The following is a 225220-nucleotide window of genomic DNA, read 5'->3' as shown; positions in this document are numbered from 1 at the left end:
CCTCGATAAGCTGATAGTGGCCGCGCAGGCCAAGCGCCTCGGCGGCGCGCTCGTGCATGGCTGGGGAGGCGGAATGCGCGATCGGCGCGCCGATCAGGCCGGTGAGAAGCTTCTTGCTGGCGGCGTATCCGCGCTTCGACATGGTTCGCTATCGTCTCGTTGGGAGCGTTCGGTCCTGGCCATTAGCGTGGAAATCCGCGCAATTCCAAGGGGGCTTCCAGGTCCGACGATAGCCTTTCCCCCGCCTAACACAATTACCCATTTATCGGGCAAACCTAACATAATGTTATTTCTTGCGCCCGCGTGCCGGGGCGGCCCTGCCGTCGCTCCGGGACGGCTCCACCGCACGCATTTCGGCGCGCAGGGACTCGATGAAATACTCGACATGGAGCGACAGCGGCGCGCCGCGCTTCACCGCGATATAGGTGTCGAACCGCGTTGGCTCCGTGATCTTGAGCAGCTCGATGCCGGGATAGCCACCATGGGCCACCGTGAACTGGTCGATGATGGCGATGCCGAGCCCGGCCTTCACCAGCGCGCAGACCGTGGTACCGAAGCGCGCGCGGATGGTGATGTTGTAGTCGAGCCGGTTGCGCGCGAAGATCTCGGCCATGATCCGGCCGTAGGGATCGTTGGGATCGATGCCGATCAGCGGATAGCGGGTGATCTCGGCGGCCGAGACCTGCTTGCGGCCGGCAAGCTCGTGGCCGGGGGGGACGATGCAATAGAGTTCACCCGAGGCCAGCGGCATGAAGTCGAGCCCGGAATGCTCGAGCCGGTAGCTCATCGCCACACACTCGCCGCGGCCGAGCAGGAGATAGTCGATGGCCTCCTCGATCTTGAGGATGTTGATGTCGATGCCGAGATCGGGATAGCGGCGCCGGATGCGCTCGATCGCGCGCGGCACCATCACCTGCGAGATGCTCGGCACCGAGCCGATGCGCAATTCCGACAACCCGCCGCGGCCGATCTTGGAGATGAGCTCGGTGAGGTCGTCGACCTTCTTGTAGACGCCGTTGATCTGCTCGAAGATGTTCTCGGCTTCCGGCGTCGGAAAATAGCGGCCGTTCTGGCGCTGGAAGAAGCGGATGCCGAGCGTGCGCTCGGTGTATTTGACCAGCCGGCTGATCCCCGGCGCCGAGACGTTGAGCAGCTTCGCGGCGCCGCCGATGGTCCCCGTCACCATTACGGCACGGATCACTTCAACCTGGCGCAGCGTCATCATGTCGTGGGCATCCGATCGGGCATCCCAAAAGGGGATCGTGGCGGCGATCATCTCACGAGAGATGCGATGTCATCCAGCGGCAAGTATCATGATCCGCACGCACGGCGGAGTGGCGCACTCGCTTCCCTTCTCCCACAAGGAGAAGGAAGAGTAACTTCGCGGTCGGAATGTTGCGGCTAAAATCGGCACGTTCGAATGGAACGGCGGCGCTCGCGCAGAACGTACGCCTTACTGCAACTGCGTTCTAGCTCGCCGGGCTCTCGGGCGACCGGCTGCCGGGCCGCTCCGCGCGCTCGCGCTGCAACACCTCGCGCGCGAACTCGATGATCTTCTGCTTGTTTGCCGTTTCGTGGACGGCGAAAAACACGCGGTTGAGTTCCAGGCCGAGCACGCTGTTGAGGGCGATGTCCTCGTCTTCCATCGTGGTTTTCCCGCTTCAGACGCCTCAGGTGTAACTTGACGTCACTTCTTCCACAAGTAGATTAAATCTTCGGGGCCAAGGGGATACCGGGAAACTACGGAAGCGGTGAATTGAGGCAGTCTCCAAAGACGTGCTATACCGGACGGCGAGGGTCAGGAAACGCACCGATGTCCGCCGTAGACTATGGCCGGGAGGCGCTCGACTTCATTGAAGGCTTGGGGACCTATCGCAAGGTCCCAGACGCCATGAATGCGCTCGAGGTGGCGTTCGGTCGCTTCGGCTTCGAAACCATCATCGTGACGGGATTGCCGAATCCCGACCAGCGGTTCGCGCAGATGGTGCTCGCCAAGCGCTGGCCGGCAGGATGGTTCAGTCTCTATACCCAGAACAATTACGACCGCTTCGATCCCGTGGTGCGGCTGTGCCGGCAGTCGGTCAATCCGTTCGAGTGGTCGGAAGCGCCCTATGATGCCGAGCTCGAGCCGACCGCGGCCGAGGTGATGAACCGCGCTGGCGATTTTCGCATGTCGCGCGGCTTCATCGTGCCGATCCACGGGCTCACCGGCTACGAGGCCGCGGTGTCGCTCGGCGGCGTCCATCTCGACCTCAATCCCCGGAGCAAGCCGGCACTCCACCTGATGGCAATGTATGGCTTCGACCATATTCGCCGCCTGCTCGATCCGGCGCCGCATCTCTCGACGCGTCTCACCCCGCGTGAGCGCGAGGTGATCGCCTGGGCCTCGCAGGGGAAGTCGGCCTGGGAAATCGGCGAGATCCTGCACATCACGCAGCGCACCGCGGAAGAGCATCTTGCAACTGCCGCGCGCAAGCTCGGTGCCGTCAACCGGACGCATGCGGTTGCGCTCGCAATTCGCCACAAGATCATCAATCCCTAAGCGACATACTGGGAAATTTCCCAATATCGAACCCGCCCCTTTTCGCAGAGGCTGACCGCCTTTGAGAACGAATGGGGGCTTTCATGATTCACGCAATTTCTGCGGTAAATCGTCACCTTTATGAAGACGTTATCGAGCAGCATTTCCGGTTGCGTCACGACATTTTCGTCGATGAGCGGCACTGGGAGACGCTACGCAAGCCGGATTGCCGCGAGATCGATTCCTATGACAACGAGGACACGGTCTATCTGCTCGCGCTGGAGGGGCGCCGTGTCATTGGCGGTCACCGGCTCTACCCGACGACCAAGCCCTCGATGATGAGCGAGATCTTTCCGCATCTGGCCGCGGTTCGCGGCTGTCCTGCGGATCCGCTGGTCTGGGAATGGTCGCGCTATTTCGTCGTGCGCGATCGACGCGATGGCGCTCTCAACCTGCAACTGATGGCGGCGGTGCAGGAGTTCTGCCTCAATCAGGGGATCGCGCAGGTCAGCGCGATCATGGAGACCTGGTGGCTGCCGCGCTTCCATGAGGCCGGGTTCGTCGTGACCCCGCTTGGTCTGCCGGAGCTGGTCGAGAACGCCTGGACCATGGCGGCGACCATCGACATTCGCCGGGAGACGCTCGATGCCCTGCACGATCGCATCGGTGTGACCTCGGTCGTGCAACAGGACGGCCCGCGTCTGGACGCCGTCGCCCGTGCCAACCTCTGCGGCCTTGCCGCGCAACGAAAGAGCGCCTGAGATGTCGAACATGATGCGGGACAGCCAGATCATGGCGCAGACCAAGGACGAGAATCTCGGCTACATGTCCGACATGGCGCTCGAGCTGGCGCAGATGGCGGAAGACACCGGATTGGCGACGCTCGCCTATCTGTTCCGGATGGCGGCGCTGGAAGCCTCGACGGCCAACAGCGTGCTGGCAGAGCCGGACGATTTTCCCCGGCAGATGACGTCGCACTAGACGCCTTCCCTACACTCCGTCGACATTCGCACCCTCTCCCCGGCATGCCGGGGGGAGGGTGATCGTTTGGGTGCGGCAGGTTGCCCCATCTGCGCCGCGGCAGCCTTCTTGCAAGGTCGCTTTCGACCGCATGCACCCGCATGCAACAAAGTGCATGTTTGGTGTCGAATCGCTCTTGCCTCGGAACGATACTGCCATTACCCATTTTTCCGCCTTGAAGAGGCAGGGGGAGCTCTTTCACTGATGGCGACCGTGTTCGAACATCGGCGCGACACCGCGTGCGCCTGAAAGAGTTTTGATGCTGCTCGTCGTCGAACAGTTCTTGAACGGATTGCAGTTCGGCCTGCTGCTGTTCCTGCTCGCCGCCGGCCTGACGCTGGTGTTCGGGATCATGGATCTCGTCAACCTCGCGCACGGCTCGCTCTACATGATGGGCGCCTATTTCGCCGCGACCTTCGCGGCCTGGACTGGCAGCTTCCTGCTCGGCGCGCTGATGGCGCTCGGTGCCACGCTGGTGCTCGGCATCGTGCTCGAAATGTCGGCGCTGCGGCATCTCTATGGCCGCGACCATCTCGACCATGTGCTCGCGACCTTCGGCCTGATCCTGTTCTTCAATGAAGCCGTGCGGCTGATCTGGGGTCCCGCGGGCCTCGCGCTGCCGCTGCCGGCCTGGCTCACCGTGCCGGTGCCGATCCTGCCCGGCATCCACTATCCCGCTTATCGTCTCGCCATCATCGTGGTGGCGCTGCTGGTCGCGCTCTTGCTCTATCTCGGCGTGATGCGCACCCGCATCGGCATGCTGATCCGCGCCGGCGCCTCCAACCGGGAGATGATCGGCGCGCTCGGCATCAACATCAAGCTGCTCTACACGCTGGTGTTCGGCCTGGGCGCCGCGCTCGCGGGCCTCGCTGGCCTGATGCAGGCGCCGATCCTCACCGTGCAGATCGGCATGGGCGAGAACATCCTGATCCTCGCCTTCGTCATCATCGTGATCGGCGGCATCGGCTCGATCCGCGGCGCGTTCCTCGCCGCGATCTTCGTCGGCATGATCGACACGCTCGGCCGCGCCTTCCTGCCGAACCTGTTGCGGCAGGTGCTGAGCGGCGCCGCTGCCTCCACCGCCGCGCCCGCGCTGTCGTCGATGCTGATCTACCTGTTGATGGCGATCGTGCTGGTGGTGCGGCCGGAGGGGCTGTTTCCGGCCAACCGTCGATGAAGGGTGTTACGGTGAGCAAGGCCGTCACGGCCCTTTTGCTGGCGGGCCTCGTGCTGCTGCCGCTCTATTCGTCGCTGTCGGGTAACATCTTCATCCTGACGCTATTCACCCGCATCGTCATCCTGGCGCTGGCGGCCGCGAGCCTCAACCTCATCATGGGCTTTGGCGGCATGATGAGTTTTGGCCACGCCGCCTATCTCGGCATCGGCGGTTACGCCGTTGGCATGCTCGCGCAGGAAGGCGTGGGCTCCGGCTGGATTCAGTTCCCGGTCGCGCTCGCGGCCTCGGCGATCTACGCGCTGGTGATCGGCGCGCTCTCGTTGCGCACCCGCGGCGTCTATTTCATCATGATCACGCTGGCTTTCGCGCAGATGGCGTATTACGTCGCCTCGGGCCTCGCGCGTTACGGCGGCGATGACGGCCTCACCGTCTACAAGCGCAGCGACTTCTCCGGGCTGATCAATCTCGGCAATCGCACGCAGTTCTACTATCTCTGCCTTGCCTGCCTGTTCGCGGTGATCTTCCTGATCTGGCGCATCGTCAATTCGCGTTTCGGCCTCGTCGTGCAGGGCCTGCGCTCCAACGAACAGCGCATGCAGGCGATCGGCTTTCCGGCAAAACGCTACCAGCTGGTCTGCTTCGTCATATCAGGGACCATGTGCGGCCTCGCCGGCGCGCTGCTCGCCAACAACACCGATTTCGTCAGCCCGGCCGTGATGTACTGGACGCGCTCCGGCGATCTCATGGTGATGGTGATCTTGGGCGGCATGGGCACGCTGTTCGGTCCTGTCATGGGCGCGGTGGTGTTCCTGCTGCTGGAGGAATTCCTGTCGCAGATCACGGAATACTGGGCGCTGATCATGGGGCCGCTGCTGCTGCTGATCGTGCTGTTCGGGCGCGGCGGCATCATGGGCATGCTCGGGAGGGCTGGCCGTGGCTGAACCCTTGCTCCGCGTCGAAAAGCTGGTGCGCCGCTTCGGCGGCATCATCGCGACGGACAACGTCTCGCTCGACGTCGCGGCCGGCGAGCTGCACGCCATCATCGGCCCGAACGGCGCGGGCAAGACCACGCTGATCAGCCAATTGACCGGGCACCTCGAGCCGCATTCCGGCAGCGTCTCGCTGGCGGGGCGCGACATCACCTATCTGCCGGCCTATCGCCGCTGCGCGCTGGGACTTGCGCGCTCGTTCCAGATCACCTCGCTGCTGCTCGACGTTACCGCTGCCGACAATGTCGCGCTGGCGGCGCAGGCGCATGCCGGCACCTCGTTCCGCTTCTTCGCCAATGCGCGCAAGGAAAAGGGCCTGCGCGATGCGGCGCATGCCGCGCTCGACCGCGTCGGCCTGCTGCATCGCGCCGACGTCGTCGTGAGCAGGCTCAGCCATGGCGAACGCCGCGAGCTCGAGCTTGCGGTCGCGCTCGCCAGCAAGCCAAAGATCCTGCTGCTCGACGAGCCCATGGCGGGGCTCGGCGTCACCGAATCCCAACGCATGGTCAAGCTGCTTCAGGAGCTGCGCAAAGAGGTCTCGATCGTGCTGGTCGAGCACGACATGCCGGCGGTGTTCGCACTCGCCGACCGCATCTCGGTGCTGGTCTATGGCCGCGTTATCGCCTCCGGCGATCCGGCCGCGATCCGGGCGAACGAGGACGTCAAGCGCGCCTATCTCGGCGATCAGCATGTGGTGACGCACCATGGCTGACACGCTGCTCGACGTCGACGGCATCGAGACCTGCTACGGCCTGTCCCAGGTGCTGTTCGGCCTGTCGCTGTCGATCAAGCCGGGCGAGATGGTCTCGCTGATGGGCCGCAACGGCATGGGCAAGACCACCACCATCCGCTCCATCATGGGCCTGACGCCGGCACGCGCCGGAAGCATTCGCTTTGCGGGCGCGGAGGTGCGGACGCAGCCGTCCTACAAGATTGCAAAGCTCGGCGTCGGCCTCGTCCCCGAGGGACGGCAGATCTTCCCGAACCTCACCGTACGCGAAAATCTCGTCGCGGCCGCCGCCGATCGCTTCGGCAGCAGCAATCCGTGGACGCTGGCCGCGATCTACGTGATGTTTCCGCGCCTTGCCGAGCGCGCGTCCAACATGGGCAATCAGCTCTCCGGCGGCGAGCAGCAGATGCTCGCGATCGGCCGCGCGCTGATGACCAACCCGAAGCTGCTGATCCTCGACGAGGCGACCGAAGGCCTCGCACCACTGATCCGTGAAGAGATCTGGAATTGCCTGTCGCTGCTGAAGAGCCGGGGACAGTCGATCCTGGTCGTCGACAAGAACGTCGACCATCTCGCCCGCATCTGCGACCGCCACTACATCATCGAGCGCGGCAAGACGGTGTGGAGCGGCACCTCGGGCCAGCTGATGGCGGAGCCGGATCTCCAGCACAAATATCTGGGAATCTGACGCGCTTGCGGCCCTGCCCGCCGCAGCGCCGGCGCAAATCGCTCCGCGCGCAGAACCTGTTTCCGGAAGTCCAGTTTCGAAGCTCTCCAAACTGCGCGCAGAGGCCTTGAGTGCGCCGCCGCCAGCCGCCAAGGTCGCGGCGTAAGCGGATTCGATGCAGGACTTTTACAATCAGATTGCCGGACGGCCTGGAGACGAGATCGGTTCCGCACAGCAGGGCGCTTCAACAGCGGCGCAATGGCTGGATTTCCCGGGCTGCGTGTTTGTCAGAGGTGAGTTTCGAGCCGACCCCAGCGGGCCCGCGATCGTAGCGCCGGGCCTGTTCATCTCCGTTGCGTTCGGCGACGGCGCGAGCCGCGGCATTCTGACGCGCACGCCCGGCAGCGAAAGGCAGATGACGGCAATTGCTGTGCGTGAGGCCGTCGCTGCAAGACGCTCGGTCCAGTGTGACGAGCGTCCTGCGATAGGCCTGGCACTTCCCCAGACTTCCATCGATCGGCTTGGGCTTGGCGACGAGTTTCAGGCGCTGTTCAAGAACGATGAGGCGGGTGCCGCCGTCGTCTCTCTCACTGCGTCTCCGCGCGTGCAGGCCGTCGCTGCGGAAATGTTCTCGCCGCCGGTCGCCGGAAGCGCGGCGCAATTGTTGCTGTCGGCGCATGCCGCCGAGATCGTTGTCCACGCCCTGTTCAGCGAGAGCGGGCGGATTGAGGTCGATCCGGCAGCCGATCTTCAGCGGATGCGCTTGCAATCGGTCAAGGAGCAGATGGACGCCGATCTTGCTTACCCCTGGAGCGTCGACGAGCTGGCGCGGAACGCAGGGCTGAGCCGGCGGTCCTTCAACCAGAAATTCCAGATGGCGTATGGCGAGAGCGCGATCGACTATTTGCGGGCCCGGCGGCTCGATGCCGCACGTGACCTTCTGATTCATCAACGGTTGTCGGTCACCGAGGCGGCCTTTCGTGTCGGCTACGCCCATCCGGCCAATTTCGCGACGGCCTTTCGCAGGCACTTCGGCTATTCGCCCAGCCGCTGTCAGTAGCGGCGAGAGGATTGCGCGCCTGCCGAAATGTTTCGCGATGTGTCTGCGTCGTTCGCGATGAAGTCTCCGTCCGCAGTCTTGAAGGACTCCACGTGGAATCAAAGGCGATTTGCACAGTCGCAAAGGCGGTGCGCCTCTCGATCTGATTACTCCCGTGTTGCTTTTGAAGACGGAACTCGGGGATGACGATGAGGCGCGACGACGGACAGAAGTTCGGCTGGGAACGGGTGGTGAAGGCTGGACTTGGCATCGCTGGTCTTGGCGTGGCCGGGCTTGGCGTGGTGCTGCACGCGACGCCGTCGGCCGCACAGACCTCCACGACCAATTCGGGCTCGACGGCGGCGACATTGCCGCCCGTCACGGTCGAGGCACCGAGCCAGACGCGTCCGCGTGCCCAGTCTGCCCAGCGTACCTCACAATCGCAGCGCGGCCGCGTCGCGTCGCGCCGCAATTCCGAAGCCGTGCAAACCAGAAATACCGACACGCGCGAGGCCGGTGCCGGCCGCGGCAACGTGTCGAGCGAGAACAGCTATGTTGCAAGCAGCAGCTCGGCGGGCACGAAGACCAACACGCCCTTGCTCGAGACGCCGCAATCGATCTCGGTCGTGACGCGCAAGGAGCTCAACGACCGCGCCGTCCAGTCTCTGACGGAGGCGGTTGGCTATGAACCCGGTGTCCGCATCGATGCGTCCGGCTACGATCCGCGCTTCGACGCCATCGCGATCCGGGGCTTCGACATCACCTATAACGGCGTCTATCTCGACGGCTTGCGCCTCGTCGGCGCCGGCCTCAGCGTGTTCAAGACCGAGCCCTATGGGGTCGACAGCATCACCGTGGTCCGCGGGCCGAGCTCGGCACTCTACGGCCTCGGCTCCCCCGGCGGACTGATCGACCTGTCGAGCAAGCTGCCGACCAGCCAGCCGTTTCACGAGGTGCAGACGGTGTTCGGCGACCGCGAGCGAGTCCAGGGCAATTTTGATTTTTCAGGGCCGGTCGATCCCAACGGTCAGTTTTCGTATCGGCTGACCGGCGTGGTGCGCGACGCGGACGTGTTCGTGCCCGGCGGCAAGGATAACAGGACCTACATCGCTCCCGCCTTCACCTGGAGACCGGATCAATCGACGTCCCTCACGATTCTCGGTTCCTATCAGAAATCGAAGACGCCCGGATCCATGTTCACCTATTCCACGGGCACCGGCACCACCACGGACATTTTCACGGGCAGCCCGTCCTACAATTCGCTCGACCAGGAGCAGGGACGCGTCGGCTACCTGTTCGAGCACGCGTTCAACAACGACGTGACCGTCCGCCAGAAATTCCGTTACGTCGATGTCGATGCGGTCACCCGCTATGTCGGCTTTCTCGGCGCGCCCGTCGGCAATGTCGTCTCGCGCTATACCGGCCTTGTCCACGACACGCTGCAATCGGCCATCATGGACAACCAGGTCGAGGCCAAGCTCTCGACCGGGCCTGTGCAGCACACGCTCCTGGTCGGTACCGACTACACCGCGTCGAAGTTCAACGACAGGCAGGGCTTTGGCTTCGGCGTCTCCGATCTCAACCTGGCCGCGCCGGTCTACGCGCCGGAATCCATTCCCGATCCGGCGATCTCGTCCTCGACGGCCCAGCGGCAAACCCAGTCCGGCGTGTATATTCAGGATCAGGCCAAGCTCGATCACTGGATCCTGACACTGAGCGGCCGCAGCGACTGGGTCCGCACCACGGGCGAGGATCTGTTCGCGCTGACCCGTCAGACGCAGTCCGATCAGGCCTATAGCGGGCGGGCCGGGCTGACCTATGTGTTCGATTCCGGCGTTGCGCCCTACGTTGCCTATTCGACGTCGTTCTTTCCCAATCTCGGCGTCGATCCGTCGGGGGCCTTCTTCAAGCCGACCACCGGCAAGCAGACCGAGGTCGGCGTCAAGTATCAGCCGCAGGGGACGAGGAGCTTCATCACCGCGGCGGTCTTCGATTTGACCCAGGAGGGCGGCCTCGTCACGACGGGCACGGGCGTGACGGTCCAGCGCGGAGAAATTCAAAGCCGCGGCTTCGAATTGCAGGGGCTCGCGAGCCTCGGCGGCGGTTTCGACATCACCTCGTCGTACACCTATCTCGACATGGTGACCAAGCAGGCTGCGGACAGCTCGACGATCGGCAAGTTTCCATCCGGCAATCCTCCGCACACCGCGACGTTGTGGGGCAATTATGCCCTGCCGCTGGCCGGCCCGTTCGCCGGCGTGAGCGTCGGCGGTGGCGTGCGTTACATGTCCTGGAGCTATGGCGACGACGCCAACACGTTCAGGAACAGCTCGGTGACCCTGGTCGACGCGGCGCTGAAATATGATCTCGGCCAGGCGGCGAAGGAGCTGAAGGGCCTTCAGTTCCAGGTCAATGCCAAGAACCTGTTCAATCTGCACTACACCACGTGCCAGGTCGGCTATTGCTACCGCGGTGCGCCGCTGACCGTCATTGCGACGCTCGGCTATCGCTGGTGAGCGTTCCCACATGGAGACGCCCGTTATCTGGTCAAGCCGGCTTACCTAAATCGCATCCACCGGCCGCTAGCGGCCCAACCGGGAAGTGCCGATTTCGATCAAGGTGGTCCGGCAGGACAGGCGATAGATCAGGCTGAACAATTGACCCCACATGATCCAACTCCGCTGTTGATCACATGCTAGCAGCCTAGCGGCGGAGTGTTTCCGGCGAATTGTGAGGGGGGTAGGAAATTGCTTCTTGGGCGATCGGAGTGATGTCGTCGGAACAGGGCGGACGAAGTCGCCTCACGCCGCCGTGAGGCGTAGCTCCATCAAAACACCTCGAAATATTCGCGGTGCTCCCAGTCGGTCACCTCGGAGAGGAAACGGTCGATCTCGGCGTTCTTGATGTGGGTGTAGTAGTCGACGAACTCTCCGCCGAGCTGCTCGCGGAAGAACGGATCGTCCTTCAGCGCGGCGACCGCATCGCGCAAGGATTTCGGCAGAAGCGGCGCATTGGTCTCGTAGGGCGTGTCGGCCGACGGGCCGGGATCGAGCTTGCGGTCGACGCCGTCGAGGCCTGAGAGAATCTGCGAGGCCATGTAGAGATAGGGATTGGCGGCGGGCTCGCCGATGCGGTTCTCAAGGCGCGTGGCGGCATCACCCGCGCCGCCGAGCACGCGGATCATCACGCCGCGATTGTCGCGGCCCCAGATCGCGCGATCCGGCGCCAGCGAATAGGCGCGGTAGCGCTTGTAGCCGTTGATGGTCGGGGTGGTGAACACGGTCGAGGCGCGGGCGTGGTCGAGCAGGCCGGCCAGGTATGCCCGGCCGAACGCGCTGAGCGGCTCGCTGCCGTCTTTCGCCATGAACAGGTTATCGCCGTTCGCGCGCGAGACGATCGACTGATGCAGGTGCCAGCCGCTCGCGAACAGGTTCGGCAGCTTCGGCCGGCACATGAAGGTGGCGTGATAGCCGTGCCGCCGCGCGATCTGCTTCACGGCAGATCGGAACAGCACCATGTTGTCGGCAGGCTCCAGCCCCTTCCTTGGCGCGAAGGTGAATTCGCACTGGCTCGGCCCGAACTCGACCTCGACGGAGCGTAAGGGAAGTCCGAGCGCGACGATGTCGCGCCGCAGGATCTCCAGCACCGGCTCCATCTGGTCGAAGCGCTGTTCGGTAAGATATTGATAGCCGTGGCTGAGCAGGCTCACCGACGGCGGCGTGCCGGGCTGGCCGGCATCCTCGGGCCGCATATGCGCGTCGTCGAGCTTGAAGATGTGGAATTCCACTTCGAGGCCCGCGACGAAATCGTGGCCGCGCGCGCCGAGTTCATCGAGCACCTTGCGATAGAGCCCGCGCGTTGCGAACGGCACCGGGCGGCCGTCGTTGAAATGGAGGTCGCACAGCACCCAGCCCGTCGCCGGCGCCCACGGCAAAACGCGAAAAGTAGTGGGATCGGCGACCATCAGCACGTCGGCCGCGCCCTCCATCTCCTTCATGCCGAACCCGCCGCCTGATGTGAACACCGGAAACACCGTGCGGTGCGAGGTGTCCTTGGCGAGCATGGTGGTGGTGATGGAGCAGCCGCTTTCCAGCGAGGCGATCGCCTCGGCCGCGATGATGGTCTTGCCGCGCAAGATGCCGTGCTGGTCCGGGAAGGCGAGGCGGATGACCTCGAGGTTCTTTTCCTCGACGATGCGACGCATGCGCTGGGCTGCGTCCTTCTGCTCATCCGACCACAGCGCATGACGCGCAACGAAAGTCACTTTGCTACTCCCTCAACTGCCGTAGGGTGGGCAAAGCGAAGCGTGCCCACGATCTGTATCCATTACGGAGAAATGGTGGGCACGGCGCGCTGCGCCTTTGCCCACCCTACGAGAGCCGACCAAGACTTTCACTCCGCCGCCGTCAGCCGGTGCACGTTGTCTGCGATCTCCTTCGGCACCGGCGCCGTCCACGGCGCGCCGCGGCGGCGCTTGACGTCGACTTCCATCCAGTAGGTCTCCCAGCCCCGCGTCGGCCCGATGCCGTCCATGGTCGCCGGGCCCTGGATGCTGCGTGCGTTGGCTTCGTCCAGGAACAGCATCGGCTTCTCGCCGCCGCCGACCTTCTCGATCTCGGCCCGCAGCAGGCGGCGGTACTGCACGATCGCCTTGTCGCTCGAGCCGAGATGCTCCTTGGTGCGATCCTGGATCGCGCCCATGGATTCCACCGCCCACTGGTCGTGAACGTTGATGTCGGTGCCCATGCCGGTATAGGTCGCGGTCTGCTGCTCGTGCGGATCGAAGCCGTAATCGTTGGCCTTGTTCTTGCGCGATTTGTAGTCGGGCAGCTCATAGAGCTCGAGCCGCTGGTCGCGCATCTTCTGCTTGTCGACCGGGTTGGTGTAGCTGGTGAAGATCGCGTACCAGTAGCAGTTCTCGTCGTCGATCGGGACGTGCCACTGCGTGATTGTCATCTCCGTGCTCATGGGAATGACGAAGCCGTGCGGGAAGAGCTGGTTGGTGACGCGCACATGGGTGCGCTCCTCGTCGATCTCGCGCAGCGCGATCAGCCGCAGGCCGTACTCGGTGTGCTCGACATTGATGATCGGGCGGTCGTATTCACGAAGAATCTTCGTCATCGGCAGGTCGCTTCCGGCGGAGGCGCCGCGGAACTGCTTGCCGTAGGCGGTCGACGTGTCCTCGTCCTCGAAGAAACGATGCAGATAGGAGGCGTGCGCAGGATCGATGCCGACCTCGAGCGCCTGGAGCCAGTTGCAGGCCATGTGGCCCTTGAACGCAAACGTGTGGGTGCCGGGCGCAACAAAACAGTCGAGCTCCGGAAAGGCCGGCGGCTCACCCTCGCCGAGATAAGCCCAGAGGATGCCGCTCTTCTCCACCACGGGGTAGGAGCGCTGGCGGATGTTCTGGCAGAGTTTTGAGTCCTTCGGCTCGGCCGGCGTCTCGATGCACTGGCCGGTGGCGTCGAACAGCCAGCCGTGGAAGGCGCAGCGCAACCCGCCATGTTCGAGCCGCCCGAAGGCGAGGTCGGCGCCGCGATGCGCGCAATGGCGGTCGATGAGGCCGTAGCGTCCGGTCTCGTCGCGGAACAGCACCAGGTTCTCGCCGAGCAACCTGACCGGGCGGATCGGCCGCTCGCCCTCGAGCTCGTCGACCAGCGCCGCCGGCTGCCAGTAGCTCCGCATCAGCTTTCCGCAGGGGTCCTTCGGACCGGTGCGGGTGATCAGGTCGTTCTGCTCCTGGCTCATCATGGCGGTCGCGTCCTTTTTCTGGAGGGGCGTTATGTTCGCCTATTGAACGAATGGGCGAATTATGACATGCCTTGGAGCGGCAGCAAGCACTATTTTGCAGGATTGTCCCGAGCCATGCCCAAGCTGAAGCGGAGCGAGACTGACGAGCGCGCGACGGATTTCGTCGAGAGCCTCGATCGCGGCCTGCGTCTGCTGCAATGCTTCGGAATGACCGCAGGTCCGATGACGCTGAGCGATCTCGCCCGTGCCGCCGATCTGCCGCGCGCGACCGCGCGGCGCATGCTGTTCACGCTCCAGCGCGGCGGTTTCGTCTCTGGCGATGGCAAGCTGTTTTCGCTGACGCCGCATGTGCTGACGCTCGCGGCCTCCTATTTGCGCTCGAGCCAGCTCGTCGCGGTTCTTCAGCCCGTGCTCGACCGTGTCGCCACTGCCGCGCAGGAAATCTCCTCGCTCGCGGTGCTCGATGGCGATGACGTTGTGTTCATTGCCCGCGGCGGTCCGGCACGGGTCTTTTCCGGCGGACTGGAGATCGGCTACCGCCTGCCGGCCTTCTGCACCTCGGTCGGGCGCGCCATGCTTGGCCAGCTCGATGATGCGGAGCTCGCCGCGCGCCTGAAGCAGATGAAGCGCGAGGCTCTGACGCCGCAGGCGGAGACGGATCCGAAGGCGCTGCTCGCGCGCATCGTCGCCGATCGCGCGCAGGGCTATTCGCTGGTCGACCGCGAGGCCGAACCGCATTTCCGCTCGATCTCGGTTCCGGTGCGTCGTTACGACAATGTGATCGTCGCTGCGATCAACATGGGTGCGCATGTCGATCGCGTGCCGGCGCGGGAATTGATCGAGCGCTTTCTGCCACTGCTGCGCGAGGGTGCAGAATCGGTGCGCTCGCAATTGCTGTGAGCTGCGACCCGCGCGCACAGGTCGCGGTGCACGGCTGCGCCCGCTGTGTCAAAAGGCAAAAATGCCGCATGACACACCTCTGATCGCCACCGTAGTCGTTGGACTTGGATTAGCTTTCGTACTGGGAACTATAGCACAGCGGTTCCGCGTGCCGCCGCTCGTCGGCTATCTGCTGGCCGGTGTCGCCGTGGGGCCGTTCACGCCGGGCTTCGTCGCCGATCAGGCGCTTGCCACCGAGCTCGCGGAGCTCGGTATTATCCTTCTGATGTTCGGCGTCGGCCTGCATTTCTCGCTCCAGGATCTGCTTTCAGTTCGCAAGATCGCCGTGCCCGGCGCCGTCGTGCAGATCGCCGCTGCGACATTGATGGGTCTTGGCCTCGCATGGCTGATGGGCTGGAGTGTCGCTGCGGGACTCGTGTTCGGACTGGCGTTGTCCGTGGCGAGCACGGTGGTGCTGCTGCGCGCGCTCCAGGAGCGGCGGCTGATGGAGACGGATCGCGGCCGCATTGCCGTCGGCTGGCTGATCGTCGAGGACCTCGCGATGGTGCTCGTGCTGGTCTTGTTTCCAGCGATCGCGAGCCTTCAGGGCAGTGCCGGCAACCCGGTGGTCTTCGAGCCGTTGGCCGCACAGGCGGGTTTCGGACTTGCCGGCATCGTGATGTTGACCCTCGTCAAGATCATCGTGTTCATCGGCCTGATGCTGGTGGTGGGACGCCGTGTGATCCCCTGGATCCTGCACTACATCGCGCATACGGGCTCGCGCGAATTGTTCCGTCTTGGCGTGCTTGCGATCGCGCTGTGCATTGCATTCGGGGCGACCAAACTTTTCGACGTGTCCCTGGCGCTGGGTGCGTTCTTCGCCGGCATGATGCTGCGGGAGTCGCCGCTCAGCGCGCGAGCCGCGCAGGAATCCCTGCCGCTGCGAGATGCCTTCGCCGTGTTGTTCTTCGTCTCGGTTGGCATGATGTTCGATCCGGCGAGCGTCATCCGCGAGCCGTGGCCGCTGCTCGCCACGCTCGCGATCATCATGCTTGGCAAATCCGTTGCCGCGTTCCTGATCGTGGTTCTGTTCCGCCATCCCCTCGCCACCGCGCTGACGATCTCGGCGAGTCTGTCGCAGATCGGCGAGTTCTCCTTCATTCTGGCCGAGCTCGGCGTCGCCTCGCAGATGCTGCCGAGCGAGGGGCGCGACCTGATCATGGCCGGTGCGATCCTCTCCATCATGCTCAACCCGCTGATGTTCGCAGCCGCCACCTGGCTCGCGCCGCGCCTCGATCCGCGGCGCGATTCGCCGCAGGCCACGGCTGCGGTGCCCGAGCCGATCCGCACCACCGACCTGACGGACCATACGATCGTGATCGGCTATGGCAGGGTCGGCATGCTCGTCGGCGACGCCCTGAAGCAGCGGCAACTGCCGTTTCTCGTCGCAGAGGTCGGAGAGAGTGCACTCGCGAAGCTCAGGGAGGGCGGCATCGAGACCGTCATGGGCAATGCTGCGCAGCCCGCCATTCTCGGCGCCACCAATCCGTCGCGGGCGCGGCATCTCGTGATCGCCATTCCCGAAGCCTTCGAGGCGGGGCAGATCGTGCAGCAGGCCCGCGCCGCCAACCCGGATATCCGCATCATCGCGCGTGCGCATGCGGATGCCGAGGTCGATCATTTGAAGGGCCTGGGGGCGGATGTCGTCATCATGGGCGAGCGGGAAATCGCGCGCGGCATGATCGAGGAGCTGGAGAGGAGATATCCGGATGCTGCCGAGCAAGATCCCCGCACGCTCGCGGTCGGTTCGGTCGTTTGACCTCATCACGCCCTCCGGCCGGACCTACCGCTTTCCGCCGCCGTCGTTGTTGCAGCGCATGTTGCGGCTGGCGTTCACGCATGCGGAGACGATTGCGATCTCCGCAGCCATCCTGGCACTGATTTATGTGGCTGGCTTTGCCGCAGAAGCGCTCGATCGGTCCGCGCTCGATGCATGCAACGATCGGATTGCGGAGCGCAGGGTGGGTTAGTTGCCGTTGCTGCGCAGCCGGTAGCCCGGGTGAGCGCAGCGACAAAGTGTCGGAAGACCCCGGATGTCGCTTCGCTGATCCGGGCCGCGGGCCTATAATCCGCTCCACACAAGATCAGGGAGCACGCCATGCAACACACCATGGTTCCCAGTGATCGGGTCGAGCACGTCGCCGTCTATGGGTGCGACGGCAGCAAGCTCGGCACGATCGAACGATTGATGCTCGACAAGGTCAGTGGAACGGTCGCTTACGCCGTGATCAAGACCGGCAGGCTGCTCGGTACGCATCACCATTATCCCGTGCAGTGGAGCGCGCTGAAATATGATCCGGGACGTCAGGCCTTCCAGGTCGAACTGACGCCGGAGCAATTGAGCAGCGGCCCCTGCGAGGTCGATGGCGACGAATTCGACTGGGGCGACCGCTCGCGGCCGTACCAGCATCCGAATTACTGGTCGATCTGACCGGTGCGGCAGCCTTTGTAGCCCCGTTGGCTCCATCCGGGCTGCGGCATCGCTACCTGTTGCGCATCCAGTCGGCGAGGCCGGACAGCGCGCGGTCGAGGTCTTGGCGCGCGGCAGCATCGGCAACCGTCTCCTCCAGCGCGCCGCGCATGCAAAGCATCCACGCGTCCCGTTCGGCATCGCCGATCGCAAAGCCGATGTGCCGCTGGCGCAGCCGCGGATGGCCCTTCTCGACGGAGTAAAGTTTTGGGCCGCCGGTCCATTCAGCGGCGCGTAGGGTGGGTTAGCCCTGCAGATGCGCGAAGCGCATCTGCTCGGCGTAACCCACCTCTTGTGCTTTCGCAGAGGCGAACAGTGGTGAGTTACGCCTTCGGCTAACCCGCCCTACGGCACCGCGTCTACCGCTCCTCCGCCTCGCGCTCCATGTCGCGGCCGGAAAGATTCTCGCCCTGCATGTTGGCGTAGTCGCGCGCCATCTCGCGCATCAGGAACTTCGCCGGCACGTCGTGATAGGTGCCGCGGTCGTTGACATATTGCATGTAGGCGCGGCCCTCGCCGTCGAAGGGGTGCAGCAGCGCGTCGGTGTGGCCGTCGAAATCGAGGGGAGCCACGCCGACTTTGGTGCAGAGCGTATCGTTGAAGGTCGGTGTCGCCTTGCGCCAGGCGCCGTCGACATGGACTTCGGTAAAGCCGTGCCAGGTGAAGATGTCGGTGCCCATGCTCTGGCGTAGCTTCTCGGTGGTGAGATGGTTCCTCACGTCGGCAAAGCCGACGCGGGAGGGGATGCCGTGCACGCGGCAGGTGGCCGCGTAGAGCGCGGCCTTGCCGACGCAATAGCCTTGCCCCGCGGCAAGCACGCTCGAGGCGCGAAAGGTCTCGGCGACGCGCATGCTGACATAGGGATTGTAGCGGATACCGTCGCGCACCGCCTTGTAGAGCAGGCTCGCCTTCTCCCGCGCGCTCGCATCCTCGCGCACGGCGGTCTCGGCGAACTGCTGCACGGCGGGGTGATCGCTGTCGATGTATTCGCCGGGATCGGTGTAGAGGCGGCGGATGGTGTCGGGGAGGAGGTCGGTCATGGCGAAAGATTAGCAGCCGGCTTTGATCTGGCTCAATTCCGTTCGTTGCAGGCCGCCCATGCTCGCTGCACTACCCGATCTCCGCTTGCGTCGAGCCGCTATCGCTGTTGCAAGCGGCGATGCTGCGCCAGGCTGAATGGAACCCGGGAGGGGGAGTGGCAGCGTGCTGAAATGGTGTGCCCATTGTCAGCAGTTCATCGGCGAGATGCCGCCGCATGCGGATCTCGGCATCACCCACGGGCTGTGCCGGAAATGCGCCGGCGAGCAGCCGGACCTGCTCAGCGGCGATGAATACGCCCATGCGGTCGCGCTGCGGGACATCGTTCAGTCGTTGTTCTCGGCCGGCCGCAGGAACGATTTCGATGCGGCCGGGCCGCTCGTCGATAACGCCATCGCCGCCCATTGCCGGCCGGTCGACATCCTCGTCGGCATGATCGCGCCGATGCTCCACGAGATCGGCACTGCCTGGGAGCACGGCACGCTCACCGTTGAAGGCGAGCACGAATTCACCGCCTATGCCGAGCGGGTGATCGATCTCGTCGAGGCCAGGATGCGGCTGGCCTGGTCGCAACCGGCGCGACCCGGCGGCGACGGCTGCTATTTTCTGATGAATGCGCCGGGCAACATCCATGTGGTGGGCATTCGCATTCTCGGCCTCTGGCTCCAGAACCAGGGATGGCGAACCCGGCACGTCGACGACAATTCGGTGCTCGGTGCACTGTCCGAGCCTTCGCTCGCGGGTGAGCCCAAGACGCTACTGGTCTCGATCGCGCTGCCGGAGCAGTACGACGCCGTTGCAGCCCTCGTCGAACGCGTGCAGGCGTTGCCGGCGCCAAGCCGTCCGGGCATCGTGCTCGGTGGCTACGCGGTCAAGACCGGTCTGGTGCCGCGGACCCCGGGTGTGAAACTCGCCCCCGACATCAGCGCGCTTGGTCTCGACTAGCTGCGATTGCGCATCCAGTCGGCAAGCCCCGATATGGCCTTGTCGAGATCCTGCCGCGCATCGGCGTCAGTGACCGTCTCCGCCATCGCACCGCGCATGCAGAGCAGCCACGCATCGCGCTCGGCATCGCCGATGGCAAAGCCGATATGCCGCTGCCGAAGCCGCGGATGCCCCTTCTCGGGCGAATAGAGTTTTGGGCCACCGGTCCACTCGGTCAGATAGCGCTTCAGCACGTCCCTGATCAGCCCGAGATCGTCCGCATGCATGTCGCGGATCACCTTCGCCTCCGGCAACGTGTCCATGCGGTCGTAGAAGCGGTCGACGAGTGCGTCGATCGTGGCGCTCCCGCCGATCCGCTCGAACATGGAGTTTGCGACGTCGCTGTCGGTCATCTCTACAGCGCCACGCTGCGCAGCCCGAAGCTCCGCGCCTCGTTCTGCAGCACCGGCCGCACCGCATCGATCAGGCGCGCGGCGGCGGCATCGACGCTGAGCCCCGCGGTATCCACCACGGCCGTCGCACGTGAATACAGCGGCTCGCGGCTCAGCAGGATGTTGCGCAGCTCCGCCATCGCGGAACGATCATCGGCCATCGGACGGAGGTCGCCCTGACGCCGCACGCGCGCCATGTGCTCCTCGGGCTCGGCCTTCAGCCAGATCGTGTAGAACGACGACAGGATCTGGTCGAAGGTCAAAGGCTCCGAGACGATGCCGCCGCCGGTCGCGAGCACCATCAGCTCGTTGCGGGCGAGCAGCTGCTGCAGCGCCGCCTGCTCCATGCGGCGAAAGCCTTCCTGGCCGTAGAGTGCGATGATCTCGGCGACCGAGAGCCCGTTCTGCTGCTCGACTTCCTTGTTGAGCTCGACAAAACTCCAGCCGACCTTCTTCGCCAGCATCCTGCCGAGCGTGGATTTGCCGGCGCCGCGCAGGCCGATCAGCGCGATGCCGCAGAATGGCGCGCGCCGTGGCGCGGACGCGCTGCCGCCGGCGAGCAGGTCCTTGGCCTGTGCGATCTGCGCGGGCGTCGCTTTTCGAAGGAGATCGCGAAACATCTGCCAGTCCGGCGTCGGGTCGGCGCTGGGAAGCAGGTCTTCCAGATGCGCACCCATCGCGTCCGAGACGCGGCGCAGCAGCACGATCGAGACATTGCCCTTGCCGCTCTCGAGCTGTGCGATGTAGCGCTCCGAAATTCCCGATACCTTGGCGAGTACCTTTCGCGACATGCCGCGCAGCGCGCGCATGGTGCGCACACGCTGGCCGAGCTGTTCGAGAAATCGGGATTCGGCGTCGGGACTATCGTTCATGAGCCTTCTTTAGCGGATGCCTTCCTTGAAGCAGGCCCTGCGGCGCGTTTTAATGAAACATAGTGCCTGCCGGCATTGACAGCAAGCCGCCACAGTGTCTTTCTATGAATTATAATTCTAAATTCGGGGGAGAAGTCCGTGAGCGAGGGATCCTATAACGCGGTGACCTGGCTGCTCGACCGAAACGTCGAGGAGGGCCGCGGCGCCAAGCTCGCCTTCGACGACACCGTCTCGCGGCTCACCTATGGCGAGCTCCAGCGCGAGAGCCGCCGCGCCGCCAACATGCTGCGCCGGCTCGGCGTCCGCCGCGAGGAGCGCGTGGCGATGATCATGCTGGACACGGTCGATTTCCCGGTCGTGTTCCTGGGCGCGATCCGCGCCGGCATCGTGCCGGTGCCGCTGAACACGCTGCTGACATCAGATCAATACGCCTACATCCTCGCCGATTGCCGCGCGCGCGTGCTGTTCGTCTCCGAGCCGCTCTATCCCGTCATCAAGGACATCGTCGGCCGCATGCCGGATCTCGAGCATGTCGTGGTGTCCGGCGCCAAGCAGAACGGCCACAAGCAGCTCGCCGAGGAGATCGCGGGCGAGAGCGACCAGTTCGCCACCGCTGCGACCCATCCCGACGAGCCGGCGTTTTGGCTGTATTCGTCGGGTTCGACCGGTATGCCAAAGGGCGTGCGCCACATCCATTCGAACCTTCAGGCGACCGCCGACACCTATGCGAGCCAGGTGCTCGGCATCCGCGAGAACGACGTCTGTCTCTCCGCGGCAAAGCTTTTCTTCGCCTATGGCCTCGGCAACGCCCTGACCTTCCCGATGTCGGTCGGCGCCACCGTGGTGCTGAACAGCGAGCGTCCGACGCCGGCGCGCATGTTCGACCTGATGAACAGGTACAATCCCTCGATCTTCTACGGCGTGCCGACGCTGTTCGCCGCGATGCTCAACGACGAGACGATGAAGGCCGAGCGTGGCGGCAAGTCGCTGCGCATTTGCACCTCCGCCGGCGAGGCGCTGCCGGAATCCGTCGGCAACAGCTGGAAATCACGCTTCGGCGTCGACATCCTTGACGGCGTCGGCTCGACCGAGCTGCTGCACATCTTCCTGTCGAATGCGCCCGGCGACATCAAATACGGCTCGTCCGGCAAGCCGGTGCCGGGCTATGCGGTGCGGCTGGTCAACGAGGCCGGCCAGGATGTCGCCGACGGTGAGGTCGGCGAGCTCCTGGTCGACGCGCCCTCGGCCGGCGAGGGTTACTGGAATCAGCGCCACAAGAGCCGCCGCACGTTCGAGGGTCCGTGGACCCGCACCGGCGACAAATATGTCCGCGACACTGATGGCCGTTACACCTTCTGCGGCCGCGCCGACGACATGTTCAAGGTTTCCGGCATCTGGGTCTCGCCGTTCGAGGTCGAGAGCGCGCTGATCACGCATCCTGCCGTGCTGGAAGCCGCCGTCGTGCCCGAAGCCGATCCGGAAGGTCTCTTGAAGCCGAAGGCCTTTGTCGTGCTGCGCCCGGGCGCGAAGACGGCGGACTTGCAAGAAATGCTCAAGGAGCACGTCAAGCAGAAGATCGGCCCGTGGAAATATCCGCGCTGGATCGACGTGGTGGACTCCTTGCCGAAGACGGCGACCGGGAAGATCCAGCGCTTCAAGCTGCGGGAAGGGGCGAATTAATCCCTCGTCATTCCGGGGCGATGCGAAGCATCGAACCTGGAATCTCGAGCCGCAAAACAATATCGAGATTCCGGATCAGCTCGCGTCGCGAGCTGTCCGGAATGAACGGGAACGATCACATGACCAACCTCACCCCCACCGGCTTCCTCAGCATCGGCAGCGCCAGCCTCGAATACAAATGGCTCGCGCCGCAATCCGCCGATGCGCCCACCATCGTCATGCTGCACGAGGGCCTCGGCTCCGTCGGCCTCTGGGGGGATTTTCCGGAAAAGCTTCAAGAGGCGACCGGTGCCGGCATCTTCGTCTATTCGCGTGCCGGCTACGGCCAGTCGAGCCCGGTGACGCTGCCGCGGCCGCTCGATTACATGCAGCGCGAGGCGCTGGACGTGCTGCCCAAGATCCTCGATGCAATTCCCTTCAAGCGCGGCCTGCTGCTCGGCCATTCCGACGGTGCCTCGATCGCGACGATCTATGCCGGTGCGCATCAGGATCATCGACTGCAGGGCCTGGTGCTGATCGCGCCGCACTTCATCGTCGAGGACATCTCGGTGACATCGATCGCCGCGATCAAGACCGCATTCGAGACCACGGACCTGAAGCCAAAGCTCGCGCGCTGGCACAAGGACGTCGACAACGCCTTCCGAGGCTGGAACGGCGCCTGGCTCGACCCGAAATTCCGCGACTGGGACATTTCCGAATATCTCGCCTACATCCGCGTTCCCCTGATGATCCTGCAAGGGGTCGATGACCAATATGGGACATTGCGACAGGTCGAAATTGCGCAGGAAGAGTGTTACTGTCCGGTAGATTTGAAAATTATTTCAGAGGCGGGCCATTCCCCGCATCGTGAAGCGCCGGGGGCGACGCTTGACGCGATTGAGCAATTTGCAAGCGCGGCCCTGCGCGACGATCAGGGCCTTCAGGGACGCGCCGCATGATCCTGCGGAGGCACATCCATGAATGTGCCTTCACATGCGAGCGGCCCGCTGCCGTGGCCGCGATGGGCCTATGTGCCGGGCGAGGCCGGCAGGGCCGATGCGGATTACGAGACGCTTCGTTTGGCCAAGGCGCTGGTACCCCCGGCCTTCCGCGGCTATGTGCCGGCGCGCCATCCGGCGCTGCGCTACGGGCTCGCGCTCAACGACCGCGGCTATTTCTGGGAATCGCAGGAGGTGCTGGAGGCGGTCTGGGCCGCCGCGCCGCAAGGCGGCCGCGAGCGCATCCTGCTGCGCGCGTGCATCCATGTGGCCAATGCGAATTTGCGGCTGCGGATGCAGCGACTGCATTCGGCCGCACGCCTGTTCGGCGACGCGCAAATGGAGCTGCGGGCGTTGAGCTCGCGCAAGGCGGCCCCGGGCGGCGACGGCTTTGTCGAAAGCTTTCCGATCCCGGCGCTCGCCGCACTGCTCCAGGCCAAGCTCGGCCGGCCCCAGCTTTCCAAGGCGGACTGGATCGCCCTCGGCGCCATCGTGCGGTCGTAGCCAGTTTCATGAAACAAAGTGCATGCATCGGCGGTTAAGGGCTAGACGCGCTCTAAAAGGTGCACTATTGTGCATCTAACGCTACGGCGAAAATGCATAATCAAGCTTAGGGGTGACCCATGGCCGGGGAAGAACGGCGCCTCGCAGGCGGCGCGACATTCATCGATTTCCAGACCGACCCGTCGCGCTACCGGCACTGGAAGCTCGCGGTCGACGGCGACGTCGCCACGCTGACCATGGACGTCGACGAGAATGGCGGCCTGTTCGAGGGCTATCTGCTCAAGCTCAATTCCTACGACCTCGGCGTCGACATCGAGCTTGCCGACGCGGTCCAGCGGCTGCGCTTCGAGCATCCGGAGGTGAAGGTCGTGCTGATGCGCTCGGCCAAGAACCGCGTGTTCTGCGCCGGCGCCAACATCCGCATGCTCGCCGGCTCGACGCATGCTCACAAGGTGAACTTCTGCAAATTCACCAACGAGACCCGCAACGGCATGGAAGACTCTTCGGAGAATTCCGGCCAGCGCTTCATCACCGTCGTGAACGGCTCGGCCGCCGGCGGCGGCTATGAGCTGGCGCTTGCGACTGATCACATCATTCTCGCCGATGACGGCTCGTCCGCCGTGGCGCTGCCCGAAGTGCCGCTGCTGGCGGTGCTGCCGGGCACCGGCGGCCTCACCCGTGTCGTCGACAAGCGCAAGGTGCGCCGCGACCACGCCGATTTCTTCTGCACCATCGAGGAAGGTGTGAAGGGCAAGCGCGCCGTGCAGTGGCGCCTCGTCGACGAGATCGCGCCCAACTCGAAGCTCGAAGCCAGGATCGCCGAGCGCGCCAGGGAATTCGCCGACGGCTCGAAGCGCAAGGGCAGTGGCAAGGGCATCGCGCTGACGCCGCTCAAGCGCGCGATCGACGAGACCAGCATCCGCTATGGTTTTGTCACGGTCGACATCGACCGCGCCGCGCGCATTGCCACCATCTCGATCAAGGCGCCGGAGGCGGCAGCACCCGCCGATATCGACGGCATGATGGCGCAGGGCGCCTCGTTCTGGCCGCTCCAGGTGGCGCGCGAGATCGATGACGCCATCCTGCATCTGCGGATCAACGAGCTCGAGATCGCGATGCTGGTGTTCAAGAGCCATGGCGACCGCGCCCATGTGCTCGCCAGCGACGCCTTCCTCGAAGCCAACAAGGCGCACTGGCTGGTCAACGAGATCAGGCACTACTGGAAGCGCGTGCTCAAGCGCATCGACGTCACCTCGCGCACGCTGGTGACGCTGGTCGAGCCCGGCTCCTGCTTCGCCGGCACGCTCGCCGAGCTCGTCTTCGCGGCCGACCGCTCCTACATGCTGATCGGGACGCGCCAGGGCGACAACCGTCCGCCGCCGTCGATTGAACTCTCCGCCATGAATTTCGGTCCGTATCCGATGAGCCACGGCCTGACCCGGCTGGAGTCGCGCTTCCAGGCCGATCCGGCCGATGTCGAGCGCGCGGAAGCCACGATGGGCACCGCGCTCGATGCCGAGCAGGCCGAAGAGCTCGGCCTCGTCACCTTCGCGCTCGACGATATCGACTGGGACGACGAGGTCCGCGTGTTCCTCGAGGAGCGCGCCAGCTTTTCGCCCGACAGCCTCACCGGCATGGAAGCCAGCCTGCGCTTCGTCGGCCCCGAGACGATGGAATCAAAGATCTTCTCGCGCCTGACCGCGTGGCAGAACTGGATCTTCCAGCGCCCGAACGCGGTCGGCGAGGAAGGCGCACTGCGCCGCTATGGCAGCGGCCAGAAGCCGAAATTCGATATGACGAGAGTGTAGCGAATAGGGAGTGGCGAATAGCGAATAGGGATTTCCATTCGCGCCTCGCCATTCGCCATTCGCGCGAAACGATCAGGTTCAACGCGGGAGAGCTCCCAATGAATATGAACATCATGAACGTCGACTATTCGACCAAGATTCCGAACAACGTGAATCTCGCCGAAGACCGCCAGGTGCTGAAGGCGCTGGAAGGCTGGCATCCCGGCTACATGGACTGGTGGAGCGACATGGGGCCGGAAGGCTTTCAGGAGTCGCTGGTGTATTTGCGCACGGCTTACTCCGTCGATCCGCGCGGCTGGGCCAAGTTCGACTATGTCCGCATGCCCGACTATCGCTGGGGCATCCTGCTTGCGCCGCAGGAAGAGAATCGCGTCGTGCCGTTCGGCGAGCATTTTGGCGAGCCGGCCTGGCAGGAAGTCCCGGGCGAATATCGCGCCATGCTGCGCCGCCTGATCGTGATCCAGGGCGACACCGAGCCGGCCTCGGTCGAGCAGCAGCGCCATCTCGGCAAGACCGCACCCTCGCTCTACGACATGCGTAACCTGTTCCAGGTCAATGTCGAGGAAGGCCGCCACCTCTGGGCGATGGTCTACCTGCTTCAGAAATATTTCGGCCGCGACGGCCGCGAGGAAGCGGATGATTTGTTGCGCCGCCGCTCCGGCGATGCCGATGCGCCGCGCATGCTCGGCGCCTTCAACGAGGCGACGCCGGACTGGCTCTCCTTCTTCATGTTCACCTACTTCACCGACCGCGACGGCAAGATGCAGTTGCACTCGCTGGCGCAGTCGGGCTTCGATCCCTTGTCGCGCACCTGCCGCTTCATGCTGACGGAGGAAGCGCACCACATGTTCGTCGGCGAGACCGGTATCACCCGCGTCGTGCAGCGCACCTGCGATGCGATGCGCGAGGCCGGCATCACCGACCCGACCGATATCGCGAAGGTCCGCGCGCTCGGCGTGATCGACCTGCCGACGATCCAGAAGAAGCTGAACCTGCACTATACGCTGTCGCTCGACCTGTTCGGCTCGGAAGTCTCGACCAACGCGGCCAACGCCTTCAACACCGGCATCAAGGGCCGCTATCACGAGACCCAGATCGACGACGATCACCAGCTCAAGAACGCCACCTATCCGGTGCTCAAGTTCATCAACGGCGAGATCAAGCTGGTCGACGAGCCGGCGCTGACCGCGCTCAACATGCGCCTGCGCGACGATTACAGCCAGGACTGCGTCAAGGGCATGCTGCGCTGGAACAAGGTGATTTCGACCGCGGGCTACGACTTCAAGCTGACGCTGCCCAACGTCGCCTTCCACCGCCACATCGGCGAGTTCAAGGACGTCTATGCGACGCCCGACGGCATTTTGATCGACGACGCCACCTGGGCGAAGCGCAAGGACGAATGGCTGCCCTCGACCGCCGACGGCGACTTCATCACCTCCTTGATGCAGCCCGTCACCGAAACCGGCAAGTTCGCCTCCTGGATCTCGCCGCCGAAGGTCGGCATCGACAACAAGCCGGGTGATTTCGAGTACGTGAAGATCGAGTCGTGAAGTAGCGAATTGGGAGTGGCGAATGGCGAGTGGGAAACCACTGGCCATTCGCTACTCGCCATTCGCGCCTAATCGCTATCCCACCCGCTCCCCTTGATCCCCGCATTGGCATAAACGATGCCGCCATCCACCGCGATGGTCGCGCCCACCACGTAATCGCCCGCGCGGGAGGCGAGATAAATCGCCGCGCCCGCCATGTCCTCGTCGGTACCGATGCGGCCCACGGGCACGCGGGTTGCGACCTCGTCGGCGTGATCGCGCGCGGCGCGGTTCATGTCCGACTTGAACGGGCCGGGCGCGATCGCGGTGACCACGATGTTATCAGGGATGAGCTTGACGGCCATGCGGCGCGTCAGATGGATCAGGCCGGCCTTGCTCGCCGCGTAGGAATAGGTCTCGCCCGGATTGACGAAGATGCCGTCGATCGAGGCGATGTTGATCACCTTGGCCGGCCGCTCGGCGCTCGCGGATGCGCGCAGCGTCGGCGCCAGCGCCTTGGTCAGGAAGAACGGCGCCTTGACGTTGAGGTTCATCACCTTGTCCCAGCCGCTTTCCGGAAATTCGTCGAACTCCGCGCCCCAGGCCGCGCCGGCATTGTTGACGAGGATGTCGAGCTTTTGCTCGCGCTTGTTGTATTCACTCGCCAGCAGCTCGGCGCCGGCAACGGTCGAGATGTCGATCGGCAGCGCGATGCACTCGCCGCCATATTGCGCGGTGAGCTCGTTCGCGGTGGCCTCGCACGGGCCGGCCTTGCGCGCGGTGATGTAGACCTTCGCAGCTCCTGCGCTGAGAAACCCCGCCGCGATCATCTTGCCGATGCCGCGCGAGCCGCCGGTCACGAGCGCGACGCGGCCTTTGAGCGAGAACAGATCGTTGAACATGGTGCCTCCCTTGGTTAGCGCTCGTTGTGAGCGGGGAGGGGTGGGGAGTCAATCTCCGCCGCTGCTCGCTCCGCCTCATCCTGAGGAGCGCGTCAGCGCGTCTCGAAGGATGCGGGCGGCCATCCTTCGAGACGCGCTCCTTCGGAGCGCTCCTCAGGATGAGGTCTGGGTGTGCGGATAGATCAGGCCGCCGCGATCCTGCGGAAGCCGTTCCACATCGCCGTGGCGGCACCCGAGGTCAGCACCGGCAGGATGCGCGTGTCCTGGTAATTGCCGTTGAGCGACACGCGCGGCAGCGCCGTCATGTGGCCGGCGTTCTCGGCGAACAGCATGCCCGGTCGCGTCGTCACCGCGGTCTTGAAGCCGGCCGTCGCAGCGAGTGCGAATTCGCGTTCGCCCGCGGCCTCGCGGTCGCCATAGGGATATGCAAAATGCTGCACCTTGCGGCCGAGCGCCTGCTCGATCCGCGCGCGGCTCACCGCCATCTCCTGCACGGCGATGTCCTCGCTCTGCTTGGCGAGATTGCAATGGCTGATGGTGTGCGCGCCGATCGTGACCAGCGGATCGGCGGCAAACCGCTTCACCTCATGCCAGGACAGGCACAGGCTGCGGCACAGCGCGGCCATGTCGACGTCGTAGCTGGCGCAGAGCGCCTCGATCTCGCGCTGGAGATCATGCTCGCCCGGCAGCGCGCGCAGCCAGTCGTGCAGGCGGTCGAACGCCACCTGTTTTGCGGCAGGTGTCGTTGCATCCAGCCGCAGCGCGGAATGGCCGATCCGGACGTCGATCTGGTCAGCCTTGGCGATCACCGCCTCCAGCGCGGTCCACCAGAGACGTCCGGTGCCTTCGGCAAAATCGCTCGCGACATAGACGGCCAGGGGCGCGTCAAATTCGCGCAGAACCGGCAGCGCATAGTCGAGATTGTCGCGGTAGCCGTCGTCGAGGGTGAAGGCGGCGAAGCGGCGGGTGAACCGGCCCTGCACCAGCCGCTCATGCAGCTCGTCCATGCTGACGATGTCGATCTCGCGCGAGCGCAAATGGCTCAGGGTCGCGCGCAGGAAATCGGGGGTGACTTCGAGATGCCGGTTGGGCTGGAACGTCGCCTCGCGGGCCGGCCGCACGTGGTGCAGCATGAAAATGGCGCCGACGCCCGACAACAGCGGGCGCAACAGGTGGTGCGCCCCGCTGAAATAGAGTGCTCCCAGCCCGGCGCGGATGACGTTGTTACGGAGTTGTTTCATGACCGGCCGGCGGACTCTGGCATTCCGGCTTCAACTTACGGAAGAACCCTTGAAGAAAAAGTTATTCCAATTGTCCACGCATGGCCTTCGGAAGGGCACCATTTCCGGTTTGACAGCCCGCCAAGGGTTTGTTTTGTCTCCGGTTCCAGAGTTCGGGTCGTCGAATGCAGAAGCTTTTCAAGTGGGCCAGCAAATGGTGGCCAGGGCTAATTCCCCTGGCCGTCATGTGGGGATTTGCGGCCTGGAATAATACCTTGCCGGTCGAGGCGGACCTTTCCGCCCGCAGCTCGGCGGCGCTCAAGGATACCGTTCTAGACAAGACCCGGATCGCGGTGGACGGCCGCGACGTTGCCCTGGCCGCGGACGCCTTTTCCGAGGAGGGTCGCCGCGACGCCGTGATGGCGGTCGAACTCGTCCCCGGCGTGCGCCTGGTCGACGACCGGACCCGCCTTGTTCCCGAAGCAAAGCCCTTCGTCTGGAATGCCGAGCGCGACGTGGTGCGGGTGACACTGTCGGGCTCAGCGCCCCTGCCGTCGATGAAGGCGCGCCTGACCGAGGCCGCGCGCAAGGAGGTCAACGGGGTCGAGGTCGCCGATCAGATGAGCCTGGCGCGCGGCGCGCCGCCGCGGTTCGAGGCGGCCGCGATGCTGCTGCTCGACCAGATCGGCAAGCTCAAGGACGGCAAGATCACGATCACGGACACCAAGGTCAATCTGTCAGGGATGGCGCGCGACCTCGGCGGCCGCGAGGCGATTGCGGCCGCGCTCAAGAACCTGCCCGAGGGTTTTTCGATCGCCTCCAACGAGGTCAAGGCGCCACCCTACATCTTCCAGGCCTACAAGGATCCGGTCGCCGCGACGGTAACGCTGACCGGCTACGTGCCCGACAACAGCGTGCATGCGGCGATCGCGACCAGCGCGTCGCGCAAGTTCTTCACCGAAAAGGTCGTCGACAATCTCAAGGCCAGCGTCGGCGCGCCCGGCTCCTTCAATACTGCCGTGGTCGCAGCCCTCGGCGCGCTGTCGCGGTTGTCGACCGGCACGCTCGTGGTGTCTGATCGCGAGGTGAAGCTGTCGGGCGATGCCCTCTACGAGGGCGCCGCCAACGACATCCGCGCCGGGCTTGGCAAGGACTTTCCAAAGAACTGGCAGTACAAGCCGGAGATCACGGTGAAGCCTGCCGCGGGCCCGGTCGACGGCACGGTCTGCCAGCAATTGTTCACGGAGCTCCTGAACAAGGGCAAGATCCGCTTCGCAACGAAACGCGCCGACATCGACCCGGATTCTGCCGGCATTCTCGACCATCTCATCGAGACGGCGCTGCGCTGCCCCACCACCAATATCGAGGTTGCCGGGCACACCGATGCCGATGGTGAGGACTCCTTCAACCAGGCTCTCTCGGAGAAGCGCGCGCAGGCGGTGATCGACTACCTGGTCAAGGCCGGGCTGCCGGCCACGCGTTTCACCGCGGTCGGCCATGGCGCCACGCAGCCCCTCGCAGGCAATGACACCGACGAAGGCAAGGCGCAGAACCGCCGCATCGAATTTCTGGTGAGGTGAAGATGCCCTATCTCGTCTCGTTCCATCTGGGCTGGCTGATCGGTTCGCTGCTGCTGGGCTTTTGCATGGGCTGGATCTCGGTGGTCCAGCGCGGCAACGGCACCTCGAAGGTGACGGCGCGCTGGCTCGCCGTGCTTGCCGCGGCCCTGGTCGCGGCCTCCCTCGCGCATGTGGTGCCCGGCCGCTTCGGCTATTGGCTCGATCTCGGGCTGATCATGTTCGCTTGCTACCTTGTCGGCTGCACCATCGGGGCCTGGCTGCGCGACCGGGTGGTCTCGCGCGCCGCGCCGCCAGCCGCTCTGTGATGTTGCTCTGCACCCTGGCCGCCGGGGCCAAGGCCCGGCTGCGCGGCCTTTCGGCTGGTCGGACAACCGTGAACCACAGCGCCGATGACCCCCTCTTTCGTCAGGCGGGAGAGGCCCATAGATTGACGTCGGCTTAAGCCGTGACGGAACATTGTGCGGTCGAAATCATCAAAACTTCATGGCGACTGCGCAGGATTGCCATGGAGATTCGCGTCAGGCCTGCCGCCGAAAGCGCCAAACCGTGCATCAGGAGCCCGCAACCCTGCCTAAAATATTGAAGGCACGAGTTTTTGTTCGAATTGCTGAATTCCACTCCGCCCCAAAACGCGCTAGTGGAGGAGCAGTGGGCTTGCGCGATGCCGGAGCTGGCGGCGAGGGGTCGTCGATTGCCTGTGTGACGTCCGCCTGCCCGCCGGCCACCCTGGCCGCCGAAGCGTTGTTCGAGGTCTAGATGCTGGAAGCCATACGCAGGGCGATGACGTTGCTGCGCCAGAAGCAAATCCTGCATAAGCTTGGAGTTGTGATCAGCGTCGCGGTCATCGGCATCGCTTGTTATGTGCTTTACCACATGCTGCGCGGCATCGACGTCAACGAGGTCCTCGAAGCGATCAAGAGCACCGAGCCGAGCCAGATTGCGATGGCGGCGCTGTTCGTGGCCGCGGGCTATTTCACCCTGACCTTCTACGATCTGTTTGCCGTGCGCGCGATCGGCCATGCCCATGTGCCCTACCGCATCAACGCGCTCGCCGCCTTCACCAGCTATTCGATCGGCCACAATGTCGGCGCCAGCGTCTTCACTGGCGGAGCGGTGCGCTACCGCATCTATTCGGCCTATGGGCTCAACGCGATCGACGTCGCAAAGATCTGCTTCCTCGCCGGCCTGACCTTCTGGCTCGGCAATGCCGCGGTGCTCGGCCTCGGCATCTCCTATCATCCGGAAGCCGCTGCCTCGATCGACCTGCTTCCGGCCTGGCTGAACCGGATGCTGGCGATGATGATCATCGTGGGGCTGGTCGCCTATGTGGTCTGGGTCTGGACCCAGCCGCGGGTGGTCGGCCGCGGGCCCTGGACCGTGGTGCTGCCGGGCGGCCCGCTGACGCTGCTCCAGATCGCCATCGGCATCATCGATCTCGGCTTCTGTGCGCTCGCGATGTACGTGCTGGTCCCCGACGAGCCCAATCTCGGCTTCGTCGTGGTGGCGGTGATCTTCGTCTCGGCGACGCTGCTCGGCTTCGCCAGCCACTCGCCGGGCGGGCTCGGCGTGTTCGACGCCGCCATGCTGGTCGGCCTCTGGCAGATGGACCGCGAGGAACTGCTGGGCGGCATGCTCCTGTTCCGCGTCCTCTATTATCTCTCCCCCTTCGTCATATCTGTAATCTTGCTGACGTTTCGCGAGGTTATAATCGGCGCTCGATCGAAGCGCTTGCAGCAGGCGGCGCTCAAGCTCGACCCCGGCCCGGCGCGTGAAGCCGCCTATGTGAGAGAGCGCAGCGACAGCGGCGCCTGACCGGCGCACCCCCTTAGGAGAAGCACGCCCCGATGGCGATCGACGCCCCATCTTCTCCCTCCGCGCAGCCCTGGTCCGACCGGCTGCGACACTCGACCGTCATCCTGATCGCGGCGGCGCTGGCGCTGTCGGTGGTGGTCTCGCTCGGCGAATTGTCGGTGATGCGGGCCGCGGCGGTGTTCCTCTGCATCGCGGCCGCGGCGCTGATCCCCTGGCGGCTTCACGACAACGCCGCCTCGCGCGACGATACCCGCCGCGTCAATCCGGTCGAGAGCGCGGCGGTAGCCGCGGTTGTCGCCGGCATGCCGGATCCGGCGGTGCTGCTCGACCGCGCCGGGCGTGTCATCCATCTCAATGCAGCCGCCGCCCAGCTGGCGCCGGCGCTGCGCAGGAACGAGCTCGCCCAGTTCGCGCTGCGCTCGCCGGAGATCATCACCGCGCTGCGTGAATCGATCGCGACCACCGAACCGCGGCGCGCGACCTATCTCGACCACGTCCCGGTCGATCGCTGGATGGAGCTGATCATCACGCCTGTGCCGGTGCCGACCACCTTCGGCGGCGCCGACAAATGCATGCTGATGACCTTCCACGACCAGACGCCGCTGCGCCGGGTCGAGGAGATGCGCGCCGACTTCGTCGCCAATGCCAGCCACGAGCTGCGCACGCCGCTCGCCGCACTGTCGGGCTTCATCGACACGCTCCAGGGCCAGGCCAAGGACGATCCCAAGGCCCGCGAGCGCTTCCTGGGTATCATGCACAACCAGGCGACCCGGATGGCGCGCCTGATCGACGATCTGCTCTCGCTGTCGCGGGTCGAGCTGTCGGCCCATGTCCGGCCCGACACCCTGGTCGACCTGCTGCCGATCATCTTCCAGGTCGCCGACGGGCTCGAGCCGCTGGCGCGGGAGCGCCAGGTCGAGGTCGAGACCAATCTGCCGGACGCGCCGGTCATGATCGCGGGTGACCGCGAGGAGCTGCTTCGACTGTTCGAGAACCTGATCGAGAACGCGCTCAAATACGGGGCCTCGGGCGGACGTGTCATCGTGTCGCTGACAAACCCGGCGGCCTCTGATGGAACTCAGGAAATCCGGGTCATGGTCCGCGATTTCGGGCCCGGCATCGCGCCCGAGCACTTGCCGCGCCTGACCGAGCGGTTCTACCGGGTGGACGTCGGCGACAGCCGCTCGCAAGGCGGAACCGGACTCGGATTATCGCTGGTGAAACATATTCTTAACCGCCATCGCGGCCGGCTTTTGATCGAAAGCGTGCCCAGGCAGGGCGCCACTTTTACCGCCTGTTTTCCCCAGGCGAAGGCCCCGGCTTCGAGCTAATATTCAAGCGATTTCAATCGCTTGAATGTGTCATCCAGCTGTCACGAAACCTTCGTAAAAGCACAGCCGACCGATCCTAAAGGGGCGGCACGGGGAGCGCGATCGGGCGCGGATGGCGCTTCGCTCCCCTGTATGGAGACCAGCATGAATTTCATCAAAACCATCGTCGCTGCTGGCTTGGTCGCCGCATCGACGACGGCGGCCTTTGCTGCCGACATCACGGGTGCAGGCGCGACGTTCCCGTTCCCGATCTATTCGAAATGGGCTGACGCCTACAAGAAGGAGACCGGCAACGGTCTGAACTACCAATCGATCGGTTCGGGCGGCGGCATCAAGCAGATCCAGGCCAAGACCGTGACCTTCGGCGCCAGCGACGCCCCGCTCAAGGCCGAGCAGCTCGAGAAGGACGGCCTCGTCCAGTGGCCGATGGTGATGGGCGCCATCGTTCCCGTCGTCAACATCGAGGGCGTGAAGCCCGGTGAGATGGTGTTCGACGGTGAGACCCTCGCCAGCATCTATCTCGGCAAGATCACCAAGTGGGACGACGCCGCGATCAAGAAGCTCAACCCGAACGTGAAGCTGCCGTCGGAAGCGATCACCGTGGTCCGCCGCTCGGACGGCTCGGGCACCACCTTCAACTTCACCAACTACCTCGCCAAGGCCAGCGCGGACTGGAAGAGCAAGGTCGGTGAGGGCACGGCGGTCGAGTGGCCGGTCGGCGTCGGCGCCAAGGGCAACGAAGGCGTGTCGGGCAACATCAGCCAGACCAAGAACTCGATCGGCTACGTCGAGTACGCCTATGCCAAGCAGAACAAGCTGACCTACACCGGCCTCGTCAACAAGGCCGGCAAGCCGGTGCAGCCGACGGTCGAAGCCTTCCAGGCGGCCGCTTCCAACGCCGACTGGGCCAAGGCTCCGGGCTACTATGTCATCCTGACCGACCAGCCCGGCGAGAAGTCCTGGCCGATCACCGCGGCGACCTTCATCCTCATGCACAAGGCAGCCACCGACAAGGCGGCCTCGCAGGAAGCCATCAAGTTCTTCCGCTGGGCCTTCAAGAATGGCGGCAAGGCGGCTGAAGAGCTCGACTACATCCCGATGCCCGAGGGCGTCGTGACCCTGATCGAGAAGACCTGGGCTGCCGAGATCAAGAGCTAAGCGCTCTTGTCCCGGACACGGCGCCGGGATCTCAAAAGACGTCCGCTCCGGATCGGCATCGCGCCGCATCCGGAGCGCAAGTCCAACAACAAGACCGACAACAAGCGTATATAAACGGGCACAGGGGATCGGCGTGGCAGAAATGGCCGTTCAGAGCGATGTAATCGACGACGCCGGACCGTATGACCGCGCCAAGGCCTTGAGCGCATTCAAGCTCGGCGACGTCACTTTCTACTGGATCACGCGGCTCTCCGCGATCTCGGTGCTCCTGATCCTCGGCGGCATCATCATTTCGCTGATCGTCGGCGCCTTCCCGGCGATGAAGGAATTCGGCATCTCCTTCCTGTGGACGCAGCGCTGGGCGCCGTCGGCCGATCCGCCGGTTCTCGGTGCGCTCGGACCGATCTACGGCACGCTCGTGACCTCCTTCATCGCGATGCTGATCGCCATTCCCGTGGGTCTTGGCATCGCGATCTTCCTCACCGAGCTCTGCCCGCAATGGGCGCGCCGCCCGATCGGCATGGCGATCGAGCTGCTCGCCGGCATTCCCTCGATCATCTACGGCATGTGGGGCTTCTTCGTGCTGGGCCCGTTCCTGGCCAACACGTTCCAGCCCTTCATGATCAGGATCTTCGATGGCGTCCCCGTGCTGGGGGCGATCTTCGCGGGACCTCCGTCCTATCTCAGCCTGTTCAACGCCTCGCTGATCCTCGCGATCATGGTGTTGCCCTTCATCACCTCGATCTCGGTCGACGTGTTCAAGACGGTGCCTCCGGTCCTCAAGGAGGCGGCCTACGGCGTCGGCTGCACCACCTGGGAAGTCGTCCGCAGCGTGGTGATCCCCTACACCCGCGTCGGCGTTATCGGCGGCGTCATGCTGGCCCTGGGTCGCGCGCTCGGCGAGACCATGGCGGTGACCTTCATCATCGGCAACTCGTTCCGCATCTCGTCGTCGATCTTCGCGCCGGGCACCACGATCTCGGCGGCGATCGCGTCCGAATTCGCCGAAAGCGACGGCCTGCACCAGTCCGGCCTGATCCTGCTCGGTCTCCTGCTGTTCGTGCTGACGTTCTTCGTACTTGCGGCTGCCCGGCTGATGCTGATGCGGCTGGACCAGAAAGCGGGAAAGTAACATGAACCCGATCTATTCACGCCGCCGCCGCAAGGACATCGTGATCCGCGGGCTCTGCTTCGGCGCCGCCGCCTTTGGCGTCACCTGGCTCGCGCTGATCCTGGTCACGCTGCTCTACAACGGCCTTGCGGGTTTGAACCTCGAGATCTTCGTCGCGGACACTCCGCCTCCGGGTTCGACTGAAGGCGGCCTGCGCAACGCGATCGTCGGCTCGCTGATCATGACCGTGCTCGGTGTCGGCATCGGTGCGCCGCTCGGTCTGTTCGCCGGCACCTATCTCGCCGAGTACGGCCGCAACGACAAGCTGACCTCGGTGATCCGTTTCATCAACGACATCCTGCTTTCGGCGCCCTCGATCATCATCGGCCTGTTCATCTACGGTGCGGTGGTGGTGCCGATGCGCGGCTTCTCGGCGATCGCCGGCAGTCTCGCGCTCGCCGTCATCGTCATTCCGGTGGTCCTGCGTACGACCGAGGACATGCTGCTGCTGGTGCCGAACGCGCTGCGAGAGGCGGCGTCCGCGCTCGGCCTGCCGCGCTCGCTGGTGATCAAGCGCATCGCTTATCGTGCCGCGCGCTCCGGCCTCATCACCGGCGTGATGCTGGCCACCGCCCGCGTCGCCGGCGAGACCGCGCCGCTGCTCTTCACCGCGCTGTCGAACCAGTTCTTCAGCCTCGGCCTGAACAAGACGATGGCGAACCTGCCGGTCACCATCAACAACTTCGTGCAGAGCCCCTACGCCTACTGGAAGCAGCTCGCCTGGAGCGGCGCCTTGCTGATCACGTTGACCGTGCTTGCCCTGAACATTGGCGCGCGCCTCCTTAGCGCCGAGAGGACTGCAAAATGAGCGAAATGTCTGTTTCCGTCAGTACGCCCGCCGTTCAGCACGGCTCGCAGCCGCTGCCCGAGGCGCCCGCCAAGGTGACGGTTCGCAACCTCAACTTCTACTATGGCGAGCACCACGCGCTGAAGAACATTAACCTGGCGCTCGGCACCAACCGCGTCACGGCGTTCATCGGCCCGTCGGGTTGCGGCAAGTCGACCCTGCTGCGCATCTTCAACCGGATGTACGACCTCTATCCGGGCCAGCGCGTCACCGGCCAGCTCATGCTCGACCAGACCAACATCCTCGACCCCAAGCTCGACCTCAACCTGCTGCGCGCCCGCGTCGGCATGGTGTTCCAAAAGCCGACGCCGTTCCCGATGACGATCTACGAGAACATCGCGTTCGGCATCCGTCTCTACGAGAAGATCTCGAAGTCCGAGATGGACGACCGCGTCGAGAAGGCGCTGCGTGGCGGCGCGCTGTGGAACGAGGTCAAGGACAAGCTCAACGCCTCCGGCCTGTCGCTCTCCGGCGGCCAACAGCAGCGCCTCTGCATCGCCCGCACGGTCGCGGTGCGGCCCGAGGTCATCCTGTTCGACGAGCCCTGCTCGGCGCTCGACCCGATCTCGACCGCCAAGGTCGAGGAGCTGATCCAGGAGCTGTCCGAGAACTACACGATCGCGATCGTCACCCACAACATGCAGCAGGCGGCGCGCGTCTCCGACAAGACCGCCTTCATGTATCTCGGCGAGTTGATCGAGTTCGACGACACCAGCAAGATCTTCACGTCGCCGACCGACCGGCGCACGCAGGATTACATCACCGGCCGGTTCGGCTGAGGAGACGGGATATGGGTTCTGAACATACCGCAAAGGCCTTCGACACCGACCTCCAGGAACTCACCCGCCTGGTCGCGGAGATGGGCGGGATCGCCGAGCGCATGATCGTCGATTCCGTCGACGCGCTGATCCGCCGCGACGTCGCGCTCGGTCAGCGCGTCGTCGCCATCGATGCCGATCTCGACGCACTTCAGAAGAAGATCGAGGAGCGCGCCGTGCTGACCATCGCGCGCCGCCAGCCGATGGCTGTCGATTTGCGCGAAATCGTCGGCGCCATGCGCGTCGCGACCGATCTCGAGCGCATCGGCGACCTCGCCAAGAACATGGGCAAGCGCGTCGCGGCGCTGGAGACCGATTTCCATCCGCTCAAGCTGTTCCGCGGCCTCGAGCACATGACCGACCTCGTGCAGCAGCAGGTCAAGTCGGTGCTGGACGCCTATGCCGCGCACGACCTGCCGGCGGCGATGGCGGTGTGGAAGGGCGACGAGGAAGTCGACGCCATCTGCACCTCGCTGTTCCGCGAACTCCTCACCTACATGATGGAGGATCCGCGCAACATCTCGTTCTGCATCCATTTGATGTTCTGCGCCAAGAACATCGAGCGCATCGGCGACCACGCCACCAACATCGCCGAGACCGTGTTCTACATGATCGAGGGACAGGCGATCACCGACAAGCGGCCGAAGGGCGACATGACGACCTTCGCCACGACGGTTCCGAATACTTAAGGAGCGACGACCCGATGGGCGCACGCATTATGGTGGTTGAGGACGAGGAAGCTCTCACCGAGCTGCTTCGCTACAATCTCGAAGGCGACGGCTACGACGTCGAGACGGTGATGCGCGGCGACGACGCCGACACCCGTCTCAAGGAGCACATCCCCGATTTGATCGTGCTCGACTGGATGCTGCCGGGACTGTCCGGCATCGAGCTGTGCCGGCGGCTTCGTACCCGCCCGGAGACCAAGCAGCTCCCGATCATCATGCTCACCGCGCGCGGCGAGGAGAGCGAGCGGGTGCGCGGACTTGCGACCGGCGCCGACGACTACATCGTCAAGCCGTTTTCGGTGCCCGAGCTGCTGGCGCGCGTGAAGGGTCTGCTGCGGCGCGCAAGCCCGGAGCGGCTCGCAACCGTGCTCGCCTATGGCGACATCGAGCTCGACCGCGACAAGCGCCGCGTGGCGCGCTCGGGCCGGCCGATCGATCTTGGCCCGACCGAATATCGCCTGCTGGAGTTCTTCCTGGAGCATCCGGGCCGGGTGTTCTCGCGCGAGCAACTGCTCGACAGCGTCTGGGGCCGCGACATCTATATCGACGAGCGCACCGTGGACGTGCATATCGGCCGCTTGCGCAAGCTGCTCAATCTTGGCCGCGAGCAGGACCCGATCCGCACCGTCCGCGGCGCCGGCTATGCGCTCGATGATCGCTTTGCGAAGGCAGAGCAGGCGTAGGGTTTGCGAGCTGATTTAGCGATCCGCCGCTACAATTTCCGATGTCGTCCCGGCGAACGCCGGGACCCATAACCACGGGGAGTGGTGAGGCGAAGACTCGGAGTGACCACTTTGCGCGACAATTGCGCCCTGTGGTTATGGGTCCCTGCTTTCGCAGGGACGACGCCCATCTTGTGGAGCCGTCATCGCGTGACGGCTGCCGTCGTGATCTCAGAAAACTCTCAGCGCGGACCCGGCTTCGCCGGCGCGCGCCTGCGATCCGCTGCGGGCTGATACGCCACGCGCGAGTGCTGGGCGCAGTAGGGCAGGCCGGAGAGCGCCTTGCCGCCGCAGAAGAAGAAATCCGGGCTCGAGGGATCGCCGACCGGCCAGTGGCAGGTCGCCTCGTTCAGCTCCAGCAGCGACAGTCGCTGGCTCATCGGCACCACGTTGTCGTAGGTGACCGGTTCGGCCTCGACCTCGACCTCGAAGGCCTGCGCCAGCGCGGTGTTGCCGCGCGCGATCGGCCGGCTCACCCGCATCATGTGCTGCGCGGGACGCGCCTTGCGCGGCCGGGGCGCTGCGGACGAGGGGCTCTTGGCGCGGCCGGACAGGCCGAGCCGGTGCACCTTGCCGATCACCGCGTTGCGGGTCACGTTGCCAAGCTCAGCGGCGATCTGGCTGGCCGAAAGTCCGGCCTCCCAGAGCTTTTTCAGCTGCTCGACGCGATCATCTGACCAGGTCAAAACCGTCATTGCACCCTTTCCTCCGCCGGCGCCTGCCATCCTGGGGCCGCACAGCGAATGCCTAAGCTTCGAAAAACCCGTGCCGTCAGAATCCCTTAAGGCTCGCCGGGCGCGCCAGATGCGCCCGAACGCTTACGCCGGTACATGAGGACTTAGAGGATCAGAACTGCTGCACGAGATGTCGTATCTGACAAGCCAAACGCTACAATATGGCGTGACTCACGCGCAAGAGTCCGCCGACTCGCTTCCACATGTTCCGTGGCGAAAATACGCAAAATCGCCACCGCAAGACTACGGATTAAGCATTTCGCGAGGCTTTCCGGGCGGCATTGACACCCGTTTCACCAGGCATAAGATGGTTGCGCGTGCCGCCCTTAAAAGGCGGCACGTTTCGTTTTCCGGGCCGGTCAATGGTGCGTTGCGCAATGCACGCTCACACCGTCCGCAACAATCAAGTGATCGTCATGACTAACAGCGCAGCGCCGCATTTGCTCCCCGTTTTCGCCAGGTCCGACCTCGGTTTCGAGCGCGGCGAAGGCTGCTGGCTGATCGCGACCAACGGCGAGCGTTATCTCGATTTCACCTCGGGCGTGGCGGTGAATGCGCTCGGCCATGCGCATCCGGTGTTGGTCAAGGCGTTGCAGGAGCAGGCCACCAAGCTCTGGCACATGTCGAACCTGTTCCAGAGCCCGGATGGCGAGAAGCTTGCGGCGCGTCTGTGCAACGAAAGCTTCGCGGACTTCGTGTTCTTCTGCAATTCCGGCGCTGAAGCGCTGGAGGGTGTGATCAAGCTGGTCCGCCATCATCACTTCTCCATGGGGCATCCGGAACGTTATCGCATCATCACCTTCGAAGGCGCCTTCCACGGCCGCACATTGGCAACGCTGGCTGCGACGGGATCTGCAAAATATCTCGAAGGTTTTGGTCCGCCGATGGACGGTTTCGACCAGATCCCGCACGGCGACATCGAGGCCGTGAAGAAGGCGATTGGTCCGCAGACCGCCGGCATCCTGATCGAGCCGATCCAGGGCGAGGGCGGCGTGCGTTCGGCGACGCCCTCCTTCCTCAAGGCGCTGCGCCAGCTCTGCGACGAGAAGGGCCTGCTGCTCGCGTTCGACGAGGTGCAGACCGGCATGGGCCGCACCGGCGATCTCTTCGCGCACAGGCGCACCGGCGTCACACCTGACGTCATGTCGCTGGCGAAGGCGCTCGGCGGCGGCTTTCCGATCGGCGCGGTGCTGGCGACTGCGGATGCGGCTTCCGGCATGGGGCCCGGCTCGCACGGCTCGACCTTCGGCGGCAACCCGCTGGCGATCTCGGCTGCGAACGCCGTGCTCGACGTCATGCTCAAGCCCGGCTTCTTCGATCACGTGCAGAAGATGTCGCTGCTGCTCAAGCAGAAGCTCGCCTCCGTGATCGACCGTCATCCCGACGTCGTCAGCGAAGTGCGCGGCGAAGGCCTCCTGATCGGCATCAAGGCCGTGGTGCCCTCCGGCGATCTCGTCGCGGCGCTGCGCGACCAGAAACTGCTCACGGTCGGTGCCGGCGACAATGTCGTGCGTTTCCTGCCGCCCTTGATCGTCAGCGAAGCCGAGATCGAGGACAGCGTCGGGCGGCTCGAACGCGCCTGCACTGCGCTTGCGGGCACCAAGCGGGCGGCAAGCTGATGAGTAACTCCCCCAAGCACTTCCTCGATATCAACGAGCTGCCGCTGTCGGAGCTCAAGCGCATGCTCGCCGCATCCTCCGCGATGAAGGCGAAGCAGAAGGCGCAGCAGCCCGTGAAGCCGCTCGAAGGCAAGACGCTGGCGATGATCTTCGAACGCCCCTCGACCCGCACCCGCGTGTCGTTCGACGTCGCGATGCGCCAGCTTGGCGGCGAGCCCATCATGCTCACCGGTGCCGAGATGCAGCTGGGCCGCGGCGAGACCATTGCCGACACCGCGCGCGTGCTGTCGCGCTATGTCGACGCCATCATGATCCGCATCCTCAATCACGAGGCCTTGCTGGAGCTTGCGGCAAACGCCACCGTGCCGGTCATCAACGGCCTGACGCGCCGTTCGCACCCTTGCCAGGTGATGGCCGACCTCATGACCTATGAGGAACATCGCGGCCCGATCGAAGGACGGACGGTGGCCTGGACCGGCGACGACAACAATGTGCTGGCGTCCTGGGCCCATGCGGCCGAGCGCTTCAAGTTCAAGCTCAACGTCGCAACGCCGCCCGAGCTCGCACCGAAGAAGGTGATGCGCGACTTCATCAAGGCGACCGGGGCGTCGATCGTGCTCGGCACCGATCCCGAGGCCGCCGTGCACGGCGCCGACTGCGTCGTCACCGACACCTGGGTGTCGATGGGCGACAAGGAAGGCGAGCACCGTCACAACGTGCTCAAGCCCTATCAGGTCAATGCCAAGCTGATGTCGCTGGCCAAGCCCGATGCGCTGTTCATGCACTGCCTGCCCGCCCATCGCGGTGAGGAGGTCACCGACGAGGTGATCGACGGCCCGCAATCGGTCGTGTTCGACGAGGCCGAAAACCGCCTGCACGCGCAGAAGGGCATTCTGGCCTGGTGTTTCGACGCGGTGAAGTAGGTTCGTCGGAGGCCGGCTGCCGACCTCACATAGAACTGTTGTCCCTGCGAACGCAGGGACCCATACCGCGAAAGCTCTCTTGTGGCAGGCGGGCCGAGGCTAACAGTCTTCGCCAAACTGTAGCCTGGGGTTATGGATCCCGGATCGGCGCTCCGCTTCGCTACGCTTGTCCGGAACGACACTAAATTTGAGGCGGCCTGGTACGGTTCAAGTTGCATCGGAACACACCACCCAGCGGCCCCTTCCATTTCCCGCCCTCCGACCCCAGATAGAGCGCCATGGTTTCCCAATCCCCCGACATGAATACCGGGCTCGAAGGCCCGGTTCGCGCGCCATCAGCGGTTCCCATCGATGACGCTGTGCTGCCCTACGAGGTCGACGCGCTGGACGTGCGCGGGCGCCTGGTGCGGCTCGGTCCCGCGCTCGACGAGATCCTGACCAAGCACGATTACCCTGCGCCGGTCGGCAAGCTGCTCGGCGAGGCCATCGTGCTGACGACGCTGCTCGGCTCGGCGCTGAAATTCGAGGGCCGCTTCATCCTCCAGGCCCAGACCGACGGTCCTGTGTCGTTCCTGGTCGTCGATTACATGGCGCCGGATCGTCTGCGCGCCTATGCGCGCTACGACGCCGAGCGCCTCGGCGAGATAAAGGATTCCGGCACGCTGCTCGGTAACGGTCATCTCGCCATGACCATCGACCAGGGTCCCGACATGAGCCGCTACCAGGGTCTGGTCGCGCTCGATGGCGGCAGCCTGGAAGATGCCGCCCACGAATATTTCCTGCGCTCCGAGCAGATCCCGACGCGCGTGCGTCTCGCTGTCGGCGAGGAGTGGCGTTCGAGCGACGGCGGCAAGCATCGCTGGCGCGCCGGCGGCATGCTGATGCAGTTCCTGCCGAAGGCGCCTGAGCGCGCGCGGCAGGCCGATTTGCATCATGGCGATGCGCCCGAAGGCGTCGAGGCGCATGCTGTCGCCGAGGACGACGCCTGGGTCGAGGCGCGTTCGCTGATCGAGACCGTCGAGGACGTCGAGCTGATCGACCCCGAGCTCTCCGGCGAGCGGTTGCTGTTCCGCCTGTTCCACGAGCGTGGCGTGCGCGTGTTCAATCCGCTGGTCCTGAAAGCACAATGCTCCTGCTCGCGCGAAGCGGTCGCGTCGATGCTGAAGAGTTTTTCGCCCGACGACCGCGCCGCGATGGTCAAGGACGACAAGGTCGTCGTGACCTGCGAGTTCTGCTCGTCGGTGTACCAGTTCACGCCGGATGAAGCCGGCGTGGAAGGCGCGTAACAGCCGCGGTGCCGTAGCCCGGGTGAGCGCAGCGATACCCGGGACCCCACTCGCAAAGATCCCGGTTGTCGCTGCGCTCATCCGGGCTACGCGACCGTGCATTGACGGGCAACACATGCTCCGTCATTGCGAGCGCAGCGAAGCAATCCAGAGTCTTTCCGCGGTGGCAGTCTGGATTGCTTCGTTGGGCTCGCAAGACGAGGTTGGGGAAGCTGCTCGCCAAGAACTCGGACATCGTAGGGTGGGCAAAGCGCAAGCGTGCCCACCATCTTGTGCGCGACGATTGGAATGGTGGGCACGGCGCTTTGCGCCTTTGCCCACCCTCCGGCACTGCGCTAGTTCAACACCCGCTTGTTGTCCGGGCTATCCAGCGAGAACGTCGGCACGTCGATCTCGAAGCGTTCGCCGCTTTCGCTGACCATCAGGTAGCGGCCGGTCATGAAGCCCGAGGCGGTCGCGAGCGGCACGCCGGAGGTGTATTCGAAGCGCTCCCCGGGAGCCAGGGTCGGCTGCTCGCCGACCACGCCCTCGCCCCTGACCTCCTGCTGGCGGCCGGTGGCGTCGGTGATGATCCAGTGCCGCGTCTTCAGCTGCACGGTTTCGTCGCCGGAATTGGTGATGACGATGGTGTAGGACCAGAAATAGCGGGAGCGGTCAGCCGACGACTGCTCCGGAACAAAGTTCGGCTCGACGGTCACTTCGATCTGGCGGGTCACGGCGCGGTACATGGCCGCCATCATAACGAAAACCCGGCCGGGAACCAAACGCCCGCAAGCAGTTTTGGCGACATCGTGCCGCCAGAATTGCCGAGGAAGTAGACCCAATGTGATCCGGCCGCTTTGCGAGATAACGTCCGGACCTGTACACTCCTTGACACGTCGCGAATTGCGGAAGGGTTTCGGGCCCCGATGACCATTGCCGACCAAGTGACGGGATCGACGATCGCGGGAACCGCCCAACCTGTGGACGCCACGTCTGCGGGGGCGAAGCCGCGCGCCACCGCGCCGGCCATCACGCTGCCCGCCATCGGCGAACGCGAGCTCCGGCTCGACCTGTTCCGCGGGCTCGCGCTGTGGCTGATCTTCGTCGACCATCTGCCGGCGAGCCTTTTGACCTGGTTCACGATCCGCAATTACGGCTTCAGCGACGCCACCGAGATCTTCATCTTCATCTCCGGCTACACCGCGGCGTTCGTCTACGGTCGTGCCATGCTGGAAAACGGCTTCGTCGTCGCCACCGCACGCATCCTGCGGCGGGTCTGGCAGATCTATGTCGCCCATGTCTTCCTGTTCACGATCTTCCTCGCCGAAATCTCCTACGTCGCGACCAGGTTCGAGAACCCGCTCTACACCGAAGAGATGGGCATCATGGATTTCCTCAAGCAGCCCGACGTCACGATCGTGCAGGCGCTGCTGCTGCGCTTTCGTCCGGTCAACATGGACGTGCTGCCGCTCTATATCGTGCTGATGCTGGCGCTGCCCTTGATCCTGTGGCTGATGAAATGGCGGCCCGACGTGACGCTCGGCCTCTCGGTCGTGCTCTACGCGGTGACCTGGGAATACGACCTCTATCTGTCGGCCTATCCGAACGGCTTCTGGGCGTTCAATCCCTTCGCCTGGCAATTGCTTTTCGTGTTCGGCGCATGGTGTGCGCTCGGAGGTGCGCGACGCATGTCGCGCATCCTGGTGTCACGCGTAACGATGTGGATTGCGATCGCCTATCTGGTCGCGGCGTTCTACGTGACGCTGACCTGGTATGTGCCGCAGCTCTCCCATTTCATGCCGAAGCGGCTCGAGCAGTGGATGTATCCGATCGACAAGGCCGATCTCGACGTCCTGCGCTTCACGCATTTCCTGGCGCTCGCCGCGCTCACCGTCCGCTTCCTGCCGCGGGACTGGCCGGGCCTGAAATCGCCCTGGCTGCGGCCGCTGATCCTCTGCGGCCAGCATTCCCTGGAGATCTTTTGTCTCGGCGTCTTCCTGGCCTTTGCCGGCCATTTCATCCTGGCCGAAGTCTCCGGCGGCGCAGGCGTGCATGCGCTGATTAGTCTCTCCGGAATCCTGATCATGTGCGGCGTGGCGTGGGTGATTTCATGGTACAAGCGCGTGGCTGACAAGAGCGGTGCGAAAACCAAAAACGCCGTCGGCAACGCCGATCTGGCGGGAGGGGGCTGATGAAGGCGAAGGTTCTCCTGAGCCTGGTCCTGCTGTGCGGTAACCTCGCCGCGCCCCTGGCGCGCGCGGGCGATGCTGCGTCGACTGCTCCGGCCGCGCCCCCGGCCTGCGAATTGCCGTCCTATCTGCTCACCACGGAAAGCCAGCTTCCCAGGGTCGCGGATGCCATCAAATCCGGCAAACCGCTCGAAATCCTGGTCATCGGCAGCCGCTCGACCACGATTCCGGCCTCCGAGGACAGCTCTTATCCGGCGCGCATGCAGGCCATCTTGAAGGACAGGCTGTTGCCGTCGGAGGCGGTGCACGTCTCCGTAGAAATACAGAGCAAGAAGACGGCCGAGGAGGCGGCCGCCACCTTCGTTAAGCTGTTGGAAGCAAAAAGGCCTACTTTGGTCATCTGGCAAACCGGGACGGTGGATGCTATCCGAGCGATCGATCCCGACGATTTTCGCGGCGCGGTGACCGAAGGGGTTTCCGCTTTGCAAAAAGCAGGGGCCGACGTCGTGTTGATGAATTTGCAGTACAGCCCGCGTACCGAAACCATGATCTCGGTGCCGCCCTATCTCGACAATATGCGGGTGGTGGCGCAGGAGCATGACATCCCGCTGTTCGACCGTTTCGCGATCATGCGGCAGTGGAATGATCAGGGTCAGTTCGACCTGTTCAGCCCGGCCCGCGGGCCAGAACTGGCGAAACAGGTCCACGATTGCCTTGGCCGGGCGTTGGCACAATTCGTGATCGACGCAGCCCATTTGGAGCCGGCGCAGCAGCAAAATTGAGGTCTAGCGTTAATGAGTTCTCTCCGCCCTTTTTGCCTGACGGCATGGCTGGCTGCGCCCGCAGCGGCTCTGCTGTTGCTGACGCCGGTGTCGCTGGCACCAGCGCAGGCGCAGGCCACGCAGGCAACGCCCGCGCCGCAGCAGGCCGCTAGGCCGGCTTCCGCTCCGCCCTCCCAGACCACCGTCGCCGTGACCTCTCCCGAACAGCGCGGCGTGACCGCGCGCGCCATCGACAAGGTGAAGCAGGTCGCGAAATCCGCCGGCGACATTTTCAGCCGCGTGCCCTGCCTTGCGCCGAAGGGCGGCTCGAAGACGATGGGCTCGCTGCCGCATGTCGCGGGCAAGCTCGTCGCCGGAAAGCCCGTCGTCATCGTCGCGTTCGGCTCGTCGTCGACGGCAGGCTATGGCGCGACCTCACCCGATTTCAACTATCCGAACCGTCTCGCCGCGCAGCTGCGCCGGCAATATCCGACCGCCGACATCACCGTCATCAATGCCGGTGTCGGCGGCGAGGACGCGCCCGAGATGATGAAGCGCCTCCAGAAGGAGGTGATCGACGTGCATCCGGATCTCGTGATCTGGCAGGTCGGCACCAACGCCGTGCTGCGCAATCTCGATCCCGGCGACACTGCAAAACTGGTCGAGGACGGCATCTCCCGCATCCAGGCTGCCGGCGGCGCCGATATCGTGCTGGTCGATCCGCAATACTCTCCGGCGGTCAATCAGCGTCCCGAGAGCGCCGGCAAGATGGTGAAGCTGCTCGGCAAGGTCGCCGAGCTCCGTCACGTCGGCATCTTCCCGCGCTTCGAGGTGATGCGAGACTGGCACGAGACGCAGGCGATCCCGATGGAGAGCTTCGTCATCGCCGACGGCCTGCACATGAACGATTGGGGCTACGCCTGCTTCGCCCAGCTCCTCGGCGACGACATCATCCGCTCCGTCGGCCAGATCAAGCTCGGCGTGAATGTCCCTGCGGACGTGCGGACGTACCGGCCGATGTAGGCACGGTGCCGTAGGGTGGGTTAGGCGAAGCCGTAACCCACCATGCTTCAGCGATCGCCGAACGAAGTTGGTGGATTACGCCGGCGGACTGCGCTTCGCGCAGCCGCGGGCTAATCCACCCTACGAAGCGATTCACGCCTTCTCCAGCGCGGCCGTCAGATCCTCGATCAGATCATCCGGATGCTCGAGCCCTGCCGAGAGACGGATGAAACCCTCGCTGATGCCGAGCGCGGCGCGGTCTTCCGGCTTGAGGCGCTGGTGCGTCGTCGTCGCCGGATGCGTGACGAGGCTCTTGGCATCGCCGAGATTGTTCGAGATCTTGGCAAGCTTGAGCTCGTTGAGCACGCGGAACGCGGCAGCCTTGCCGCCCTTCACCTCGAAGCCGACCAGCGTCGAGCCGCCGCGCATCTGCTTCTTCACCAGCGCTGCCTGCGGATGATCGGCGCGGCCGGGATAGACCAGCCGGGAAATCTTGGGATGGCTCGCCAGCACGTCGGCGATCCGCGCTGCGCTGTCGGTCTGCGCGCGCACGCGCACGCCGAGCGTCTCCAGGCCCTTGAGCAGGACCCAGGCGTTGAACGGCGAGATCGACGGGCCGGTCTGGCGCATGAAATTGTGGATGTGATCGGCGATGAAGGCTTCCGAGGACAGGATGATGCCGCCCAGACACCGGCCCTGGCCGTCGATGTGCTTGGTCGCGGAATAGACCACCACGTCGGCGCCGAGCGCGAGCGGGCTCTGCCAGATCGGCGTCGCGAACACGTTGTCGACGACGAGCCGTGCGCCGCCCTTGTGCGCGATCTCGGCAATCCCGGGGATGTCGAGCACGTCGAGCGTCGGGTTGGTCGGGCTCTCAAGGAAAAACGTCTTGGTGTTCGGCCTCAAGGCACGCTGCCACTGGTCGAGGTCGAGGCCATCGACCAGCGTGGTCTTGATGCCGTAGCGCGGCAGCAGGTCCTGAATGACGTAGAGGCACGAGCCGAACAGGGCGCGGGAGGCGACCACGTGATCGCCGGCCTTGAGCGGCGCCAGGATCGCGGTCGTCACCGCGGCCATGCCGGTTGCCGCCGAGCGGGCGGCCTCGGCGCCTTCGAGCTCGATCATGCGGCGCTCGAACATCGCGATGGTCGGGTTGGAGTAGCGCGAATAGATGAAGCCGGGGTCCTCGCCCTTGAACCGCGCCTCGCACTCCTCGGCGCTGTTGTAGACGTAGCCCTGGGTCAGGAACAGCGCCTCCGACGTCTCGCCATATTGCGAGCGCAGGGTGCCGGAATGGACCAGGCGGGTTTCGGGACGGTAGTTGGCGGTCGACTTCGACATAGGTACCTCCGACATGACCGTCTCGTCGAAAACGGTCACAAAAAAACCGGCCTGGATAACACCACGGGCCGGGATCACAGAGGTCCCCGGCCTGTTTAGCGACTTATTTAACGTGGCTGCAAGCCGGCCGGCTCAAATCACCACGGGATAAGTCATGCTCATATTCCGCAATGCCCTTTCCGTCAAGACGTCCATCGGTTAGCCGTAAAACGCTAGTATTTCCCGCATGTCGGGATGCGTTTGACCCCTGATGAGGACCCCCTGTTGACGTTCACGGTCGCCGCCGACGCCAATGGTATCCTGCCCGACCGCATGATCGCGGCGATGGCGGAGGCGGGGCTCATTCTGCCGGCCTACGACTTCGTCGAAAGCCAGATCCAGCCGGCGAGCCTCGATCTTCGCCTCGGCGACATCGCCTACCGCGTCCGTGCCAGCTTCCTGCCCGGGCCGGGTGCGACCGTTGCCGAGCGCATCGACGAATTGAAGCTGCACGAGTTCAGCCTCACCGACGGTGCGGTGCTGGAGACCAACTGCGTCTACATCGTGCCACTGCTCGAGAGCTTGGCGCTGCCGCCGGAGATCGTCGCGGCGGCGAACCCGAAAAGCTCCACCGGCCGGCTCGACGTCTTCACCCGCGTCATCGCCGACGGCACCCGCCGCTTCGACATGATCGGCGCCGGCTATCACGGCCCGCTCTACGCCGAGATCAGCCCGAAGACGTTCCCGGTGCTGGTCAGCGAGGGCTCGCGCCTGAGCCAGGTGCGCTTCCGCACCGGAGATGCCATCCTCAACATCGACGAGCTCGAGGCGCTGCACGCGACCGAGCGTCTCGTCGATCTCGCCGATGCCGATCTCACCGGCGGCGTCGCCGTCTCCGTTGACCTCTCCGGCGAGAAGGCCAACGGCTTCGTCGGTTACCGCGCCAAGCGCCACACCGGCGTCGTCGATGTCGATCGCCGCGCCGGCTATGCGGTGGAAGATTTCTGGGAGCCGATCTCGGCGCGTCCCGACGGTAGCCTGATCCTCGACCCCGGCGAGTTCTACATCCTCGCCTCCAAGGAAGCCGTGCAGGTGCCGCCCGATTACGCCGCGGAGATGGTGCCGTTCGATCCCCTGGTCGGTGAATTCCGCGTGCACTATGCCGGCTTCTTCGATCCTGGCTTCGGCTACGCCGGTGCGGGCGGGCAGGGCGCGCGCGCCGTGCTTGAAGTGCGCTCGCGCGAGGTGCCGTTCATCCTCGAGCACGGCCAGATCGTCGGCCGCCTCGTCTACGAGAAGATGCTGGCACGCCCCGACGCGATGTACGGCCAGCGCATCGGCTCGAACTACCAGGCGCAGGGCCTCAAACTATCGAAGCATTTTCGGGTGTAGCTTCACACTCTACTGTCATGCCCACCGGGGCATCCAGTACGCCGCAGCCTCTCGATTTAGATTACTGCCGTCTCGGAATACTGGATCGCCCGATCACGTCGGGCGATGACACCGAGTGTGTGTCAGGATGCGAATTGAAATCCGGGCTACGAGGTGGTGACATGGCCGATCAATCCGAGCTCGACGCAAAGATCCTCGACGACGTCGCGGACGCGCTGATCTATTCTGATCGCTCCGGCACCATCATGCGATGGAACCGCGCATCGACGACGCTGTTCGGCTTCTCCGCCGACGAAGCGCTCGGCCAAAACCTCGATCTGATCATTCCCGAACATCTGCGTGCCGCGCACTGGAAGGGCTTTGAAGCTGCGCTTGCCACCGGGGCGATGAAGCTTGCAGGCAAGCCGACGCTGACCCGCGCGCTGCACAAGAGCGGACGCAAGCTCTACATCGAGATGACCTTCGCGCTGGTGCGCGATGCCGGCGGCGCCGTGGCGATGGCGCGCGACGTCACCGAACGCGTCGAGCGCGAGCGCGCGGCCAAAGCTGCGCAAACTTCGTGATGCGGAATTGACGCGCTGGCGTGCAGGGCGCTCTGCTTGAGCGTCAGGTTGCCTCGCACCGGGTGCGGTGACACACTCGATCAAAACAACGATCGGGAGCGAACATGACCGCCATAGCGGACGCCGCGCAGGAAGCCCAATGGAAACGCTGGCGTGCAGTCGCCGATCTCTATCATGCCTATTTCACCGGCCTCATCCTGACCGTTGTCACGCGGCGCGGCACGGCCGACGCCGCCGAATTCGTCTTCCGCGTGTTTCGTCGCCAGCAGCAGGAGCGCTTCCTGCCGGGGCTCGAAAAGCTCGGTCTCAGTCATCTGCCGCCGGCGGTCGCCGCTGCGCAATATCATTATCTCTCCAACTGGATCGGCGGCGTGCACGTCGAATACATGTATGAGAGCGACACCAAGGCCTGGATCCGCTATCCGCCGCCGCGCTGGATCTGGAAGGGCACCGCGATCTGCGGCGTGCCGGGCGAGGTGAGCCGCGCGATGCTGCGCGGCTGGCACGCCAACAACGGCGTCGCGCTCGGTGATTTGCGCCTCGGCTTCGTCTGCACCAAGCAGAGTGTCGACGGACAGGACGGCCTTGAAGGCTACTACCACCAGTACGATCATCCGCTCGAGCTTGACCAGCGCCTGGTGTTCGCGCGCCATCTGGAGGCGCCGTTGTTCGACGCGAGGATGGCGCCGGCGCTTCCCGTCGCAAGCTGGCCAAAACCGCGGCTTGAAAAGGCGTATCGCAACTACGCGATGGAATATGTCCGCACCGCTGCGCCCGTGATGGTGCAGCTGTTCGGCCCAGAAGATGCCGGTTATCTCCTGCACCTCACCGGCAAGCTGATCGGCATGCAGTATTTCGACGAGACCGCCGCAGCACTGTCGCTGGGCCGCGGCGGCGCGGGTGAATTCGCCTCGTTCCTGAACGCGCTGTTCGCCGCGCAGGACGACGCTGCGGAAACGACGCGATCCGAAGGCGCCTTCGAAATCCGCCAGCAGAGCTGGAAGCTGATGGACGACGTCGCCGACCATCGCGCCTGCGCCAAGGTGCTGGAGGGATTGTTTGAGGGACTGGCGGCGGGATGCGGGCGGCATATCAGCGTGCATCTGCGCCCGACGGCAGGCAGCCGTCCGCCGCTGGTGTGGACGATTGGATAATGCCGCGCGTGTGGTGGCCTTGTGGTTCGAGACGCCCGCTTCGCGGGCTCCTCACCATGATGGTCTGACATCTCACCGCGAGGAGGTCCTCATCCTGAGGAGCCCGCCAGAGGGGGGCGTCTCGAAGGTTGGCCGCATGGAGACTGACAACCGCAATTCCACGGGCTGAAATGCGCTGCCGCAGGGCACGCCTGCATCCGGCGCAGGAGGAATCGGCAATTGCCGTGCTAACAAGTCCCTGCCGCGCCCTGCGCGCGAAGAAATTATTGGTACACCTACTCATTGCCGCGCCGCGAATGGCGGTCGTGCCCGGGAGGGGACATGTCCGACATCGCCGAAATCCCGGTCGATGAACAAGAGCGTCCGCTGCCGTCGCCGCCGCGTCCGGTGCGAAGCGCGCTGATGGACGGGCCGATTTTGCGCACGCTGCTCGGCCTCGCCTGGCCGAACGTGGTCGCGCTGTCAGCCGGCACCTGTGTGGTGATCGCGGAGACCTCCTATATCGGCCGGCTCGGCGTCGAGGCGCTCGCCGCAATGGCGCTGGTATTTCCGACAGTGATCCTGACCATGACGATGTCGGGCGGCGCCATGGGCGGCGCGGTGGCCTCCGCCATTGCCCGCGCGCTCGGCGCCGGCGACCGCGAGCGCGCCGGCACGCTCGCCGCACATGCGCTGCTGATCGGCATCACCTTCGGCCTCGTCTTCATGCTGGGCATGCTGATCTTCGGGCCGCGCGTGCTCGAGCTGCTCGGCGGCCGCGGCGATGTGCTGACGCATGCGGTCGCCTACACGCAGGTGTTTTTCGGCGGGGCCGTGCTGCCCTGGCTGCTCAACACCATGGCCGGCGTGTTGCGCGGCACCGGTAACATGAAGCTGCCGTCGCTGCTGATTCTCAACTCCGCGGTCTGGCAGGTCGTACTCGGCGGCACGTTGGGACTCGGGCTCGGCCCGGTGCCGCAGCTCGGCATGCGCGGCGTCGCCGCCGGCGCGCTGATCGCCTATTCGATGAACATCTGCGTGATGGGCTGGTACCTGTTCTCGGGCCGCGCCCGCGTCGTGCCGAAGCTCCGCGGACTTCGCGTCCAATGGGCGATGTTCTTCGACATCCTGAAGGTCGGCGCCATCGCCTGCTTCTCGCCGCTGCAATCGGTGCTGACGATCTCGATCTTCACCCATATGCTGGCGAAGTTCGGCACCGCGATCCTCGCCGGCTACGGCATCGGCGCGCGGCTGGAATTCCTGCTGACCTCGATCGCGTTCTCGTTTGGCATCGCCTCGGTGCCGATGATCGGCATGGCGGTCGGCGCCGGCCGCATCACGCGCGCGCGGCGTATCGCCTGGATCGCGGGCGCGACCGCCTTCGTCGCCGTCGGTGCGCCAGCGTGCCTGGTCGCGATCTTCCCGGACCTGTGGGTCAACATCTTCACCGACAGCGCCACAGTGCGCGCGACCAGCCATCAATATCTCTCGACGGTGGCGCCGTTCTACGCCTTCATCGGCCTCGCCTCGACGATGTATTTCTCGTCGCAGGGCGCGGCCAAGGTCATCGGGCCGGTGCTGGCGCAGACCGCGCGGCTGATCTACATCGCGGCGGTCGGCTGGTGGCTGTCGACGCATGACGCCACCGCGCAAAACTTCTTCTGGCTGGCCGCCAGCTCGATGGTCGTGCTCGGCCTGCTCTCGTGCTCCAGCGTGGTGCTGACACGCTGGGGACCGCGCGAAACGAAACCCGCGATCGGGCCCGCTCTCTCCGGCGCGGCGGACTAGGACGCACCTCTTAGGGGCGCAGGGTGCGTCGGCCTGCAGATTTATGTTTCCAAATATTTCTTATTGCTCAGTGGCAATATCGGGAAACTTGACCCGCTCGTTGCCGAAGGCTCCGCGCCAGCTCCCGGGGACAACGTCACCGCGAGTCCATCAGAAGCACGGAAAGCCACCATGACCTCGATTTCGGCGCTCTCCTCCCACCACCATCGCGCCTCACCATTGCAGCGGCTGCAAGACGAACTTCAGGCGGAAGTCAGTTCCGGCGCGATCAGTTCGTCGGATCAGTCGGCACTGTCGTCCGCACTCAGCGATATCGACTCCGCCCTGCAATCAAGTTCTGCGAGCGATCCGTCCAGCGGCAGCAAATCATCGCCTGAGGCCTTCAAGTCGAAGATCGACGATCTCATCCAGCAGGAAGTTTCGGCCGGCAAGCTGACCGACGATCAGGCCACCGAGTTGCAAGGCATCTTCAAGGCGGCGTTCTCGCATGGTCCGGGTGGACCGGGCGAAGCAGGTGGACCGCCGCCCGGCGGGCCTCCCCCCGCCAACGGCACGGACAGTTCGTCGAGCGGCAATTCGGTGGTGGACATGCTTCAGCAATTCCTGGATTCGCTGAAAAGCCTGCTCACGGATTCGACCTCGTCCAGCGGGACGACATCGAGCGACACGGCGGATGCAAGCGGATCTTCCTCGACCACCGCCACGGACAACGCGTCGAGCAGCAATTCGGCGACGGACTTGCTTGAACAATTTCTTCAGTCGCTGAAGAACTCGCTCGCGGATCCAACCTACAACGCGACGCGCTCGAGCGACGGGACCAAGGCCAGCGACCCATCGATGTCCGGCGTCCTCATCGACGACCGGATTTGATACCGGCGGCACCCCATCCGCCGACCCGGCGCAACCATCCTTCGTGCCCCGCGAAGGGTGGTTGCCTCGTTGCCGGAGTTGCCGCGCAGCGGCGACATGCCTAAACGCGCTTAGCGATGCCTGTGACGGCGATGGCCGCCACCACCGCCGACATTGGCGAGCCGCATCAGTTGCGGGATCATCGCCATCATGTCGCCGGCGCCGGCGCCACCCATCATGCCCATGATATCGCCGCCGCCCATGCCGCCGAGCCCCATCGGCATGGTGCCGCCTGCGCCCATCGGCGTGTAGCCGCCGTAGTTCGGCGCACCAAAGCCGCCGCCGCCGAGGCCGCCGCCCATCATGCCCCCGAGTCCGCCGCCGCCGTTCTCCATCATGCGGCTCATCATCGGACCCATGGTCTGCATCAGCGTGGCGAAGCGGCGCTTGCCCATCTTCGCCTTCATCATCTCCAGCATCGGCGCCATCTGAGTCATCATGTCCTCGCCGCCGGCGCCTCCGCCGCCGAGGAACTGCGCCTGGGCCGGCGCGCTCGAGATCGAAAATAGCAGCAGCACGGCGGCTGCTTGGCAGATCACCTTGTCAGCACCTCTCATGGCATGCTCCTCGCGTGCGTAGCTTCGCCGGGAGAGCGCAGCCAACCAGACGCACGCCGCCATGGTTACGGCCGGCGAGGGGAGGGCTCTGTGAGAAAACTCACAGAGCCGTCGGCGCGTGAGCCAGCGCTAGGCCGCGGCGGCCGGAAACGCCTTCTGCAAGGCGATCACGGCCTCCCTGGTCTGCCCCTCGACGTAAGCCGCAAGTTCGTTCGGCAGCATGTCGATGGTCCAGAGCAGGCGGCTCTTGCCGTCGCCGTCGGCGATCACCTGCACCGATGCACTGTAGTGCCTCAGCCGCTCGTTGTTGATGGCATAGACGAGGCGCTGCCGTGCATCGTTGCAGTCGATGAGCTCCTCGCGCGCCACCGAGCCGTTGGCGAAGGTGACGATGCGCGCATCGCCGTCGAGCGTGCAAGCGGTGACGAAGCCCGGCACCAGCCGCTGATGCAGCGCGCCGAAATCGCGCACGGCGTCCCAGACGTCGCGGGCGGGAACGGGGAGGGGGATGTCGTTGTGGATGGAAGCCATGGGAGTTTCCTCAAATGCAGTTTTGGTAGGGTGGGCAAAGGCGCGCAGCGCCGTGCCCACATTCATCGGCATTGTCGCGAGCAACTGGTGGGCACGCTTTCGCTTTGCCCACCCTACGAGATCTCGTGCGCGGCAAGCGCTCACACACAAACCGCCTCGACATTGTTGCCATCTGGGTCGATCAAGAACGCCGCGTAGTACGTCGGGCTGTAATCCTTCCGCGGCCCGGCGCCGCCGTTGTCGCGGCCGCCGCTCTTCAGGCCCTCGCTGTGGAACGCCTTGACGGCGTCATGGTCGTTGGCGCGGAAGGCGATGTGTGCGCCGTCGGCCTTGCGTCCCTTGTTCAGATGCAACCACAGCGCCGGCTCGCCCTTCGGCCCGAAGCCGGCATAGCCGTCGCCGCTGGAGCACAGGACATGGCCGAGCGGCGCCAGCACGGCGGTGTAGAAGCGTGTGGCGGCGTCGAGGTCGGCAACGCGCAGTCCGATGTGGTCATACATGGTCGTCTCCATTGCAAAGCGCGCCGCAACTGGCGCGCGCCGGAGACGAGCCTACTTAGTTGAGGGCAAGCTGCTCTTGGAGAATCTTGCGCTCCCCGCGCGAGGCCTGGCGGAATTTGGTCGGCGAGACGCCGGCGGCGCGGTGGAAGGTGCGGACGAAGTTGGAGAGGTCGCCGAAGCCGACGTCATAGGCGATTTCGGTGACCGCGATGTCGTCCTCACTGAGCAGCCGCGCCGCGTGTCGCAGCCGCGAGCGCACGAGATACTGATGTGGGGTGACGCCGAGCACGCTTGAGAACAGCCGCAGGAAATGGAAGGGGCTGAGGCCTGCCTGCCGCGCCGCCTGTTCGAGGTCGACCTCGGCATGCGAGTTGTCGTCGATCCATAGCGCCGCTTCAACCGCGCGGCGGCGGTCGCGCGCGGTGGGCGTTGTGTGCTTGCGCGCCTTGCCCGAGACGACATCGACGAAGCGGCCGGCAAGGATCTGGCCGACCTCGTCGAGACCGAGATCACTGTTGCCATCTGCTGCCGTCTGCGCAAGCTCGCCGAGCACCATCAGCTCGGGCAGCGGCGGCGTCGCGCCGACCTGCCAGGCCTCGGGGCGCCCGCCGAGGGTGTCGACCAGATCCTCACTGAGGAAGAACGAGAGGCAGACATCGCCGCTGACGTGCTCATGCGTGCAGGTGTATTCGTCGCCGGGCGCGCCGATCAGCATCGAGCCCGCCACCAGCTCGAAGAAGCCGGCGCGGCATTGGCAGCCAAAGCTCCCCGCGCGGACATAGGCGATGGAATGGCCGGTGCGGCACTCGGCAAACGGCGTGTCGTCCGGTCCCGCATCGCAGCGAAACTCGGAGACCGTCATCGCGCGTGTCGTCAGCAGAGTGGTTGCGTCCATCGCACCTATCTAGGTGCCGGGCCGTGGCGGGGCAACGGGCAGCAGCACCTCGAACAGCGTCTTGCTGGCGACCGGATGGGCGCCTTCGAGCGCCAGCAGCCGCCGCTTGGAGATCACCCCGCCATAGGGCGAGAGCCGGTCGGCGTAATTGCCGGCTTCCAGCACCCGGTGGCAGGGCACGATCAGCATGTAGGGATTTTTCGCGATCGCCTGCGCCACCGAATGCGACGCTCCGGAGGCGCCCAGCGTCTTGGCGATTTCGTGATAGGTGCGCGTCTCCCCGCGCGGAATGGCGCAGGCCGCTTCATAGACGCGCCGGTGGAAGCCGGGCACGCCGCCGGCATCCAGGCTGACCTCGGAAAAATCGTGATCGCCGCCTTGCAGCAAGCTTGCGATGCCCTCGATCGCCAGCTCGGCATTCTCGGACGGCCGCTGCTCGCGCGCCTCGGGGTGGAGCGCGAAAATCCGGCGGCGGGTGTCGATCTCCCGCGCCTCCGGCAATTGCACAGCGACCACGCCGGTGCTGCTCCAGATGATGCCGCAGCGCCCGATGGCCGTGTCGAATATCGAATAGCCACGCCCCACCATGCACACGCCCCACTCAGTGCACGTCCCCCCAGACACGCGATCATAACACCGCCACAATCCGGCGCACCTGGAATCTTACCGGGATGTTAACAACTGTCCGGCTCGGTGCGCCAAAGCGCTTGGCGGGCGGCGCCGTCTCGGCTAATCAGGACGGGCGCGAGACGCGCATTCGCGGGCGTAGTTCAATGGTAGAACGGCAGCTTCCCAAGCTGCATACGAGGGTTCGATTCCCTTCGCCCGCTCCAGCCCCTGCATCGCATCGTGCACCCCGAGCGCGTGGAAATGCCCGACACCGTAGCCATTGCCTGTGATCACGGGGGCTTTGCCCTCAAGGAAGCCCTGAAGGTCGCTTTGCCCGACGTGAAGTGGCTGGACCTGGGCACTGATAGCGCGGACTCCGTCGACTATCCCGATTTCGCCGGCAAGCTGGCCGACGCCATCAAGGCCGGCAAGGCCGGGCGCGGCATTCTGATCTGCGGATCGGGTATCGGCATTTCGATCGCCGCCAACCGCCATGCGCATATCCGTTGCGCGCTTGCGCACGATGTCACGGGCGCGCGGCTGTGCCGCCAGCATAGCGACGCCAATGTCCTGGCGATGGGCGGACGCATGATCGGCGAAGCGGTCGCGACAGAATGCGTCGAAGTGTTCCTGAGCACCACATTCGAGGGCGGTCGCCATCAAAGGCGTGTCGATAAGCTAGGCCCCCGCTAGCTGCCGTCAGTTCGGCAAGCTCCGCAGGAATTCGGCGATCGCAGTGTTCACGTCCTCCGGGCGCTCCTGCTGGGTCCAGTGTCCGCAGCCCGGCAGCATCCTGATCTCGCGCAGCTGCGGCACCCATTGCTTCATCCCGGCGAGGTGCTCGGCGGCGCCGGGGAAGGCGAGGACCATGTCGTGGTCACCGGCGATGAAGAGCGAGGGCACGATCACCTTGACGCCTTCGAAGGCCCCCATCAGCTCCCAGTTGCGATCGATGTTGCGGTAGTAGTTGAGCGGTCCGCGGAAACCGCTGCGGGCAAATTCGGCGCCGTAATAATCGAGGTCGGCGGCGCTCAGCCATGACGGTCGCGGTACCTGTACCTTCGGCAACAAGCCGTCCTTGCGCGAGACCATGCCGACGCCGACGGTCCTGCCGGCACGTTCGGCATTGGCGCGGATCGCGATCACCCCTTCGCCGGAGCCGCCGTAGAGCATTGCAGCCAGCGTCGCTCGCGGATCCCGTTCGAACTCCGCTTCGGCAATGCCCGGCTCCTGGAAGTACAATTGATAGAACTGCGCATCCGCCGTCTGTGGCATGACGCTGGTCGGCCGCACCGGACCGCGTGGGCGATAGGGGACGCTGAGGATGGCGGCGGCACGGAAGCGGTCGGGGCGCAGGCGCGCGGTGTGCCAGGCAATCGACGCGCCCCAGTCATGGCCAACGATGACGGCCTCGCTCGCCGAGAAGGCGTCGAGCACGCCGACGAGATCGCCGACCATGTGGAAGATCGTGTACTGGTCGACCGCCTCGGGCCGGTCGCTCTTGCCGTAACCGCGCATGTCGGGCGCAACCGCATGGAAGCCGGCCGCCGCCAGCGCCTCGAGCTGGTGGCGCCATGAGTACCAGCCTTCCGGAAAGCCGTGGCAGAGCAGCACCAGGGGCCCCTTGCCTTGCTCCGCGACGTTGAGGGTGATGCCGTTGGCCTTGATCGTCCGCTGCGTCGGCCCGCCCATGTCATCGCCTCCCGATCATCGTGGTTGCGCGCATCCTAATCGGCCCTGCAAGCTCCGCAATGATTCCAATATATTAGACTATCACTCCCGGCATTCGCGTTCCGCGCCGCTAATCTCATTTTGCCTGGCGCGCGGTCCGGCGGCCGGCTTGTTTGGATACGCCACAAATGGACCAGCAGAAACTCGACCGCGCCATCGGTCGCCGCTTGAAGACGCTTCGGACTCAGGCCGGCATGACGCTGAATGAACTCGCGGCGCGGTCCGGCGTCAGCCGGGCCATGATCGGGCGGGTGGAGCGGGCGCAGAGCAGTGCGACCGCTGCGCTGCTCGGAAAGCTCTGCGCCGCGCTCGATGTGTCGCTCAGCGATGTGGTCGCGCTCGCCGAAAAGCCGCCGGAGCGGCTGGTGCGGCTGGCCGACCAGCCGCACTGGCGCGATCCCGACAGCGGCTACCGCCGGCGGCACGCCTCGCCGACGGATGCGGCCAGCGGCATCGAGATCATCGTCGTCGACCTGCCGGCCGGCGCGCGGGTGCCGTACAGTCCCTGGGGCCGCAACGCCTTCACCCAGCAGCTTCTGATGCTGGAGGGTGCGATCGCCGTCCATATCGACGCCAAGGCGGTGCGCCTGCGCGAGGGCGACTGTCTCGATTTCGACGTGATGCGCGCGGTGATCTTCGAGAACGAAACCAGGCAGGACGCACGCTACGTCATCATCACGCGCCGCGGCTCCTCTTACGGGAAAGTCTGATGGTCCCGATGCGATATGAAATCCTGGAGTGAACCTGACGATGCAGATCCGCACCGGCGACACCTTTGATCCGCGCGTCATCGCGGTGCTCGATCATCACGTTACGGCTGCGCGGGCGCAGACCGCGCCGGGCAGCGCCCATGCGCTCGATCTCTCCGGGCTGCGCGCGTCCGACATCGCGTTCTGGACCGGCTGGGACGGCGAGGCGCTGGTCGCCACTGGCGCGCTGAAGACGCTGTCGCCGCAGCACGGCGAGGTGAAGTCGATGCACACGCTCCAGACCACGCGCCGGCGCGGCTTCGGCGGCCGGATGCTGCGCCACATCATCACTGAAGCCCGTGCGTGCGGCATGACGCGGCTCAGCCTCGAGACCGGCTCCTGGGACTATTTCAAGCCGGCGCACGCGCTCTACCGCGCCCACGGTTTCGTCGCCTGTGGCCCGTTCGAGGGCTATGTCGAGGATCCCAACAGCTTGTTCCTGATGCTCGACCTGACCAGCCGCTGAACCCCCTGGCTGCCGCCGATCGCAGGGCAACTGCGGCTCCGAACATTTCGGCCCCATCAAAATGAGTTGCGTACCTCAAAACACCTCTGATAGCCTTCAGCCATGGCCGAGACTTTCACCGCGACCGCCTTGACGCTGAAGGACATCGCCCGCGAGGCGGGCGTCAGCCTGGCGACGGTCGACCGCGTCCTGCACAACCGCCCGGGCGTGCGGCCCGATACGGTCCGGCGCGTCAAGGCGGCGATCGAGCGCAACGCCTTCCAGCCGCACGTCGCCGCCGCCGAACTCGCCCGCAGCCGTGCCCGCCGCTTTGCCTTCGTGATGCCGGCGGGCCCAAACCCCTTCATGCAGCAGATCGAGGCCTATCTCGGCGAGATGTCGGCCTGGCTCTCAGCCCGCCGCCTCGGTGTTGAGGTGGTCGCGACTGATGTGTTCGACCCGTCCGCCCTCGCGGCCTCGCTGGAGGCGCTGTCCGGCGATTACGACGGCGTCGCCGTGGTGGCGCTGGACCATCCCGGCGTCCGCGCCGCGATCAACGATCTCGTCGATGCCGGGACCAGTGTCGTGACGCTGGTCTCGGACGTGCCGTCCTCGCGGCGCCACCATTATGTCGGCATCGACAACATCGCGGCGGGGCGTACCGCCGGCGCCCTGGTCGGTCGGCTGGTCGGCCAGCGATCCGGCAAGGTCGCGATCGTCGCGGGCTCGCAGGGCCTGCGCGACCATTCCGAACGCATCTTCGGCTTCAGCCAGGTGATGGCGTCGGAATTCCCCGATCTCAGCGTGCTGCCGGTGCTGGAAGGGCGCGACGAGGACGGCCGTTCCGAACAGGTTCTGGCGCGGCTGCTCGGCAAGCACGCCGACATTGTCGGCCTCTATAACGCCGGCGCCGGCACGCAAGGTGTCGCCAATGCGCTGAGCGATGCCGACCGCGGCAAGCAAATGGTGTTCGTCGGACACGACGTCACCGCGCTGACGCGCCGGCTGCTGTTGCAGGGCGTGATGGATGCCGCGATCTCGCAGAACCCCGGACATGAAGCGCGCGCCGCCGTGCGCGTGCTGCTCGCGCTTGCGCGCGGCGAGCCGATCCTGCGCGAACAGGAGAAGATCAGGATCGACATCGTGATGCGGGACAATCTGCCCTAGCGGCAGCTGGAGTTCGAAACGGCCGTTGCGGTGAATGCGACTCCAAGCTCGCACATCGCGACAGGCGAAAGGGAGGGAGGACGGCGTGTATCTCGGAATCGACATCGGCACGTCCGGTGTGAAGGCGGTGCTCGTGAGCGAAGCCAGCGCGATTGTCGCGACGGCCGCGCGCGAGCTCGCGCTGTCGCATCCCGCGCCGCTGTGGTCCGAGCAGGATCCCGACGCCTGGGTCGATGCGGCGGTTGGCGCCGTCGACGACCTCGCAGGCCATCAACCGCGCGCGGTCGCGCAGGTGCGCGGCATCGGGCTGTCCGGCCAGATGCATGGCGCAACTCTTCTCGGCGAGGACGGACGGCCGCTGCGACCCGCGATTCTGTGGAACGACGGCCGCTCCCACGCGGAATGCGTCGCGCTCGAGCGGCGCTGCCCGTCGCTGCACACGATCGCCGGCAATCTGGCAATGCCCGGCTTCACCGCGCCAAAGCTGCTCTGGGTCGCGCGGCAGGAGCCGCAGCTGTTCGAGCGCGTGGCAAAGGTGCTGCTGCCGAAGGCCTATGTGCGTTATCGCCTCACCGGCGAAATGGTCGAGGATATGTCCGACGCCGCGGGCACGCTGTGGCTCGATGTCGGTCTGCGCCGCTGGTCGGCCCTGCTGCTGCATGCCACCGGACTCGATCTCCATCACATGCCCCGCCTCGTCGAGGGTAGCGAGGTCAGCGCAGTGCTCGCGCCGGAATTCGCGCGGCGCTGGGGCATGGCGAAAGATGTCGTGATCGCCGGCGGCGCGGGCGACAATGCCGCGAGCGCTATCGGGCTCGGCGCGATCGCACCGGGCGATGCCTTCCTGTCGCTCGGCACCTCCGGCGTGGTGTTCCGCGTCACCGATCGGTTCGCACCGGCGCCGGCCTCGGCCGTGCATGCGTTCTGCCATGCGCTGCCCGGCCTCTGGCACCAGATGGGCGTGATGCTGTCGGCCGCGGCTTCGCTGGCCTGGCTCGCCGGCGTGATGGAGACGCCGGCCGCCGCGCTCCTGGCGCCGCTCGGCGAGCGCGTCGACGGACCGAGCTCCATCAAATTCCTGCCCTATCTCGACGGCGAGCGCACGCCGCACAACGATGCCGCCGCCAGCGGCGCCTTCGTCGGCTTGCGCGGTGCGACCGGGCGCAGCCAGATCGTGCAGGCCGTGCTGGAAGGCGTCGCCTTTGCCGCGCGCGACAACCTCGCGGCGCTGAGCGCGGCCAGCGGGCCGATTGCGGAGGTCGATCTCGTCGGCGGCGGCTCGCGCTCGCCGCTATGGGCGCAGATCTGCGCCGATGTGCTCGGCATTCCCGTCCACCGCGTCGAGGAAGGCGAGGTCGGGGCGGCGCTCGGCGCCGCGCGTCTCGGCCGGCTCGCCGCCACCGGCGAAGATCCCGCGGAGGTCTGCAAGCGCCCGCGCCGGCTCGCGAGCTTTGTACCCCGCGCATCCGTCACTGCGGCCTATGACGAGGCCTATCGGCGGTGGCGCGAGCTTTATCCTGCGTTGAAGGAGAGCCCTAAGTGAACGCATCAGCCAAATTCTTCGATGCAAGCGCCCCTGTCGCCTTCGGCGGCAAGGATGCGGCCAACACGCTCGCCTTCCGCTGGTACGACAAGGACCGCCTCGTCCATGGCCGCAGGCTCGAGGATCATTTGCGCTTTGCTGTCTGCTACTGGCATTCCTTCTGCTGGCCCGGCGGCGATCCCTTCGGCGGCGAGACGTTCCTGCGCCCCTGGCATCGAGGGGCCGATGCGATGGCGCAAGCGCGCGCCAAGGCCGATGTCGCCTTCGAGCTGTTCCGCCTGCTGGACGTGCCCTTCTTCACCTTCCACGATGTCGACGCGGCGCCGGAAGGAGCTTCGCTCGCGGAATCCATTGCCAACCTCAACGCGATTGCCGATCTGTTCGAAGCGAAGATGGCCTCGGCCAGGGTCCGCCTGCTCTGGGGCACCGCGAACCTGTTCACGCATCGCCGCTACATGGCGGGCGCGGCGACCAATCCGGACCCGGAGATCTTCGCCTATGCTGCCGGCCAGGTTCGCGCCGCGCTGGAGGTGACGCACCGGCTCGGCGGCCAGAACTACGTGCTCTGGGGCGGGCGCGAGGGCTATGAGACGCTGCTCAACACCGATCTCAGGCGCGAGCTCGACCAGCTCGGCCGCTTCGTCTCGCTCGTCGTCGAGCACAAGCACAGAATAGGCTTCAAGGGCCCGATCCTGATCGAGCCGAAGCCGAAGGAGCCGACCAAGCATCAATATGATTTCGACGTGGCCACCTGCTACGGCTTCCTGGAACGCTACGATCTCCTAAACGACGTCAAGCTCAACATCGAGCAGAACCACGCCATCCTGGCCGGCCACTCCTTCCATCACGAGGTCGCGCTCGCGGAGGCGCTCGGTGTGTTCGGCTCGCTCGACATCAATCGCGGCGACGATTTGCTCGGCTGGGACACCGACCAGTTCGCGATGAACGTGCCGGAGCTGGCGCTGGTGTTCCACGAGATCCTGAACCGCGGCGGCTTCACCTCCGGCGGGCTCAATTTCGACGCCAAGATCCGCCGCCAGTCGATCGATCCCGACGATCTGATCCATGCCCATGTCGGCTCGATGGATGCCTGCGCGCGCGCCTTCCTCGCCGCCGCGGACATGCTCGACGCCGGCGTTCTCACCGCACCGCTGGCGAAGCGCTACGAGGGATGGGCCGGGCCCGAAGGCCGGGCCATTCTTGGCGGCCAGCGCTCGCTCGCCGAACTTGCCGACCGCGCGCTCAGCCCCGGCTTCGACCCGCAGCCGCGTTCGGGGCGGCAGGAATATCTGGAATCCCTGGTCAACCGCTACGTCTGAGGAAGGCCGCTGATGACAAACGCTGAAGCGACACCGGTCCTCGAGCTGACCGGCATCGGCAAGGAGTTCGGCGCAATCCGCGCGCTTCACGGCGTCGACCTGCAGGTCCAGCCCGGCGAGGTCGTCGGCCTGATGGGCGACAACGGCGCCGGCAAGTCGACGCTGGTCAAGATCATCGCCGGCAATTTCCGCCCCAGCCATGGCGAGATCCGCTTCGCCGGCAGCGCGGTTCATTTCAATCGCCCGGTGGATGCCCGTGCCGTCGGCATCGAGGTCGTCTACCAGGACCTCGCACTCGCCGACAATCTGACGGCTGCCGCCAACGTCTTCCTCGGCCGCGAGCTGAAGCGCAGGTTCGGCCCGCTTGCGCTGCTCGACCACAAGGCGATGGCGGCCCGCGCGCTGGAGCTGTTCGGCGAGCTGCGCTCGGAGACGCGCCCCGACGATCTCGTCAAGCAGATGTCCGGCGGCCAGCGCCAGGCGGTCGCGATCGCGCGGACGCGGCTCTCCAACGCGCGGCTGGTCATGATGGACGAGCCGACCGCGGCGATCTCGGTCCGCCAGGTCGAGCAGGTGCTCGGCCTGATCCACCGGCTGAAGGAGCAGGGCGTCGCCGTGATGCTGATCTCGCACCGCATGCCCGACGTATTCGCGGTGTGCGACCGCGTCATCGTCATGCGCCGCGGCGAGAAGCGGGCCGACAAGCCGATCCACCAGACGTCGCCCGAGGAAGTCACCGCTCTCATCACCGGCGCGAAGGAGGCGGCGTGATGGCCATGCCCATGGAATCTCCGATCAGCTTCACCAATGTCGGCCGGATCAGATGGTGGCAGCGCGGCATCTTCGCCTCCCAGACCGGCTATGTGCTGCTCGCGCTGGCGGTGCTGCTGGTGATCATGCATTTCGCCAGCCCCTATTTCTTTACCGAAGGCAACATGCAGAACGTGGCGAAGAACTTCTCCTTCATCGCCATCGCGACGCTCGGCGTCACGTTCGTGATCATCACCGGCGGCATCGATCTGTCGGTCGGCTCGATGATGTGCTTCTCGGCCATGATCACCTCGATGGTGATGACCGAGCTGTCGGCGCCCGGCTCGCCTGCCGGCTCGCTGTTCGTGCACATGGCGGCCGACGGCAAGACCGTGCTGGCCAATGTGCCGGGGCTGATCCTGCTGGTCTCGATCCTCGCGGGACTCGGCGTCGCCCTCATCGCAGGGCTCGTCAACGGCTTCTGCATCGCCGTTCTCGGCCTGTCGCCCTTCGTCACGACGCTCGGCATGCTCTCGATCGTGCGCGGGCTCGGCTATGTCGTCTCCAACGGCCGCGGCAGTTTTCCGGGCGGGCCGGACGCCGATTATTTCTATGCGCTCACGTCGGGCGATGTGCTCGGCGTGCCCGTGCCCTTCATCTATCTCGTGGTCCTCGCGCTGGCGATGGCCGTGGTGCTGCACCACAGCTCGTTCGGTCGCCACGTCTTCGCCCTCGGCGGCAACGAGAAGGCGGCGGAGCTGACGGGTATTCCGGTGGTGCGGGTGAAGATCGAAGTCTATGTGATCTGCGCGCTCGCCGCAGGGCTCCAGGGCATCATCATCTCCGGCTGGCTCGGCTCGGCGCCCGCCAACATGGCGACGTCCTACGAGCTCAACGTGATCGCGGCGGCCGTCATCGGCGGCGCCAACCTCGCGGGCGGCATCGGCGGCCCGCTGGGGGCCATCGTCGGCTGCGTGCTGCTGGAAGTGATCCGCAACGGTCTCGTGCTCGCCCAGGTCAGCTCCTACTGGCAGCAGACGCTGGTGGGCGTGATCATCATCCTGGCCGTGCTGGTCGATCGCATCCGCTCGCGGATGGTCTGACGTGACGTCGTTCCGGGAGGGCAACGAAAATGCCGCCTGTCCGCTTCCCGGACGATCTTAAGCGGACGGGCGCCAGAGAAGGGTGGAGGAGACAATGAGGAAACTTCTTCTTGCCGGCATCGCCGTCGCGATGATGGCGACGCCGGCGTTTGCCGCGAACTACCGATTCGTGATCGTGCCCAAGGCGATGAACAATCCGTTCTTCGACTTCGCGCGCGACGGTTGCCTGAAGCGGGCCAAGGAGCTCGGCAATATCGAGTGCATCTACAAGGGTCCGGTCGAGCATGAGCCGGCGACGCAGGCGCAGATCATCCAGGATTTCGTCACCCAGAAGGTCGACGGCCTCGCCATCTCGGTCGCCGACGTTGCCGCCATGACCAAGTCGATCGAGGCGGCGACCGCGGCGGGCATTCCCGTCATCACCTTCGATGCCGATGCGCCGGGGTCGAAGCGGATCGCCTATATCGGCACCAACAACAAGGAGTTCGGCGTCGCGCTCGGCAAGGAGCTCGTGAAGCTGCGGCCCGACGGCGGCAAATACGCCATGGTCTCGGGCGGTCCGGGCGCCAAGAATCTCGCCGAGCGCGTCGACGGCGTCCGTGAGGCGCTGAAGGGCTCGAAATGGACCGAGGTCGCGGGGTCGCCGACCTTCTGCAACGACGATCCGGCGCTGGCGGTCCAGCAGATGACGGATATGCGCACCGCCACGCCCGATCTCGCCGCCATCGTTCCCATCGGCGGCTGGCCGATGTTCGCCCCTGAAGGTTTCAAGGCCTTCGCCTCCAGGAACAAGAAGGACATCGATGCCGGCAAGTTCACGCTGGTCGTTGCCGATACGCTGAAGATGCAGCTCGAGCTCTTGCGCGACGGCTATGCCAATGCGCTGGTCGGCCAGCGTCCGTTCGAGATGGGCGAGAAGGCGATGGATACGCTGCTCGCCATCAAGAAGGGCGAGAAGGTGCCGGAGATCGTCTACACCGGCCTCGATCTCGTGACCAAGGACAACGTTGCACAGATGTTGAAGTAGGAGCGCCGCCAGCCCCGCGCTCCTGCGTGCCTCTCCCGCTTGCGATTTCCGCAAGCGGGAGAGATGATTTGGATGGTTGGAAGACTGTTGGAAGGCAATGGGAATGAACAGGTCGCGGCTCGGCTCTCTCGACGTCACCTCACTCGGTCTCGGTTCCGCCCCGCTCGGCGGATTGTTCAGCCCCGTCAGCGATGCCGATGCGGAGGCGACGATCGCGCGCGCCTGGGCGCTCGGGGTCCGCTTCTACGACACCGCGCCGCTCTACGGCTTTGGCCTCGCCGAACGACGGATCGGCGCTTTCCTGCGGCAGCAGCCGCGCGATTCCTACATCATCTCGACCAAGGTCGGACGCCTGCTGCGCGCGCCCGATGGCGCCGCCGCCGAGGACGAGCACTACAAGGGCACGTCGCGCGAGCGGCCGGTGTTCGACTTCTCCTATGACGGCGTGATGCGTTCGGTGGAGGAGAGCCTGACACGCCTCGGGCTCGACCGTATCGACGTCCTGCTCGTGCATGATCCCGACGATCACTATGATGACGCCGTGGCCGGCGCCTTCCGCGCGCTCCAGCGGCTGCGCGGCGACGGTACGGTCAAGGCGATCGGTGCCGGCATGAACCAGTCTGAAATGCTGGTCCGTTTTGCGCAAGCCCTGCCGGTCGACTGCTTCCTGCTCGCCGGCCGGTACACGCTGCTCGACCAGGGCGCGCTGGATGCGCTGTTCCCGGTCTGCGCAGCGAAGAACATCGGCATCCTGCTCGGCGGTATCTACAACAGCGGCATTTTGGCCAATCCGCATCCCGGCGCGAAGTTCAACTATCAGGACGCCAACGCGGCGCTGATCGCGCGTGCGCTCGAGCTCGACGAGCTCTGCCGCAAGCACGGCACCGAGCTGAAAGCCGCTGCGCTCCAGTTCTGCATGGCCCATCCGGCCGTGACGGTCGCCGTGATGGGCGCGCGCAACGCCGCGGAGGTCGCCGACAACATCGCGATGTCGGAGACGGCGGTGCCGCAAGCCTTCTGGCAGGAGCTGCGCGCGCGAAACCTCGTCGACGCCCGCGCGCCGCTGCCGGGCGGAGCGTGAGGCATGATCATCGACGGCCATCAGCATTTCTGGGATCCGGCGCGCGCCGACTATCCCTGGATGGACGCGCCCGAGCTCACGCCGATCCGCCGCGCGTTCGGACCCGCCGATCTCGCGCCGCTGTTGAAAGCGAACGACATCGACGCGAGCATCGTGGTGCAGTGCCGCTCCGCGCTCGAGGAGACCGAGGAATTCTTGCGCATCGCGCATGCCACGCCTTCGGTGATTGGTGTCGTCGGCTGGGTCGATCTGACCGACGGCGCGCTTGGCGACACGCTCGACCGGCTGCGCGCCGCGCCCGGCGGCAAGAAGCTGGTCGGCATCCGTCACCAGGTGCACGATGAGGCCGATCCCGACTGGCTGCTGCGCGAGGACGTCCAGCGTGGCCTAACAGCAATTTTCGCCCGCGATCTCACCTACGATTTCCTCGTCCGCACCCGCGAATTGCCCGCCGCCATTGCAACCGCGCAGGCCTTTCCGCAGGCGCGCTTCGTGCTCGACCACGCAGCAAAGCCGCCGATCGCCGATGGCGGAAGCGCCGAATGGGCCGACCGCATCGCGGCGCTCGGGACTTGCGCCAATGTCTGGTGTAAGATTTCGGGGCTCGCGACGGAAGCGGTGTGGAATGACTGGGATGCGGAGCGACTGTTTCCGTTCATTGATCATGCCGCGAATTGCTTTGGCGAGGATCGCCTCATCTTCGGCTCGGACTGGCCGGTGTGCCTGCTTGCCGGGCGCTATGGCGAGATCAAGGGCGCGCTGGAGGCGTGCCTGGCGAGGCTTGGCGCGCATGTGCGCGACAAGGCGTTTGGGGTAAATGCGAAGGCTGCGTATCGGCTGGCGCTATGATGCCGTGTTGGGCGCAAAGCTCGCGCCCAACAGGAGGTGTCGTCCCTGCGAAAGCAGGGACCCATAACCCCAGGGAGGAGTTTGGCGAAGATCAGTCGCTCGGTACTCCCGCCTCCCAAACCGATAGATCGCGCGGTATGGGTCCCTGCGTTCGCAGGGACGACGACTGAGCTTGAGGTTCCACTCAGCCCCTCACGCGCCCGCGGGCACCTGGTCCAGAAATCCCGTGATGCTCCTGATGCGGCCGTCCTTCAGCACGGCGAAATCGGTGCCCTTGATGGGGCTGTCGACACCGTCAGGACCTAGGCCCCAGCTGAAGCGAATATGGTCGCCGTAGCCGTTGGGCTCGCCGATCAGCTTGAATTTGAAGTCGGGAAAGCGCTGCTGCACGCCCGCGATCAGCGCGTCGATTCCGTCCCGGCCGTCGCCCTTCATCAGGGGATCGACATAGCTCGCATCCGCCGTCCAGTTTTCGCTGAGCAGTTCGCGGCGGCGGCCGCCAGCGCGCTCATTCCAGAGATCGATGTAGCGGCTGGCGATGGTGATGGCGTCGGTCATGGTGCTCTCCTTCGATGGCGCCGTGTTCGGCTGTTCCAACTATCGAAGGTTTACGAGCGCCGATCGATTACCTCGGACGTCATGGGTCGGAAAACGACTGAAGCGCGACGATGGTCTCGTCGCGCCTCAGATACTCGCAATAATTTCAGCGCGAAAATTACTTCGCCGCCGTCACCATGATCTCGACGGTGTATTGGGCCGCCGCCAGCTTGGCTTCGACGGTGGCGCGGGCCGGGGTGTTGCCGGGCGAGACCCAGGCGTCCCACACCGCGTTCATCTCGCCGAAGGTCTTCATGTCGGTGATGTAGATCGTGGCCGAGAGCAGCTTCGACTTGTCGGTGCCGGCCTTGGCGAGATGGCCGTCGATGGTCGCCAGGATGTCCTGGGTCTGCTTCGTGACGCTTTCGCCCGCGGCCTTGTTGGCGACGACACCGGCGAGATAGACGGTGTTGCCGTGCACGACGACCTGGCTCATGCGCGGGCCGGTTTCGAAACGCTGAATGCTCATTGGGGATCTCCTGCTGGAATGGCGGCCCTGTCTAGCCCAGCGCCTTGCGCTGTGCCACCCCGGCAATGCATGCGTTGCCGCCGATGCATGTGCCGTTCACGGATACTGACTGAAAAACGACCAGATCGTCTCGGCGCCGTCGATGTCGTTATTCTGCGGCCCGAGCATGCTGGTTGCGACCTTCGGGAAGCGGGCATCCGGCGAAAATCCGGGCATGCGGTGGCCGCCATTTTTGACGCGATAGAGCACGACGTCGTGTCCTTTGGGACAACGCGAGGAGATCCGCGTGACCGTGGACTGGTCTGCGGGCGCCCTGTCGGGCAGGTCGGTCACCTCGGCGTCATCGGCCTCGCAGCCATTGAGCTTGCGCCAGAATGCCAGGGTTTCCTCGGTGGACCAGAACCCGTCTGCGGCAAAATAGCTCGATCCGCGTCCACCCTCGTAAGGCACCAGCGGGTCGGCCGTGCCGTTGATGAGCAGCATCGGCAGCGGCCGCGATGGATGGCACGTGACGGCGGCCTCGTCAGTGAGGTTCATGATCACGCTCGCGCCCGCCGCGAACAGATCGGCGCGCGCGCAGACCAGCGTCATCGCCATGGCGCCGCCATTGGAGATGCCGGCGACATAAACGCGTTTTGGATCGGCCGTGCCGTTCGCCACCAGCTTCTCGACGAGCTTTGCAATGAAGGCGATGTCGTCGGTGCCCGGCGGCGGGCCGCGCAGCGCAGGCCCCGCCTTGGTTCGCGCATCGGCCCAGGCGTGGTTGAGGCCATCGGGAAAGACCACGGCAAAACCCTCACGCTTTGCGACCTGCGGCCACGCCGTCCGCGCGACCATGTCGGCGCCGCGCTGGGTCTTGCCATGCAGCACGATCACGAGCGGCACCAGCCGCTTCGCCGGCAGCTGCGCGGTGTAGGAGCGTTTTGCGCCGCCGACGTCGATCGTATCGGCGGATGCAACGGTGGTTGCGACCAATGCTGCGAGAAGCGCCCCGATCTGCATCCACCGCCGCATGCGCTATCCCACGGCCTTCGCCGCCGCACGGCCGGCATTGCGTCCCGAGAACAGGCAGCCGCCGAGGAAGGTGCCCTCCAGCGAGCGATAGCCGTGCACGCCGCCACCGCCGAAGCCGGCGGCTTCGCCGACCGCATAGAGGCCGGGAATGACGCTGCCCTCCGCGCCGAACACGCGCGAGTCGAGGTCGGTCTCGAAACCGCCGAGCGTCTTGCGGGTGAGGATGTTGAGCTTGACCGCGATCAGCGGCCCCTGCGCGGGATCGAGGATCCGGTGCGGCGAGGCGGTGCGGATCAGCTTGTCGCCGATATAGCGCCGCGCATTGTGGATGTTCATCACCTGCGCGTCCTTGACGTAGGGGTTGGCGATCTCGCGGTCGCGCGCCTCGATCTGCATCCTGATGTGCTCGAGCTTGAGGAGGTCGCTGCCGGCGAGCTTGTTCATGGCCGCGACGAGATCCTCGATCTTGTCGCGTACGATGAAGTCGACACCATGGCTTTTGAACGCCTCCACCGGCGCCGGCGCGCCCTTGTTGGTGGCGCGGCGCAAGGTCATCCGCCAGCTCTTGCCCGTGAGATCGGGGTTCTGCTCTGATCCCGACAGCGCAAATTCCTTCTTGATGATGCTCTGGGTCAGGATGAACCAGGAATAATCATAGCCCGTGGACATGATGTATTGGAGCTGGCCGAGGGTGTCGGAGCCGGGAAACAACGGCGCCGGCAGCCGCGTGCCTGTTGCGTCGAACCACATCGAGGACGGGCCGGGCAGGATGCGGATGCCGTGGCGCGGCCAGATCGGATTCCAGTTCTGGATGCCTTCGACATAGTGCCACATGCGGTCGCGGTTGATCAGCCGTGCGCCTGATTTCTCGGTGATACCGATCATGCGGCCGTCGACATGTTCGGGCACGCCCGAGATCATGAATTTCGGCGGCTCGCCGAGCCGCTTCGGCCAGTTCTGCCGCACCAGCTCGTGGTTGCCGCCGATGCCGCCAGAGGCCACGATCACCGCCTGCGCGTTCAGCGCAAACTCGCCGACCACATTGCGTGACGAGGTCTTGCCGCGTTCGACATTGTCAGGCGCGAGGATCGCGCCGCTGATGCCATCCACGGTGCCGTTGGTGATGGAGAGCGCATCCACGCGATGGCGGAACTTGAAGGTCAGCCGGCCGCTCTTCACGGCCTCGCGCGCGCGGCGCTCGAATGGCTCGACGATGCCGGGGCCGGTTCCCCAGGTGACGTGGAAGCGCGGCACCGAATTGCCGTGGCCCATCGCGTCGTAGCCGCCGCGCTCGGCCCAGCCGACCACCGGGAAGATGCGATGCCCCATCGCGCGCAGCCAGTCGCGTTTCTCGCCGGCCGCGAACGCCACATAGGCTTCGGCCCATTGCCGTGGCCAGAAATCCTCGTCGCGGTCGAAGCCGGCAGTGCCGAGCCAGTCCTGCATGGCGAGGTCGAAGGAGTCCTTGATGCCGAGCCGGCGCTGCTCCGGCGAATCAACCAGAAACAATCCGCCGAACGACCAGAACGCCTGGCCGCCGAGCGATTGCTCGCCTTCCTGGTCGACCACGATCACGCGCTTGCCCGCGTCCGCGATCTCGGTTGCGGCAACCAGTCCGGATAGTCCTGCACCGACGACGATGACATCCGTCTTTTCAGCCATGTGTTTCCCCCTCCATCGGTTCCCCCCTGTAGTTGTCCGGATTGAAGCCAGCGGTTGTAACTGAGATCAAGGGCGTGAGGCGTAAGAGTCCGTTAACTTGTTCCAGTTTGGGACCGAAGCGGACCTGGTGCAGCGCCGACGCAACACTGGATTTGAATTTGTTTTGAGCGAGCCGGCGCGCCTAGACAAAACCACGGTTACGACGGACGCTAGTCACGCATCACGAACCTGACACGCAGATTCGAAATCGACTGGGGCGGGGGACAATGAGGTTTCTGACTGGGGTGCTTGCGACGGTTCTGCTGATCGCTTGCATGGGGGCTTCTCACGCGGTGGTTCGGATCGCGGATGACCGCGGCGGGCGGATCGGAACTTACGTCGACAGATACCAGGACCTGCGCCAGTCAGGCGATACGGTCATCATCGACGGCCTCTGTGCTTCGGCCTGCACCATCGTCCTCGGCGCCATTCCGCGCGACCGCATCTGTGTGACCTCGCACGCGACGCTCGGCTTCCACGCCGCCTGGGATTTCGGCGCCAACGGCCGCGCCATCACCAATACCGAAGCGACCCAGATGCTCTATGCGATGTATCCCTCGCAGGTGAAGCGCTGGATCAGCCAGCGCGGCGGCCTCACCCCGCACATGCTGTTCCTGAGGGGCAAGCAGCTCCAGGCGATGTACAAGCCCTGCTACCTCGACGCGCAGGCCTCGACCAACCGACCCCTGCGCCGGGTTCTCCCGCAAGCGGAACAGTTGGAGTCCGCTCGGGGTCAGCTGCTTCGCTGACGTCATCGGCGTGATCTGATTCCCGGGAGAGATTCCTTGGAATACCCGCGGCGCTTGCCCGGGCCCGGGCCAGTGCCTATTTGAATGGCAAGGGAACCGGGCCTTCGCCCCGATCATTGTCATGGCTCAACCGCTGCACCCAGCACATCCTGTATCGGACAATTCGCCCACTGCCGGCCGGACGCCGCCCGTGCTGCTGTTGGCTGGCGCTGGGATCGGCGGACTCGTCGTGGTCGGTGCGCTGGCGCTCTGGTTCCACTATGGCAGCCAGGTGTTCTTCGAAATGATCAGGACCGGCTTTGCCGCCTGCTTCTGACCTGCGACAGGAAGTTTTTCGCTCATGAGCTCCACCGCCCGTCCGCTGGTGATCGCGACCGCCTTCGCCGCAAGCCTCGTTGTCGGGCTGCTGATCGTGTTCTGGGCCATGGGCGGGGTCAGCAAGGTGGCGCAGCCGGCCGCGATCGGCGGCCCGTTCCAGCTCACCGACCAGCATGGCAAGGCCGTCACCGAGAAGAACCTGAAGGGCAAGCCGACCCTGATCTTCTTCGGCTACACCCATTGCCCCGACGTCTGCCCGACCTCGCTGTTCGAGATCTCGGAAGTGCTGCGCGCGCTGGGTAAGGACGCCGACAAGGTCAATGCCGTCTTCATCTCGGTCGATCCGGAGCGCGACACGCCCGCGACGATGAAGGACTATCTGTCGAGCTTCGATCCGCATCTGGAAGGCCTCAGCGGCGATCCCGCCGAGACCGCCAAGGTGATCACCTCCTACCGGGTCTATGCCAAGAAGGTCCCGACCAAGGACGGCGACTACACCATGGACCACACCGCGCTGATCTACCTGATGGACCGCGACGGCCGCTTCGTCTCGCCGTTCAACCTGAAGCGGACCCCGGAAGAGGCTGCGGCGGACCTGAAGCGGTATCTCTAGGCTCGCCATGGCCGGGCTTGGAGCCAATCGGCGCTCGCGTTCCCGGCGGGATGGTCTATAAGGCCCTCCGATCTCAACGAAATTCGTTCATTTCCAGCCGATGGCTCCATCGCAACAGGCGAAATCGTCCAAATCTGCCCGTCGGCTCCTGACCGGGCTGGTCGTCGGCGCCTGCCTGCTGGCGAGCCTGCCCGGCGCCGAAGCGCAGGCCCCGGCCAAGCAGCCGCCGGCGGCGCCCCAGGGAACGCAACAAGCCACGCCGCAGGCGGCCCCGCAGGCCGTGCCCGGCTTCTGGGACCCGCGGCGGCGGCCGGAGCGGCCGGACCTGTCGCGCCTGACCGTGATCCGCTTCCTGACCGAGACCGACTATCCGCCGTTCAACTACACCGGGGCCGACGGCAATCCGGCCGGCTTCAACGTAGATCTCGCACGCAGCCTGTGCGAGGAGATCAAGGTTACCTGCACGGTGCAGATGCGCCGCTTCGAGACGCTGGTCGACGCGCTCTCCTCCAACCGGGGCGATGCCATCATCGCCTCGATGGCGGTGAGCCCGCAGCTGCGCGCCCGCGTCGATTTCACCGATCCCTATTACCGCGTGCCGGCGCGCTTCGCCTCGCGCAAGGATGCGGTGATGCCGGAGATCCGGCCCGAATATCTCGAAGGCAAGAAGGTCGGCGTCATCGCCGGCTCCGCGCATGAAGCCTATCTCAAGGCCATGTTCACCGACGCCGAGCTGCACGGCTATCCCAACGACGATGCGCTCCGCGCCGCACTTCGCAAGGGCGAGGTCGATTTCATCTTCGGCGACGCCATCTCGCTCGCGTTCTGGATCAACGGCACGGATTCCGGCGATTGCTGCGCCTTCTCCGGCGGCCCCTTCGTCGAGAGCCGCTTCTTCGGCGAGGGCATCGGCATCGCCGTGCGCAAGGGCAACGACGTGCTGCGCCAGGCCCTGAACTGGGCCCTGTTCCGCGTCTGGGAAAAAGGCCGCTACACCGATCTGTGGTTGCGGTATTTTTCGGTGAGCCCGTTTTAGCCAGCGATCGTCATTCCGGGGCGCGCGAAGCGCGAACCCGGAATCTCGAGATTCCGGGTTCGATGCTGGCGCATCGCCCCGGAATGACGACCAAGACCATTTTTGCATTCTGCCCGGAAATCGCTATTTTCCGCGGCCCGGAGGCCCTGATGTCCGTTATCGATCTTGCCGCGAACCCGAGCGACCTGCGCGCGCTCGCCGAACAATCCAACGCCTGGCCGTTCGAGCAGGCGAAGGCCATTGTCGCGCGGCTGAAGAAAAGCCCGAAGGACGAGGTGCTGTTCGAGACCGGCTACGGTCCGTCCGGCCTGCCGCATATCGGCACGTTTGGCGAGGTTGCGCGCACCTCGATGGTACGTCATGCCTTTCGGGTGCTGACTGAGGACAAGGTCAAGACGCGGCTCTTGGCGTTCTCCGACGACATGGACGGGTTTCGGAAAGTGCCCGACAATGTCCCCAACAAGGAGATGCTGGCCGCGCATCTTGGCAAGCCGCTGACGCGGGTGCCGGATCCGTTCTCCAACGAATACCCGTCGTTCGGCGCGCATAATAACGCGCGCCTGCGTGCCTTCCTCGACCATTTCGGCTTCGACTACGAGTTCGCGAGTTCGACCGACTATTATACGTCGGGCCGCTTCGACGCGACGCTGCTCAAGATGCTCGCCGCCTACGACAAGATCATGGCGATTATCCTGCCGACGCTCGGGCCCGATCGCCGCGCGACCTATTCGCCGTTCCTGCCGATCAGCAAGACCACCGGTGTCGTGCTTCAGGTGCCGATGATCCGTCGCGACGTCGCGGCCGGCACGGTGACCTATGTCGATCCCGACACCAACCAGGAAGTCGAGACGCCCGTCACCGGCGGCAACGTCAAGTGCCAGTGGAAGGCGGACTGGGCGATGCGCTGGGTCGCGCTCGGCGTCGACTACGAGATGGCCGGCAAGGATCTGATCGATTCAGTGAAGCTCTCCGGTGCTATCGCCAGGGCGCTCGGCGCAACGCCGCCCGAAGGTTTCAACTACGAACTCTTCCTCGACGACAAGGGCCAGAAGATCTCGAAGTCGAAGGGCAATGGCCTCACCATCGACGAATGGCTGCGCTACGCATCGCCGGAATCGCTGTCGCTGTTCATGTATCGCGAGCCCAAGGCGGCGAAGCGGCTGTATTTCGACGTCATCCCGCGTAACGTCGACGACTACCAGCAATTCGTCGACGGCTTTGCCAGGCAGGATGGCAAGCAGCAGCTCGGCAATCCGGTCTGGCACATCCACAACGGCAAGCCGCCGCAGGGCGACATGCCCGTCACGTTCCAGCTCCTGCTGACGCTGGTGTCGTCGTCCAATGCGGAGAACGCCGAGACGCTGTGGGGCTTCATCGGCCGCTACCGCCCCGGCGTGAGCCCGCAGACGCATCCGAAGCTCGACGCGATGGTCGGCTATGCCATCAACTATTATCGCGACTTCGTCGCGCCGACGAAGCAGTTCCGCGTGCCGACCGAGACCGAGCGCGCCGCGCTCCAGGACCTGCGCGAAGCACTGTCGCAGCTTTCGCAGGAGGCAACGCCAGAGGACATCCAGAACGTCGTCTACGAGATCGGCCGCCGCGAGCCGTTCCTCGACCAGGTCAAGAAGGGTAAGGACGGCCGTCCCGGCGTCACGCTCGACTGGTTCAACATGCTCTACCAGGTGCTGCTCGGCCAGGAGAAGGGCCCGCGCTTCGGCTCCTTCGTCGCGGTGTACGGCGTGCAGAACGCGGTCAACATGATCGACGGCGCGCTGGCCAGGAGCGCGTGAGAAACGTGTAGCCCGGCGATGACGTGTAGCCCGGATGAGCGAAGCGATATCCGGGGTGCCTCAACGACCGCCCCGGATGTCGCTCCGCTCATCCGGGCTACGGATCTTCCGTCAGATCGAGCGCAGCACGAAGCGCCGGTTGTCCTTCTGCACCGGGCGCGCGTTCATCGGATAGAGCTTTGCGAACGCGGCGACGTCGGCGGCCGACACCTGGATCGGGTCGGTCAGCAGCAGCCATTCGACCACCTCCGAGCAGGGCGGCGTGGTCAGCGAGCCGGAATAGCGGAAGTAGCTCAGCCTGTGCGGCAGCATGGCGTGGGGATCGATGCCCGCATCGGCCTTCACCGCGGGGCCTTCCGCCGCTGGCATGGTCTTGACGATCTTGCCGAAGGCCGCATTCGGCTTGCCTTCCGCCATCAGCACGCCGACCACGGCGAGCCCGCCTGCATCGTTGCGATGCACGAAGTGCGCTTCCATCGGAAAGTTCTTGCCGCCGATCATGTGCTCGCTCGGCCGGTGGAAGTGCACCTGAAGCAGCTTGTATTTGACGTCGCCGAGCGCGAGTGTGCTGCCTTCGGCGAAGTTGAGTTGGATCGTGTGCCCGTTGTTGACGATGGTGTCGGCGCTCTTGCCCCAGTTCAGCTTCAGAACCGGCAGTTGCGACTTGATCGTCGCCTCGATGTCGATCGGCGATTGCTGCAGGCCGACCGCGCAGGCCTTGTTGGCGGCGTCGAGATCGCCCCATTGGGCCGGGCCGCCGGCGCCCTCGTAGCTCCAATGCGTGCCTTCGGCGGCAAAGGCGGGCTTGCACAGCGGACAAAGTGCGAGACCCGCCAGGGCCTTCAATGCGTGACGGCGATTCAACTTATCCCCCTGCGATGAATTTGATCGGAAAAATCGGCCGCAACCTATGCGAGAGGGACGGTGAGTCGCAAGATCGCCGGGGCGAGACGCAGAGCGGCCGGTGTCATGGTCCGGTCACGACGCAATCACTGGCTCGCCCACACGATTCGCGCGATCCAGCCGACATCGCCCGGCGCCATCGTGTGCTCGGCCAGCGACGCATCGAGCGGCTGCAATTCCAGTGCCTTTGCCGTGCGGCGCTTCAGCGTCGCGACCGTCAGCCCTCCCGCCTTGGTCTTCACCACCACGCGATCGCCTTTGCGGATCGGCGCGCCGGGTGAGATCAGGATGATGTCGCCGTCGCGATAGGCGGGGGCAAGCGCATCGCCGGAAATCTCCAGCGCAAAAGTGCGACTGTCCTCGGCGGTGGGCAGCGCAAGCTCGGTCCAGCCCTTGCCGGATGGAAAGCCGGACTCGTCGAAAGCGCCGCTCGCGCCGGCCAGTGCAAGGCCGAGCAACGGCACCGAGCGGCCATTGCCGGCGTCGTCACCGATCAACTCGGCAAAGATGTCCATCGAGGAGCCGGCTGCCGCCAGCGCTTTCGCGATCGATTCGGTGGATGGCCAGCGCTCGCGCCCGTCGGGGGTAACGCGCTTGGACTTGTTGAAGGTGGTGGGATCGAGCCCGGCGCGCTTGGCGAGACCGGACGGCGACAGGCCGGCGCGCGCCGCCAGCCGATCCAGCGCGACCCAGATCTGGTCGTGAGTCAGTATCCTCTGCGCTTTGGCCTGTCTGACCATGGGAGGTCCAGCCCGTCGCAACTCAGGAAAACTGTCCTCAAATCAACCGGTTTTCCGTTTTTCGCGCAAGGGGTGGCGGCTAACTCTTGAGTTCGGGAGGGGCCGCCTTTACGGTCGCGCCGGGTTTCAGGGACCCGCACGAGACGAAAAAACCCAAAAGACTCAAAGAGCAAACAGGGCTGCGTAAGCGGTGGTCAAGATCTACAAAATCTGTCCGGCCTCGGCCTGGCGCGAGGCGGAACGGGAGGGGGTCTACCGGGGCAGCGCGGACGATTCGCGCGACGGTTTCATCCATTTCTCGACCGCGCCCCAGGTTCCCGAGACCTTGCGCAAGCATTATTTCGGGCAGCGCGCGCTGTTCCTGGTCGAGGTCGACGGCGACGCGCTCGGCAGCGAATTGCGCTGGGAGCGCTCGCGCAATGACGAGCTGTTTCCGCATCTCTATGGCGAGCTCGATCTCGGCGCGGTGCTGTCGGTGATGAATCTCAACATGCGCTCCGATGGCGGCCACGACGTTCCGGAGCTTATCCCGTGATCCGCGCCTTCGATGCATTTTCGCTGCCGGTGCTGCGCTGGCTCGATCCGGAGGACGCGCATCGCCTCGCGATCCAGGGCCTGCGCTTCCTGCCGCCAGTCAAGCCGCGACCCGACGATCCCAAGCTCGCGGTGCGCGCCTTCGGGCTCAACTTCCCCAATCCGATCGGCATGGCCGCGGGTTTCGACAAGAGCGCGGAAGTGCCGGATGCGCTGCTGCGGCTCGGCTTCGGTTTCGTCGAGATCGGTTCGGTCACGCCGAAGCCGCAAGCCGGCAATCCGCGGCCGCGGCTGTTTCGCCTCGAGCGCGACGAGGCCGTGATCAACCGCATGGGCTTCAACAATGACGGCGCCGAAGCCGCCCTGCGCCGGCTCGCGGCGCGCGCGCAGCACGGTGGCATCGTCGGCGTCAATGTCGGTGCCAACAAGGATTCGCCGGATCGCGTTGGCGATTACGTCAAGCTGATCGAGACCTTCGCGCCAGTCGCAAGCTATTTCACGGTCAACGTCTCCTCGCCGAACACGCCGGGCCTGCGCAATCTGCAGGAAGGCGCGCTGCTCGACGATCTCCTCGCCAGGGTGATCGACGCGCGCGAGCGGGTGCGCCAGAAGGCCGGCGACACGCCGGTGTTGCTCAAGATCGCGCCGGACCTCAGCCTCGCCCAGCTCGACGACGTCGTGCAGGTGGCGCGGTCGCGCCGGGTCGACGGCATGATCGTGTCGAACACGACGATCGCGCGGCCGAGCACGCTGCGCGAGGAGATGCGCGCCAAGGAACAGGGCGGCCTGTCCGGCCGGCCGCTGTTCCGCCTGTCGACGCGCATGGTCGCGGAGACCTATGTGCGCGTCGAGGGCGCATTCCCCTTGATCGGCGTCGGCGGCGTGGACTCCGGCGGGGCCGCGCTGACGAAGATCCGCGCCGGTGCGAGCCTGATCCAGCTCTATTCGTCGCTGGTGTACAAAGGCCTCGGCCTCGTCGACGAGATCAAGCGCGACCTCACCTCGACGCTGCTTCGCACGGGCCGGGATTCACTTTCCGAGATCGTCGGCGCCGATGCGGCGACGCTCACGGCGGAAGACTGGCCGGGGATGTAGCCGCGGCTACGATTCTCTTAAGATTTCGGGAACGTCGCCCTGAACTGCGCCGGATAGCGTGCAGCCTGCAGGCCGCCGCGCGAGACGTAGGAGGCGATCAGCGCGCCCCACAGTCCGGCGTTGCCGAATGATTGCAGCGCCCACCAGGCGGCGAAGAAAATCGCGAGCGATAACAGCATCAGGTTGCGCATCTCGCGCGCCCAGGTGGCGCCGATATAGATGCCGTCGAAGCCGAAGGCGAACACGCCGGGAATGGGCGCCAGCACGACGAACGGCAGGAATTCGCGCGCGCTGCGCCGAACGGCTTCGCTGGCCGTCATGAAATCGATCAGGTGCGGCCCGAACAACGCGAACAGCACGGCGACGACGATTGCGAAGCCGAGCCCCCACAGCAGCACCAGTCGGGTCGAGTCCGAAAAACCCCTGGCGTCGCGCGCGCCAAGCGTGCGGCCGCAGAGCTGCTGGGCGGCGTTGGCGAGGCCGTCGAGGAAGAAGGCGCTGACCAAAAGGAAATTGTTGAGCACGGAATTCGCCGCCAGCGTGACGTCGCCGGCCCGCGCGCCCTTGGCGGTGAAGAACAGGAACACCGCGATCAGGGCCGCGGTGCGGATCAGGATGTCGGAGTTCACCGCCAGCAGCCGCATCAGCTTGGCCCGGTCGAGCAGGGCTGCGTACGGCACGGCGAAGCCGCCGTCGGCATAGCGGCGGCAGACGCTCACGCCGAGCGCGAACCCGACCGCCTCCGACAGCAGTGCGGCAATCGCCGCACCCGCGATGCCGGCGTCGTAGACCAGCACCAGCAGGACCGTCGCCACCATGTTGACGAGGTTGATGACGATTTGCAGCAGCAGCGCCGGATTGGCGCGAGCCTTGCCGATCAGCCAGCCAAGAATGACGTAGTTGGCGAGCGCGAACGGCGACGACCAGATCCGGACCATGAAATAGGTTTTCGCGGCGCGCGTCACGCCCTCGCTGCCGCCCATCAGGTCGAACAGCACGGTGGCCAGCGGCAATTGCAGCGCAATCAGCGCCGCGCCGATCAGGCCCGCCACGATGAAGCCCCGCACCAAAATCACGGTCTGCTCGCGCGTCTCGCCGGCGCCCAGCGCCTGCGCGGTGAAGGCGAGCGTGCTCATGCGCAGGAAGCCGAACAGCCAGAACAGGCAGTCGAAGATCACGGAGGCCATCGCGACGCCGCCGAGCAGCGCGGCATCGTCGAGCCGTCCAATCGCGGTGGTCGAGACCACGCCGATCAGCGGCGTGGTGAGGTTCGCGACCATCGCGGGGCCGGCGATGGCGAAGACCTGGCGGGAGTCGATCTTGAGGGGGACGGGTGCGTGCATGTCAGAACACGAGCACCATGCCGTCTTCGGCGGCGAGATGCGGCACGTCCTCCAGTCGCGACAGCATGTCGTCGCTCATATGGGTGAGGACGAGGCGTTTTGCGCCGATGGCGGGGAGGTGCTGTTCCAAGGTCTTCAGGCTGAGGTGGTTCTTGACCACCTTCTCGTACATGTAGGCTTCCGCAATGAAAAGGTCCGCGCCATGCGCCAGCGGAATGAGCGTCTCCGTCCATTCGGTGTCGGCGCTGTAGGCGAGCGTGCGGCCTTCGGCCTCGACGCGATAGGCCAGAAACGGCCCGCCGGATTCGCCGTGCACGACCGCATAAGGCATCACGGTCACCGCGCCGAAGCTCTGGCTTTGCCCGGGCGCGAGCTCGATGACCGACAGTTCGAAGCGTTGCTTGGTCCTGGAGGAGTGCTCGAACAGCGCTTCCATCACCTGCTTCAGCCGCGTCTCGAGGCCTTGCGGGCCCGCGATGGTGAGCGGCCGGGTCCGCCGCGAGAATTGCGCATCGAGCAGGACAAACGGCAGACCGGCAAAATGGTCGCCGTGGAAATGCGTGATCAGGATCAGGTCAATCTCGTCGCGGTCGATCTCGAGCCGCTTCAACGCCGGCAGCGCCGACGCGCCGCAATCGATCAGGAAATTCGCCGCGCGCCCCGAGACGTGGAAGCAGGTGTTGAGCCTGCCGCCCGAGCCGAAGGCGTCGCCGCAGCCGACAAAGCGTATTTGCATCGGCTGCGGGCTCCCTGAGTATGCCCCGGAGCTAGCGGCGCGGCGCGCCGAACACGCGCGAGAGCAGCCAGATCGGGATCACGATGACGGCGCCGAGCAGGAAGTAGCGCCACAGCCAGTTGACGGCGTCGAAGCCGAGATCCCACAGCCGCTGGAACAGCAGGCGAATGCTGTAGATGATATTCCAGGGATCGAAGCCGATCGCCGCCAGCACGACGCCGACCAGGATCGAGAGCAGGACCAGGCGAAACGCGACCGCCGGCGGCGAGCCGCCGAGAAAGCGGTTCAGCCCGTCGCTGCGGCCGGCCGGCAAATCTCTGACGTCGTGGGCCATCTCGAAAACTCCTCGCGGGGATTCGCCCCGATTATAGGTCACGGCGGGGCACATGGGGAACCCGCAACGGAGCGTCAATGGCTGTCGGCGGAAGCCGCAACCTTAATTGTTGGTAGGGATTCGTCCGCTTTCAGCATCTTTTCCAGCGTTTCCAGCCGGTCCGCCTCCCTTGGCGGCTTGTCCCAGCGCAGGCGACTGATGCGGGGAAAGCGCATGGCGACGCCGGATTTGTGCCTCGGCGAGCGCTGCAGGCCCTCGAACGCCACCTCCAGCACCAGCCCCTTGTCGCCCTCGTGCACGACATGGCGCACGGGCCCGAATTTTTCGGTGGTGTTGCGGCGGACGAAACGGTCGATCTGCAAGAGCTCCTCGTCGGTGAAGCCGAAATAGGCTTTTCCGACCGGCACCAGCTCCTCGCCGCTCTCCCCCTCGGTCCAGACGCCAAAGGTGTAGTCGGAGTAATAGGACGAGCGCTTGCCGTGGCCGCGCTGCGCATACATCAGCACGGCATCGATGATGTGCGGATCGCGCTTCCACTTCCACCACTGGCCCTTCGGCCGTCCGGGGAGATAAGGCGCATCGCGCCGCTTCAGCATGACGCCTTCGACGGCATCGGCATCTTCGCCCGCGCCGGCACTCGAAGGATCGGCACGCGCCGCGGTCAGCGCCTCCCAGCTTGCGAAGGGGACGGTGGGCGACAGGTCGATGCGGGGATCGCCGAGCTTTCCGATGAACGTCTCCAGCCGCCCCCGCCGCTCCGCGAACGGCAGCTCGCGCAGATCGTTCTCGTCGTCGCCAAGCAGATCGTAGGCGCGGAGGTGAATCGGAAACTCCTTGATCAGCTTCGGCGAGACGACCTTGCGGTTGAGCCGCTGCTGCAGGACGTTGAAGCTCTGTACGCGTCCCTCGCGCAGGATCAGAAGCTCGCCGTCGATCGCGCCTGGCAGCCGCAGCGACGGCACGAGATCCGGAAAGCTCCCCGTGATGTCCTCGCCGGTGCGCGAATAGAGCCGCGCCGTGATGTGGCCGCGCTCGTCGCGTCCGGCCACCGCCTGGACGCGGATGCCGTCCCATTTCCATTCGGCGATGTAGTCGGCGGGATCGAGGTTTTGGAAATCGTTGTCCTCGATCGCATGGGCCAGCATCACCGGGCGGAACGGCGCCGGATCGCGATTGACCGGTTTCTCGCCGCGGCCTTCCAGCCAGGCGAACAAGTCGAGATAGGGCGGCGCGAGCCCCGGCCAGATCAGCTCGACCTCGTGCGGGTCCTTGTCACCGAGCGCGGCGGCCGCGGTCTTGGCGAGGCGCGCGGAGATGCCGATGCGGAGCGCGCCGGTAACGAGCTTCAGCAGCGCCCAGCGGCCGGTCTCATCCAACTCGTCGAGCCAGCGTTCGAGCTGCTTTGGCAGCTCGGTCTTGCCGAGCGTGCGGAGTGTGGTGACGACCTCGGTGAGGGTTGGCGGCGGTGGGTTGTTGTGGTTGCCCGGGTGGAGCGCATCGCCGGCATCTCGCCCGTGGTACCCTTCTCCCTGACCCTCCCCCGCCAGGGGGGAGGGGACGGGGAGGCTGGCGCGTCCATCACTCGCCAAATCATTCTCAGTCGTCGAGCCCGTCTGCCGCCGCGCGCGCAACTGCGCTCCCTCCCCCCTTGCGGGGGAGGGCGGGGGAGAGGGGTGGCCCGGAAAAGACTCGCTGTTACCAGGCACTCGCCGCGGCCACATCAGCGCCACCGTTTCCGAGAGATCGCCGACATAATCGTAACTCGGTCCGAACAGCACCTCATCCGTCCGCGCCGCGATGAGATCGCGGATCAGCGCGGGCTTGGCGTGCTTGAAGCTCAGCGCACCTGTCAGCGCCGCCAGTGCGTAGCCGCGGTCGGGGTCGCCGACCTCGCGGAAATAGCCCGTGATCAGCCGCAGCTTGTTGTTGCGGCCGGGCTCGTAGGCGAGGCGGTCCAGGAGTTCAGCGAAGCGGTTCATGCGTCGGCCTCGTCTGCAACCGCCGTCGCGCTTTCCTCCTCGTCACCATAGCCGACGAGATCGAGCGGCTGCGCCCGCAAGCCCTTGCTCTTGCACCAATGCACCAGCGCGTCCTCCTGGCCGTGGGTGACCCAGATCTCCCCGGCGCCGGTCGCGGCGATCGTCGCGGTGAGGCCGTCCCAATCGGCGTGGTCGGAGATCACCAGTGGCAGCTCGATGCCACGCTGCCGGGCGCGGGCGCGCACGCGCATCCACCCCGAGGCGAAGGCGGTGACGGGATCGGGAAAACGCCTCGTCCAGAGATCGGACGTCGCCGACGGCGGCGCCAGCGTGATGGTGCCGGCGAGCGCCGCCTTCTTCACGCCCTGCACCGGCCGCAACTCGCCGAGCCCGATCCCGCGGCTTTGATAATAGTGCGTGATCTTCTCCATCGCGCCATGCAGGTAGATCGGCGCGTCATAGCCGGCCTGACGCAGCAGCGCGATCACGCGCTGCGCCTTGCCAAGCGAATAGGCGCCGACCAGATGCGCGCGCTCGGGAAACAATGCCACGGAGGCCAGCAGCTTCCTGACCTCGTCGGCGGCATCGCCATGCCGGAACACCGGCAGTCCAAAGGTGGCCTCAGTGATGAAGACGTCGCAGGGCACGAGCTCGAACGGCGTGCAGGTCGGGTCGGGCGCATCCTTGTAGTCGCCGGAGGCGACGATGCAGGTGTCTTTGCAGGTCACCGCGATCTGCGCCGAGCCCAGCACATGACCGGCCGGATGAAATTTGACGCTGACGTCGCCGAGCCGAATCTCCTCGCCATAGCGGATGACTTGCGTCGATCCCGCAAAGTTCTCGCCATAGCGCAGCCGCATCATGTCCAGCGTTTCCTGCGTCGCCAGCACCGCGCCGTGGCCGGCGCGGGCGTGGTCGGAATGGCCGTGGGTGATCACGGCCCGCTCCACCGGGCGGACAGGGTCGATATGGAAGCCACCGGGCTTGCAGCACAGGCCGGCAGCAACTGGCAGCAGGATGTCTTGGGGGCGCATGGAAGTCATATAGGCACCGGTGCCCCGATATTCACCGGTCATGCGCGGGCTTGACCCACGCATCCATCCTCTTAAACAGTTCCCTTTTTGATGGATTGCCGGGTCAAGCCCGGCAACGACAGTCCTCGGTTCCCAATGCCCCTGCGCCTGTTCCTGACCTCCGGCGATCTCATGGCCGACCGCCGCTTCGAGTTCGCGCGCGACCTCCAGCTCAAGGGCGATCTGCCCGCCGCCGCCGACCTCATCGAGCAGGCGATTGAGCTGGCGCCGAACTTCACCTCGGCCTGGTTCACGCTCGGCGAAATCCGTCAGCAGCTCGGCGAGCGCGACAAGGCGATCGCGGCGTTCCGCGAAGCGCTCCGCTCCGATCCCGATGACCAGCACGGCGCCCACCTGCATCTCATGCGACTCGGCGATGCGCAGTTGTCGGAAATGCCAAAAGCCTATGTGCAGGCCTTGTTCGACCAATACGCGCCGCGCTTCGAGCACACGTTGATCAACGATCTCGGCTATCGCGCCCCCAGCCTGATCTTCAAGGCGGTGCTGGCCGCGCGCGTCGCCGCGAAGAAGCCGGCCTTCTTCAAGCGCACCATCGATCTCGGCTGCGGCACCGGGCTTGCGGCGGCGGCTTTCGCCAGACAGGTCGATCATTTCATCGGCATCGATCTATCGCCCGGCATGATCAAGGAGGCGCGCGCGACGAACCTCTATGCCGAGCTCGAGGTCGCCGACATGATCGAAGGCCTGCGCGCCAAGGGTGATGCGAGCGCGAACCTCGTCGTCGCCGCGGATGCGTTCGTCTACCTCTCCGATCTCGCACCGGTGCTCGGCGAAGCCAGACGCGTGCTCGTATCCGGCGGCGTGCTCGCCTTCACGCTGGAGACGCATGACGGCAGCGGCATCGTGCTTGGCGAAGGCCTGCGCTATGCCCATTCGGTGGAATATGTGCGCGACGTGATGGCGAAGGTCGGTCTCAAGCTCCTCACACTGGAGCCGGCCTCGCCGCGCAACGAGAACAACCAGCCGGTGCGCGGCCTCGTCGTCGTCGCCGAAAAAACTTGAGTCTAGGCGCTAACATCCTGCGATTTGAGCGTCATTGCGTCGCAAAGCAATGACTTCCCACTTGCGAGCCGTGCGGCGATGCCAGCACAATGCGCGCATCAGGGAGAAACAAATAATGACAAAGAATCCATCACGGCGCGATTTCAGCGCCGGCGCGCTTGCAACCATCGCCGCATCCACATTGCCCGCTCCGTATGTCTGGGCCGCGGAGAAGAAATATGATGCGGGCGCCAGCGACACCGAGATCAAGATCGGGCAGACCGTGCCGCATTCCGGCCCCGGCTCGCTCTATGGCGTACTGGGCCGCATCGGCGAAGCCTATTTCCAGATGCTGAACGAGAAGGGCGGCATCAACGGGCGCAAGATCAAATTCCTCACCATGGACGACGCCTACAGCGCGCCGAAATGCGTCGAGGCAACGCGGCGCCTGGTCGAGCAGGAAGAGGTGCTGGCGCTCTACGGCTCGCTCGGTACCGCGCCGCAGACCGCCGTGCACAAATATCTCAACTCCAAGGGCGTGCCGCAGCTGCTGCTCAACACCGGTGCGTCGAAGTGGAACAATCCGAAAGAGTTCAAGTGGACGATGGCGGGCCTGCCGCTCTATCCGACCGAGGCGCGCATCCTGGCGCGGCACGTCGTCGCCGTGAAGCCGAACGCCAAGATCGGCATCCTCTATCAGAACGACGACTTTGGCCGTGACTTCCTGGGCCCGTTCAAGAAGGTGTTGGCCGACGCCGGCGGCACCGCGCAGGTGATCATGGAGCAGACCTACGATCTCACCGAGCCGACCGTCGATTCCCAGCTCATCAATCTCTCGAAGTCGGGCGCGGACGTCTTCTACAACATCTCCACCGGCAAGGCGTCGTCGCAGTCGATCCGCAAGGTGGCCGAGCTCGGCTGGAAGCCGCTGCAGCTGTTGTCGGCCGGCTCGACCGGCCGCTCGATCCTCAATGCTGCCGGCATCGAGAACGCGGCCGGCATCGTCGCCATCCGCTACAACAAGGAAGTCGGCCTGCCCAAATGGGAGAAGGATCCGGACGTGATGGCGTTCGAGGAGCTGCGCAAGAAGTACACGCCGGCCATCGACCCCGACAACACCATCGCCTTCGCCGGCTACGGCCAGGCCGTGACCATGGGTGAGATCCTGCGCCGCTGCGGCGACGATCTCACCCGTGCCAACGTGCTGAAGCAGGCCTCGACTCTCGCCGGCTTCCACTCGCCCTATTTCCTCGACGGCGTCACCTACAGCTACACGCCGGAGGACTACACGCCGATGAAGACGCTCTTCATCTCCACCTTCACCGGCAAGGACTGGGACATCTCCGACAAGCCGATGTCGGAGTAGGGTCTTTCCTCGATCGAGATGCCGTAGGGTGGGCAAAGGCGCCCTTGCGCCGTGCCCACCACCTCCCCGGGCAACCGGGTGCGGATGGTGGGCACGCTTCGCTTTGCCCACCCTACGAGAGCCCCACCCCTCGACGAACCCACCCCCACGGCTTACCTGTGATGCCGTGCCGCCCCGCATCCTCAAATCCCCGGCCCGGACGCCAGCGCTACTGCCCGACCGCTTCCAGGCGTGGTTCGCGGGCCGCGGCTGGGAGCCGCGCGCGCATCAATTGGCGCTGCTGGAGAAGGCGCGCGAGGACCGCTCGGCGCTGCTGATCGCGCCCACCGGCGCCGGCAAGACGCTGGCGGGATTTCTGCCGACGCTGGTGGAGCTGTCGACCCAGGCGATCGAGCGGGACACCGGCGCGAAGAAAAGCTTCCTTTCCACCGGCCGCGATGTTCGCCGCGCCGGCGGCCTCCACACCCTCTACATCTCACCGCTCAAGGCGCTCGCGGTGGATATCGCCCGCAACCTCGAGCGTCCCATTGCCGAGATGGGGCTGCCGATCAAGGCCGAGACCCGCACCGGCGACACGCCGGTGTCGCGGCGCCAGCGCCAGCGGCGCTATCCGCCCGATATCCTGCTGACGACGCCTGAGCAGCTCGCGCTGCTGCTTTCCTCCGACGACGCGCCGTCCCTGTTCTCCTCGCTGAGACGCATCGTGCTCGACGAGCTCCACGCGCTGGTGACGTCCAAGCGCGGCGATCTGCTCTCGCTGGGGCTTTCGCGGCTGTGGCGGCTGGCGCCGCAGCTGCGCGCGATCGGTCTGTCCGCGACCGTGGCCGAACCGGAATCGCTCGCGCGCTTTCTCGTGCCGCAACCCAAGGACAAAGCCGAATCGGCCGACATCGTCATCGCCGGCGGCGCCGCGCCGCCGCTGGTCGAGATGCTGGACACGCGCGAGCGCCTGCCCTGGGCCGGCCACAGCGCGCGCCACGCGCTTCCCGAAATCTACGAGCTGATCAAGGCGAACAGGACCACGCTCGTCTTCGTCAACACCCGCAGCCAGGCCGAGATGCTGTTCCAGAATCTCTGGAGCATGAACGACGACAATCTCGCGATCGCGCTGCATCACGGCTCGCTCGACGTCGCCCAGCGCCGCAAGGTCGAGGACGCGATGTCCGCGGGCAGGCTGCGCGGCGTGGTCTGCACCTCGTCGCTCGACCTCGGCGTCGACTGGGGCGATGTCGATCTCGTCGTCAATATCGGGGCGCCCAAGGGCTCCTCGCGCCTGATGCAGCGGATCGGCCGCGCCAACCACCGTCTCGACGAAGCCTCGCGCGCCGTGCTGGTGCCGGCCAACCGTTTCGAGGTCTTGGAGTGTCGCGTCGCCATCGATGCCATCGCCGAGAATGCGCAGGACACGCCGCCCTTGCGCACCGGCGCGCTCGACGTGCTGGCCCAGCACGTGCTCGGCTGCGCCTGCGGCGAGCCGTTCTATAGCGATGATCTCTACGATGAGGTGCGGTCGGCGGCGCCCTACGCAAACCTCTCGCGGCAGGATTTCGACGACGTCGTCGATTTCGTCGCCTCCGGCGGCTACGCGCTGAAAACCTATGAGCGCTTCGCCCGCATCAAGCAGGACAAGGAAGGGCGCTGGCGTGTCGCCAATCCGAAGGTGCGGCAGAGCTACCGCCTCAACGTCGGCACCATCGTCGAGGAGCCGATGCTGAAGGTGCGGCTGGTGCGCGGCCGTTCCACCGGCACCGGATCGACCGGCGCGATCGCGCGCGGTGGCCGCGTGCTCGGTGAGATCGAGGAATATTTCATCGAGGGCCTGACCGCCGGTGACACCTTTGTGTTCGGCGGCGAGGTGGTGCGCTACGAGGCGCTGGCCGAGGACCAGGTCTACGTCTCCCGCGCCAACGACAAGGATCCGAAGGTGCCGTCCTATATGGGCGGTAAGTTTCCGCTCTCGACCTATCTTGCCGAACGCGTGCGCCGTCTGCTCGACGACCGCCGCGCATGGAATGGCCTGCCCGAGCAGGTGCGCGACTGGCTGTCGCTGCAAAGGGACGTCTCGCGCGTGCCCGGCGTGCGCGAACTGCTGGTCGAGACCTTTCCACGCGGCAACAAGCATTATCTCATCTGCTATCCCTTTGAAGGCCGGCTCGCGCACCAGACGCTCGGCATGCTGCTGACGCGGCGGCTGGAGCGTGCCCGTGGCCGGCCGCTCGGCTTCGTCGCCAACGAATACGCGGTGGCGATCTGGGGGCTGGGCGATGCCTCCTTCATGATCCGCAACGGCCAGCTCGATCTCGATGCACTGTTCAACCCTGATATGCTCGGGGACGATCTCGAAGCCTGGCTCGCCGAATCCGCGTTGATGAAGCGCACCTTCCGCAACTGCGCGCTGATCTCCGGCCTGATCGAGCGCCGCTTCACCAGCGAGGAGAAGAGCCGGCGCCAGGTGCTGTTCTCGACCGATCTCGTCTACGACGTCCTGCGCAAGCATCAGGCCGACCACGTGCTGTTGCGAGCCGCTCGCGCCGACGCCGCCACCGGCCTGCTCGATCTGCGCCGCCTCGGCGACATGCTCGGCCGCATCCACGGCCGCATCACGCATCGGGAACTCGACCATGTCTCCCCGCTCGCCGTGCCCGTGATGCTGGAAATCGGCCGCGAGTCAGTCTATGGCGAAGCTGGAGACGAGCTCTTGGCGGAAGCCGCCGACGAGCTGGTCAAAGAGGCGATGGGATAAGAGCAGGTCTTGACGTGACGGCAGGCGCGCTGGTTTCAGGAGATGTCGAGGACATGCGCGTTTCCAGAGTCACCATCAGCGATGTGACCTTCGCTGCCGATCTCTCCGGCGCGCTGTTCTGGGAAGAGCAGCGCCTGCTCGTCGTTTCCGACCTGCATCTGGAAAAAGGTTCCAGCTTCGCGACGCGCGGCGTGCTGCTGCCGCCCTATGATACGCTCGCAACGCTCAGCCGTCTCGCCGCCGTCGTCACGCACCACAACCCTCGTGTGATCATCGCGCTTGGCGACAGTTTTCACGACCGCACCGCGCATGAGCGGTTGTCGCCTGAGGATCGCGATGCCGTTGCCGTGCTCCAGACCGGCCGCGACTGGATCTGGATCTCGGGCAATCACGATCCGATGCTGCCGCGCGATCTGGGCGGGACCATCGCCGACGAAGTCGCGATCGGCCCGATCACTTTCCGTCATGAGCCGACCGGTGCAGCCGGCGAGATTGCCGGCCATCTGCATCCGAAGGCGCGCGTCTCCGCGCGCGGCCGCTCGATGGAGCGCCGCTGCTTCGCCAGTGACGGGATGCGTGCTGTGATGCCCGCCTTCGGCGCCTACGCCGGCGGCCTCAGCATTCGCGACGCCGCGTTCGCAAAGATTTTTCCGAAGAACGGCTTTGTCGCCCATCTGCTTGGTGACCGCCGCGTCCACGCCATCGCGGCCTCGCGCTGTTATTGAGATTCGTGCCGCGCAGGCGCGCCAACCGGTTCCATCGGGCCTCAATTCTCAACTGCCGGCCCCATCAGGACGTGTGGTTAACGGAAATTAGGACAGTGTTACGTTCAGTACTTGTCCGGAGTCGATTTAGTCGATTGCCGCCACTAATTTGACACTCGCCGGGGCTGGCATTTCGCATCCCGAACAAGATTGTAACCGGCAAGGGGTCGCTGCAAGGCGGCCCCTTTTGATTCCGCGTTCCGCATGCGGATCATCACGACCGTATTGTCGCCCGGCATCCGAACAAATTAAGAACACTTTAGCAAGTCTTTGATATATCATTGTGATTCGGCGCGTTGCCGACACCATATTTAGCGTCTGTCAGACTTTGCGAGGACTACATGTCCACCATCGCCTTCGATCAATTTGCCCTCACCCGGATCGCCGATTTCGCGCGCTCGCTGTCGCGGCTGCATCAGGCGGCGCGCCGCTATGCGGTCGATGACGACCAGTTCGACCGCGAGTTCAACGCGGTTTGCCAGTCGATCTGGGGCTACACCATCGACGACGTCAGCGACGATCTGTTCTCGGCCGAGGATCATTTGTTCCTCGATACGCTGGACGAAGCGCATGCGCGCATCTTCGCAGCCGAGCAGGGTTACGACCTCATAGGCGAGATCGGCATGCTCACCGACTGGTGGGGCTTCTGCTGGATGATCCTGGCCGAGAAGCGCGGCCTGCTGACTCAGGACAACCGCGCCGCCGCGCGTGCGGCGATCGAGGAGAAATATCTGGCCGCGCCGAACGTGATCGGGGTGATCATCGGGAGGTAGTGCCGCAACCTCCGTCATTGGGAGGAGCGAAGCGACGAAGCAATCCAGAGTGCCTCCGCGGAGACATTTCTGGATTGCTTCGCTGCGCTCGCAATGACGACTTGGATGCAGTTGAGACTTAATCCAATCCCGCCCGCTTCGCCGGCTTCTGCGCCGGTGTCTTCGGCACCGTCACGTCGGGCAGCGCCTCGCGCATGATCTCGGTCGACGTCGGCGCATCTGCCGCCACCGTCTCTGCGCGCACCGGCGCCACCTTCATTTCGCCGAGGCGCGCGCGGACCTGCGCGGTGAGGCCGGGGTAGGAGGCCACAGGGGTGAAGTCCGCAGCCTGGTCATTGCCGACGCGAATGCCGGTATAGGCGACGAGGCCGTCGCTGGTCGCGATCACGTCGCCGGCTTTCAGCGAGGAATCCAGCGCGAGATCGACCGGGGCGAGGCCGACCGGCTCGCGGCCGTTGCAGGTGCAGTCGGCGCGCAGCGCCTTGCGATAGGCGAAGGCGTTCTCGCTGTCGGCGTAGCGCTCTCCGGTCTGCGAAGCGGCGCCGTCGATCGAAGAACCGAAATAGACCTTGGTCGCGCTGGCGGGACAGAAGGCCTGACACATCTGCGCGGGCGAGGTGAGGCCGCGCATCAGCGGAAAATATTTGCCGTCGCAGCTGCGCACGCAGAAGGCCGGGCCCGAGCCGCCGGCCGCCGCCGCGCGTGTCGGCGGCACATATGGCGAGGTTGCGGCATTTTGCTGGCCGGTGAAGGGATCGGCGTAGGAGTTCGCCTGATGCGGCACCTCACGCTGCGGCCGCTGCTGCTGCATGCCGCCGAAGAAGAAGTCGAACAGGCCCTCAGCCGAAACCGGGGCCGGCGCCGCAAGCAGCGGTGCTGCCAGAATGGCGGCTACAAGCGTCGCGCGACGTTGCTGCCGCGCATGGGACAACTTTGTACGCAATGCTCACTCCACCGAACGCTACTGAATCGGCCGGGACCTTTCGGGGTCTCGGCGCCTGATTCACCATAATGCGGGATGGTAAATGAGCAGTTGCGCGGAGGCGGTTTCAAGTCGAGGCGGTGACCTCTTTAAGGCCAGGCACAACTTCCGACGGATGGTTGCTTCCGGGCAACGCCCGGGCATGACGGCCAGGAATGTTTCGCCGTCTCAAGCCTTCAGGAACTCCGACGCCTTGTACAGCGAGCGGAACGGCAGGCCCGCGGCGCCGAACGTGTCGGTGGCGCCTTCCTCGCGGTCGACCATGGTCAGCACCAGAACGACCTCGGCGCCGGTCTCGCGCACGGATTCCACCGCCTTCATCGCCGAGCCGCCGGTGGTGGTGACATCCTCGACGATCACGACGCGCTTGCCTTCGAGCGTCTCGCCCTTGGGCAGGCCTTCGATCGCGAGCTTGGCCCCGTGCTCCTTCGGCTTCTTGCGCACGAAGAACGCCGCGATCGGATGGCCCTTGATCCAGGAGATCTGGGCCAGCGCGCCGGCCAGCGGCACCGCGCCCATCTCGAGCCCGCCGATGAAATCGAGCTGGTCGTCCTTCAGCGCCTCATAGGTCAGCTCGGCGAGCAGCGTCGCGCCCTCCGGGTCGAGCATGGTCGGCTTCAGGTTGAAGTAGAAATCGCTCTTGCGGCCCGACGCGAGCGTCACCTCGCCGCGGCCGAAGGAGCGCCGGCGGATGATTTCGAACAGGCGGGCGCGAGAGGCAGATTTCGACACGGCGGTCCCTCGGAAGCATTTTTGGAAGTGGCGGAATCTATCCGCGACGGCCGCGACATTCCAGAGGGGGCGTCTCCCGTCAAGAGGGATCGGCCATCCCGGGCCGCCGGTTGTGGGGGTGCAACCTTCTGGGGTAGGTGGATGCCGGATATCTCGGCAAGGAAACTGGGCAAGGAAACGCGTAAATGACCATCGAGCTGCACACCTGGAACACGCCGAACGGCCGCAAGATCTCGGTCGCTCTGGAAGAAATGGGGCTGCCCTACAAGGTGGTCCCGGTGAACATCACCAAGGGCGAGCAGATGGCGCCGGGGTTCCTGAAGCTCAGCCCCAACAACAAGATCCCCGCGATCGTCGATCCCGAGGGCCCGGACGGCAAGCCGGTCAGCATCTTCGAGTCCGGCGCGATCCTGCTCTATCTCGGCGAAAAGACCGGCAAATTCCTGCCGAAATCGCTTTCGGCGCGTATCCCCGTCTATGAATGGCTGATGTGGCAGATGGGCGGCTTCGGCCCGATGCCCGGCCAGGTGCATCATTTCATCGCACTCGAGAACGAGCAGGACCGCGCCTATGGCCTCAAGCGCTACATGGCCGAGACCCGCCGGCTCTATGGCGTGCTGGACCGCCGGCTGGAGGCCCACGACTTCGTCGCCGGCGACCTCTCGGTTGCCGATTTTGCCATCCTGGGCTGGGCCTGGCGCCACCCTCGCCACAAGGTTGAGCTGGCCGATTTTCCCAACGTCAAGCGCTGGTACGACGCCCTGATGGCGCGCCCGGCCGTGAAGCGGGGCATGGACGCGAAGCTGGATTGATCTGACGGTGTCGTCGCCCGGCTTGACCGGGCGACCCAGTATTCCAGAGGCAGCGGTGATTGAGCCGAGAGGCTGCGGCGTACTGGATGCCCCGGTCAAGCCGGGGCATGACAGTGTGCTTCACACCTTCTTCGCTTCCACCGCCATCCGCACCGCAAGCCCGGCCAGCACCGTGCCCATCAGCCAGCGCTGCACCAGCATCCAGCTCGGCCGGCTCGTCAGGAACAGCGCGATCGATCCGGCCGCGAGCGCGATCATCGCATTCACGCTGACGCTGATCGCGATCTGGATCGCCCCTAACACCACCGACTGCGCCAGCACGCTGCCGGCGGTGGGATCGATGAACTGCGGCAGCAGCGCCAGATACAGCATCGCGATCTTCGGATTGAGCAGATTGGTGACGAAACCCATCGCGAACAATTTGCGCGGGCTGTCGATCGCAAGCTGCTTCACCTGGAACGGCGAGCGTCCGCCCGGCTTCACCGCCTGCCAGGCCAGCCACAGCAGATAGCCCGCGCCGGCGAAACGCAGCGCGTCATAGGCGAAGGGAATGGCGAGCAAGAGCGCGGTGATGCCGAACGCTGCGCACAGCATGTAGAACACGAAGCCGAGCGCCACCCCGCCGAGCGAGACGATGCCCGCGGCCGGCCCCTGCGTGATCGAGCGCGAGATCAGATAGATCATGTTCGGCCCCGGCGTGAGCACGAGACCAAGGCAGACGAGGGCGAAGCCGAGCAGGGCGGAGGTGTGGGGCATGGGTGAACCGGTGCGGGAGGATGCAGTGGTTCTAGTATGCGAGGCGCGGCGGGGCCATCGCGCAATTGCACGGAGGACAATTCGATTCCCGCATCTCACCCCAACGTCGTCCCCGTGAAAGAGGGGACCCATACCCCCAGGGAGAAGTTTGAGGCGAGATGGTCATGGGCAATCTTCGCCCAACTCGATCCTGTGGTTGTGGGGTCACGGCGTTCGCCGGGACGATACCGTGCTGGTGGAGAGATCAGTGCGCCTCGTCCCAATTGTTTGCCGCGCGCGCATCGACATGCAGCGGCACCGACAGCAGCACCGCCGGGAAGGGGGCGTCCTGCATCACGTGCTGCACGACCGGCAGCGTCGCCTCGACTTCCGCGTCAGGCACCTCGAAGATCAACTCGTCATGCACCTGGAGCAGCATCTGCGCCGACAGCTTCTTCTGCACCAGGGCATCCTCCATCCGCGTCATGGCGCGGCGGATGATGTCCGCGGCGGTGCCCTGGAGCCGCGCGTTGATGGCGGCGCGCTCGTTGAACGCGCGCACCGAGGCGTTCGAAGCCTTGATGTCGGGATAGTACATCTTCCGGCCGAACAGCGTGGTGACATAGCCGTTGCTCCGGCAGAAGTCGCGCGTCTCGTCCATGTAGGCGCGGATGCCGGGGAAGCGCTCGAAATATTTCTTGATGTAGGCGGAGGCTTCCTCGCGCGCGATGCCGAGCTGGTTGGCGAGGCCGAACGCCGAGATGCCGTAGATGATGCCGAAATTGATCGCCTTGGCGCGGCGGCGGACCTCGCTCGGCATGCCCTCGATCGGCACGCCGAACATTTCGGAGGCCGTCATGGCGTGAATGTCGAGCCCGTCGCGGAACGCCTGCTTCAGGACGGGAATATCGGCGATCTCGGCGAGCAACCTCAGCTCGATCTGCGAATAGTCGGCGGAGACGAGCTTGTGTCCCGATGTCGCGATGAAGGCGCGGCGGATCTTTCGGCCGTCCTCGGTGCGCACCGGAATGTTCTGCAGATTCGGCTCGTTCGACGACAGCCGGCCCGTCGTGGTCGCGGCCAGCGCGTAGGTCGTGTGCACGCGGTGGGTCTGCGGGTTGACGTAGGTCGGCAGTGCGTCGGTGTAGGTCGATTTCAATTTTGAAACCTGGCGCCACTCCAGGATCTTCTTCGGGAAGTCATGGCCCTGCTCGGCGAGCTCGTCGAGCACCTGCGCGGTCGTCGACCACGCGCCGGTCTTGGTTTTGGTGCCGCCGCTTAGTCCCATCTTGCCGAACAGGATGTCGCCGATCTGCTTGGGGCTGCCGACATTGACGGGCTCGCCCGCGATCTCCTGGATCTCGGCTTCGACGCGCGCCGCGGTCTGGGCGAAGTCGCCGGACAGCCGCGACAGAACCTGGCGGTCGATCGAAATGCCGCGCCGCTCCATCCGCGCGAGCACGGAGACGAGCGGCCGCTCCAGCGTCTCGTAAACAGCGGTCATGTGCTCGGCGACGAGGCGCGGCTTCAGCACGCGCCACACCCGCAAGGTCATGTCGGCGCCTTCCGCCGACAGCGGCGCAGCCTTGTCGATCGGCACCTGGTCGAAGGTGATCTTGCCCTTGCCGCTGCCGAGCAGCTCGCTTTCCTTCAACATGGCGTGGCCGAACCAGCGCTCGGACAGCGATTCCAGCCCGTGCGAGCCGCGGCCGGCATCGAGCACATAGGAGATCAGCTGCGCATCGTCTGAGTTGCGCAGCGTGATGCCGTGCTGCGCCAGCATCACGGCGGTGAACTTGACGTCGAAGCCGATCTTGAGAATGCCTGACGATTCCAGCACCGGACGAAGCGCTTCGATGGCGTCGGCATGCTTGACCTGGTCCGGCGCGAGACCCGCGTCGAACAGGCCGGCGCCGCCCCCGGACTGCTTGTGCGCGAGCGGCACATAGCAGGCCTCGTTCGGCGCCAGCGCCAGCGCGATGCCGCAGAGATCGGCCTGCATCGGATCGATGGAGTTCGCACGCATTTCGATCGCGACCTGACCGGAATCATGGATGCGTGCGATGAAGGCATTGAGTTCGGCGAGCGCCTTGATCGCCTGGTACTTGCCGCGGTCGACCGGAAGCTTGCGCAGCGCCTCTTCGCGCGCCGCGGCCAGCGAGATCGGCGCGCCCTTGACGCTCGCCGATTTGTCGCCCTTGTCGCCGCCCGTCGCGGCGGCCGCAGGAGCGGCGAAGAGATCGCCGGAAGCCTCGGGCGATGTTGCTTTCGCGGCGGCGCCACCGGCCTTCGCGCTGCTGCTGTTGCTCGCATCGGCATCGACATTGGCCGGATCGATCTGCGAATAGTCGGCGACGCGGCGCGTCAGCGTGGAAAATTCCATCGCCTTGAGGAAGGCGACCAGCTTGCGGGCATCGGGCTCGTGGACGGCGAGATCGTCCAGCGGTACCTCCAGCTCGACCTTGTCGTCGAGCAGCACCAGCTGACGCGAGATCCGTGCCTTCTCGGCGTTCTCGATCAGCGCCTCGCGCCGCTTTGGCTGCTTGATCTCGGTGGCGCGGAACAGGAGCTGATCGAGGTCGCCATATTCGACGATCAATTGCGCTGCGGTCTTGATGCCGATGCCGGGCACGCCCGGCACGTTGTCGGTGGAATCGCCGGCCAGCGCCTGCACCTCGACCACCTTCTCCGGCGGCACGCCGAACTTCTCGATCACCTCGGGGATGCCGATGCGGCGATCCTTCATGGTGTCGTACATCGTGATCTTGTCGTTCACGAGCTGCATCAGATCCTTGTCGGAGGACACGATGGTCGTGGTGGCGCCGCGTTCGCTGGCCTGCCGCGCATAGGTCGCGATGAGATCGTCGGCCTCGAAGCCGCCTTGCTCCAGGCAGGGCAGGTCGAAGGCGCGCACCGCTTCGCGGATCAGCGCGAACTGCGGGATCAGATCATCGGGCGCCGGCGGCCGGTGGGCCTTGTACTCCGGGTAGATCTTGTTGCGGAACGTGACTTCCGACTTGTCGAACACGATGGCCAGATGCGTCGGCCGGTTGTCGGCGGGCATGTCGCGGAGCAGCTTCCACAGCATGTTGCAGAAGCCGAGCACGGCGTTGACCTGCAGGCCGTCGGATTTGCGGTTGAGCGGCGGCAGCGCATGATAGGCGCGAAAGATGTAGCCGGAACCGTCGACCAGGAAGATGTGGTCGCCCTTGCCCGCGGCCTTCGCCGCGACCGGTTTGGCAGCAGCTGTCGCGGCGGGTTTGGTGTCGGCGGCAGCCTTGGTGTCAGCTTTGGCGGTGGTCTTCGGGGATGTCTTGGGCATGGCCGCAATGTATGAATTTTTGCGGGCTTTGACAGCCTTGGGAGGGGGATTTTTGGCTTGCTGGCGCCGCTATCCCCACTGTCATTCCCCGGCTTGACCGGGGAATCCAGTACGCCGCGGCCTATCGGTCGACAATGACTGTCTCTGGAATACTGGGGCGCCCGGTCGAGCTGGGCGACGACACCGAGGATGCTACTCCGCCGCCTGCAACTGCGCGCCTGCCTTCTTCGGCGCGATCCAGAAATTTTCCGGCCGTTCGAACAGGAAGTGCGCATTGAGCCGCAGCGCGGCCTGCCAGATCGCCAGCGCGCCGAGCACGCCGACAATGGTGACGATCAGCGACACCGTGCCGATATCGGGAATGATGCCGGTGCGCAGCAGCAGCGTTCGTGTCGTCGCCATCGGCAGGAAGAAGGCGAGGTAGATCACGATCGAATGCTCACCGCAGAAGCGGAAGAAGTTCAGCCAGTGTGCGCGCGCGAGCAGCGTGCCGGCCGTGATGATGGCGCAGGCGCCGGCGAAGCCGAGCACGAGCGAGACGATCTTCCATTCGCTGGCGCCGCACGCGACGAGGCCCGCATTGACCAGCGCCCAGGTCGCGAGCGCTGCCAGCGCAAGCGCGGGACGGCTGCGCGCGCGATCGGACAGCGCGAACACGTAAGGCGCGAACAGATATCCCGAATAGAAATACACGAAGCGCGCGCAGAATTCGTCGATCGCGGTCCAGCCGGTCGAGATGCGCGCCGTCTCCAGCGCGGCGGCGATGAGCCAGATCGCCGGCGGCGGGACTCGCCGTGTCAATTTTGTGACGACGAAGAAGATCGGCAGCAGATAGATGAACCAGAGCGTGCCGAACGGCTCGATGAAGGATTCGAGATACAGGAGGCCGGCGTCGCGCCAGCTCGTCTCCGCGGCGAATGCGGGCGCCTTGAAGCCGAACTGGATTGTCACCCAGACGACATAGAAATAGGCGAAATGCACCACCTTGCGGTCGAGATAGGTTCGCCAGTCCCGATCGATCACCAATGGCAGGAACAGGCCCGAGATCAGGAAGAAGTCCGGCATCCGGAACGGCTTTGCGAACGCCACGGCGACATGCATGAAGCCGGTCTTGCCGGCGGCGAGCTCCACCCCCAGCACCGAATGCATCATCACGACCATGACGATGCAGATGCCCTTGGCATAGTCGACCCAGTCGACACGCGCCGCAGAAGGGGCCTTGGAAAGCCCGCCCGCGGCGATTGTCCCTGATAGTGCCATGGTGTCCCTTTTCGAGGCGCGATCCGCCCGGCTCTGTGCGGGCGTGGCGCAGTGTGGAGCCTTGCGGTTTACGATTTCTTTACCGGTACAATTCGCGTGCCGGTTTTTACATGCGGACTGTTCCCTCCCCTCAGGAAAATGCTAAACCGGCCTGGATTGGGGTTTCGTTAACCAAGCTGGAACAGGGTCTTTCATGCGAATCGCGATGATCGGAACGGGCTATGTGGGGCTGGTGTCCGGAGCCTGCTTTGCGGATTTCGGTCACGACGTCACTTGCGTCGACAAGGACGAGAAGAAGATCGCAGCGCTCCATCGCGGTGAGATCCCGATCTACGAGCCCGGCCTCGACGAGCTGGTCGCGACCAATGTGAAGGCGAAGCGGCTCGACTTCACCACCGACCTGTCGAAGCCGGTCGCGGATGCCGACGCCGTCTTCATCGCGGTCGGCACCCCGTCGCGCCGCGGTGACGGCCACGCCGACCTGTCCTATGTCTACGCCGCCGCGAAAGAGATCGCGCAGTCGCTGTCGGGCTTCACCGTGGTCGTGACCAAGTCGACCGTTCCGGTCGGCACCGGCGACGAGGTCGAGCGCATCATCCGCGAGGCCAATCCGTCGGCCGATGTCGTCGTCGCCTCCAACCCCGAATTCCTGCGCGAGGGCGCGGCGATCCGCGACTTCAAATATCCCGATCGCATCGTCGTCGGCACCTCCGACGAGCGCGGCCGCAAGGTGATGGGCGACGTCTATCGCCCGCTGTCGCTGAACCAGGCACCCCTGATGTTCACCGCGCGCCGCACCGCCGAGATGATCAAATACGCCGCGAACGCGTTCCTCGCGACCAAGATCACCTTCATCAACGAGATCGCGGACCTCTCCGAAAAGGTCGGCGCCAACGTCCAGGAGGTCGCGCGCGGCATTGGCCTCGACAACCGCATCGGCACCAAGTTCCTGCATGCCGGTCCGGGCTTCGGCGGCTCGTGCTTCCCCAAGGACACCAAGGCGCTGATCAAGATCGCGCAGGACTACGACGTCTCGCTGCGGATCGTCGAATCCGTGCTGGCGGTCAACGAGAACCGCAAGCGCGCGATGGCGCGCAAGGTCGGCCAGGCGCTCGGCGGTAGCTTGCGCGGCAAGACCATCGCCGTGCTCGGCCTCACCTTCAAGCCCGACACCGACGACATGCGCGATGCGCCGTCGATCCCGCTCGTCACCGGCCTGATCGACATGGGCGCGACGGTCAAGGCCTTCGATCCCGTCGGCATGGAGCAGGCCAAGGGCGAGCTGCCGAACATCATTTATTGCGAGGACGCCTATTCCTGCGCTGAAGGTGCCGATGCGCTCGTCATCGTCACCGAATGGGTGCAGTTCCGCGCGCTCGATCTCGACCGGCTGAAGGCGACCATGACCCAGCCCGTCGTCGTCGATCTGCGCAACATCTACCGTCCCGAAGACATGGAAGCCGCCGGGTTCGTCTATGAGAGCGTTGGACGTCCGCCGATGCAGCAGGGCTGATACGGACTGATTAACCGCTAAATCCGTCAAGGCCGGGCTTGTCCCGGCCGTCCACGTCTTGTTTGCTTCGTCGTATGAGAACGTGAATGCCGGGGACTCTTGTGCGAAGACGCGCTTCGCGCTTTTGCCCGGGCATGACGAACGGATAGATACTTGCCCCGCAGCTTCGACACCCCCCTTCCGATCGATGCCGTGCTCGACGACCTCTCGCGCACGCTGGAGGCGCATAACGCCGCTGTGCTGGTGGCCCCGCCGGGGGCCGGCAAGACGACGCGCGTGCCGCTGGCGCTGCTCGATGCGCCCTGGGCCGCAGGCAAGAAGATCATCGTGCTGGAGCCGCGGCGCATCGCTGCGCGGGCCAGCGCCGACCGCATGGCCAAATCGCTCGGCGAGCGGGCCGGCGAAACCGTCGGCTACCGCGTCCGCTTCGGCTCCAAGATCTCGCGCGCGACGCGCATCGAGGTGGTGACCGAAGGCATCTTCACCCGCCAAATTCTCGACGATCCCGAGCTCTCGGGCGTTGCCGCAATCCTGTTCGACGAATTCCACGAGCGTTCGCTCGACGCCGATATGGGCCTTGCCCTGGCGCGCGATGCGCAAACCGGCCTGCGCGAGGATCTGCGTATCCTTGTGATGTCGGCAACGCTCGACGGTGCGTGCGTGGCAAAGCTGCTCGGCGATGCCCCTGTCGTCGAGAGCGAAGGCCGCGCCTTTCCGGTCGAGACGCGCTATCTCGGCCGCAAGGCCGATGCGCCGGTGGAGCGGCAGATGGCGGATGCGATCGCGTCTGCCCTCCGCGCCGATAACGGTTCGGTGCTGGCGTTCCTCCCGGGCGCCGCCGAGATCCGCCGCACCCAGAATTTCCTCAGCGAGCGCGTCCAGGATGCCTCCATCGAGATCGTGCCGCTGTTCGGCGCGCTCGATGCTGCCGTGCAGGATCGCGCGATCGCGCCCGCGCCGAAGGGTACGCGCAAGGTGGTGCTGGCGACCTCGATCGCGGAGACCTCGCTGACCATCGAAGGCGTGCGCATCGTCGTCGATTCCGGTCTCGCCCGCGTGCCGCGCTACGAGCCCGACATCGGGCTGACGCGGCTCGAGACCGTGCGCGCTGCGCGTGCGGCAGTGGATCAGCGCCGCGGCCGTGCCGGCCGCACCGAGCCCGGCGTCTGCTACCGGCTCTGGGACGAGCCGCAGACGGCCTCGCTCGCGCCTTACACCCAGCCGGAAATTTTGAGCGCCGACCTGTCCTCGCTGGTGCTCGACCTCGCGCAATGGGGCGTTGCCGATCCCGCGGCCCTGTCGTTCCTCGATCCGCCGCCTCAGCCGGCCTGGAAGGAAGCCAAAAGCCTGCTCGAAGAGCTCAACGCGCTCGACGGCGACGGCCGCATCACCGCGGAAGGCAGGAGCCTGCGTGCGCTGGCGCTGCCGCCGCGGCTGGCGCGCATGATCGTGGATTCGCATCGCGTCGGCAGCGGCGAAGCCGCCGCCGAGATCGCGGCCATCATCACCGAGCGCGGGCTCGGCGGCGACAGCGTCGATCTCGAATACCGGCGCGACCAGTTCCGCCGCGACCGCTCGCCGCGCGCCGCGAGCGCGCGCGATCTCGCCCGGCGCTGGGCTTCGCAGGTCGCAGCGTCGGAGAAGGTCGCATCCGGACAGGATGATCTCTCGACCGGCCTGATGCTCGCCTACGCCTTCCCGGACCGCGTCGCGCGCAATCGCGGCAATGGCAGCTTCGTGCTCGCCAATGGTCGCGGCGCCGCGGTGGAGCAGACCTCCTCGCTCGCCCGCGCGCCCTATATCGCGATCGGCGAGATGACGGGTACGGCGGCGAGCGGACGCATCCTGCTGGCGGCGCCGATCAGCGAGGACGACATCGAGCGGCATTTCGCCGAGCATATCGAGACAGTCGACGAGATCTCCTTCGATCGAGGCGCGATGGCGCTGCGCGCGCGGCGCAAGCGCGCGCTGCATGCGATCACGCTCTCCGAGGCTACACTTGCCGTGTCGCCCTCGGAGGACACCGCGCGAATTTTCGCCGATGGCCTGATCGCGGCTGGCCTCGACCGGTTGCCCTGGTCCAAGGCCGCAAAGCAATGGCGCGACCGCGTGATGTTCCTGCGCAAGGCCGAGGGCGACAGCTGGCCCGACCTGTCAGACGGCGGGCTGGTCGCGCGGCGCGACGATTGGCTGGTGCCCGCGCTCTACGACAGGATTGCACTGAAAGAGGTCTCCGCCGGCGATCTCTCGGACGCGCTGATGGCGCTGTTGCCCTGGGAGATGCGCGCAAGGCTCGATCGCGAGGCGCCGACGCATTTCGAGGCACCGACCGGAAGCATGCTCGCGATCGACTACGAGGCCGAGCAGGGGCCGACCATTGCGGTGCGGCTCCAGGAGTTGTTCGGGCTCAACACCCACCCGTCGATCGCCGCCGGCAAGGTACCGCTGGTGCTGGAATTGCTGTCGCCGGCGCAGCGTCCGGTGCAGGTGACGCGCGATCTCCCCGGCTTCTGGCGCGGCAGCTACGCCGCGGTGCGCTCCGACCTGCGCGGCCGCTATCCACGTCATCCCTGGCCGGACGATCCGGCCAGCGCATTGCCGACCCGGCGGGCGAAGCCGCGCGGGACGTGAGAAGCCATTAACCGTTCGCTCATCCTTTTCGTCAAAATGACACCGGCCCGGCCGCGGCGTCGCTCGCGGATGGCCGTGGCGCGTGATGAAATCGGGCTTTCCGGCTCGGAAGTGGTGTGATGCGTAACATTGTGATCTTCGCGGCCATCATGATCGGCCTCGGTACTTTCATGGCGCAGATGGCGGACAAGATGAGCTCTGCCTCGGCCACGTCGGTGCCGCGCACGGCGCTCGCAGCTGCGACGACGACGGCGCCGCCGGCCGGCGGTCGCAGCCTCAGCATCCCCCGCGATGGTCGCGGCCATTTCCAGACAGATGGCCGGATCGACGGCCAGCGCATCGGCTTCATGGTCGACACCGGCGCCTCCGTGGTGGCGCTGAACGAGACCTCGGCCGCGCGTTTTGGCCTGCGTCCCTCGCGCGGCGAGTACAACGCCACGGTCTCGACCGCCAACGGCACCATCAAGGCCGCGCGCACCCGCATCGCCATGCTCGATGTCGGCGGCCTCGTCGTGCGCGACGTTGACGCCATGGTGCTGCCGGACGAGGCCCTCTCGGAGAATCTGCTCGGCCTCTCCTTCCTGTCCCGCCTCAAGCGTTTTGAGTACGCCAACGGCCAGATGGTGCTGGAGCAGTAAGCCGCTCCACGCGCGCTGACGAACCGTCGTTCGCACGAATTTTTCAGGACGGCCGGAGCGGATGAAACTCCCGCCAGGCCCCGCTTTGCCGTTACCAAACTGCCGCAATTATCATCCATAAGGCGCCAATCCCGCCTTCCGCTGCGGCCCGGCATTCGCTAAGGCTGCATCAATTCCTGCCCATTTCATGAGACCGTCTCAATGTTTCCCAAGCCGAAATCCGTCTTGCTGCCCAACACCTACGCCTATGAATCCGAGCCGATGGTGAAGGCCACGGGTTTTCGCGAATATGACGCGCGCTGGTTGTTCCAGAAGGAAATCAACCTGATGGGAATCCAGGCGCTCGGCATGGGGCTGGGTGCGCTGATTGCCGAGCTCGGCGTCAAGCAGGAGATCGTCACCGGCCACGACTTTCGCGGCTATTCGGCCTCGATCAAATATGCGCTGATCTCCGGCCTGATGGCGGCGGGCTGCAAGGTGCACGACATCGGGCTCGCGGTGACGCCGATGGCCTATTTCGCGCAGTTCGACCTCGACGTGCCCTGCTGCGCCATGGTCACGGCCTCGCACAACGATAATGGCTGGACCGGGGTGAAGATGGGCGCCAACCGCCCGCTGACCTTCGGCCCCGACGAGATGACGCGGCTGAAGGAGATCGTGCTGGGCGCCGAGTTCAAGAACAAGGCCGGCGGCTCCTACCAGTTTCACGAGAACTATCCGGCGCGCTACATTGCCGATCTCACCGGCCGTCCGAAGCTGACGCGCAAGCTCAAGGTGGTCGCGGCGTGCGGCAACGGCACCGCCGGCGCGTTCGCGCCGCAGGTGCTGGAGGCGATCGGCTGCGAGGTGATCCCGCTCGACACCGAGCTCGACCACACCTTCCCGAAATACAATCCGAATCCGGAAGACATGGAGATGCTGCACGCGATCCGCGACGCGGTGCTGCATCACAAGGCCGATGTCGGCCTCGGCTTCGACGGTGACGGCGACCGCTGCGGCGTCGTCGACAACACCGGCGAGGAGATCTTCGCCGACAAGGTCGGCGTGATGCTGGCGCGCGACATGTCGGCGATCCACAAGGATGCGCAGTTCATCGTCGACGTGAAGTCGACCGGCCTGTTCGTCACCGATCCGGTGCTGCAGAAGCAGGGCGCCAAGGTCGCGTATTGGAAGACCGGCCATTCCTACATGAAGCGCCGCACCAACGAGACGGGCGCGCTCGCGGGCTTCGAGAAGTCCGGCCACTTCTTCTTCAACAAGCCCTATGGACGCGGCTATGACGACGGGCTCGTCTCCGCGATCGCGATCTGCGACATGCTCGATCGCGCCCCCGGCAAGTCGATGGCCGACCTGAAGAACGCGCTGCCGAAGACCTGGTCGTCGCCGACCATGTCGCCGCATTGCGCCGACGAGACCAAATACGGCGTCATCGACCAAGTGGTGAAGCACTTCGAGGGCTTGCAGGCCAAGGGCGCCAAGATCGGCGGGCAGGCGATCCGCGATCTCGTCACCGTCAACGGCGTGCGCGTTACGGTCGAGGACGGCAGCTGGGGTCTGGTGCGCGCCTCCTCCAACAAGCCCGAGCTCGTCGTCGTGGTCGAGAGCCCGGTCTCCGAGCAGCGCATGCACGACATGTTCGAGATGGTGAACAGCGTGCTGCGCACGCATCCCGAAGTCGGCGAGTACAATCAGAAGATCTGACTGATCTCGTTGTGCGGCGATCCTTCGAGACGCCCGCCGCTGGCGGGCTCCTCAGGATGAGGTCTTGCTGCGCGGTGAGACGTTAGACCCTCATGGTGAGGAGCCCGCCGCAGGCGGGCGTCTCGAACCATGCAGGCCAAGCTCGGGCGGCGCTTACGCCGTCCGCAGCGACCCCAGGAAACCATCCACTTCAGACTTGAGACGCTCGGACTGCGATGACAGTCCGGCTGCGGCCTGGTGCATCTTCGTGGCGGCGGCGCCGGCCTGTTCGGAGGCCTTGCTGACGCCGACGATGTTGTCGTTGACTTCGCGCGTGCCGGTGGCTGCCTGTTGCAGGCTGCCGGCGATCTCGCGCGTCGCCAGGCCCTGCTGATCGACCGCGCTCGAGATCTGGCCGGAGATCTGGTCGATCTCCGCGATCGTCGTGCCGATCGCCTGGATGGCATTGACGGCATCGTTGGTCGCGCTCTGGATGTTCTGGACCTGCGCCGAGATTTCCTCGGTGGCTTTCGCGGTCTGGTTCGCCAGCGCCTTCACTTCGCTCGCGACCACCGCAAATCCCCTGCCGTGCTCGCCGGCGCGCGCAGCCTCGATGGTGGCGTTCAGCGCGAGCAGATTGGTCTGGCTCGCGATGTTCTGGATCAGTGTGACGACCTCGCCGATCTTCTGCGTGCCGCTGGCAAGGCCCTCGACCACCTCGTTGGTACGGCGGGCCTCATCCGCGGCCTTGGCCGCGATCTCCGCGGAGCGGGCGACCTGCTGCGTGATGCTGGTGACGGATGCGGTGAGCTCCTCGGTCGCAGCCGCGACCGTCTCGACATTGCTCGACGCCTGGTTCGACGCTGCGGCCGCCGCGGCGGTCTGCCGCGCGGTGTCGGTGCTGTTGTTGCTCATCGCCGATGACAGCTGCTGCACTTCGCTGGCGGCAACTGCGACGGCATGCACGATGCCGCCGATGCTGCGCTCGAAATTGCTGGCAAGCCGCTGCTTGGCCGCCTCGCGCTCGTCCTTGGCGCGCTGCTCGACGTCGTGGCGCTCGCTGTTGGCGCGCGCTTCCGCCGCCATCGCGGCCTGCGCCTCGGCGGTCTTCACCGCCGTGGTCTCGAACAGCTCCTGCAGCTTGTGCGCCAGTGCGATCAGCACGCCGGCCTCGATCAGCAGGATCACCGCATGCAGCACGACGCGGCCGAAATCGGAGCCGCCGGGATAGATCGCCGCGGGCAGCAGGAAGTTCAGCGCGATGTGATGCAGCGCGACCGCGACCGTCGCGGCGACGATCGGCCGGTAGTCGCAATAGGCGACCGTGCAGGCCAGCGCCGCGAAGAAGTACATGTGCATGTCGATCTGCCAGGGATGTCCCTCGAACTGGTAGGTGAACATCGACACGCCGCTCATCAGCGCGACGGCAAAAACGAGGCGCGTGGAGAGGCCATTGCCCGACATGCGCCAGGACAGGGTCGCAGCGAGCGCGAAGATCGCCATGAAGATTGCGGGGATCAGCCAGGCCTTGCCGAGCGCAAGGCCGATCGTCATGCTGATCGGTACGTGCAGCCACAGCGCTGCAACGAGCATCTTGCTGGTGGTCTGGCGTAGCGATTCGAGTCCGTCGTTCTCGACAACCATTTCATCCTCTCCAGGACTACGAGCCGAGTGGCTACACGCCAGAAGGCTATCTGCCAAAACATGCTGAGACCGCTTGCGCGTCCATCACGAACCAGGCGCCCGCATCATGCAGGCGGCGCAGTCCGTCATGGTCATCCGGGCGGACGACGAGGAGGGTGGGAAGGGCAGTTGCCCCGACGATCGCCGCTTGCGCGGATCCCGCAGCCTGAAAAACCTGTTGCGTGCTCCACCAGGGCGGAAACGCAACCGCGACGACTGTCGCGCCCGGACGAACCTGTAAGGTGAGGATAGCGAGTGCGATCCACCCTGCGACGAGCAATGTCGCCGCATTCGCCCAGGCAGGCCATCGCCGGGACGGAATCGCCGTTTTCCCCTCCATGCCGCATAGATAGGCGCACGGAGCTAATTCTCGGTAAATGCTTGCTTACCGAGGTACCGAATCGGGCGGGGCAGGGACTCTACGGACGCCGGCGGCCAGTTGCCGCCGAGCTTGATGGCTGGACTTCAGGCCGCCACCACTGCCGGGATCGGCAGCGCGGTGACCGACTTGATCTTCTCCATCGCGAAGCGCGAGGTGACGTTCTTCAGCGGCACGGCGCTGATCAGCTTCTTGTAGAACACGTCGTAGGCCTGCATGTCCGCGACCACGACGCGCAGCATGTAGTCGACGTCGCCTGCCATGCGGTAAAACTCCATCACCTCGGGCATGGCGCTGACGGCCTCGGCGAACTTCTTCAGCCAGGCGTCCGAATGATCGGCGCTCTCGACTGACACGAACACCGAGATACCGAGCCCGATCTTGTTCTGGTCGACCAGGGCCACCCGCTTCAGGATCACACCGTCGGCCTCGAGGCGCTGGATGCGTTTCCAGCAAGGGGTCGAAGACAGCCCGACGCGATCACCGATCTCGGCGACGGACAGGGAGGCATCTTCCTGGAGTACCATCAGGATCTTGCGGTCGATGGCATCGAGGCGGCGGCTGGTCTCGGGGAGTTGGACAGCGACATCAGTCATTTGAAGAACTTTGTTCCAATATGAGGGCTAGTTTCCCTGATATATAGAAAAATCTTCTATCGCAAGCCCATAATCTCGGCGCGCCCCTGGAATCGCTCTAGGATCTGTCTCGTAAAAACCCTTCAACTTCAATACGTTGCGGAGAGGCCGGGCCGCCACCGTGACGGGTGCATTTCAGCGCTGCGGCGGCCGCGGCGAATCGCAGCGCCTCCCGCACCTCCTCGCCCTCTGCGAGGCGAAGCGTGAAGGCGCCATGGAAGACGTCGCCGGCGCCGAGCGTGTCGACCGCCTCGACCGGGAAGGCCGGTGTCTCCTCCGGCTCGCCCGCTGCGTTCAGCCAGATCGTGCCACGTGGGCCGCGCGTGGCGGCGAGGAAGGCGGGCGTCAGTCCGGCGAGGTGCCTCAGGGCGTGGCCGTCATCGGCGATCCCGGCGGTCTCCTGCACCTGTTCGCTGGCGAACAGCAGATGCGAGGCGAGCGTGAGCAGGCTGTCGGTCAGCGCCATCGCGCGATCGACGCCAACGATGACAGGAATGCCACGCCGTCGCGCCTCGGCGCAGAGATCGATGCAGAAGGCGCCGCAGCGGCTCTCGACGAGGACCGCCTGGCACGCGGCGAGCAACTCGTCGGCCCCGGGCAGCTTCACGCTCCACAGGGCGGGATCGCGATAGATCGTGAGCGTCCGCTCGCCCGAGGGCTCGATCATGATCGCCGAGACGGGCGTGGTCAGGCCCGGCATGCGCACGACGCGGCTGGTGTCGATGCCCTCCTGCGCCATCCGTTCGAGAATGAACCCGCTCGATGTCTCGCCGGCGTCGCCCATGGGCCCGGCAAAAGACACGCGGCCGCCTAGTCGTGCCACCGCGATGGCGGCGTTCAGCGCGTTGCCGCCACAAATCTCCGCGAGATGGTTCGCGTTGGCCTTGCTGCCGCGCGCGGGCATTGCCTCGACCCGAAAGGTGAGGTCGCGCACGGGAATGCCGATGCAGAGAATGCGCGGCGCGGTCCCGGCCATCGGCGGTCTCAGCTCAAGTGCCGCTCTTGTCGTGCACCCAGCGGCCGAGCAGATGGTGGGCGATGGCGAACGGATGCGGACCGGCGTATCCGTCCGGATGCGTCCGCGCCAGCATCAGCGCGGCCTCCTCGCGCGTGAACCAGCGCGCATCCTCCAGCTCCGAGTGATCGACGACGACGTCCTCGTTCAGGGCGCGCGCGCTGCAGCCGATCATCAGCGACGACGGATAGGGCCAGGGCTGGGTCATGTAATATTGCACGTCGGTGCAGCGGATCCCGGATTCTTCGAGAATCTCGCGGCGTACCGCGTCCTCGATGGTCTCGGCGGCCTCGACGAAGCCGGCGAGGCAGGAATACATCCCCGGCGGAAACTGCTTCTGGCGGCCGAGCAGGCACTTCTCGCCCGAGGCGACCAGCATGATCACGACGGGATCGGTGCGCGGAAAGTGCTCGGCCTTGCAGGCAGGGCAGTCGCGCTTCCAGCCGCCTTCCTTCATCGCGCTCCGCGTGCCGCAATTGGCGCAATAGCCGTGGCGCTGATGCCAGCTCACCATCGATTTCGCCATCGCGATCGCCGAGAGCTCGTCGGGCGGGATCGCGCCCTGCATCGCCATGCCGCGCAGTTCGGTGACGGTGTAGTCCTCGCGGCCGACCAGCTTCTCGGCTGCCGCCTGCGACATCCCCATGCCGAACACCGCCGCGCCGTCGCGAAGCCCCAGGAAGATCGTGCCGGGATTGGCGCCGCACTTCGTCGCTTCGTCGATCGACAGCAGTGCACGCGCCTTGTCGCCCTCGCGCTTCACCAGTAGCGAGTCGCGGTAGACGACATAGGCGCGCGATGAGGACTTCTGCTCCATCGCGAACAGTTTTTCGTCGTCCCGGCGCAGATGTGCGGCGCGATCGAGGACGTTGGTGACGAAGGCCGGCTGTCCCAGCGGAAATGCGTCGAATGCTGACATTTCTTGTTCTTTCAACCCAACCAGATTTTTCGGCGAAGCGCGCTGATGAAATTCTGAACCTCGGTGGCGTCATGCGCCAGGGGAGGCATCACGCCCCAGACCGGCCGCGGCCAGGCCGCGTCACCGGTGCGGCGCGCGATGATGTGGACGTGAAGCTGCGGCACGAGATTGCCGAGCGCGGCGACATTGAGCTTGTCGCATTTGGTGATCTCCTTCAGCGCGCGCGAGACGCGGGAGATCTCCGTCATGAGTTGCGCCTGCTGCACCTCGTCGAGATCGATGATCTCGACCGCATCAGGCCGCCGCGGCACCAGCAGCAGCCAGGGATAATGCGCGTCCTTGATGACCAGCACCTTCGACAGCGGCAAATCGCCGATATCGATGGTGTCCTCTTTCAGGCGGGAGTGCAGCGACCAGGCGGGTTCGGGCATATGCGTTTCCGAGTGGCCCGGTGGGTTCGGGCTTGTATGGTCCGACCATACGATACGGATTTGGCGAGGGGAAGGTTAGGGCCCAGCTGCTTCTGCATACTCGCTCGTCGTCCCGGACAAGCGAAGCGCAGATCCGGGACCCATAAACCACAGGGAGTAGTTTGGCGAAGACTCGGAGTTGCCAGCCCTCGCCAAACACGGCGCTGTGGTTATGGATTCCGGGCTCGCGCTGCGCGCGCCCCGGAATGACAGGAATCACGCCTCCGCGATCACGCGCGCATTGGCGCGGATCGAGGCTTCGCTGACGCGGATGCCGAGGCCGGGGCCATCCGGCACGACCACATGACCGGCGCGGTTGGCGACGCGCTCCTCCAGCACGTCCTCGGTCAGCACGTGATGCGGCATGTAGAATTCGCAGCCGAGCGAGATGCCCGGCGTTGCCGCGATCAGCTGCGTGCCGGCGGCCAGGCCAATGCCGCCTTCCCACAGCGTGCCGCCATAGCCGGGCAGGCCGGCGATGTCGGCGATCGCCATGATCGCCTGCGCCTCGAACAAGCCGCCGGCCTTCATCAGCTTGATCGAGACGGCATCGGCGGCCTCGCGGCGCACCACCTCCATCATGTCGCGGCGGTCGAAGCAGCTTTCGTCGGCGAGCACGGGCGTCTCCAGCGCTGCGGTGAGCTGCGCCATCACGTCGAGGTATTTGCGCGGCACCGGCTGCTCGATGAAGGTCGGTGCGAACTCCTCGACATCGCGCAGGATCTTGATGGCGCCGAACGGCGCCAGCGCCTGGTTGTAGTCGACGCGCAGATCGACCTTGTCGCCGAACTCCTTGCGGATCGCTTCGAGATGATCGAGGTCCTCGCGATGCGGCTTCACGCCGGTCTTGACCTTGTAGATGACGTTGCCGTCGGGAACCATTTTTCGCATGCGCTCGAGATCGGCGGCGAAATCCGGATCGGCGATCGAGAACGACAGCGGGATCGTGTCGCGCACGCGGCCGCCGAGCAGGTCCGCGACCGACAACCCCGACGATTTGCCGACGATGTCGAGCAGCGCCATCTCGATCGCGACCTTGGCCTCGGCATGGCCGACCAGCGCACGGTCGAGCTCGGCCATCAGCGCGCGGATGCGGCGCACCGGTTTGCCGAGCACGATCGGCCGCAGATAGATATCGAGCGCGGAGAACGCCGCTTCCGGCGTTCCCGTGAACACCTCCCACGGCGCCGCCTCGCCCCAGCCGACCACGCCGTCGCTGGACGTCAGCTCGAGCAGCACGCGCTTCACCGTGCCCTTGACGTTGCCGACGCCCTGCAGGCGCGCCATCTTGATCGGGCTCTCGATCAGGAACAGCCTGATGCGTTCGATGGTCGCTTCGGTCATGTCAGGCCTCCATTGACGTGCCAGACTTGGCCGGTGACGTAGGATGCTTTTGGTGATGCCAGGAAGGCGATGATCTCGGCCACTTCTTCCGGCCGTCCGCGGCGGTGCATCGGGATCAGCGCCTCGGTCGCGGCGATCTGTTCGGGCGACAGCCGGCTTTCGCTCGGCTTGTCCTTGACGATGAGGCCGGGCGCAACCGCGTTGACGGTGATGTCGTCCTGGGCGAGCTCGATCGCGGTGAGCCGCACCAGCGCTTCCAGCGCGGAGCGGCTCGCGGCGGTCGCGGCGAACGGTGCGAATTCGGGTCGGATCGCGTGTGCGACGAAGGACGACACCGCGACGATCCGTGCGTCACGCCCGGCGCGCAGCAGCGGCAGTGCGGCCTCGACCATACGCGTGAACGCCAGCGCGGACTCATCCATAGCCTGCCGGAATTGATCCGCCGGCGTCCCGATCGCGCTGCCGCGGCGGGCATGGCCGCCGACCAGAATCAATCCGTCGAGCCGTCCGAAAGCGCGTTGCGCAGCGGCGATGGCGTCGGTGACGGCTGCTTCCTCGGCGAGATCGCCGAGGCATTTTGCGACCACAGCACCTCTTGCTTCGGCTTCCGCAGCCGTGGCGACGAGACCTTCTGCGTTCGAGCGCGTGTGCAGCAGCAGCCCGGTTCCCGGAGCTGCGAGCAGTTTTGCGGTGGCGCGGCCGATGCCGCTGGCGGCGCCGGTGACGAGATAGACGCGGTTGATATCGGGCATCACGGTGTTGCGTTGGCCGGCGGCAACGCGCCGGTGCGGTGGAAATGGCTGAGAAAGGCGCGCGTCGCGGCTTCCTGCGGATTGTCGATCACCTGCCGCGCGGGGCCTTCCTCGACCACGATACCGTCGCGCATGAAGATGAGACGGTCGGCGACTTCACGGGCAAACGCGATCTCGTGGGTCACGATCACCATGGTCATGCCCTCGGACGCGAGCTGCTGGATTACGTTCAGCACCTCGCCGACCAATTCAGGGTCGAGCGCGGAGGTGGCTTCATCGAACAGCATCACGTCCGGCTCCATCGCCAGCGCACGCGCAATCGCGACGCGCTGCTTCTGGCCGCCGGACAGGGTCGCCGGATATTGGTCGGCCTTTTCCGCAAGGCCCACCTTGGCGAGCTGCGCCCGCGCGAGCTTCTCGGCGTCGGCCTTGGCCATGCGCCGCACCGTGACCGGTCCCTCCATCACGTTCTGGAGCGTCGTCATGTGCGGGAACAGATTGAAGTGCTGGAACACCATGCCGGTGGTGGCGCGGAATTTTGCCAGCGTCTTCACGTCCGGCAGTTTGGCGCCGTCGCCGAATGCAAAGCGCGTGTCGCCGACGCGGACACTGCCGCCATCGGGCACGACCAGCAGATTGATGCAGCGGAGCAGCGTCGATTTGCCGGAGCCGGATGGGCCGATCAGAGCCACGACACCGCCCTTGGCGACGTCGAGATTGATGTTCTTCAAAACCTCGTTGCTGCCAAAGCTCTTGCGCAGGCCGCGGATCTCGATTTTCGACGTCTCGCTCATTCGCTAACCGCCAGTCGCTTCTCGCCGCGGCGGACGATGATGGTGAGCGGGATCAGGATCGCCGCATAGGCGACCGCAACCGCGGTGTAGGTCTCCAGCGGCCTGTAGCTGTCATGGGCGGCGACCTGGCTTTGGTAAACGAGGTCGGGCACGGCGAGCACCGAGACCAGCGAAGTGTTCTTGAACTGGATGATCGACTGGTTCATCAGCGCCGGGATCATGCGTTTGATCGCCTGCGGCAGCACGATGCGCCGCATGCTCTGGCCCGGCGTCATGCCGAGCGCGGCGCCGGCTTCCGACTGGCCCTTGTCGATCGAGATGATGCCGCCGCGGATGATCTCGGAATAGAACGAGCCGCCATAGAGCGAGAGCGCCAGCGCCGAGGCCGTGATCGGCGTCATCTCGACGCCGGCGAGGATCGGCAGCGCGTAATAGAACCAGATCAGCTGCACCAGGATCGGCGTGCAGCGAAACGCTTCGATGAAGGTGAGGGCGACGAGGCGCACCGCCCTGAAGCGCGACAGGCTGCCGAACGCCCCGAACAGGCCGAAGACGAGGCCGAGCAGCACGATCACCACGGTGAAGCCGACGGTGACGCCGAGCCCGTTGAGAAAGAGCCAGCGATAGCTCCAGAGGATGCCGAAGTCCCACTGATACATGCGTGTTTAACTCGTCGTGGGTGCCGTTAGCACCGTCATTCCGGGGCGCCCGAAGGGCGAACCCGGAATCTCGAGATTGTAGCGCGAGATTCCGGGTTCTCGCTTCGCGAGCCCCGGAATGACGAAAGTGAAAGCTTACAGCGAAACGCCCGGCGGAATGTCCGCCTCGGTCACGCCCACCAGCTCCATGTTGGTGATGATGGCGTTGCGGATGAAGCCGAGCCCCTTGTTGAAGTCGATCCAGGTGTTGACGTAGTCGCGGAAGGTCTTGTCGTTCTCGCGGCGGAAGCCGGCGTTCGACGTGGTCGCGAAGATCGGCGTCGGCAGCACGAACTGGCCGAGCGATGGGTTCTTCTTCAGCACGGTCAGCGACAGCATGGTGATCAGGCACTGCGCGTCGACGCGGCCGGTCTGCAGCGCGGCGGTGGCATCGTCGGCGGTCTTCAGCCGCGAGATCTGCGCCTTCGGCGTCAAGCGGCTGACGACCTGGTCGTGCGAGGAGCCCTGGTCGACCGCGATCTTGACGTCGGGCGAGTTCAGCTCGGCCCAGCTCTTCGGCTTGAAGTCCTTCTTGCAGAGGATGCCGAAGGCGTTGTTGAAGACCGGCACCGAGAAGTCGACCACCAGCGCGCGCTTCGGGGTCGGGTTGAGGCCGAAGAAGATGTCGATCTTGTTGGACTGCAGATCGAGCACCGAATTGCCCCAGGTGGTCTCGGTGATCTCGAGCTCGGCCTCCATGTCATCGGCAAGCCCCTTGGCGATGTCGATGTAGAATCCCTTCCACTGGCCGCTGGCGAGATCCTTCATGTAATAGGGCGCGCCGCCGCCGACCGCGCCGATCCGCATCTTCTTGGTGCGGCGGATGCGGGCGAAGGTCGATTCGTTCGGATCGGCCGCCTGGGCCACGGCCGGAGAGGCCAGCGCGCCCGCGGTCACCGCGCCGATGGCGCCAAGCCCGACAATCGATGCAACATCACGACGTGTAACCATTGGGATCAATCGCTTTTCTGGTTGAAGTGGAGCTCCGGCAGCGTTCATACCAAGGCGTCTCCGGCAGCGAAAGCACAGCCTATCGGCTGGGCAGAACCGGAATTGCCCGGATGCTGGGCAAGATCAAGCCTTTCAAGATGATGCCCGCTTGCTTTCCCAGCCTTTTGGCCCCAAATAGGGACCGGGAGATTGGCGGTGGACGAGCCACTCGCCAACCGGGTCAGGTCCGGAAGGAAGCAGCCCTAACGAGGTCCGGATCGGGTCGCTCGTCAGTCTCCTACCTGTTTTTCCGAGCGAATTGCGCCGGCGGGCCCCCCGCCAGCGCGCTCCTTTCCGCAAAAGCCGGCCGAAAGAAATTCCATTGCGGATCGACCGATGACCGACGCTGGCGCCCCTCCCAACCCTGACAGCGCCGGCCAGGCCGGCAACGCGCCTTACCGGGTTCTGGCGCGCAAATACCGTCCCTCCTCATTCGACGATCTGATCGGCCAGGAGGCCGTGGTCCGCACCGTCTCCAATGCGTTCGAGACCGGGCGCATTCCGCAGGCCTGGATCCTCACCGGCGTCCGGGGCGTCGGCAAGACCACCACTGCGCGTATTCTGGCCCGTGCGCTCAACTACGAGATGCCGGATGGGTCGGTGAAGGGCCCGACCATCCACATGCCGACCCTCGGCGTGCATTGCCAGGCGATCATGGAAAGCCGGCACATGGACGTGCTGGAGATGGACGCCGCCTCGCACACCGGCGTTGATGACGTCCGCCAGATCAATGACAGCGTGCGCTACGCGCCGGCCAGCGCCCGCTACAAGGTCTACATCATCGACGAAGTCCACATGCTGTCGACGGCGGCGTTCAACGCCTTCCTGAAGACGCTGGAGGAACCGCCGGAGCACGCCAAGTTCGTGTTCGCCACGACCGAGATCCGCAAGGTTCCGGTCACGGTGCTGTCGCGCTGCCAGCGTTTCGACCTGCGCCGCGTCGAGGCCGACGTGTTGATGAAGCACCTCGCCAATATCGCGGCGAAGGAGAGCGTCGAAATCGAGCCCGAGGCGCTCGGCATCATCGCGCGTGCTGCCGAAGGCTCGGTGCGCGATTCGCTGTCGCTGCTCGACCAGGCGATCGCGCATGCGGCGGGCCAGGTGAAGGCCGACGCGGTCAGGCAGATGCTGGGCCTCGCCGACCGCACCCGCGTCATCGACCTGTTCGATTCGCTGGCGCGTGGCGACATCGCAAGCGCCTTCAAGGAGTTCCGCGACCAGTACGATGTCGGCGCCGATCCGATCGTCGTGCTCTCGGACCTTGCCGAATTCGTCAACTTCGTCACCCGCGTGAAGATCGTGCCGGCGACCGCCGACAACGTCGCCTATGGCGAGACCGAGCGCGTGCGCGCGCGGGAGTTCGCCTCGAAAATCTCGATGCGGGTGCTGTCGCGGATGTGGCAGATGCTGCTCAAGGGCATCACCGAGGTGCAGGCCGCGACGCGCCCCGCGGCGGCCGCCGAGATGGTGCTGGTGCGCATCGCCTATGTCGCGGACCTGCCGACGCCGGACGAGGCGATCAGGATGCTGGAGCAGAACGGCGGCGGCTCGCCGGTCGCGAGCGGCGGAAGTGCCGCGCGCAGCGGCGCGCCGGGTGCGCCGATGGCCTCCGCGGCGCCGATTGCTTCGGCCGCGCCCATGCGCGCACCGACCTCAGCGCCGTCCGCGTTCGGCGGCGGCGGCGCCCGGCCGCAGATGGTGGCGCCCGCGCCGGATCCGCAAGGTGCCGCACCCCAGCTGCGCATCACGAGCTTCACCCAGCTCGTCGCGCTTGCCAGCCAGAAGCGCGACGTCATGACCAAGGGCGCGCTCGAAGGCGACATGCGCCTGGTCCGTTTCGAGGAGGGCCGGCTGGAAGTCGCGCTCGAGCCCAACGCCTCCAAGACCATGATCTCCGAGCTCGCGCGCAAGTTCGAGCAGTGGACCGGCCGCCGCTGGACCGTGATCGTCTCCAACGAGCAGGGCCAGCCGACGCTGCGCTCGGTGAACCAGGCGGCGAAGCAGGAACATGCGCGTTCCGCCGAAGCCGATCCGCGCGTGCAGGAGGTGCTGTCGCGTTTCCCCGGTGCGAAGGTCGTCGAGGTCCGCAGGCTTGCCCCCGAGACGCCGGAAACCAATATGAATGCGGACTATGGCAGTGACGATCCGCCCGATGGTTCCGACGGCGACGACGATCTCTGAGCCGATTTTCCAAGGATAGCACCGATGGTCGATATATTCGGCATGATGAAGCAGGCGCAGCAACTGCAATCCAAGATGCAGGAGATGCAGGACCAGCTCTCCAACGTCGAGGTCGAAGGCATCTCCGGAGGCGGTCTCGTCGCCGTGCGCATGACCGCGAAGATGGACGTGAAGGGCATCAGGATCGATCCCTCACTGATGAAGCCGGAAGAGCGCGAGGTGCTCGAGGACCTGCTCGTGACCGCCCTCGGCGATGCCCGCCGCAAGGCCGAGACGGCCATGCAGGAGAAGATGCAGGCGCTCACGGGCGGGCTCAGCCTGCCGCCGGGTATGTTCGGCCAATAAGATGGGTTCGGTTGCGGGTCCCGAAATCGAGCGGCTGGTCCAGCTCCTCGCGCGGCTGCCGGGCCTCGGCCCGCGCTCGGCGCGGCGTGCGGCGCTGCACCTGATCAAGAAGCGCGAAGCGCTGATGATGCCGCTGTCGTCGGCCTTGCAGGTCGCGCTCGACAAGGTCCAGGTCTGCAAGACCTGCGGCAACATCGACACGCAAAATCCCTGCACGGTCTGCACCGATCCGAAGCGCGATGGCGCCATCATCGTCGTCGTCGCCGATGTCGCCGACCTCTGGGCGTTGGAGCGGGCCAATGCCACCCAGGGACGCTATCACGTGCTCGGCGCGACCTTGTCGCCGCTCGACGGCGTCGGCCCGCAGGACCTCACCATCGATGCCCTGGTTGCGCGGGCCCACGCCGCAGAGGTGCACGAGATCATCCTGGCGCTGAACGCGACGGTCGACGGCCAGACCACGGCGCACTACATCACCGACCTGCTTCAGGACGCCAACGTAAAAGTAACCCGCCTCGCCCATGGTGTGCCGGTCGGCGGCGAGCTTGATTATCTCGATGAGGGGACGCTTTCGGCCGCGATGCGGCAGCGGACTCTTTTCTAGCCATCCAGACTTACGGAACGGACGACATGACGAAACGATTCGCCACACGCCTGGCTTTGGCCGCGACGATGTTCTTGCTGGCGACACCGGCCATCGCCGCGCAGCAGGACGACGGGGCGCCGCCGCCGTCGAAGCCCGGCAAGCCGATCAACACCGGCGACGTGCTCTCGGGCGAACTGAACGCAATGAAGGTGCGCGACGTCAAGAACGCCGGAAAGCGGATCGCGATGTACCAGATCACCTCCGAGCCGCGCCGCCTGCCTGCGCCGAACGGGTTGTGCAATCTCGAGACCGGGCCTGAGACCTTCCAGCTCGTCACCTCCAGCGATGCGCAGGCCATGCAACTGAAATCGTTCGTCGGCAAGGAAATCTCGGTCAAGGTCGACGAAATCGCCTGCGCCAGCGATGCCGGCCAGATGAGCGAGGCCGTGATCACGAAGTGGAGCCTGATCAGGAAGCAGTAGGGGCGCGACGTCGCCGTGCCGGAGCGGATGGTCACTGCGCCTTGATCTCCGGTTGTGCTTCACGCATAGTGCAAGCGATCGAATTTTCGGAAGGTCGCTCGGCCGTGCGTGAAATATGCCTTGCTGTCCTGCTGGCCTTGGCCGGCGCAACTCCTTCACCGGTCTTGGCCGCACCGGACACGACCTCCTATCCGACGGCCGCCGCTGCGCTCGAGTCGCTGCGCGCCAAGCCGGGGCTGAAGACGTCCATCCGGTCCGGCTGGACCGTGATCGAGGATGAGGCCACGCTGAGCCTGTGGTCGTTCCCGCCGGCCGGCCATCCGGCCTATCCGGCAGCCATCCAGCGCCGTGCCGTGCAGGAAGGAAGTGACGTCGTCATCCGGATGAACGTGCTGTGCGAAGCGTCCAAGGCCGCTTGCGATGCGCTCGTTGCCGATTTCGAGATGCTCAACGGCCGAGTCCGGAAAGAGATGCAGCGCTAGCCTAGACCCGCACCGGCCCCAGCGCCTCGAAGTGCCCGCGCTTCTGCAGCCAGGCCAGCAGGATCAGGCTCGGGATCGCCACCAGCACGCAGATCACGAAGAACATTGGCCAGCCGGTCATGTCGGCCACGAAGCCGGCGCCTGACGAGAGATACGTGCGCCCCACCGCCGCAAGCGCGGTGAGCAGCGCATATTGCGTCGCCGTGTGCAGCGGGTTCTGGCACAGCGCGGAGAGATAGGCGACGAAGATCACGGTGCCGATCGCGCTGGTGAAATTCTCGGCGCAGATGGCGAGCGCCAGTGCCCATTGATTGGTGCCGACGACCGCGAGCCAGGAGAAGGTCAGGTTGGCCAGCGCCTGCACCACGCCGCCGATCCAGAGCGATGTCGCCAGCGAGTACCGCCGCGCGAGAAAACCGCCGGCAAAGCCGCCGATCAGCGTCGCCGCGAGGCCAACGCCCTTCACGATCGCCGCATAGTCGTTGCGGGTGAAGCCGAGGTCGATCACGAACGGCGCGGTCATCGTGCCGGAGAACGCATCGGTGAACTTGAACAGCACGACGAAGGCGAGCGCGGCGAGCGCGTCTTTCCGCGACAGGAATTCCGAGAAGGCGCCGATCGCGGCGTGCAGCACCCGCGCGAACGCGGTCTCGGTTTGCGTCGCAGCTTCCGCCCGCACCGATTGTCCGGGCTCGGTCGCGGCCAGCGCCGTGATCGTTCCGATCAGCACCATCGCCGCCATCACCACATAGCCCCACATCCAGGCCGACGTGCGCGGAATGCCGGTGCCCTCGAAGCCGGAGACGATGAACAGCGCGCCCGCGGTCGAGACCAGCATGCCGATGCGGTAGGCCGCGACGTAAGCCGCCATGCCGGCGGCCTGTTCGCTTTCCGGCAGGCTCTCGACGCGGAAGGCGTCGACCACGATGTCCTGCGTCGACGACGTCGTCGCGACCAGCAGCGCGCCCAGCGCGACATAGAAAGGCGAGCGAGCGGGGTCGGTCATCGCCAGCAGCAGGATCGCGACGATCAGCAGCAATTGCGAGAACAGCAGCCAGCCGCGCCGCCGCCCGAACGCGCGGGTGAACAGCGGCACATGCAGCGCGTCTACCAGCGGCGCCCACAAGAATTTCAGCGTGTAGGGCGTGCCGACCAGCGCAAAAAGCCCGATGGTTTTCAGATCGACGCCCGCCTCGCGCATCCACACCAGCAGCGTCGAGCCCGACAGCGCCAGCGGCAGCCCGGACGAGAAGCCGAGGAACAGCACGATCAGCACCCGCGGTTGCAGGTAAACGGCCAGGCCGTCGCGCCAGGAGGTCGCAGGGGCGGAGGTCGCGGCGGGGGATGTCGCGTCGGGTGCGGTCATGGGGAGGTGTTAGCAGATTCTGGGGGAAAAGACTCGCGGTAGCCGGTGAGGCGGGAATGGCTTCGACACCCTCGGTGTCATCGTCCGCGAAGGCGGACGATCCAGTAATCACCAGCGTTTCGGTTCAATCGCATCCGCCACGGCGTACTGGATGCCCTGCCTTCGCGGGGCATGACAGTGTGCCTTAAATCCTACTCCCCCGCCTGGAGCTTCCGCGGAAACAGCTCCGGCGCACCGGTCGCCACCAGATGCGGGCCATCCGGCGCTTCGGTCTTGCTGAAATCGAGCTCCTCGATTCGGCCCGCGCGCTTCTCGATCTTGTCGGCGGAGATCAGGATCTGGCGGACGTCCTCGTTCGCGTCGGCAAAGTGCTTCTGCAATTTGACCACGCGGTCGCGCAGGCGGCCGAGATCGTCGCCGAGCTTGATCACCTCGGTCTGAATCTGGTCGGCGGCATCGCGCATGCGCGCGTCCTTCATGATCTGCTGCATCACCTGGATCGCGAGCATCAGCAGCGAAGGCGACACCAGCACGACGCGGGCGCGGTAGGCCTTCTGGATCACGTCGTCGAAACCGTCATGGATTTCGGCGTAGACCGATTCCGACGGCACGAACATCAGCGCCATCTCCTGGGTCTCGCCGGTGACGAGGTATTTTTCCGCGATGTCGCTGACATGCTTCATCACGTCGCCGCGCAGCCGCTGCGTGGCGATGCGCCGCTCCTCGTCGGTGCGCGCATCGTGCAGCGCGGTCATCGCTTCCAGCGGAAATTTTGCGTCGATGCAGAGCGGTCGCTGGTCGGGCAGGAACACCACGCAATCCGGCCGCTTGCCCGTCGAGAGCGTGAACTGGAACTCGTAGGAGCCTTTTGGCAGGCCGTCCTGGACGATCGCCTCCATCCGCGCCTGGCCGAAGGCGCCGCGCGACTGCTTGTTGGCGAGCACGTCGCGCAGGGTCGTCACCTGCGTGGTGAGATCGGTCAGGTTCTTGTGCGCGCTGTCGATGATGCCGAGCCGCTCGTGCAGCGCGCGCAGGCTCTCCATGGTGTTGCGGGTGGAGTGTTCCATCGACTGGCCGACACGATGGGTCACCGAATCCAGCCGCTCGTTGACCGCCCGCGCCATCTCGGCCTGGCGTCCGGCCAGCGCCTGGGTCATGGCATCGACCCGGCCCGAGGCCTCGCTCTGGGCATGCAGCACCTGGCTGAGGCGTTCCTCCAGCTCATCCGCCCGGATCGCGTGCGCCATCGCGAGTTCCGCGCCGCGCCGCCCGGATCGCCCGATCACGACGGCAATCACCACCAGCAGGATGAGGACGAGGGCGCCGAAGCCGATCAGCGCATCGATGACGCGCACCGGCCAGTCGCCCAGCATGAAAATGATCTCGTTCATGCCGCCCTTCTAGCCGATTCGCGCACCCAAGCGAACGAAGAGGGAACGTGGGCGGTTAACAGCCCCCTAATTTTTATGGTTAACGAAACCTGAAGTTTTATGGTTAGCGGATCGTTAACGGAGTTCCTGGCCGCATTGACCGCATCCGGCGCGCGGCTTAAATCGCCGCCATGGCCCTACGAGAAATCATCATCCTGCCCGACAAGCAGCTGCGTCTGGTCTCCAAGCCGATCGAGAAGGTCACGCCGGAGATCCGCAAGCTTGCCGACGACATGTTCGAGACCATGTACGACGCGCCCGGTATCGGGCTCGCGGCGATCCAGATCGCGCAGCCGCTGCGGCTGATCACCATGGACCTCGCCAAGCGCGACGAGAACGGAGAGACCAATCCGGAGCCGCGCGTCTTCATCAACCCCGAGATCATCGCGTCCTCCGAGGATCTGTCGATCTACGAGGAAGGCTGCCTGTCGATCCCCGAATATTACGAGGAGGTCGAGCGGCCTGCGAAGGTGCGCGTGCGCTTCACCGATCTCGACGGCAAGGTGCACGAAGAGGACGCCGAAGGCCTCTATGCCACCTGCATCCAGCACGAGATCGACCATCTCAACGGCGTCCTGTTCGTTGACTATCTGTCGAAACTCAAGCGCGACCGCGTGATGAAGAAGTTCGAGAAAGCCGCCAAGCGCGCGGAGTGAGGTTCCCGTCATTCCGGGGCGATGCGCAGCATCGAACCCGGAATCTCGAGATTCTCAGGTGCGCAATTGCGCACCGTAGTTCGGCTCTTCGAGCCGCCCCGGAATGACTGTTACTGGAATTGCGTCCTTCGCAGGTTTTTTCCAATGCCCCTCCGCCTGATCTTCATGGGCACGCCCGATTTCTCCGTGCCGACGCTGCTCGAGCTGGTCTCGCACGGCCACGAGATCGCGGCGGTCTACACCCGCGCGCCGAAGCCCGGCGGGCGGCGCGGCCTGCAATTGCAGCCGACCCCGGTCGAGGAAGCGGCGCGAAAGCTCGGCGTGCCCGTGCTGACGCCGAAGACGTTGAAGACCGCGGAAGCGCTCGATGAGTTCAGCGCCTTCGACGCCGATGCTGCCGTCGTCGTCGCCTACGGCATGATCCTGCCACAGGCCATTCTCGATGCGCCAAAGCTCGGCTGCTACAATCTGCATGCTTCGCTCTTGCCGCGCTGGCGCGGTGCCGCCCCCATCAACCGCGCGATCATGGCGGGCGACGCCGAGAGCGGCGTCATGGTGATGAAGATGGACGTCGGCCTCGACACCGGCGACGTCGCGATGGCCGAGCGTCTTCCGATCACCGACAACATGACCGCGATCGATCTGCACGACCGGCTCTCCCGGCTCGGCGCCGATCTGATGGTACGCGCCATGGCGGCGCTCGGGCGCGGCGGGCTCCAGCTCAAAAAGCAGAGCGAGGACGGCGTCACCTATGCCGCCAAGATCGACAAGGCCGAGGCGCGGATCGACTGGAGCAAGCCGGCGCGCGAGGTGCTGCGCCACATCCACGGCCTGTCGCCGTTTCCCGGCGCATGGGCCGAGCTTGAGAATGCGCGCGTCAAAATCCTGCGCTGCGAGCTGGCGAAGGGCGCGGGCGCGCCGGGCGAGGTGCTCGACGACCTCCTCACCATCGCTTGCGGTGAGGGCGCGATCCGCATCATCGAGCTCCAGCGCGAAGGCAAGGCCCGGATGCAGGCCACCGACTTCCTGCGCGGCGTGCCGGTCAAGCCGCCGATGCGGTTCGGTTGATGCCCCGCTACAAGCTCACCATCGAATATGACGGCGCGCCGTTCTTCGGCTGGCAGGTGCAGGAGACGCTGCCGTCGGTGCAGGGCGCGCTGGAAGCGGCCGTGAAGGCGATGACCGGCGCGGATCTGCGGGTCCACGGCGCCGGCCGCACCGATGCCGGCGTGCACGCGCGCGGCCAGGTCGCGCATGTCGATGTCGACAAGCAGTTTCCGCCGGGCCGCTTTCGCGACGGGCTCAACGCGCATCTGCGCCCGCATCCGGTGGCGGTGCTGGAGGCCGAGATCGTGCCCGACACGTTCGAGGCGCGCTTCTCGGCGGTGAAGCGCCATTATCGCTACCGCGTCATCAACACCCGCGCCAATCTCGCGCTCGATGTCGGCCATGCCTGGCGCGTGCCGCGACGGCTCGATGCCGAGGCGATGCATGCGGCCGCGCAACGTTTGCTCGGCAAGCACGATTTCACGACCTTCCGCGACACTGAATGCCAGGCCAAATCGCCGGAGAAGACGCTCGACCAGCTCGACGTACTGCGCGACGGCCGCGAGATCACGATTCTCACCTCGGCGCGCTCGTTCCTGCATAGCCAGGTGCGCTCGATGGTGGGCTCGCTGGTCTGGGTCGGCGAAGGCCGCTGGACCGCGGACGATCTCTCCGCAGCGTTAGCAGCCCGCAACCGCGCCGCCTGCGGCATCGTCGCCCCGCCGGACGGGCTGTATCTGGTGAAGGTGGATTATTAGGCGAGAGGCAGACGCCCTTGCCTCATCATCGGTGTCATGCTCCGGCTTGACCGGGCCATCCAGTACGCCGCGGCCTATCGAGGAATCACTGTCGTCTCGGCGTACTGGATCGCCCGATCAAGTCGGGCGATGACGGCGGAGAGCGGAGAGGCAGTCGAGCCCTACCCAAAATACCGCGTCAAAATCCCGCGATACACCTGCGTCAGCTTCTCCAGATCCGTCACCGGCACGCGCTCGTTCACCTGGTGCATGGTCTGGCCGACCAGCCCGAACTCGATCACCGGGCAATAGCTCGAGATGAAGCGCGCATCCGAGGTGCCGCCTGAGGTCGACAGCTCCGGCTTGCGGCCCGTCACCTCCTCGATCGCGGACACCGCGAGATCGGTGAACGGGCCGGGCTTGGTGACGAACACGTTGGAGTTCGAGGGATCCCAGACGATGCGGGCCTTGATGCGGTTGCCGCAGGCTTTCGTCAGCCGCGTCTCGACCAGCTCGCGCAGGCTCGCCTGGGTGTGGTTGTCGTTGTAGCGGATGTTGAACCTGGCGCGGGCCTCGCCGGGGATCACGTTGCTGGCCTTGTTGCCGACGTCCACCGAGGTGAATTCGAGATTGGACGCCTGGAACTGCGCGCTGCCGTGATCGAGCGGCTCGTCGGAGATCGCCACGATCAGCCGCGAGATATCGGGCACCGGATTGGAGGCGCGATGCGGATAGGCGACGTGGCCCTGCACGCCGTCGACCAGAAGCGTGCCGGATTGCGAGCCGCGGCGGCCCACCTTGATGGTGTCGCCGAGCGTCTCGACATTGGAGGGCTCGCCCAGCACGCAATGGTCGAATTTTTCGCCGCGCTCGGCGGCCCATTTGAGCAGCTTGATGGTGCCGTTGATGGAGACGTCTTCCTCGTCGCCGGTGATCAGGAACGAGATCGAGCCCTTGCCGTCCGCGCGGGGCTTGCCGCCGTTCGCGGCGAGATGCTCCAGCACCGCGGCGACCGAGCAGGCGATGCCGCCCTTCATGTCGACCGCGCCGCGGCCGTGCAGAAAGCCGTCTTTCACCTCACCGGAGAACGCGCCGACGCTCCAGGCGCTCTCGTCGCCCGGCGGCACCACGTCGGTGTGGCCGGCGAAGGTGATGTGCGGCCCTTCAGTGCCGATCCGCGCATAGAGATTGTCGACGTCGGCCGTGCCTTCCTCGCTGAAGGTCACGCGGTGGCAGGTGAAGCCGGCAGCGGTGAGCGCCTTTTCAAGCACCCCGAGAGCACCGGCATCGGCCGGAGTTACCGAGGGGCAGCGGATGAGATCGCGGGCGATCGAGAGAGCATCGGTCATGCGCCCCGCTTAACATGCATGCCGCCGGGTGGGCTAGCACTGGGCGGGACAAATTCGATCTCGCTCTGCTGGTCCCAGTCCTTGGCCCGGTGTTCGGCGGCGCTGTCCTCGACGTCGGCCAGCGGATCGGCGCCGAACCGGTTGTCGCCCACGCTGCCGGGCACACAGAACATTTCGACGAAGCCCCACAGCCACAGGCTTGAAGCCGAGAGGCTGAACGGAAGCATCCAGTTGGAGTCAGGCAAAAGGTCCGAGAACTGGCTGAACAGGCCGGGCACGACGAAGAACGCTACGATCCACCAGCCGCTCCGGTCGCGGTCATGCAGCCGCTTGATGGCCGTCGCCAGGAAAATCCATGAGAACAGCGTCAGGCCAGACGCCTTCAGGAGCAGATCCGTGCGATCCAAGGATGCCAGCGAGTGATAGGCCCGGGGATCGACCAGCTTGAAGAGGTCGTCGAGGCCGAAGTCGAAATCGAGCTTGATGGATAGCTTTAACGATCCCTCGGCGTTGAGGAGGTGAAGCACCTGACCGACCACTCCCAGCAGGGCCGCCAGCACCGCGACGATCAGCAGGGCCTGCCACAGCAGAGCGCGATTGATGCGGCCGTCGAAGCGGAAGAGGTACCAGGTCCAGTCCATGCGAGAGGCTCCGGGCAGTCGAGGCCGCCCGGATATTGGTCGCGATGGAGGGAGGGTGGGTTCGATTTCGGAGCGAATGGTGAGCAGCGGATGGCGAGTAGGGCGCAGGCCCCATTCGCCACCGGCGATTCGCTATTCGCCCGACATCAATCCCGCAGCAGCTCGTTGATGCTGGTCTTCGAGCGCGTGCGCTCGTCGACGCGCTTGACGATGACGGCGCAGGCGGTGCTCGGGCCGATCTGGCCGTTCTTCATGGGCTTGCCGGGCAGTGCGCCGGGAACGACCACCGAATACTCAGGCACTTCGCCGATGAAGACCTCGCCGGTCTCGCGGTCGACGATCTTGGTGGAGGCGCCCAGGAACACGCCCATCGCCAGCACCGCGCCCTTGCGCACGATTACGCCTTCGGCGACCTCGGAGCGCGCGCCGATGAAGCAATCGTCCTCGACGATGACGGGCTCGGCCTGGAGCGGCTCGAGCACGCCGCCGATGCCGGCGCCGCCGGAGATGTGCACGCGCTTGCCGATCTGCGCGCAGGAGCCGACGGTCGCCCAGGTGTCGACCATGGTGCTCTCATCGACATAGGCGCCGAGATTGACGAAGGACGGCATCAGCACGACGTTCTTGGCGATGAAGGCCGAGCGGCGCACCACCGAGCCGGGCACGGCGCGGAAGCCGGCATCGCGAAAGCGGTTCTCGCCCCAGCCTTCGAACTTCGAGGGCACCTTGTCCCACCAGGTCGCCTTGCCGGACCCGCCGGGAATGACGCCCATGTCGTTGAGGCGGAAGGACAGCAGCACGGCCTTCTTCAGCCACTGATTGACCTTCCACTTGCCGTCGGCCCCGCGCTCGGCGACGCGCGCCTCGCCCTTGTCCAGAATCTCCAGCGCCTGGTCCACGGCCTCGCGCACCTCGCCCTTGGTCGAGGTCGAGATGCCGTCGCGCGCGTCGAAGGCGCTGTTGATGGTGGATTCGAGGGCTTGGAGGGACATCGGGATTTCCTCTTCGGAACGTGAATTTTGACGGATTGGGGCGCTTTTTCGGGATTTGGGGGGACGGAGTCAAGGCATAGTCCGCCGTCGTCCCGGCCTCCGTAGCCCGGATGGAGCTAAGCGCAATCCGGAAAGTCTCTCCGCGGCGAGAGGCCCCGGATTTCGCTGCGCTCCATCCGGGCTACGGGCTTACCGCGGCAGTCGGGCCAAAAACCCCGTCAGATCATCCGTGACGTGGTCGACATGGGCGGCGTCGCGCCCTTCCAGCTCCCAGTCCTCGCGCACCACTTCCTTGGTCCCGTCAGGCACCACCAGCACCGTGGTCATGCCGAGCGCGTGGGGAACGGTGAGATTGCGGGAGAGGTCCTCGAACATGGCGGCTTTGGTCGGATCCACCGCATGGTCTGAGAGGAATTTTCGATAGGTCTGCTCCGCCGGCTTCGGCTCGAAGCCGGCGGCGATGATGTCGAACACGCCGTCGAAATGCGAGCCGAGGCCAAGGCGGGCCAGCACCGCGTCGACATGGTCGACCGAGCCGTTGGTCAGGATCAGCTTGCGCCCGGACAGTTTTGCGATGGCTTCGCCGAGCGCCGGGTTCGGCTCCAGCGGCGAGTGGTCGATCTTGTGGACATAGGCGAGGTAGTCGTCGGCGCGCACGCCATGCATGGTCATCATGCCGCGCATGGTGGTGCCGAAGCGCCGGTAATAGTCCTTCTGGATCTTGCGCGCCTCCTCGGGCGTCACGTTCAGCCAGCTGCACACGAACTCCCCGATCCGCGCATCGACCTGCTGCCACAGATTGACGTGATGCGGATAGAGCGTGTTGTCGAGGTCGAACACCCAGGTGTCGACGTGGGCAAAGGTGCGGGGGGAGGTCATTGTGGCTCTCTATCCTTCAAACACAATCGCCGCCCGATCCTCCGCTGTCGTCCCGGACAAGCGCAGCGCAGATCCGGGACCCATAACCACAGGGAGTGGTTTGACGAAGACTGATAACCACCATCTCGCGCCACAACCAAATCCTGTGGTTATGGGTCCCTGCTTTCGCAGGGACGACAGCGGAGTTCTTGGCGCCGCCATCATCGCAGCAACACCCATCACGGCATCGCAAAGCGCAGCGTCTTGCCGCCGCTCGACATGTCGACCGCACCGAAACCCGTCGCCGCGAAACCGCGCGCGCCGCAGTCGGTCTGCTCGTTGGTCTCGAACTTGGTCTCGCGCGTGCAGAGCTGCCTGTCGCCGCCCCAGTTCAGCGGCTTGTCCTTCAGCTTGATGATCCGGTTGTCGGCGTCGATGGCTTCCGCGAAGCTGAAGATCTGCTTGGGCTGGCCGGTCACATCGGGGTGCAGGCACGTCCTGGGATCGATGCGATACCAGCCGCGGCTGGTCACCGACTTGCCGTCGTCGGTGGCGACCGCCGCCATCACCTTGTGCGGCGTGTCGTTGCACCAGGTCAGGCCCGTCGCGGACGGCGTCTGCACGGCGTCGACCATGGTCTTGAAGAAGTTTGGCGACGACAGGATGTCCGCCGCCAGTCCGCGGCTCTTCAGGAAGGCGGCCAGCGCGGCTTGCGTCTTCGGCCCGTCGACGCCGTCGATGGGAGCTGCGTCATAGCCTGCGATCACCAGCAGCCGCTGGATGCCGGCAAGGCGCGCCTGCTCGTCGTCATATTCGGAATCCTCGGCGAGATAGGCCGTGAAATTGCCGTCCGCTGCCTGCGTCGGGGTGATCTGGGTGAAGGGGACTTGCGTTTGGCCACTTCGGCACTGCCGCGCCGCCGCGATGACGAAATTGTCCTGCGCCACGCACAGCATGTCGCTGCCGTTCTGCGGGATCGGCGAGGCGCCGTAGACGCCGAGCGCGCGGGCGTTGAGCAGGATGCGGTCGGCGGTCAGTGTGCCCTGCACCACCACGCGGCAGGTGGCGGGATCGATCCTGAACCAGCCCCGCGTCGCGGTCGCCGCCTTGTCGTCGATGCCGATCGCGGCCTCGACCACATAGGACATGCGGTTGCAGATTTTCAGATCGGCAAAGGCCGGGGCGGAGGAGAAGAAGAACGAGACGGCTGCGGCAGGCAGCGTCATCAGCAAGCGCGCGAGGGGAGAGCGGCGAGGCCGCCGCTCTCCCAGCTCTGTTCCTGGCCGCGCGCTCATCACTTGTGGATCAGCGTGCCCGTGCCCTGGTTGGTGAAGAGCTCGAGCAGCACCGCGTGCTGCATCTTGCCGTCGATGATGACGACGCCCTCGACGCCCTGTTCGAGCGCGTAGATGCAGGTCTCGACCTTCGGGATCATGCCGCCGGAAATGGTGCCGTCGGCGATCAGCTTTCGGGCGTCCTTGACCGAAAGCTGCGGGATCAACTTCTTGGACTTGTCGAGCACGCCGGGCACGTCGGTGAGCAGCAAGAGGCGCTTGGCCTTCAGCGCGCCGGCAACGGCGCCGGCAAAGGTGTCGGCGTTGACGTTCAGCGTCTGGCCTTCCTTCGAGGTCGCGAGCGGCGCCAGCACCGGGATCAGCTCGTAGCCGATCAGCTGGTTGAGCAGCGTGAGGTCGACCTTCTCGGGATCGCCGACGAAGCCGAGATCGACCGCCTTCTCGATGTGCGAGTCCGGATCGATGATGGTCCGCGTCGTCTTCGACGCCTTGACCATGTTGCCGTCCTTGCCGGACAGTCCCACGGCCTTGCCACCGGCCTCGTTGATGTAGCCGACGATCTGCTTGTTGACGGAGCCGGCGAGCACCATCTCGACGATCTCGATGGTTGCGGCGTCGGTGATGCGGAGCCCTGCTGCGAATTCCGAGACGATGCCGAGGCGCTTGAGCATGGTCGCGATCTGCGGCCCGCCGCCATGCACCACCACGGGGTTGATCGCGGTCTGCTCGAGCAGCACGATGTCGCGGGCAAAGTTCTTCGCGGTCTCCTCGTCGCCCATGGCATGACCGCCATATTTGATGACGATGGTTTCTTCGTCATACTGCTGCATGTGCGGCAGCGCTTCGGACAGGATGCGGGCCTGGTCGAGCGGGGAGATGTCGGTCATGAGGCGGATCTCGCTGGCGGGATACTCGGCCGCGTTCTATCCGATTGGCGGGAGCAGCGCAAAGTGTTGGTGTTACCCTCTCCCACAAGGGGAGAAGGAAGAGAGCACTATTTCCGCGCCACCACCGCCGCCAGCGTCACCGCCAGCCAGCTCAAGATCATCACCGTTCCGCCGGTCGGCGCCGCATACGGAAACAGCGAGTGCCCCGCAAATTGCCGCAAGGTCAGGTCGCCCGCGAACAGCGCGGCGCCGATGACGAAGCCGAACGCCGCGATGAGGCCAATTCCGCCGTGCAGAAGGCCGCGCGCGAGCAGGGCGACGGTCGCGAGTATGGCAGTTGCATGAAACAGCAGCATGGCGCTTGCGGAGGCAAGCCGGCTCGCGTCGGCGCCGTGGGCGGAGGCCGCGGCCAGCGCGACGCCGGCAGCGCCCATCAAACCGGCAAGCCCAAGCAACAGGCGAACCATCACGAGCTTCGCTCTTCCAGCAGCTTCGCCATCGCGGCGCGCAGCTCGGCCATGCCGGTCGAGCTCCGCGACGAGGTCGCGAGCACGTTCGGGAACGCAGCCGGATGTTTTGCCAAAGCGGCCTCGGTCTCGGCGATCCGGGACTGAAGCTCGGAGGCCTTCACCTGGTCGGCTTTGGTCAGCACGATCTGGTAGCTGACGGCGGAGCGGTCGAGCGTCCCGAGGATTTCGAGATCGACGTCCTTGAGCCCGTGCCGCGCGTCGATCAGCACGTAGACGCGCGCGAGCGAGGCACGCCCCAGCAGGAATTTGTGGATCAGCTCGGTCCAGGACGCGACCTGGCTCTTCGGCGCCTTGGCGTAGCCATAGCCGGGCATGTCGACGAGGCGCAGGTCTTTTTTCCCGGGGACCTCGAAGAAGATCAGCTCCTGGGTGCGGCCCGGCGTATGCGAGGTGCGCGCCAGCGCGTTGCGCCCCGTGAGCGCGTTGATCAGGCTGGACTTGCCGACATTGGAGCGGCCGGCAAAGGCGATCTCCAGCCCATCCATCGGCGGCAGCGTCGCAATCGAGGGCGAGGCCCAGATGAACTGCCAGTCGCGCGCGAACAGCTTTCGCCCGGTCTCGATCAGCTTCGCATCTTTGTCGTCGGTCATGCGAAGGCTCGCTGTTTCCTTACGTCATTGCGAGCGAAGCGAAGCAATCCAGACTTTCTCCGTGGAAATAGTCTGGATCGCTTCGTCGCTTCGCTCCTCGCGATGACGGGAGCTACGTCGCCTTCTTCGCGAACGTCGCCTTGAGATTGTCGAACAGCTCCACCTTCACGCCGTTGCGGCGCATGATGAAGCTCTGCTGGAGCACCGAGAGCGTGTTGTTCCAGGCCCAGTAGATCACGAGGCCCGCCGGGAAGCCCGCCAGCATGAAGGTGAAGATCAGCGGCATCCAGTTGAAGATCAGCTGCTGGGTCGGATCCGGCGGCGTCGGGTTCAGCTTCATCTGGAACCACATCGTGATGCCCATGATGATCGGCCAGATGCCGAGCGCGAGGTAGTGGCCGAACACGGGAATCGTCGTCGGATCGAACGGGATCAGCCCGAACAGCGTGAAGAGGTTGGTCGGATCCGGCGCGGAGAGGTCCTTGATCCAGCCGTAGAACGGCGCGTGCCGCATCTCGATGGTGACGAACAGCACCTTGTAGAGCGAGAAGAACACCGGGATCTGGATCACGACGGGAAGACAGCCGGCGACCGGATTGATCTTCTCCTTGCGGTAGATCTCCATCATCTCCTGTTGCTGCTTCACCTTGTCGTCGGGATAGCGCTCCTTCAGCGCCTGAAGCTGCGGCTGTATCGACTTCATTTTCGCCATCGAGGCGTAGGACTTGTTCGCCAGCGGGAAGAACAAGAGCTTCACGATCACGGTCACGAGCAGGATCGAGATGCCGAAATTGCCGAAGAAGCGGTAGAAGAAGTCGAGGCCGAGGAACATCGGCTTGGTGATGAAGTAGAACCAGCCCCAGTCAATCAACAGATCGAAATGGTTGAGGCCGAGCTCCTTGTTGTAGCCGCCGAGGCCGGCGAACGGGAACACGCCGACGACGCCGGCTTCCTTGGCACCGGCGAACAGCCGCGCATTCGCGGTCGCGCTGCCGCCGATCGCGACGGTGACGGGATCGAGCAGATAGTCGGTCTGGTAGGTGTGGACGTTGCCGACCGGGTTCGACGAGAAGCGCGCCTGAAGCTGCGCACTGGTATCCGGCAGCAGCGCGGAGGCCCAGTACTTGTCGGTCATGCCGAGCCAGCCATTGGTCGCCTTGAAGTTCACCGACTTGGCTTCGTCGATCTTCTTGTAGGCGTATTCCTGCAGGCCATCGAGATAGCCGATCAGGCCCTCATGCAGGATGTAATAGCCGGAGACCTGCGGCGTGCCGTGGCGCGAGATCAGCGCGAACGGATAGAGCGTGACCGGCGCATTGCCGACGTTGCTCACCTCGTCCTTGACGGTGAAGAGATAGTGGTCGTCGACCGAGATGGTGCGGCGGAAGCTGAGGCCCTCGCCATTGTCCCACTTCAGCACCACCGGCGTCGTCGGCGTCAGGCTGCCGCTGCCGTCCTGCTGCCAGACGGTCTGGGCGTCCGGCAGCTTGGCCGTCACGCCGGTCGCCGGCACCCAGCCGAACTCGGCGTAATAGGGTTCTGCGGTGCCCGAGGGCGAATAGAGCACGATCGGCGGCGACTTCGGGTCGACCGTTTCGCGGTATTGCACCAGCGCGAGGTCGTCGATGCGGCCGCCCTTCAGCGAGACGCTGCCGGCAAGCCGCGGCGTGTCGATCTTCACGCGCGGGCTGGCTGCAATCGCGGTGTCGCGGGCGACGACCGGCTGGGCCTGGTTCGCGGCCGGTGTCGACGGCTGGGCTGCGCCGCCGGGCTGTGGCGCGGCGCCCGGCGTCGCGGACGCCGTCGGCTGCGGCGTGCTCTTCTGGAGCTCGGCCTGCGCCTGTTGCTGGGCGCGCTGCTTCTCCATCTGCGGCACGTTGTAGAAATACTGCCAGGCGATCAGCACCAGGCCGGAGAGAATGACGGCGAGGATGGTATTGCGATTGTCGGTCATCACTATGGTCTCGTCATCAATCCGGTTTGCGGCTGGTCGCAGGAACAGGGCCGGGCCTTGAGCCGTCGGTTCTTGAGCCGTCGATTTTTGGACCGCGTCTCTTGTGCGTATGCCGCGCGGGCTTCGTGAACGCTATGCGCAGATCGTCGAGCATGGTCGTGAAGTCGCGCGAGAGCGCGTCCCTTCGGCCAACCAGCACATAATCATGATGGGGTTGCATCGACACCGGATCGAGCCGCTTCACCAATTCGCGAAGCCGGCGCCGGATGCGATTGCGCTCGGGGGCGTTGCCGTTCTTTTTGGTGACGGTGAAGCCGATCCGGATCGGGCCGTTGTCGTCGCGGCCACGGCTTTGCAGGACGAACGCGGGACTATTCGCCCGCGCGCCATTGGCAACGGCGAGGAAATCCGCCCGCTGCCTCAGCCGATCCATGATGAAATCCCAAAAATGGGGGTCCGGCTCAGGCGCTCAGACGCTTGCGGCCGCGGGCGCGGCGGGCGGCGAGAACCTTGCGGCCGCCGGCAGTGGCGAGACGAGCACGGAAGCCGTGACGGCGCTTGCGCACCAGTTTGCTGGGTTGATAAGTCCGCTTCACGGGTTTTTCTCCGCTGACCGGGCAATTTGCCTGTAGAATTGATGGTAAAGTCCGGAAGATGCGGCCCAAAACGGACCGTTTTCGGCCCCAAGAGAGCCGCTCCCGGCGTCACACCGGGTCATCGCGGACAATTTGCGCGGCTTATAAGGGAGCGTCTTGTTTTCGTCAACGTCGCAAGAGCGCACGATTCCGGTGAATATCGCTGTTTGTGCGGGGTTTTTAACCCTTGAGGTAGCGACTCGCGATATCCGCGCTTACATCCCACCTCGGGAGATTAGCGATCCGTAATTTGACCCGGCCCCCGGGCGGGTCGCATCCTCCATTAGCCAGGCTCTATTACAAAGCCAACAGGGGCAGATTTCGTGGCAGCGACAGACCTCCAGCCGGTCCAGGATACGGATCAGCCGGGCCAGCCGGCGATGCGGCCCCGTGGGGCGCGCGGGCTCGGGCTGTCCGGCAAGCTGCTGCTGCTCACCGTCCCCCTGGTGATGATCGCCGCCGTTCTGCTCTACGTGCCCGCGATCGCCAACTTCTGGGTCAACCGGCTCAATGACCGCGTGGCGGCGGCCAACACGGCGGCGCTGGTGCTCGACGCCGCGCCGCTCGGCATGGTCCCCGATTCGCTGTCGCGCCAGATCCTGAAAAGCATCAATGCCCGCGCCGTCGCCATCAAGATGGGACAGCAGCGCCGGCTGCTCGCCAGCGACAACCTGCCCACGGCCATCGAGCACGACATCGACCTGCGCGACATGACGGTGTGGGAGGCGATCACCGGCTCGTTCCGGATGATGCTGGAGACCGGCAACCAGGCCATCCGCATCGTCGGACCCGGCGTCGGCAATGCCCAGTTCATCGAGATCGTGACCGACGAATTGCCGCTGCGGCAGTCGATGTACCGCTTCTCCCGCAACGTGGTGGTGGTCGCGCTGATCATCGCGGTGCTGACCGCGGGCCTCGTCTATCTCGCGCTCCATTATCTCTTCGTGCGCCCGATGCGGCGGCTCACCGCGAGCCTGGTCGGCTTCCACGAAAACCCTGAAAGCTCGGCGCGCATCATCGTGCCGAGCCAGCGCAGCGACGAAATAGGCGTCGCCGAGCGCGAATTGTCGGACATGCAGCGCGATCTGATGTCGATGCTGCATCAGAAGAGCCGGCTCGCCGCCCTCGGCCTCGCCGTGTCCAAGATCAACCACGATCTGCGCAATCTGCTGGCTTCGGCCCAGCTTTTGTCCGACCAGCTCGCCAGCGTGCCGGATCCGCGGGTGCAGCGTTTTGCGCCGAAGCTGGTGCGCTCGCTCGAGCGCGCCATCGCCTTCTGCCAGTCGACGCTGTCCTATGGCCGCGCCCAGGAAGCGGCGCCCGACCGCCGCATGATCCTGATCGAGCCTGTGGTGCTGGAGGTGCGCGAGACCGCGGGCCTCGCCAGCGATGCCTCGATCGCCTGGGTCGCCGCGATCGAGCGCGGGCTCGCGATCGATGCCGATCCCGACCAGCTCTTCCGCGTGCTGCTCAACCTCGTCCGCAACGCCGCCCAGGCGCTGGAAAGCCATGCGTCGGGCGAGGGCGGCGGAGCGCAGCAGATCCGGATCACCGGCAAACGCGAGGGCGCCGTCGCCATTCTGGAGGTTTCCGACACCGGCCCCGGCGTCCCCCAGAAGACCCGGGACCATCTGTTCGAGGCGTTCCAGACCTCCGGCCGCCCCGGCGGCAGCGGTCTCGGCCTTGCCATCGCCGCCGAATTGGTCCGCGCCCATGGCGGCCAGATTCACCTGGTCGAGGGCACCATCGGCGCCACCTTCCGGATCGTCATCCCCGACCGCCCCGTGGAACTCCTCTCCATCCGCAACGAGCGGCAGAGGGCGTAGTCGGCCAGAGGCCGAGTACGTTGTCATTCCGGAGCGTCGCAACGCGACGACCCCGGAATCCCGAGGTTTTGGGCACGAGATTCCGGGTTCTCGCTTCGCGAGCCCCGGAATGACGGGGTAGAAACCGTCATCTCCCTGCAAAATCTCCCCAACCCGGACCTTGCCAATCGGGACAAGAGCGGTTAGTCAAAGCGCTCTTTCGCACCCCTCCCGGCTTCCGGGAGATGCGTCGCGGGCCACCATGCCCGCGCTGTTTGCGAAACACGCGCCCGTAGCTCAGCTGGATAGAGCATCAGACTACGAATCTGAGGGTCGGACGTTCGAATCGTTCCGGGCGCGCCATTTCGGTACAAAACCAGGCACTCCAAAACCTGCCGATTTTCCGCTGGACGCAGCGATCCGTGTGCGTGGCCGCCCGGCTCGCGCCGCGGCGAAGCAGTCGTGCCCATCTTCATCGGCCGTGGTGCGCCAGCTAGACTGAGGGCTCGCCAGAGACGCCTTGGACATGTCGGTGAACACGGAGATGGCCCATGAAGCTCGCGCATGACGGAATCCAGCTGTCCTTCGACATCGCCGGGGAGGGACCGCTTCAATTCCTGTTCGTCCATGGCCTGGGCGGGGATCGCACGCATTTCGCGCCGCAGATGGCGTATTTCGCCCGTCAAGGTCGGGCGTTGAATGCCGAGCTGCGGGGGCATGGCGAGAGCGACAAGCCGCAACAGGCGTATTCGATCGAAGGCTTCGCCGATGATCTCGTCTGGCTGTGCAACCAACAGCAGATCACAAGGCCGGTCATCGTGGGTCAAAGCATGGGTGGCAACATGGCGCTCGAAATCGCCGCCCGCTATCCGGACTTTCCTGCAGGCCTGGTGCTGCTCGATTCAGGGGTGCTCTTTCCCGCCTCAGCGGGGACGGTGTTCGCCGGGTATCTGGAGGGCTTGAAGGGCGCGGACTTTGCGAACGAGGCACGGAAAATCGTGGCGGACTCCTGTCTGCCGACCGACAGATGCCGCGCCCGTGTTGAACAGACCTTTCTGGCGACGCCACAGCATGTACTGGTGTCTACGTTTACAAGTCTGTTCCCTTGGGATGTGCAGCGGGCGCGTGAGTGCGCCCAGGCGTGCCGGGTCCCGGTGCTCTACATCGAAGCAGCCCACCGGCTCGCGGATCTGGATCGTTTCGCGGCACTGTGCCCGCAACTGGTCACCGCCAAGGCCGTCGGCTCCGGGCATTTCCTGTCGCTGGAAGTGCCGGAGCAGATCAACCCGATGATCGACCGGTTCATCTCGCTCTACGTGCGAAGACCCGGGTAAGCTTCGTCGTCGGTCGTTGCGGGCAAGGACGAAACCCTTTGCCGGCCGGATGAAGCCGGCCAGAAACAAACCACGCCTAACCTGTTCCACATTGGCCCGTCCAACCCGATTTGAGGGAGGATCTCATGAAAGCAGCGCTTTTGGCACTGTCGCTTCTTGGCCAGCCCGCGATGCCGGTTTCAGATCGCGTACCCGTTTTCAACGTGGAAGCCATGTGCAGGGACGTTTCCGCTGACGACAAGGCGTCGGGGCTCGCGCTGGCGCAGGACGCCGGCGAGTGCACGCGCGATGAGACGCTTGCGCGGCAGCAGCTGAGCTCGACCTGGCTGACCGTTCCGGGTCCCATGCGCGAAAGTTGCGAAGGCGAGGCTGCGGCCGCGGGAATACAAAGCTATGTCGATCTGCTCACCTGTCTGCAGATGGCAGGCTGGGCCAATCCGGCTCCTCAACCGGCGGCCCCGCTCAGGGGCGCGAGCAAGATGCGGAACGCCAAGAACTAGTACAAGGATTAGGACAAGAACTAGCTCAGGAATGAGTTGCGCAACTGCGCGCTCTTACGCGGTCGTACCGCCGATCGAGCGGCGGATCTCCCGCTGCACTTCCGCGCTCGATAGAAACAGATCGTGATTGATGATGCTCCAGCCTTCCTGGGAAGCATCGACCACGCGCACGCCGAGTTGCTGGATGACAGCCTTCTCGGCGGCACCGACCCGGGTCATCCCACCTGCGAGCTGTCCCGATAGAGCCAGAGCGCGATCGTTCGTCGCGGCGATCACGGTGATCTTGCCGGCAAGCGGACCGATGCGGTGGATCGTCGACGTGAACACGTCCATGTCGATATCGGGCGCGGCAAACACGACCGCGCCGATCTTGCTCGTGACCGTGTCGCCGTATCGCGCATAGAGCTGACGCAGGCTCTCGAGCGTCAGCATGGTTCCCATGCTGTGCGCAACGATATGCACGCGACCGCCGCCTGGACCTGACACGAGGGCAGAGAGCACGCGTTCGAAATCGTCGCGAGAATACATCGCGCTGTCGCGGTCGTAGGCATAGTCGAACAGCCCGGCCTTGGAGGGCCAGGAGAACACCATGGTCCGGCCGCGGAACTTGATCCCGTCGGAGAGATGGGCGGCATCGAGCGCGGCCGTTTCGAATGTCTGCTTGAAGCCGTGCACATAGATCAGCACGTCTCCTCCCCCGCCGCCCTGCGCAAGGAGATCGCCGATGTCAGCCTGCACCGGTTCCACCTGATCGAGGCGCCAATCGGCCAGTCCGACCGAGGCGAGGGAAAGCCGGCTCTCATCCGGCGCCACCAGCTTCGCCCGCGCGACCGTCATTGTCGTCGCGCGCTCCGGCCCGAACCAGGGTTTGGTGCGACCACCCTTCACGGGCTTGCGCGTGGTGGCGATGAGCAATGTGGGGTCAACGGAGAGCGACGAGGCGTCGTAGCGCGCGCCGGTCGCGCCCAGGCCTGCGCATCCGCCGAGCGCGAGTGCGCTGCCTGCCGACGCAAGCCCGCGCAGGAGCGCGCGGCGCGAAAGAGAATGATGAGAGTTGCGTTGCAGAGGATGTCGGACGATCACACGGAACCTTTGGGAACTTTGCCCACCATACCGCCGCCCCGCCTAGCTCCCTGAATGACAATGGGGGCGAGAAGACGGCGGAGCAGCTTCGTGGCAGGTCGCAGTCATGACGTCCGCGTTCGCCGGCTGCGGGGCCTGCGAGCGATGCGACGAAGTTCCGGCGCCGGGGGTGGCGGTTGCCATCAATGATGGGCCGACACGCCCTTGACGCACTGGGTCAACAGATCAACGGTGGCGAATTGGCCGACATCACCCAGGCTGATCATGCCGACCATCCGCTTGCTCTTGTTGATCACGGGCAGCCTGCGGATTTTCAGCGTCTCCATGTGATGCACGGCTTTCGCCAGATCGTCGTCTTCCCGGCAGCAATGGATGCCTTCGGTCATCACGTCCCGCGCCGTCATGCGCGCGGCGTTGAAGCTCTTGCTCGCGAGGCCTTTGCAGACGATGTCGCGATCGGTCACCATCCCGATCAGATGGTCATCATCGCCGATCGGAATGCAGCCGATGTCGTGTCCTTGCATCAGCTTCGCGATCTCGGTGATCGGGGTGTCGGGGCTGACCCAGTCGACGCCCTTGTGCATCACGTCCTTGACCTTCATGGAGGACCTCCGTTGCGAACGCAGCCCCCGTGACGCGATTATACTACGAACCGGACGCGACCGCACGCGCGCCGCGACAAGGCGTACGGAATTCATCCCGCCGCCATGCTGCGTCAATCGTGCCTGCTGAAGCGTCCATGCGGCGCATTGGCCGTCAACCGCTCGAACTGCGCGTGCGTCAACTGGAGCAGCGTCTCGTGGTCGCCGGCTTCGATATAGATCTCGGGCTGCGCCCGGATGCTGTCATCGACGATGAGATCGAGCCCGTAGCACCGGCCTACCGCCGGAACAGCTCCATGCGCGCAGTCCGCGAACAGCCGGTTGATCTCGGTTTCGTTCGCCATCACGAGATCCGAGCCGAGCCTCTCCTTCAGGTCCGGCAGGTTGAGATGGTGCGATGCCGGAAGGATCGCGAGCATATAGCCGCCGTCATGCCGCAGCACGACGGCCTTGGCGAAACGATCGCCCGAGACGTGGCAGGCCTCCGCCGTGTGCGCGGATGACATGGTGAAGACGTGCGGGATCTCGGCATACTGGATCTTCTCGGCAGCCAGGTATCGGTGGAGCGTGGGGGCAATGGTCATGGCGTGGCCTTTCGGATGGCTATGCGAACCATCCATCGTGAGGCTGCCTCCGCCGCACGATGGGCGGCCGCGTGATTGCCGGATGGCAGCATAGGCCTCACCCTCGAATGCCGCAATCGGGTCGGGAGGTGAATCCGTCCGCGCGCGCCATTCCGGCTTCGTTTGCGATGCCGCCGATGTCCCGTGGCTTACGAAATCCTTGCCACAACGCCCGGCCGGTTCTTCTTGAGCCAGGCAACGGCCTCGGGGCCATCGACGACACACGCGAAGGTTTCCCAGGTTGGGTCCTCCAGGGATTCCGATTGCAGTCGCTTCGCCGCATACTCAACGAGGTCGTGCAGGCCTTCGTATCCTCGTCGGTGTTCGAGGGACTCCGCAATCGCGGTGCTGGTCCAGTCTCGTCGGGCCAGATCGATGATGCTCGGAGCGTCGGCCTCGCTGAACCACGGTGTGGCATCGAACTCGATGCAGCGGACATTATCGGCGGTGTGGCAAGTGGCGTGGATCATGGGGTTCCTCCGTTTGCCGGCTCTCAGACTTTGACCAGATCCCCCAGCAGGTTCGCCGCCACCGTCAGCTTGGCGAGCGTCAGGCCGCTGGCAGCAATCTCCTCGACCGAGCGACGGATGCGCGCCGCTTCGGGGTGAGCCGCAAGCCAGGTCTCGACGGCCTGCTGGCCGGACTGGCCGGTGGCCAGCATATCCGCGGCCAGTCTTCTTTCGGCGCTGGCGATCTGCTCAACGGCGCGATCGATCGCCATGCGCTCGAAATAATCGTTTGCCGGCACGCTGCGCGCGGCCGCGATGATGCGGTCGAGACGGAAATTCGCCTCGGCGGCGAAGAAGGTTGCGGCGGCATCGCTGATGGCGCGGGAGGTGCGCTCGGCGATCGTCACGATATCGGGTGCCGCGATCAGCGCGTCGAGATCGGCGAGCTCGCCGGCGAGGCCGGCCGGGACGCCGGCATCGGTGAGTTCCTGGCGCCGCTTGCTGCGCGCGGCCTGCAGGTCCGGCGGCAGGGTGGTGTCGAGGGAGGCCGCGATCTCGCGGATACCCGGGCCAAAACGTCCGATCACCGCCTCGAGGCCGTCCTTGAAATCGACATTGCGCACGTACCAGACCATGCGGGAAATCAAGAGATCCTGGACCGTCGCGTAGAGGCCGAGCTGCAACTGCCCGTCGATGCGGGTGTCGAGCGCGTCGATCGCGTCATTGAGCCGCCTGAGCTCGTAGATCGCGTCGACCGCCACCTGCGCCATGACGATGGTGGAGATATCGGCGTCGGTCTCGTCGGTCAGGCGCACGACACACGCCGGGCCGCCGCGGTTGATCACGGCATTGACGAGACTGGTCGCGATGATCTCGCGTCGCAGGCGATGGAGCTCGACCGCGGTCCGGAATTTATCGGGAACTTCGCGCGGAAAATACAGGGACAGTCTGCGGGCGAGATAAGGATCGTCCGGCACGCTGGTGACGAGCAGGTCCTCGTAGAGCGTCAGCTTGGCGTAGGCGAGCAGCACGGCAAGCTCGGGCCGCGTCAGGGCCTGGCCGCGCCGTGTACGCTCGGCGAGCGCTGCGTCGTCGGGCAGGAACTCCACCGCGCGGCTGAGCAGGCCGCGCCGCTCGAGCGACTGCATCAGGCGGGTGAGGAAGCCGGTCTCGGCCACGCCCTTGCGTTCGGCCAGCGAGAGCGCCAGCGTCTGCAGATAGTTGTTGCGCAGCACCAGCGTGCCGACCTCGTCGGTCATCGCGGCAAGCAGGCTGTTGCGGTCGGCGAAGCTGAGACGTCCCTCGCGTTCGGGGCGCGCCAGCGCGACCTTGATATTGACCTCGACGTCGGAGGTGTTGACGCCGGCCGAATTGTCGATGGCGTCGGTGTTGAGCTTGACGCCCTTCTGCGCCGCTTCGATGCGGCCGCGCTGGGTGACGCCGAGATTGGCGCCTTCGCCGATCACCCGGGCGCGAACATCGGCGCCTGCGATGCGGATCGGATCGTTGGCGCGGTCGCCGGCCTGATCGTCGCTCTCCGCCGATGCGCGGATATAGGTGCCGATGCCGCCAAACCACAACAGGTCCGTGCGCGCTTTCAGGATCGCCGTCATCACCTCGAACGGCGTGGCCTGCTCCTTGTCGAGATCGAGCAGGCCGCGTACTTCCGGCGCGAGCGGGATCGCCTTGAGCGTGCGCGGGAACACGCCGCCGCCCTGCGAGATCAGCGACTTGTCGTAGTCCTGCCAGCTCGATCGCGGCAGGTCGAACAGACGCTTGCGCTCGGCGAAGCTGGTCGAAAGGTCGGGCGAAGGATCGATGAAGATATCGCGGTGATCGAAGGCCGCCACGAGCCTTGTCGCCGGCGAGAGCAGCATGCCGTTGCCGAAGACGTCGCCGGACATGTCGCCGACGCCGGCAACGGTGAACGGCATGGTCTGGATGTCGGTGCCGAGCTCGCGGAAGTGGCGCTTGACCGCCTCCCAGGCGCCGCGCGCCGTGATCCCCATCTTCTTGTGGTCGTAGCCCTGGCTGCCGCCGGATGCGAAGGCATCGCCGAGCCAATGGTTCTTCTCGGCCGAGATCGCGTTGGCGACATCGGAGAAGGTGGCGGTGCCCTTGTCGGCGGCGACCACGAGGTAGGGGTCGTCGCCGTCATGGCGCATGGTTGAGTCGGGCGGCACGACGACGTCGCCGTCGAGATTATCGGTGAGCTCGAGCAGCGAGCGCACGAAGATGCGATAGGCCTCCGTGCCTTCCGCGAGCCAGGCGTCGCGATTGGAAGGCGGCGGCAGGCGCTTGGGCACGAAGCCGCCCTTGGCACCGACCGGCACGATCACGGCGTTCTTGACCTGCTGCGCCTTCACGAGGCCCAGGATCTCGGTGCGGAAATCCTGCGGCCGGTCGGACCAGCGCAAGCCGCCGCGCGCGACCTTACCGAAGCGAAGGTGAATGCCTTCGACCCGCGGCGAATAGACGAAGATCTCGTAGAGAGGTCGCGGCGCCGGCAAATCGTCGATCCGCCGCGCGTCGAACTTGAAGGAGATGACCGGACGCGGATGTCCGTCTTCGCCGATCTGCCACAGATTGGTGCGGATGGTCGACTGCACCAGATTGGTGAAGCGGCGCAGGATGCGATCTTCATCGAGCGAGGCGACGGATTTGAGCTGCTCCTCGATCTCGGCAAGGAGCGTCGCCTCGCGCGCCAAACGCTCGCGATCGGTCAGGACGAGGCGTGGATCGAGGCGGGCCTGGAACAGCGCAACAAGGTTGGCCGTGATCGCGGCGTTCTTGCGCAAGGTCTCCCACATGTAATCCTGGGTGAACGGAGCGCGGATCTGGTGCAAATAGCGCGACAGGGCACGGATGGTCGAGACTTCGCGCCAGCCGAGCGCGGTGCGCAGGACCAGGGCATTGTATCCGTCAGATTCGGCGCGATCGGTGACCACCGCCATGATCGAGGCTTGCAGGCGATGGCTGAATTCCGGGGTGATCTCGATCGGCCGGCCGTCACTGGTCTCGATCGTCATGTCGTGCAGCCAGACCGGCTCCGGCCTGTTCCCGGGCACGATCTGATAGGTGCGTTCGTTGACCACGCGCAGGCCGTGATTTTCGATCACCGGCACGCGATAGGACAGCGATAGCGGTGCGGCGTCGGAGAACACCTTCAGGCCGAAGCGCCGGAGATCGTCCTCGTCCTTGTCGCGGTGCACCGAAATCGTCACCGGGCGGGCTGGCGTCAGCTTTTCGATGGTGGCGATGTCGGCGATGGCCTGCTCCGCCGTGAAAACCTCGGTATAGCCGCCGCTAAAGGCCTGGGCATAACGATTGGCGATCATGCGCGCCCGCATGCCGTCGGTCGTCGCGGTGAGCGCGGCCTTCAGCTTGTCGATCCAGGTCGCGGCAATGGCGCTGATGCCGGCTTCGAGCGTGGCGCGCTCGACGACGGGCGTCTTGCCTTCATAGCGCCCGACGATGAAATGGACGCGCGCAAGCGCGCCTTCAGGGAATGATACGTAGGAAGCCGACAGGGTTCCCTTGTAGACCTGCGACAGGAAGGCTCCGACGCGCGTGCGGACGTCGGTGTCGTATTTGTCGCGTGGAATGAAGGTGAGAATGGAGACGAAGCGATCGAACTTGTCGACCCGCGCCAGCGCCCGGACGCGCGGGCGCTCGTAGAGGATCAGGACCTCGATGACGAAGTTGTAGAGCGTATCGACGTCGATCTGGAACAGCTCGTCACGCGGATAATCTTCGAGGATATGCATGAGCGCCTTGCCCGAATGGCCGTTCGGGTCGAAGCCGGCGCGCTGCAGCACCCGCGAAACCTTGTGGCGCACATAAGGGATCTGCCGCACCGAGCGGGTATAGGCGCCGGAGGTAAACAGGCCGACGACGCGCAATTCGCCTTCGAGCCGGCCGTCGGGTGCATAGAGCTTGATGCCCACATAATCCATCCGGATGCGCCGATGGACGAGGCTCGAGACATTGGCCTTGATGACGATCAGCAGGGTCGGCTCGTGCATGAACTCGCGAATTTCCGACGTCATCACCACCATTTCATTGCCGCGGCGCAGGACCTTCACATCCGGATCGCGCAGGATGCCGAGGCCTTCGCCGGTTGTAATATCGTCCGACGCATCGCCGTCGGGTGAGAAGCGATATTCGCGCACGCCGAGGAACGTGAAATTGTCCGTGCAGAGCCATTGCAGGAACTGATTGGCTTCGGCGACCTCGTCGATCGGCAGCGGCGGCGGATTGGAAGAGAACGTCTTGATTGCTTCCTCGACGCGATCACGCATGGCGCGCCAGTCGGTGACGCAGGCGCGGACGTTGTTCAATGCCCTGGTCAGTCCATCGACCAGCTTCTGGCGATCGGCGTCGGCGTCCAGGCGGGTGATGTGGAGGTGAATCAGGCTTTCGCGGGCGCCTCTCGCTCCCTCCGGCAGTGTCTCGCCGTAGAACCGCAGCAGCTTGCCCTCGGCATCGCGCTCCACGGCGATGATCGGGTGGGCGACGAGGGTGACTTCGATGCCCTGCTCGGCGAGTTCCGCCATCGTGGAGTCGTACAGGAAAGGCATGTTGTCGTTGAGAATCTCGAGCACGGAAATCTCGCGCCCGTTCGGCAACGTCGGATTGACCACGCGGATATCGGCGCTGCCCGACGTACGCCGCTGCACATGCTCCCAGGCGTGCTCCGCCAGGAGGGCGAGCGAGGCGGCGTCGTAATTGTCGAGATCCTCGATGTTGCTGTAGCCGAACAGGGGCTCGGCAAAGGCCTGGGGGCTCTTGCCCGGCGCCACGCTGCCGGCTGCATCGCGGATCAGGGTTGCCCGGGCCTTGTCGTCACGCCACGCCATCATGTCCTCCATTTGCTGCGCCGTCCGACCGCAGTCGCGATCATCAGCCTGATTCTGGAGTGCATCTCGTCGAGCGCCGCGATCGGGTGGATACGCAAGATCCTCGGTCTCGTGCGTCGGCGGCTTCCGACGACAATACTACGATCCCGGAGCGAAAGGCGCACGCTGTCGTGAGGCGTGCCGAAATTCCCTATGGCAGCGGGCGGGCCGAGGTCGGCGCCGACGGCTGGATCATTGAGGTGAAAAAATCACGAGCAATTTCAGATATGTATGAGTTCGTTGTTTTATTCTGAACGGCGCGCCGGAATTCCGTTCCGATCGCGTTGGTGCCAGCGCGGGGGTGACGCCGGTCAGGACTCCGATTGAAGTCCCGACGCGGCTTCCGGCAAGCCGTTTGCTGTGCCTGCAGGTCCCGGCGCTGGAGGCGCCTGCTTCATCTGTCTGGCCGCGCGTTCGGTGAGGACCAGTCCGACCAGCGACGACACGATGACGAGGACCACGGTAGCGTTCAGCATCGGTTGGTCGATCAGCCGTTCACCGGCCGCATTTTTTGTCCCATAAGCAACGAGCGCCACAGCCAGCGTTGCCGTGACCTGCGGCACTGTCAGCGCAAACATCAGATCGCGCTCAGGCTTGCCGTAGCCGAAAAGCCGCGCAGTACAGGTTGCGGCTAGCCACTTGCCGCCGAACAGGGCTGCGAGCACGCCCAGCACCAGCCACGGCTGGTCGCGCAACGTCGCAAGGAAGATCTTGAAGTCGACCAGAAAGCCGGCGGCGATGAAAAAGACGGGAATGAACAGGGCCTGGCTCATGATCTCGAGCGAGTCATCGCCTTTGATCTCGCCGAAAGCGCGCTTCAGGCTCACGCCCGCCAGGAAGGCCCCGATGATGCCTTCCATGCCGATCCATTCCGCGACCTGTGCGGCAATGGCCATCACCAGCAACATGATCAGCGCGCTCGAGACCCGACTTGTCCCGAACACTGCCAGGAGGCGCTTGACGAGCCAGCTCAATCCGACCAGCACGCCCGGCACGTAGATTGCCAGCCAGAGCAGTGTGACCAGAACTCCGGCCGGGTCGAACCCGCGAACGTGGATTGGAACGCAGAGCGCCAGCACGAGAATCGAGAGCATGTCGGTAAACAGTGTCGCTCCGACCGTGACGACGGCGACTTCGTGATCGATGAGACCTTTCTCCTTGACGATGGGCAGCCCGAGCAAGGTGTGGGACGCGAGAATGGCACCGATCACTGCACACGAATTCGCGGAGTAACCGATTGTGGCCGCAATCGCGATCGCAAGCGCAAAGGGCCATGAGAAGGTGAGCAGGCCGAACGTCGCCGCCCTGTGTCTGGCTTCGTTGAACTTCGCGATGTTGACCTCGAAGCCGGCGAAGAACATCAGCAGCAGCTTGCCGAGCTCCGCGAAGAAAGTGACGACCTTGCCCTCGGGATTGAGGACGGAAAGGACGCTCGGACCAAGGATGATGCCCGCCAGGATGTATCCGACCGGACGGGGAAGATGCAGGCGTTCCATTAGGCTCGGAAACACCAGCGTCAGCATCAAGGTCAGAGCGAATGATGTGAGAATTGGAAGGTGCGAAAAGAACTCCAAGCGGCTCCCCCTTCGACCGCGCTACGCGCATGACGACGATAGTACAATTTATCCGCAGGTGGAACCGGATCGGGCGGGGTGCCGGATGGGCGGGGTAAAGTCGAGCTGAAGCGCCTCGTGACGATCGAGCGTTCTGCGCCCCAAGGCCGGGACTACATTGTCAGAACTGCTGTCCCTTTTGTTGCCGGTCGGCGACATGTCGAGACCAATTATGCCTGCACCTGGTCGTCGCCACAATCACGCCGAGCTCAAGCGGGATTGATGAGACCATGATTTTCGATCTCAGATAGAATCGATTTTACGCATCTTCGCGCCAGAACGGCGTCTCTGCCCTTCGTTTTGTCAGAATTGACGGCAGGCACGTTCAGGGAGTGGCGCGATGATTTCAATCAATCAAAGGCGAGTCTGCCTTGCCGTTTGCGTCGGGCTCCTGGCCGGTTCCTTCGTTGATGAGGCCGCAGCCCAAACCTGCACGGTGGCGCCCGACTCGACGGTTACATTCTCCACCAGCAGCACGAGTTGCTCGATCGCCCCGAACACCACGCTGACCGGCACGCCCGCCGTTCACGCCAGCTCGAACGCAGAGATCGTCACCAATAACGTCACCATCAATCCCTTCAACGGCGGCAGCGTCGGCGGTCTCGCGGACACCTTCGGCGTCATCATCTTCAGCGCCGGATCGAGCATCAACGGCAACTGGAGCATCGCCGCGTCGGCGCAAAGCGGCGGCCAGATCGTCTTTCAGCCGGGCTCGGCTATCAATCCGGCTTTCGGGGGCGGCGGAATCGCGCTCCAGTCCGATGGATCGAGCAGCCTGATCAACGCCACAGGCCTTGCGATCAACCTCAACAGCGCCGGCAACAACGTCGCGGCGAAGGCGACAAACGGCGCCTCGATCGATCTGCTCAACAGCTCGGTCGCTTACGCCGCAGGCGGCGGTGGCAATACGGGCCTTTGGGCAAATGGTGCCGGCAGCCAGATCACGTCGACGGGCACAACGCTCCTAATGCCCGGCGGTGGCGGCGGTGACGTCGGCGTTCGCGCGGATGCCACCGGAACCGTCACGCTCATCGACAATACGATCACCGTTCAGGGCAATGGCGGCGGCGAGACCGGCCTGCTGGCGCAATCGACCGGAAGCTCGATCAAGGCGACGAACACGGCGGTCACTCTGTCCGGCAGCGGTGGAGACGTCGGGGCGAAGGCCTTGGACGGCGCGACGATCACGCTGAGCGGAGGCAGCGTCTCGGCTCCCGGCGGCAGCGGCGGCGAAATCGGCCTGCAGTCGAGCGGTTCCGGCAGCACGATCACCGCGACGAGCCTGTCGGTCACCGTTCCGAACAGCAGCAGCGGCACAGGTGCGCAGGCAATTTCTTCGGGCGCCATCGTGCTGAATCAAAGCAGCGTCACCACCGGCGGCAACTCCGCCATCGCGGTTCAGGCAACGGGAGCCGGCAGCTCGGTGACCGGCATCGGGACCGCCGTCAGCACCAGCGGTGGCAATGCGGTGGGTGTCCAGGCAGATAACGCGGGTAACGTTGCGCTCCAGAACGCCACCGTCACGACATCAGGCGCGGCGGCGATCGGCTTGCTCGCGACCGGAGCCAACTCGTCCGTCAGTGTGATTGGGGGCACTGTCACGACCACGGGTGCGAGTGCTGCTGCGGCTGCGGTGACCGGTGGCGGCTCGCTCACCAGCACCGCGGATCTGACCGCCAATGGCGCCGGCTCGAACGCCCTCAACGTCAGCGGCGGCGATGCCTCGCTGACGGTATCCATCCTGACAAGTCCGAACGGAGCGTCGATTGCCGCGACCGGCGGCACGAGCAATGTAAACCTGTCCGGCGTCGAGGCGGTGGTGAACAACGGCCAATGGCTGACCGTCGGCGGCGGCTCCACGCTCAATCTCGTCTCGGACGGATCGACCCTGCAGGGCGCGGCAATCACCGACGCGGGCAGCACGTCGAATGTAACGCTGAGGGGCGGCACACAATGGACCATGACCGGCAGCTCCAACGTCACCAACCTCACCAACACCTCGAGCTTCATCCAGTTCACACCGCCTGCCGGCGATCCGACTCAGTTGTCGAGCTACAAGACCTTGACGGCGGTGAACTATGTGGGCGGAAGCGGCACCATCGGACTCAACACGTTTCTCGGAACCGACGGCTCGCCATCGGACAGGCTCGTGATAAACGGCGGCACGGCGAGCGGAAATTCGTTCCTGAGGATCGCCAATACCGTTGGCGCCGGTGCGCTCACGACCGGCAATGGAATCCTCGTGGTTGACGCGGTCAACGGCGCGACGACGGCGCCGGACGCATTCAGTCTGTCCCGGTCGGTCCTCGCCGGCCCTTACCGATATTCGTTGTTCCGCGCGAGCGTTGATGCCAGCAATCCGGAAGCCTGGTACCTGCGCTCAAACCTCGACTGCTTGCGCCACCCGGAGTTGCCCGGTTGTCGCGGCGGCGGAGGTGGCGGCTTCTGTGCCAATCATCCCGACCTGTCCATCTGTGGCGGAGGAGGTGGTGGTGGAGGCGGCGGCGGTGGTGGTGGCGACGATACGCCCGACTTCAGGCCGGAGACCTCACTCTATGCGGCCATCCCGGCGATGGCGCTTTTGTACGGTCGCAATCTGCTCGACTCCCTGCATGAGCGGATGGGCGAGCAGGAAGATCAGCGTTTTCGCGCCAGTACCGAGAACGCCAGGGTTGGATGGGCTCGCGTGATTGGCGTCAATGGAACGCAACAGGGCGACAGCCTCGGTGTTCTTGGCGGCTCGGCCGGCCCTCATTTCTCCTACAATTTCCAGGCGCTCCAGGGCGGCATGGATGTCTATCGGCACGACAATCCCGACGGCTCGCGCGATCAGGCCGGCGCCTACTTCGCGATCGGCGGTGCACAGGGTCGAGTTGCTCACTACGACGGCCAGATCGGTGACAGCACTTTCGCCGCCTACACGCTCGGGGGCTACTGGACCCATTTTGGTCCGGCCGGCTGGTACATCGATGCGATCACCCAGGGCACCTTCTATGACATTCGCAGCACGGCCAACCAGGACCTTCCGGCGCTGAAGACCGGCGCCCAGGGCGGCGCCGCGTCGATCGAGGGTGGCTATCCCTTCAGGCTCGGCGGCGGCTATTTCATCGAACCCCAGGCGCAACTCGTCTATCAGAACATCCACATCAACAGTGCCAGCGATACGGCTGCGCAAATCCGTTTCACTGACGTGGACTCGCTGGCGGCCCGGATCGGTGCGAGGTTCGGCAGGACCTGGTCGATCGACAACGGCCCGCAGACGATCACAGCATGGGTTCGTCCCAATCTGTGGAACGAATTTCTGGGCAAACCGACGACATTGTTTTCGTCGGAAGCCGGACCCGTTCCGTTTTACGCCAGCCTAGGTGGCCTGTGGGGCGAGATCAACACTGGCGTGAGCGGTCAGGTGAATGCGGCCACGACGCTCTACGCGAATGCGTCCTACCAGAGCCGGTTCGACGGCGGCGGCTTTGCCTATGCCGGCAAGGTCGGTGTCCGCATCAATTGGTGAGCCGCCGCCATAGCCACGAGAGCCATCTCATTCACCAATTGGTAACCAGCCGTAGCGGGGCAGCCGTAACCGCCGGTTAACCATGGATATTTACGGTGTAGCAAGCCTCCAGGCTGTGCCTGTCAGTTGATTTCGAGTCCAATCCCATGGCGTTCGGTCGAAGCGCATCTCCGCGAAGCATCGCCCCGACGGAGCCTGCGGCTTCGTGGGAAGCGCCGCGGGCTGCGACGGCGAAGCCTGACAGCGCCTCGCCCGCGCTGATCAAGGGATCGCTGACCGTCACCGGCGCGCTCGCTTTCCTGCGCGAGAATGGCCGGCGCATCCTGACGCTGGCATTGGCGCTATTCGCCCTCGGCGTCGTTGTCCTGATGGTCCTGCCGGTCCGGTATGCCGCGACAGCCCTGGTCGTCCTCGATCCCCGCGAGCTGCGCGTGACCTCGGATCAGGACGTGCTGCCCGGCATCGGCCAGGATGCCGCCGCGCTTCAGAGCCAGATCGAGATCGCCAAATCGGACGGCTTCCTCCGGCCCCTGATCGAGAAGCTCAAGATCGCCGACGACGCGGATATCGCGGGCGGTCATACCGACATGACGCGCCTGCTCGAGAAATTCCGCGCCCGTCTCGATATCTCCCGCCGCGGGCTCACCTACGTCATTGCGATCTCGTTCACCTCGAACAGCGCGGAACGGGCGGCGCAATACGCCAACGCCATCGCCGAGGCGTTCGTCGCCAGCCAGGGCCGTGTTCGCACCGAGGCTACGGACGAGGCGGCCGACTGGCTCAAGGACCGGCTGAAGGCATTGAACGAGCGCCTGCGCGCATCGGAGGACGCCGTCGCGGCCTTCAGGTTCGAGCACAAGATTCTCAATGCCGGCAAGGATTCCACCACCCAGCAATTGCGGGTGACCGACATCAATCAGCAGGTCTCGGCCGCGCGTCTTCGCACCGAGGAAGCCAAGGCGCGCTACGAGCAGGTGCAGCGCGATCTCAAGGCCAATGTCGAAGGCCCGGTGAAGCAGGACCTCCTGAGCATGCTGCGCGCGCAGCGCTCGACCCTGAACGACCAGATTGCGCAGAAGAAAGCGGTCTACGGCGACCGTCATCCCGATCTTGCGATCTCCTACAGCCAGCTCGCCGATCTCAACCGGCAGATCGAGGTCGAGCGGAAGAAGAACATCGACACGGCGAAGTCCGAATATGAGGCGCAGCTGGAGCAGCAGAACGCGCTGGAAAAGCAGCTGAAGGCGGTCGAGACGCAGATGCTGGTCGACGGTCAGGCGCTCGTGAAGCTGCAGGAGCTGCAGCGCGACGCCGATGCCAACAAGAACATCTACGAGCAGTTTTTGTCGCGGTTCAAGACGACCAGCGAGCAGCGTCAGCTGCAGAGCTCGCAGACCAAGATCGCTTCGCCCGCGATTCCACCGCTGCGCTCGACGCGTCCGCCGCTCGCTTTGCTGCTCGCCGCGCTCGCGATCGGCTCGCTGCTGGCGTCGACCGCCGCCGTTGCGGCAATGGAAAGCGTGTCCGACCGGCCCGATCCCGTTGAGGCTCCGGCGCGAACGCCCGCGCGTGCGAAGGCGGAGGTCACGCAAAGCCGGCAAGTCCAGCCTCCGGCGCCTGTTGCGCCCCCACCCGAGGCGATGCCGAACCTCCCGGTCTGGGCTCGCATTCCCGAACTGGCGTCGGGAGCTGCGACGAACACCGTCTGGCAACGGCCGATTGCGCCGACGGCCGAGATTGATCTCGGCGCCTATCTGCGTCCGCTGCTCGAGCGGATCGACCGCGCGCCGGTGCGTGGCTGCAAGGTCGCCCTCGTGCTGTCGGTCGGCAAGAGCGCCGGCGGCAACACCGTTGCGCGCTCCCTCAATCGCGCGGCCGTCAATCGCGGCATGATGAGCGTGCTGATCCGGCTCCAGCCGGAATTCGCCGGCGCCCAGCCACCGGTGACCGAATGGCAGGACGGCTCGACCACGGCGGGCCTTCAGTCGATCATCGAGTTGCTCAGTGCCGGCAGGAAGGCCGATGCGCGGCTGGAAGACGATATTCGCTCGGAGTTCGACCTGATCGTCATCCATGCGAGCAATCTCGCATTGCAGCCCGACGCGATCGCGCTGGCCGCGCACGCGGATCTGATCATCCCGGTGGTGCGCGCCGGCGAGCTCGGGTCGGCGGCGATGCGGCGGGTGACTGCGGCACTGTCGCGATACAACACCGTGCCGACCGGTCTCGTCGTCAATCATGCGCCCGCGGGCTCCGCGGCACCTCATCCTGACGGCGGCGCGTTAAGCCGGGCGGTTTGACGATGAGGTCGCGCGGTCGTCTGCTCGTTGCCGCGATCTTGCTGTCGATCTCATGCGGCGCGCCGGCATCGGCGAGCACTTGCGTGCCCGTGCCGCAAACGGTTGCGCCGGAGAGGCTTGCCGCGCTGTCGCGCGGCTTCAACGCCGACGGCTGGATCAACGGTCCGAAATCCGCAGCCCCAGGCCGCGAGCTGCTCCAGCAGTTGCGCAAGGCGGGCATGAGCCATGTGCGGCTGCCGGTGCCCGCCGAGCGCGTGATGCTCCGTTTCACCGCGAAGGCGGAGCGCGACGAGACGTTGCGCGCGCTCGACAAGGCGCTGAAGCAACTCACCTCGCTCGGCTATTCCGTCTCCGTCGATCTCCATCCCGGCGAGCGTTTCAATCGCCTGCACAAGGACGATCCCGACGCGGCGTCGCACGAGATGCAGGATGCCTGGAGCGCGCTTGCGCAGGTCATTCGGTCTTTTCCCGCCGACCGCGTCTTTGCCGAGCTGCTCAATGAGCCCGATATCGACGCCGAGAGGTGGCAAACGGAGGTCGAAGCGCTCGCCGCCTCCGTTCGCCAATTGCTTCCTGCCACGACCCTGATCGTCGGTCCGGTCAACTGGCAGCGCGCGGACTCGCTGCCGCGGTTTCGTCCGCTGTCGGATCCCAACGTCGTCTACGCCATCCATTTCTATGATCCCATGGTGTTCACCCATCAGGGCCATTGGGATGCGCAGGATCCACTGCACGACATCATCGATCTGCCTTACCCCATCAATGCCGGCGATCCCAAGGTTCAGGCGCTCCGCCAGGATTTGCAGATGAGAGGTGCGGCGAAGGCGCTTGCCATGCTCGACACGGCGATTGCCGTCGCCAGGGACAAGCCTGATGTCGATCAATGGCTCGCGCCCGCCCTCGCGTGGCAGCAGCAGTTTTCACGGCCAATCATCGTCAACGAGTTCGGCGTGCTGAAAGCCGGCGCGCCCCGGGAGAGCCGGGTGCGCTGGCTCGCGGCAGTGACCGCCTATGCGAGGGCGCATTGCTGGGGCTGGGCGCATTGGGAGCTGGCGCAGGGGTTCGGCCTCGTCGACAGCAGCACGGGCAAGCCCGATCCCGACGTGATGCGTGCGCTATTGGGCGCGGCGAAGCCGGGCCGGCGCTGATCCCGGTTCGCCATCGTTAACGAAACCTTACATATCCCGCCGCTATCGTGGCCTCCGCGCTACGCCAAAGGACGACCCATGAGTGGCGGGGACTCACCGCAGCTTCACGCCATGCAGGCCGGCATTGCCGGGCCGTCGCCGTTGCGCGAGGTGATCCCGACGCTGTGCATCGCCATCGCAACGATCGGCTTTGTTCCGGTGCTGCACGTGGCGAGCCCGGTCCTGTCCCTGACTGTCGAGGTCCTGATCGCGATCGCAATCATCGTTATGGTTCCGACCTACGCGCCGGCCATCGCGATCTTCGTCCTGTTCTTCCAGAACCTGTTCGTCTCGATCCTCTCGCCCCTGGTCCCGGCTCCGTCCGATCTCGACTTCATCAAGGGCTATAATTTCCTCGTCTGCTCCGTGATGTGGCTGACGACGTTCGGCCTCTACGTGTTCGGTCAAAGGAATCGATCGGCCGAGGTGAACCAGATCATGCGCTGGGGCGTCGTCACCCTCGCCGTGGTCGCGCTCTATTTCGCGATCGGCTTCGTCCAGGACGGCCAGGCGGCAACGGTCTATTTGCGCAACATCGTGCTTCCGCTGTTTCTGTTCCAGCTCTCGTTGCTGACGGCCGCGACCTATGAAGTTCGCGCGACATCGTTCCTGGTGACGCTCGCTGTCATTCTCATCATTTGCGGCTATGTCGAGTTTGCGTTCCGGGATTTCTGGCTGGCGATCACGAACGGCTATACGTTCTGGGGTTTCGACGAGCTCAAGGCGACCCGTTCGGGGGTATGGGAAGCCGAGATGCGCGCCACCGGAAACGTGCCTGTCGACCTCAAGGATCGTTTCAGCTTCGACTTCCTGAATACGCCCCTGCTCGAAGGCTTCGGGCTGTCGAAGATCCTGCGCATTCACGGACCGAACATGCACCCGATCAGCTTCGGGTACGGGATCGCCTTCTTCGGGCTGTTCCTGTTTTCGGTCGGGCGTCCGTTTCTGGCCCTCGTTGCGTTGCCCCTCCTGATCTTTTGCAGCGTGAAGGGCGCGCTGATCGTGGTGGTGTTCGTCGCCGCAGCCTGGATGTCGACCCGTCTGCTCGGCGCCATGGTGACGCTATTGCTCGGCTTCGTGGCCTTGGCCGTGTTTGCCGTCGCCGCGATTCGCGTCGGCTTGCAGATCGGCGATTATCATGTTCTTGGTCTCATGGGGGGCTTGAACGGATTTCTGGAAAAGCCGTTTGGCCGGGGTCTCGGAGTTGGCGGAAACCTGTCGGAGGGCTATTTCTCGATCGACTGGAGCGCAGCACAGCAGGCCGGAACGACCGATGGCGCGGTCGAGAGCGCGATCGGCGTGCTGATCTACCAGATGGGCATCGCCGCCCTCGTGCCGCTTGGTTTCTATTTCGCGATGGCGCTCAGGGCATGGCGCCTCTACGCATCATCGGGATATCTGACGCAGGGCCTCGCAGGCTTCGGCGTCATGGTCGTGCTGCTCAACGGCATGTTCCAGGAAGAGGCCCTGTTCGCGCCGCCGGCGCTGGGCCTCATGCTCTCGCTCACCGGGCTCGTGATCGGAAGCCAGATCAGGATGCAGACGGTGGTCGTGCAGAGTGCAGAGCCGGCGTCGCTCACGCACTACCAGGCCGCGACTTGAGCTCATCGGGTTGCCGGCGCGAAATATTTCCCGTGAACGCGCGCGGGGCCGGGGGCATATCGCCGGCCGCAGCGCCACCAAACGCCGGCACGACGTAGGTGGGCCGTCTCGCCGCTGTTCAGCGCGTCGCCTTCGAATTGATGGCGAGCTTTTGCCGCCCGCGCAGGAACTTCCATTTTTTCCCGGCGTTGGGTTAGCGGCCTGCAAAAGCAGCCGGCAGCGCGAGATGAAGAACCTTTCCAACGCCGAATTTTCGCCCGAAGTGATCGAGTTGATGACCGCCGCCCTGGAAGCAGCGGTGGCGACGCTGCCGGAGCCGGTGCATGCCTCACATGTCAGTGCGCTCGCCGAATCCATCCTGCGCACGGCCGGTGCTGGGGAGCGCGATGTGGCGAACCTGAAGAGGATCGCCTTGATGGAGCTGCAACTGGCGCCACGCACTTGATGAGGTCGACATGAAGACAACAGCCGCTGTCGTCATTGCGCTCTTTGCGGCATTCTCCGCTGGTGCCCGCGCAGAGAGCTGGACCGGCTACCGCATTCCCGAGTCCGGCACCTCGGTTGAAATCCCCGCTTCGCTCTTCTCCGAGCTTGCCGGGAAGCCTGACGGATACGGCCAGCAATTTCGCACGTCGGATGGCCGCGCCGATCTCACCGTGCAGGCCGTTCCGAACCAGGGGCTCTCGCCAGCCGAATTCCTGGCCAGGAAAAATCCTCCATCCGGAATCGTCTACAAGCGGATCACCCCGAGGTTCTTCGTGGTCTCCAGCGTGAAGCGCGACAAGATCTGGTATGATCGCTGCAATTTCTCGCAGCGCTACGTGCATTGCGTGCTGATCAATTATCCCGCGGACGAGAAGCGGCAATGGGATGGCGTCGTGACGCGGATCAGCCACAGCCTGGGTGCCGACTGAATCGGGGCCGCGTGTGGCTAATGCCTCACCGCCACCCAAGCGCCGGCGCCACCTGCGTGAGGATCGCCTCGATCGCGTGCGCGCAATAATCAACGCCTAACTGGTTCGGAATCGTCAGCAGCAGCGTGTCCGCTTCCGCAATCGCCTCGTCCTGCCGTAGCTGCTCGATCAGCGCGTCCGGCTCGGCCGCATAACTCCGGCCGAAGATCGCGCGGGTTTGCGGATCGATGAAGCCGATCTGGTCTTCGCCGCCGCGCTCGCCGCCGAAATAGGCGCGGTCGCGATCGTTCATCAGCGCGAAGATGCTGCGGCTGACGGACACGCGAGGTTCACGGGTGTGGCCGGCTTCCTTCCACGCCGCGCGATAGGCGCGAATTTGCGCGGCCTGCTGCACGTGAAAGGCTTCGCCGGTCTCGTCGTTCTTCAGCGTCGAGCTCTGCAAGTTCATGCCGAGCTTCGCCGCCCACACCGCGGTGGCGTTCGAGCCGGCGCCCCACCAGATCCGTTCGCGCAGGCCCGCGGCATGCGGCTCCAGGCGCAACAGGCCCGGCGGGTTCGGAAACATCGGCTGCGGATTGGGCTCGGCAAAGCCTTCGCCGCGGAGCAGATCGAGGAAGACCTCGGCATGGCGCCGGCCCATGTCGGCATCGCTCTGGCCGTCGGCCGGGCGATAACCAAAGTAGCGCCAGCCGTCGATCACCTGCTCGGGCGAGCCGCGGCTGATGCCGAGCTGGAGCCGCCCGCCGGCGATGAGATCGGCGCTGCCGGCATCCTCCACCATGTAAAGCGGGTTCTCGTAGCGCATGTCGATGACGGCGGTGCCGATCTCGATCTTGCTGGTTTTCGCACCGACCGCGGCGAGCAGTGGAAAGGGCGAGGCGAGCTGGCGCGCGAAATGATGCACGCGGAAGTAAGCGCCGTCCGCCCCTAACTGCTCCGCCGCGACGGCAAGCTCGATGGATTGCAGCAGCGTGTCCGCGGCCGAGCGGGTCTGCGACTGCGGCGAGGGCGTCCAGTGTCCGAAGGACAGGAATCCGATTTTCTTCATGGGGGCAATTTAAGGATGGTCTCGGCGATTTGCGATGGGCATCTCGGAGGAAACTGGGTCACGAGCGGGCCCGTCGCCTGCGTCGTGGTCCGGTTCGGGGGTGTCCAGGGCACGCCATTGCCTTGGCGTCATTCCGGTCCAGCGCTTGAAGGCGTGGGTGAACGCGCTGACTTCTCCGTAGCCGAGCAGCCAGGCGGTTTGCGAAATAGGCAGTTCGTCGTTCTTCAGATAGCTCTTGGCGAGATCGATCTTCATCTCGTCAAGGACGCCGCTGAAGGTCAATCCCTCCAAAGCGAGGCGCCGCACCAGCGTGCGATGGCTCATGCCTAAGCGGCGGGCGATCTCTTCGACCCGTGCCTCGCGATGCGGGAGCAGGGGGGCGATCGCATTTTCGACGCTCGATCTGAGCGAGGTCGCGCGCGACTTGCGGTGCGCCAGCGCCTCTTCGCAATAGGCGACCAGCAGATCGTTCAGATAGTGGTCAGCGCTCTCGATCGGGATGAGGCCCGTTGATTGAGGGAAGATGATCTCGTCGACGTCGCAACCGAACTCGATCTCGCACCCCATGAACGACTTGACGTCCGCGGGTGTCGTGCGGCGGCGATGGGCGACCCGGACCTGGCTCGGGACCAGCCGGCGGTTGGTCAAGACGCGGTTGATTCGAATGATGGTGGTCAGCCAGAATTCGATCTGATGCCGGTCCGATCGCCGATCCATGCCGACATATCTCAGCGCAATTTTCATCTCCTTCGCGGCGAATCGCAGCGAAACCCCTTCATTGGCGAGGTGGCAATAGCGCTCCGCTTTGGACAAGGCTTCGGCGACCGTGCCGGAGGACGCGGTGACATAGTAAAGCAGGCCGATTTCTCGCAGGTCGAAGTCCCGTGCCAGATGAAATCCGAGCGTGTCGTCCTGCAGCGCCTCGGCACCAAGCTCCACAAATCGGATCTGGCTTTCAGCGCCAAGGCGCGCCTTGCGATCTTCGATCTGCGCGCGCGTCAATCCGACCCTGGACAACAGACTGTCCGCCTGGATGCCGACCTCCAGCAGGCGGGCCCAGACCAGGCGTGCGATCGCGCCGGTGGCACTGGGCAGCGATTGGAACTGAGGCGAACGGGCAGCAGGCACAGCGAACCCTTTTCGTCGTTCTGTTGTTGGGAGCGCGATCGCGGCACGCAAAATCAAGTTATTGGCTCAAGATAACAAGAATGCCGGTGCCGTGTGACTTAAATCAGTCGCCTGCCCTCAGACTGGTGTTTTGTCCTCGGGGGCACCCCCATCCTCTCCAAGAATATCGAAGGCCTTGATGTCCAGCAGTGACGGCGCCACGCCGCCCATCAACGTGAAGATACTGCGAGGCTACGGAAAGTTGCTCGGAATTCCTCATATCGCCCATGGTTCCCGGACGGTTGCACTCGAACGGGTCGGGGATTGCGAGATCAGCATGTTCGAAGCGCTGGGAGCCGGCTTGCCTGACAGCCCGTTGTTCTGGATGGAGCTGTTCGACCTTCGCGTCGACTCGTCGCTCGACAGTCGCGGCTGCCACAACATGCGCGACGCGGTCGCAGCCTTCGAGGATTTTGCTTCGCAAGCGAGCCGTCTTGCGGAAATGTCGTCGTTCTGTGCCGTCGGCGAATTCTGAAGGTCGGAAATTGCGGCGTTCACCCGGCCCCCTTCGCGAAGATGGCAGCATGGAAGGCTGTCCCCGCAAGTGCCGCTCCCCAGTGAGAAGCAGATTAGGCCCCACGGTTGGACGGCTTGAGCCCCATCTGGGAAGTGGCGACCCACCCGCTGAGGTCCGTTCAGTCAAGGCATGGCGTACCGGATTTGCTCACGTTAGGTCGTTCGGTGACCCGTACCGGTCCTCCGCCCATACGCCCGTACCCGCCCGCTGCGAGTGCAGCAACTATCGAGACGTGATACTCTGCGTCCCGTCGTCCTCAATCTGCGATGAGGATCGAATGAAGCGGCGGGAGTTCCTGGCGGGCACTGCGGCGCTGCTGGTTCAGCCGAGGCATTTGCATGCACAAGGGAAGCCTCGGCGGATGGGTTTCCTTGGCATTTGGGCAGATGATCCGGCGCGCGACGCCGTTCACGCCGCATGGCTCAGCGGGTTAAGGGAGAAGGGTTGGATCGAGGGCAAGAACCTGCTTGTCGAATATCGTTACGCCCCGATCGCACGTCAGCTTTAGCCGCCGAGCTCATCGCCTTAACTCCCGATGTGCTCGTCGCCCCGGGACCGCTGGCCGCGCAAGCCCTGAAATCAGCAACCTCCATCATTCCGATTGTTTTCGTGGCTGTCGCCGATCCCGTGGGGCTCGGCCTCGTGCAAAGCCTGTCGCGACCAAGCGGCAACATGACGGGTGTTGCAACCATGGTTCCCGATGACTTCGGCGCGAAACGTCTCGAAATCCTCCGCCCTTCTGGCGTTTGCGGACGAGGTGATCGAATAGTCTAACTTCCGCTTCTGACCCCGAAAGCGACGTTGAGATCGTGCCGCGATGGGTCTGCTGGGCGGAGCAGACAGGATGCTCCAAGCAAGCGAACTGGATGGTGCTTCTGCCCTGCAGCGGACCACGAGCTCAGATCATTCGATCTGCCACGCGCAGAGGCGTCCTCAGATTTCGCAACCGGTCGAATTCAATGCCTTGCGCAAGCCACCAAACGCCTTGAGCCGACAGGGCTCGGTATCGCTGGCAACCTTTGAACTCCGGACATTGTCAGTTCGCTTGGCGACGGTTGCCTTTGGTTTCGGCGTGGGCTTGGGCCTGGGTTTTGGATGCTCAGCGGTCGCGATCTTCTTCGAATTGTGCCGATGACGGGCGACAGGCTTCGGCTCGGACGAACCGGTATTACCGATATGGATGCCTTCTGGCAGAGCAACGCGGTCCTCGACCAAAGCAGCCTGTGCCGGCATCTCGCGGCTTACAGCAACAACTTCGAGGCGATCGGCCTTCGCCAGCGCGCCATGTGAAGCGGAAATGCCTGCGTCCTGCTCGGCAGGTGGCTGAACGATCGCGACTGCGCGACGCGGTGGGGCTCTCAGCTCCATTGCTGACAGCACTCCTACACTCAGCAGGATAAGGAGGCCCAGCAACGCCATTCTCAGCATAATGCGCCTCTAACCTCGGTTAGTGCCGCTGAAAATTGTCCGCGCCAATAAGGCAACTTGTCGACGGCTGCCGACCCATGGCGATTCATTTGCCGACAGGGTTAACGCCGGTGATGCTCCCCCACGTACCGAGAAGGCCGCCGCTCACGTCGCGTCCGAGAGCAGACCGTACCTGGTCACGCAAGATGGTCTGTTAGGCCCTGAGCTGAACACCACGAGAGCCATGTCATGCCCGCTCTTTGAGAGAAGCCCGCCACCGCCTGACAGCTGCTTTTGACCCGAAGCGGGCGTGCCCTGCTCGCTAGGCCGCATTGCGGTGAATGTATTAGCCGCGCTAAAAGATACATGATGATGGCTCGCTCGATACCCACGCCTCTCTGGTTCGCGGCGGCCCTTTTCCCAATGGTTGTGTCACAAATTGTCAGACTGCAACAATCCGATCCGGCAGCATGGATCGTCTGGGATTACGCAGGCCGCCTCGGGGCCTTGGCAGTTCTGTCCGCCATACCTGCTGCGCGGAAGATAGCCTTCCGACTTGAACCACTTCGAATAGCGCGATGGGAAGTGACCATCTGGATTGTCGGCATTGTCCTCGTGGACCACTATTGGGGCGGTTGGATCCAACGAACCATTAATGGAGTCCTGCCTGCGACAGTGCTCGGGGCATATCCTGAAGTGCAAGGCTGGCTACATGTCGTCGATACCTTTTTTGGTCTTGGGCTAGTCGCCTTAAGTGAGGAGATCGTATTCCGCCGCTGTGCGCGTCATCTGCTCCAGAGCTATTTGGATGACGGCTATGCCTTGGTTCTCGCAACCTCATTTTTGTTTGGAGCCTTTCACTGGTGGACGGGTTTCGGGAATATTGGCGCGGCTATGGTGACAGGTGGCTTGTTGATGATGTTGTACCGCCGATCCGCGGCGCTTTGGCCTGCAGTTCTTGGACACTATCTGGCCGATATAGTGAACTTCGCGTTTTGAAAAGTCGCCTTTCGGCCCTTTGCCGATTCGCAGGAGCGAACTGGCGATGTCCGGTTTTGAGGGCAGAGCGGACGCGGCTTTTGTCGCGAGCTACGAATGATGACTGCACGCCCTGGCGTAACCGGCTTTGCATGAATGCCCGGCGTATTGATGAAGCCATGGCGCCTCACGCGTAGGCCACCCAGCCGCGGAAAGTGAAGCCGGTATAGAACAGACTTGGCCCGGAGAACCCGGCCTCGCGCAGGATCGCCTCATCCTGCGCGGGCGTGAGGATTTCCAGATGGTTGGTGACTGCGTTCCGTGCGGCTGCTGCCTTCTCCGGCTCGACGCCGGAGAACGCCAGGAACGCGGAGTATCGCGACAGCCACAGCGGGCGTTCCTCGTCGCCGTCGGGAGCGCTCAAATGCGCGACCACGAAGGGCGCGCGCGGCCTGAGGCGGCGGCGGATTTCCGAGGCGATGCGACGCCGCTCCGCGACATCGACGAAGTGGAGGGTCAGCAGGCAGGTGGCGCCGTCAAATGGTCCTTCCGGCGCATCGTCGACGTAACCCTGGTGAAGACGCGCGCGCGGTGCGAGCGATCCCAGGGTCTGCCTTGCAAGGCCCAGCATCGCCGCGGATGGGTCCACGCCGTCGAAGCTCCAGCAGGGCTGTGCTTGCGCAAAGGTCTTCAGCTCCAGGCCGCCGCCGGCGCCGAGGACGAGGATCCGCGCATCGTCGCGCGCGCGCTCGGCGAGAAGGATCGCCGCCATGGACAGCATGGAATTGTAGCCAGGCACGAACCGCGGCGGTCCTTCCGTGTATTTCGCCACCATTTGCGGATCGACGAACGCGTTTTGAATGTCGGTCACGATGTTGTCCTGTTGAATGGAGCCGATCACGCGTGATGCGCGCTCATGCCTTGGAGTTTTCGGGACCCGAGGCGCCTGCGAAAGTCGTCGGCCAGTATCGCCAGCGTCACCTCGCCGAGGCGCGACAGCAGCAGCGCCTCTGCATCGTGAAAGGCCTGATCGAGCGCGGCGTTGACGGCCTGCTCGACGAGGCAGCCTGGCGCTTCCGTCCTGTTGCCCATGGCCAGCAGCGTGGGACTGCCGAGCGCGGTGTAGACGTCGCGCAGCGTCACATTCGAAAGGTCGCAGGCCAGCGTCCAGCCGCCGCCATGTCCCTTCTCGGAGTGGACATAACCGAGGTCCCGCAGGCCCGCCATGATGCGGCGGATCACAACGGGATTCGTGTCCATCGCCTTCGCCAGGGTCTCGGACGTGAAGGGGCCCGGCTGTTGCGCCATGTGCAGCAGCACGTGGAGCACGCCGGACAAACGGCTATCTCGTGTCATGTAACTCTATATGTTACATGATGGGGCAAAGGTCAACCGGCGTCGGCGCGTCGAACAGCCTGGGCGCCGGATGCGGTATAAAGCTGGAGAATATTGATACGGAGTAGCTGTGCGGGCTCGCGTTATCCCACGCGGCCGATGATGCCATCATGCGCCTGTTTTGCCCGACGGGGCAACGTTCTCCGCAAAGCGCGTAACCCATTGATCTCGCACATGCCGTCTACTGTGCATGGGGTTGTTTTCGACATTTTTGTTTTGGACGCACTGCGTCTCGCCAGCGCGCGGTTTCCCGGTCGCGATGATGATTTGTCACGGTGACGGCGCTGCGTGCGAGGGCAACAATCGCCGGGTGGCCATCTGCACCTTTCGCCGCGACCTCGGCGCCCGCTTTCATCAATCCATTTTTCGGAGGCGCATTATGCAAGTTTATAATGTGGTGAAGTTCAAGGTGAAGCAGGGCGAGGAAGCCGCCTTCCTCGACGCGCACCGGAACGGCAAGGCCAAATGGCCAGGCCTCGAGCGCGGAATCATCATCCAGACCGGCGAGCAGACCTTCTGCCTGATCGGCACGTGGTCCAGCCAGGATGCGCTGGTCGCGGCGCGATCGGCGATGATCAAGACGCTCGACAGTTTCAGGTCGGTGCTCGAGGACCAGGGCAACGGACGCGGTGTCACCGATGCCGTGTCGGGCGAGGTCGTGCTCGATCTCTAGCAGGCGCGCAGCGCCCGCTACTTCATCAGCCGCACGCCCTTGGTCGTGAAGCGCTGCGTCTTGCCGCCGGGCCGCAACGGCCGCCGCGTGCCGGCAGCCTTGCCGGTGCCGGGCGGCTGGTGCGCCGGCACGAGCTGATCGGGACGCGAGCCGATCAGGTCGCGGCGACCCATCTCGATCAAGGCCTCGCGCAGCACGGGCCAATTGTCGGGGTCGTGATAACGCAGGAACGCCTTGTGCAGGCGGCGCTGGCGCAGGCCCTTGATCGCCTCCACCTTGTCGCTGCCGCCGCGGCGCACGCCGCGCAAGGGATTGACTCCGGTGTGATACATCGCGGTCGCGGTCGCCATCGGCGAGGGCAGGAAGGTCTGCACCTGGTCGGCGCGATAGCGGTTCTTCTTGAGCCAGAGTGCGAGGTTCATCATGTCCTCGTCGGTCGTGCCCGGATGCGCCGCGATGAAATAGGGGATCAGATAGTACTTCTTGCCGGCCCGCTCGGCCGCTTCATCGAACATCCGCTTGAATTTGTTGTAAGCGCCGATGCCCGGCTTCATCATCTTGTCGAGCGGACCGCGCTCGGTGTGCTCGGGCGCAATCTTCAGGTAGCCGCCGACGTGATGGGTGACGAGCTCCTTGATGTATTCGGGGCTCTCGACCGCGAGGTCGTAGCGCACGCCGGAGGCGACCATCACCTTCTTGATGCCCTTGGTCTCGCGCACCTTGCGATAGAGCCGGATCAGGTCGTCATGCGAGGTGTTGAGGTTCGGGCAGATCTCGGGGAAGACGCAGGACGGCCGGCGGCATGCGGCCTCGACCTTCGGATCCTTGCACGCCATCCGGTACATGTTGGCGGTGGGGCCGCCGATGTCGGAGATCACGCCGGTGAAGCCGGGCGTCTTGTCGCGGATCTTCTCGATCTCGCGCAGGATCGAGCCTTCGGAGCGGTTCTGGATGATGCGGCCCTCGTGCTCGGTGATCGAGCAGAAGGTGCAGCCGCCGAAGCAGCCGCGCATGATCGTCACGGAGAACTTGATCATGTCCCAGGCGGGAATCTTGGCGTCGCCATAGGAGGGATGCGGCGCGCGGGCGTAAGGCAGGTCGTAGACCGCGTCCATCTCGTCGCTGGTCAGCGGGATCGGCGGCGGGTTCAGCCAGAGATCGCGGTCGCCGTGGCGCTGCACCAGCGGCCGCGCATTGCCGGGATTGCTCTCCCGGTGCAGCACGCGGGACGCGCGCGCATAAGCTTCCTTGTCCTGCTCGACCTGCTCCAGTGCCGGCAGCCGGATCACGGTCGAGCCCTTCTGGCGCGTTGCGCCCTCGTCGGCGGAATCGAGATCGTCGGCATGCAGCTCGGCATAGTCCTCGGGCACACGGCGGAACAGCGCGACGCCGCGGATGTCGTTCAGCTCGCGCGGTGCCTCGCCGGCGGCGAGCCGCTGCGCGACTTCGACGACGGCGCGCTCGGCATTGCCGTAGAGCAGCAGGTCGGCCTTGGCGTCGGCCAGCACCGAGCGGCGCACCTTGTCGGACCAGTAGTCGTAATGTGCGATCCGGCGCAGCGAGGCCTCGATGCCGCCGAGCACGATCGGCACATCCTTGAACGCCTCGCGGCAGCGCTGGGCGTAGACGACGGTGCAGCGGTCCGGCCGCTTGCCGCCTTCGCCACCCGCCGTGTAGGCGTCGTCATGGCGCAGGCGGCGGTCCGCGGTGTAGCGGTTCACCATGGAGTCCATGTTGCCGCCGGTGACGCCGAAGAACACCTTTGGCTTGCCCAGTGCCTTGAACGGCTCGGCCGAATGCCAGTCCGGCTGCGAGATGATGCCGACCCGAAAGCCTTGCGCCTCCAGCAGCCGGCCGATGATCGCCATGCCGAAGCTCGGATGGTCGACATAGGCGTCCCCGGTCACCAGCACGATGTCGCAGGCGTCCCAGCCGAGCGCATCCATCTCGGCGCGGCTCATGGGGAGGAACGGCGCCGGCTTGCGCGGGCGCGCCTGCGCCATCAGGGGCTTCTCGGCGGCGATGATCTGGGTGTCCATGGCGCCTACGCATAGGGCTGCGGGGCCGCGAATACAACCGACGGACGCGTGAAAGATTGCGGTTCCCCTAACGGCAATCCGGGCTCGCGGGCATCATCTCGACCGGGGGAGCATTGCAACCGCCGCATATGCCCATAAGCAAGCCGTCTTCCGGGTTCTCACCGGAGCACGCATCGGATATTCGATTGGTTCATGGGCCTGGAGACCTTTGAAGGAACGTCTGAAGGCGGACATGGAGCGAGCGCCGGCGCGGCATCGTCCGCAGGCGCCTGGCTCGGCGCGATCGCGCTGATCGGCTTCGTCCTGGTGGCGACCGCGCAGGCCTCCAACCAGATTCTGGCGCGCGGGCTCGCGGGCTCTGTGCCGCCCTTCGCGCTCGCCTTCTTTCGCTGGAGCATCGTCGCCGTCGGACTCGCGCCGATTGCGCTCGCCGAGATCCGCGACGGCCGCGTGCCGCTCGGCAAGAACATCTGGCCGGTTCTTGCCGCCGGCTTCATGGGCATGTTCCTGTGCGGCGGTCCGGTCTACGCCGCGGGCGTCTCGACAACGGCGATCCACATCGCGCTGATCATGGCGCTGTCGCCGATCACCGTGCTGTTGATCTCTGCCATGCGCGGCATGGAGCGCGTCGGCCTGCTGCAATGGCTCGGCACGGCACTCGCGCTATCAGGTGCATTGCTCATCATTTCCGGCGGCCATCCGCAGACGCTGATCGAACTGGAGACAGCCTCGGGCGACGGCCTCGTCGTGATCGCGATGCTCGGCTGGTCCGGCTACACCCTGCTGCAATCGCGTGCCGCACCGAAGGCGTCCCTGCTTGCGCGCATCAGCCTGTTCTCGGGCGCCGGCGCCTTGTTCTCGCTGCCGCTCGCGGTCATGGAGATGTGGGCGATGCCGGCCCAGGTCTTCAGCACCAAGGCGCTCTCGGCCTATGTCTTCGCCGGGGTCGTTCCCGGCCTGCTCGCCTATGCCGGCTTTGCCTGGCTCGGCGGCAAGTTCGGCTCGGTGCGGACCTCGCTCGTGCTCTATCTCGGGCCGATCGCGAGCGCGCTGCTGTCCTTTGCGATTCTGGGCGAGCCGCCGAAGTTGATCCACCTTCTCGGCGGCTTGCTGATCCTGGGCGGCGTCTGGGCCAGCTTGCGGCGATAGTTCCATCCCCATGCGTTGTGGCTCACCCGCAGGAACCATCTGTCTCCGTGAACATTCTGATGGAGGGCCTGCGCGGAGCCCTGCCGCGCGCGCTCACGTCCGGGGTGTTGATATTGCCTCGATGTTCGCCTCTGGCGATGGGGAAGCTGTGAGTACGGTCATAGAGAACTTGCTGTTGCGAAAGCAGAGCCTCGTCGAACAGCTCGAGAAGGCGCCGTCGGTCGAGGACCGCGACAGGATCGAGCATCAGCTCGAGCAGATCAACACCGCACTGGATTTCCTGGACAGACCGGGATCGAACGACGCGCGGTAGAGCTGATCCGGAAAAGTGTGAAGCGGTTTTCCGGAGAGATCATGCACAAGCAAAATCTGAAGCGCTCAATCCACTTTTAATGCTTTGGCGTAGACCACGCCCGAATTGGTGATGTGCGTGGTCATCAGCGCCTCGAAGGCGGCGAACTCGCCGCGCGTGAACAAATCGAGCAGCTTGCGATGCTCCTCGAAGGACGAGCGGGTGCGCACGTCGATCGGCGAGGTCAAATTGGTGCGCAGCGCGGCGACGCGGCCGGAGACGAGCTGATAGGACTCGATGAGATAGCGGTTGCCGCAATGCGCGAACAGCCCCTCGTGAAAGGCGGCATCGGCGCGGCCATAGCCGATATTGTCCTTTGCCGCGAGCGCCGGCTCCATCGCCGCGATCGCCTCGCTCATCGTCGTGACCGCACCGTCGCGATCGTGGCGGAAGGCGAGCTCGGCGGCCTTGGGCTCGAGCGCGATCCTGAAGGTGCAGAGCGCATTGATGTCCTCCGCGCTCGGCGTGAACACAAAACTGCCGACCTGCGGCCGGATCACGACGAGCCCCTGCGCCTGCAACTGGCCCATCGCCTCGCGCACCGGCGTGCGGCTGACGCCGAAGGAGTTCGCCACCATCTCCTCGGAGATGGCGGCGCCGAGCGCGAACTCGCCGTCGATGATGGCCTGGCGCAGCCGCAGCACCACCCGCTGCGACAACGATTTCGGCGTATCGAGCCTCAGGGAGCGCATCGGCTCTCTCAGATCACCTTGCCGGGATTGAGCAGATGATCGGGATCGAGCGCGGCCTTCAGCGTCCGCATCAGCGCGATCTCGGCATCGCTGCGGGCGTGACCCAGCCACTTCTTCTTCAGCGTGCCGATGCCGTGCTCGGCGGAGACGCTGCCGCCCAGCTCGCGGACGAGGCCGTAGATGATCGCGTCCATCTCTTCCTTCGGCTGCTGCTCGACGGAAAGACCGGTGACCCAGGAGACGAGGTGCAGATTGCCGTCGCCGATATGGCCGTAATAGACGCTCTCGCAGCCCTTGATGCCATCGGCGAGCGCCGCCTTGCAGCGGGTGACGAACTCGTCCATCCGCGCCACCGCAAGGCCGATGTCGTAGGAGATGTGCGGCCCCAGCACCTGACCGAACTCGGCGCAGATGTCGCGCACGCGCCAGAACGCCTGCGTTTGTGCCAGCGATTGCGCCACGGCGGCATCGGCCAGCAGCCCGCGCTCCATCAGCTCTTCGAGCCAGTTCTGGAAGCGCGGTGCATCCAGGCTTTCGTCGGTGCCTTGCGCCTCGACGAGCACGTAGAGACCGTGGCCTGCCGCGACCGGAGGCTTCACCCCGGCGCGATTCGTGATCACGGCCCAATAGTCCGGCCACATCACCTCGAAGGCCGACAGCAGCGGGCCGAGCCCGCTTCGCGCCGCGTCGAGCAGGGCGATCACCGCGGCATAGTCCTTCAGCGCGCACAGCGCCGCCATGGTCGAGCGCGGCTTCGGGAACAGTTTTAGCACCACGCGGGTGATGATCCCGAGCGTGCCTTCGGAGCCGATGAAGAGATGCTTCAAATCGTAGCCCGCGTTGTTCTTCATCAGCTTGTTGAGGCTGGTGATGATGGTGCCGTCGGGCAGCACCACTTCGAGACCGAGCACCAGCTCGCGCGTCATGCCGTAGCGGATCACGCGGTTGCCGCCGGCATTGGTCGAGAGATTGCCGCCGATCGCGCAGGAGCCGCGCGAGCCGAGGTCGAGCGGAAAGAAGAAGCCGGCTTCGTCGGCGGCCTTCTGGATTGCCTCCAGCGGCGTGCCTGATCTCACCGTCATCGTCGCCGACGCACGATCGATCTCCTCGATGCCGGTCATGCGCTCGAGCGAGATCGCGACCCAGCCTGCTTCGGGCGAGGCGCCGCGGCACAGCCCGGTCAGGCCGCCCTGCGGCACGAAGGGCAAGCGCGCCTGCCGGCAGGTCGCAATCGCATCGGCAACGCCTTGCGCATCGACCGGCCGGATCACCGCCAGCGGGGTTTGCGGCAGGCTCGCGCTCCAGTCGTTGCAATTGCGCGCGGGCACGTCGGTGCCGATCAGCACCGCGGCCGCGCCGAGCTTGTCGCGCAGCGCGCCGAGCACCTGGTCGGGACGCTCGATGGGGGTCACCATGTTCATGCGAGACCTCCTCAGGATCTGGTTGCGCCTCTGGCGCATCATGATGGCGGAAAGGATTTGCGTCCGTCTTGTATGTAAGGTACAAGATGAAAAGTAAAGCAAAAACAAGGTCCGACACTGCGCCCTAAGGTCCTTCGAGATCAGAGGCTTAGTCCGGGGCCGCAGCAACGGGTGGTGAGATGACGGAGGTAATTCGCGGGTTCTGGGTGGCGTCGGCAACGCCGCTGGCGGCGGACGGCAGCGTGGACTCCGCAAAGCTCGCGGCTCACGCCAGGCAGCTCTTCGGCAAAGGCGTCGATGGCGTCGTGCTGTTCGGCACCACCGGCGAGGGCACCTCGTTCAATGTCACCGAACGTGTCGCGACCATCGAAGCCGTGCTCAAGGCCGGTGTCGCGCCGGAACGCATCGGCATCGGCGGCGGCTTTCCCGCGATCACCGACAGCATCGCATTGACGCGCGCTGTGCTCGGCCTCGGCCTGCGGCACGTGCTGTATCTGCCGCCCTACTTCGATCGCAGCGTCACCCCTGAAGGCGTCGAGGATGCCTTTGCCGCGATCATCGATGGCGTCGCCGACGATCGCCTGCGCGCCTATCTCTATCACATCCCGCAGGTGTCGGGCGTCGCGATCCCGACGACGGTCGCCGCCAACCTGCGCAAGCGCTACGGCAAGATCGTCGCGGGTCTGAAAGACTCCAGCGGCGACTTCAAGCAGTTCCAGGCGTTCCGTGCCGCAGCTCCCGAGCTCGCCATCACCGTCGGCAACGAAGCCGACATCACCCGCGCGATTGCCGCCGGCGGCGCAGGCACCATCTGCGGCATGGCCAACGTCGTGCCCGAACTGGTCAAGGGCATGGTCGAGGGCAAGGATGTCGAGGCGCGCATGAAAGCAGCGATCGACGTCGTGCTGAACACACCGTCGTTCCTCGCGACGCTGAAGGCGATCCTGGCGGCGCAGACCGGCGATGCAGGCTGGCTGCGCGTGCGTCCGCCGATCCGCGCCTTGTCCGATGGCGCCGCGCTCAAGCGGAAGCTCGACGAGCTGATCACTCCCGCCATTGCGTGAGATGTGAAAATTCCGTGACACGCTGCCGCGAATTCGCGCGCAGCGTGTTGCGCTCGCCGCGACATCAATCGTTGATTGCCGTTCAGTGCTATTCCGCGCTTAGAACCACTCAACACTAGAGCAATTCAACTCCCCTTACGGTTCTCCTCACGTCCAGCGGCTGTTACAGGCGCACACTTCAATGTTCGTGACTTGAAGTGGAATGAAAGTGCGTGCCTTCGTGGATGGCCAGCGTGTCAGCGGCCATCGTCGTCATCGTGCCGGCAAGAGCCGTGCAGGTCTTCTCATTGGTGCAGCCGTGCTGCTCGCCGAATCTCCCTCCAACACGACGCCTGCGCAGGCGCAATCGGCGCTGCCGCCGGTGACGGTGGATGCGCCGGTGCAGCGGCCGAAGCCGGCACGCGCGTCGGGCCAGTCGCAACGCCGTGCGCAAACCATTGCGCGCCAGCGCAGTACCAATCCCGCACCCGCAGCGCCGACGCTCTCGGAGCGCGCCGCTGCTGCGGCCGCCGCGCAGCAAGCCGCCAAGCTCGGCTATCGCGCGATGCCGAGTTCGACCACGCTGCGCAGCGGCGCCTCACCGCTCGACACCTCGCAGACGGTCAACGTCGTGCCTGCGCAGGTGTTGAAGGACCAGCTTCCGCGCAACATCGACGACGCGCTGGTCAACATCAGCGGGATCACCCAAACCAACACGCTCGCCGGTACCCAGGACGCCGTCATCCGCCGCGGCTTCGGCGACAACCGCGACGGCTCGATCATGCGTAACGGCATGCCGCTGGTGCAGGGGCGCAGCCTCAATGCCGCGGTCGAGAGCGTCGAAGTGCTGAAGGGGCCGGCCTCGCTGCTCTACGGCATTATGGATCCCGGCGGCATCGTCAACACCATCAGCAAGCGCCCGGAGCTCTACCAGCACGGTTCGGTCACGCTGCTCGGTTCGACCTACGCCAACAACCGCAGCGGCGCCGACGGCCTGCTCGACGTCACCGGTCCGATCGGCGACCAGGGCCTGGCCTACCGCTTCATCGGTTACGGTGTCAGCGAGGACTATTGGCGTAATTTCGGCCGCCATCGGGAAATGCTGGTGAACCCGTCGCTCGCCTGGTACGGCGACACCACGACGGTTCAGCTTACCTATGAGCACCGCGAGTTCATCTATCCGTTCGACCGCGGCACGGCCTTCGTCAAAGGCGCTCCGCTGGCGATTCCGAAGACACGCCGGCTCGACGAGCCCTTCAACAACATGTGGGGCACTTCCGACCTCGTGCAGGCCTCGGTCGAGCAGAACCTGGACGACAATTGGAAGGTCACGGCAGCCTACAGCTATAACACCGAGACCTTCAGCGCCAACCAGCTTCGCATCACCGGCGTCAACGCCACGACCGGTGTCGAGACCCGCAGCAATGACGGCACCCGCAACTCGCTGAGCAACGCCAGCTACGGCACCTCATACCTCCAGGGCGACGTCTGGGTGGGCGGTTTCCGCAACGAGATCCTGTTCGGCGGAGAGGCGCTGTATCGCACGATCGATCGCCACGATTTGATCCGCCAGGCGACCCCGAGCTTCAACTTCTACAACCCCAACTACGGACTGATCGTGCCGGGCACGACCGTTTCGGCGGTGGACAGCGAGCAGACCGACAAGCTCGGCACCCGCAGCTTCTTCGCTCAGGACACGTTCCATCTGACCAACTGGCTGTCGGTGGTCGGGGGCGTGCGCTGGATGGAGTACGAGCAACTCGCGGGAAAAGGCCGGCCCAACTTCATCACGAACACCAACCTGGCTGGCGACAAGGTGCTGCCGCTCGGCGGCGTCATCTTCAAGCTGAACGATCAGCTCTCCTATTACGTGAGCTACACGCAGTCGCTGAAGCCGACATCGGTCATCGCAGCGTTCACCACCGGCTTTGTCGTCGACTCCACGATTGCGCCCGAAGAAGGAACGCAGTGGGAGACCGGTCTGAAGTTCGACGTCAACAAGCGGCTGTCGGGCACCTTGGCGTTCTACGACATCGAGAAGAAGAACGTGCTGGTGCTGGATGATATCGGCGGCGGCAAGTCGGCGGCGCGCACGTCGGGCGCAGCCCGGTCGCGCGGCGTGGAGCTGGACGTGACCGGCAGGCTGAGCGATCAATGGAGCATGATCGGAAGTTACGGTTATACCGACGCGCGCCTGATCAACGATCCCGTTGCCGGCGACGCAAAATTGCTGAACGTCGCGATGAACACGGCTTCGTTCTATCTCGTCTACGATTTCGGCGACGCCCTTCCCGGACGCCTGCGGCTCGGCGGCGGCGCGCACTATGTCGGTGACCGGCCGGGCGATGCCGCCAACACGTTCTTCATGCCGGCCTATACCGTCGCGGACATCTTTGCGACCTACGACACGAAGGTCGACAACCTGCCGGTGACCTATCAGTTCAACGTCAAGAACCTGTTCGACAAGCTCTACTATAACTCCACCACCGGCAACGCCTTGAACGTCGCGATCGGTGACGCGCGGCGGGTGTCTCTGTCGGCAACGGTGAAGTTCTAGCGATGGCGGTGCGGTCCACCCACGCCGATCTGCTGATCGTCCCGATCATGATGGTCGGCTTCGATGCGTAGGACGGGGCACCACATCAAGCGCGTACTATTCGAGGTCCATTCCATCGCGGGCCTCGTGCTTGCGCTGCTGCTTGCCCTGATCGCGCTGACCGGCGCGATCATGAGCTTTGAGGACGAAATCGCCGATCACCTCAACGCCGGCATGATGCAAGTCGCGCCGCGGCAGACGCCGGCGCTGATGCCGGACGAGCTGGTCGCCCGGCTGAAGGCGACGCAGGACGTCGGCAAGGTTGCGGCCGTGAGGTTGTCGAGCGATCCGGCGGCGGCCGTACATGTCCGGTTCGGCCGCGACGAGCAGGGAGGGCGGCCCGCCTCGCTCTATGTCGACCCCTACGACGCAAGCGTGCTGGGTTCGCCGCGCGGCGAGGAATTTTTCGCGACCGTGCGCCGGCTGCATCGCTGGCTGCTGATCCCCGGCGACGCCAAGGGCTGGGGACGTCAGATCACCGGCGTGGCTGCGCTCGGCCTGATCGTCATGCTCATCTCGGGCCTGGTGCTGCGCTGGCCGCGCCGCGCCAGCAGCGTCAAGATGTGGCTGAAACCCAATCTCGGGCTCGGTGGTCGCGGCCTGCACCGGTCGCTGCATGCCGTCATCGGCACCTGGGTCCTTCCGGTCTATCTGGTGATGACGCTGACGGGGCTGTGGTACTCGTTCGACTGGTACAAGGATGGCGTCGTCTGGCTGCTGTCGCGCCCGCAGGTCGCCGCCGCAAAAATGCAGCCGAAGGCGCCGCGCGCGGCTGGCCGTGCGGAGCCGGCTCAGCCGATCGGATTCGATCAGGCATGGACGACATTCCAGCACGAGGAGGGCGGTCGCTTCTCCAGGGCGTTGCTGACGCTGCCGGCCAGCCCGGGCACGGTGCTGCGGATCCGGTCGTGGGGCAAGGATTCGACGCTCGACACCACGCGCGACGAATTCCGCGTCGACGGCGTCACCGGTCAGGTGGTCTCTGCGGAACGCTATGCCGACAAGACGTTCGGCGAGAAGATCATCGCCAACGTGCTCGACATCCACCGCGGTGCGTTCCTGGGCTGGCCCGGCAAGCTCGCCTTCATGATCGCCGCAGCGCTAATGCCGCTGTTCGCGGTCACCGGCGTTTTGCTTTATCTGTCGCGCCGCAAGCTGCGGCGCCCGGCGCCGCCGCTCGGGCGGCTCGTTCCGGGCGAGTGAGCGGAGAGCCGCTTCACTTCGCCAGCATGCGCCGTTCGTCGATGACGACGTCGTTGTTGACAGCGTAGACGAAGCAGCCGCCATCCCGGCCGTTCCGCGCGGGATCGCTGTTGCATTTCGCCAGCGCAGAGGTTTGGGCCTCCTTCAGGCTCGGATCCCCCGCCGAGATGAACAGCTTGCCCCACGGATGGATTGCCATCGCCTTGGGCTCCATGGCCTTGTCGTAGTTCTGCACGTCAGCGCGCTGCCGCGTGATCCGCCGGATGATCGGAATCCCGGACGGGTCGTACTTGCCTGCATGGTGCAGCCGCGGCATGTCCTTCGACGTCAACTCGCCTTCGGCGACGATCTCCTCGTTGACCGCCAGCAGGGCGCAGGGCTTGCCGTATCGGAGCTGACAGGCTTCCAGTGCGCGGTCTCCCGTCACCGAAGCGTCGTCCTGTTCGCAGGTACGGAAGTAGCTTGCGTGGACAAGCTCCACGGCCTGTCCCTTGTTGGGCTTGCAGGCGAGATAGTCCTTGATCAGCGTGTCGCGGACGTAGCCGAACACGGTCGGGGTCGATGCTGCGATGATGGAGGCCATTGCCCGCTCGAATTGGGACTTGCGTTCGGCGTTTGTGAGCGCGGCCATGGCGACACCAGGAAGCGCCAGAAACACCACCAGAAATTTCACGATTCTCATGTTGCGCCCCCCCAAGACGATTCGGAACTCTAGCCTCCTGTGCGCCCTACGACACGATTTTTCTGCAAGGGGCCAGTTTTCTGCAAGGGCCAGGGTTTGCGGCGTTGCCGGGCGGGAGGCCAGGCCCCGATCGGGCTGGTCAACCGGACCGCAATCATTCAAAAACCCTCCCGTTCAAGTCTCCCAAGGTTGCCTGACATGAAGCTCCCGACCGTCACCCCTGCCGACATCCGCCGCGCGCTGCTGCTGCGCGAGGAGATCGCGCTGCTTGATCTCAGATACGAGGCCGGCTTTGCCACGGGCCATCCGCTGTTTGCCGCCAACATGGCCGCGGACCGGATCGCGATCGAGGCCGAGGTGAGGCTGCCGCGCAAGGACGTGGCGATCGTGCTCTATGATGACGGCGAGGGGCTGGTTGCTACGGGTGCCGAGCGGCTGGCGGCGCTCGGCTACACCAACGTCAGCGCGCTCGATGGCGGCCTGAAAGCCTGGCGCGCGGCGGGCTATGAGGTGTTCGAGGACGTCAATTCCTACTCCAAGGCCTTTGGCGAGCTGGTCGAGGCACGCCGCCATACGCCGTCGTTCAGTGCCGACGAGGTGGCAAAACTCATCGCGGACAAGGCCAACATCGCCATCCTCGATGTCCGCCGCTTCGACGAATACGCGACCATGAACATTCCGGGCTCGGTCAGCGTGCCCGGGGCGGAGCTGGTGCTGCGGGCAGGGCAGGCCGCGCCCGATCCTGAAACGACTATCATCGTCAACTGCGCCGGCCGCACGCGCTCGATCATCGGCACCCAGTCGCTGATCAATGCCGGCGTGCCCAACAAGGTGCGGGCGCTGCGCAACGGTACCATCGGCTGGACGCTGGCACGGCACACGCTCAATCACGGCGCCGACCGGCGCGGTGCGATCGGGCCGTTCGAGGGCGGTCCGGCCAATGCACGCGACGTCGCCTATCGCGCCGGCGTTCGCACGATCGGCGCGAGCGAGATGGCTGCGCTTGTCGCGCAGACGGATCGTACGCTCTACCGCTTCGACGTGCGCGATGCGGAGGAATATGCCGCCGGCCATCTGCCGGGCTTCCGCCATTATCCGGGCGGTCAGCTCGTCCAGGAGACCGACATGGCCGCGCCGGTGCGCGGTGCGCGCATCCTCCTGGCCGACGACAAGGGCGTGCGCGCCGACATGACGGCATCCTGGCTCGCGCAGATGGGCTGGGAGGCCTATGTGCTCGAAGGCGGCTATGACGCTGCGCTCGAGATCGGCCCGCCGCGCGTGCTGCCCAAGCCCGACCCTGCCCACCGGTATCGCCGTCCCTATGAAGGCACCGATGTCGCCGAGCGTGCGATGCAGGCCTATCTCGACTGGGAGTATGGCCTGGTCGAGCAGCTCCGCCTTGACGGTACGCACGGGTTTTATGTGATTTGACGGGGCGCTTGCCGTAAACACTCCTGCCCCGCCATCTTCTCCCCATATCCAAACCCTATTGTGCTGCGTCTCCTCCGCGGTCTATGAGCTGCGGCAAAGCTGCTATTTACGGAGATTCCATGTCAGCCCCAGGCCAAAGCCCCGAGCGGAACGCGAAGGCGCTGTTGCTCGAAGGCGTCAATGACAGCGCCGTGGACCTGTTCAGGAGCGCGGGCTTCACCAATGTCGAGCGGCTGACCAAGGCGCTGGACGGCGAGGACCTGCGGCGCGCGCTCAAGGGGGTGTCGCTGCTCGGCATCCGCTCGCGCACCCAGATCACCGACGACGTGCTTGGGGCTGCCGACCAGCTGCTCGCGGTCGGCTGCTTCAGCGTCGGCACCAACCAGGTCGATCTCTTGGCGGCGCGCAAGCGCGGCATTCCCGTGTTCAATGCGCCGTTCTCCAACACGCGCAGCGTCGCCGAGCTCGTGATCGGCGAGATCGTGATGCTGTTGCGGCGGATTTTTCCGCGCTCGGTCTCGGCCCATGACGGCGGCTGGGACAAGTCGGCGACCGGCAGCCGCGAGGTGCGCGGCCGCACTCTTGGCATCATCGGCTACGGCAATATCGGCTCGCAGCTCTCGACGCTGGCCGAAGCCATCGGCATGCGCGTGATCTATTTCGATCGCACCGACAAGCTCCGTCACGGCAACACCGAGCCGGTCGAGAGACTGGAAGATCTGCTGGCGCAGAGCGACGTCGTCAGCCTGCACGTCCCGGAGACGCCGGAGACCGCGGGCATGATCGGCGAGAAGGAGCTGCGGGCGATGAAGCCGGGCTCGTTCCTGATCAACAACAGCCGCGGCACCGTGGTCGATCTCGATGCGCTGGCTGGCGCCTTGCGCGACGGTCATCTCGCGGGAGCGGCCATCGACGTGTTTCCGGTCGAGCCGTCGTCGAACTCCGATCGCTTCAAGAGCCCGGTGCAGGGCCTCGAGAACGTCATCCTCACCCCGCATATCGGCGGCTCGACCGAGGAGGCGCAGGAGCGCATCGGCGGCGAGGTCGCGCGCAAGCTGGTCGACTATTTCATCACGGGGTCGACCATGGGCGCGGTGAATTTCCCGGAGGTGCAACTGCATCTGCGGCCCGCTGGCGCGCGCTTCAGCCACGTCCATCGCAACGTGCCGGGCATGCTGCGGCGCCTGAACGAGGTCTTCCTCCAGCGCGATATCAACATCGTCGCGCAATATCTGGAGACCGCCGGCGACCTCGGCTACGTCGTGCTCGATGCCGACCTCGGCGGCCAGGATTCCGCGGCGCTGCTGCAGCAGATCCGGGCCCTCGAAGGCACGGTCGGCGCGCGGCTGGTGTTCGAGCACTAGATGTTCGTCACGTTCCGGTTGCATTGTGCGGCTACGGCTCACTAAACTGCCGTCATCTTCGGCGAGGTACAAATCGCGTCGAATTTGAGTTTCAGTTGCGGAGGCACCGATGGAACGGGACGCCGTACTGATCGATCTTGCGCTTCAGGGCGGCGGTTCGCACGGCGCCTTCACCTGGGGCGTGCTCGACCGCCTGCTCGAGGAGGAGTGGCTCAGCATTGCCGCGATCTCCGGAACCTCCGCAGGCGCGATGAACGCGGCCGTGCTGGCGGACGGGTGGACAGCCGGGGGCGCCGCTGGCGCGCGTGCCGCGCTCGATCAATACTGGCACCGCGTCTCGAAGGCCGCGGCCTTCAGTCCGTTGCAGCGCTCGCCGCTGGATCGGCTGATGGGGCGCTGGACGCTCGACACCTCGCCCGCCTACATCCTGACCGACCTGATGTCGCGGGTGTTGTCCCCCTACGATCTCAATCCAACCGGTTACAATCCGCTGCGCGCGGTGTTGGCCGAAAGTATCGATTTTGCACGCCTTGCGCGCTCGCCGATTCAGCTGTTCGTCACCGCGACGCGGGTGCGCACCGGGCGCGGACGCATCTTCCGCAACGCCGAGATCACGGCCGATGTGCTGCTGGCGTCGGCGTGCCTGCCGACCATGTTTCGCGCGATCGAGATCGACGGCGAGCCCTACTGGGACGGCGGCTTCGCCGGCAACCCGACGATCACGCCGCTCGTGCGCGAGAGCGACGCGCACGACACGATTCTGGTGCAGATCAATCCGACCGAAACGCTCGATGAGCCGCGGACGGCTGCCGAGATCCTCAATCGGCTCAACGAGATTTCCTTCAACTCGCCGCTGATGAAGGAGCTGCGCATGATCGCGCTGTTGCGGCAGGCCGCCGACCCCGGCAGCGGCGAGGGCGCGCGCTGGGCGAAGATGCGGACCCACCGCGTCAAGAGCGACATGCTGGCGAAGTTCGGCGCGTCGTCCAAGCTCAACGCCGAATGGGAGTTCGTCTCGATGCTGCGCGCCGAAGGGCGCTCGGCCGCGCAAGTGTTTCTCGACGAGCATGGCGACGATATCGGCCGGCGCTCGACCGCCGATCTCGATGTCCTTCTGGCGGAGTGCTGAGGCATGGGTCTTCTCGGCCTGCTCGTCGGGCTCGGCCTGCTCGTTCTGTTCGCCTTCCGCGGCTGGAGTGTCCTGTTGCTTGCGCCGTTCGCCGCACTGGTGGCCGCGCTGTTCGGCGGCGAACCGCTGCTTGCAAATCTGACCCAGGTTTTCATGGTGAACGCGGCAGCATTTTTGGCGCAGTTCTTCCCGATCTTCCTGCTCGGTGCCGTCTTCGGCAAGCTGATGGACGATAGCGGCGCGGTTACCTCGGTCGCGGGCTTCATGGCGCAACGTCTCGGCGAGCGCCGCGTCATTCTGGCCGTCGTGCTCGCTGGTGCGATGGTGACCTATGGCGGCGTCAGCCTGTTCGTCGCGTTCTTCGTCATCGTCCCCATGGCCAGGTCGCTGTTTCGCGCCGCCGCGATCCCGCGCCGACTGATCCCGGCCGCGATCGTGCTGGGGACCTCGACCTTCACCATGTCGGCTCTGCCCGGCACGCCGTCGATCCAGAATGCGATCCCGATGCCGTTCTTCGGCACGACGCCCTTTGCCGCGCCGGGTCTCGGCGTCCTCGCGTCCCTCATCATGCTCGGCGTGGGATTGTGGTGGCTGCATCGCGCCGAAGCGAAAGCCCGCCGCACCGGGGAGGGCTATGGTGATGGGGACGCGGAGGATGCCACGGAGCGCGCTGCTGCCGACGAGCTGGTGCGCGAGCGTGCGACGACGGCGCGGGAGTTCGATCCCGCCGAGCTGCAGCACGGACATCGCAGCAGTGCACCGTCGCCGATCGTGAGCTCACTCGTGCCGCTGATCGTCGTCGTGGCCGTCAATCTCCTGATGTCGCTCGTGATTCTGCCGCGGCTCGACGTCGGCTATCTCGCGGAGCCTCGCTTCGGCAACACGTCGCTGGCAGCGGTCGCGGGGGTCTGGTCGGTCGCGGTCGCATTGGCGGCCGCGATCCTCGCGACCATCGTGCTGAACTGGTCCCGGCTGCCGGCGCTGCGGCAGACCATGGACGCCGGAGCCAATGCTTCGGTCCTTCCAGCATTCAGCGTCGCGAGCCTCGTCGGGTTCGGCGCGGTGGTCGCCTCGCTGCCGGCGTTCGCGCTCGTGCGCGACTGGGTGCTCGCGATCGAAGGCGGCCCACTGGTGTCGCTCGCGGTCGCGACCAACATCCTGGCCGCGCTGACAGGTTCGGCTTCGGGCGGCCTGACCATCGCGCTCGACGCGCTCGGCCCGACCTATGTCGAGCTCGCCGCACGCGCCGGCATCGATCTCGGGCTGATGCATCGCGTCGCGGTGATCGGCTCCGGCACGCTGGATATCCTGCCGCACAACGGCGCCGTGGTCAGCCTGCTTGCGATCTGCGGCCTGACGCATCGCGACAGCTATTTCGACATCGTGATGGTCGGCATCGTGTCGTCGCTGCTGGCGCTGGTCGTCGTCATCGCGTTGGGCGAGGCGCTGGGATCGTTCTGATCGAAAGCTGGCCTCAGCGATTGACGGAAGGGTGAAGGTTGCATTGAATGCCGCCATCTGTCGAACGCAACACGATCAAGAAGGCCGGGATGGAAACGATGACGGGAAACGGAGCGAAGTTGTATGCGTTGCTCGTGGTGACAGCAGTCGCGCTGAGCGCAAGCGCTGCGTCGGCGGCGACGCTGGCCGGCGATGCGGATACGGTCTGCAAGGGTCTCGTCGGCGGCGCCGATGCCGTCAAGATCGATTCCGCGACGTTGCTGGCGCCGTCGCAACTGGCCGTCGCCGAGCGCGGGCCGACACCGTCGGGGCGCATCACGCCGGCCAATCCCGGCTACTGCAAGGTGCTCGGCCATATCGATCCCGTTGACCCCAAGGCGCCGCCGATCAAATTCCAGGTCAACCTTCCCGTCGAATGGAACGGCCGCTCGCTGCAATATGGCGGCGGCGGCTTCAATGGCGTGCTGATCACCGGCCTTGCGCTGCCGCCGGCCTATCCGTTCGACAAGCCGTCGCCGCTGGCGCGCGGCTTTGTCACTTATGGCACGGACTCCGGTCACGAATCCAAACCGGGCGAGCCGCCGCAGCTTTTCGCGCTCAATGATGAGGCGTTCGAGAATTTCGCCCATCGCGCCTATAAGAGGGTGCGCGATGCTGCCGTCGCGCTGATGGAACGCGCCTACGGCAAGAAGCCGGAAAAAATGTACTTCATGGGCTCGTCCGAAGGCGGCCGCGAAGGCCTCACCATGGCGCAGCGCTATCCCGATGATTTCGACGGCATCTTCGCGCGCGTGCCCGTGATCAACTGGGTCGGCCTGCAGCATGCCGGCACGCGCTCGGGGCTCGCGACCATGGGCGAGGGCTGGATCAATCCGGCGCAGGTGAAGCTCGTGGCCGATGCGGTGCGGACGACTTGCGACAAGGCCGATGGCTCCGACGACGCGCTGGTGCAAGATCCCGTGGCGTGCAAGGCGGCGTTCAAGGTCGAGACACTGCGCTGCGCGGCTGGCCAGAGCGGCGATCAGTGCCTCACCGAGGCGCAGATCAAGGCCGTCAACACGCTGCATGGGACCTTCAAATTCCCGTTTGCGCTCGCCAACGGTCTCGATGATTATCCGGGCTGGGGCGTGTCGGGTGAGGACACGCCGGCGATCGGCCCGACCGGCGGCTGGGTCGCGTGGTGGCTCGGCACGGCGCCGCCGGCACAGCCGCCCGCGCCCAACAACGGCATTGCCTGGATCTACGGCGCCGGCGGCATTCAATATGTGTTCGCGCGTGATCCCAAACTCGATGTCACCACCTACAAGGCGGAAGAGCACAAGGCGCGACTGCTCGAAGTCTCGAAGCTGATGGATTCGACCGATCCCGACCTCAGCCGCTTCCGCGCCCGCGGCGGCCGGCTGATCATGCTCGAGCACATGGCGGACTACGCGCAGAGCCCCTATGCCGGCATCCGCTATTTCGAGAGCGTCGAGCGCAAGCTCGGCAAGGCCGAGACCGCGGAGTTCGCGCGGCTCTACACCGCGCCGGGTGTCGACCATGTCGGCTCCGGCGCGCCGGCCAATGTCGACATGTTGAGTGCGCTGGTCGACTGGGTCGAGAACGGCAAGGCGCCCGGCGATCTCGAAGTCAGCGAGCAGAAGGTGGAGGCGCCGTCGTTTGCGGTGTTGCGCGCGATGCCGCTGTGTCGCTGGCCGTCCTGGCCGCACTACAAGTCGGGGCCGGTGACTGAGGCGTCGAGTTTTACCTGCGCGCCGTGAGTTCTTACCTCTCCCCGCGAGCGGGGAGAGGGAGAGTAACTAATGCGCCGGTCCGCCTGCCGCCTTCACGCGCCGGGTCAGCAGCACCGCGATCGCGGCGATCACCAGCACCACGCCGATCACGGCAAAGGCGTCGGAATAGCCCATCACCAGCGCCTGGCGTTTCACCGTCTTGCCGAGCGCGATGATGGCCTGCTCGCGCGCGGCGTTGGGGTCGGGCACGCCGTGGGCCATGAAGTAGTTCGTCATCTGCGCGATGCGGGCGCGGACTTCCTCGCGGCCGAGCGTGACCGACTGGCCGATGATGTTGGAGTGGAACTGCTCGCGCTTGGTGATGATGGTGGCGAGCGTCGCCGTGCCGATCGCGCCGCCGAGATTGCGGAACATGTTGCTGATGCCGGACGCTGCGGCCGCGTCCTGCGGCGCGATGCCGCCCGTCAGCACCGAGGTCAGCGGCGTCAGCACCATGGCCTGGCCCACGGCGCGCACGATGTTCGGAATCCAGAGCTGGTCGCCGGCATAGTCCGGCGACATCGCCGTGTTCATGAAGCAGCTATAGGCGAAGATCAGAAGGCCGGTGATCGCGATGTAGCGCGTATCGAAGCGCTGCATCAGTTTCGGGATCAGCGGGATCAGCACCAGCTGCGGCAGGCCGGTCCAGGCCAGCACGTTGCCGATCTGCTCGGCATTGTAGCCCTGGGCCTGGCCGAGATACGCCGGCAGGATGTAGACCGAGCCGAACAGCGCGAAGCCGACCATGGTCATCGCGACGGTGCCGAAGCCGAAATTGCGCTGCGTCAGCAGACGCAGCCGGATCAGCGGCTTCTCGATCGACAGCTCGATCGCGACGAACAGCGTGAGGCTGACGGCCGCGATGATAGCGAGCTTGACGATGAAGGGCGAGGAGAACCAGTCGTCCTTGTTGCCTTCCTCGAGCACGGCCTGCAGCGCGGACAGCCCGATCGCCATGGTAACAATGCCGGCCCAGTCGCCTTCCCTCAACAGGCCAAGCTGCATCTTCTGCCGCTCCAGCGTCAGATAGAGCGCGGCCACCATCACCGCGGTCGGGATGACGTTGACGAAGAAGATGGTACGCCAGCCATAGTTTTCCGTGAGGTAGCCGCCGATGGTCGGACCGATCGCGGGGGCAAAGGTGACGGACAGCGCGAAGATCGCGAGCCCCACTGGCTGCTGCGGCTTCGGCAGCTTGGTCAGCACCAGCGTGAACGCCATCGGGATCAGCACGCCACCGGCAAAGCCTTGCAGGCCGCGCATCGCGATCATCGAGGGCAGGTCATGCGTGAAGGCGCAGGCGACCGAGAACGCCGCGAACAGCGTCGCGCTCGCCAGCATGTAGCGGCGGAACGAGAACACGCGGCTGAGGTAATCGGTCAGCGGGATCACGATGATCTCGCCGATCAGATACGACGTCGAGATCCAAGAGCCGTTGTCGGCACCGGTGCCGATGCCGCCCTCGATGTTGGCCAGCGACGCGTTGGTGATCTGTATGTTCAGGATCGCCATGAACGAGCCGATCATGGCGGCCAGTACGGCAATCCAGACCGCGGCGCTCGCGCTGTTGGGATCCGCGACGGGTCGATCAGACGTCGCGGCCGATGTTGCTGGCGTCGAAAGTGAGAGGCTGTTTGACATGGCACGACCCTCCGGAAACGAGCTTTGCCTTGGGCTTTGCATTGGGTGCGTCGGCCGCATTCGCGGCCGGCGCGGTCGAACGTGTGGCAATGGTCGGGATCACGGACATGCCGGGCCGCAGCGCGATTGCGGGTCCATGCGCGGCGTCGAGCGCGATCTTGACCGGGATGCGCTGCACCACCTTGGTGAAATTGCCGGTGGCATTATCCGGCGGCAGCAGCGCGAACTCCTGGCCGCTGGCCGGCGCGATGGAATCGACGTGCCCGTGAACCACCTGGCCCGGGAAGGTGTCGACCTCGATATCGACGGTCTGGCCCGGCTGCACGTGGGTGAGCTGCGTCTCCTTGAAATTGGCGACGACATAGGCGCCGTCAGTCGGCACGATCGCCATCAGCTGCGTTCCTGCCTGCACGAACTGGCCGATACGCAAGGAGCGGTTGCCGACCACGCCGTCGATCGGGGAGACGATCGTGGTGTAGCCGAGATTGAGCTCGGCCTGACGCTGGAGTGCGGCCGCGCGCGCGGCGGCGGCCCTGGCCTGCAAGATCTCGGCCTTCAAGAGGTCGATCTGCTTCAACGCAGAGGCGAGGTTGGCGTTGTCGCGCGCGATTGCGGCGTCGGCGCCGGCGTTGCGCGCCTGCGCCTGCTGCGCATTCTGCACGCTGCCGTAGCCCGTCGCGGCGAGGTCGCTGTAGCGCTTGTTTTCCTGGCTTGCGAAGGTCTTCGCGGCCGTGTCGACATCGATGGTCGCCTTTGCGGCCGCGATCACCGCCTGCTGAACGTCGAGCTGCGCTTCCTTGCTCGTCACCGTCGCATTCGCGGCGGCGACGTCGGCCCTGGCCTGGTCGAGCGCGACGCGGAAGTCGCGATCGTCGATCCTGGCCAGCACCTGGCCGGTCTTCACATGCTCGTTATCGCCGACCATGACGCGGTCGAGATAGCCGCTGACCTTCGGCGCGATCGTCGTGTTGTCGGCCTTCACATAGGCGTCATCGGTGGAGACGAGGTACTGCCCGACAGTCCAGTAGTCGTAGCCGTACCAGCTTGCACCGGCCAGTGCGACGAGCGCCGCACCCATCAGCAATAGCTTGCGAAGGTTGAGCTTTTGCCGGCGCACGCCGGTCGGCGCGGCGGGCAGGACGCCCTCCAGCGCGGTCGCGGGAATGGCGGTTTGGGTGGCAGCAGATGGGGCGGTGTGGACGGTCATGGCCGGCTCCCCTGAATTAGGAAACTTGATAATTTCCAAAATGCGACTAGCTTTGGAATTGTCAATGGAATGACAGGCGTCATTTAAAAGCATGGCTCAGGCAAAATCGGATAGCGGATGCCGCCCCCGCGGGCGGCCGCAATTGCGCAGCGACGAGGAGACGAAGCAGATCGTCCTCGACGCCGCGCGTCACGCCTTCGCTGTCGACGGCTACGCGGCGACCAGCACGGAAGAGCTCGCGCGCCGCGCCGGCATCTCGACGAAGACCCTGTATCGTCTCTTTCCCGGCAAGGCCGCGCTGTTCGAGGCGATGTGCGCCGACCGGCTCGAACGGCTGCTGTCCGCCGTCGATCTCCAGGCCAGCGACGCGGTCGACATCGAAACGGGCCTGCGCGCCGCGCTGATGGCCTGCGCCGATCTTGCGCTCGATCCCGAAGTCGTGGCGCTCCAGCGCATGGTGCTGCAGGAATCGGCTGCGTTCCCTGAGCTCGCCGCCAATTTCTACAACAACGGCATTTCCCGCACCGCCAGGGCGCTTGCCGGCTGGCTGCGCATCCAGGTCAAGCGCAAGCGCATCGCCATCGACGATGCGGAGGAAGTCGCCGGCATGCTGATCGGCATGGTGGCATCGGCGCCGCAGCGTGCGGCGATCTATGGCGGCATGCCGCTGCCGTCGCGCAAGCATATCGAGCGCCGGGTGCAGACCTGTGCGGCCCTGTTCCTCGACGGCTGCCGCGCCAAATCGCCCTAGCGGCTATCCTTTGACAATCCCGTTTGGCCCGGCTATCTACTTCGCATGCGAAATAATACGACCGCAGCGAGGCATCACCGGCTGATCTACCTGTTGAGCGTTGCGCAGCGGCGGTTGCAGCGCTGGATGGCGGCGCAGCCCGCGAGCGAGGTGACGCCCGCGCAAGCGGGGCTGCTGTTCATCCTCGGCAAGCAGGACGGCGTCCTGATGGGCGAGGCGGGCGCGGCGCTCGACATGGGGCCGGCCGGCATCTCGGGGCTCGTCGATCGCAGTGCTGCGGCGAGGCTGGTCGAGCGGCGGGCGGATCGCGAGGATGGGCGGGCCTGGCGCGTGTGGCTGACGCCGAAGGGGCGCACCGCGCTGGCGCAGGCGAAGACCGATGCGGCGCAAATCAACGCGGCGTTGACGGAGGGATTTACCAGCGCGGAGATCGATATCGTCGCGCGCTGGCTGACCAGCATTCAGGACAAGTTTCCAAGAGATTTTTCAAGAGACCCAGAGGAATAAGAGGAGAGACCCATGACCGAGCACGTCCGAATCGAGAACAACGGCGGAATTCTCACGCTGACCCTGGCGCGCCCCGACAAGAAGAACGCGCTGACGGATGCGATGTACGGCAAGCTCGCCGACACCATCGAATCCGCCGAGTTCGATCCGTCCGCCCGTGTGGTCCTGATCCGCGGCGAGGGTGACATGTTCACCGCCGGCAACGATGTCGGTGAATTCGCCGCCGTCGCAGCCGGCAAGTCCGAGGGAAGCCGCAACGTCGTGCGCTTCATCCAGTCGCTGGCGCGCTGCACCCGTCCGCTGGTCGCGGCCGTGCAGGGCCGCGCCGTCGGCGTCGGCACCACGATGCTGCTGCATTGCGACCTCGTCGTGCTCGCCGACAATGCGCAATTGTCGACGCCCTTCGTCAGTCTCGCGCTGGTGCCGGAGGCGGCCTCCAGCCTGCTGATGCCGGCGCGCATCGGCTACGCCCGCGCCTACGAGATGTTCGCGCTGGGCGAGACCGTACCGGCCAGGTCCGCGCTGGAATGGGGCCTTGCCAACCGGGTGGTGCCGCTCGACAGGCTCGATGCCGAGGCGCTCGCGCTGGCCCAGCGACTTGCCCGCCAGCCGGCCGGCGCGCTCACCGCCACCAAGAAACTGATGCGCAATGGCGAGGCCCTGGTCGCCCAGATGCAGGCCGAAGGCGAGCAATTCGGACAGCGTTTGCGCACCGCCGAGGCGCGCGAAGCGTTCACGGCGTTTGCGGAACGCCGTCCGCCCGATTTCACCAAGGTTGCCTGATTTCGCTAGCGGAAAGCTTGGGCAGGCCGGGAGTTCCCGGCAATTTGACTAAAGCCTTAACCGATCCTTGGCATGTCGCGATGCAGGGTGGCCAGCAGTACCAAGCAGGCCCCCTGACCCCATGGCAATGTTCAAGAAATCGGTAAGCTCGCTTCTCCTGACGCTGATGGCCTTGTTGGCCGCCGGTGCACTCGCGTCGACGGCGTTCCAGATGGTCGGCGCCTTCGGTCGCTACAGCGACAGTTTAGAGACCGCGCGGCTTGCCGCCGCCGACAAGGCGATCTTCCACGGGGTGCTCGCGCTCCGCAACAATCGCGGCGATGCCCAGAGCGCCATCCTCGGCGAGGACGATCCGCGGGCCAAGCTCGAAGCGGCGGAGAAAGCCGAGCAGGGTGGCTTTGACGGGATCAATGCCGCGCTTGCCACCATTGAATTCGCCCGCCGCGACGAGCTCGCCAGCACGCTGAAGCAGCGCTGGAGCGATGCCGCGCCGCAATTCCAGTTGTTCTACGACGAGGCCAAGCGTCCGCGCGCCGAGCGCAAGATCGAGCGGACCAATTCCTGGTACGATGCCGTCACCAAGGTCATCGACACGGCGAACCTCGCCTCCACCGCAGTGTCGAACCGCGCCTGGATGAACGACCCCTACATCGCCCGCATGATCCAGGTTCGCCGCTTTGCCTGGCAGGTGCGCGACCGCTACGGCATCCATTGCTCGTCGCTTCGCTCGAACGTCAACACCAGCAAGCCGCTCGACGACGCCCAGAAGCGGTCCGTGGCGCAATGGGACGGCACCATCACCTCCGGCTGGGCCGGCATGGCCGAGCTGCTGGCTGCGCCTGACGTGACGGCGGAGCTGGTGACGGCGGCGACGGACGCGAAGGCCAAGACCGACGGCGTCCTCAAGCAGATCGGCGAGCTCACCAGGAATCTCGACGGCAGCGGCAAGCCCGCGATGCCCGCCGCGGAGTGGAACACGCTTTGCCAGTCGCCTTTCGCTCTCATTGTCGGGGTCGCAAACAAGGCGCTGGATCAGTCGATCGCGCGTGCCGAGGCCGTGCAGGCCAAGGCGCTCACCAACCTCATCGTGCAGTCGCTCGCTTTCCTGCTCGCACTCGCCGTGACCCTCGCCGGCGTGTACGTGGTGCGCAATCGCCTGATGCGCCCGGTTCGCGCCATCCTGGATGCCATCGCACGCATTGGCGCGCGCGATTACGCCACGCCGGTGCCGCAGTCGAAATATCCCGACGAGTTCGGCACCATGGCCGCCGCGCTCGAAAGCCTGCGTGAGAGCGCGGCGACCGCCGAGCGGCTGGGCCAGGAACGCGAATCGCAGCAGGCGCTGCAACTGGCCCGCTCCGGTACCGTGGACGACGCATGCCGCAGCTTCGACGACACCGTGCAGGCGGTGATCCACAGCGTCGCCGCGTCGGCGCGGGAGCTCGATGCGACGGCGACCGATGTGCGCACGCTGGTATCAGAGTCGACCAGCCAGACCGCGGCAGTCTCCTCCGCGGCCGAGCAGGCCACCAACAATCTCGAGACCATCGCGGCCGCGACCGAGGAACTCTCCGCGTCCGTCGGCGAGATCTCCGCACAGGTGCAGTCGAGCGCGCGCGAGGCCCGCGAGGCCGTCTCGCAGGCCGAGCGGACCAACGCGACGGTCGAGATCCTCGATCAGACCGCCAGCCGCATCGGCGAGGTCGTGAAGATGATCAACGCCATTGCCGGCCAGACCAATCTCCTGGCGCTGAACGCCACCATCGAGGCCGCGCGTGCGGGCGAGGCCGGCCGCGGCTTTGCCGTGGTCGCCGGCGAGGTCAAGAGCCTCGCCGCGCAGACCGCGACCGCGACTGAAGAAATCTCGCGCCAGGTCGAGGAGATCCAGGGCGCGACGGGTGAGGCCGTGACCGCCATCCGCTCGATCGGCGGCGCCATCAGCGGCATCGACGAGAAGATGACGGCGATCGCTGCCGCCGTCGAGCAGCAGCGCGCGGCCACCACCGAGATCTCGCGCAACTTCCAGCAGGCAGCCCAGGGCACCCGCGAGGTGACCGACACCATCGGCAGCGTTGCAAAACTCAACCAGGAGACCGGCAATGCCGGCACGGTGCTGTCCGATTCCGTGAAGAAGATGTCGGCCGACGCCGATCGTCTTCGCGTCGCGGTCGAGGGCTTCCTGGGGGCCGTGAAGACCGCGTAAGTTCGTTTCTCATCCATCCCGGCGTCGCGCGAACGGCATTGCCGTCGTCTCGCGCGGCGAGTACATCTGTGACGCCGCGCCACGCGTGCGTTGCAGATGTAAGAGCGCATCAGGGATGGAGAGTTCGATGCCGGTCACGCCACACAACAAGACCCAGCGCCCCTATCGCGGCGTGTTCCCGGTCGCGCCCACCATCTTCGACGAGCGCGGCGAGCTCGACCTTGAGGGCCAGCGCCGCTGCATCGATTTCATGATCGACGCCGGCTCGAACGGCCTCTGCATCCTCGCCAATTTCTCCGAGCAGTTCGTGCTCACCGATGCCGAGCGCGAAGCCGTGATGCACGCGGTACTGGAGCACGTCGCGGGTCGGGTTCCCGTGATCGTCACCACCACGCATTTCAGCTCCGCCGTCTGTGCCGCGCGCAGCCAGCAGGCAGAAGCTGCGGGTGCCGCCATGGTGATGGTGATGCCGCCCTATCACGGTGCGACCTTCCGCGTGCCCGAGAAGGGCATCGTCGAATTCTTCAAGGTGCTGTCGGGCGCCATCAACATTCCCATCATGATCCAGGACGCGCCGGTGGCCGGCACGCCGCTGTCGGTCGAGCTGCTCGCGCGGCTGGCGCGCGAACTCTCCAACATCCGCTACTTCAAGATCGAGGTGCCCGGCGCCGCCGCAAAGCTGCGCAGCCTGATCGAGGCGGGCGGCAAGGACATCGAGGGTCCGTGGGATGGCGAGGAAGCCATCACATTGCTCGCCGATCTCGATGCGGGCGCGACCGGCGCGATGACCGGCGGCGGCTATCCCGACGGTATCCGCCAGATCATCGATCCCTATTTCGCCGGCAAGCGCGAGGAAGCGAAAGCCGCCTACGAGCGCTGGCTGCCGCTGATCAATTACGAGAACCGCCAATGCGGCCTGATCGCCTGCAAGGCGATGATGCAGGCCGGCGGCGTGATCAAGTCGGACGCCGTGCGGCATCCGTTGCAGCCGCTGCACCCGGCGACGCGGGCGGGGCTGCTGGAGCTGGCCAAGGAGCGCGATGCGCTGGCGCTACGGTGGGGCAGGTAGCGCGCCATTCGTTCTACTGCCGTGGTTATCTCAGCCGTCGTCCCGGACAAGCGCAGCTCCCGACAACGCGTAGCGTTGTCTAGAGCGGAGCGCTGATCCGGGACCCATGACCACAGGGAGTGGTTTGACGAAGGCTCGGGTTGCCAGCCTTGCACCGTAACTTCTCCCTGGGGCTATGGGTCCCTGCGTGCGCAGGGACGACAGGGAATGAGACGCCCGAGCGTTCCGCCTATCCCGCCGGCTTGCATTTCGGCTGAAGGCGTCGAATTAGCGCGGTCCGGGCGGTTCCCCGCAGCCCGGCGATGACATATTGTACGCTCGCCAACCGGACCTACGGAGCGTTTCGCGACATCGCGCAACAACTTCATTATGCCGCTATCCCGAGCCAGGTTGGCACGAACCGACAGAACAGGGAGGCAGTGCCATGACGATGAGGCCGGATCCCACCTTTCACGCATCGCCCAAGCTTGCGATGGAAGCACCTGCGGAGAACTTTGCCTACACGTTGCTGCTCAGTCCGGATTTCTCAAAGCCGGATGCTCTCGCGGTCATCGACGTCAAGCCGGGATCGCCGACCTACAGCCAGATCGTCCACACCGTGACGATGCCCAACAAGGGCGATGAGTTTCATCACTTCGGCTGGAATGCCTGCTCCTCCGCCTTGTCGCCGCTCGCCGGACACGCCTTCATCGAGCGGCGCTATCTCATCATCCCCGGGATACGCTCGTCGCGGATCTACATCATCGACACCAAGCCCCATCCGATCCAGGCCAAGATCCACAAGATCATCGAGCCCGAGGAAATCTTCAAGAAGACCGGCTACTCGCGGCCGCACACCATCCACTGCGGTCCGGACGGCATCTACGTGAGCACGCTGGGCGGCGGCGGCAAGGACGGCACCAGCGGACCTCCCGGCGTCTTTATCATGGATTGCGAGACGTTCGAGGTCCTGGGACGCTGGGAGATCGACCGCGGTCCGCAGACGCTGCACTATGATTTCTGGTGGAATCTGCCGCGCGACTACATGGTGACGAGCGAATGGGCGTTGCCGCCGCAGTTCGAGAACGGGATCGTCCCGGAGGATCTGCTGTCGAACAAATATGGCCATCGTCTCCACTTCTGGGATCTTCGCGCCCGGCGCAATGTGCAGACCATCGACCTCGGCGCCAATCACCAGATGGCGCTGGAGGTGCGGCCGGCGCATGATCCGGTCCGCGAATACGGTTTTGCCGGCGTGGTGGTTGACACCACCAACCTCGAAGGTTCGATCTGGACCTGGTGGCGCGAGGGAGGGAAATTCCATGCCGAGAAGACGGCGACCATTCCGCCAGAGCCCGCAGCCAAGGAGAAGCTTCCGCCGCTGTTGCAGGGCTTTGGCGCCGTGCCGCCGCTGGTGACCGACATCGACCTGTCGATGGACGATAGATTCCTCTACGTCTCCTGTTGGGGCACCGGCGAGATGCGCCAGTACGATGTCAGCGATCCCAGAAAGCCCAAGCTTGCGGGTTCGGTGCATACCGGAGGCATCGTGCGCCGCGCGCCGCATCCGAACGGCAAGGCGTACGCAGGTGGCCCGCAGATGGTCGAGATCAGCCGCGACGGCAAGCGCGTGTACTGGACCAATTCGCTCTACTCCACCTGGGACGACCAGTTCTACCCCGATGGGGTTCCTGGCGTGGAGGTCATGGCCAATGTCGGTCGCAACGGCGGTCTTGAGCTCGACAAGAACTATTTCGTGAGCTTCCCAGACGGATATCGCGCGCACCAGATCAGGCTCGAGGGCGGCGATTGTTCGACGGACTCTTTTTGCTACCCGTCGGTCTAGATTGGGGACACGCGAGCCCGGCGCTTGGCTGGCTGTGGCTCGCGCTTGTTGCGAGCGGTCTCTATCACGGGGTCAACCCCGGAATGGGATGGCCGCTCGCCGTTTCGGCCGGGCTCATGGACAAGAGCCCGCGCGCGCTGTTCCGTGCGTTGTGGGCTCTGGCGGCCGGGCATCTGCTGGCAACACTTCTCGTGCTGCTGCCATTCGCGTTCCTGCTCGTGCTGGCCGCGTGGCAGCGTCCCATCCAGCTCGGCGCGAGCCTTCTCGTCATCGGCTTCGGCATCTACCGGCTGATCGCGCGGCGCCATCCCCGCGCGCTGGCACGAATTCCGCCGACGCAATTGGCGCTCTGGTCGTTTGCGGTCGCCATTGCCCACGGTGCCGCCCTGATGCTCGTGCCGATCTATCTCGGGCTCTGCCGGGCCTTCGAGCTCGATGCCGGCCATGAAGCCGCCGGGGCGCTGATGAAGGCAAGTCTCGGGATGGCGGTGTTGGTGTCCCTGGTGCACGTTATTGCCATGGTCAGCGCCGGCGGATGTCTGGCGTGGCTGGTCTACCGCCATCTGGGACTGAAGTTCGTCTCGCGAAGCTGGTTCAATCTGGATGCGGTCTGGGCAGCCAGCCTCGTTCTGGTCGGCGCGGTGGCGCTCGCCTTCAATCTTGCGAGCTGGCGTTGAGGTCTACCGCGCCAATGCCCACTCGCCGATGATGCGGAAGCGCGCCTCGGCATCATCCTGCTTGAACAGCGCGATGCGATCGATTGCCAGCGTGTCGAGATCGAGCGTCGCAAACCTCGCGCGCAGCATCTCCAGTATCGGTCCGCGCCGCTCCGCATCCAGCCGCCCCGTCAGCGTCATGTGGAAGCGGAATTCTTCCATCACGTAAGGGTAACCCCAGCGGTCGAGATAGTCGCGCTGTCGCTCGGGTAGCCGTTCGGGCTTGCGCCGCGCGCGGTCTTCCGCCGTCAGGGCCGGACGAAAGCAATCGAATTCGCGGACACAATCGGCGGCAAGTTGCTGGAGCGCACCGACCGGCTCGGCCGGAATCACCGCAATGAAGCCGCTGATGGAATCGACGACCGGGCGGATTGACGGGATCGGCCGCGCCTTGCCGGCGAATGTCGCGCAGGCTGCGACGAGCTCGGTCTCGGTTTTGCCGGGCGCCAGTGCCATCGGCGCCTTCAGCGTGGCATGAAAGCCGTATTTGCGGGGATCGGCGCTGACGTCGCGCCAGTCCGGCGCAACACGCGATGCGCCGGCAGGGAACGGCACCTCGTTGCCGGTATAGGCATCATAGCCGAGCAGCTCGGCACCGAAGCGGGAGAGGGCGCTGTCGGCGCCGGCCGCAAAATAGATCGCGTAGCGGGGAAAACCTGTCATCGTCCGAACATAACCGGTTTATGCGGCGACGACAGCCTCGCGCGGCATCGTCGCCGCGGCGAGCAGCCGTGTCGCATCGGTGAGATGCACGAGCTTGCCGCCCGCGATCACGGCGATGAGCCGCGGCCGCAGCGGCGCGCTGTCGTCCACGAGCAGAATGTCGGCGCGGCGTCCTTCCGCGAGCACGCCGCGATCGGTGAGGCCGGTCGCGCGGGCCGGTCCCGCGGAGACCAGATCCCAGGCCTGCGTCAGTGGCAGCACGCCATCCGCGGCGAGCCGGAACGCCGCGAGAAGCTGCGCGGGATAGTAATAGTCCGACGCCAGCACCGAGCAGAGCCCCTTGGCGATCATGTCGGACGCCTTGGTCCAGCCGGTGTGGCTACCGCCGCGCACGACGTTCGGCGCGCCGTAGACGATGGCATCGCCGTGGCTTGCTGCCGCCCGCGCCGTCTCCTCGTTGATCGGGAATTCGGCGATGTCAGCGCCCAACTCGCGATACGCCTCGCGCATCGCCGGCGTCGCATCGTCATGCGAGAGCATCCGCACCTCGGCGGCACGGGCAGTCGCCGCAAGCCGCGACACGGAAGCCGGCACTTCACCGGCGCGCGAAAGCACACGCTCGACCAGCCGGTCGAATTCCTCGCCCGACAGGCCGGTGCGCTCCACCATGCGGTTGCGCTTGCGCGGCTTGGCCATGTCGCCAACCGTGCCGTCCATGTGGTCGTTGAAGGCGAACAGGTCGACGCGGCCCTCGGCGAGCCACTGGCCGATCTCGGTCTCGGCCTCGAGGTTGTAGGTCTCATGCCGGAGATGGAAGCGGGTGTCGGCAGCGAATTGCGGGCGCTGCCGCTCGATCGCTTCCATCAGCCCGCGCGCATTGGCGGCGCTGCGCAGGCCCGGCTCCCACGAGCAGGTCGTGGCGTGGAACACGGTGGTGATGCCGTTGCTGATCGCCTGGCGGTCACTGTCGGCGAGCGCGACGTCGATCGGGAAGTCGACGCCGGCGCGCGGCATCATCTGTCGCTCGAAGGCATCGCCATGCAGATCGACGATGCCGGGCAACACCAGCAGGTTGCGCGCATCGATCGCCAGCCGTGCCCGGCCGCGCGAGGCGTCGACCCCGGCAATGTTCGTTCCGGACACGAGAAGGGAGGTTTCGACGAGCTCGGAGCCGATCAGGGCCCGGCCGCCCTCGAGGAATATGTCTGTCACGCGACCGCGCTTCGTTTGCTGGCAGGAGAACTGGTGAGGGAGCTTGCCCGTGCTTCATATGTCGAGAGGAAATCTTCAATCCCGAGCTTGCGGAAATCGGGCAGTGCTTCACGCAATTTGTCGTGATCCCATTCCCACCAGGCGAGCCTGGCGAGCCGGCCGGCGATCTCTTCCGAGAACCGCCGCCGCACGACGCGCGCCGGATTGCCGGCGACGATGGTGTAAGCCGGCACGTCCTTGGTGACGATGGCGCCCGCCGCGATCACCGCGCCGGTGCCGATGTTGCGGCCCGGCAGCACGATGGCGCCATGGCCGATCCAGACGTCGTGGCCGATATGAACATGATGCTGGCGCCGCCAGTCGAAGAACTCGGCGTCGTCGCTCTCGCCGGGGAAATAGGCGCTGGAACGATAGGTGAAATGCGCCTGCGTCGCGCGATGCATCGGATGGTTGCCGGGGTTGATCCGCGTCATCGCCGCGATCGAGCAGAACTTTCCGATGGTGGTGTAGGTGATCTGGGCGTCGTTCACGACATAGGAGTAATCGCCCATCGTGACTTCATGCAGGATGGTGCGCGCGCCGACTTCGGTATAGCTGCCGAGCCTGGTCTCATGGAGCTTTGCCGAAGGGTCGATGGTCGGTTGGACCGAGAGCGTTTTGCCGGCCATGCTGCATCCGATTGATCGAGGGCGGGCGTACCTCTTCGAGCGGCCTGATGACAAAGTCATGACGGGACGATGACAGGGGATGAGGTGTGTAGGATCGCCGCACCGCAACGCGCGTGTCACACAAGTGTCAAGCGCCGGCGATAGCGGTGGGTCCCAGCTACTCTGGAGTCCTGCATGCTGGTGGTTGAAGGTCTGACGTGTCGCTTCGGCGCAAAGGCCGCGGTGGACGACGCTTCGTTTCAAATCTCCCCCGGCGGCTTCGTCGGTGTGATCGGGCGCTCCGGCGCCGGCAAGTCGACCATGCTGCGCATGATCAACCGCCTCGCGACGCCGACACAGGGCCGCATCCTGTTCGACGGTCTCGATGTCACTGCGCTGCGCGGCAAGGAGCTGCGGCAGTGGCGGGCGCGTTCGGCCATGATCTTCCAGCAGTTCAATCTGGTCGGCCGGCTCGATGTTCTCACCAACGTGCTGATGGGACGGCTCGCGACTATGCCGGCCTGGCGCTCGCTGACGCAGACCTGGCCCGAGCAGGACAAGGCGCTGGCGATGTCGGCGCTCGAGCAGTTCGACATCGCCTCGCTCGCCGCCCAGCGCGCTGACCAGCTCTCCGGCGGCCAGCAACAGCGTGTTGCGATCGCGCGCGCGCTGGTGCAACAGCCCGACATCATCCTCGCCGACGAGCCGATCGCCTCGCTCGATCCGCGCAACACCAAGATCGTCATGGATGCGTTGCTGCGCATCAACAAGCACTTCGGCATCACCGTGCTCTGCAACCTGCATTCGCTCGATCTCGCCCGCACCTATTGCGACCGCCTGATCGGTATGGCCGCCGGCCGCGTGGTGTTCGACGGCGCGCCGGCCGCGCTGACCGACCACGTTGCGCGCGAGCTCTACGATCTCGAAGCCGCCGACGTCATGGGCGGCATGCCTGTCCCGGCGCCCGAGGGCGTTCCGGCGCTCGGAACCGCCGCGGCGGCCTGAGCCGCACGTTTAATTGCCAGTTTTGCGTCAACCGACCCCAACCGACGAAGAGGGTATCATGATCACTCGCAGATTAATCCTTGCCGGCGCCGCCGCGCTCGCTTTCGCATCGTCGGCGTCCGCCGAGGACTGGAAAGCCAAATATCCCGAGCTGACCTTTGCGGTCGTCCCGGCCGAGAACGCCTCCGGCGTCACCGAGCGCTGGGCGCCGTTCATGAGTTATCTCTCCAAGGAACTGGGCGTGAAGGTCACGCTGCGCATCGCCAACGACTACGCCGCTGTCATCGAAGGCCAGCGCGCCGGCAACATCCATATCGCCAGCTACGGCTCGGCTTCGTTCGCCCGCGCCCGCCTGACCGGCGTCAAGACCGACGCTTTCGCCAACGATATCAACGCCGACGGCTCGACCGGCTACTATTCCGTGTTCTTCGTCAAGGCGAGCAGTGCCTACAAGAAGATCGACGACCTCAAGGGCAAGAACCTCGGCCTCGTCGATCCGAACTCGACGTCGGGCAACAACGTGCCGCGCTTCGAGCTCGACAAGATGGGCATCCCGGATGCCGACACCTATTTCAGCAAGGTCGTCTTCACCGGTAGCCACGAGAACGCGATGCTGGCGCTGGCGCAGGGCACGGTCGACGTCGCGGCCAACCAGTGGACCACCGACGACGATTCGACGCTGGCGCAGATGCTGACCAAGGGCATGCTGAAGAATGCCGACGGCTCGGCGATGAAGAAGGGCGACTTCCGCATCATCCACAAGTCGGCGCCGATCATCAACGGCCCCTACGCCTACAACTCGGACCTGCCGGACGATGCGAAGGCTGCCATCGCCAAGGCCTTCTTCGACGCGCCGGCGAAGGACAAGGCGGCGTTCGATCGCCTCCAGGACGGCCAGAAGAAGGGTTTTAATCACGCCACTACCAAGGACTGGGATGGCACGATCGAGCTGATCAAGTTCGTCGATGCGCTGCGCAAAAAGAAGGCGTCCTGAGCTTTCGGGACGACGCCACTGGAGCCGGGTCGATGGACCCGGCTCTTTCTCTTTTGACCATCCACTCTCCCTGACCCTATGACCGTCGCGGTTTCGATCCTCCCCGAGCAGCAATTGGACGCGCTGAACGCCGCGTACAACCAGGCGGTCGCGCGCAGGCGGCTCCGCCTCCTGCTGGGAGCAGTGATCTTCGCGGGAGCGCTGGTTCTCGCCGCGATCGGCGCGGAAGTGAATCTGCGCACGCTGTTCACCTATTTCGGCAATTTCATCAGCTATTTCGACCGCATCCTCACGCTCGACAGCGGCCAGCGGGTCTGGACCGATGTCGGCGAGTGGCTTTGGGGCTGGCGCAAATGGCTGAAGATGCTGGGCGAGACGCTGCTGATTTCCTATGTCGGCACGCTGATCGGTGCGACCTTCGCCTTCGCCCTGAATTTCCTGGCGGCCGAGAACACGTCGCCGTCGCCCTGGCTGCGCTTCGTGGTGCGTCGCCTGCTCGAATTCGCCCGCACCGTCCCCGGCATCGTCTTCGCGCTGATCTTCGTGATCGCCTTCGGGCTCGGGCCGATGGCCGGCGTGCTCGCGATCGCGATCCACTCCACCGGCGCACTCGGAAAACTGTTCTCGGAGATCGTCGAGAATGCCGACATGAAGCCGGTCGAAGGCATCCGCTCGACCGGCGCGAGCTGGCTGTCCTGCATGCGTTTTGCCGTGGTGCCGCAGGTGACCGCGGGCTATGCCAGCTACGCGCTGCTCCGCTTCGAGATCAACGTCCGCGAAGCCTCCGTCATGGGTTTCGTCGGCGCCGGCGGCATTGGCCAGGAGCTCGTCGTCGCCATCCGCAAGTTCTATTACTCCGACGTCAGCGCCATCCTGCTCACCATCATCCTCACCGTCTTCATCATCGACATCACCACGGGCTGGCTGCGCGGCCGCCTGTTCGGCAAGGAGGCGCGGACGTGACGGGGCCGCAGGAGATCGACACCGCGCGGATTCGCGCGCGCTACCCCGATGTGTTCGACCGGCCGGCCTCGGCGCGGCTCGCCATGCCGGCGATGATCGTCGCGGCGTTCGCGATCCTGGTTTACGGCCTCGTCGATCTCGACTTCTCGCCGTCGCGCCTTTTCGCAGGGCTGAGCCAGCTCGGCTGGATCAGCCTGATGATGATCCCGCCAGATCCCGGCTCCTCGTTGCCGATCTATCTGAAGGCGCTGGGCGAGACGCTGTCGATCGCGCTGCTCGGCACGACGCTGGCCGCCGTCTTCGCGCTTCCGGTCAGCCTGCTGGCCGCGCGCAACGTGGTGCCGTCGAAGATCCTGCGCTTCCCCGTGCGACGTTTCCTGGATTCGATCCGCGGCGTCGACACGCTGATCTGGGCGCTGGTGTGGATCAATGTGGTCGGGCTCGGCCCGTTCGCCGGCGTGCTCGCCATCGCCGTGTCGGATTTCGGCGCGTTCGGCAAGCTGTTCTCGGAGGCGATCGAGGGCGCGGACCAGAAGCAGGTCGAAGGCATCCGCGCCTCCGGCGGCAGCGCATTGCACGAGATCCGCTTCGGCCTGCTGCCGCAGGTCCTGCCCGTCATCGCCGGCCAGGTGCTATATTTCATCGAATCCAACACCCGCTCGGCCACCATCATCGGCATCGTCGGCGCCGGCGGCATCGGGCTCCAGCTCGCCGAGCAGATCCGCGTGCTGGAATGGCAGAAGGTGTCGTTCCTGATCCTGATGATTCTGGTTGCGGTCGCCGCGATCGATTTCATCTCGGGCAAGCTGCGCTTTGCGATCATCGGGCGAAGGGCTGTGGCGTAGCTTGCTTTATTCCCTTCTCCCCTTGTGGGAGAAGGTGGCGCGAAGCGCCGGATGAGGGGTCTGTCTCCTCAAGCTCTGATCGGAATTTGCGGAGACACACCCCTCACCCGTCTCGCCGCTACGCGGCGAGCCACCCTCTCCCACAAGGGGAGAGGGAAGAAGCCTACGACTCCACCAAAAACTCCACCCGTTCCGCCGCAAACCGCGAATGCTTCGTCACCAGCGGCTTGCCCTGGAGATCGTGGTCGGTCGCGTCGACCACGAGGATCGGCCGTCCCAGCGGGAGATCCAGTCGCGCGGCGTCGGTCGCGTCGACGATGCCGGCGGTGATCCGGGTCGCGCCGCGGCTGTAGTCGCGGACGCCGTAGTGCTCGAGCAGTTTCGTCATCGAACGCGTCGCGGCGAACACGTTGCCCGCACCCGGGAACAATTCCGCCGACAGCCAGGTGGTGGAGACGCAGATCGGCGTGCGGTCGGCAAGCCGTATCGCCTCGATCCGGACCAGCGGCGCGCCGGCCTTCAATCCCAGTTCCCGCGCCAGCTCGCGGGTCGCGACGTCGTCGGACGCTTCGATCAAACGGCCATGCGGCTCGCGGCCGTCGGCGCCGACGATCTCGGAAAAGCGGGTGCGCGAGCGCAGCGGATAGGCGAGGCGCTGCGCCTCGACATAGGTTCCGCTGCCGCGTTCGGCACGCACGATGCCGCGCTCGGCAAGCGCGGCGAGCGCGCGCCGCACGGTGTGGCGGTTCACCCGATAGGTTTCGGCGATCTCCATCTCGCCCGGCAGCTTGTCGCCGGCCGCAAAGCGGCCGTCGGCGATGCCGCGCTCGATGCCGTCGGCAACGAGGCGCCACAGCGCGACGCCCGAAGAGGCTGTGTCCTGCATGCTCATGTTGCCGCGAAGCCTACTTCAGAAATCACACGTTTGTCACGAAACAGTCATGGCGCTTCGGTATCAAGTTGTCTATTATCATAGACAACTTGGATTCGGCAAGTTCTGTCAAAAGCTCGGTGGATTTGGTGACCCAGCACAACAACCAGCAAGCCCAGCGCAAGGCCGCGATGGCCGTGCTGGCGCACGCGGAGGCGGGCGAGATCGCCGCTCGCCTCCGCGCTTTCGCGCTGCCGGCACATCAGGAGCTGCGCGCGCCGGAAAACGGCCTCGTGATGCTGCGCGGCCGGGTCGGCGGCGATGGCGCGCCGTTCAATCTCGGCGAAGCGACGGTGTCGCGCGCGGCGGTCCGGCTCGCGAGCGGCGAGGTCGGCTTCGGCTACACGCTGGGACGCGACGGCGAGAAGGCGCGGCTGATCGCGCTGTGCGACGCGCTGGTGCAGTCCGGTGAATTCGGCGAGGCGGTGGAGCGTGACGTTATCACGCCGTTGCGCGAGCAGCTTATGCTTCAGCGCGCGCGGGCGGCGGCCGAGACCGCCGCGACGAAGGTTGATTTCTACACCATGGTGCGCGGTGAGGGGTGAGGCCATGACCACGATTGCGGAACTGCCGCCGGGGTTCGCCGACAAGGTGTTGTCGGCGCAATCGACCTTTCGTTCGGTCATGGACGCGATGGCGCGGCCGGGCTCGGTCCAGCGCATCGTGCCGATGGCAGGGGCGCCCGGACCGATGATGCGCGGCACCGCCGCGATCGCGCTGACGCTGTTCGACCATGACACACCGCTCTGGCTCGATGCGCGCATGTCGGAAAGCTCCGACGTGACAAAATGGCTCAAGTTCCACACCGGCGCGCCGGTCGTGCAGGACTCGTCGATCGCGAGTTTCGCTCTGATCAGCGACGGCACGGCGCTGCCGGTGCTCGAGCGCTTCGCGCTCGGCACGAACGAATATCCGGATCGCTCGACCACGGTCATCCTCCAGGTCGATCACCTCGATGCAGGGCGCAGTTTCGAGCTGCGCGGCCCCGGCATCGATGGTGTCGCGACACTTCAGGCGTCGATCAAGCCTTTCGACCTGTTCGAGCGCCTGCGGTTCAACGAGGCATTGTTTCCGCGCGGCATCGATGTGGTGCTGGTTGCCGATGACGCCGTGGTTGCGATCCCGCGCACCACGCGTGTCGTGAACAAGGGAAGCTAGTCGCATGTATGTCGCAGTCAAAGGCGGCGAGCGCGCCATCGACAACGCCCATCGCCTGCTCGCCAATGCGCGGCGCGGCGACAGAAGCGTTCCGGAAGTCACGCTCGACCAGATCTCGGAGCAGCTTGGCCTCGCCGTGGACCGCGTCATGAGCGAAGGCTCGCTCTATGATCGCGAGCTCGCTGCGCTCGCCATCAAGCAGGCGCGCGGCGATCTGATCGAGGCGATCTTCCTGGTCCGCGCCTTCCGCGCCACGCTGCCGCGCTTCGGCGCGAGCGAGCCGGTCGACACCGGCGCCATGCGGGTGCAGCGGCGCGTGTCGTCGACCTTCAAGGACATTCCTGGCGGGCAGATCCTCGGGCCGACCTTCGACTATACGCATCGCCTGCTCGATCCGACCCTCGCTGAAGGCTTTGTGCCGGAAGCGCCGGCAACCGCAGAGGCCTCGACCGCGGCCACGCCGCGCGTGACCGACATTCTCGGCCGCGACGGACTGATCGAATCCTCACCGCAGGCGGAAGACGGCGCCAGCGTCGGCGACCTCACGCGCGAGCCGCTGAACTTTCCGGCGGACCGTGATCTGCGCCTGCAAAATCTTGCGCGCGGCGACGAGGGCTTCCTGCTGGCGATGGGCTATTCCACCCAGCGCGGCTATGGCCGCAACCATCCCTTCGCCGGAGAGATCCGCTTCGGCGAGGTCGAGGTCGAATTCTCTGCGGAAGACGTCGGCTTCGCCGTGTCGCTCGGCTCGATCGAGCTGACCGAATGCCAGATGGTCAACCAATTCAAGGGATCGGCGACAGAAGCGCCGTGCTTCACCCGCGGCTATGGCCTCGCCTTCGGCCAGAGCGAGCGCAAGACCATGTCGATGGCGCTGGTGGACCGCGCGCTCCGCGCCCGCGAGCTCGGCGAAGAGGCCGTAGCCCCGGCGCAAGATGAAGAATTCGTGATGTCGCATTCGGACAACGTCCAGGCGACCGGCTTCGTCGAGCATCTGAAGCTGCCGCATTATGTCGACTTCCAGTCCGAGCTCGGCCTGCTGCGCAAGCTGCGTCGGGAATTCGCCGAGGCCAATGCGCCCGATGCCATGAAGGAGGCCGCGGAATGAACGCGCCCGCCTACAATTTCGCCTATCTCGATGAACAGACCAAGCGGATGATCCGCCGCGCGATCCTGAAAGCGATCGCGATCCCCGGCTATCAGGTGCCGTTCGCCAGCCGTGAAATGCCGATGCCCTATGGCTGGGGCACTGGCGGCGTGCAGGTGACCGCTGCGATCCTTGGTCCGCAAGACACGCTGAAAGTGATCGACCAGGGTTCCGACGACACCACGAACGCGATCTCGATCCGGAAGTTCTTCGCCAAGACCGCCGGCGTCGCCACGACGACGTCGACGATCGATGCGACCGTGATCCAGACCCGTCACCGCATACCCGAGACGTCGCTGCACGAGAACCAGGTGCTGGTCTATCAGGTGCCGATCCCCGAACCCCTGCGCTTCCTCGAGCCGCGCGAGACCGAGACGCGGCGCATGCATGCGCTCGCCGAATACGGCCTGATGCATGTCAAGCTCTACGAGGACATCGCCCGCTTCGGTCACATCGCGACCGCCTACGCCTATCCGGTCAAGGTGAACGCGCGCTATGTGATGGATCCGTCGCCGACGCCGAAATTCGACAATCCCAAGATGGACAATTGCCCCGCGCTGCAATTGTTCGGCGCCGGCCGCGAGAAGCGCATCTACGCGATCCCGCCTTATACGCAGGTGGTGTCGCTCGATTTCGAGGATCACCCGTTCGAGCCGTATCGCTTCAACGCGCCCTGCGCGCTGTGCGCCGCCGAGAATTCCTATCTCGACGAGATCGTCACCGACGACAAGGGCGGGCGGATGTTCGTCTGCTCCGACACCGATTACTGCGAGGGCCGCCAGGCCGCCGGCCATCACGGCAGCCTCAGCGCCGCGCCGTACAAGGAGAAGTCGGGCTCCCATGGTTGATCAAGACATGCTCGAAAACGACCAGCCGCTGCTGGTCGCGGAGTCCCTCAGCAAATCCTACGGCCGCATTGCCGCGTGCCGCGACGTGTCGTTCTCGCTCTACCCCGGCGAGGTGCTGGCGATCGTCGGCGAATCCGGTTCGGGCAAGTCGACGTTGCTGCAAATGCTGTCGGGCCAGCTCGCGCCGAGCGCCGGCCACGTCTCCTATCGGATGCGCGACGGCATCACCCGCGATCTCACAACCTTGGGCGAAGCCGAGCGGCGCTTCCTGTTCCGCACCGATTGGGGCTATGTGCACCAGGATCCCGCGCAGGGCCTGCGCATGGCGGTTTCGGCCGGCGCCAATGTTGGCGAGCGGCTGATGGCGGTGGGCTGGAATCACTACGGCCGCATTCGCGACACCGCGTCGGACTGGTTGACGCGCGTCGAGATCGACATCGCTCGCATCGACGATGCGCCGCGCACCTATTCCGGCGGCATGCGTCAGCGCCTGCAGATCGCCCGCAATCTCGTCACCGAGCCACGGCTGGTGTTCATGGACGAGCCGACCGGCGGCCTCGACGTCTCCGTGCAGGCCCGCCTGCTCGACCTCGTGCGCAGCCTCGTCGCCGAGCTGCATCTCGCCGTCATCATCGTGACCCACGATCTCGCGGTGGCGCGGCTGTTGTCGCATCGCGTGATGGTGATGAAGGGCGGCCGCGTCATCGAAACCGGTCTCACCGACCAGGTGCTCGACGATCCGCGCGAGCCCTATACCCAGCTCCTCGTCTCCTCGATTCTGCCGCCATGAGCTTTCCCCAATGAGCTTTGCAATGACCGCCATGATCGACATCGCCGCCGCGAAAAAGACCTTTACGATGCACCTGCAAGGCGGCATCGAATTGCCCGTCGTCAGCGGCGTGACCTTCCACGTCAATCCCGGCGAATGCGTCGTGCTGTCGGGGCCATCGGGCGCCGGAAAATCGTCGATCCTAAAGATGATCTTCGGCAATTACCGCTGCGATTCCGGCCGCATCGGCATCCGCCATCGCGGCGCGGTGGTCGATCTCGCCACCGCCGAGCCGCGGCAGGTGCTGAACATCCGCCGTTCCACGATCGGCTATGTCAGCCAGTTCTTGCGCGCGGTGCCGCGGGTTGCGACCATCGATGTCGTCGCCGAGCCGCTGATCGTCAACGGCATGGCCCGGGCCGAAGCGCAAGCGCGCGCCGGCGCGTTGTTGCACCGCCTCAACATTCCCGAGCGCCTGTGGCAGCTTCCGCCCGCGACCTTCTCCGGCGGCGAGCAGCAGCGCGTCAACATCGCGCGCGGTTTCATCTCGGAGCTGCCGATCCTGCTGCTGGACGAACCCACCGCCTCGCTCGATGCGGCCAATCGCGCCGTCGTGGTCGAGCTGGTCGCCGAGAAAAAACGCCAGGGTGTCGCCATGGTCGCCATTGTCCATGACGACGAAATCCGCCATCTGATTGCCGACCGTATCGTTGACGTCACCAGTTTTGCCGCCGCCGCCTGAGGGAAGAGGGAAATGAACGCCAAGCCGAAGGAATCCGTGATCGCCAACGCCAGGATCGTGCTGGCTGACCGGGTGATCGAGCAGGGCTGGCTCGCTCTTGCCGACGGACGCATCGCCGAGATCGGCGAGGGCAGGGCGCCCTCGGGCGCCGAGGACGCCGGCGGCGATCTCATCATGCCCGGCCTGATCGAGCTCCACACCGACCATCTCGAAGCACACTACGTGCCGCGCCCAAAGGTGTTCTGGAATCCGGTTGCGGCCGTGATCTCCTATGACGGCCAGCTCGCGACCTCGGGCATCACCACCGTGTTCGACTCGCTCCGGGTCTGGCGCGAGGACGGCGCCGAGGAAGTCGATGGCCGTGCCGGCGTGCTCGCCGCCGCGATCACGACCGCGCGCGACGCCAGCCTGCTGCGCGCCGACCACTTCCTGCATCTGCGCTGCGAAATCCCGATGCCGAGCGTGGTCGAGGAAGCCAAGGAGCTGATCGACCGTCCGGACGTCAAGCTGATGTCGCTGATGGACCACACCCCCGGCCAGCGCCAGTTCCGCGACGAGGTCAAGCTGCGCGACTACTATCGCGGCAAGGGCGGCGGCAAGACCGATGCCGAGCTCGACGAGCTGTTCGCAAAGCGCTTCGAGTATCAGAAGCTTTATGCTGCGGCCAACATGCGCGAGATCGTGGCGCTGGCGCATGAGTACAAGATCCCGCTCGCGAGCCATGACGACACCACCGAGGAGAACGTCGCGGACGCCGTGCGCGATCGCGTTTCGGTGGCGGAATTTCCGACCACGCTGGAGGCTGCGCGCGGCCTGCACCAGGCCGGCATCGACATCCTGATGGGCGCACCGAACGTCGTGCGCGGCGGCTCCCACTCCGGCAATATCGCCGCAGTCGATCTCGCCCGCGAGGGTCTGCTCGACATCCTGTCGTCGGACTACATTCCGTCCAGCCTGCTGATGGCCGCGCTGCAATTGCCGGAGCATGTGCCGGCGATCAGCCTGCCTGCGGCGGTTCGCACCGTGACCAAGGCACCGGCCGAGGCGGTTGGCCTCACCGACCGCGGCGAGGTCGCGACCGGCAAACGAGCCGATCTGATCCGCGTGCACGTGGCCGGCAGCGTTCCCGTGGTCCGCAGTGTCTGGCGCGAAGGACACCGCGTGGCATGAGCGAAACCGCGACCATGGCGCAGGATGCGGCCGGCGGGATCGGGCCCGGGCGGCTCGTGCTCGTGGTCGGTCCGAGCGGCGCCGGCAAGGACACGCTTTTGCGGCTCGCGCAGGCGGCCTGCGCGGACGACCGCGATGTCGTCTTTCCGCGCCGCGTCGTCACCCGCGCGTCTTCTGCCGACGAGGACAACATTGCGGTGAGCCAGGACGACTTCCGTCGCGGACGTGAGCATGGCGATTTCGCCGTGCATTGGGAGGCGCACGGGCATTCCTATGCCCTGCCGCTCGAAATCAACGACGACATCCGGGCCGGTCGCGCGGTCGTCGCCAATGTCTCGCGCACGGTGATCGGCGCGCTGCGCCAGGCCTATGCCAACGTCATCGTGGTCGCGATCACGGCGCCGCCGGACGTGCTGGCGCAGCGGCTTGCCGCGCGCGCCCGGCACAGCGACGGCAATATCGCCGATCGCCTCGCGCGCAACGTCGACGACACATCGGCCGATGCCGATGTCACCATCCTCAATGCCGGCAGCGCGGAGTATCACAGCCGCCAGCTCGTGCGTGCGATCAGGAATGAAGGCTGGCAGGAGTAGCTGCCGGCACAACAAGGAGAACGGAATGTCGGTGATCGAAACGGTCGAACAGCTGGAAGCCATCTACGGCGCCGTCGGTGACGCTTCGACCGTGAAAGTCGCCGACCACGTCACGCCGCTCTACAGGATCTTCATCGAGAAGGCGCCGTTCGCCGCACTTGCCACCATCGGGCCTGAGGGCATCGACTGCTCGCCGCGCGGCGATCTCCCCGGCTTCGTCCGTATCCACGATCCGAAGACGCTGATGCTGCCGGATCGGCGCGGCAACAACCGGGTCGATTCCTTGCGCAACATCGTGCGCGATCCCAGGGTGTCGCTGATGTTCCTGATCCCCGGTTCGGGCAACGCGGTGCGGGCCAACGGCCGCGCCCATCTCTCCGTCGATCCCGAGTTGCTGGCTTCGTTCAAGGTCGAGGGCAAGGCGCCGCGCAGCGTCATGGTGATGACCGTCGACGAAATCTATTTCCAGTGCGCCCGCGCCATCGTGCGCTCCGACCTCTGGAATCCCGACAAGCGGATCGATCCGAAGACCTTGCCGACACCCGGCCAGATCCTGGCCGAGATGAGCGAGAACAAGGTCGGCGGCGCCGAGTACGATCGCATCTGGCCGGAGCGCGCAGCGGCGACGATGTGGTGATCTTTCTTACCCTCTCCCCCGCCGAAGATGGGGGATATCTCTCCGCGAATTCGGAATCGTAGGGTGGGCAAAGGCGCACTTGCGCCGTGCCCACCATCTCTCCGCGATCGCGACAAATGGTGGGCACGCTTCGCTTTGCCCACCCTACGGCGTTCCCGAGCTTGGAAGAGGGGGCCACCGCGCGCAGCAGTGCCCTAATTAAACGCCATCCCGCCGCTCAGCGCGACCGTCTGCCCGGTCATGTAGGCATTGTCGACCAGCAGCATCACCGCTTTGGCCACCTCGTCCGCCGTGCCGAAGCGGCCGAGCGGGATGCGGCTGACGAGCTGCGGTTGGCCGCTCATCATGTCGGTCTCGATCAGCGAGGGCGCCACTGCGTTGACGGTGATGCCTTCTTTCACCAGCCGCGCCGCATAGCCGCGCGTGAGGCCCTCCATGCCGGCCTTGGATGCGTTGTAATGCGGGCCGATCGAGCCGGCGCCGCGCGCGGCACCCGAGGAGATGTTGACGATGCGCCCCCATCTCTTGGCGCGCATTTCCGGCAGCACAGCCTGCGTGCACAGGAAGACGGACTTCAGATTGACCAGCATCGTCCGGTCGAAATCGTCCTCGGTGAGATCGTCGACGCCGCGCGTGATGGCGATGCCGGCATTGTTGACGAGGATGTCGATCGGCCCGAGCCCGGCCGTAACGCGCTCGACCATTGTGGCCACGGCTTGGCGCTGCGAGACGTCGGCGGCAATTACGATGGCACGGCCGCCTTGCTTGACGATCTCGCCTGCCAGCTGCTCGGCTTGCCCGATCCGCTCGCGGCAGTTGATCGCAACGGCCGCGCCTGATGCGGCCAGCGCACGACAGATGGCAGCACCGATTCCGCGCGAGCCGCCGGTCACGAGCGCCGTGCGCCCGTTCAGATCATTCGCCATGTATGGAACTCCCGAATTGTCCGCTTGGTGGCTGCCGCAGCGTATCACGGCAGGCCGCGTATCCGTGTTGAACTCATCGCGAGATGAATCCGTCTGTCGCCGCTTGCGGCGGGAGAAGCGCCCCAGCGCGCCAAAGCCAAATATGGATAGCCATTTCATTGACCGATCGCGCCAATCGCTCGATATTCGAAGCATCGAAACTGCTCCTCGAGCTTGATGCCGCGACATGAGAACCGATCACCAGCGTAACAGAGGCGACATGCAAGCGTGCATGACGCGGCGCTGTTTCTCGGCGGCCACCGGCGCCTGTTGTTGTTGCTGATCGCCTTCTAGCAACTCCCGCACAGCAAATCTCAAGACAGGAACGCCGGCACTTCGGCGAGCGAGCAGACATGTCTCAAGCCCAATCGAACGCCTACATCATCGAAATCCACGATCGCGCCGCCGGCATCATCACGCGGGATGAGCGCGGCTTCCGCTTCTTCTCCTCCGAGCGCCTGTTCGACAGCCTCGAAGGCCGCCAGTTCCGCTCGGCGCGCGAGGCCGAGCGCGCAGCACGCGCCCTGCTGTCCGAGAAGGGCCGCCGCGCGAATTCCCAACTCTTCGCCAACTGACCCGGAGCACCACGACATGATCACTCGACGACACATCCTCGCAACGACGCTCCTTCTCGCGACCGCTGTCGCCGCGCCCGCGCGCGCCGAGGACAAGCCGGCCGAAATCCGCATCGGCACGCAGAAGGGCGGCTTCTTCCCGGCGGTGCGCCAGCGTCAAACGCTCGAGAATGCCTTCAAGCCGCTGGGTATCGAGGTCAAGTGGATCGACTTCCAGTTCGGTCCGCCGCTGCTGGAGGCCATCAATGTCGGCAGCGTCGATTTCGGCTTCGTCGGCGACACCCCACCGATCTTCGCCCAGGCGGGCGGGGCCAAGATCCGCTATGTCGCGGCGGTGAAGTCCGAAGGCGACAATCAGGCGATTATCGTGCCGAAGGACTCGCCGATCGGGACGTTGGCCGATCTCAAGGGCAAGCGCGTCGCCTTCGGCAAGGGATCGAGCGCGCACAATCTCCTGGTCGCTTCGCTCGAAAAGGCTGGCCTGTCCTGGGCGGATATCACGCCGGCGCCGCTCGCGCCCGCCGATGCGACGGCCGCCTTCGTCAAGGGCTCGGTCGATGCCTGGTCGATCTGGGATCCGTATCTGGCGCTCGCCGAATTGAAGGAGAACGCGCGGGTTCTCGCCTTCGACAAGGACGTGCACAAGCCGAACGCCTATTACATCGCCAACACGGATTTCGTTGAGAAGTATCCGTCACTGGTCGCCAAGCTCAACACGACGTTTGCATCCGAAGGCAAGTGGGCGGAAGCGCATCACGAGGAGGTCGCGAAAGCGCAATCCGAGGCGACCGGTGTGGACATCGAGGCGGTCAGACGTTTCGTGAATCGCTCGACTTACAGCGTGGTGCCGCTCGACGCCGAGGTGATCAAGGGCCAGCAAGCCGTCGCCGACCGCTTTGCAAAGCTCGGCCTGATTCCGAAGCCGGTCAACGTCTCCGACATCGTCTGGAAGTGGACGCCGGGCTCCTGAGAGGACTCAGCCCTTCAGCGCTGCCAGTAACTCATCCGGACGCTCGGCCATGATCATGTGGCCCGCGCCCGGCACCACGACGGTCTTCGCATGCGGGATCGCCGCGGCGAGCGCCTTGCCGGCCTTCACCGGCGTCATCATGTCCCGCTCGCCGAGGACGAGCGTCGCAGGCACCTTGACGCTCGCGGCAGCCGCGAGTGCGTTCGCATAAGAATTGCAGGCGGATAAATCCCTGAACAGCACACCCGGCTCGCAAGCTTGAAGCACCGCCTGCGCGCCGCCATGCATCCACAGGCCCGGTGCGAGGCTGCCGCCGAGCTCGGCGTTGAAGCCGAGGCCCCAGATCGACACCATATCGTTTGCATCCTGCGAGTTGGCTTCAGCGGCCTTGAGCAGATCCGGGCCGACCGTCATGGTCGCGGCCGTGCCGATCAGGCTCAGCGCCGAGACCTTGTCGGGGTGACGCGCTGCCGTCTCTAGCGAGATCAGCGATCCCATGGAGTGGCCGATCAGATGCGCCTTGGCCACGCCGGCGGCATCAAGCAGCGCCGCCGTCCAGTCGGCCATCTCGGCGATACTTCCCAGTGAAGGCCCGGCCGAGCGGCCATGGCCGGGGAGATCAGGCGCCAGCACGCCAAAGCCGTGATGGGCGAACCAGCGCGTATGCAGCGCCCAGGTCGAACGATCGAAACCGGCACCATGGAGGAAGACGACCGTGGGCAGGGACTTGTCGAAGTCGCAGCCGCCGGTCGCGACAAACACATCAGTGCCGTTGACGGAAAGCTTCATGGCGTCAGACCTTTTGCGAGATGCGTAGCGCTTGGGCGAGATCGTCGATGATGTCGGACGCCGTCTCGATACCGACGGACAGCCGCACCAGCTCCTCGCCGATGCCGGCGGCCTTGAGCTGCTCGGCATCCATTTGCTGATGCGTGGTCGAGGCCGGATGGATCACCAGCGTCTTGGCGTCGCCGACATTGGCGAGATGACTGATCATGCGCAAGCTTTCGATGAACTTGCGGCCCGCGGGCCGCCCGCCCTTGATGCCGAAGGAGACGATCGAGCCCGCGCCGCGCGGCAGCAGCTGTTTTGCGAGCTGATAGTCTGTGTGGTCCTCGAGCGAGGGATGCAGCACCCAGTCGACGGCCTTGTTGGCTTTCAATGCTTCCAGCACCAGGTGCGTGTTCTGCATGTGCCGGTCCATGCGCACGCCGAGCGTCTCGACACCCTGCAAGAGCTGGAAGGCGTTGGTCGGCGACAGGCAGGCGCCGAAATCGCGCAGGCCCTCGGTGCGCGCGCGCATGATGAAGGCGCTCGTGCCGAACTGCTCGTCGAAGACGATGCCGTGATAGCCGCCATAGGGTTCGGTCAGCACGCCGAACTTGCCGGAGCCGCGCCAGTCGAAGCGGCCGCCGTCGACGATGGCGCCGCCGATCGCGATGCCGTGGCCGCCGATCCATTTGGTCGCCGAATGCATGACGATGTCGGCGCCGAGCTCGATGGGGCGGCTGAGATAGGGGGTGGCAAAGGTGTTGTCGATCAGCAGCGGAATCTTCGCCTGATGCGCGATCGCCGCGACCTCCGGAATATCGAGCACCTCGAGTCCGGGATTGCCGATGGTCTCGCCGATCACGAGCTTTGTGTTCGGCTTGATCGCCGCGCGGAATGCGTCGAGATCGCGCGGCTTGACGAAGCTGGTGGTAATGCCGAAACGCGGCAGCGTGTGCGCCAGCAGATTGATGGTGCCGCCATAGAGCGAGCTCGACGCCACGATGTGGTCGCCGGCGCTCAGCAACGTCGCGATGGCCAGATGCATCGCGGCCATGCCGCTCGCGGTGCAGATCGCGCCGACGCCGCCCTCCAGCGCCGCGAGCCGCTCCTCCAGCACGCCGGTGGTCGGATTGGAGATGCGCGTGTAGATGTGGCCGGCGCGTTCGAGATTGAACAGCGCGGCGGCGTGGTCGGAATCCTGGAACACGTAGGACGTGGTCTGGTAGATCGGCACCGCGCGGGCGCCGGTCGCGGGATCAGGATGCTGGCCCGCATGCAGGCTCAGGGTCTCGAAGGCAGGCGGTTTCGGCGCGGGCATGCGTGGCCTCGTTGGTCGGTCGGCGGAGGCGGTCGTTGTGCCACAAAACCGCGCGCCAAGTCAGCCCATTGACAGCGTCGCGTGATGTCGTGCAGCGCTAGCCGCCGATCGCGTGCTCGATGATCCCTGTCTCGCGCAAGAGTATCTCCACGACTTCCTGCTCGCGGCGCGGACCGAGCCTCGTCCGAACGGCAGAGACCGTCATCGCCGCGGCGGGGCGGCCGTCCGGGGTCTTGATCCAGGTTGAGATCGATTTCGTGCCCTGCACGAGACCGATCTCCCTCATACCGTATCCCAGCCGCCGCGCCGCGGTGACCTCGCCGAGCACCGTCGCAACGTCGGTCCGGTAGGACTCAAATCTCTTCTCGTTGGCTGCGACGATTTTTCGCGCGTCCTGCGCCGGCATCGCCGCGAGGATGGCAACGCCTGCACTGGAGACGCCGAGCGGCCGGCGCGCGCCGACCTCGATCGACAGCACCTGAATCGGATAGATGCCGATCCTGCGATCGACGCACAGCGTGTCGTTGCCGGTCCGCACCGTCAGGAACAGCGTGTCGCCGATCTCCGCGGAGGCGCGCCGCAGCGACGGAGTTGCGGCGACCAGCAGCCGCGAGGGCCGCGCCCTTGCGAGCGCCAGCTCCGGCACCTGGTTGCCGATCGCGTAGCGGCCAGTCTTGCCATGCCGTTCGACGATGCCTTCCTCGATCAGCACGTGGACGATGCGATGCACGGTCGGACGGGTGAGGCCGGTTGCCCGCACGACCTCGGCCAATGGCACACCATCCTCGCGGCCTGCGGCAAGAATGCGCAGCACGGCCAGCGCGCGCCGGATCGCCTGCGCACCTTGTCGCGGCTCTGCGGAACTGTTGGCGGGCTTGCGCGTCTTGTCCATAATATGGACAAGAACGCCACAATTCGCTCGACAGGTAAAGCGCGCATCTGGAGATTGCGCCGCGATCGGGCGCCATGCACGACAGGCAACGGCACTCGAAGTGAATTGGAAGCGCCGCCGGGAGGTTAACATGAGATTAATCTGGATTGCCATAGCAGCCGCAGCCGCGATGCTGGCGGGACCCGCCTCGGGCCAGCAATGGCCGGCGCGCAACGTCAAGCTGATCGTGCCCTATCCGGCCGGCGGCAACGTCGACAGCGCGGCGCGCATCATCGCCGACAAGCTCCAGGAAAAGCTCGGCCAGCCCTTCATCATCGAGAACAAGGCCGGCGCCGGCGGCATGATCGCGGGCGAAGCCTTCGCGAAATCTGCGCCGGACGGCTACACGCTGTTCGTCGGCGCCAACGGCCCGGTGCTGTTCGCGACCGAAATCAACAAGCGCGAGGCCTATAGCTGGAAGAAGGACTTTCTTCCCATTTCGACGATCTCGATGACGCCGCTGGTGCTCGAGGTCCATCCGTCGGTGCAGGCAAACAATTTCAAGGAATTCATCGACCTCGCCAAGCGCGAGCCCGGCAAGCTGACGATGGCTTCGCCCGGTCCCGGCACCACCAACCACCTGCTCAGCGAGCTGATGCAGTCGAACCTCGACCTGCAATGGGTCACCGCGCATTACCGCGGCAACGCGCCTGCGATCAACGATCTGCTCGGCGGCCAGGTGCAGTTCGCGTTCGACCAGCTCACGGTCAGCCTCCAGCACATCAAGGCCGGCCTGTTCCGCGCGCTCGCGGTGACGAGCCCGCATCGCCTGAAGTCGCTGCCCGACGTCCCGACCTTCGCCGAGCTCGGCTACAAGGACTTAGACGGCCAGACCTTTACGGGCCTGTTCGCGCCCGCAGGCACGCCGGCGCCTGTCGTCGACAAGTTGCACGAGACGCTGGTCGCGATCCTGAAGGACCCCGGCGTGGTCGACAAGTTCGAGAAGCTCGGCGGCGAAGCCACGCCGATGACGCCGGACGAGTTCAAGGCCTATCTCGAGCGCGAGGACGCCAAGTGGATTCCGGTCGTGCGCAAGGCCAACATCAAGGCTGACTGATCGATGCGGATCGACCCCACCGAGCTTGGCGCGGAGCGCATCTACCGGCTGATGACCGGCATCGTGGTGCCGCGCCCGATCGCGTGGGTGACGAGCCTGTCGCGCAGCGGCGTGCTCAACCTCGCGCCGTTCAGCGCCTTCACCTTCGTCTCGCAGAAGCCGCCGATGCTGGCCATCAGCGTCGGCCGCAAGGGCGCCGACTACAAGGACACCGCGCACAACATCCTCGACACCGAGGAATATGTGATCCACATCGCCGATACGCCGCTGATGTCAGCGGTGCACGACAGCTCCGTCGAGCATCCGCCTGAAATCAGCGAGGTCGCGGAGCTCGGCCTGGAAACGCGCGCGAGCGAGCGCATCAAGGTGCCACGCCTTGGCGCTGCGCCGGTCGCGATGGAGTGCCGCTTCCGGCAATGCCTCGAGTTCGGCGAGGCGCGGAGCCGGCTCATCGTCGGCGAGGTCGTGATGCTCCACATCCGCGACGGCCTCGTGAACGACGGCAAGGTCGAGACCAAGGCGCTCGACCCGATCGCGCGCATCGGCGGACCGCGCTACGCCCGGCTCGGCGAGATCGTGACGCTGAACACCGTCTTCCAGACTCCCAAATCGAAAGACTGAGCGCGCAGCCTTGGGCCGCGCCTGAAGACCATTGGAGAACAACCATGCGACTCGTGAGCTATCTGGTGGATGGAGAGCCGCGCTACGGCGCGGCCGTCGCGGGCGGCGTGGTCGATCTGACGAAGCGGATCGGCCGCGACTTCTCCGACGTGAAGGCGCTGATCGCCGCCAATGCGCTCGCCGACGCGCAGGAAGCGGTGGCCGGCGCGACGCCCGATTACGAATTGGAAAAGCTCGTCCTGCTGCCGCCGGTGCTGGCGCCGGAAAAGCTCTGGTGTATCGGCGTCAACTACGCCGAGCGCAACGCGGAATACAAAGACAATTCGGACCTGCCCAAATATCCCAGCCTGTTCGTGCGCAGCATGTCGTCGATGACCGGCTCCGGCCAGCCGCTCGAGAAGCCAAAGGTGTCCGAGCAGCTCGACTATGAGGGCGAGCTCGTCATCGTGATCGGGCAGGGCGGCCGTCACATCCCGCGCGAAAAAGCCTTCGCGCACATCTTCGGCATGACGCTGTGCAACGAGGGCACGATCCGCGACTGGTTGCGCCACGGCAAGTTCAACGTCACCCAGGGCAAGAACTTTGATCGTTCCGGCAGCATCGGCCCGTGGCTCGTCACGGCGGACGAGCTCGATCCGCGCGGGCCGCACGACATCGTCACGCGCGTCAACGGCGAGGTGCGGCAGCAGGACACGACCGAACGGCTGATGTTCCCGTTCGATTTCCTGATCTCCTATCTCTCGACCTTCGCGACCCTGAAGCCCGGCGACATGATCGTGACGGGCACGCCGACAGGCGCGGGCGTCCGCTTCGATCCGCCGCGTTGGCTGAAAGTTGGCGATGTCGTCGAAGTCGAGTCGAGCGGCATCGGCGTGCTGCGCAACGTCGTCGCCGCGGAGCGTTAGGCCATGCTGGATGCCGCCACGATCGAACGCCTTGCCGCGCGCCTCGATGAGGCCGAGCGCACCAAGGCGCTGATCCCGATGTTCTCGAAGGAGTTTCCCGAGTTCAGCATCGAGGATGCCTACGCCGTCCAGCGCGCCTGGACCAGGCTTCAGCTCGGCCGCGGCCGGGTTATCAAGGGCCACAAGATCGGCCTGACCTCGAAGGCGATGCAGAATGCGGTCGGCATCTCCGAGCCCGATTACGGCGTGCTGTTCGCCGACATGTTCTATGCCGACGCCACGCCCATTCCGTTCGACCGCTTTCACGCGCCGCGGATCGAGGTCGAGCTCGCCTTCGTGCTGAAGGCGCCGCTGCGCGGTCCCGACTGCACCATCTTCGACGTGCTCAACGCCACCGACTACGTCACGCCCGCGCTCGAAATCCTGGAAACGCGCATGCATCGCGTCGATCCCGAGACCGGCAAGACGCGAAAAGTCATGGACACGATCTCGGACAATGCGGCGAATGCCGCGCTGGTGCTGGGCGGCCGGCCGTTCCGTCCCCTGGATGCGGACCTGCGCTGGATCGGCGCGCTCTTGTTCCGCAACGGCGAGGTCGAGGAGACCGGGCTTGCCGCCGGCGTGCTCAATCATCCAGCCAATGGTATCGCCTGGCTCGCCAACCGCCTCGCGCCGCATGACGAACACCTCGCGGCCGGCGAGGTGGTGCTGGCGGGATCGTTCACGCGTCCGGTCGACATCCGCCGCGGCGACACGTTTCACGCCGACTACGGCGCCTTCGGCTCGGTGTCGTGCCAGTTCGTCTGAACCAACAATAAAAGGGAGCGCACCATGACAGGCCAAACGCGGCGCAAGAGCATCCATATCGGCGGCTTCAAGCACGCCAACCCGATCCCGAACGCCTGCCGCATCGGCAATCTCGTGATGTCCGGCGTCATCCTCGGCCGCGATGCGGCCGGCGCGATGCCCGCGAGCCTCGACGCGCAATGCGCCAACATGTTCGCGCATATGAAGGCGACGGTGGAGGCCGCCGGCGGCACCACGGACGACATCATCAAGATGACGGTGTGGCTGAAGGATCGTACGCAGCGCGGTCCGGTCAATGTCGAGTGGCTGAAGATGTTTCCGGACGAGCATTCGCGTCCCGCACGCCACGCGTTGCCGATGGACAACATGGACGGCGGCGCACTCGTGCAGTGCGACTTCACCGCCGTGATCGACTGAAGGAGCAATAGCGCATGCCGACCTATCTGCCGTTCGATCCCAATCCGCGCCGCCCGGTCAAGGCACCGCCGCCGAAGACCGTCGACAGCCAGTTTCACGTGCTGGGTCCGATCGACAAATATCCGGAGCGTCCCGGTGCGGCCTATCGGATGCCGACCGCGACGTGGGAAGCGGCACTGCGCGTGCACAAGACGCTCGGCATCGAGCGCGGCATCATCGTGCAGACCACGACCTACGGCGCGGATCATTCCGTCGTGCTCGACGGCCTTGCCGCGATGGGCCCGAACTATCGTGGCTGCGCCAACGCGCTGGTGTTCGCGGAGGCCAACGATGCCTATCTCACAAAACTGCATGATGCCGGCGTGCGCGGCGCGCGCTTCAGCTTTCGACAGGAACTGGGCGCGGTGCTGTCAGACCAGGACTTTGCACGTGCGATCGCACGCATCCGCGAGCTCGGCTGGTACGTGAAAATCCAGCCGGAGAAGGACGGCATCATCTCCAGCGTCGCCAAGTACGAGAACCTCGACGTGCCCGTGCTGATCGACCACATGGCGCGGCCGGTGCCCGCGAATGGCAAGGACGATCCGAATTTGCGCAAGATGCTGGAGCTGCTCAAGAAGGGCAATTTCTGGGTCATGCTCTCGCTCGGCGAGAAGACCTCGCAGGTTGGTCCTCCCTATGACGACGTGATCCCGATCGCGCGCACCTATATCGAAGCCGCCATCGACCGCTGCGTCTGGGCCAGCGACTGGCCGCATCCGGTCTCCGTCAAGCAGCCGCCGAACGACGCCGATCTGCTCGAGTTGATGTTCCGCTTCGCGTCCGACGATGCCGAGTTGGAGAAGATCCTGGTGCACAATCCGGCAAAGCTGTTCGGCTTCCCGGATTAGGGCCTCTTCGTCATTGCGAGGAGCTCGCGACAAAATTGCGAGGCAATTTTGCGCTGGCGACGAAGCAATCCAGACTGCCGCCAGGCAAACGGTCTGGATTGCTTCGCTGCGCTCTCTATGACGGGCGTGGTGCCCGCGCTTACGCCGCCGGCTGCTTCGCCAGTCTGTCCCGCAGCTCGGCCGCGATCTCGAACGAGCGCAGCCGCGCGGCGTGGTCGTAGATCTGCCCCGTGGTCATCAGCTCGTCCGCGCCTGTTTCGGCGATCAGCGCCTTCAGCTTCGCTTCGACGACGGCAGGCGAGCCGACCGCGGAGCAGGACAGCGACTGGCCGACGCCGGCCTTCTCCGCCGGCGACCACAGCGCGTCCATGTCGTCGACCGGCGGCGGCAGCGGGCCGGGGGTGCCGCGGCGCAGATTGATGAACTGCTGCTGCAGCGATGAGAACATCCGCTGCGCCTCGGCATCGCTGTCGGCGGCGAACACGTTGACGCCGACCATCGCATAGGGCTTGTCGAGCTGCGCCGATGGCTCGAAGCGCGCGCGATATTCGCGCAGCGCCGGCATCATCATCTGCGGCGCGAAATGCGAGGCGAAGGCGAAGGGCAGGCCGAGCATCGCCGCCAGCTGCGCGCCGAAGGTGCTCGATCCCAGGATCCACAGCGGCACCTTCGTTCCCATGCCGGGCACGGCGCGGATCGCCTGGTTCGGCTGCACGTCGCCGAGCAGCGCCTGCAACTCCAGCACGTCATGCGGAAAGTTCTCGGAACTGGTGGCGAGGTCGCGCCGCAGCGCCCGCGCGGTGAACTGGTCGGTGCCCGGCGCGCGGCCAAGCCCGAGATCGATGCGGCCCGGATAAAGCGAGGCCAGCGTGCCGAACTGCTCGGCGATGACCAGCGGCGAATGGTTCGGCAGCATGATCCCGCCGGACCCGACGCGGATCGTCTTTGTCCCGCCCGCGACGTGCCCGATCACCACCGACGTCGCCGCGCTCGCGATCCCCGTCATGTTGTGATGCTCGGCGAGCCAGAACCGCTTGAAGCCCCAGGCCTCGGCATGCTGGGCGAGATCGAGCGAATTGCGAAACGCCTGCGCCGCATCGCCGCCTTGGCGGATGGGCGCGAGGTCGAGCACGGAGAAGGGGATCATGGGGGCTGCCGGAGTGGAGGATCTGCGCGATCATGCGCGGCTGGAGCGTCACATGTAGTGTCAGCGCGCAGGATGGGTAGTGCGCTTGCGAAACCCATCCTGCTTCGTCAACTGAGAGCGCTTCGACGGGCTTCGCGCCCCCCATCCTGGGGCCCGTTCGAATGGCCAGTATCTGGTTCACAACACCGTTATTGCGGCCTGTGGGAGCCTTCGTCTCAACTGGGCGTTTTGCGCTTGTTGTTGTACCCTCGGCGCAGCCACTGCACGGTTGTTCAGGAGGAACCGACATGACCCTGATCGTCTTCAACCGCCGCCGCCTCCTTGCTGCCGGCGGCTCCGTCCTGGCAACGGGTGTTTTGACAAATGCGGTTTCGGGGCTGCTGTTGCCGGCCCGCGCGGATGGCCTCGCGCCGACCGAGACGATGTCGGGCGGGGCGAACAACTACCGCAAGGGCGCGGCGATCGTGGACCGGATCGGCAAGGGCGGTTTCTGGATGAGCGGTACCGTGCGCCGCGCCGGCGACGGGGCTCCGCTTGCCGGGCAGCGCATCCAGATCTGGGCGCACACGACCGAAGGTCAGGAGCACGAGCCGCAGAGTCACGGCGCCACGCTCACCGACAAGGACGGAAAATTCCGGCTCGAGATGCCGCAGATCATTCCGATCTTCGGCCAGCCGCATGGTCACCTCGCCTATGACAGCGGTGAATTCAAAACCGTCTTCCTGCGGCCGGTGATGCGGAGCGCAAAGGAAACCAGCCTCGAGGCGCACTTCGTCCTTCAGCCGGCCTGACAGCGTTGCAAGAGAAGGGGAGGAGATCGGCCCGGGCGACCCTGATCTGGGTCGCCCTTGCTTTGGCCGTTGGCGTGCCGATCGCCGCAGCGGCAGGCAGCGAGCAGCTCGCATGGCGCGGTCCGGTCTACATCCTGGCCGGCTTCGCCGGGATCATCGCCCTCGGTCTTGTGCTCGTTCAGCCGTTGCTGATCGGCGGATATTTGCCGGGACTGTCGGCTTATCGTGGACGGCGTGCCCATCACTGGATCGGCGGCGCGCTGGTGCTGGCGGTGGTGATCCATGTCGCCGGCCTCTGGATCACCAGCCCGCCCGACATGATCGATGCCCTGACCTTTTCATCGCCGACGCCGTTCTCCCCCTTCGGCGTGACCGCCATGTGGGCCATCTTCGCGGTCGCGCTTCTGGCTCTCTTGCGTCGGCGCTTGGGTCTGCGGCTGCGCACCTGGCGCATCATCCATATTCCCCTCGCGATCGTCATCGTCGCAGGGAGCGTCGCCCATTGCCTGCTGATCGAGGGGACGATGGAGACAATTTCCAAGGTGGCGCTCTGCGCGCTCGTTCTCGCAGCAACCGTCAAAGCCATGGTTGACCTGCAGGTGTGGCGAAAGCAAAGGGCGTTGCGCGGCGAGAGCTCGTAGCCCGGATCGAGCTTGCGCTCCATCAGGGCTACGCCATTTCGTGTGGGACGTTCAGCCCAGCGGTCCCGGGGTCCAATCGTCTCCTGAAAGCGGGATAACTCTTACTTCACGAATGACTCCCAGCTCCAGGCTTGGATCGAAATGGCGCATCGTCCGCTCGTTGAAGTCAATGATGCGGCCAGGCCTCAACGGCCCCACGTCATTGATCTTGACGATGACTTTCTTGCCGACGGCCTCGACGAGAGCATATTTCGGCCTTGCGCCAAATTGGACCCCACCAAATTTCCTGCGCAAACTCGTCTTGATGGCAGCCGCCCAGACAGAGGGATCATAGCGCTCGCCGGAGGCTGTGCTCGGACCGCCCTCTTCCTTACCGGGCTTGAACGGATTGTACATGGATGCAGCGCCAACGACCGCATCCCCAGAGGCGGCATCGACGACGGCGATTGAGTGAACTCCACCCGCTTCACTTCGAGCAACGGTAACGGAAACGGCAAGCGCAATCAGGGCGCCGCAAATTGCGGCGCTCGAGCGGAACAACATCATAACTCCTGTGATTTTTTCGATCGTCGGTTCCGATATCGCAAGCATCGGCAAGCGAACGCGGAAGCGTTCACGAATTTGCGCCAATGCTTTGCGGAGTTTCGAGCCAACCCCTGGCTACGGAACCGTTGTGCGAACCAGAGTGGTTCCCACGCAGTGTTTTAGGTTGCCACTGACTAAGACAGAGAATGCGTCAGCAGCATGACCTGATGGAACCTGGCGAGCGGCGTTGGCCAACTGCTGACACGCCCGCGCTCATCGACTCGTCGGGCAAAACACCTGCCTCTCGTACAAACCCGTCAAGCCTATCCCACAAAAATATTCCACTTTACCGAAATTCGGAATTACGGCATTCTCTTCGCCGTCCCGGTCCGCGGAGAGGGGGCGATCGTACGTCGTAACGAACGTGGACCGGGGTGCGGTGGACGCGGCAGCGCCGGGCACGCGAAGGCGGGACCAGGGCGAGATGAACCTCGTGAGGTCTTGACTGCGTGCAGACGGACGGCGCCAACGCCTTGCGAAGTCCTTCGGGGCGATGCGGGGCGAGCTGCGTACGGCAAAACCGTGTGGTCCTGACCGTCGTTGCTACGGTCAAGCCTTGCGGAGATGGATCGGGACTCGACCGGGTCGCGGGGCATCGCCAATTCGCGAGGTGACGGAGGCCAGAACGAACTCGGCTCCGGGGAGAGCGCGCATAAGCCGTCAACCCATCGCGCAGGGAAGGCCGGGTGTTTTCCGGCCCACCTGTTTTCCGCCTGCGCATTTGCGTGTGCAAATTCTTGGCGCAGCGGACCTACGGGTGCCAGCCGGCACCCGGCCTTCCCTGCGCCCTCTTCACTTCAAGAGGGGCCGGAATGACGCAAAACTCGGGCATCTGGTGCCGCGAGAATGCCGCGTCGTGCGTGATTTGAGAATGGTTCTGTCAGAGAGGATTGATGGAGACGCTGGCGCGTGTCGCCCAGAGTCCACACCGCGCTGGAAATCTCCAGCTTGCGTGTCGCAAACGGTCGCACGCGCGGACGCGGTCTCTTTGCGCTTTCCCGATCAGGATTCATAGTGTCCGCCGATGATTTGCAACCGAGGGGCGAGGTATCAAATGACAGCGCGTAAGTGTTTTATCGTGGCTGCGGGCTTGATGACGGCGGGCGCTGCCCATGCCGAGGACATTCCATCCAACGCCGAACTGTTTCGCATGCTCAAGGCGCAGCAGCAGACGATCTCCGAGCTGCGGGCCGAATTGAAGCAGGCGAAACAGGAGCGGCGCGCTGCCACTCCGCGCGAGACGGCTGCACCGACCGTCAGGCCAGCCGGACGTGACGTCGCGACGGTGGCGGCCACGCCGCCCGCGCAAGCCTATGCGATGTACAACAAGGGGCCTGCAGTCGTGCCGACGCGTAGTGGCGGTGCCTATGTCGGCGTTTTCGGCGGCGGCGGCAGCCGGGGCGGCACTGATGTCAGCCAGTTCGGTACCGTCTTTATCCCCGAGGCCGCCGGCGGTCCCCTGGCTGTCGACGCCACGGGACGCACCAGCAGTGGTGGCGTTGGGTTCGGCGGTGCGCAGCTCGGTTACGAGTGGTCGTATGGAGCGCATCTGCGGCCCGCCCTCGAGATCGAAGGCTTTTATTTGGCGGGTAACCAGCCGCGTGCGACGCTGGCGAACCCCACCGTGCGGCTTATCGAGCGCTCCTTCGACGATACATTCCCCACCCGCACCACGGTGCTTCTGGCGAACATGGTTGTCGGCTTCAACACGCCCTATCAAGGCGTCACGCCCTATATCGGCGGCGGCATCGGGGCCGCCAATGTCTCCATCAACGGTGCCTCGTCCACCCAGACCGACCCGGCCGAGCCTGGCATCAACCACTTCAATGCGCGCGCGGACTCCTCGGCCTGGACCTTTGCCGCACAGGCCAAGGCCGGTGCGCGCTTCGCCCTCGGCAACAGCGGCGCCTATCTGTTCGGTGAGTACCGCTATTTGTATGTCGGTAGCGTCAATCAGGTTTTCGGCTCGACCGTCGATCCCGCTCATGCGTCGACCAGCCCGTGGACGGCCAGCTTAGGCGGGACGTCCCAGCATCTCGCAGCCGGCGGCGTCGGCTTCGGCTTCTAGCCGAGCTTGAGTGGAGCTTGATCCTCGCGAGAACCGTCGCCCTCTTCGCGGAAGAGGGTGACGGACGGAAGCAAAACTCGGGCATCTGGCGCCGCGAGAATGCTGATCTGTGCGTGATTGAACCCAGAAAATGGTGCTGCCAGACAGGATTGAACTTAGGAACTAATCCTGAACTGTATTGATTCTTCTATGTTTTTCGATCCGGCGATATGACTTTGTGTGGCACTCTTTGGTGGCGCTATCGCGATAATGTACCCTGG

Annotated in this window: 217 protein-coding genes, 2 tRNA genes, 1 other RNA gene, 1 pseudogene and 1 riboswitch (1 of these 222 cut by a window edge); of the genes and pseudogenes, 135 read left to right on the top strand and 86 right to left on the bottom strand. The window is 65.2% G+C overall.

All coding sequences use genetic code 11. The annotated features are described in order from the left end of the window. From NLM25_RS42730 to NLM25_RS42720, 3 genes are all read right to left on the bottom strand, one after another. On the bottom strand, positions 1–142 hold the beginning of the coding sequence (locus tag NLM25_RS42730) for a shikimate dehydrogenase (protein ID WP_254140918.1). Its footprint begins 737 nt before the window's first position; the window shows 142 of its 879 coding nt (coding positions 1–142); its start codon is at positions 140–142; its stop codon lies beyond the left edge, outside the window. 144 nt (positions 143–286) lie between these two features. Continuing rightward, complete coding sequence (locus NLM25_RS42725) at positions 287–1225, bottom strand: LysR family transcriptional regulator (protein ID WP_254140917.1); 939 nt, start codon at positions 1223–1225, stop codon at positions 287–289. Positions 1226–1469: 244 nt separating this feature from the next. Then, entirely contained in the window at positions 1470–1646 is a 177-nt protein-coding gene (locus NLM25_RS42720; RefSeq protein ID WP_254123910.1) for a hypothetical protein, read from the bottom strand. Positions 1647–1813: 167 nt separating this feature from the next. Between NLM25_RS42720 and NLM25_RS42715 the strand changes: the two genes are divergently transcribed. From NLM25_RS42715 to NLM25_RS42675, 9 genes are all read left to right on the top strand, one after another. Next, complete coding sequence (locus tag NLM25_RS42715) at positions 1814–2542, top strand: LuxR family transcriptional regulator (protein ID WP_254123909.1); 729 nt, start codon at positions 1814–1816, stop codon at positions 2540–2542. 83 nt (positions 2543–2625) lie between these two features. After that, positions 2626–3282 (top strand): acyl-homoserine-lactone synthase, encoded by a 657-nt coding sequence (locus NLM25_RS42710; protein ID WP_254123908.1) that lies wholly within the window; start codon positions 2626–2628, stop codon positions 3280–3282. A gap of 1 nt (position 3283) precedes the next feature. Then, positions 3284–3502, top strand: a complete 219-nt coding sequence (locus NLM25_RS42705; RefSeq protein WP_254123907.1) for a hypothetical protein — start codon at positions 3284–3286, stop codon at positions 3500–3502. Between the two features lie 298 nt (positions 3503–3800). Beyond that, positions 3801–4718, top strand: a complete 918-nt coding sequence (locus NLM25_RS42700; protein ID WP_028139755.1) for a branched-chain amino acid ABC transporter permease — start codon at positions 3801–3803, stop codon at positions 4716–4718. Beyond that, positions 4715–5659 carry a branched-chain amino acid ABC transporter permease gene (locus NLM25_RS42695; protein ID WP_254140916.1) on the top strand — a complete coding sequence of 315 codons (945 nt, stop codon included), beginning with the start codon at positions 4715–4717 and terminating at the stop codon, positions 5657–5659. The genes NLM25_RS42700 and NLM25_RS42695 overlap by 4 nt, the downstream gene beginning before the upstream one ends. Next, on the top strand, positions 5652–6419 hold the full coding sequence (locus tag NLM25_RS42690) for an ABC transporter ATP-binding protein (RefSeq protein WP_254123904.1): 768 nt from the start codon (positions 5652–5654) through the stop codon (positions 6417–6419). Before NLM25_RS42695 ends, NLM25_RS42690 begins: the two co-directional genes overlap by 8 nt. Beyond that, positions 6412–7125, top strand: coding sequence for an ABC transporter ATP-binding protein (locus NLM25_RS42685; protein WP_254123903.1), 714 nt, complete (start codon positions 6412–6414; stop codon positions 7123–7125). Before NLM25_RS42690 ends, NLM25_RS42685 begins: the two co-directional genes overlap by 8 nt. A 154-nt stretch (positions 7126–7279) precedes the next feature. Next, complete coding sequence (locus NLM25_RS42680) at positions 7280–8164, top strand: AraC family transcriptional regulator (protein ID WP_254140915.1); 885 nt, start codon at positions 7280–7282, stop codon at positions 8162–8164. A 182-nt stretch (positions 8165–8346) separates the two neighbouring features. After that, positions 8347–10659: a TonB-dependent siderophore receptor gene (locus NLM25_RS42675; RefSeq protein WP_254140914.1), complete on the top strand. Its 2313-nt coding sequence runs from the start codon at positions 8347–8349 to the stop codon at positions 10657–10659. 311 nt (positions 10660–10970) lie between these two features. Here the strand turns inward: NLM25_RS42675 and NLM25_RS42670 are convergent, their stop codons facing one another. Together NLM25_RS42670 and NLM25_RS42665 are read right to left on the bottom strand one after the other, a co-directional pair. Next, positions 10971–12407 carry a glutamine synthetase family protein gene (locus NLM25_RS42670; RefSeq protein WP_254140913.1) on the bottom strand — a complete coding sequence of 479 codons (1437 nt, stop codon included), beginning with the start codon at positions 12405–12407 and terminating at the stop codon, positions 10971–10973. 128 nt (positions 12408–12535) lie between these two features. Beyond that, entirely contained in the window at positions 12536–13894 is a 1359-nt protein-coding gene (locus NLM25_RS42665) for an aromatic ring-hydroxylating dioxygenase subunit alpha (RefSeq protein ID WP_254140912.1), read from the bottom strand. A 114-nt stretch (positions 13895–14008) separates the two neighbouring features. Between NLM25_RS42665 and NLM25_RS42660 the strand changes: the two genes are divergently transcribed. The 4 genes from NLM25_RS42660 (at position 14009) to NLM25_RS42645 (ending at position 17264) form a co-directional block, all read left to right on the top strand. Next, positions 14009–14794: an IclR family transcriptional regulator C-terminal domain-containing protein gene (locus tag NLM25_RS42660; protein WP_254140911.1), complete on the top strand. Its 786-nt coding sequence runs from the start codon at positions 14009–14011 to the stop codon at positions 14792–14794. Positions 14795–14855: 61 nt separating this feature from the next. Continuing rightward, positions 14856–16592 carry a YbaL family putative K(+) efflux transporter gene (gene ybaL, locus NLM25_RS42655; RefSeq protein ID WP_254140910.1) on the top strand — a complete coding sequence of 579 codons (1737 nt, stop codon included), beginning with the start codon at positions 14856–14858 and terminating at the stop codon, positions 16590–16592. After that, entirely contained in the window at positions 16543–16803 is a 261-nt protein-coding gene (locus NLM25_RS42650) for a hypothetical protein (protein WP_254140909.1), read from the top strand. The genes ybaL and NLM25_RS42650 overlap by 50 nt, the downstream gene beginning before the upstream one ends. A 128-nt stretch (positions 16804–16931) precedes the next feature. Next, entirely contained in the window at positions 16932–17264 is a 333-nt protein-coding gene (locus tag NLM25_RS42645; RefSeq protein ID WP_254123896.1) for a PRC-barrel domain-containing protein, read from the top strand. Positions 17265–17316: 52 nt separating this feature from the next. On the opposite strand, the pseudogene NLM25_RS42640 reads toward NLM25_RS42645, so the two are convergent. Next, positions 17317–17529, bottom strand: a pseudogene (locus NLM25_RS42640) (globin); the annotation flags it as partial. A 133-nt stretch (positions 17530–17662) separates the two neighbouring features. Beyond that, positions 17663–18343 (bottom strand): transglutaminase family protein, encoded by a 681-nt coding sequence (locus tag NLM25_RS42635; protein ID WP_254140908.1) that lies wholly within the window; start codon positions 18341–18343, stop codon positions 17663–17665. A 163-nt stretch (positions 18344–18506) separates the two neighbouring features. Between NLM25_RS42635 and NLM25_RS42630 the strand changes: the two genes are divergently transcribed. Further along, positions 18507–19286, top strand: a complete 780-nt coding sequence (locus NLM25_RS42630; protein ID WP_254140907.1) for a B12-binding domain-containing protein — start codon at positions 18507–18509, stop codon at positions 19284–19286. On the opposite strand, the gene NLM25_RS42625 is transcribed toward NLM25_RS42630, so the two are convergent. Together NLM25_RS42625 and NLM25_RS42620 are read right to left on the bottom strand one after the other, a co-directional pair. Continuing rightward, entirely contained in the window at positions 19283–19678 is a 396-nt protein-coding gene (locus tag NLM25_RS42625; protein WP_254140906.1) for a group II truncated hemoglobin, read from the bottom strand. The genes NLM25_RS42630 and NLM25_RS42625 overlap by 4 nt on opposite strands. A gap of 2 nt (positions 19679–19680) precedes the next feature. Further along, entirely contained in the window at positions 19681–20589 is a 909-nt protein-coding gene (locus NLM25_RS42620; RefSeq protein ID WP_254123892.1) for a helix-turn-helix transcriptional regulator, read from the bottom strand. A 138-nt stretch (positions 20590–20727) separates the two neighbouring features. On the opposite strand from NLM25_RS42620, the gene NLM25_RS42615 reads away from it, so the two are divergent. The 5 genes from NLM25_RS42615 (at position 20728) to boxB (ending at position 27108) form a co-directional block, all read left to right on the top strand. Next, a complete protein-coding gene (locus NLM25_RS42615; protein ID WP_254140905.1) occupies positions 20728–22269 on the top strand; it encodes a benzoate-CoA ligase family protein in 1542 nt (513 codons plus the stop codon). 119 nt (positions 22270–22388) lie between these two features. Beyond that, on the top strand, positions 22389–23207 hold the full coding sequence (locus tag NLM25_RS42610; protein ID WP_254123890.1) for an alpha/beta fold hydrolase: 819 nt from the start codon (positions 22389–22391) through the stop codon (positions 23205–23207). 18 nt (positions 23208–23225) lie between these two features. Continuing rightward, the gene (locus NLM25_RS42605) at positions 23226–23750 is read left to right on the top strand and encodes a DUF309 domain-containing protein (RefSeq protein WP_254140904.1); all 525 of its coding nucleotides are present in this window, start codon (positions 23226–23228) and stop codon (positions 23748–23750) included. A 119-nt stretch (positions 23751–23869) separates the two neighbouring features. Continuing rightward, on the top strand, positions 23870–25558 hold the full coding sequence (gene boxC / locus NLM25_RS42600) for a 2,3-epoxybenzoyl-CoA dihydrolase (protein ID WP_254140903.1): 1689 nt from the start codon (positions 23870–23872) through the stop codon (positions 25556–25558). Positions 25559–25656: 98 nt separating this feature from the next. Next, the gene (gene boxB / locus NLM25_RS42595) at positions 25657–27108 is read left to right on the top strand and encodes a benzoyl-CoA 2,3-epoxidase subunit BoxB (RefSeq protein ID WP_254140902.1); all 1452 of its coding nucleotides are present in this window, start codon (positions 25657–25659) and stop codon (positions 27106–27108) included. Between the two features lie 68 nt (positions 27109–27176). Here boxB and NLM25_RS42590 read toward each other — a convergent pair whose 3' ends face one another. Together NLM25_RS42590 and NLM25_RS42585 are read right to left on the bottom strand one after the other, a co-directional pair. Beyond that, complete coding sequence (locus tag NLM25_RS42590; RefSeq protein WP_254140901.1) at positions 27177–27989, bottom strand: SDR family oxidoreductase; 813 nt, start codon at positions 27987–27989, stop codon at positions 27177–27179. A 182-nt stretch (positions 27990–28171) separates the two neighbouring features. Beyond that, positions 28172–29230, bottom strand: coding sequence for a polysaccharide deacetylase family protein (locus tag NLM25_RS42585; RefSeq protein ID WP_254140900.1), 1059 nt, complete (start codon positions 29228–29230; stop codon positions 28172–28174). 164 nt (positions 29231–29394) lie between these two features. Here NLM25_RS42585 and NLM25_RS42580 point away from each other — a divergent pair, with 164 nt between their 5' ends. The 10 genes from NLM25_RS42580 to phoB all read left to right on the top strand — a co-directional run bounded on the left by NLM25_RS42580 (position 29395) and on the right by phoB (position 39337). Beyond that, on the top strand, positions 29395–30789 hold the full coding sequence (locus NLM25_RS42580) for an OmpA family protein (protein WP_254140899.1): 1395 nt from the start codon (positions 29395–29397) through the stop codon (positions 30787–30789). Between the two features lie 2 nt (positions 30790–30791). Continuing rightward, positions 30792–31094: a hypothetical protein gene (locus NLM25_RS42575; RefSeq protein ID WP_254123884.1), complete on the top strand. Its 303-nt coding sequence runs from the start codon at positions 30792–30794 to the stop codon at positions 31092–31094. 451 nt (positions 31095–31545) lie between these two features. Next, entirely contained in the window at positions 31546–32601 is a 1056-nt protein-coding gene (locus NLM25_RS42570) for a UPF0104 family protein (protein ID WP_254123883.1), read from the top strand. A 32-nt stretch (positions 32602–32633) separates the two neighbouring features. Beyond that, entirely contained in the window at positions 32634–33932 is a 1299-nt protein-coding gene (locus NLM25_RS42565; RefSeq protein ID WP_254140898.1) for an ATP-binding protein, read from the top strand. A gap of 144 nt (positions 33933–34076) precedes the next feature. After that, complete coding sequence (pstS, locus tag NLM25_RS42560) at positions 34077–35090, top strand: phosphate ABC transporter substrate-binding protein PstS (RefSeq protein WP_254123881.1); 1014 nt, start codon at positions 34077–34079, stop codon at positions 35088–35090. A gap of 142 nt (positions 35091–35232) precedes the next feature. Further along, positions 35233–36222, top strand: a complete 990-nt coding sequence (pstC, locus tag NLM25_RS42555) for a phosphate ABC transporter permease subunit PstC (protein ID WP_254141362.1) — start codon at positions 35233–35235, stop codon at positions 36220–36222. Between the two features lies 1 nt (position 36223). Further along, positions 36224–37069, top strand: coding sequence for a phosphate ABC transporter permease PstA (gene pstA, locus NLM25_RS42550; protein ID WP_254123880.1), 846 nt, complete (start codon positions 36224–36226; stop codon positions 37067–37069). Continuing rightward, positions 37066–37887 carry a phosphate ABC transporter ATP-binding protein PstB gene (gene pstB / locus NLM25_RS42545; RefSeq protein WP_254123879.1) on the top strand — a complete coding sequence of 274 codons (822 nt, stop codon included), beginning with the start codon at positions 37066–37068 and terminating at the stop codon, positions 37885–37887. The genes pstA and pstB overlap by 4 nt, the downstream gene beginning before the upstream one ends. Positions 37888–37898: 11 nt before the next feature. Beyond that, positions 37899–38615 (top strand): phosphate signaling complex protein PhoU, encoded by a 717-nt coding sequence (phoU, locus tag NLM25_RS42540; RefSeq protein ID WP_254123878.1) that lies wholly within the window; start codon positions 37899–37901, stop codon positions 38613–38615. A gap of 14 nt (positions 38616–38629) precedes the next feature. Next, positions 38630–39337 (top strand): phosphate regulon transcriptional regulator PhoB, encoded by a 708-nt coding sequence (phoB, locus tag NLM25_RS42535; protein WP_014491300.1) that lies wholly within the window; start codon positions 38630–38632, stop codon positions 39335–39337. Between the two features lie 221 nt (positions 39338–39558). On the opposite strand, the gene NLM25_RS42530 is transcribed toward phoB, so the two are convergent. Beyond that, positions 39559–40071 carry a GcrA family cell cycle regulator gene (locus NLM25_RS42530; RefSeq protein ID WP_015689154.1) on the bottom strand — a complete coding sequence of 171 codons (513 nt, stop codon included), beginning with the start codon at positions 40069–40071 and terminating at the stop codon, positions 39559–39561. Positions 40072–40526: 455 nt separating this feature from the next. Here NLM25_RS42530 and NLM25_RS42525 point away from each other — a divergent pair, with 455 nt between their 5' ends. The 3 genes from NLM25_RS42525 to NLM25_RS42515 all read left to right on the top strand — a co-directional run bounded on the left by NLM25_RS42525 (position 40527) and on the right by NLM25_RS42515 (position 43938). Continuing rightward, positions 40527–41729 carry an aspartate aminotransferase family protein gene (locus NLM25_RS42525; RefSeq protein WP_254140897.1) on the top strand — a complete coding sequence of 401 codons (1203 nt, stop codon included), beginning with the start codon at positions 40527–40529 and terminating at the stop codon, positions 41727–41729. Further along, positions 41729–42652, top strand: coding sequence for an ornithine carbamoyltransferase (argF, locus tag NLM25_RS42520; protein WP_254123876.1), 924 nt, complete (start codon positions 41729–41731; stop codon positions 42650–42652). The genes NLM25_RS42525 and argF overlap by 1 nt, the downstream gene beginning before the upstream one ends. 278 nt (positions 42653–42930) lie before the next feature. After that, positions 42931–43938 carry an Hsp33 family molecular chaperone gene (locus NLM25_RS42515; protein ID WP_254140896.1) on the top strand — a complete coding sequence of 336 codons (1008 nt, stop codon included), beginning with the start codon at positions 42931–42933 and terminating at the stop codon, positions 43936–43938. Between the two features lie 335 nt (positions 43939–44273). Here the strand turns inward: NLM25_RS42515 and apaG are convergent, their stop codons facing one another. Then, on the bottom strand, positions 44274–44666 hold the full coding sequence (apaG, locus tag NLM25_RS42510; protein WP_254124716.1) for a Co2+/Mg2+ efflux protein ApaG: 393 nt from the start codon (positions 44664–44666) through the stop codon (positions 44274–44276). Positions 44667–44846: 180 nt separating this feature from the next. Between apaG and NLM25_RS42505 the strand changes: the two genes are divergently transcribed. Genes NLM25_RS42505 through NLM25_RS42495 form a run of 3 tightly spaced genes read left to right on the top strand, consistent with a single transcriptional unit; the run spans position 44847 to position 47893 of the window. Next, positions 44847–46112, top strand: a complete 1266-nt coding sequence (locus tag NLM25_RS42505) for an OpgC domain-containing protein (protein ID WP_254140895.1) — start codon at positions 44847–44849, stop codon at positions 46110–46112. Next, complete coding sequence (locus tag NLM25_RS42500; protein ID WP_254123873.1) at positions 46112–46891, top strand: SGNH/GDSL hydrolase family protein; 780 nt, start codon at positions 46112–46114, stop codon at positions 46889–46891. Before NLM25_RS42505 ends, NLM25_RS42500 begins: the two co-directional genes overlap by 1 nt. Before the next feature lie 12 nt (positions 46892–46903). After that, positions 46904–47893, top strand: a complete 990-nt coding sequence (locus tag NLM25_RS42495; RefSeq protein WP_254140894.1) for an SGNH/GDSL hydrolase family protein — start codon at positions 46904–46906, stop codon at positions 47891–47893. A 132-nt stretch (positions 47894–48025) separates the two neighbouring features. On the opposite strand, the gene NLM25_RS42490 is transcribed toward NLM25_RS42495, so the two are convergent. After that, entirely contained in the window at positions 48026–49213 is a 1188-nt protein-coding gene (locus tag NLM25_RS42490) for an O-succinylhomoserine sulfhydrylase (protein WP_254140893.1), read from the bottom strand. 74 nt (positions 49214–49287) lie between these two features. Further along, positions 49288–49367, bottom strand: a riboswitch (SAM riboswitch). Between the two features lie 80 nt (positions 49368–49447). Between NLM25_RS42490 and NLM25_RS42485 the strand changes: the two genes are divergently transcribed. The 5 genes from NLM25_RS42485 (at position 49448) to NLM25_RS42465 (ending at position 54938) form a co-directional block, all read left to right on the top strand. After that, entirely contained in the window at positions 49448–50584 is a 1137-nt protein-coding gene (locus NLM25_RS42485) for a 2'-deoxycytidine 5'-triphosphate deaminase (protein WP_375167870.1), read from the top strand. Positions 50585–50745: 161 nt separating this feature from the next. Then, complete coding sequence (locus NLM25_RS42480) at positions 50746–51147, top strand: PAS domain S-box protein (RefSeq protein ID WP_254140891.1); 402 nt, start codon at positions 50746–50748, stop codon at positions 51145–51147. A gap of 104 nt (positions 51148–51251) precedes the next feature. Continuing rightward, complete coding sequence (locus tag NLM25_RS42475) at positions 51252–52301, top strand: hypothetical protein (RefSeq protein WP_254140890.1); 1050 nt, start codon at positions 51252–51254, stop codon at positions 52299–52301. A 321-nt stretch (positions 52302–52622) separates the two neighbouring features. After that, the gene (locus NLM25_RS42470; RefSeq protein WP_254140889.1) at positions 52623–54068 is read left to right on the top strand and encodes an MATE family efflux transporter; all 1446 of its coding nucleotides are present in this window, start codon (positions 52623–52625) and stop codon (positions 54066–54068) included. 171 nt (positions 54069–54239) lie between these two features. After that, positions 54240–54938: a hypothetical protein gene (locus NLM25_RS42465; protein ID WP_254140888.1), complete on the top strand. Its 699-nt coding sequence runs from the start codon at positions 54240–54242 to the stop codon at positions 54936–54938. 110 nt (positions 54939–55048) lie between these two features. On the opposite strand, the gene NLM25_RS42460 is transcribed toward NLM25_RS42465, so the two are convergent. From NLM25_RS42460 to NLM25_RS42440, 5 genes are all read right to left on the bottom strand, one after another. After that, positions 55049–55534 carry a hypothetical protein gene (locus NLM25_RS42460; RefSeq protein ID WP_254140887.1) on the bottom strand — a complete coding sequence of 162 codons (486 nt, stop codon included), beginning with the start codon at positions 55532–55534 and terminating at the stop codon, positions 55049–55051. Between the two features lie 129 nt (positions 55535–55663). Next, on the bottom strand, positions 55664–56065 hold the full coding sequence (locus NLM25_RS42455; protein WP_254140886.1) for an SRPBCC family protein: 402 nt from the start codon (positions 56063–56065) through the stop codon (positions 55664–55666). 140 nt (positions 56066–56205) lie between these two features. Next, a complete protein-coding gene (locus tag NLM25_RS42450; protein ID WP_254140885.1) occupies positions 56206–56565 on the bottom strand; it encodes a VOC family protein in 360 nt (119 codons plus the stop codon). A gap of 55 nt (positions 56566–56620) precedes the next feature. Further along, positions 56621–57460, bottom strand: a complete 840-nt coding sequence (locus NLM25_RS42445) for a helix-turn-helix transcriptional regulator (protein WP_254140884.1) — start codon at positions 57458–57460, stop codon at positions 56621–56623. A gap of 9 nt (positions 57461–57469) precedes the next feature. Then, the gene (locus tag NLM25_RS42440; RefSeq protein WP_254140883.1) at positions 57470–58048 is read right to left on the bottom strand and encodes a methylated-DNA--[protein]-cysteine S-methyltransferase; all 579 of its coding nucleotides are present in this window, start codon (positions 58046–58048) and stop codon (positions 57470–57472) included. 171 nt (positions 58049–58219) lie between these two features. Here NLM25_RS42440 and NLM25_RS42435 point away from each other — a divergent pair. Beyond that, a tRNA-Gly gene (locus NLM25_RS42435) sits at positions 58220–58293 on the top strand. Positions 58294–58330: 37 nt separating this feature from the next. Beyond that, positions 58331–58762, top strand: coding sequence for a ribose 5-phosphate isomerase B (gene rpiB, locus NLM25_RS42430; RefSeq protein ID WP_254140882.1), 432 nt, complete (start codon positions 58331–58333; stop codon positions 58760–58762). A gap of 6 nt (positions 58763–58768) precedes the next feature. Here the strand turns inward: rpiB and NLM25_RS42425 are convergent, their stop codons facing one another. Continuing rightward, complete coding sequence (locus tag NLM25_RS42425) at positions 58769–59761, bottom strand: alpha/beta fold hydrolase (protein ID WP_254140881.1); 993 nt, start codon at positions 59759–59761, stop codon at positions 58769–58771. Between the two features lie 167 nt (positions 59762–59928). Here NLM25_RS42425 and NLM25_RS42420 point away from each other — a divergent pair, with 167 nt between their 5' ends. The 10 genes from NLM25_RS42420 (at position 59929) to NLM25_RS42375 (ending at position 69833) form a co-directional block, all read left to right on the top strand. Continuing rightward, positions 59929–60510 (top strand): helix-turn-helix domain-containing protein, encoded by a 582-nt coding sequence (locus tag NLM25_RS42420; RefSeq protein ID WP_254123858.1) that lies wholly within the window; start codon positions 59929–59931, stop codon positions 60508–60510. 40 nt (positions 60511–60550) lie between these two features. Then, the gene (locus NLM25_RS42415) at positions 60551–61015 is read left to right on the top strand and encodes a GNAT family N-acetyltransferase (RefSeq protein WP_254141361.1); all 465 of its coding nucleotides are present in this window, start codon (positions 60551–60553) and stop codon (positions 61013–61015) included. Between the two features lie 102 nt (positions 61016–61117). Then, positions 61118–62161 carry a LacI family DNA-binding transcriptional regulator gene (locus tag NLM25_RS42410; RefSeq protein WP_254140880.1) on the top strand — a complete coding sequence of 348 codons (1044 nt, stop codon included), beginning with the start codon at positions 61118–61120 and terminating at the stop codon, positions 62159–62161. Positions 62162–62246: 85 nt separating this feature from the next. Continuing rightward, positions 62247–63704, top strand: a complete 1458-nt coding sequence (gene xylB / locus NLM25_RS42405) for a xylulokinase (protein WP_254140879.1) — start codon at positions 62247–62249, stop codon at positions 63702–63704. Next, positions 63701–65023 (top strand): xylose isomerase, encoded by a 1323-nt coding sequence (gene xylA / locus NLM25_RS42400; RefSeq protein ID WP_254140878.1) that lies wholly within the window; start codon positions 63701–63703, stop codon positions 65021–65023. Before xylB ends, xylA begins: the two co-directional genes overlap by 4 nt. Positions 65024–65035: 12 nt before the next feature. Further along, positions 65036–65794, top strand: a complete 759-nt coding sequence (locus NLM25_RS42395; RefSeq protein ID WP_254123853.1) for an ATP-binding cassette domain-containing protein — start codon at positions 65036–65038, stop codon at positions 65792–65794. Further along, the gene (locus tag NLM25_RS42390; protein WP_254123852.1) at positions 65794–66876 is read left to right on the top strand and encodes an ABC transporter permease; all 1083 of its coding nucleotides are present in this window, start codon (positions 65794–65796) and stop codon (positions 66874–66876) included. The genes NLM25_RS42395 and NLM25_RS42390 overlap by 1 nt, the downstream gene beginning before the upstream one ends. A gap of 94 nt (positions 66877–66970) precedes the next feature. After that, positions 66971–67903, top strand: a complete 933-nt coding sequence (locus tag NLM25_RS42385; RefSeq protein ID WP_254123851.1) for a sugar-binding protein — start codon at positions 66971–66973, stop codon at positions 67901–67903. A 103-nt stretch (positions 67904–68006) separates the two neighbouring features. Next, positions 68007–68984 carry an aldo/keto reductase gene (locus NLM25_RS42380; protein ID WP_254140877.1) on the top strand — a complete coding sequence of 326 codons (978 nt, stop codon included), beginning with the start codon at positions 68007–68009 and terminating at the stop codon, positions 68982–68984. Between the two features lie 3 nt (positions 68985–68987). Beyond that, positions 68988–69833 (top strand): amidohydrolase, encoded by an 846-nt coding sequence (locus NLM25_RS42375; protein WP_254140876.1) that lies wholly within the window; start codon positions 68988–68990, stop codon positions 69831–69833. Positions 69834–70025: 192 nt separating this feature from the next. Here the strand turns inward: NLM25_RS42375 and NLM25_RS42370 are convergent, their stop codons facing one another. The 4 genes from NLM25_RS42370 to NLM25_RS42355 all read right to left on the bottom strand — a co-directional run bounded on the left by NLM25_RS42370 (position 70026) and on the right by NLM25_RS42355 (position 73575). Then, positions 70026–70391 (bottom strand): nuclear transport factor 2 family protein, encoded by a 366-nt coding sequence (locus tag NLM25_RS42370; RefSeq protein WP_254140875.1) that lies wholly within the window; start codon positions 70389–70391, stop codon positions 70026–70028. Between the two features lie 157 nt (positions 70392–70548). Next, positions 70549–70899, bottom strand: a complete 351-nt coding sequence (locus NLM25_RS42365) for a RidA family protein (RefSeq protein WP_253572958.1) — start codon at positions 70897–70899, stop codon at positions 70549–70551. 96 nt (positions 70900–70995) lie between these two features. Further along, positions 70996–71913: a PHB depolymerase family esterase gene (locus tag NLM25_RS42360; protein ID WP_254140874.1), complete on the bottom strand. Its 918-nt coding sequence runs from the start codon at positions 71911–71913 to the stop codon at positions 70996–70998. Positions 71914–71916: 3 nt separating this feature from the next. Then, complete coding sequence (locus NLM25_RS42355; RefSeq protein ID WP_254140873.1) at positions 71917–73575, bottom strand: FAD-binding dehydrogenase; 1659 nt, start codon at positions 73573–73575, stop codon at positions 71917–71919. Positions 73576–73841: 266 nt separating this feature from the next. Between NLM25_RS42355 and NLM25_RS42350 the strand changes: the two genes are divergently transcribed. The 5 genes from NLM25_RS42350 to NLM25_RS42335 all read left to right on the top strand — a co-directional run bounded on the left by NLM25_RS42350 (position 73842) and on the right by NLM25_RS42335 (position 78123). After that, positions 73842–74363, top strand: coding sequence for a hypothetical protein (locus NLM25_RS42350; protein ID WP_254123845.1), 522 nt, complete (start codon positions 73842–73844; stop codon positions 74361–74363). A 190-nt stretch (positions 74364–74553) separates the two neighbouring features. Next, entirely contained in the window at positions 74554–74679 is a 126-nt protein-coding gene (locus NLM25_RS44610) for a hypothetical protein (RefSeq protein WP_256570816.1), read from the top strand. A 24-nt stretch (positions 74680–74703) separates the two neighbouring features. Continuing rightward, positions 74704–75294 carry an SCO family protein gene (locus NLM25_RS42345; protein ID WP_254140872.1) on the top strand — a complete coding sequence of 197 codons (591 nt, stop codon included), beginning with the start codon at positions 74704–74706 and terminating at the stop codon, positions 75292–75294. Between the two features lie 100 nt (positions 75295–75394). Next, positions 75395–76330 carry a transporter substrate-binding domain-containing protein gene (locus NLM25_RS42340; RefSeq protein ID WP_254124714.1) on the top strand — a complete coding sequence of 312 codons (936 nt, stop codon included), beginning with the start codon at positions 75395–75397 and terminating at the stop codon, positions 76328–76330. Positions 76331–76479: 149 nt separating this feature from the next. Continuing rightward, entirely contained in the window at positions 76480–78123 is a 1644-nt protein-coding gene (locus tag NLM25_RS42335; RefSeq protein ID WP_254140871.1) for a lysine--tRNA ligase, read from the top strand. A gap of 111 nt (positions 78124–78234) precedes the next feature. On the opposite strand, the gene NLM25_RS42330 is transcribed toward NLM25_RS42335, so the two are convergent. Both NLM25_RS42330 and NLM25_RS42325 read right to left on the bottom strand, forming a co-directional pair. After that, complete coding sequence (locus NLM25_RS42330) at positions 78235–78987, bottom strand: carbonic anhydrase (protein WP_254140870.1); 753 nt, start codon at positions 78985–78987, stop codon at positions 78235–78237. 125 nt (positions 78988–79112) lie between these two features. Beyond that, positions 79113–79766 carry a helix-turn-helix transcriptional regulator gene (locus NLM25_RS42325; protein ID WP_254123840.1) on the bottom strand — a complete coding sequence of 218 codons (654 nt, stop codon included), beginning with the start codon at positions 79764–79766 and terminating at the stop codon, positions 79113–79115. Positions 79767–79956: 190 nt separating this feature from the next. On the opposite strand from NLM25_RS42325, the gene NLM25_RS42320 reads away from it, so the two are divergent. Together NLM25_RS42320 and NLM25_RS42315 are read left to right on the top strand one after the other, a co-directional pair. Further along, the gene (locus NLM25_RS42320; protein ID WP_254123839.1) at positions 79957–80301 is read left to right on the top strand and encodes a DUF952 domain-containing protein; all 345 of its coding nucleotides are present in this window, start codon (positions 79957–79959) and stop codon (positions 80299–80301) included. Continuing rightward, positions 80298–81395, top strand: coding sequence for a quinone-dependent dihydroorotate dehydrogenase (locus NLM25_RS42315; RefSeq protein ID WP_254140869.1), 1098 nt, complete (start codon positions 80298–80300; stop codon positions 81393–81395). The genes NLM25_RS42320 and NLM25_RS42315 overlap by 4 nt, the downstream gene beginning before the upstream one ends. 17 nt (positions 81396–81412) lie before the next feature. Here the strand turns inward: NLM25_RS42315 and NLM25_RS42310 are convergent, their stop codons facing one another. From NLM25_RS42310 to NLM25_RS42290, 5 genes are all read right to left on the bottom strand, one after another. Continuing rightward, entirely contained in the window at positions 81413–82738 is a 1326-nt protein-coding gene (locus NLM25_RS42310) for an MATE family efflux transporter (RefSeq protein WP_254140868.1), read from the bottom strand. A 1-nt stretch (position 82739) separates the two neighbouring features. Next, on the bottom strand, positions 82740–83474 hold the full coding sequence (locus NLM25_RS42305; protein ID WP_254140867.1) for an MBL fold metallo-hydrolase: 735 nt from the start codon (positions 83472–83474) through the stop codon (positions 82740–82742). A gap of 31 nt (positions 83475–83505) precedes the next feature. Further along, positions 83506–83808 (bottom strand): DUF6460 domain-containing protein, encoded by a 303-nt coding sequence (locus NLM25_RS42300; RefSeq protein WP_254140866.1) that lies wholly within the window; start codon positions 83806–83808, stop codon positions 83506–83508. Between the two features lie 74 nt (positions 83809–83882). Beyond that, a complete protein-coding gene (locus tag NLM25_RS42295) occupies positions 83883–85787 on the bottom strand; it encodes an ATP-dependent DNA ligase (RefSeq protein WP_254140865.1) in 1905 nt (634 codons plus the stop codon). Further along, positions 85784–86821: a ligase-associated DNA damage response exonuclease gene (locus tag NLM25_RS42290; RefSeq protein WP_254141360.1), complete on the bottom strand. Its 1038-nt coding sequence runs from the start codon at positions 86819–86821 to the stop codon at positions 85784–85786. Before NLM25_RS42290 ends, NLM25_RS42295 begins: the two co-directional genes overlap by 4 nt. A gap of 135 nt (positions 86822–86956) precedes the next feature. Here NLM25_RS42290 and NLM25_RS42285 point away from each other — a divergent pair, with 135 nt between their 5' ends. The 5 genes from NLM25_RS42285 to NLM25_RS42265 all read left to right on the top strand — a co-directional run bounded on the left by NLM25_RS42285 (position 86957) and on the right by NLM25_RS42265 (position 93508). Further along, positions 86957–87883, top strand: coding sequence for a class I SAM-dependent methyltransferase (locus NLM25_RS42285; protein ID WP_254140864.1), 927 nt, complete (start codon positions 86957–86959; stop codon positions 87881–87883). A gap of 115 nt (positions 87884–87998) precedes the next feature. After that, complete coding sequence (locus tag NLM25_RS42280; RefSeq protein ID WP_254140863.1) at positions 87999–89228, top strand: ABC transporter substrate-binding protein; 1230 nt, start codon at positions 87999–88001, stop codon at positions 89226–89228. Positions 89229–89394: 166 nt separating this feature from the next. Beyond that, the gene (locus NLM25_RS42275) at positions 89395–91971 is read left to right on the top strand and encodes a ligase-associated DNA damage response DEXH box helicase (protein WP_254140862.1); all 2577 of its coding nucleotides are present in this window, start codon (positions 89395–89397) and stop codon (positions 91969–91971) included. A gap of 53 nt (positions 91972–92024) precedes the next feature. Beyond that, a complete protein-coding gene (pdeM, locus tag NLM25_RS42270; protein ID WP_254123830.1) occupies positions 92025–92696 on the top strand; it encodes a ligase-associated DNA damage response endonuclease PdeM in 672 nt (223 codons plus the stop codon). Positions 92697–93076: 380 nt separating this feature from the next. After that, positions 93077–93508, top strand: coding sequence for a hypothetical protein (locus tag NLM25_RS42265; RefSeq protein WP_254123829.1), 432 nt, complete (start codon positions 93077–93079; stop codon positions 93506–93508). 118 nt (positions 93509–93626) lie between these two features. Here the strand turns inward: NLM25_RS42265 and NLM25_RS42260 are convergent, their stop codons facing one another. Together NLM25_RS42260 and pyrE are read right to left on the bottom strand one after the other, a co-directional pair. Further along, positions 93627–94451 (bottom strand): DUF2865 domain-containing protein, encoded by an 825-nt coding sequence (locus NLM25_RS42260; RefSeq protein ID WP_254140861.1) that lies wholly within the window; start codon positions 94449–94451, stop codon positions 93627–93629. Between the two features lie 207 nt (positions 94452–94658). Then, a complete protein-coding gene (gene pyrE, locus NLM25_RS42255) occupies positions 94659–95222 on the bottom strand; it encodes an orotate phosphoribosyltransferase (RefSeq protein WP_254123827.1) in 564 nt (187 codons plus the stop codon). Between the two features lie 185 nt (positions 95223–95407). Between pyrE and NLM25_RS42250 the strand changes: the two genes are divergently transcribed. Then, the gene (locus NLM25_RS42250; protein WP_254140860.1) at positions 95408–96034 is read left to right on the top strand and encodes a glutathione S-transferase family protein; all 627 of its coding nucleotides are present in this window, start codon (positions 95408–95410) and stop codon (positions 96032–96034) included. Positions 96035–96154: 120 nt separating this feature from the next. On the opposite strand, the gene NLM25_RS42245 is transcribed toward NLM25_RS42250, so the two are convergent. From NLM25_RS42245 to NLM25_RS42235, 3 genes are all read right to left on the bottom strand, one after another. Beyond that, positions 96155–96790 (bottom strand): LysE family translocator, encoded by a 636-nt coding sequence (locus tag NLM25_RS42245; protein ID WP_254123825.1) that lies wholly within the window; start codon positions 96788–96790, stop codon positions 96155–96157. Between the two features lie 244 nt (positions 96791–97034). After that, positions 97035–100091 carry a DNA polymerase I gene (polA, locus tag NLM25_RS42240; RefSeq protein WP_254140859.1) on the bottom strand — a complete coding sequence of 1019 codons (3057 nt, stop codon included), beginning with the start codon at positions 100089–100091 and terminating at the stop codon, positions 97035–97037. Between the two features lie 192 nt (positions 100092–100283). Further along, a complete protein-coding gene (locus NLM25_RS42235) occupies positions 100284–101351 on the bottom strand; it encodes an acyltransferase family protein (protein ID WP_254140858.1) in 1068 nt (355 codons plus the stop codon). Positions 101352–101544: 193 nt separating this feature from the next. Here NLM25_RS42235 and NLM25_RS42230 point away from each other — a divergent pair, with 193 nt between their 5' ends. From NLM25_RS42230 to NLM25_RS42215, 4 genes are all read left to right on the top strand, one after another. Beyond that, positions 101545–102864, top strand: coding sequence for a UDP-glucose/GDP-mannose dehydrogenase family protein (locus NLM25_RS42230; RefSeq protein WP_254140857.1), 1320 nt, complete (start codon positions 101545–101547; stop codon positions 102862–102864). 153 nt (positions 102865–103017) lie between these two features. Beyond that, positions 103018–105495 carry an ATP-dependent helicase HrpB gene (gene hrpB / locus NLM25_RS42225; RefSeq protein WP_254140856.1) on the top strand — a complete coding sequence of 826 codons (2478 nt, stop codon included), beginning with the start codon at positions 103018–103020 and terminating at the stop codon, positions 105493–105495. A gap of 119 nt (positions 105496–105614) precedes the next feature. Further along, positions 105615–106133, top strand: coding sequence for a TIGR02281 family clan AA aspartic protease (locus NLM25_RS42220; protein ID WP_254140855.1), 519 nt, complete (start codon positions 105615–105617; stop codon positions 106131–106133). 201 nt (positions 106134–106334) lie between these two features. Then, positions 106335–107834, top strand: coding sequence for a phosphomannomutase/phosphoglucomutase (locus NLM25_RS42215; RefSeq protein ID WP_254123819.1), 1500 nt, complete (start codon positions 106335–106337; stop codon positions 107832–107834). Positions 107835–107987: 153 nt separating this feature from the next. On the opposite strand, the gene NLM25_RS42210 is transcribed toward NLM25_RS42215, so the two are convergent. From NLM25_RS42210 to NLM25_RS42160, 10 genes are all read right to left on the bottom strand, one after another. After that, positions 107988–109457 (bottom strand): methyl-accepting chemotaxis protein, encoded by a 1470-nt coding sequence (locus NLM25_RS42210; protein ID WP_254140854.1) that lies wholly within the window; start codon positions 109455–109457, stop codon positions 107988–107990. Positions 109458–109961: 504 nt separating this feature from the next. Beyond that, positions 109962–110471 (bottom strand): Lrp/AsnC family transcriptional regulator, encoded by a 510-nt coding sequence (locus NLM25_RS42200; RefSeq protein ID WP_254123816.1) that lies wholly within the window; start codon positions 110469–110471, stop codon positions 109962–109964. Between the two features lie 97 nt (positions 110472–110568). Beyond that, the gene (locus tag NLM25_RS42195) at positions 110569–111486 is read right to left on the bottom strand and encodes a sugar kinase (RefSeq protein WP_254140853.1); all 918 of its coding nucleotides are present in this window, start codon (positions 111484–111486) and stop codon (positions 110569–110571) included. 13 nt (positions 111487–111499) lie between these two features. Further along, positions 111500–112444 (bottom strand): NAD(+) diphosphatase, encoded by a 945-nt coding sequence (gene nudC, locus NLM25_RS42190; RefSeq protein WP_254123814.1) that lies wholly within the window; start codon positions 112442–112444, stop codon positions 111500–111502. Positions 112445–112455: 11 nt separating this feature from the next. Then, positions 112456–112875: an HIT family protein gene (locus tag NLM25_RS42185; protein ID WP_254123813.1), complete on the bottom strand. Its 420-nt coding sequence runs from the start codon at positions 112873–112875 to the stop codon at positions 112456–112458. A gap of 255 nt (positions 112876–113130) precedes the next feature. Next, complete coding sequence (locus NLM25_RS42180) at positions 113131–114258, bottom strand: muconate cycloisomerase family protein (protein WP_254140852.1); 1128 nt, start codon at positions 114256–114258, stop codon at positions 113131–113133. After that, positions 114255–115010 (bottom strand): SDR family NAD(P)-dependent oxidoreductase, encoded by a 756-nt coding sequence (locus NLM25_RS42175; protein ID WP_254140851.1) that lies wholly within the window; start codon positions 115008–115010, stop codon positions 114255–114257. Before NLM25_RS42175 ends, NLM25_RS42180 begins: the two co-directional genes overlap by 4 nt. Continuing rightward, a complete protein-coding gene (locus NLM25_RS42170; RefSeq protein ID WP_254140850.1) occupies positions 115010–115804 on the bottom strand; it encodes an amino acid ABC transporter ATP-binding protein in 795 nt (264 codons plus the stop codon). Before NLM25_RS42170 ends, NLM25_RS42175 begins: the two co-directional genes overlap by 1 nt. Next, positions 115801–116463 (bottom strand): amino acid ABC transporter permease, encoded by a 663-nt coding sequence (locus tag NLM25_RS42165; protein ID WP_254140849.1) that lies wholly within the window; start codon positions 116461–116463, stop codon positions 115801–115803. Before NLM25_RS42165 ends, NLM25_RS42170 begins: the two co-directional genes overlap by 4 nt. A 135-nt stretch (positions 116464–116598) precedes the next feature. After that, entirely contained in the window at positions 116599–117453 is an 855-nt protein-coding gene (locus NLM25_RS42160) for a transporter substrate-binding domain-containing protein (protein WP_254123808.1), read from the bottom strand. Between the two features lie 184 nt (positions 117454–117637). On the opposite strand from NLM25_RS42160, the gene ffs reads away from it, so the two are divergent. The 6 genes from ffs (at position 117638) to NLM25_RS42130 (ending at position 121568) form a co-directional block, all read left to right on the top strand. Then, an RNA gene (gene ffs / locus NLM25_RS42155) (signal recognition particle sRNA small type) lies at positions 117638–117734 on the top strand. Positions 117735–117828: 94 nt separating this feature from the next. Beyond that, the gene (locus NLM25_RS42150; protein ID WP_254140848.1) at positions 117829–119673 is read left to right on the top strand and encodes a DNA polymerase III subunit gamma/tau; all 1845 of its coding nucleotides are present in this window, start codon (positions 117829–117831) and stop codon (positions 119671–119673) included. A gap of 24 nt (positions 119674–119697) precedes the next feature. Then, positions 119698–120018 carry a YbaB/EbfC family nucleoid-associated protein gene (locus NLM25_RS42145; protein WP_254123806.1) on the top strand — a complete coding sequence of 107 codons (321 nt, stop codon included), beginning with the start codon at positions 119698–119700 and terminating at the stop codon, positions 120016–120018. Position 120019: 1 nt separating this feature from the next. After that, entirely contained in the window at positions 120020–120622 is a 603-nt protein-coding gene (recR, locus tag NLM25_RS42140; RefSeq protein ID WP_254140847.1) for a recombination mediator RecR, read from the top strand. Between the two features lie 26 nt (positions 120623–120648). Then, entirely contained in the window at positions 120649–121086 is a 438-nt protein-coding gene (locus tag NLM25_RS42135; protein ID WP_254140846.1) for a hypothetical protein, read from the top strand. Between the two features lie 41 nt (positions 121087–121127). Further along, positions 121128–121568 (top strand): hypothetical protein, encoded by a 441-nt coding sequence (locus NLM25_RS42130; RefSeq protein ID WP_254140845.1) that lies wholly within the window; start codon positions 121128–121130, stop codon positions 121566–121568. A 1-nt stretch (position 121569) separates the two neighbouring features. On the opposite strand, the gene NLM25_RS42125 is transcribed toward NLM25_RS42130, so the two are convergent. After that, positions 121570–122934: an MFS transporter gene (locus tag NLM25_RS42125; RefSeq protein WP_254140844.1), complete on the bottom strand. Its 1365-nt coding sequence runs from the start codon at positions 122932–122934 to the stop codon at positions 121570–121572. A 191-nt stretch (positions 122935–123125) separates the two neighbouring features. Then, positions 123126–124325 carry a DNA recombination protein RmuC gene (locus NLM25_RS42120; protein ID WP_254123801.1) on the bottom strand — a complete coding sequence of 400 codons (1200 nt, stop codon included), beginning with the start codon at positions 124323–124325 and terminating at the stop codon, positions 123126–123128. Positions 124326–124495: 170 nt separating this feature from the next. Here NLM25_RS42120 and def point away from each other — a divergent pair, with 170 nt between their 5' ends. From def to truA, 3 genes are all read left to right on the top strand, one after another. Then, positions 124496–125020, top strand: a complete 525-nt coding sequence (def, locus tag NLM25_RS42115) for a peptide deformylase (protein ID WP_254123800.1) — start codon at positions 124496–124498, stop codon at positions 125018–125020. Between the two features lie 144 nt (positions 125021–125164). Beyond that, positions 125165–126088 (top strand): methionyl-tRNA formyltransferase, encoded by a 924-nt coding sequence (gene fmt / locus NLM25_RS42110; RefSeq protein ID WP_254123799.1) that lies wholly within the window; start codon positions 125165–125167, stop codon positions 126086–126088. Next, on the top strand, positions 126088–126825 hold the full coding sequence (gene truA, locus NLM25_RS42105; RefSeq protein ID WP_254140843.1) for a tRNA pseudouridine(38-40) synthase TruA: 738 nt from the start codon (positions 126088–126090) through the stop codon (positions 126823–126825). Before fmt ends, truA begins: the two co-directional genes overlap by 1 nt. Positions 126826–126986: 161 nt before the next feature. Here truA and dapE read toward each other — a convergent pair whose 3' ends face one another. The 11 genes from dapE to rpmH all read right to left on the bottom strand — a co-directional run bounded on the left by dapE (position 126987) and on the right by rpmH (position 136496). Then, positions 126987–128153 (bottom strand): succinyl-diaminopimelate desuccinylase, encoded by a 1167-nt coding sequence (gene dapE, locus NLM25_RS42100; protein ID WP_254140842.1) that lies wholly within the window; start codon positions 128151–128153, stop codon positions 126987–126989. Beyond that, positions 128150–128794: a DUF805 domain-containing protein gene (locus tag NLM25_RS42095; protein WP_254140841.1), complete on the bottom strand. Its 645-nt coding sequence runs from the start codon at positions 128792–128794 to the stop codon at positions 128150–128152. Before NLM25_RS42095 ends, dapE begins: the two co-directional genes overlap by 4 nt. Positions 128795–128940: 146 nt before the next feature. Beyond that, positions 128941–129786: a 2,3,4,5-tetrahydropyridine-2,6-dicarboxylate N-succinyltransferase gene (gene dapD / locus NLM25_RS42090; protein WP_254140840.1), complete on the bottom strand. Its 846-nt coding sequence runs from the start codon at positions 129784–129786 to the stop codon at positions 128941–128943. A gap of 189 nt (positions 129787–129975) precedes the next feature. Then, positions 129976–130665, bottom strand: coding sequence for a pyrimidine 5'-nucleotidase (locus NLM25_RS42085; protein ID WP_254140839.1), 690 nt, complete (start codon positions 130663–130665; stop codon positions 129976–129978). Between the two features lie 218 nt (positions 130666–130883). After that, positions 130884–131870, bottom strand: coding sequence for a DUF1036 domain-containing protein (locus NLM25_RS42080; RefSeq protein WP_309143642.1), 987 nt, complete (start codon positions 131868–131870; stop codon positions 130884–130886). A gap of 68 nt (positions 131871–131938) precedes the next feature. Next, a complete protein-coding gene (gene argB, locus NLM25_RS42075) occupies positions 131939–132826 on the bottom strand; it encodes an acetylglutamate kinase (protein WP_188103057.1) in 888 nt (295 codons plus the stop codon). A 107-nt stretch (positions 132827–132933) separates the two neighbouring features. After that, complete coding sequence (locus NLM25_RS42070; RefSeq protein WP_254140837.1) at positions 132934–133293, bottom strand: DUF423 domain-containing protein; 360 nt, start codon at positions 133291–133293, stop codon at positions 132934–132936. Beyond that, a complete protein-coding gene (gene yihA / locus NLM25_RS42065; protein ID WP_254123792.1) occupies positions 133293–133946 on the bottom strand; it encodes a ribosome biogenesis GTP-binding protein YihA/YsxC in 654 nt (217 codons plus the stop codon). Before yihA ends, NLM25_RS42070 begins: the two co-directional genes overlap by 1 nt. A gap of 112 nt (positions 133947–134058) precedes the next feature. Beyond that, positions 134059–135900: a membrane protein insertase YidC gene (gene yidC, locus NLM25_RS42060; RefSeq protein WP_254140836.1), complete on the bottom strand. Its 1842-nt coding sequence runs from the start codon at positions 135898–135900 to the stop codon at positions 134059–134061. Between the two features lie 16 nt (positions 135901–135916). Further along, positions 135917–136333, bottom strand: a complete 417-nt coding sequence (gene rnpA, locus NLM25_RS42055; RefSeq protein WP_254123790.1) for a ribonuclease P protein component — start codon at positions 136331–136333, stop codon at positions 135917–135919. A 28-nt stretch (positions 136334–136361) separates the two neighbouring features. Beyond that, positions 136362–136496, bottom strand: coding sequence for a 50S ribosomal protein L34 (gene rpmH / locus NLM25_RS42050; protein WP_008542748.1), 135 nt, complete (start codon positions 136494–136496; stop codon positions 136362–136364). A gap of 362 nt (positions 136497–136858) precedes the next feature. On the opposite strand from rpmH, the gene NLM25_RS42045 reads away from it, so the two are divergent. From NLM25_RS42045 to NLM25_RS42030, 4 genes are all read left to right on the top strand, one after another. Then, entirely contained in the window at positions 136859–138361 is a 1503-nt protein-coding gene (locus tag NLM25_RS42045) for an ATP-binding protein (RefSeq protein WP_375166919.1), read from the top strand. A 265-nt stretch (positions 138362–138626) separates the two neighbouring features. Then, positions 138627–138703 (top strand) — tRNA-Arg (locus NLM25_RS42040). Positions 138704–138891: 188 nt separating this feature from the next. Beyond that, complete coding sequence (locus NLM25_RS42035; RefSeq protein WP_254140835.1) at positions 138892–139674, top strand: alpha/beta fold hydrolase; 783 nt, start codon at positions 138892–138894, stop codon at positions 139672–139674. 125 nt (positions 139675–139799) lie between these two features. Then, on the top strand, positions 139800–140174 hold the full coding sequence (locus NLM25_RS42030) for a hypothetical protein (protein WP_254123788.1): 375 nt from the start codon (positions 139800–139802) through the stop codon (positions 140172–140174). Between the two features lie 54 nt (positions 140175–140228). On the opposite strand, the gene NLM25_RS42025 is transcribed toward NLM25_RS42030, so the two are convergent. The 5 genes from NLM25_RS42025 to NLM25_RS42005 all read right to left on the bottom strand — a co-directional run bounded on the left by NLM25_RS42025 (position 140229) and on the right by NLM25_RS42005 (position 147802). Further along, positions 140229–141257: an alpha/beta fold hydrolase gene (locus NLM25_RS42025; protein WP_254140834.1), complete on the bottom strand. Its 1029-nt coding sequence runs from the start codon at positions 141255–141257 to the stop codon at positions 140229–140231. 182 nt (positions 141258–141439) lie between these two features. Beyond that, complete coding sequence (locus NLM25_RS42020) at positions 141440–141859, bottom strand: CBS domain-containing protein (protein ID WP_254123786.1); 420 nt, start codon at positions 141857–141859, stop codon at positions 141440–141442. A 113-nt stretch (positions 141860–141972) separates the two neighbouring features. Beyond that, entirely contained in the window at positions 141973–142443 is a 471-nt protein-coding gene (locus tag NLM25_RS42015) for an aminoacyl-tRNA deacylase (RefSeq protein ID WP_254123785.1), read from the bottom strand. A gap of 188 nt (positions 142444–142631) precedes the next feature. Further along, the gene (locus NLM25_RS42010) at positions 142632–142952 is read right to left on the bottom strand and encodes a hypothetical protein (protein WP_254123784.1); all 321 of its coding nucleotides are present in this window, start codon (positions 142950–142952) and stop codon (positions 142632–142634) included. Between the two features lie 23 nt (positions 142953–142975). Then, on the bottom strand, positions 142976–147802 hold the full coding sequence (locus NLM25_RS42005) for an NAD-glutamate dehydrogenase (RefSeq protein WP_254140833.1): 4827 nt from the start codon (positions 147800–147802) through the stop codon (positions 142976–142978). A 47-nt stretch (positions 147803–147849) separates the two neighbouring features. Between NLM25_RS42005 and NLM25_RS42000 the strand changes: the two genes are divergently transcribed. Next, positions 147850–148083 carry a hypothetical protein gene (locus NLM25_RS42000; RefSeq protein WP_254140832.1) on the top strand — a complete coding sequence of 78 codons (234 nt, stop codon included), beginning with the start codon at positions 147850–147852 and terminating at the stop codon, positions 148081–148083. A gap of 57 nt (positions 148084–148140) precedes the next feature. On the opposite strand, the gene NLM25_RS41995 is transcribed toward NLM25_RS42000, so the two are convergent. Next, the gene (locus NLM25_RS41995) at positions 148141–149403 is read right to left on the bottom strand and encodes a cation:proton antiporter (protein ID WP_254140831.1); all 1263 of its coding nucleotides are present in this window, start codon (positions 149401–149403) and stop codon (positions 148141–148143) included. Between the two features lie 379 nt (positions 149404–149782). Here NLM25_RS41995 and NLM25_RS41990 point away from each other — a divergent pair, with 379 nt between their 5' ends. From NLM25_RS41990 to NLM25_RS41965, 6 genes are all read left to right on the top strand, one after another. Then, positions 149783–152953, top strand: a complete 3171-nt coding sequence (locus NLM25_RS41990) for an autotransporter outer membrane beta-barrel domain-containing protein (protein ID WP_254140830.1) — start codon at positions 149783–149785, stop codon at positions 152951–152953. 146 nt (positions 152954–153099) lie between these two features. Next, entirely contained in the window at positions 153100–155253 is a 2154-nt protein-coding gene (locus NLM25_RS41985; RefSeq protein WP_254140829.1) for a GumC family protein, read from the top strand. Positions 155254–155255: 2 nt separating this feature from the next. Beyond that, positions 155256–156401 carry a glycoside hydrolase family 5 protein gene (locus NLM25_RS41980; protein WP_254140828.1) on the top strand — a complete coding sequence of 382 codons (1146 nt, stop codon included), beginning with the start codon at positions 155256–155258 and terminating at the stop codon, positions 156399–156401. Between the two features lie 78 nt (positions 156402–156479). After that, the gene (locus tag NLM25_RS41975; RefSeq protein WP_254140827.1) at positions 156480–158042 is read left to right on the top strand and encodes a hypothetical protein; all 1563 of its coding nucleotides are present in this window, start codon (positions 156480–156482) and stop codon (positions 158040–158042) included. Between the two features lie 226 nt (positions 158043–158268). Beyond that, positions 158269–158487 carry a hypothetical protein gene (locus NLM25_RS41970; protein WP_254123777.1) on the top strand — a complete coding sequence of 73 codons (219 nt, stop codon included), beginning with the start codon at positions 158269–158271 and terminating at the stop codon, positions 158485–158487. A 10-nt stretch (positions 158488–158497) separates the two neighbouring features. Then, positions 158498–158956, top strand: coding sequence for a hypothetical protein (locus NLM25_RS41965; protein WP_254140826.1), 459 nt, complete (start codon positions 158498–158500; stop codon positions 158954–158956). A 25-nt stretch (positions 158957–158981) separates the two neighbouring features. Here the strand turns inward: NLM25_RS41965 and NLM25_RS41960 are convergent, their stop codons facing one another. Together NLM25_RS41960 and NLM25_RS41955 are read right to left on the bottom strand one after the other, a co-directional pair. Then, positions 158982–160004, bottom strand: a complete 1023-nt coding sequence (locus NLM25_RS41960) for an LLM class flavin-dependent oxidoreductase (RefSeq protein WP_254140825.1) — start codon at positions 160002–160004, stop codon at positions 158982–158984. Positions 160005–160013: 9 nt separating this feature from the next. Continuing rightward, the gene (locus NLM25_RS41955) at positions 160014–161189 is read right to left on the bottom strand and encodes an AraC family transcriptional regulator (protein WP_254140824.1); all 1176 of its coding nucleotides are present in this window, start codon (positions 161187–161189) and stop codon (positions 160014–160016) included. A gap of 259 nt (positions 161190–161448) precedes the next feature. On the opposite strand from NLM25_RS41955, the gene NLM25_RS41950 reads away from it, so the two are divergent. The 3 genes from NLM25_RS41950 to NLM25_RS41940 all read left to right on the top strand — a co-directional run bounded on the left by NLM25_RS41950 (position 161449) and on the right by NLM25_RS41940 (position 162462). Further along, the gene (locus NLM25_RS41950) at positions 161449–161646 is read left to right on the top strand and encodes a hypothetical protein (RefSeq protein ID WP_254140823.1); all 198 of its coding nucleotides are present in this window, start codon (positions 161449–161451) and stop codon (positions 161644–161646) included. A gap of 319 nt (positions 161647–161965) precedes the next feature. After that, positions 161966–162196, top strand: a complete 231-nt coding sequence (locus NLM25_RS41945) for a hypothetical protein (protein ID WP_254141378.1) — start codon at positions 161966–161968, stop codon at positions 162194–162196. Beyond that, positions 162106–162462 (top strand): ABC transporter substrate binding protein, encoded by a 357-nt coding sequence (locus tag NLM25_RS41940; protein WP_254140822.1) that lies wholly within the window; start codon positions 162106–162108, stop codon positions 162460–162462. Before NLM25_RS41945 ends, NLM25_RS41940 begins: the two co-directional genes overlap by 91 nt. 159 nt (positions 162463–162621) lie before the next feature. Here NLM25_RS41940 and NLM25_RS41935 read toward each other — a convergent pair whose 3' ends face one another. Continuing rightward, positions 162622–163056, bottom strand: a complete 435-nt coding sequence (locus tag NLM25_RS41935) for a hypothetical protein (RefSeq protein WP_254140821.1) — start codon at positions 163054–163056, stop codon at positions 162622–162624. 624 nt (positions 163057–163680) lie between these two features. On the opposite strand from NLM25_RS41935, the gene NLM25_RS41930 reads away from it, so the two are divergent. Then, on the top strand, positions 163681–164094 hold the full coding sequence (locus tag NLM25_RS41930; RefSeq protein ID WP_254140820.1) for a CPBP family intramembrane glutamic endopeptidase: 414 nt from the start codon (positions 163681–163683) through the stop codon (positions 164092–164094). Positions 164095–164260: 166 nt separating this feature from the next. Here the strand turns inward: NLM25_RS41930 and NLM25_RS41925 are convergent, their stop codons facing one another. After that, the gene (locus NLM25_RS41925) at positions 164261–164974 is read right to left on the bottom strand and encodes a class I SAM-dependent methyltransferase (protein WP_254140819.1); all 714 of its coding nucleotides are present in this window, start codon (positions 164972–164974) and stop codon (positions 164261–164263) included. Beyond that, positions 164971–165429: an Rrf2 family transcriptional regulator gene (locus NLM25_RS41920; RefSeq protein WP_254140818.1), complete on the bottom strand. Its 459-nt coding sequence runs from the start codon at positions 165427–165429 to the stop codon at positions 164971–164973. The genes NLM25_RS41925 and NLM25_RS41920 overlap by 4 nt, the downstream gene beginning before the upstream one ends. A 418-nt stretch (positions 165430–165847) precedes the next feature. On the opposite strand from NLM25_RS41920, the gene NLM25_RS41915 reads away from it, so the two are divergent. After that, on the top strand, positions 165848–166141 hold the full coding sequence (locus tag NLM25_RS41915; protein WP_254140817.1) for a DUF718 domain-containing protein: 294 nt from the start codon (positions 165848–165850) through the stop codon (positions 166139–166141). A gap of 17 nt (positions 166142–166158) precedes the next feature. On the opposite strand, the gene NLM25_RS41910 is transcribed toward NLM25_RS41915, so the two are convergent. Next, on the bottom strand, positions 166159–168180 hold the full coding sequence (locus tag NLM25_RS41910) for a YgiQ family radical SAM protein (protein ID WP_254140816.1): 2022 nt from the start codon (positions 168178–168180) through the stop codon (positions 166159–166161). Between the two features lie 192 nt (positions 168181–168372). On the opposite strand from NLM25_RS41910, the gene NLM25_RS41905 reads away from it, so the two are divergent. Both NLM25_RS41905 and NLM25_RS41900 read left to right on the top strand, forming a co-directional pair. Then, entirely contained in the window at positions 168373–169329 is a 957-nt protein-coding gene (locus tag NLM25_RS41905; RefSeq protein WP_254140815.1) for a DMT family transporter, read from the top strand. Positions 169330–169477: 148 nt separating this feature from the next. Then, positions 169478–169642 (top strand): hypothetical protein, encoded by a 165-nt coding sequence (locus tag NLM25_RS41900; RefSeq protein ID WP_254123764.1) that lies wholly within the window; start codon positions 169478–169480, stop codon positions 169640–169642. A gap of 65 nt (positions 169643–169707) precedes the next feature. Here NLM25_RS41900 and NLM25_RS41895 read toward each other — a convergent pair whose 3' ends face one another. Both NLM25_RS41895 and NLM25_RS41890 read right to left on the bottom strand, forming a co-directional pair. Next, the gene (locus NLM25_RS41895; protein WP_254123763.1) at positions 169708–170373 is read right to left on the bottom strand and encodes a GntR family transcriptional regulator; all 666 of its coding nucleotides are present in this window, start codon (positions 170371–170373) and stop codon (positions 169708–169710) included. An 8-nt stretch (positions 170374–170381) separates the two neighbouring features. After that, on the bottom strand, positions 170382–171794 hold the full coding sequence (locus NLM25_RS41890) for an FAD-binding oxidoreductase (protein WP_254140814.1): 1413 nt from the start codon (positions 171792–171794) through the stop codon (positions 170382–170384). Between the two features lie 179 nt (positions 171795–171973). Here NLM25_RS41890 and NLM25_RS41885 point away from each other — a divergent pair, with 179 nt between their 5' ends. The 3 genes from NLM25_RS41885 to NLM25_RS41875 all read left to right on the top strand — a co-directional run bounded on the left by NLM25_RS41885 (position 171974) and on the right by NLM25_RS41875 (position 176636). Continuing rightward, the gene (locus tag NLM25_RS41885) at positions 171974–172858 is read left to right on the top strand and encodes a dihydrodipicolinate synthase family protein (protein WP_254140813.1); all 885 of its coding nucleotides are present in this window, start codon (positions 171974–171976) and stop codon (positions 172856–172858) included. A 202-nt stretch (positions 172859–173060) separates the two neighbouring features. Continuing rightward, on the top strand, positions 173061–175394 hold the full coding sequence (locus NLM25_RS41880; protein WP_254140812.1) for a TonB-dependent siderophore receptor: 2334 nt from the start codon (positions 173061–173063) through the stop codon (positions 175392–175394). Between the two features lie 63 nt (positions 175395–175457). After that, on the top strand, positions 175458–176636 hold the full coding sequence (locus NLM25_RS41875) for a PepSY domain-containing protein (protein WP_254140811.1): 1179 nt from the start codon (positions 175458–175460) through the stop codon (positions 176634–176636). Positions 176637–176649: 13 nt separating this feature from the next. Here the strand turns inward: NLM25_RS41875 and NLM25_RS41870 are convergent, their stop codons facing one another. Next, a complete protein-coding gene (locus NLM25_RS41870; RefSeq protein WP_254123758.1) occupies positions 176650–177318 on the bottom strand; it encodes a hypothetical protein in 669 nt (222 codons plus the stop codon). Between the two features lie 198 nt (positions 177319–177516). On the opposite strand from NLM25_RS41870, the gene NLM25_RS41865 reads away from it, so the two are divergent. The 5 genes from NLM25_RS41865 to NLM25_RS41845 all read left to right on the top strand — a co-directional run bounded on the left by NLM25_RS41865 (position 177517) and on the right by NLM25_RS41845 (position 184463). Continuing rightward, on the top strand, positions 177517–178749 hold the full coding sequence (locus tag NLM25_RS41865; protein ID WP_254123757.1) for a rhodanese-like domain-containing protein: 1233 nt from the start codon (positions 177517–177519) through the stop codon (positions 178747–178749). A 119-nt stretch (positions 178750–178868) separates the two neighbouring features. Then, on the top strand, positions 178869–180113 hold the full coding sequence (gene serA, locus NLM25_RS41860) for a phosphoglycerate dehydrogenase (protein ID WP_254123756.1): 1245 nt from the start codon (positions 178869–178871) through the stop codon (positions 180111–180113). Between the two features lie 109 nt (positions 180114–180222). Next, positions 180223–181242 carry a patatin-like phospholipase family protein gene (locus NLM25_RS41855; RefSeq protein ID WP_254123755.1) on the top strand — a complete coding sequence of 340 codons (1020 nt, stop codon included), beginning with the start codon at positions 180223–180225 and terminating at the stop codon, positions 181240–181242. 3 nt (positions 181243–181245) lie between these two features. Beyond that, positions 181246–182703 carry a GntP family permease gene (locus NLM25_RS41850; RefSeq protein ID WP_254140810.1) on the top strand — a complete coding sequence of 486 codons (1458 nt, stop codon included), beginning with the start codon at positions 181246–181248 and terminating at the stop codon, positions 182701–182703. Positions 182704–182792: 89 nt separating this feature from the next. Further along, positions 182793–184463, top strand: coding sequence for a tannase/feruloyl esterase family alpha/beta hydrolase (locus NLM25_RS41845; RefSeq protein ID WP_254141359.1), 1671 nt, complete (start codon positions 182793–182795; stop codon positions 184461–184463). A 39-nt stretch (positions 184464–184502) separates the two neighbouring features. On the opposite strand, the gene NLM25_RS41840 is transcribed toward NLM25_RS41845, so the two are convergent. Continuing rightward, positions 184503–186116: an MDR family MFS transporter gene (locus tag NLM25_RS41840; RefSeq protein WP_256570813.1), complete on the bottom strand. Its 1614-nt coding sequence runs from the start codon at positions 186114–186116 to the stop codon at positions 184503–184505. Then, positions 186064–187323 carry an HlyD family secretion protein gene (locus tag NLM25_RS41835; protein WP_254140809.1) on the bottom strand — a complete coding sequence of 420 codons (1260 nt, stop codon included), beginning with the start codon at positions 187321–187323 and terminating at the stop codon, positions 186064–186066. The genes NLM25_RS41840 and NLM25_RS41835 overlap by 53 nt, the downstream gene beginning before the upstream one ends. Before the next feature lie 142 nt (positions 187324–187465). Here NLM25_RS41835 and NLM25_RS41830 point away from each other — a divergent pair, with 142 nt between their 5' ends. From NLM25_RS41830 to NLM25_RS41800, 7 genes are all read left to right on the top strand, one after another. Further along, complete coding sequence (locus NLM25_RS41830) at positions 187466–188074, top strand: TetR/AcrR family transcriptional regulator (protein ID WP_375167869.1); 609 nt, start codon at positions 187466–187468, stop codon at positions 188072–188074. A 45-nt stretch (positions 188075–188119) separates the two neighbouring features. Further along, a complete protein-coding gene (locus tag NLM25_RS41825) occupies positions 188120–188581 on the top strand; it encodes a MarR family winged helix-turn-helix transcriptional regulator (RefSeq protein WP_254140807.1) in 462 nt (153 codons plus the stop codon). Between the two features lie 12 nt (positions 188582–188593). After that, positions 188594–189364, top strand: a complete 771-nt coding sequence (locus NLM25_RS41820) for an enoyl-CoA hydratase (protein ID WP_254140806.1) — start codon at positions 188594–188596, stop codon at positions 189362–189364. Positions 189365–189485: 121 nt separating this feature from the next. Next, a complete protein-coding gene (locus NLM25_RS41815; protein WP_254123749.1) occupies positions 189486–191567 on the top strand; it encodes a methyl-accepting chemotaxis protein in 2082 nt (693 codons plus the stop codon). Positions 191568–191694: 127 nt separating this feature from the next. Next, positions 191695–192636, top strand: a complete 942-nt coding sequence (locus tag NLM25_RS41810) for a dihydrodipicolinate synthase family protein (protein WP_254140805.1) — start codon at positions 191695–191697, stop codon at positions 192634–192636. 424 nt (positions 192637–193060) lie between these two features. Next, positions 193061–194461, top strand: a complete 1401-nt coding sequence (locus NLM25_RS41805) for a selenium-binding family protein (protein ID WP_254123747.1) — start codon at positions 193061–193063, stop codon at positions 194459–194461. 83 nt (positions 194462–194544) lie between these two features. Then, positions 194545–195138 (top strand): hypothetical protein, encoded by a 594-nt coding sequence (locus tag NLM25_RS41800; protein ID WP_254141357.1) that lies wholly within the window; start codon positions 194545–194547, stop codon positions 195136–195138. 3 nt (positions 195139–195141) lie between these two features. On the opposite strand, the gene NLM25_RS41795 is transcribed toward NLM25_RS41800, so the two are convergent. The 3 genes from NLM25_RS41795 to NLM25_RS41785 are packed head-to-tail and all read right to left on the bottom strand — an operon-like array spanning position 195142 to position 197720. After that, positions 195142–195840 (bottom strand): DUF1045 domain-containing protein, encoded by a 699-nt coding sequence (locus NLM25_RS41795; RefSeq protein WP_254140804.1) that lies wholly within the window; start codon positions 195838–195840, stop codon positions 195142–195144. Positions 195841–195858: 18 nt separating this feature from the next. Further along, positions 195859–197052 (bottom strand): alpha-D-ribose 1-methylphosphonate 5-triphosphate diphosphatase, encoded by a 1194-nt coding sequence (locus tag NLM25_RS41790; protein WP_254140803.1) that lies wholly within the window; start codon positions 197050–197052, stop codon positions 195859–195861. Then, positions 197049–197720, bottom strand: a complete 672-nt coding sequence (locus NLM25_RS41785; protein WP_254140802.1) for a chloramphenicol acetyltransferase — start codon at positions 197718–197720, stop codon at positions 197049–197051. The genes NLM25_RS41790 and NLM25_RS41785 overlap by 4 nt, the downstream gene beginning before the upstream one ends. Positions 197721–197894: 174 nt before the next feature. On the opposite strand from NLM25_RS41785, the gene phnC reads away from it, so the two are divergent. The 4 genes from phnC (at position 197895) to phnE (NLM25_RS41765) (ending at position 201506) form a co-directional block, all read left to right on the top strand. After that, the gene (phnC, locus tag NLM25_RS41780; RefSeq protein ID WP_254140801.1) at positions 197895–198704 is read left to right on the top strand and encodes a phosphonate ABC transporter ATP-binding protein; all 810 of its coding nucleotides are present in this window, start codon (positions 197895–197897) and stop codon (positions 198702–198704) included. 58 nt (positions 198705–198762) lie between these two features. Continuing rightward, the gene (phnD, locus tag NLM25_RS41775; RefSeq protein ID WP_254123742.1) at positions 198763–199698 is read left to right on the top strand and encodes a phosphonate ABC transporter substrate-binding protein; all 936 of its coding nucleotides are present in this window, start codon (positions 198763–198765) and stop codon (positions 199696–199698) included. 78 nt (positions 199699–199776) lie between these two features. Next, positions 199777–200661 carry a phosphonate ABC transporter, permease protein PhnE gene (phnE, locus tag NLM25_RS41770; protein ID WP_254140800.1) on the top strand — a complete coding sequence of 295 codons (885 nt, stop codon included), beginning with the start codon at positions 199777–199779 and terminating at the stop codon, positions 200659–200661. Beyond that, positions 200658–201506, top strand: a complete 849-nt coding sequence (phnE, locus tag NLM25_RS41765) for a phosphonate ABC transporter, permease protein PhnE (RefSeq protein WP_254140799.1) — start codon at positions 200658–200660, stop codon at positions 201504–201506. The genes phnE (NLM25_RS41770) and phnE (NLM25_RS41765) overlap by 4 nt, the downstream gene beginning before the upstream one ends. Before the next feature lie 163 nt (positions 201507–201669). On the opposite strand, the gene phnF is transcribed toward phnE (NLM25_RS41765), so the two are convergent. Next, a complete protein-coding gene (phnF, locus tag NLM25_RS41760; RefSeq protein WP_254140798.1) occupies positions 201670–202398 on the bottom strand; it encodes a phosphonate metabolism transcriptional regulator PhnF in 729 nt (242 codons plus the stop codon). A 119-nt stretch (positions 202399–202517) separates the two neighbouring features. Here phnF and phnG point away from each other — a divergent pair, with 119 nt between their 5' ends. Genes phnG through NLM25_RS41715 form a run of 9 tightly spaced genes read left to right on the top strand, consistent with a single transcriptional unit; the run spans position 202518 to position 209501 of the window. Beyond that, on the top strand, positions 202518–202982 hold the full coding sequence (phnG, locus tag NLM25_RS41755; RefSeq protein ID WP_254140797.1) for a phosphonate C-P lyase system protein PhnG: 465 nt from the start codon (positions 202518–202520) through the stop codon (positions 202980–202982). Between the two features lie 4 nt (positions 202983–202986). Continuing rightward, entirely contained in the window at positions 202987–203595 is a 609-nt protein-coding gene (gene phnH / locus NLM25_RS41750; RefSeq protein ID WP_254123737.1) for a phosphonate C-P lyase system protein PhnH, read from the top strand. A 4-nt stretch (positions 203596–203599) separates the two neighbouring features. Continuing rightward, positions 203600–204703 (top strand): carbon-phosphorus lyase complex subunit PhnI, encoded by a 1104-nt coding sequence (locus NLM25_RS41745; RefSeq protein ID WP_254140796.1) that lies wholly within the window; start codon positions 203600–203602, stop codon positions 204701–204703. Then, complete coding sequence (locus NLM25_RS41740) at positions 204700–205590, top strand: alpha-D-ribose 1-methylphosphonate 5-phosphate C-P-lyase PhnJ (RefSeq protein WP_254123735.1); 891 nt, start codon at positions 204700–204702, stop codon at positions 205588–205590. The genes NLM25_RS41745 and NLM25_RS41740 overlap by 4 nt, the downstream gene beginning before the upstream one ends. Then, positions 205583–206380 carry a phosphonate C-P lyase system protein PhnK gene (gene phnK, locus NLM25_RS41735; protein WP_254123734.1) on the top strand — a complete coding sequence of 266 codons (798 nt, stop codon included), beginning with the start codon at positions 205583–205585 and terminating at the stop codon, positions 206378–206380. The genes NLM25_RS41740 and phnK overlap by 8 nt, the downstream gene beginning before the upstream one ends. A gap of 22 nt (positions 206381–206402) precedes the next feature. Then, complete coding sequence (gene phnL / locus NLM25_RS41730) at positions 206403–207101, top strand: phosphonate C-P lyase system protein PhnL (RefSeq protein WP_254140795.1); 699 nt, start codon at positions 206403–206405, stop codon at positions 207099–207101. 12 nt (positions 207102–207113) lie between these two features. Beyond that, positions 207114–208271 (top strand): alpha-D-ribose 1-methylphosphonate 5-triphosphate diphosphatase, encoded by a 1158-nt coding sequence (locus tag NLM25_RS41725; RefSeq protein ID WP_254140794.1) that lies wholly within the window; start codon positions 207114–207116, stop codon positions 208269–208271. Beyond that, complete coding sequence (gene phnN / locus NLM25_RS41720; protein ID WP_254140793.1) at positions 208268–208864, top strand: phosphonate metabolism protein/1,5-bisphosphokinase (PRPP-forming) PhnN; 597 nt, start codon at positions 208268–208270, stop codon at positions 208862–208864. Before NLM25_RS41725 ends, phnN begins: the two co-directional genes overlap by 4 nt. 25 nt (positions 208865–208889) lie before the next feature. Continuing rightward, positions 208890–209501, top strand: coding sequence for a pyridoxamine 5'-phosphate oxidase family protein (locus NLM25_RS41715; protein WP_254140792.1), 612 nt, complete (start codon positions 208890–208892; stop codon positions 209499–209501). 194 nt (positions 209502–209695) lie between these two features. Here NLM25_RS41715 and NLM25_RS41710 read toward each other — a convergent pair whose 3' ends face one another. Beyond that, entirely contained in the window at positions 209696–210427 is a 732-nt protein-coding gene (locus tag NLM25_RS41710; protein ID WP_254140791.1) for an SDR family NAD(P)-dependent oxidoreductase, read from the bottom strand. A gap of 392 nt (positions 210428–210819) precedes the next feature. Between NLM25_RS41710 and NLM25_RS41705 the strand changes: the two genes are divergently transcribed. Then, complete coding sequence (locus tag NLM25_RS41705) at positions 210820–211041, top strand: hypothetical protein (protein ID WP_254123728.1); 222 nt, start codon at positions 210820–210822, stop codon at positions 211039–211041. A 16-nt stretch (positions 211042–211057) separates the two neighbouring features. Continuing rightward, positions 211058–212011 carry an aliphatic sulfonate ABC transporter substrate-binding protein gene (locus NLM25_RS41700; protein ID WP_254140790.1) on the top strand — a complete coding sequence of 318 codons (954 nt, stop codon included), beginning with the start codon at positions 211058–211060 and terminating at the stop codon, positions 212009–212011. Between the two features lie 6 nt (positions 212012–212017). On the opposite strand, the gene NLM25_RS41695 is transcribed toward NLM25_RS41700, so the two are convergent. From NLM25_RS41695 to NLM25_RS41685, 3 genes are all read right to left on the bottom strand, one after another. Then, positions 212018–212800, bottom strand: coding sequence for an alpha/beta fold hydrolase (locus tag NLM25_RS41695; RefSeq protein ID WP_254140789.1), 783 nt, complete (start codon positions 212798–212800; stop codon positions 212018–212020). Between the two features lie 4 nt (positions 212801–212804). Beyond that, complete coding sequence (locus NLM25_RS41690) at positions 212805–214100, bottom strand: O-acetylhomoserine aminocarboxypropyltransferase (protein WP_254140788.1); 1296 nt, start codon at positions 214098–214100, stop codon at positions 212805–212807. A 97-nt stretch (positions 214101–214197) separates the two neighbouring features. Next, positions 214198–214992 (bottom strand): IclR family transcriptional regulator, encoded by a 795-nt coding sequence (locus tag NLM25_RS41685; RefSeq protein WP_254140787.1) that lies wholly within the window; start codon positions 214990–214992, stop codon positions 214198–214200. A 130-nt stretch (positions 214993–215122) separates the two neighbouring features. On the opposite strand from NLM25_RS41685, the gene NLM25_RS41680 reads away from it, so the two are divergent. The 6 genes from NLM25_RS41680 to NLM25_RS41655 are packed head-to-tail and all read left to right on the top strand — an operon-like array spanning position 215123 to position 219728. Beyond that, positions 215123–216088 (top strand): tripartite tricarboxylate transporter substrate binding protein, encoded by a 966-nt coding sequence (locus NLM25_RS41680; protein ID WP_254140786.1) that lies wholly within the window; start codon positions 215123–215125, stop codon positions 216086–216088. Positions 216089–216091: 3 nt separating this feature from the next. After that, a complete protein-coding gene (locus tag NLM25_RS41675; RefSeq protein WP_254140785.1) occupies positions 216092–216709 on the top strand; it encodes a flavin reductase family protein in 618 nt (205 codons plus the stop codon). 44 nt (positions 216710–216753) lie between these two features. Next, positions 216754–217614, top strand: a complete 861-nt coding sequence (locus tag NLM25_RS41670; protein ID WP_254140784.1) for a fumarylacetoacetate hydrolase family protein — start codon at positions 216754–216756, stop codon at positions 217612–217614. 3 nt (positions 217615–217617) lie between these two features. After that, positions 217618–218421, top strand: a complete 804-nt coding sequence (gene hpaH, locus NLM25_RS41665) for a 2-oxo-hept-4-ene-1,7-dioate hydratase (protein WP_254140783.1) — start codon at positions 217618–217620, stop codon at positions 218419–218421. Between the two features lie 24 nt (positions 218422–218445). Further along, complete coding sequence (locus tag NLM25_RS41660; RefSeq protein WP_254140782.1) at positions 218446–218838, top strand: RidA family protein; 393 nt, start codon at positions 218446–218448, stop codon at positions 218836–218838. Between the two features lie 14 nt (positions 218839–218852). After that, positions 218853–219728 (top strand): amidohydrolase, encoded by an 876-nt coding sequence (locus NLM25_RS41655; protein WP_254140781.1) that lies wholly within the window; start codon positions 218853–218855, stop codon positions 219726–219728. A 139-nt stretch (positions 219729–219867) separates the two neighbouring features. Here the strand turns inward: NLM25_RS41655 and NLM25_RS41650 are convergent, their stop codons facing one another. Continuing rightward, positions 219868–220875 carry an LLM class flavin-dependent oxidoreductase gene (locus NLM25_RS41650; RefSeq protein ID WP_254140780.1) on the bottom strand — a complete coding sequence of 336 codons (1008 nt, stop codon included), beginning with the start codon at positions 220873–220875 and terminating at the stop codon, positions 219868–219870. A 287-nt stretch (positions 220876–221162) separates the two neighbouring features. Between NLM25_RS41650 and NLM25_RS41645 the strand changes: the two genes are divergently transcribed. Together NLM25_RS41645 and NLM25_RS41640 are read left to right on the top strand one after the other, a co-directional pair. Next, complete coding sequence (locus NLM25_RS41645) at positions 221163–221666, top strand: Twin-arginine translocation pathway signal (RefSeq protein WP_254140779.1); 504 nt, start codon at positions 221163–221165, stop codon at positions 221664–221666. Positions 221667–221740: 74 nt separating this feature from the next. After that, positions 221741–222307, top strand: a complete 567-nt coding sequence (locus tag NLM25_RS41640) for a ferric reductase-like transmembrane domain-containing protein (RefSeq protein WP_254140778.1) — start codon at positions 221741–221743, stop codon at positions 222305–222307. A 51-nt stretch (positions 222308–222358) separates the two neighbouring features. Here the strand turns inward: NLM25_RS41640 and NLM25_RS41635 are convergent, their stop codons facing one another. Beyond that, positions 222359–222853 (bottom strand): septal ring lytic transglycosylase RlpA family protein, encoded by a 495-nt coding sequence (locus NLM25_RS41635; protein WP_309143663.1) that lies wholly within the window; start codon positions 222851–222853, stop codon positions 222359–222361. A gap of 1093 nt (positions 222854–223946) precedes the next feature. Here NLM25_RS41635 and NLM25_RS41630 point away from each other — a divergent pair. Continuing rightward, the gene (locus tag NLM25_RS41630; protein ID WP_254140776.1) at positions 223947–224960 is read left to right on the top strand and encodes an outer membrane protein; all 1014 of its coding nucleotides are present in this window, start codon (positions 223947–223949) and stop codon (positions 224958–224960) included. Positions 224961–225220: the final 260 nt, after the last annotated feature.

Source organism: Bradyrhizobium sp. CCGB01 (genome assembly GCF_024199795.1).
GTDB lineage: Bacteria > Pseudomonadota > Alphaproteobacteria > Rhizobiales > Xanthobacteraceae > Bradyrhizobium.
This window is presented reverse-complemented; position numbering and strand designations above follow the sequence as displayed.

Excerpts from the sequence above, each read along its gene's own strand:
- NLM25_RS41940 (WP_254140822.1), top strand. The coding sequence starts at position 162,106 with ATGGCTCAGCGGGTTAAGGGAGAAGGGTTGGATCGAGGGCAAGAACCT.
- phnC (WP_254140801.1), top strand. The coding sequence starts at position 197,895 with ATGCTGGTGGTTGAAGGTCTGACGTGTCGCTTCGGCGCAAAGGCCGCG.
- NLM25_RS42245 (WP_254123825.1), bottom strand. The coding sequence starts at position 96,790 with ATGCCCCACACCTCCGCCCTGCTCGGCTTCGCCCTCGTCTGCCTTGGT.
- NLM25_RS41910 (WP_254140816.1), bottom strand. The coding sequence starts at position 168,180 with ATGGACACCCAGATCATCGCCGCCGAGAAGCCCCTGATGGCGCAGGCG.
- NLM25_RS42475 (WP_254140890.1), top strand. The coding sequence starts at position 51,252 with ATGACCGCCATAGCGGACGCCGCGCAGGAAGCCCAATGGAAACGCTGG.
- truA (WP_254140843.1), top strand. The coding sequence starts at position 126,088 with ATGCCCCGCTACAAGCTCACCATCGAATATGACGGCGCGCCGTTCTTC.
- NLM25_RS41970 (WP_254123777.1), top strand. The coding sequence starts at position 158,269 with ATGAAGAACCTTTCCAACGCCGAATTTTCGCCCGAAGTGATCGAGTTG.
- NLM25_RS41700 (WP_254140790.1), top strand. The coding sequence starts at position 211,058 with ATGATCACTCGACGACACATCCTCGCAACGACGCTCCTTCTCGCGACC.
- polA (WP_254140859.1), bottom strand. The coding sequence starts at position 100,091 with ATGCCCAAGACATCCCCGAAGACCACCGCCAAAGCTGACACCAAGGCT.
- NLM25_RS41795 (WP_254140804.1), bottom strand. The coding sequence starts at position 195,840 with ATGACAGGTTTTCCCCGCTACGCGATCTATTTTGCGGCCGGCGCCGAC.
- NLM25_RS42350 (WP_254123845.1), top strand. The coding sequence starts at position 73,842 with ATGAGGTTTCTGACTGGGGTGCTTGCGACGGTTCTGCTGATCGCTTGC.
- NLM25_RS42085 (WP_254140839.1), bottom strand. The coding sequence starts at position 130,665 with ATGACCTCCCCCCGCACCTTTGCCCACGTCGACACCTGGGTGTTCGAC.
- NLM25_RS42445 (WP_254140884.1), bottom strand. The coding sequence starts at position 57,460 with ATGGACGCAACCACTCTGCTGACGACACGCGCGATGACGGTCTCCGAG.
- NLM25_RS41975 (WP_254140827.1), top strand. The coding sequence starts at position 156,480 with ATGAGTGGCGGGGACTCACCGCAGCTTCACGCCATGCAGGCCGGCATT.
- yihA (WP_254123792.1), bottom strand. The coding sequence starts at position 133,946 with ATGACCGACGACAAAGATGCGAAGCTGATCGAGACCGGGCGAAAGCTG.
- NLM25_RS42665 (WP_254140912.1), bottom strand. The coding sequence starts at position 13,894 with ATGATGAGCCAGGAGCAGAACGACCTGATCACCCGCACCGGTCCGAAG.
- phnF (WP_254140798.1), bottom strand. The coding sequence starts at position 202,398 with ATGAGCATGCAGGACACAGCCTCTTCGGGCGTCGCGCTGTGGCGCCTC.
- NLM25_RS41805 (WP_254123747.1), top strand. The coding sequence starts at position 193,061 with ATGACGATGAGGCCGGATCCCACCTTTCACGCATCGCCCAAGCTTGCG.
- NLM25_RS41825 (WP_254140807.1), top strand. The coding sequence starts at position 188,120 with ATGCGAAATAATACGACCGCAGCGAGGCATCACCGGCTGATCTACCTG.
- NLM25_RS42570 (WP_254123883.1), top strand. The coding sequence starts at position 31,546 with ATGCTGGAAGCCATACGCAGGGCGATGACGTTGCTGCGCCAGAAGCAA.
- NLM25_RS42710 (WP_254123908.1), top strand. The coding sequence starts at position 2,626 with ATGATTCACGCAATTTCTGCGGTAAATCGTCACCTTTATGAAGACGTT.
- NLM25_RS41880 (WP_254140812.1), top strand. The coding sequence starts at position 173,061 with ATGAAAGTGCGTGCCTTCGTGGATGGCCAGCGTGTCAGCGGCCATCGT.
- NLM25_RS42070 (WP_254140837.1), bottom strand. The coding sequence starts at position 133,293 with ATGGTTCGCCTGTTGCTTGGGCTTGCCGGTTTGATGGGCGCTGCCGGC.
- NLM25_RS42575 (WP_254123884.1), top strand. The coding sequence starts at position 30,792 with ATGCCCTATCTCGTCTCGTTCCATCTGGGCTGGCTGATCGGTTCGCTG.
- NLM25_RS42625 (WP_254140906.1), bottom strand. The coding sequence starts at position 19,678 with ATGACCGACAGCGACGTCGCAAACTCCATGTTCGAGCGGATCGGCGGG.
- NLM25_RS42700 (WP_028139755.1), top strand. The coding sequence starts at position 3,801 with ATGCTGCTCGTCGTCGAACAGTTCTTGAACGGATTGCAGTTCGGCCTG.
- NLM25_RS42580 (WP_254140899.1), top strand. The coding sequence starts at position 29,395 with ATGCAGAAGCTTTTCAAGTGGGCCAGCAAATGGTGGCCAGGGCTAATT.
- NLM25_RS41715 (WP_254140792.1), top strand. The coding sequence starts at position 208,890 with ATGTCGGTGATCGAAACGGTCGAACAGCTGGAAGCCATCTACGGCGCC.
- NLM25_RS41670 (WP_254140784.1), top strand. The coding sequence starts at position 216,754 with ATGCGACTCGTGAGCTATCTGGTGGATGGAGAGCCGCGCTACGGCGCG.
- NLM25_RS42490 (WP_254140893.1), bottom strand. The coding sequence starts at position 49,213 with ATGTCGAAGTCGACCGCCAACTACCGTCCCGAAACCCGCCTGGTCCAT.
- NLM25_RS42250 (WP_254140860.1), top strand. The coding sequence starts at position 95,408 with ATGACCATCGAGCTGCACACCTGGAACACGCCGAACGGCCGCAAGATC.
- NLM25_RS42645 (WP_254123896.1), top strand. The coding sequence starts at position 16,932 with ATGCAACACACCATGGTTCCCAGTGATCGGGTCGAGCACGTCGCCGTC.
- NLM25_RS41645 (WP_254140779.1), top strand. The coding sequence starts at position 221,163 with ATGACCCTGATCGTCTTCAACCGCCGCCGCCTCCTTGCTGCCGGCGGC.
- NLM25_RS42695 (WP_254140916.1), top strand. The coding sequence starts at position 4,715 with ATGAAGGGTGTTACGGTGAGCAAGGCCGTCACGGCCCTTTTGCTGGCG.
- phnL (WP_254140795.1), top strand. The coding sequence starts at position 206,403 with ATGACCGCCATGATCGACATCGCCGCCGCGAAAAAGACCTTTACGATG.
- NLM25_RS42310 (WP_254140868.1), bottom strand. The coding sequence starts at position 82,738 with ATGCACGCACCCGTCCCCCTCAAGATCGACTCCCGCCAGGTCTTCGCC.
- NLM25_RS41835 (WP_254140809.1), bottom strand. The coding sequence starts at position 187,323 with ATGACCGTCCACACCGCCCCATCTGCTGCCACCCAAACCGCCATTCCC.
- NLM25_RS42290 (WP_254141360.1), bottom strand. The coding sequence starts at position 86,821 with ATGCGCCCCCAAGACATCCTGCTGCCAGTTGCTGCCGGCCTGTGCTGC.
- NLM25_RS41980 (WP_254140828.1), top strand. The coding sequence starts at position 155,256 with ATGAGGTCGCGCGGTCGTCTGCTCGTTGCCGCGATCTTGCTGTCGATC.
- NLM25_RS42480 (WP_254140891.1), top strand. The coding sequence starts at position 50,746 with ATGGCCGATCAATCCGAGCTCGACGCAAAGATCCTCGACGACGTCGCG.
- argF (WP_254123876.1), top strand. The coding sequence starts at position 41,729 with ATGAGTAACTCCCCCAAGCACTTCCTCGATATCAACGAGCTGCCGCTG.
- NLM25_RS42295 (WP_254140865.1), bottom strand. The coding sequence starts at position 85,787 with ATGAACCGCTTCGCTGAACTCCTGGACCGCCTCGCCTACGAGCCCGGC.
- NLM25_RS42120 (WP_254123801.1), bottom strand. The coding sequence starts at position 124,325 with ATGAACGAGATCATTTTCATGCTGGGCGACTGGCCGGTGCGCGTCATC.
- NLM25_RS42470 (WP_254140889.1), top strand. The coding sequence starts at position 52,623 with ATGTCCGACATCGCCGAAATCCCGGTCGATGAACAAGAGCGTCCGCTG.
- NLM25_RS42005 (WP_254140833.1), bottom strand. The coding sequence starts at position 147,802 with ATGGAGGACATGATGGCGTGGCGTGACGACAAGGCCCGGGCAACCCTG.
- NLM25_RS41985 (WP_254140829.1), top strand. The coding sequence starts at position 153,100 with ATGGCGTTCGGTCGAAGCGCATCTCCGCGAAGCATCGCCCCGACGGAG.
- phnE (WP_254140800.1), top strand. The coding sequence starts at position 199,777 with ATGACCGTCGCGGTTTCGATCCTCCCCGAGCAGCAATTGGACGCGCTG.
- NLM25_RS42420 (WP_254123858.1), top strand. The coding sequence starts at position 59,929 with ATGGACCAGCAGAAACTCGACCGCGCCATCGGTCGCCGCTTGAAGACG.
- NLM25_RS42135 (WP_254140846.1), top strand. The coding sequence starts at position 120,649 with ATGACGAAACGATTCGCCACACGCCTGGCTTTGGCCGCGACGATGTTC.
- NLM25_RS42495 (WP_254140894.1), top strand. The coding sequence starts at position 46,904 with ATGAGTTCTCTCCGCCCTTTTTGCCTGACGGCATGGCTGGCTGCGCCC.
- NLM25_RS42150 (WP_254140848.1), top strand. The coding sequence starts at position 117,829 with ATGACCGACGCTGGCGCCCCTCCCAACCCTGACAGCGCCGGCCAGGCC.
- rpiB (WP_254140882.1), top strand. The coding sequence starts at position 58,331 with ATGCCCGACACCGTAGCCATTGCCTGTGATCACGGGGGCTTTGCCCTC.
- NLM25_RS42485 (WP_375167870.1), top strand. The coding sequence starts at position 49,448 with ATGCGTTTGACCCCTGATGAGGACCCCCTGTTGACGTTCACGGTCGCC.
- pstB (WP_254123879.1), top strand. The coding sequence starts at position 37,066 with ATGAGCGAAATGTCTGTTTCCGTCAGTACGCCCGCCGTTCAGCACGGC.
- NLM25_RS41660 (WP_254140782.1), top strand. The coding sequence starts at position 218,446 with ATGACAGGCCAAACGCGGCGCAAGAGCATCCATATCGGCGGCTTCAAG.
- NLM25_RS41695 (WP_254140789.1), bottom strand. The coding sequence starts at position 212,800 with ATGAAGCTTTCCGTCAACGGCACTGATGTGTTTGTCGCGACCGGCGGC.
- phnD (WP_254123742.1), top strand. The coding sequence starts at position 198,763 with ATGATCACTCGCAGATTAATCCTTGCCGGCGCCGCCGCGCTCGCTTTC.
- NLM25_RS42390 (WP_254123852.1), top strand. The coding sequence starts at position 65,794 with ATGGCCATGCCCATGGAATCTCCGATCAGCTTCACCAATGTCGGCCGG.
- phnN (WP_254140793.1), top strand. The coding sequence starts at position 208,268 with ATGAGCGAAACCGCGACCATGGCGCAGGATGCGGCCGGCGGGATCGGG.
- NLM25_RS42020 (WP_254123786.1), bottom strand. The coding sequence starts at position 141,859 with ATGAAGGTCAAGGACGTGATGCACAAGGGCGTCGACTGGGTCAGCCCC.
- NLM25_RS41935 (WP_254140821.1), bottom strand. The coding sequence starts at position 163,056 with ATGGAGCTGAGAGCCCCACCGCGTCGCGCAGTCGCGATCGTTCAGCCA.
- NLM25_RS42355 (WP_254140873.1), bottom strand. The coding sequence starts at position 73,575 with ATGGCTGAAAAGACGGATGTCATCGTCGTCGGTGCAGGACTATCCGGA.
- NLM25_RS42415 (WP_254141361.1), top strand. The coding sequence starts at position 60,551 with ATGCAGATCCGCACCGGCGACACCTTTGATCCGCGCGTCATCGCGGTG.
- NLM25_RS41815 (WP_254123749.1), top strand. The coding sequence starts at position 189,486 with ATGGCAATGTTCAAGAAATCGGTAAGCTCGCTTCTCCTGACGCTGATG.
- yidC (WP_254140836.1), bottom strand. The coding sequence starts at position 135,900 with ATGACCGACAATCGCAATACCATCCTCGCCGTCATTCTCTCCGGCCTG.
- NLM25_RS42015 (WP_254123785.1), bottom strand. The coding sequence starts at position 142,443 with ATGACCATTGCCCCCACGCTCCACCGATACCTGGCTGCCGAGAAGATC.
- NLM25_RS42010 (WP_254123784.1), bottom strand. The coding sequence starts at position 142,952 with ATGATCCACGCCACTTGCCACACCGCCGATAATGTCCGCTGCATCGAG.
- NLM25_RS42675 (WP_254140914.1), top strand. The coding sequence starts at position 8,347 with ATGACGATGAGGCGCGACGACGGACAGAAGTTCGGCTGGGAACGGGTG.
- NLM25_RS41820 (WP_254140806.1), top strand. The coding sequence starts at position 188,594 with ATGACCGAGCACGTCCGAATCGAGAACAACGGCGGAATTCTCACGCTG.
- NLM25_RS42180 (WP_254140852.1), bottom strand. The coding sequence starts at position 114,258 with ATGACCGAAGCGACCATCGAACGCATCAGGCTGTTCCTGATCGAGAGC.
- NLM25_RS42715 (WP_254123909.1), top strand. The coding sequence starts at position 1,814 with ATGTCCGCCGTAGACTATGGCCGGGAGGCGCTCGACTTCATTGAAGGC.
- NLM25_RS41855 (WP_254123755.1), top strand. The coding sequence starts at position 180,223 with ATGGAACGGGACGCCGTACTGATCGATCTTGCGCTTCAGGGCGGCGGT.
- NLM25_RS42385 (WP_254123851.1), top strand. The coding sequence starts at position 66,971 with ATGAGGAAACTTCTTCTTGCCGGCATCGCCGTCGCGATGATGGCGACG.
- NLM25_RS41875 (WP_254140811.1), top strand. The coding sequence starts at position 175,458 with ATGCGTAGGACGGGGCACCACATCAAGCGCGTACTATTCGAGGTCCAT.
- NLM25_RS41800 (WP_254141357.1), top strand. The coding sequence starts at position 194,545 with ATGGGATGGCCGCTCGCCGTTTCGGCCGGGCTCATGGACAAGAGCCCG.
- NLM25_RS42680 (WP_254140915.1), top strand. The coding sequence starts at position 7,280 with ATGCAGGACTTTTACAATCAGATTGCCGGACGGCCTGGAGACGAGATC.
- NLM25_RS42360 (WP_254140874.1), bottom strand. The coding sequence starts at position 71,913 with ATGCGGCGGTGGATGCAGATCGGGGCGCTTCTCGCAGCATTGGTCGCA.
- NLM25_RS41810 (WP_254140805.1), top strand. The coding sequence starts at position 191,695 with ATGCCGGTCACGCCACACAACAAGACCCAGCGCCCCTATCGCGGCGTG.
- phnK (WP_254123734.1), top strand. The coding sequence starts at position 205,583 with ATGGTTGATCAAGACATGCTCGAAAACGACCAGCCGCTGCTGGTCGCG.
- NLM25_RS42175 (WP_254140851.1), bottom strand. The coding sequence starts at position 115,010 with ATGCCCGATATCAACCGCGTCTATCTCGTCACCGGCGCCGCCAGCGGC.
- NLM25_RS41745 (WP_254140796.1), top strand. The coding sequence starts at position 203,600 with ATGTATGTCGCAGTCAAAGGCGGCGAGCGCGCCATCGACAACGCCCAT.
- hpaH (WP_254140783.1), top strand. The coding sequence starts at position 217,618 with ATGCTGGATGCCGCCACGATCGAACGCCTTGCCGCGCGCCTCGATGAG.
- argB (WP_188103057.1), bottom strand. The coding sequence starts at position 132,826 with ATGACCGACATCTCCCCGCTCGACCAGGCCCGCATCCTGTCCGAAGCG.
- recR (WP_254140847.1), top strand. The coding sequence starts at position 120,020 with ATGGGTTCGGTTGCGGGTCCCGAAATCGAGCGGCTGGTCCAGCTCCTC.
- NLM25_RS42660 (WP_254140911.1), top strand. The coding sequence starts at position 14,009 with ATGCCCAAGCTGAAGCGGAGCGAGACTGACGAGCGCGCGACGGATTTC.
- NLM25_RS42185 (WP_254123813.1), bottom strand. The coding sequence starts at position 112,875 with ATGCCCGAACCCGCCTGGTCGCTGCACTCCCGCCTGAAAGAGGACACC.
- NLM25_RS42285 (WP_254140864.1), top strand. The coding sequence starts at position 86,957 with ATGCCCCTGCGCCTGTTCCTGACCTCCGGCGATCTCATGGCCGACCGC.
- NLM25_RS41850 (WP_254140810.1), top strand. The coding sequence starts at position 181,246 with ATGGGTCTTCTCGGCCTGCTCGTCGGGCTCGGCCTGCTCGTTCTGTTC.
- NLM25_RS42515 (WP_254140896.1), top strand. The coding sequence starts at position 42,931 with ATGGTTTCCCAATCCCCCGACATGAATACCGGGCTCGAAGGCCCGGTT.
- NLM25_RS42195 (WP_254140853.1), bottom strand. The coding sequence starts at position 111,486 with ATGGCCGGGACCGCGCCGCGCATTCTCTGCATCGGCATTCCCGTGCGC.
- NLM25_RS42125 (WP_254140844.1), bottom strand. The coding sequence starts at position 122,934 with ATGACCGCACCCGACGCGACATCCCCCGCCGCGACCTCCGCCCCTGCG.
- NLM25_RS41705 (WP_254123728.1), top strand. The coding sequence starts at position 210,820 with ATGTCTCAAGCCCAATCGAACGCCTACATCATCGAAATCCACGATCGC.
- NLM25_RS42335 (WP_254140871.1), top strand. The coding sequence starts at position 76,480 with ATGTCCGTTATCGATCTTGCCGCGAACCCGAGCGACCTGCGCGCGCTC.
- NLM25_RS42585 (WP_254140900.1), bottom strand. The coding sequence starts at position 29,230 with ATGAAACAACTCCGTAACAACGTCATCCGCGCCGGGCTGGGAGCACTC.
- NLM25_RS41710 (WP_254140791.1), bottom strand. The coding sequence starts at position 210,427 with ATGGCGAATGATCTGAACGGGCGCACGGCGCTCGTGACCGGCGGCTCG.
- NLM25_RS41685 (WP_254140787.1), bottom strand. The coding sequence starts at position 214,992 with ATGGACAAGACGCGCAAGCCCGCCAACAGTTCCGCAGAGCCGCGACAA.
- NLM25_RS42605 (WP_254140904.1), top strand. The coding sequence starts at position 23,226 with ATGAATGTGCCTTCACATGCGAGCGGCCCGCTGCCGTGGCCGCGATGG.
- NLM25_RS42530 (WP_015689154.1), bottom strand. The coding sequence starts at position 40,071 with ATGACGGTTTTGACCTGGTCAGATGATCGCGTCGAGCAGCTGAAAAAG.
- NLM25_RS42505 (WP_254140895.1), top strand. The coding sequence starts at position 44,847 with ATGACCATTGCCGACCAAGTGACGGGATCGACGATCGCGGGAACCGCC.
- NLM25_RS41635 (WP_309143663.1), bottom strand. The coding sequence starts at position 222,853 with ATGATGTTGTTCCGCTCGAGCGCCGCAATTTGCGGCGCCCTGATTGCG.
- NLM25_RS41920 (WP_254140818.1), bottom strand. The coding sequence starts at position 165,429 with ATGACACGAGATAGCCGTTTGTCCGGCGTGCTCCACGTGCTGCTGCAC.
- NLM25_RS42440 (WP_254140883.1), bottom strand. The coding sequence starts at position 58,048 with ATGGTGGGGCGTGGCTATTCGATATTCGACACGGCCATCGGGCGCTGC.
- boxC (WP_254140903.1), top strand. The coding sequence starts at position 23,870 with ATGGCCGGGGAAGAACGGCGCCTCGCAGGCGGCGCGACATTCATCGAT.
- NLM25_RS42345 (WP_254140872.1), top strand. The coding sequence starts at position 74,704 with ATGAGCTCCACCGCCCGTCCGCTGGTGATCGCGACCGCCTTCGCCGCA.
- NLM25_RS41890 (WP_254140814.1), bottom strand. The coding sequence starts at position 171,794 with ATGAACATGGTGACCCCCATCGAGCGTCCCGACCAGGTGCTCGGCGCG.
- NLM25_RS42370 (WP_254140875.1), bottom strand. The coding sequence starts at position 70,391 with ATGACCGACGCCATCACCATCGCCAGCCGCTACATCGATCTCTGGAAT.
- NLM25_RS42395 (WP_254123853.1), top strand. The coding sequence starts at position 65,036 with ATGACAAACGCTGAAGCGACACCGGTCCTCGAGCTGACCGGCATCGGC.
- NLM25_RS41650 (WP_254140780.1), bottom strand. The coding sequence starts at position 220,875 with ATGATCCCCTTCTCCGTGCTCGACCTCGCGCCCATCCGCCAAGGCGGC.
- NLM25_RS42565 (WP_254140898.1), top strand. The coding sequence starts at position 32,634 with ATGGCGATCGACGCCCCATCTTCTCCCTCCGCGCAGCCCTGGTCCGAC.
- NLM25_RS42235 (WP_254140858.1), bottom strand. The coding sequence starts at position 101,351 with ATGGCACTATCAGGGACAATCGCCGCGGGCGGGCTTTCCAAGGCCCCT.
- NLM25_RS42425 (WP_254140881.1), bottom strand. The coding sequence starts at position 59,761 with ATGGGCGGGCCGACGCAGCGGACGATCAAGGCCAACGGCATCACCCTC.
- NLM25_RS41675 (WP_254140785.1), top strand. The coding sequence starts at position 216,092 with ATGCGGATCGACCCCACCGAGCTTGGCGCGGAGCGCATCTACCGGCTG.
- NLM25_RS42230 (WP_254140857.1), top strand. The coding sequence starts at position 101,545 with ATGCGAATCGCGATGATCGGAACGGGCTATGTGGGGCTGGTGTCCGGA.
- NLM25_RS41990 (WP_254140830.1), top strand. The coding sequence starts at position 149,783 with ATGATTTCAATCAATCAAAGGCGAGTCTGCCTTGCCGTTTGCGTCGGG.
- NLM25_RS42210 (WP_254140854.1), bottom strand. The coding sequence starts at position 109,457 with ATGGTTGTCGAGAACGACGGACTCGAATCGCTACGCCAGACCACCAGC.
- apaG (WP_254124716.1), bottom strand. The coding sequence starts at position 44,666 with ATGTACCGCGCCGTGACCCGCCAGATCGAAGTGACCGTCGAGCCGAAC.
- NLM25_RS42380 (WP_254140877.1), top strand. The coding sequence starts at position 68,007 with ATGAACAGGTCGCGGCTCGGCTCTCTCGACGTCACCTCACTCGGTCTC.
- NLM25_RS42635 (WP_254140908.1), bottom strand. The coding sequence starts at position 18,343 with ATGACCGACCTCCTCCCCGACACCATCCGCCGCCTCTACACCGATCCC.
- boxB (WP_254140902.1), top strand. The coding sequence starts at position 25,657 with ATGAATATGAACATCATGAACGTCGACTATTCGACCAAGATTCCGAAC.
- NLM25_RS42410 (WP_254140880.1), top strand. The coding sequence starts at position 61,118 with ATGGCCGAGACTTTCACCGCGACCGCCTTGACGCTGAAGGACATCGCC.
- NLM25_RS42340 (WP_254124714.1), top strand. The coding sequence starts at position 75,395 with ATGGCTCCATCGCAACAGGCGAAATCGTCCAAATCTGCCCGTCGGCTC.
- NLM25_RS42030 (WP_254123788.1), top strand. The coding sequence starts at position 139,800 with ATGAAAGCAGCGCTTTTGGCACTGTCGCTTCTTGGCCAGCCCGCGATG.
- pstC (WP_254141362.1), top strand. The coding sequence starts at position 35,233 with ATGGCCGTTCAGAGCGATGTAATCGACGACGCCGGACCGTATGACCGC.
- phnH (WP_254123737.1), top strand. The coding sequence starts at position 202,987 with ATGACCACGATTGCGGAACTGCCGCCGGGGTTCGCCGACAAGGTGTTG.
- NLM25_RS42705 (WP_254123907.1), top strand. The coding sequence starts at position 3,284 with ATGTCGAACATGATGCGGGACAGCCAGATCATGGCGCAGACCAAGGAC.
- NLM25_RS42720 (WP_254123910.1), bottom strand. The coding sequence starts at position 1,646 with ATGGAAGACGAGGACATCGCCCTCAACAGCGTGCTCGGCCTGGAACTC.
- NLM25_RS42365 (WP_253572958.1), bottom strand. The coding sequence starts at position 70,899 with ATGAGCATTCAGCGTTTCGAAACCGGCCCGCGCATGAGCCAGGTCGTC.
- NLM25_RS42300 (WP_254140866.1), bottom strand. The coding sequence starts at position 83,808 with ATGGCCCACGACGTCAGAGATTTGCCGGCCGGCCGCAGCGACGGGCTG.
- phoB (WP_014491300.1), top strand. The coding sequence starts at position 38,630 with ATGGGCGCACGCATTATGGTGGTTGAGGACGAGGAAGCTCTCACCGAG.
- NLM25_RS42265 (WP_254123829.1), top strand. The coding sequence starts at position 93,077 with ATGTCCACCATCGCCTTCGATCAATTTGCCCTCACCCGGATCGCCGAT.
- NLM25_RS42465 (WP_254140888.1), top strand. The coding sequence starts at position 54,240 with ATGACCTCGATTTCGGCGCTCTCCTCCCACCACCATCGCGCCTCACCA.
- nudC (WP_254123814.1), bottom strand. The coding sequence starts at position 112,444 with ATGTCAGCATTCGACGCATTTCCGCTGGGACAGCCGGCCTTCGTCACC.
- NLM25_RS41680 (WP_254140786.1), top strand. The coding sequence starts at position 215,123 with ATGAGATTAATCTGGATTGCCATAGCAGCCGCAGCCGCGATGCTGGCG.
- NLM25_RS41725 (WP_254140794.1), top strand. The coding sequence starts at position 207,114 with ATGAACGCCAAGCCGAAGGAATCCGTGATCGCCAACGCCAGGATCGTG.
- NLM25_RS42620 (WP_254123892.1), bottom strand. The coding sequence starts at position 20,589 with ATGAACGATAGTCCCGACGCCGAATCCCGATTTCTCGAACAGCTCGGC.
- NLM25_RS42650 (WP_254140909.1), top strand. The coding sequence starts at position 16,543 with ATGCTGCCGAGCAAGATCCCCGCACGCTCGCGGTCGGTTCGGTCGTTT.
- NLM25_RS42160 (WP_254123808.1), bottom strand. The coding sequence starts at position 117,453 with ATGGTTACACGTCGTGATGTTGCATCGATTGTCGGGCTTGGCGCCATC.
- phoU (WP_254123878.1), top strand. The coding sequence starts at position 37,899 with ATGGGTTCTGAACATACCGCAAAGGCCTTCGACACCGACCTCCAGGAA.
- NLM25_RS42215 (WP_254123819.1), top strand. The coding sequence starts at position 106,335 with ATGTTTCCCAAGCCGAAATCCGTCTTGCTGCCCAACACCTACGCCTAT.
- NLM25_RS42170 (WP_254140850.1), bottom strand. The coding sequence starts at position 115,804 with ATGAGCGAGACGTCGAAAATCGAGATCCGCGGCCTGCGCAAGAGCTTT.
- NLM25_RS42590 (WP_254140901.1), bottom strand. The coding sequence starts at position 27,989 with ATGTTCAACGATCTGTTCTCGCTCAAAGGCCGCGTCGCGCTCGTGACC.
- def (WP_254123800.1), top strand. The coding sequence starts at position 124,496 with ATGGCCCTACGAGAAATCATCATCCTGCCCGACAAGCAGCTGCGTCTG.
- NLM25_RS41865 (WP_254123757.1), top strand. The coding sequence starts at position 177,517 with ATGAAGCTCCCGACCGTCACCCCTGCCGACATCCGCCGCGCGCTGCTG.
- NLM25_RS41740 (WP_254123735.1), top strand. The coding sequence starts at position 204,700 with ATGAACGCGCCCGCCTACAATTTCGCCTATCTCGATGAACAGACCAAG.
- NLM25_RS41960 (WP_254140825.1), bottom strand. The coding sequence starts at position 160,004 with ATGAAGAAAATCGGATTCCTGTCCTTCGGACACTGGACGCCCTCGCCG.
- NLM25_RS41690 (WP_254140788.1), bottom strand. The coding sequence starts at position 214,100 with ATGCCCGCGCCGAAACCGCCTGCCTTCGAGACCCTGAGCCTGCATGCG.
- NLM25_RS41895 (WP_254123763.1), bottom strand. The coding sequence starts at position 170,373 with ATGCGCTCCCTGAGGCTCGATACGCCGAAATCGTTGTCGCAGCGGGTG.
- NLM25_RS42375 (WP_254140876.1), top strand. The coding sequence starts at position 68,988 with ATGATCATCGACGGCCATCAGCATTTCTGGGATCCGGCGCGCGCCGAC.
- pdeM (WP_254123830.1), top strand. The coding sequence starts at position 92,025 with ATGCGCGTTTCCAGAGTCACCATCAGCGATGTGACCTTCGCTGCCGAT.
- NLM25_RS42455 (WP_254140886.1), bottom strand. The coding sequence starts at position 56,065 with ATGGCTTCCATCCACAACGACATCCCCCTCCCCGTTCCCGCCCGCGAC.
- dapD (WP_254140840.1), bottom strand. The coding sequence starts at position 129,786 with ATGTCCCTCCAAGCCCTCGAATCCACCATCAACAGCGCCTTCGACGCG.
- NLM25_RS42145 (WP_254123806.1), top strand. The coding sequence starts at position 119,698 with ATGGTCGATATATTCGGCATGATGAAGCAGGCGCAGCAACTGCAATCC.
- NLM25_RS42200 (WP_254123816.1), bottom strand. The coding sequence starts at position 110,471 with ATGACTGATGTCGCTGTCCAACTCCCCGAGACCAGCCGCCGCCTCGAT.
- NLM25_RS41630 (WP_254140776.1), top strand. The coding sequence starts at position 223,947 with ATGACAGCGCGTAAGTGTTTTATCGTGGCTGCGGGCTTGATGACGGCG.
- NLM25_RS42280 (WP_254140863.1), top strand. The coding sequence starts at position 87,999 with ATGACAAAGAATCCATCACGGCGCGATTTCAGCGCCGGCGCGCTTGCA.
- NLM25_RS41840 (WP_256570813.1), bottom strand. The coding sequence starts at position 186,116 with ATGTCAAACAGCCTCTCACTTTCGACGCCAGCAACATCGGCCGCGACG.
- NLM25_RS41905 (WP_254140815.1), top strand. The coding sequence starts at position 168,373 with ATGGGCCTGGAGACCTTTGAAGGAACGTCTGAAGGCGGACATGGAGCG.
- NLM25_RS41655 (WP_254140781.1), top strand. The coding sequence starts at position 218,853 with ATGCCGACCTATCTGCCGTTCGATCCCAATCCGCGCCGCCCGGTCAAG.
- NLM25_RS42165 (WP_254140849.1), bottom strand. The coding sequence starts at position 116,463 with ATGTATCAGTGGGACTTCGGCATCCTCTGGAGCTATCGCTGGCTCTTT.
- NLM25_RS42080 (WP_309143642.1), bottom strand. The coding sequence starts at position 131,870 with ATGACGCTGCCTGCCGCAGCCGTCTCGTTCTTCTTCTCCTCCGCCCCG.
- NLM25_RS42325 (WP_254123840.1), bottom strand. The coding sequence starts at position 79,766 with ATGGTCAGACAGGCCAAAGCGCAGAGGATACTGACTCACGACCAGATC.
- NLM25_RS42725 (WP_254140917.1), bottom strand. The coding sequence starts at position 1,225 with ATGATGACGCTGCGCCAGGTTGAAGTGATCCGTGCCGTAATGGTGACG.
- serA (WP_254123756.1), top strand. The coding sequence starts at position 178,869 with ATGTCAGCCCCAGGCCAAAGCCCCGAGCGGAACGCGAAGGCGCTGTTG.
- NLM25_RS42500 (WP_254123873.1), top strand. The coding sequence starts at position 46,112 with ATGAAGGCGAAGGTTCTCCTGAGCCTGGTCCTGCTGTGCGGTAACCTC.
- NLM25_RS42450 (WP_254140885.1), bottom strand. The coding sequence starts at position 56,565 with ATGTATGACCACATCGGACTGCGCGTTGCCGACCTCGACGCCGCCACA.
- NLM25_RS41915 (WP_254140817.1), top strand. The coding sequence starts at position 165,848 with ATGCAAGTTTATAATGTGGTGAAGTTCAAGGTGAAGCAGGGCGAGGAA.
- NLM25_RS41885 (WP_254140813.1), top strand. The coding sequence starts at position 171,974 with ATGACGGAGGTAATTCGCGGGTTCTGGGTGGCGTCGGCAACGCCGCTG.
- NLM25_RS42220 (WP_254140855.1), top strand. The coding sequence starts at position 105,615 with ATGCGTAACATTGTGATCTTCGCGGCCATCATGATCGGCCTCGGTACT.
- NLM25_RS42610 (WP_254123890.1), top strand. The coding sequence starts at position 22,389 with ATGACCAACCTCACCCCCACCGGCTTCCTCAGCATCGGCAGCGCCAGC.
- NLM25_RS41965 (WP_254140826.1), top strand. The coding sequence starts at position 158,498 with ATGAAGACAACAGCCGCTGTCGTCATTGCGCTCTTTGCGGCATTCTCC.
- NLM25_RS41945 (WP_254141378.1), top strand. The coding sequence starts at position 161,966 with ATGAAGCGGCGGGAGTTCCTGGCGGGCACTGCGGCGCTGCTGGTTCAG.
- NLM25_RS42525 (WP_254140897.1), top strand. The coding sequence starts at position 40,527 with ATGACTAACAGCGCAGCGCCGCATTTGCTCCCCGTTTTCGCCAGGTCC.
- ybaL (WP_254140910.1), top strand. The coding sequence starts at position 14,856 with ATGCCGCATGACACACCTCTGATCGCCACCGTAGTCGTTGGACTTGGA.
- NLM25_RS42305 (WP_254140867.1), bottom strand. The coding sequence starts at position 83,474 with ATGCAAATACGCTTTGTCGGCTGCGGCGACGCCTTCGGCTCGGGCGGC.
- fmt (WP_254123799.1), top strand. The coding sequence starts at position 125,165 with ATGCCCCTCCGCCTGATCTTCATGGGCACGCCCGATTTCTCCGTGCCG.
- NLM25_RS42035 (WP_254140835.1), top strand. The coding sequence starts at position 138,892 with ATGAAGCTCGCGCATGACGGAATCCAGCTGTCCTTCGACATCGCCGGG.
- NLM25_RS42095 (WP_254140841.1), bottom strand. The coding sequence starts at position 128,794 with ATGGACTGGACCTGGTACCTCTTCCGCTTCGACGGCCGCATCAATCGC.
- rnpA (WP_254123790.1), bottom strand. The coding sequence starts at position 136,333 with ATGGATCGGCTGAGGCAGCGGGCGGATTTCCTCGCCGTTGCCAATGGC.
- dapE (WP_254140842.1), bottom strand. The coding sequence starts at position 128,153 with ATGACCGATGCTCTCTCGATCGCCCGCGATCTCATCCGCTGCCCCTCG.
- pstA (WP_254123880.1), top strand. The coding sequence starts at position 36,224 with ATGAACCCGATCTATTCACGCCGCCGCCGCAAGGACATCGTGATCCGC.
- pstS (WP_254123881.1), top strand. The coding sequence starts at position 34,077 with ATGAATTTCATCAAAACCATCGTCGCTGCTGGCTTGGTCGCCGCATCG.
- NLM25_RS41950 (WP_254140823.1), top strand. The coding sequence starts at position 161,449 with ATGTTCGAAGCGCTGGGAGCCGGCTTGCCTGACAGCCCGTTGTTCTGG.
- NLM25_RS41845 (WP_254141359.1), top strand. The coding sequence starts at position 182,793 with ATGGAAACGATGACGGGAAACGGAGCGAAGTTGTATGCGTTGCTCGTG.
- NLM25_RS41785 (WP_254140802.1), bottom strand. The coding sequence starts at position 197,720 with ATGGCCGGCAAAACGCTCTCGGTCCAACCGACCATCGACCCTTCGGCA.
- NLM25_RS42460 (WP_254140887.1), bottom strand. The coding sequence starts at position 55,534 with ATGAGAGGTGCTGACAAGGTGATCTGCCAAGCAGCCGCCGTGCTGCTG.
- NLM25_RS42685 (WP_254123903.1), top strand. The coding sequence starts at position 6,412 with ATGGCTGACACGCTGCTCGACGTCGACGGCATCGAGACCTGCTACGGC.
- NLM25_RS41870 (WP_254123758.1), bottom strand. The coding sequence starts at position 177,318 with ATGAGAATCGTGAAATTTCTGGTGGTGTTTCTGGCGCTTCCTGGTGTC.